At 70.1% G+C, this 225115-nt stretch carries 223 protein-coding genes, 5 tRNA genes and 2 pseudogenes (2 of these 230 cut by a window edge); 108 read left to right on the top strand and 122 right to left on the bottom strand.

Annotated elements, in window-relative coordinates; genetic code table 11:
• The 7 genes from coaD to AUV07_RS06560 all read left to right on the top strand — a co-directional run.
• Positions 1–173: the 3' portion of a pantetheine-phosphate adenylyltransferase gene (gene coaD / locus AUV07_RS06590; RefSeq protein WP_062634750.1), read on the top strand. Its footprint begins 325 nt before the window's first position; the window shows 173 of its 498 coding nt (coding positions 326–498); its start codon lies beyond the left edge, outside the window; it ends in the stop codon at positions 171–173.
• A gap of 136 nt (positions 174–309) precedes the next feature.
• Positions 310–804 carry a YceD family protein gene (locus AUV07_RS06585; RefSeq protein ID WP_025103319.1) on the top strand — a complete coding sequence of 165 codons (495 nt, stop codon included), beginning with the start codon at positions 310–312 and terminating at the stop codon, positions 802–804.
• Between the two features lie 2 nt (positions 805–806).
• The gene (gene rpmF, locus AUV07_RS06580) at positions 807–1016 is read left to right on the top strand and encodes a 50S ribosomal protein L32 (protein ID WP_013586329.1); all 210 of its coding nucleotides are present in this window, start codon (positions 807–809) and stop codon (positions 1014–1016) included.
• Between the two features lie 10 nt (positions 1017–1026).
• Positions 1027–1719 (top strand): ribonuclease III, encoded by a 693-nt coding sequence (rnc, locus tag AUV07_RS06575; RefSeq protein ID WP_060923098.1) that lies wholly within the window; start codon positions 1027–1029, stop codon positions 1717–1719.
• On the top strand, positions 1712–2575 hold the full coding sequence (gene mutM, locus AUV07_RS06570; RefSeq protein ID WP_062634748.1) for a bifunctional DNA-formamidopyrimidine glycosylase/DNA-(apurinic or apyrimidinic site) lyase: 864 nt from the start codon (positions 1712–1714) through the stop codon (positions 2573–2575). The genes rnc and mutM overlap by 8 nt, the downstream gene beginning before the upstream one ends.
• A 63-nt stretch (positions 2576–2638) precedes the next feature.
• Positions 2639–3016 carry a type II toxin-antitoxin system RelE/ParE family toxin gene (locus tag AUV07_RS06565; RefSeq protein WP_062634746.1) on the top strand — a complete coding sequence of 126 codons (378 nt, stop codon included), beginning with the start codon at positions 2639–2641 and terminating at the stop codon, positions 3014–3016.
• Between the two features lie 2 nt (positions 3017–3018).
• The gene (locus AUV07_RS06560) at positions 3019–3327 is read left to right on the top strand and encodes a helix-turn-helix domain-containing protein (RefSeq protein ID WP_231868207.1); all 309 of its coding nucleotides are present in this window, start codon (positions 3019–3021) and stop codon (positions 3325–3327) included.
• Between the two features lie 210 nt (positions 3328–3537).
• On the opposite strand, the gene AUV07_RS06555 is transcribed toward AUV07_RS06560, so the two are convergent.
• The 4 genes from AUV07_RS06555 to AUV07_RS06540 form a co-directional block, all read right to left on the bottom strand.
• On the bottom strand, positions 3538–4857 hold the full coding sequence (locus AUV07_RS06555) for an FtsX-like permease family protein (protein WP_062634744.1): 1320 nt from the start codon (positions 4855–4857) through the stop codon (positions 3538–3540).
• Positions 4854–5549, bottom strand: coding sequence for an ABC transporter ATP-binding protein (locus AUV07_RS06550; RefSeq protein ID WP_062634742.1), 696 nt, complete (start codon positions 5547–5549; stop codon positions 4854–4856). Before AUV07_RS06550 ends, AUV07_RS06555 begins: the two co-directional genes overlap by 4 nt.
• Positions 5550–5648: 99 nt before the next feature.
• Positions 5649–6728 carry a GNAT family N-acetyltransferase gene (locus AUV07_RS06545; protein WP_062634740.1) on the bottom strand — a complete coding sequence of 360 codons (1080 nt, stop codon included), beginning with the start codon at positions 6726–6728 and terminating at the stop codon, positions 5649–5651.
• Positions 6729–6837: 109 nt separating this feature from the next.
• Positions 6838–7122, bottom strand: coding sequence for a hypothetical protein (locus AUV07_RS06540; protein ID WP_062634738.1), 285 nt, complete (start codon positions 7120–7122; stop codon positions 6838–6840).
• Positions 7123–7643: 521 nt separating this feature from the next.
• Here AUV07_RS06540 and smc point away from each other — a divergent pair.
• Positions 7644–11189 carry a chromosome segregation protein SMC gene (smc, locus tag AUV07_RS06535; protein ID WP_062634736.1) on the top strand — a complete coding sequence of 1182 codons (3546 nt, stop codon included), beginning with the start codon at positions 7644–7646 and terminating at the stop codon, positions 11187–11189.
• Between the two features lie 112 nt (positions 11190–11301).
• On the opposite strand, the gene AUV07_RS06530 is transcribed toward smc, so the two are convergent.
• Positions 11302–11979, bottom strand: a complete 678-nt coding sequence (locus AUV07_RS06530) for an alpha/beta hydrolase (protein WP_062634734.1) — start codon at positions 11977–11979, stop codon at positions 11302–11304.
• Positions 11980–12007: 28 nt separating this feature from the next.
• Between AUV07_RS06530 and ftsY the strand changes: the two genes are divergently transcribed.
• Entirely contained in the window at positions 12008–12880 is an 873-nt protein-coding gene (gene ftsY, locus AUV07_RS06525; protein ID WP_025103328.1) for a signal recognition particle-docking protein FtsY, read from the top strand.
• 43 nt (positions 12881–12923) lie between these two features.
• A complete protein-coding gene (locus tag AUV07_RS06520; protein WP_060922216.1) occupies positions 12924–13424 on the top strand; it encodes a DUF2004 domain-containing protein in 501 nt (166 codons plus the stop codon).
• Between the two features lie 10 nt (positions 13425–13434).
• Here the strand turns inward: AUV07_RS06520 and lipA are convergent, their stop codons facing one another.
• Positions 13435–14424, bottom strand: a complete 990-nt coding sequence (lipA, locus tag AUV07_RS06515; RefSeq protein ID WP_062634732.1) for a lipoyl synthase — start codon at positions 14422–14424, stop codon at positions 13435–13437.
• The gene (gene lipB / locus AUV07_RS06510) at positions 14421–15071 is read right to left on the bottom strand and encodes a lipoyl(octanoyl) transferase LipB (protein WP_062634730.1); all 651 of its coding nucleotides are present in this window, start codon (positions 15069–15071) and stop codon (positions 14421–14423) included. Before lipB ends, lipA begins: the two co-directional genes overlap by 4 nt.
• A gap of 87 nt (positions 15072–15158) precedes the next feature.
• Between lipB and AUV07_RS06505 the strand changes: the two genes are divergently transcribed.
• Together AUV07_RS06505 and ffh are read left to right on the top strand one after the other, a co-directional pair.
• Positions 15159–15746, top strand: a complete 588-nt coding sequence (locus AUV07_RS06505; protein WP_062635215.1) for a TetR/AcrR family transcriptional regulator — start codon at positions 15159–15161, stop codon at positions 15744–15746.
• Between the two features lie 148 nt (positions 15747–15894).
• Positions 15895–17457 (top strand): signal recognition particle protein, encoded by a 1563-nt coding sequence (gene ffh, locus AUV07_RS06500; RefSeq protein ID WP_062634728.1) that lies wholly within the window; start codon positions 15895–15897, stop codon positions 17455–17457.
• 12 nt (positions 17458–17469) lie between these two features.
• Here ffh and AUV07_RS06495 read toward each other — a convergent pair whose 3' ends face one another.
• On the bottom strand, positions 17470–18378 hold the full coding sequence (locus AUV07_RS06495) for an EamA family transporter (protein WP_062634726.1): 909 nt from the start codon (positions 18376–18378) through the stop codon (positions 17470–17472).
• A gap of 78 nt (positions 18379–18456) precedes the next feature.
• Here AUV07_RS06495 and AUV07_RS06490 point away from each other — a divergent pair, with 78 nt between their 5' ends.
• Positions 18457–19332 carry a LysR family transcriptional regulator gene (locus AUV07_RS06490; RefSeq protein ID WP_062634725.1) on the top strand — a complete coding sequence of 292 codons (876 nt, stop codon included), beginning with the start codon at positions 18457–18459 and terminating at the stop codon, positions 19330–19332.
• Between the two features lie 161 nt (positions 19333–19493).
• Here the strand turns inward: AUV07_RS06490 and glpK are convergent, their stop codons facing one another.
• From glpK to AUV07_RS06475, 3 genes are all read right to left on the bottom strand, one after another.
• Positions 19494–21008 carry a glycerol kinase GlpK gene (gene glpK, locus AUV07_RS06485; protein ID WP_062634723.1) on the bottom strand — a complete coding sequence of 505 codons (1515 nt, stop codon included), beginning with the start codon at positions 21006–21008 and terminating at the stop codon, positions 19494–19496.
• Positions 21009–21044: 36 nt separating this feature from the next.
• Positions 21045–21800: an MIP/aquaporin family protein gene (locus AUV07_RS06480; RefSeq protein WP_062634721.1), complete on the bottom strand. Its 756-nt coding sequence runs from the start codon at positions 21798–21800 to the stop codon at positions 21045–21047.
• Between the two features lie 92 nt (positions 21801–21892).
• Positions 21893–23602: a glycerol-3-phosphate dehydrogenase/oxidase gene (locus AUV07_RS06475; protein ID WP_062634719.1), complete on the bottom strand. Its 1710-nt coding sequence runs from the start codon at positions 23600–23602 to the stop codon at positions 21893–21895.
• Positions 23603–23704: 102 nt separating this feature from the next.
• Between AUV07_RS06475 and AUV07_RS06470 the strand changes: the two genes are divergently transcribed.
• Positions 23705–24676: a sugar-binding transcriptional regulator gene (locus tag AUV07_RS06470; protein ID WP_025103338.1), complete on the top strand. Its 972-nt coding sequence runs from the start codon at positions 23705–23707 to the stop codon at positions 24674–24676.
• Positions 24677–24688: 12 nt separating this feature from the next.
• Here the strand turns inward: AUV07_RS06470 and AUV07_RS06465 are convergent, their stop codons facing one another.
• Positions 24689–25840: a glutamate--cysteine ligase gene (locus AUV07_RS06465; protein ID WP_062634717.1), complete on the bottom strand. Its 1152-nt coding sequence runs from the start codon at positions 25838–25840 to the stop codon at positions 24689–24691.
• 208 nt (positions 25841–26048) lie between these two features.
• Between AUV07_RS06465 and rpsP the strand changes: the two genes are divergently transcribed.
• The 6 genes from rpsP to AUV07_RS06435 are packed head-to-tail and all read left to right on the top strand — an operon-like array spanning position 26049 to position 29305.
• Positions 26049–26486, top strand: coding sequence for a 30S ribosomal protein S16 (gene rpsP / locus AUV07_RS06460; protein WP_062634715.1), 438 nt, complete (start codon positions 26049–26051; stop codon positions 26484–26486).
• Positions 26487–26492: 6 nt separating this feature from the next.
• A complete protein-coding gene (locus tag AUV07_RS06455) occupies positions 26493–26723 on the top strand; it encodes an RNA-binding protein (protein WP_025103341.1) in 231 nt (76 codons plus the stop codon).
• A gap of 1 nt (position 26724) precedes the next feature.
• Positions 26725–27321: a ribosome maturation factor RimM gene (gene rimM, locus AUV07_RS06450; protein ID WP_082802873.1), complete on the top strand. Its 597-nt coding sequence runs from the start codon at positions 26725–26727 to the stop codon at positions 27319–27321.
• Positions 27322–27340: 19 nt separating this feature from the next.
• Positions 27341–28045 carry a tRNA (guanosine(37)-N1)-methyltransferase TrmD gene (trmD, locus tag AUV07_RS06445; protein WP_062634713.1) on the top strand — a complete coding sequence of 235 codons (705 nt, stop codon included), beginning with the start codon at positions 27341–27343 and terminating at the stop codon, positions 28043–28045.
• Positions 28046–28091: 46 nt separating this feature from the next.
• The gene (locus AUV07_RS06440; protein WP_062634711.1) at positions 28092–28826 is read left to right on the top strand and encodes a class I SAM-dependent methyltransferase; all 735 of its coding nucleotides are present in this window, start codon (positions 28092–28094) and stop codon (positions 28824–28826) included.
• Positions 28823–29305, top strand: coding sequence for a pyrimidine dimer DNA glycosylase/endonuclease V (locus tag AUV07_RS06435; protein WP_062634709.1), 483 nt, complete (start codon positions 28823–28825; stop codon positions 29303–29305). The genes AUV07_RS06440 and AUV07_RS06435 overlap by 4 nt, the downstream gene beginning before the upstream one ends.
• Here the strand turns inward: AUV07_RS06435 and map are convergent.
• Positions 29268–30050 (bottom strand): type I methionyl aminopeptidase, encoded by a 783-nt coding sequence (map, locus tag AUV07_RS06430; protein ID WP_062634707.1) that lies wholly within the window; start codon positions 30048–30050, stop codon positions 29268–29270. The two genes, AUV07_RS06435 and map, sit on opposite strands and share 38 nt — an antisense overlap.
• A gap of 109 nt (positions 30051–30159) precedes the next feature.
• On the opposite strand from map, the gene AUV07_RS06425 reads away from it, so the two are divergent.
• The 9 genes from AUV07_RS06425 to AUV07_RS06385 all read left to right on the top strand — a co-directional run bounded on the left by AUV07_RS06425 (position 30160) and on the right by AUV07_RS06385 (position 37244).
• Positions 30160–30648 carry a hypothetical protein gene (locus AUV07_RS06425; protein ID WP_062634705.1) on the top strand — a complete coding sequence of 163 codons (489 nt, stop codon included), beginning with the start codon at positions 30160–30162 and terminating at the stop codon, positions 30646–30648.
• A 169-nt stretch (positions 30649–30817) separates the two neighbouring features.
• The gene (rplS, locus tag AUV07_RS06420; RefSeq protein ID WP_025103348.1) at positions 30818–31168 is read left to right on the top strand and encodes a 50S ribosomal protein L19; all 351 of its coding nucleotides are present in this window, start codon (positions 30818–30820) and stop codon (positions 31166–31168) included.
• A gap of 119 nt (positions 31169–31287) precedes the next feature.
• Positions 31288–32013 carry a signal peptidase I gene (gene lepB, locus AUV07_RS06415; protein WP_025103349.1) on the top strand — a complete coding sequence of 242 codons (726 nt, stop codon included), beginning with the start codon at positions 31288–31290 and terminating at the stop codon, positions 32011–32013.
• Positions 32010–32669 (top strand): ribonuclease HII, encoded by a 660-nt coding sequence (locus AUV07_RS06410; protein ID WP_062634704.1) that lies wholly within the window; start codon positions 32010–32012, stop codon positions 32667–32669. Before lepB ends, AUV07_RS06410 begins: the two co-directional genes overlap by 4 nt.
• Positions 32670–32725: 56 nt before the next feature.
• Positions 32726–33052 carry a DUF2469 family protein gene (locus AUV07_RS06405; RefSeq protein WP_017204525.1) on the top strand — a complete coding sequence of 109 codons (327 nt, stop codon included), beginning with the start codon at positions 32726–32728 and terminating at the stop codon, positions 33050–33052.
• A gap of 111 nt (positions 33053–33163) precedes the next feature.
• Positions 33164–33526, top strand: a complete 363-nt coding sequence (locus AUV07_RS06400; RefSeq protein ID WP_062634702.1) for a YraN family protein — start codon at positions 33164–33166, stop codon at positions 33524–33526.
• Positions 33523–35052, top strand: a complete 1530-nt coding sequence (locus AUV07_RS06395; RefSeq protein WP_062634700.1) for a YifB family Mg chelatase-like AAA ATPase — start codon at positions 33523–33525, stop codon at positions 35050–35052. The genes AUV07_RS06400 and AUV07_RS06395 overlap by 4 nt, the downstream gene beginning before the upstream one ends.
• Positions 35049–36233 (top strand): DNA-processing protein DprA, encoded by a 1185-nt coding sequence (dprA, locus tag AUV07_RS06390; RefSeq protein WP_062634698.1) that lies wholly within the window; start codon positions 35049–35051, stop codon positions 36231–36233. Before AUV07_RS06395 ends, dprA begins: the two co-directional genes overlap by 4 nt.
• Before the next feature lie 108 nt (positions 36234–36341).
• The gene (locus AUV07_RS06385; RefSeq protein WP_062634696.1) at positions 36342–37244 is read left to right on the top strand and encodes a tyrosine-type recombinase/integrase; all 903 of its coding nucleotides are present in this window, start codon (positions 36342–36344) and stop codon (positions 37242–37244) included.
• Between the two features lie 21 nt (positions 37245–37265).
• Here AUV07_RS06385 and AUV07_RS06380 read toward each other — a convergent pair whose 3' ends face one another.
• Positions 37266–37868 (bottom strand): murein hydrolase activator EnvC family protein, encoded by a 603-nt coding sequence (locus AUV07_RS06380; protein WP_082802872.1) that lies wholly within the window; start codon positions 37866–37868, stop codon positions 37266–37268.
• Positions 37869–38174: 306 nt separating this feature from the next.
• On the opposite strand from AUV07_RS06380, the gene rpsB reads away from it, so the two are divergent.
• The 9 genes from rpsB (at position 38175) to AUV07_RS06335 (ending at position 44939) form a co-directional block, all read left to right on the top strand.
• A complete protein-coding gene (gene rpsB / locus AUV07_RS06375; RefSeq protein ID WP_062634694.1) occupies positions 38175–39116 on the top strand; it encodes a 30S ribosomal protein S2 in 942 nt (313 codons plus the stop codon).
• 41 nt (positions 39117–39157) lie between these two features.
• On the top strand, positions 39158–39985 hold the full coding sequence (tsf, locus tag AUV07_RS06370; protein ID WP_025103357.1) for a translation elongation factor Ts: 828 nt from the start codon (positions 39158–39160) through the stop codon (positions 39983–39985).
• Positions 39986–40074: 89 nt separating this feature from the next.
• A complete protein-coding gene (gene pyrH / locus AUV07_RS06365) occupies positions 40075–40791 on the top strand; it encodes a UMP kinase (protein ID WP_062634692.1) in 717 nt (238 codons plus the stop codon).
• 67 nt (positions 40792–40858) lie between these two features.
• Positions 40859–41413: a ribosome recycling factor gene (gene frr, locus AUV07_RS06360; protein WP_062634691.1), complete on the top strand. Its 555-nt coding sequence runs from the start codon at positions 40859–40861 to the stop codon at positions 41411–41413.
• Positions 41414–41607: 194 nt separating this feature from the next.
• Positions 41608–42564 (top strand): phosphatidate cytidylyltransferase, encoded by a 957-nt coding sequence (locus tag AUV07_RS06355; RefSeq protein ID WP_308409687.1) that lies wholly within the window; start codon positions 41608–41610, stop codon positions 42562–42564.
• 20 nt (positions 42565–42584) lie between these two features.
• Positions 42585–43166, top strand: coding sequence for a DivIVA domain-containing protein (locus tag AUV07_RS06350; RefSeq protein ID WP_062635209.1), 582 nt, complete (start codon positions 42585–42587; stop codon positions 43164–43166).
• Positions 43167–43215: 49 nt separating this feature from the next.
• On the top strand, positions 43216–43923 hold the full coding sequence (locus AUV07_RS06345; protein ID WP_231868206.1) for a transglycosylase SLT domain-containing protein: 708 nt from the start codon (positions 43216–43218) through the stop codon (positions 43921–43923).
• Between the two features lie 9 nt (positions 43924–43932).
• Positions 43933–44220 carry a hypothetical protein gene (locus AUV07_RS06340; protein ID WP_062634685.1) on the top strand — a complete coding sequence of 96 codons (288 nt, stop codon included), beginning with the start codon at positions 43933–43935 and terminating at the stop codon, positions 44218–44220.
• Positions 44221–44222: 2 nt separating this feature from the next.
• Complete coding sequence (locus AUV07_RS06335) at positions 44223–44939, top strand: alpha/beta hydrolase (protein ID WP_062634683.1); 717 nt, start codon at positions 44223–44225, stop codon at positions 44937–44939.
• An 18-nt stretch (positions 44940–44957) separates the two neighbouring features.
• Here AUV07_RS06335 and AUV07_RS06330 read toward each other — a convergent pair whose 3' ends face one another.
• Entirely contained in the window at positions 44958–46019 is a 1062-nt protein-coding gene (locus AUV07_RS06330; protein WP_062634682.1) for an AI-2E family transporter, read from the bottom strand.
• Positions 46020–46197: 178 nt separating this feature from the next.
• Between AUV07_RS06330 and AUV07_RS06325 the strand changes: the two genes are divergently transcribed.
• Together AUV07_RS06325 and AUV07_RS06320 are read left to right on the top strand one after the other, a co-directional pair.
• Positions 46198–48141 (top strand): hypothetical protein, encoded by a 1944-nt coding sequence (locus tag AUV07_RS06325; RefSeq protein ID WP_062634680.1) that lies wholly within the window; start codon positions 46198–46200, stop codon positions 48139–48141.
• A complete protein-coding gene (locus tag AUV07_RS06320) occupies positions 48138–49076 on the top strand; it encodes a tetratricopeptide repeat protein (protein ID WP_062634678.1) in 939 nt (312 codons plus the stop codon). The genes AUV07_RS06325 and AUV07_RS06320 overlap by 4 nt, the downstream gene beginning before the upstream one ends.
• A 40-nt stretch (positions 49077–49116) precedes the next feature.
• On the opposite strand, the gene glgB is transcribed toward AUV07_RS06320, so the two are convergent.
• The 3 genes from glgB to glgX form a co-directional block, all read right to left on the bottom strand.
• Positions 49117–51318, bottom strand: coding sequence for a 1,4-alpha-glucan branching protein GlgB (gene glgB / locus AUV07_RS06315; protein ID WP_082802870.1), 2202 nt, complete (start codon positions 51316–51318; stop codon positions 49117–49119).
• A complete protein-coding gene (locus tag AUV07_RS06310) occupies positions 51315–53384 on the bottom strand; it encodes an alpha-1,4-glucan--maltose-1-phosphate maltosyltransferase (RefSeq protein WP_082802869.1) in 2070 nt (689 codons plus the stop codon). The genes glgB and AUV07_RS06310 overlap by 4 nt, the downstream gene beginning before the upstream one ends.
• A gap of 64 nt (positions 53385–53448) precedes the next feature.
• Positions 53449–55521, bottom strand: coding sequence for a glycogen debranching protein GlgX (gene glgX / locus AUV07_RS06305; RefSeq protein WP_062634674.1), 2073 nt, complete (start codon positions 55519–55521; stop codon positions 53449–53451).
• A 101-nt stretch (positions 55522–55622) separates the two neighbouring features.
• Between glgX and AUV07_RS06300 the strand changes: the two genes are divergently transcribed.
• The 3 genes from AUV07_RS06300 to ligA are packed head-to-tail and all read left to right on the top strand — an operon-like array spanning position 55623 to position 60259.
• Entirely contained in the window at positions 55623–56798 is a 1176-nt protein-coding gene (locus tag AUV07_RS06300) for a cysteine desulfurase family protein (RefSeq protein WP_062634673.1), read from the top strand.
• Between the two features lie 9 nt (positions 56799–56807).
• Positions 56808–57905, top strand: coding sequence for a tRNA 2-thiouridine(34) synthase MnmA (mnmA, locus tag AUV07_RS06295; RefSeq protein WP_082802868.1), 1098 nt, complete (start codon positions 56808–56810; stop codon positions 57903–57905).
• A 38-nt stretch (positions 57906–57943) separates the two neighbouring features.
• Positions 57944–60259: an NAD-dependent DNA ligase LigA gene (ligA, locus tag AUV07_RS06290; protein WP_062634669.1), complete on the top strand. Its 2316-nt coding sequence runs from the start codon at positions 57944–57946 to the stop codon at positions 60257–60259.
• Between the two features lie 3 nt (positions 60260–60262).
• On the opposite strand, the gene AUV07_RS06285 is transcribed toward ligA, so the two are convergent.
• The 3 genes from AUV07_RS06285 to AUV07_RS06275 all read right to left on the bottom strand — a co-directional run bounded on the left by AUV07_RS06285 (position 60263) and on the right by AUV07_RS06275 (position 64348).
• Positions 60263–60742, bottom strand: coding sequence for a GNAT family N-acetyltransferase (locus AUV07_RS06285; protein WP_062634667.1), 480 nt, complete (start codon positions 60740–60742; stop codon positions 60263–60265).
• Between the two features lie 11 nt (positions 60743–60753).
• Positions 60754–62586, bottom strand: coding sequence for a DEAD/DEAH box helicase (locus AUV07_RS06280; protein WP_062634665.1), 1833 nt, complete (start codon positions 62584–62586; stop codon positions 60754–60756).
• A 61-nt stretch (positions 62587–62647) separates the two neighbouring features.
• Positions 62648–64348, bottom strand: a complete 1701-nt coding sequence (locus AUV07_RS06275) for a long-chain-fatty-acid--CoA ligase (protein ID WP_062634663.1) — start codon at positions 64346–64348, stop codon at positions 62648–62650.
• Positions 64349–64412: 64 nt separating this feature from the next.
• Between AUV07_RS06275 and gatC the strand changes: the two genes are divergently transcribed.
• Genes gatC through AUV07_RS06245 form a run of 6 tightly spaced genes read left to right on the top strand, consistent with a single transcriptional unit; the run spans position 64413 to position 69965 of the window.
• A complete protein-coding gene (gene gatC, locus AUV07_RS06270; RefSeq protein WP_025103377.1) occupies positions 64413–64712 on the top strand; it encodes an Asp-tRNA(Asn)/Glu-tRNA(Gln) amidotransferase subunit GatC in 300 nt (99 codons plus the stop codon).
• Complete coding sequence (gene gatA / locus AUV07_RS06265) at positions 64709–66226, top strand: Asp-tRNA(Asn)/Glu-tRNA(Gln) amidotransferase subunit GatA (RefSeq protein WP_025103378.1); 1518 nt, start codon at positions 64709–64711, stop codon at positions 66224–66226. Before gatC ends, gatA begins: the two co-directional genes overlap by 4 nt.
• Entirely contained in the window at positions 66226–67740 is a 1515-nt protein-coding gene (gatB, locus tag AUV07_RS06260; protein WP_025103379.1) for an Asp-tRNA(Asn)/Glu-tRNA(Gln) amidotransferase subunit GatB, read from the top strand. Before gatA ends, gatB begins: the two co-directional genes overlap by 1 nt.
• 48 nt (positions 67741–67788) lie before the next feature.
• Complete coding sequence (gene dinB / locus AUV07_RS06255) at positions 67789–69045, top strand: DNA polymerase IV (RefSeq protein ID WP_062634661.1); 1257 nt, start codon at positions 67789–67791, stop codon at positions 69043–69045.
• Between the two features lie 37 nt (positions 69046–69082).
• Positions 69083–69400: a hypothetical protein gene (locus AUV07_RS06250; RefSeq protein ID WP_062634659.1), complete on the top strand. Its 318-nt coding sequence runs from the start codon at positions 69083–69085 to the stop codon at positions 69398–69400.
• Entirely contained in the window at positions 69384–69965 is a 582-nt protein-coding gene (locus AUV07_RS06245; protein ID WP_062634657.1) for an aminobenzoate synthetase, read from the top strand. The genes AUV07_RS06250 and AUV07_RS06245 overlap by 17 nt, the downstream gene beginning before the upstream one ends.
• Positions 69966–69971: 6 nt before the next feature.
• On the opposite strand, the gene AUV07_RS06240 is transcribed toward AUV07_RS06245, so the two are convergent.
• The 6 genes from AUV07_RS06240 to orn all read right to left on the bottom strand — a co-directional run bounded on the left by AUV07_RS06240 (position 69972) and on the right by orn (position 72575).
• Positions 69972–70472: a DUF2017 family protein gene (locus tag AUV07_RS06240; protein WP_062634655.1), complete on the bottom strand. Its 501-nt coding sequence runs from the start codon at positions 70470–70472 to the stop codon at positions 69972–69974.
• Positions 70469–70756: an ATP-dependent Clp protease adapter ClpS gene (clpS, locus tag AUV07_RS06235; RefSeq protein WP_062635203.1), complete on the bottom strand. Its 288-nt coding sequence runs from the start codon at positions 70754–70756 to the stop codon at positions 70469–70471. Before clpS ends, AUV07_RS06240 begins: the two co-directional genes overlap by 4 nt.
• 2 nt (positions 70757–70758) lie before the next feature.
• The gene (locus AUV07_RS06230; protein WP_062634653.1) at positions 70759–71106 is read right to left on the bottom strand and encodes a metallopeptidase family protein; all 348 of its coding nucleotides are present in this window, start codon (positions 71104–71106) and stop codon (positions 70759–70761) included.
• Between the two features lie 33 nt (positions 71107–71139).
• Positions 71140–71769, bottom strand: a complete 630-nt coding sequence (locus AUV07_RS06225) for a LysE family transporter (protein ID WP_062635205.1) — start codon at positions 71767–71769, stop codon at positions 71140–71142.
• A gap of 67 nt (positions 71770–71836) precedes the next feature.
• Positions 71837–71912 (bottom strand) — tRNA-His (locus AUV07_RS06220).
• A 36-nt stretch (positions 71913–71948) separates the two neighbouring features.
• The gene (gene orn, locus AUV07_RS06215; RefSeq protein WP_062634652.1) at positions 71949–72575 is read right to left on the bottom strand and encodes an oligoribonuclease; all 627 of its coding nucleotides are present in this window, start codon (positions 72573–72575) and stop codon (positions 71949–71951) included.
• Between the two features lie 61 nt (positions 72576–72636).
• Between orn and AUV07_RS06210 the strand changes: the two genes are divergently transcribed.
• Positions 72637–72712, top strand: a tRNA-Arg gene (locus tag AUV07_RS06210).
• 26 nt (positions 72713–72738) lie between these two features.
• Here the strand turns inward: AUV07_RS06210 and AUV07_RS06205 are convergent.
• Entirely contained in the window at positions 72739–73011 is a 273-nt protein-coding gene (locus AUV07_RS06205; RefSeq protein WP_062634650.1) for a hypothetical protein, read from the bottom strand.
• 206 nt (positions 73012–73217) lie between these two features.
• Here AUV07_RS06205 and AUV07_RS06200 point away from each other — a divergent pair, with 206 nt between their 5' ends.
• The 6 genes and pseudogenes from AUV07_RS06200 to AUV07_RS06180 all read left to right on the top strand — a co-directional run bounded on the left by AUV07_RS06200 (position 73218) and on the right by AUV07_RS06180 (position 78890).
• Positions 73218–73673, top strand: a complete 456-nt coding sequence (locus AUV07_RS06200; protein WP_062634648.1) for a single-stranded DNA-binding protein — start codon at positions 73218–73220, stop codon at positions 73671–73673.
• A 9-nt stretch (positions 73674–73682) separates the two neighbouring features.
• Positions 73683–74168, top strand: a complete 486-nt coding sequence (locus AUV07_RS06195; protein ID WP_231868205.1) for a DUF6993 domain-containing protein — start codon at positions 73683–73685, stop codon at positions 74166–74168.
• 80 nt (positions 74169–74248) lie between these two features.
• Positions 74249–75928 (top strand): energy-dependent translational throttle protein EttA, encoded by a 1680-nt coding sequence (gene ettA / locus AUV07_RS06190; RefSeq protein ID WP_025103391.1) that lies wholly within the window; start codon positions 74249–74251, stop codon positions 75926–75928.
• Between the two features lie 7 nt (positions 75929–75935).
• Positions 75936–76424: an acyl-CoA thioesterase gene (locus tag AUV07_RS06185; protein WP_025103392.1), complete on the top strand. Its 489-nt coding sequence runs from the start codon at positions 75936–75938 to the stop codon at positions 76422–76424.
• Between the two features lie 102 nt (positions 76425–76526).
• Positions 76527–76616 (top strand): annotated as a pseudogene (locus AUV07_RS18085) (DUF2510 domain-containing protein); the annotation flags it as partial.
• Positions 76617–76676: 60 nt separating this feature from the next.
• Positions 76677–78890, top strand: a complete 2214-nt coding sequence (locus AUV07_RS06180) for a transglutaminase domain-containing protein (RefSeq protein WP_062634646.1) — start codon at positions 76677–76679, stop codon at positions 78888–78890.
• Positions 78891–78957: 67 nt separating this feature from the next.
• Here the strand turns inward: AUV07_RS06180 and AUV07_RS06175 are convergent, their stop codons facing one another.
• Positions 78958–79845 (bottom strand): acyl-CoA thioesterase, encoded by an 888-nt coding sequence (locus AUV07_RS06175; protein ID WP_062634644.1) that lies wholly within the window; start codon positions 79843–79845, stop codon positions 78958–78960.
• A gap of 50 nt (positions 79846–79895) precedes the next feature.
• Here AUV07_RS06175 and AUV07_RS06170 point away from each other — a divergent pair, with 50 nt between their 5' ends.
• A complete protein-coding gene (locus AUV07_RS06170) occupies positions 79896–80561 on the top strand; it encodes a hypothetical protein (protein WP_062634642.1) in 666 nt (221 codons plus the stop codon).
• A 31-nt stretch (positions 80562–80592) separates the two neighbouring features.
• Here AUV07_RS06170 and AUV07_RS06165 read toward each other — a convergent pair whose 3' ends face one another.
• The 4 genes from AUV07_RS06165 to pepN form a co-directional block, all read right to left on the bottom strand.
• Positions 80593–82257: an FAD-binding dehydrogenase gene (locus AUV07_RS06165; RefSeq protein ID WP_062634640.1), complete on the bottom strand. Its 1665-nt coding sequence runs from the start codon at positions 82255–82257 to the stop codon at positions 80593–80595.
• Complete coding sequence (locus AUV07_RS06160) at positions 82254–82703, bottom strand: globin (protein WP_025103396.1); 450 nt, start codon at positions 82701–82703, stop codon at positions 82254–82256. The genes AUV07_RS06165 and AUV07_RS06160 overlap by 4 nt, the downstream gene beginning before the upstream one ends.
• Positions 82700–83776, bottom strand: coding sequence for a mechanosensitive ion channel family protein (locus tag AUV07_RS06155; protein WP_062634639.1), 1077 nt, complete (start codon positions 83774–83776; stop codon positions 82700–82702). Before AUV07_RS06155 ends, AUV07_RS06160 begins: the two co-directional genes overlap by 4 nt.
• 81 nt (positions 83777–83857) lie before the next feature.
• Positions 83858–86410 (bottom strand): aminopeptidase N, encoded by a 2553-nt coding sequence (pepN, locus tag AUV07_RS06150; RefSeq protein ID WP_062634637.1) that lies wholly within the window; start codon positions 86408–86410, stop codon positions 83858–83860.
• Between the two features lie 169 nt (positions 86411–86579).
• Between pepN and AUV07_RS06145 the strand changes: the two genes are divergently transcribed.
• From AUV07_RS06145 to AUV07_RS06125, 5 genes are read left to right on the top strand one after another with little or no spacing between them, the layout of a single operon-like run.
• Entirely contained in the window at positions 86580–87764 is a 1185-nt protein-coding gene (locus AUV07_RS06145) for a ferrochelatase (RefSeq protein ID WP_062634636.1), read from the top strand.
• Between the two features lie 31 nt (positions 87765–87795).
• Complete coding sequence (locus tag AUV07_RS06140) at positions 87796–88281, top strand: ribose-5-phosphate isomerase (protein ID WP_060922011.1); 486 nt, start codon at positions 87796–87798, stop codon at positions 88279–88281.
• A gap of 1 nt (position 88282) precedes the next feature.
• The gene (locus AUV07_RS06135) at positions 88283–89281 is read left to right on the top strand and encodes an Fpg/Nei family DNA glycosylase (protein WP_062634634.1); all 999 of its coding nucleotides are present in this window, start codon (positions 88283–88285) and stop codon (positions 89279–89281) included.
• A gap of 42 nt (positions 89282–89323) precedes the next feature.
• Positions 89324–89965, top strand: a complete 642-nt coding sequence (locus AUV07_RS06130; protein WP_062634632.1) for an FMN-binding negative transcriptional regulator — start codon at positions 89324–89326, stop codon at positions 89963–89965.
• Complete coding sequence (locus AUV07_RS06125) at positions 89962–91458, top strand: amidohydrolase (protein WP_062634630.1); 1497 nt, start codon at positions 89962–89964, stop codon at positions 91456–91458. Before AUV07_RS06130 ends, AUV07_RS06125 begins: the two co-directional genes overlap by 4 nt.
• Positions 91459–91521: 63 nt before the next feature.
• On the opposite strand, the gene AUV07_RS06120 is transcribed toward AUV07_RS06125, so the two are convergent.
• Positions 91522–92007, bottom strand: a complete 486-nt coding sequence (locus AUV07_RS06120; RefSeq protein WP_025103404.1) for a Dps family protein — start codon at positions 92005–92007, stop codon at positions 91522–91524.
• A gap of 130 nt (positions 92008–92137) precedes the next feature.
• On the opposite strand from AUV07_RS06120, the gene AUV07_RS06115 reads away from it, so the two are divergent.
• From AUV07_RS06115 to AUV07_RS06105, 3 genes are all read left to right on the top strand, one after another.
• Entirely contained in the window at positions 92138–92674 is a 537-nt protein-coding gene (locus AUV07_RS06115; protein WP_062634628.1) for a gamma carbonic anhydrase family protein, read from the top strand.
• 29 nt (positions 92675–92703) lie between these two features.
• Positions 92704–92777 (top strand) — tRNA-Ile (locus tag AUV07_RS06110).
• A gap of 12 nt (positions 92778–92789) precedes the next feature.
• The gene (locus AUV07_RS06105) at positions 92790–94004 is read left to right on the top strand and encodes an MFS transporter (RefSeq protein WP_062634627.1); all 1215 of its coding nucleotides are present in this window, start codon (positions 92790–92792) and stop codon (positions 94002–94004) included.
• Here AUV07_RS06105 and AUV07_RS06100 read toward each other — a convergent pair.
• Positions 93979–94887 (bottom strand): M23 family metallopeptidase, encoded by a 909-nt coding sequence (locus AUV07_RS06100; protein ID WP_062634625.1) that lies wholly within the window; start codon positions 94885–94887, stop codon positions 93979–93981. The two genes, AUV07_RS06105 and AUV07_RS06100, sit on opposite strands and share 26 nt — an antisense overlap.
• A gap of 104 nt (positions 94888–94991) precedes the next feature.
• Positions 94992–95267 (bottom strand): hypothetical protein, encoded by a 276-nt coding sequence (locus tag AUV07_RS06095; protein ID WP_062634623.1) that lies wholly within the window; start codon positions 95265–95267, stop codon positions 94992–94994.
• Between the two features lie 622 nt (positions 95268–95889).
• Between AUV07_RS06095 and AUV07_RS06090 the strand changes: the two genes are divergently transcribed.
• The 5 genes and pseudogenes from AUV07_RS06090 to AUV07_RS06075 all read left to right on the top strand — a co-directional run bounded on the left by AUV07_RS06090 (position 95890) and on the right by AUV07_RS06075 (position 99992).
• On the top strand, positions 95890–97656 hold the full coding sequence (locus AUV07_RS06090) for a DUF5979 domain-containing protein (RefSeq protein ID WP_062634621.1): 1767 nt from the start codon (positions 95890–95892) through the stop codon (positions 97654–97656).
• A 149-nt stretch (positions 97657–97805) separates the two neighbouring features.
• The gene (locus AUV07_RS06085) at positions 97806–98312 is read left to right on the top strand and encodes a hypothetical protein (RefSeq protein WP_062634620.1); all 507 of its coding nucleotides are present in this window, start codon (positions 97806–97808) and stop codon (positions 98310–98312) included.
• 96 nt (positions 98313–98408) lie between these two features.
• A pseudogene (locus AUV07_RS18165) lies at positions 98409–98786 on the top strand (globin domain-containing protein); the annotation flags it as partial.
• Positions 98772–99623 carry an FAD-binding oxidoreductase gene (locus AUV07_RS06080; protein ID WP_331709275.1) on the top strand — a complete coding sequence of 284 codons (852 nt, stop codon included), beginning with the start codon at positions 98772–98774 and terminating at the stop codon, positions 99621–99623. The pseudogene AUV07_RS18165 and the gene AUV07_RS06080, both read left to right, overlap by 15 nt.
• Positions 99624–99731: 108 nt before the next feature.
• Positions 99732–99992: a DUF6458 family protein gene (locus tag AUV07_RS06075; protein ID WP_025103410.1), complete on the top strand. Its 261-nt coding sequence runs from the start codon at positions 99732–99734 to the stop codon at positions 99990–99992.
• A 53-nt stretch (positions 99993–100045) separates the two neighbouring features.
• On the opposite strand, the gene AUV07_RS06070 is transcribed toward AUV07_RS06075, so the two are convergent.
• Positions 100046–100363 carry a DUF7882 family protein gene (locus tag AUV07_RS06070; RefSeq protein WP_062634616.1) on the bottom strand — a complete coding sequence of 106 codons (318 nt, stop codon included), beginning with the start codon at positions 100361–100363 and terminating at the stop codon, positions 100046–100048.
• 185 nt (positions 100364–100548) lie between these two features.
• Positions 100549–101463 carry a helix-turn-helix transcriptional regulator gene (locus AUV07_RS06065; protein WP_062634614.1) on the bottom strand — a complete coding sequence of 305 codons (915 nt, stop codon included), beginning with the start codon at positions 101461–101463 and terminating at the stop codon, positions 100549–100551.
• Between the two features lie 135 nt (positions 101464–101598).
• Here AUV07_RS06065 and AUV07_RS06060 point away from each other — a divergent pair, with 135 nt between their 5' ends.
• Positions 101599–102498 carry an alpha/beta fold hydrolase gene (locus AUV07_RS06060; RefSeq protein WP_062634612.1) on the top strand — a complete coding sequence of 300 codons (900 nt, stop codon included), beginning with the start codon at positions 101599–101601 and terminating at the stop codon, positions 102496–102498.
• Here AUV07_RS06060 and AUV07_RS06055 read toward each other — a convergent pair.
• Positions 102470–102943, bottom strand: a complete 474-nt coding sequence (locus AUV07_RS06055; protein WP_025103414.1) for an Lrp/AsnC family transcriptional regulator — start codon at positions 102941–102943, stop codon at positions 102470–102472. The two genes, AUV07_RS06060 and AUV07_RS06055, sit on opposite strands and share 29 nt — an antisense overlap.
• A gap of 171 nt (positions 102944–103114) precedes the next feature.
• On the opposite strand from AUV07_RS06055, the gene pdhA reads away from it, so the two are divergent.
• The 3 genes from pdhA to AUV07_RS06040 are packed head-to-tail and all read left to right on the top strand — an operon-like array spanning position 103115 to position 106619.
• Complete coding sequence (gene pdhA / locus AUV07_RS06050; RefSeq protein WP_062635199.1) at positions 103115–104230, top strand: pyruvate dehydrogenase (acetyl-transferring) E1 component subunit alpha; 1116 nt, start codon at positions 103115–103117, stop codon at positions 104228–104230.
• Positions 104231–104232: 2 nt separating this feature from the next.
• Positions 104233–105243, top strand: a complete 1011-nt coding sequence (locus AUV07_RS06045; RefSeq protein ID WP_025103416.1) for an alpha-ketoacid dehydrogenase subunit beta — start codon at positions 104233–104235, stop codon at positions 105241–105243.
• On the top strand, positions 105240–106619 hold the full coding sequence (locus AUV07_RS06040) for a dihydrolipoamide acetyltransferase family protein (RefSeq protein ID WP_062634610.1): 1380 nt from the start codon (positions 105240–105242) through the stop codon (positions 106617–106619). Before AUV07_RS06045 ends, AUV07_RS06040 begins: the two co-directional genes overlap by 4 nt.
• Here AUV07_RS06040 and AUV07_RS06035 read toward each other — a convergent pair.
• On the bottom strand, positions 106612–107214 hold the full coding sequence (locus tag AUV07_RS06035; RefSeq protein WP_062634608.1) for a TetR/AcrR family transcriptional regulator: 603 nt from the start codon (positions 107212–107214) through the stop codon (positions 106612–106614). The two genes, AUV07_RS06040 and AUV07_RS06035, sit on opposite strands and share 8 nt — an antisense overlap.
• Positions 107215–107325: 111 nt before the next feature.
• Between AUV07_RS06035 and AUV07_RS06030 the strand changes: the two genes are divergently transcribed.
• The 5 genes from AUV07_RS06030 to AUV07_RS06010 are packed head-to-tail and all read left to right on the top strand — an operon-like array spanning position 107326 to position 113268.
• Positions 107326–108879, top strand: a complete 1554-nt coding sequence (locus AUV07_RS06030) for a carboxyl transferase domain-containing protein (RefSeq protein WP_062635197.1) — start codon at positions 107326–107328, stop codon at positions 108877–108879.
• Positions 108880–108884: 5 nt separating this feature from the next.
• Positions 108885–110819, top strand: a complete 1935-nt coding sequence (locus tag AUV07_RS06025; RefSeq protein ID WP_062634606.1) for an acetyl/propionyl/methylcrotonyl-CoA carboxylase subunit alpha — start codon at positions 108885–108887, stop codon at positions 110817–110819.
• Positions 110819–111967 (top strand): acyl-CoA dehydrogenase family protein, encoded by a 1149-nt coding sequence (locus AUV07_RS06020; RefSeq protein ID WP_062635194.1) that lies wholly within the window; start codon positions 110819–110821, stop codon positions 111965–111967. Before AUV07_RS06025 ends, AUV07_RS06020 begins: the two co-directional genes overlap by 1 nt.
• A gap of 15 nt (positions 111968–111982) precedes the next feature.
• Positions 111983–112465, top strand: a complete 483-nt coding sequence (locus AUV07_RS06015; RefSeq protein ID WP_371512203.1) for a MaoC family dehydratase — start codon at positions 111983–111985, stop codon at positions 112463–112465.
• Positions 112462–113268 carry an HpcH/HpaI aldolase/citrate lyase family protein gene (locus AUV07_RS06010; RefSeq protein WP_062634604.1) on the top strand — a complete coding sequence of 269 codons (807 nt, stop codon included), beginning with the start codon at positions 112462–112464 and terminating at the stop codon, positions 113266–113268. Before AUV07_RS06015 ends, AUV07_RS06010 begins: the two co-directional genes overlap by 4 nt.
• An 8-nt stretch (positions 113269–113276) precedes the next feature.
• On the opposite strand, the gene AUV07_RS06005 is transcribed toward AUV07_RS06010, so the two are convergent.
• Positions 113277–113864 (bottom strand): histidine phosphatase family protein, encoded by a 588-nt coding sequence (locus AUV07_RS06005; protein ID WP_025103424.1) that lies wholly within the window; start codon positions 113862–113864, stop codon positions 113277–113279.
• Positions 113861–114700: a Sir2 family NAD-dependent protein deacetylase gene (locus AUV07_RS06000; RefSeq protein ID WP_062634602.1), complete on the bottom strand. Its 840-nt coding sequence runs from the start codon at positions 114698–114700 to the stop codon at positions 113861–113863. The genes AUV07_RS06005 and AUV07_RS06000 overlap by 4 nt, the downstream gene beginning before the upstream one ends.
• A gap of 65 nt (positions 114701–114765) precedes the next feature.
• On the opposite strand from AUV07_RS06000, the gene AUV07_RS05995 reads away from it, so the two are divergent.
• Entirely contained in the window at positions 114766–115572 is an 807-nt protein-coding gene (locus AUV07_RS05995) for a TrmH family RNA methyltransferase (protein ID WP_062634600.1), read from the top strand.
• Positions 115573–115581: 9 nt separating this feature from the next.
• Here the strand turns inward: AUV07_RS05995 and AUV07_RS05990 are convergent, their stop codons facing one another.
• On the bottom strand, positions 115582–116409 hold the full coding sequence (locus tag AUV07_RS05990) for an SGNH/GDSL hydrolase family protein (RefSeq protein WP_025103427.1): 828 nt from the start codon (positions 116407–116409) through the stop codon (positions 115582–115584).
• A 146-nt stretch (positions 116410–116555) separates the two neighbouring features.
• Between AUV07_RS05990 and AUV07_RS05985 the strand changes: the two genes are divergently transcribed.
• Together AUV07_RS05985 and AUV07_RS05980 are read left to right on the top strand one after the other, a co-directional pair.
• On the top strand, positions 116556–118298 hold the full coding sequence (locus tag AUV07_RS05985) for a DEAD/DEAH box helicase (RefSeq protein WP_062634599.1): 1743 nt from the start codon (positions 116556–116558) through the stop codon (positions 118296–118298).
• 130 nt (positions 118299–118428) lie between these two features.
• Complete coding sequence (locus AUV07_RS05980) at positions 118429–119526, top strand: VIT1/CCC1 transporter family protein (protein WP_062634597.1); 1098 nt, start codon at positions 118429–118431, stop codon at positions 119524–119526.
• Between the two features lie 102 nt (positions 119527–119628).
• Here AUV07_RS05980 and AUV07_RS05975 read toward each other — a convergent pair.
• Positions 119629–119711 (bottom strand) — tRNA-Leu (locus tag AUV07_RS05975).
• Positions 119712–119824: 113 nt separating this feature from the next.
• On the opposite strand from AUV07_RS05975, the gene AUV07_RS05970 reads away from it, so the two are divergent.
• Entirely contained in the window at positions 119825–121120 is a 1296-nt protein-coding gene (locus AUV07_RS05970) for a M20/M25/M40 family metallo-hydrolase (RefSeq protein ID WP_062634595.1), read from the top strand.
• Between the two features lie 47 nt (positions 121121–121167).
• On the top strand, positions 121168–121998 hold the full coding sequence (locus AUV07_RS05965) for an undecaprenyl-diphosphate phosphatase (protein ID WP_062634593.1): 831 nt from the start codon (positions 121168–121170) through the stop codon (positions 121996–121998).
• Between the two features lie 12 nt (positions 121999–122010).
• Here AUV07_RS05965 and AUV07_RS05960 read toward each other — a convergent pair whose 3' ends face one another.
• The gene (locus AUV07_RS05960; RefSeq protein ID WP_062634591.1) at positions 122011–122859 is read right to left on the bottom strand and encodes a PAC2 family protein; all 849 of its coding nucleotides are present in this window, start codon (positions 122857–122859) and stop codon (positions 122011–122013) included.
• A gap of 87 nt (positions 122860–122946) precedes the next feature.
• Here AUV07_RS05960 and AUV07_RS05955 point away from each other — a divergent pair, with 87 nt between their 5' ends.
• The 9 genes from AUV07_RS05955 to lnt are packed head-to-tail and all read left to right on the top strand — an operon-like array spanning position 122947 to position 132665.
• Positions 122947–123630, top strand: coding sequence for an HAD family hydrolase (locus AUV07_RS05955; RefSeq protein ID WP_025103433.1), 684 nt, complete (start codon positions 122947–122949; stop codon positions 123628–123630).
• A complete protein-coding gene (locus AUV07_RS05950; protein ID WP_062634589.1) occupies positions 123627–124646 on the top strand; it encodes a tRNA (adenine-N1)-methyltransferase in 1020 nt (339 codons plus the stop codon). The genes AUV07_RS05955 and AUV07_RS05950 overlap by 4 nt, the downstream gene beginning before the upstream one ends.
• Before the next feature lie 10 nt (positions 124647–124656).
• On the top strand, positions 124657–125589 hold the full coding sequence (locus tag AUV07_RS05945; protein ID WP_062634587.1) for a hypothetical protein: 933 nt from the start codon (positions 124657–124659) through the stop codon (positions 125587–125589).
• Positions 125589–126581 (top strand): helix-turn-helix transcriptional regulator, encoded by a 993-nt coding sequence (locus AUV07_RS05940; RefSeq protein WP_025103436.1) that lies wholly within the window; start codon positions 125589–125591, stop codon positions 126579–126581. Before AUV07_RS05945 ends, AUV07_RS05940 begins: the two co-directional genes overlap by 1 nt.
• Positions 126578–127561 (top strand): helix-turn-helix transcriptional regulator, encoded by a 984-nt coding sequence (locus AUV07_RS05935; protein ID WP_062634585.1) that lies wholly within the window; start codon positions 126578–126580, stop codon positions 127559–127561. Before AUV07_RS05940 ends, AUV07_RS05935 begins: the two co-directional genes overlap by 4 nt.
• A gap of 45 nt (positions 127562–127606) precedes the next feature.
• The gene (tatA, locus tag AUV07_RS05930) at positions 127607–127843 is read left to right on the top strand and encodes a twin-arginine translocase TatA/TatE family subunit (RefSeq protein ID WP_025103438.1); all 237 of its coding nucleotides are present in this window, start codon (positions 127607–127609) and stop codon (positions 127841–127843) included.
• 57 nt (positions 127844–127900) lie between these two features.
• Positions 127901–128659, top strand: coding sequence for a twin-arginine translocase subunit TatC (tatC, locus tag AUV07_RS05925; RefSeq protein WP_062635192.1), 759 nt, complete (start codon positions 127901–127903; stop codon positions 128657–128659).
• Positions 128656–131130 (top strand): DEAD/DEAH box helicase, encoded by a 2475-nt coding sequence (locus AUV07_RS05920; protein WP_062634583.1) that lies wholly within the window; start codon positions 128656–128658, stop codon positions 131128–131130. The genes tatC and AUV07_RS05920 overlap by 4 nt, the downstream gene beginning before the upstream one ends.
• Before the next feature lie 11 nt (positions 131131–131141).
• Complete coding sequence (lnt, locus tag AUV07_RS05915; RefSeq protein WP_062634581.1) at positions 131142–132665, top strand: apolipoprotein N-acyltransferase; 1524 nt, start codon at positions 131142–131144, stop codon at positions 132663–132665.
• Here lnt and AUV07_RS05910 read toward each other — a convergent pair.
• The 4 genes from AUV07_RS05910 to AUV07_RS05895 form a co-directional block, all read right to left on the bottom strand.
• Positions 132662–133045: an RNA polymerase-binding protein RbpA gene (locus AUV07_RS05910; protein ID WP_060921636.1), complete on the bottom strand. Its 384-nt coding sequence runs from the start codon at positions 133043–133045 to the stop codon at positions 132662–132664. The two genes, lnt and AUV07_RS05910, sit on opposite strands and share 4 nt — an antisense overlap.
• A 116-nt stretch (positions 133046–133161) precedes the next feature.
• Positions 133162–133938 (bottom strand): glycerophosphodiester phosphodiesterase family protein, encoded by a 777-nt coding sequence (locus AUV07_RS05905; protein ID WP_062634580.1) that lies wholly within the window; start codon positions 133936–133938, stop codon positions 133162–133164.
• The gene (locus AUV07_RS05900; RefSeq protein WP_025103444.1) at positions 133935–134864 is read right to left on the bottom strand and encodes an SPFH domain-containing protein; all 930 of its coding nucleotides are present in this window, start codon (positions 134862–134864) and stop codon (positions 133935–133937) included. The genes AUV07_RS05905 and AUV07_RS05900 overlap by 4 nt, the downstream gene beginning before the upstream one ends.
• A gap of 8 nt (positions 134865–134872) precedes the next feature.
• Positions 134873–135346, bottom strand: coding sequence for an NfeD family protein (locus tag AUV07_RS05895; protein ID WP_025103445.1), 474 nt, complete (start codon positions 135344–135346; stop codon positions 134873–134875).
• Between the two features lie 122 nt (positions 135347–135468).
• Here AUV07_RS05895 and AUV07_RS05890 point away from each other — a divergent pair, with 122 nt between their 5' ends.
• Positions 135469–136233 (top strand): SDR family oxidoreductase, encoded by a 765-nt coding sequence (locus AUV07_RS05890; RefSeq protein WP_062634578.1) that lies wholly within the window; start codon positions 135469–135471, stop codon positions 136231–136233.
• Positions 136234–136295: 62 nt separating this feature from the next.
• On the opposite strand, the gene AUV07_RS05885 is transcribed toward AUV07_RS05890, so the two are convergent.
• Positions 136296–136883: an HdeD family acid-resistance protein gene (locus tag AUV07_RS05885; RefSeq protein WP_025103447.1), complete on the bottom strand. Its 588-nt coding sequence runs from the start codon at positions 136881–136883 to the stop codon at positions 136296–136298.
• A 179-nt stretch (positions 136884–137062) separates the two neighbouring features.
• Between AUV07_RS05885 and AUV07_RS05880 the strand changes: the two genes are divergently transcribed.
• The 4 genes from AUV07_RS05880 (at position 137063) to AUV07_RS17525 (ending at position 140780) form a co-directional block, all read left to right on the top strand.
• Entirely contained in the window at positions 137063–137461 is a 399-nt protein-coding gene (locus AUV07_RS05880) for a helix-turn-helix transcriptional regulator (RefSeq protein ID WP_051582213.1), read from the top strand.
• A gap of 5 nt (positions 137462–137466) precedes the next feature.
• A complete protein-coding gene (locus tag AUV07_RS05875; protein ID WP_025103449.1) occupies positions 137467–137877 on the top strand; it encodes a VOC family protein in 411 nt (136 codons plus the stop codon).
• 27 nt (positions 137878–137904) lie between these two features.
• On the top strand, positions 137905–140262 hold the full coding sequence (locus AUV07_RS05870; RefSeq protein WP_062634574.1) for an ATP-binding cassette domain-containing protein: 2358 nt from the start codon (positions 137905–137907) through the stop codon (positions 140260–140262).
• Positions 140263–140420: 158 nt separating this feature from the next.
• Positions 140421–140780: a hypothetical protein gene (locus tag AUV07_RS17525; protein WP_157523933.1), complete on the top strand. Its 360-nt coding sequence runs from the start codon at positions 140421–140423 to the stop codon at positions 140778–140780.
• Between the two features lie 99 nt (positions 140781–140879).
• Here AUV07_RS17525 and AUV07_RS05860 read toward each other — a convergent pair whose 3' ends face one another.
• Positions 140880–141665 (bottom strand): peptidoglycan recognition protein family protein, encoded by a 786-nt coding sequence (locus tag AUV07_RS05860; RefSeq protein WP_062634569.1) that lies wholly within the window; start codon positions 141663–141665, stop codon positions 140880–140882.
• Complete coding sequence (locus tag AUV07_RS05855) at positions 141662–142000, bottom strand: hypothetical protein (protein ID WP_197462120.1); 339 nt, start codon at positions 141998–142000, stop codon at positions 141662–141664. The genes AUV07_RS05860 and AUV07_RS05855 overlap by 4 nt, the downstream gene beginning before the upstream one ends.
• A 6-nt stretch (positions 142001–142006) precedes the next feature.
• On the opposite strand from AUV07_RS05855, the gene AUV07_RS05850 reads away from it, so the two are divergent.
• On the top strand, positions 142007–143437 hold the full coding sequence (locus tag AUV07_RS05850) for a hypothetical protein (RefSeq protein ID WP_197462119.1): 1431 nt from the start codon (positions 142007–142009) through the stop codon (positions 143435–143437).
• Between the two features lie 27 nt (positions 143438–143464).
• Here AUV07_RS05850 and AUV07_RS05845 read toward each other — a convergent pair whose 3' ends face one another.
• Positions 143465–143947, bottom strand: a complete 483-nt coding sequence (locus AUV07_RS05845) for a GNAT family N-acetyltransferase (protein ID WP_062634563.1) — start codon at positions 143945–143947, stop codon at positions 143465–143467.
• Positions 143948–144040: 93 nt separating this feature from the next.
• Positions 144041–144409, bottom strand: coding sequence for a VOC family protein (locus tag AUV07_RS05840; RefSeq protein ID WP_062634561.1), 369 nt, complete (start codon positions 144407–144409; stop codon positions 144041–144043).
• A 54-nt stretch (positions 144410–144463) separates the two neighbouring features.
• On the opposite strand from AUV07_RS05840, the gene AUV07_RS05835 reads away from it, so the two are divergent.
• Both AUV07_RS05835 and AUV07_RS05830 read left to right on the top strand, forming a co-directional pair.
• Positions 144464–145789, top strand: coding sequence for an MFS transporter (locus tag AUV07_RS05835; protein ID WP_025103458.1), 1326 nt, complete (start codon positions 144464–144466; stop codon positions 145787–145789).
• A gap of 18 nt (positions 145790–145807) precedes the next feature.
• Positions 145808–146989, top strand: a complete 1182-nt coding sequence (locus tag AUV07_RS05830; protein ID WP_082802864.1) for a DUF4232 domain-containing protein — start codon at positions 145808–145810, stop codon at positions 146987–146989.
• 15 nt (positions 146990–147004) lie between these two features.
• On the opposite strand, the gene AUV07_RS05825 is transcribed toward AUV07_RS05830, so the two are convergent.
• The 7 genes from AUV07_RS05825 to polA are packed head-to-tail and all read right to left on the bottom strand — an operon-like array spanning position 147005 to position 156268.
• Positions 147005–147817: an arginase family protein gene (locus AUV07_RS05825; RefSeq protein ID WP_062634557.1), complete on the bottom strand. Its 813-nt coding sequence runs from the start codon at positions 147815–147817 to the stop codon at positions 147005–147007.
• Positions 147818–147874: 57 nt separating this feature from the next.
• Positions 147875–148621 (bottom strand): formylglycine-generating enzyme family protein, encoded by a 747-nt coding sequence (locus AUV07_RS05820; protein ID WP_062634555.1) that lies wholly within the window; start codon positions 148619–148621, stop codon positions 147875–147877.
• A 19-nt stretch (positions 148622–148640) separates the two neighbouring features.
• Positions 148641–149396 carry an SGNH/GDSL hydrolase family protein gene (locus AUV07_RS05815; RefSeq protein WP_062634553.1) on the bottom strand — a complete coding sequence of 252 codons (756 nt, stop codon included), beginning with the start codon at positions 149394–149396 and terminating at the stop codon, positions 148641–148643.
• A 28-nt stretch (positions 149397–149424) separates the two neighbouring features.
• Positions 149425–150777: an MFS transporter gene (locus AUV07_RS05810; RefSeq protein ID WP_062634551.1), complete on the bottom strand. Its 1353-nt coding sequence runs from the start codon at positions 150775–150777 to the stop codon at positions 149425–149427.
• Positions 150778–150828: 51 nt separating this feature from the next.
• Positions 150829–151863, bottom strand: coding sequence for an LLM class flavin-dependent oxidoreductase (locus AUV07_RS05805; RefSeq protein WP_062634549.1), 1035 nt, complete (start codon positions 151861–151863; stop codon positions 150829–150831).
• A 55-nt stretch (positions 151864–151918) separates the two neighbouring features.
• Positions 151919–153595, bottom strand: a complete 1677-nt coding sequence (locus AUV07_RS05800) for a DUF885 domain-containing protein (RefSeq protein ID WP_025103465.1) — start codon at positions 153593–153595, stop codon at positions 151919–151921.
• Positions 153596–153634: 39 nt separating this feature from the next.
• Positions 153635–156268: a DNA polymerase I gene (polA, locus tag AUV07_RS05795; RefSeq protein ID WP_062634546.1), complete on the bottom strand. Its 2634-nt coding sequence runs from the start codon at positions 156266–156268 to the stop codon at positions 153635–153637.
• Between the two features lie 45 nt (positions 156269–156313).
• Between polA and AUV07_RS05790 the strand changes: the two genes are divergently transcribed.
• Entirely contained in the window at positions 156314–156742 is a 429-nt protein-coding gene (locus AUV07_RS05790; protein ID WP_062634544.1) for a hotdog fold thioesterase, read from the top strand.
• Here the strand turns inward: AUV07_RS05790 and AUV07_RS05785 are convergent.
• Complete coding sequence (locus AUV07_RS05785) at positions 156717–157280, bottom strand: GNAT family N-acetyltransferase (protein WP_062634542.1); 564 nt, start codon at positions 157278–157280, stop codon at positions 156717–156719. The two genes, AUV07_RS05790 and AUV07_RS05785, sit on opposite strands and share 26 nt — an antisense overlap.
• A 9-nt stretch (positions 157281–157289) precedes the next feature.
• Entirely contained in the window at positions 157290–157907 is a 618-nt protein-coding gene (locus tag AUV07_RS05780; RefSeq protein ID WP_025103469.1) for an ANTAR domain-containing response regulator, read from the bottom strand.
• A 100-nt stretch (positions 157908–158007) separates the two neighbouring features.
• On the opposite strand from AUV07_RS05780, the gene AUV07_RS05775 reads away from it, so the two are divergent.
• Positions 158008–158093 (top strand) — tRNA-Leu (locus AUV07_RS05775).
• Positions 158094–158115: 22 nt separating this feature from the next.
• Here AUV07_RS05775 and AUV07_RS05770 read toward each other — a convergent pair.
• From AUV07_RS05770 to efp, 35 genes are all read right to left on the bottom strand, one after another.
• The gene (locus AUV07_RS05770) at positions 158116–158826 is read right to left on the bottom strand and encodes an esterase/lipase family protein (protein ID WP_062634539.1); all 711 of its coding nucleotides are present in this window, start codon (positions 158824–158826) and stop codon (positions 158116–158118) included.
• Positions 158766–159572: an alpha/beta fold hydrolase gene (locus AUV07_RS05765; RefSeq protein WP_062634537.1), complete on the bottom strand. Its 807-nt coding sequence runs from the start codon at positions 159570–159572 to the stop codon at positions 158766–158768. Before AUV07_RS05765 ends, AUV07_RS05770 begins: the two co-directional genes overlap by 61 nt.
• A 110-nt stretch (positions 159573–159682) precedes the next feature.
• A complete protein-coding gene (gene pyk / locus AUV07_RS05760) occupies positions 159683–161131 on the bottom strand; it encodes a pyruvate kinase (RefSeq protein WP_062635190.1) in 1449 nt (482 codons plus the stop codon).
• 56 nt (positions 161132–161187) lie between these two features.
• On the bottom strand, positions 161188–162654 hold the full coding sequence (locus AUV07_RS05755) for a glutamate synthase subunit beta (protein ID WP_025103473.1): 1467 nt from the start codon (positions 162652–162654) through the stop codon (positions 161188–161190).
• Positions 162647–167170 (bottom strand): glutamate synthase large subunit, encoded by a 4524-nt coding sequence (gene gltB / locus AUV07_RS05750; protein ID WP_102209237.1) that lies wholly within the window; start codon positions 167168–167170, stop codon positions 162647–162649. Before gltB ends, AUV07_RS05755 begins: the two co-directional genes overlap by 8 nt.
• Before the next feature lie 142 nt (positions 167171–167312).
• Positions 167313–168338, bottom strand: coding sequence for a prolipoprotein diacylglyceryl transferase (lgt, locus tag AUV07_RS05745; RefSeq protein ID WP_062634533.1), 1026 nt, complete (start codon positions 168336–168338; stop codon positions 167313–167315).
• A 10-nt stretch (positions 168339–168348) separates the two neighbouring features.
• Positions 168349–169152, bottom strand: a complete 804-nt coding sequence (gene trpA / locus AUV07_RS05740) for a tryptophan synthase subunit alpha (protein WP_062634531.1) — start codon at positions 169150–169152, stop codon at positions 168349–168351.
• Positions 169149–170417: a tryptophan synthase subunit beta gene (trpB, locus tag AUV07_RS05735; protein WP_062634529.1), complete on the bottom strand. Its 1269-nt coding sequence runs from the start codon at positions 170415–170417 to the stop codon at positions 169149–169151. The genes trpA and trpB overlap by 4 nt, the downstream gene beginning before the upstream one ends.
• Positions 170414–171190, bottom strand: coding sequence for an indole-3-glycerol phosphate synthase TrpC (gene trpC / locus AUV07_RS05730; protein ID WP_062634527.1), 777 nt, complete (start codon positions 171188–171190; stop codon positions 170414–170416). The genes trpB and trpC overlap by 4 nt, the downstream gene beginning before the upstream one ends.
• On the bottom strand, positions 171190–171420 hold the full coding sequence (locus tag AUV07_RS05725) for an HGxxPAAW family protein (RefSeq protein WP_062634525.1): 231 nt from the start codon (positions 171418–171420) through the stop codon (positions 171190–171192). The genes trpC and AUV07_RS05725 overlap by 1 nt, the downstream gene beginning before the upstream one ends.
• Before the next feature lie 47 nt (positions 171421–171467).
• Complete coding sequence (locus AUV07_RS05720; protein ID WP_062634523.1) at positions 171468–172058, bottom strand: Trp biosynthesis-associated membrane protein; 591 nt, start codon at positions 172056–172058, stop codon at positions 171468–171470.
• Complete coding sequence (hisI, locus tag AUV07_RS05715) at positions 172055–172438, bottom strand: phosphoribosyl-AMP cyclohydrolase (RefSeq protein ID WP_062634521.1); 384 nt, start codon at positions 172436–172438, stop codon at positions 172055–172057. Before hisI ends, AUV07_RS05720 begins: the two co-directional genes overlap by 4 nt.
• A complete protein-coding gene (gene hisF, locus AUV07_RS05710) occupies positions 172435–173196 on the bottom strand; it encodes an imidazole glycerol phosphate synthase subunit HisF (RefSeq protein ID WP_062634519.1) in 762 nt (253 codons plus the stop codon). The genes hisI and hisF overlap by 4 nt, the downstream gene beginning before the upstream one ends.
• Positions 173196–174035, bottom strand: coding sequence for an ATP phosphoribosyltransferase (hisG, locus tag AUV07_RS05705; RefSeq protein WP_025103483.1), 840 nt, complete (start codon positions 174033–174035; stop codon positions 173196–173198). Before hisG ends, hisF begins: the two co-directional genes overlap by 1 nt.
• A 38-nt stretch (positions 174036–174073) precedes the next feature.
• Positions 174074–174337: a phosphoribosyl-ATP diphosphatase gene (locus tag AUV07_RS05700; RefSeq protein ID WP_025103484.1), complete on the bottom strand. Its 264-nt coding sequence runs from the start codon at positions 174335–174337 to the stop codon at positions 174074–174076.
• The gene (gene rpe / locus AUV07_RS05695; protein ID WP_062634518.1) at positions 174334–175014 is read right to left on the bottom strand and encodes a ribulose-phosphate 3-epimerase; all 681 of its coding nucleotides are present in this window, start codon (positions 175012–175014) and stop codon (positions 174334–174336) included. The genes AUV07_RS05700 and rpe overlap by 4 nt, the downstream gene beginning before the upstream one ends.
• A gap of 4 nt (positions 175015–175018) precedes the next feature.
• Positions 175019–176386 carry an RsmB/NOP family class I SAM-dependent RNA methyltransferase gene (locus AUV07_RS05690; protein ID WP_062635188.1) on the bottom strand — a complete coding sequence of 456 codons (1368 nt, stop codon included), beginning with the start codon at positions 176384–176386 and terminating at the stop codon, positions 175019–175021.
• Positions 176387–176484: 98 nt separating this feature from the next.
• The gene (gene fmt, locus AUV07_RS05685; RefSeq protein WP_062634516.1) at positions 176485–177405 is read right to left on the bottom strand and encodes a methionyl-tRNA formyltransferase; all 921 of its coding nucleotides are present in this window, start codon (positions 177403–177405) and stop codon (positions 176485–176487) included.
• An 18-nt stretch (positions 177406–177423) separates the two neighbouring features.
• Positions 177424–179382 (bottom strand): hypothetical protein, encoded by a 1959-nt coding sequence (locus AUV07_RS05680; RefSeq protein ID WP_082802880.1) that lies wholly within the window; start codon positions 179380–179382, stop codon positions 177424–177426.
• 16 nt (positions 179383–179398) lie between these two features.
• On the bottom strand, positions 179399–180592 hold the full coding sequence (metK, locus tag AUV07_RS05675) for a methionine adenosyltransferase (protein ID WP_062634514.1): 1194 nt from the start codon (positions 180590–180592) through the stop codon (positions 179399–179401).
• Positions 180593–180680: 88 nt separating this feature from the next.
• Entirely contained in the window at positions 180681–180935 is a 255-nt protein-coding gene (gene rpoZ, locus AUV07_RS05670; RefSeq protein WP_025103490.1) for a DNA-directed RNA polymerase subunit omega, read from the bottom strand.
• Positions 180936–181044: 109 nt separating this feature from the next.
• On the bottom strand, positions 181045–181956 hold the full coding sequence (gene gmk / locus AUV07_RS05665; protein ID WP_062634512.1) for a guanylate kinase: 912 nt from the start codon (positions 181954–181956) through the stop codon (positions 181045–181047).
• Positions 181949–182794: an orotidine-5'-phosphate decarboxylase gene (pyrF, locus tag AUV07_RS05660; protein WP_062634510.1), complete on the bottom strand. Its 846-nt coding sequence runs from the start codon at positions 182792–182794 to the stop codon at positions 181949–181951. The genes gmk and pyrF overlap by 8 nt, the downstream gene beginning before the upstream one ends.
• Positions 182791–186078: a carbamoyl-phosphate synthase large subunit gene (gene carB / locus AUV07_RS05655; protein ID WP_062634508.1), complete on the bottom strand. Its 3288-nt coding sequence runs from the start codon at positions 186076–186078 to the stop codon at positions 182791–182793. The genes pyrF and carB overlap by 4 nt, the downstream gene beginning before the upstream one ends.
• Positions 186078–187298 (bottom strand): glutamine-hydrolyzing carbamoyl-phosphate synthase small subunit, encoded by a 1221-nt coding sequence (gene carA / locus AUV07_RS05650; protein WP_062634506.1) that lies wholly within the window; start codon positions 187296–187298, stop codon positions 186078–186080. Before carA ends, carB begins: the two co-directional genes overlap by 1 nt.
• On the bottom strand, positions 187295–187807 hold the full coding sequence (locus AUV07_RS05645) for a PH-like domain-containing protein (protein ID WP_062634504.1): 513 nt from the start codon (positions 187805–187807) through the stop codon (positions 187295–187297). The genes carA and AUV07_RS05645 overlap by 4 nt, the downstream gene beginning before the upstream one ends.
• On the bottom strand, positions 187804–189108 hold the full coding sequence (locus AUV07_RS05640; RefSeq protein WP_062634502.1) for a dihydroorotase: 1305 nt from the start codon (positions 189106–189108) through the stop codon (positions 187804–187806). Before AUV07_RS05640 ends, AUV07_RS05645 begins: the two co-directional genes overlap by 4 nt.
• Entirely contained in the window at positions 189105–190070 is a 966-nt protein-coding gene (locus AUV07_RS05635; protein WP_062634500.1) for an aspartate carbamoyltransferase catalytic subunit, read from the bottom strand. The genes AUV07_RS05640 and AUV07_RS05635 overlap by 4 nt, the downstream gene beginning before the upstream one ends.
• Positions 190067–190597 (bottom strand): bifunctional pyr operon transcriptional regulator/uracil phosphoribosyltransferase PyrR, encoded by a 531-nt coding sequence (pyrR, locus tag AUV07_RS05630; RefSeq protein WP_062634498.1) that lies wholly within the window; start codon positions 190595–190597, stop codon positions 190067–190069. Before pyrR ends, AUV07_RS05635 begins: the two co-directional genes overlap by 4 nt.
• Positions 190598–190666: 69 nt before the next feature.
• Positions 190667–191047, bottom strand: a complete 381-nt coding sequence (locus tag AUV07_RS17765; protein ID WP_062634496.1) for a type II toxin-antitoxin system VapC family toxin — start codon at positions 191045–191047, stop codon at positions 190667–190669.
• Positions 191044–191301, bottom strand: a complete 258-nt coding sequence (locus AUV07_RS17760) for a hypothetical protein (protein WP_060922159.1) — start codon at positions 191299–191301, stop codon at positions 191044–191046. The genes AUV07_RS17765 and AUV07_RS17760 overlap by 4 nt, the downstream gene beginning before the upstream one ends.
• Positions 191302–191344: 43 nt before the next feature.
• A complete protein-coding gene (locus tag AUV07_RS05615; RefSeq protein WP_025103499.1) occupies positions 191345–192922 on the bottom strand; it encodes a Rieske 2Fe-2S domain-containing protein in 1578 nt (525 codons plus the stop codon).
• A gap of 80 nt (positions 192923–193002) precedes the next feature.
• Positions 193003–195957, bottom strand: a complete 2955-nt coding sequence (locus AUV07_RS05610; protein ID WP_062634494.1) for a DEAD/DEAH box helicase — start codon at positions 195955–195957, stop codon at positions 193003–193005.
• Between the two features lie 43 nt (positions 195958–196000).
• Entirely contained in the window at positions 196001–196411 is a 411-nt protein-coding gene (gene nusB, locus AUV07_RS05605) for a transcription antitermination factor NusB (RefSeq protein WP_060922157.1), read from the bottom strand.
• 3 nt (positions 196412–196414) lie between these two features.
• Positions 196415–196975: an elongation factor P gene (efp, locus tag AUV07_RS05600; RefSeq protein WP_025103502.1), complete on the bottom strand. Its 561-nt coding sequence runs from the start codon at positions 196973–196975 to the stop codon at positions 196415–196417.
• Positions 196976–197151: 176 nt separating this feature from the next.
• On the opposite strand from efp, the gene AUV07_RS05595 reads away from it, so the two are divergent.
• Positions 197152–197490 carry a hypothetical protein gene (locus tag AUV07_RS05595; protein ID WP_062634492.1) on the top strand — a complete coding sequence of 113 codons (339 nt, stop codon included), beginning with the start codon at positions 197152–197154 and terminating at the stop codon, positions 197488–197490.
• An 11-nt stretch (positions 197491–197501) separates the two neighbouring features.
• On the opposite strand, the gene aroQ is transcribed toward AUV07_RS05595, so the two are convergent.
• From aroQ to AUV07_RS05535, 12 genes are all read right to left on the bottom strand, one after another.
• Positions 197502–197942, bottom strand: a complete 441-nt coding sequence (aroQ, locus tag AUV07_RS05590) for a type II 3-dehydroquinate dehydratase (protein ID WP_062634490.1) — start codon at positions 197940–197942, stop codon at positions 197502–197504.
• The gene (locus AUV07_RS05585; RefSeq protein ID WP_062634488.1) at positions 197939–198463 is read right to left on the bottom strand and encodes a GNAT family N-acetyltransferase; all 525 of its coding nucleotides are present in this window, start codon (positions 198461–198463) and stop codon (positions 197939–197941) included. The genes aroQ and AUV07_RS05585 overlap by 4 nt, the downstream gene beginning before the upstream one ends.
• Positions 198460–199548: a 3-dehydroquinate synthase gene (aroB, locus tag AUV07_RS05580; protein WP_062634486.1), complete on the bottom strand. Its 1089-nt coding sequence runs from the start codon at positions 199546–199548 to the stop codon at positions 198460–198462. Before aroB ends, AUV07_RS05585 begins: the two co-directional genes overlap by 4 nt.
• Positions 199545–200063: a shikimate kinase gene (locus tag AUV07_RS05575; RefSeq protein WP_062634484.1), complete on the bottom strand. Its 519-nt coding sequence runs from the start codon at positions 200061–200063 to the stop codon at positions 199545–199547. The genes aroB and AUV07_RS05575 overlap by 4 nt, the downstream gene beginning before the upstream one ends.
• Positions 200047–201276, bottom strand: coding sequence for a chorismate synthase (gene aroC, locus AUV07_RS05570; protein ID WP_062634482.1), 1230 nt, complete (start codon positions 201274–201276; stop codon positions 200047–200049). The genes AUV07_RS05575 and aroC overlap by 17 nt, the downstream gene beginning before the upstream one ends.
• Positions 201277–201334: 58 nt before the next feature.
• Positions 201335–202147: a shikimate dehydrogenase gene (locus AUV07_RS05565; RefSeq protein WP_062634481.1), complete on the bottom strand. Its 813-nt coding sequence runs from the start codon at positions 202145–202147 to the stop codon at positions 201335–201337.
• Positions 202148–202151: 4 nt separating this feature from the next.
• Complete coding sequence (gene mltG, locus AUV07_RS05560; RefSeq protein WP_062634479.1) at positions 202152–203693, bottom strand: endolytic transglycosylase MltG; 1542 nt, start codon at positions 203691–203693, stop codon at positions 202152–202154.
• A gap of 2 nt (positions 203694–203695) precedes the next feature.
• Positions 203696–204169: a Holliday junction resolvase RuvX gene (gene ruvX, locus AUV07_RS05555; protein ID WP_062634477.1), complete on the bottom strand. Its 474-nt coding sequence runs from the start codon at positions 204167–204169 to the stop codon at positions 203696–203698.
• The gene (alaS, locus tag AUV07_RS05550) at positions 204166–206826 is read right to left on the bottom strand and encodes an alanine--tRNA ligase (protein ID WP_062634475.1); all 2661 of its coding nucleotides are present in this window, start codon (positions 206824–206826) and stop codon (positions 204166–204168) included. The genes ruvX and alaS overlap by 4 nt, the downstream gene beginning before the upstream one ends.
• 55 nt (positions 206827–206881) lie before the next feature.
• A complete protein-coding gene (locus tag AUV07_RS05545; protein WP_025103513.1) occupies positions 206882–207070 on the bottom strand; it encodes a hypothetical protein in 189 nt (62 codons plus the stop codon).
• 110 nt (positions 207071–207180) lie between these two features.
• Complete coding sequence (gene rpsD, locus AUV07_RS05540) at positions 207181–207810, bottom strand: 30S ribosomal protein S4 (RefSeq protein ID WP_025103514.1); 630 nt, start codon at positions 207808–207810, stop codon at positions 207181–207183.
• Positions 207811–207991: 181 nt separating this feature from the next.
• The gene (locus tag AUV07_RS05535; protein WP_082802861.1) at positions 207992–209356 is read right to left on the bottom strand and encodes a replication-associated recombination protein A; all 1365 of its coding nucleotides are present in this window, start codon (positions 209354–209356) and stop codon (positions 207992–207994) included.
• 100 nt (positions 209357–209456) lie between these two features.
• On the opposite strand from AUV07_RS05535, the gene AUV07_RS05530 reads away from it, so the two are divergent.
• The gene (locus AUV07_RS05530; protein ID WP_062634473.1) at positions 209457–209759 is read left to right on the top strand and encodes a hypothetical protein; all 303 of its coding nucleotides are present in this window, start codon (positions 209457–209459) and stop codon (positions 209757–209759) included.
• A 15-nt stretch (positions 209760–209774) separates the two neighbouring features.
• On the opposite strand, the gene AUV07_RS05525 is transcribed toward AUV07_RS05530, so the two are convergent.
• Complete coding sequence (locus tag AUV07_RS05525) at positions 209775–210527, bottom strand: winged helix-turn-helix domain-containing protein (RefSeq protein WP_062634471.1); 753 nt, start codon at positions 210525–210527, stop codon at positions 209775–209777.
• Positions 210524–212311 (bottom strand): NAD(P)/FAD-dependent oxidoreductase, encoded by a 1788-nt coding sequence (locus AUV07_RS05520; RefSeq protein ID WP_062634469.1) that lies wholly within the window; start codon positions 212309–212311, stop codon positions 210524–210526. The genes AUV07_RS05525 and AUV07_RS05520 overlap by 4 nt, the downstream gene beginning before the upstream one ends.
• 278 nt (positions 212312–212589) lie before the next feature.
• Here AUV07_RS05520 and AUV07_RS05515 point away from each other — a divergent pair, with 278 nt between their 5' ends.
• The gene (locus AUV07_RS05515; protein WP_231868203.1) at positions 212590–213942 is read left to right on the top strand and encodes a DUF349 domain-containing protein; all 1353 of its coding nucleotides are present in this window, start codon (positions 212590–212592) and stop codon (positions 213940–213942) included.
• Positions 213943–214001: 59 nt separating this feature from the next.
• A complete protein-coding gene (locus AUV07_RS05510; protein WP_062634467.1) occupies positions 214002–214550 on the top strand; it encodes a hypothetical protein in 549 nt (182 codons plus the stop codon).
• Here the strand turns inward: AUV07_RS05510 and AUV07_RS05505 are convergent.
• The 10 genes from AUV07_RS05505 to pdxS form a co-directional block, all read right to left on the bottom strand.
• A complete protein-coding gene (locus AUV07_RS05505; protein ID WP_062634465.1) occupies positions 214537–216789 on the bottom strand; it encodes a RelA/SpoT family protein in 2253 nt (750 codons plus the stop codon). The two genes, AUV07_RS05510 and AUV07_RS05505, sit on opposite strands and share 14 nt — an antisense overlap.
• Before the next feature lie 65 nt (positions 216790–216854).
• Positions 216855–217844, bottom strand: coding sequence for a protein translocase subunit SecF (gene secF, locus AUV07_RS05500; protein WP_025103522.1), 990 nt, complete (start codon positions 217842–217844; stop codon positions 216855–216857).
• Positions 217844–219574 carry a protein translocase subunit SecD gene (secD, locus tag AUV07_RS05495; RefSeq protein WP_062634464.1) on the bottom strand — a complete coding sequence of 577 codons (1731 nt, stop codon included), beginning with the start codon at positions 219572–219574 and terminating at the stop codon, positions 217844–217846. The genes secF and secD overlap by 1 nt, the downstream gene beginning before the upstream one ends.
• A 55-nt stretch (positions 219575–219629) precedes the next feature.
• Positions 219630–220031: a preprotein translocase subunit YajC gene (locus AUV07_RS05490; protein WP_331709274.1), complete on the bottom strand. Its 402-nt coding sequence runs from the start codon at positions 220029–220031 to the stop codon at positions 219630–219632.
• Between the two features lie 72 nt (positions 220032–220103).
• The gene (gene ruvB, locus AUV07_RS05485) at positions 220104–221129 is read right to left on the bottom strand and encodes a Holliday junction branch migration DNA helicase RuvB (RefSeq protein WP_025103525.1); all 1026 of its coding nucleotides are present in this window, start codon (positions 221127–221129) and stop codon (positions 220104–220106) included.
• Positions 221122–221742: a Holliday junction branch migration protein RuvA gene (ruvA, locus tag AUV07_RS05480; RefSeq protein WP_025103526.1), complete on the bottom strand. Its 621-nt coding sequence runs from the start codon at positions 221740–221742 to the stop codon at positions 221122–221124. The genes ruvB and ruvA overlap by 8 nt, the downstream gene beginning before the upstream one ends.
• A 9-nt stretch (positions 221743–221751) precedes the next feature.
• Positions 221752–222336, bottom strand: coding sequence for a crossover junction endodeoxyribonuclease RuvC (gene ruvC / locus AUV07_RS05475; RefSeq protein WP_060922276.1), 585 nt, complete (start codon positions 222334–222336; stop codon positions 221752–221754).
• Positions 222337–222381: 45 nt separating this feature from the next.
• Entirely contained in the window at positions 222382–223143 is a 762-nt protein-coding gene (locus AUV07_RS05470) for a YebC/PmpR family DNA-binding transcriptional regulator (RefSeq protein WP_025103528.1), read from the bottom strand.
• Between the two features lie 170 nt (positions 223144–223313).
• Positions 223314–223904, bottom strand: a complete 591-nt coding sequence (gene pdxT / locus AUV07_RS05465; protein WP_062634462.1) for a pyridoxal 5'-phosphate synthase glutaminase subunit PdxT — start codon at positions 223902–223904, stop codon at positions 223314–223316.
• The gene (pdxS, locus tag AUV07_RS05460; RefSeq protein WP_025103530.1) at positions 223894–224787 is read right to left on the bottom strand and encodes a pyridoxal 5'-phosphate synthase lyase subunit PdxS; all 894 of its coding nucleotides are present in this window, start codon (positions 224785–224787) and stop codon (positions 223894–223896) included. The genes pdxT and pdxS overlap by 11 nt, the downstream gene beginning before the upstream one ends.
• An 88-nt stretch (positions 224788–224875) precedes the next feature.
• Here pdxS and AUV07_RS05455 point away from each other — a divergent pair, with 88 nt between their 5' ends.
• Positions 224876–225115, top strand: the 5' portion of a protein-coding gene (locus AUV07_RS05455) for an aminotransferase class I/II-fold pyridoxal phosphate-dependent enzyme (protein WP_062634461.1). The gene runs 1068 nt beyond the window's last position; 240 of the gene's 1308 nt are visible here — the first part of the coding sequence; its start codon is at positions 224876–224878; its stop codon lies beyond the right edge, outside the window.

Raw genomic sequence — 225115 nt, 5'->3', positions numbered from 1 at the left:
TCGTCAACCGGCACCTCGCCGACATCGAGACCGTCTTCCTGCTGCCGGACCCCGCGCACGCGATGGTCTCCAGCTCGCTGGTGCGCCAGGTCGCCAGCCTCGGGGGCGACGTCTCGCCGTTCGTCCCGCCGGCCGTAGCCTCGTTCCTCGACACCGGCGCGCGCGGGATCTGATCTCCGATCGCGGTCCCGTTCCCGGCGGTCTCCCGGCCCTCCTCTCCGGTGACCCGGGTAGCATGGCGGGGTGCGTTCCCGACTCAACAGCCCTTTCGTCCTCCCCGTCCGTGACATCGTCCGGCGCCCGGGGGAGATGCGCGAGCACTCCTTCTCGGTGCCCCTGACGGAGCAGTGGGGGGAGGGCATCGTCTCCTTCGAGGCGGGCTCGGAACTCGATCTCGACGTGCGGCTGGAGTCCGTCCACGAGGGCATCCTCGTCACCGGAGAGGCGGAGGGCGAGTACGTCGGCGTGTGCGGTCGATGCCTCACCGACATCGCTCGGCCCGTCGAAGTCGAGTTCCAGGAGCTTTTCGCGTATCCTGGTGAGGAAGAAACTGACTTCGAGGTTCAAGACGACCACGTGGATCTTGAAACTCTCGTCAGGGATGCGGCCGTACTGGCCCTTCCTTTTCAGCCGGTGTGTCAGCCGGATTGCCTCGGGCTCGACCCGGTCACAGGCGAGAGGCTGACCGAGAGCACCGGAACGGAGCAGGCCGCTCCCATCGATCCTCGGTGGAGCGCGCTCCAGCAGATCACAGACCAGGACGGCACGGCAGAACGCGGTGCCGCCGAGAAAGAAGAGAGCTAGTCATGGCTGGTAACCCCCCGAAGCGCAAGGTCTCCCGTTCGAACACCCGCTCGCGCCGCGCGCAGTGGAAGGCCGAGGCCCCTGCGCTCGTCAAGACCATCGAGAACGGCAAGGTCGTCTACAGCCGTCCGCACCAGGCGAAGGTCGTCACCGACTCGCAGGGCACCGAGCTCTTCCTCGAGTACAAGGGCCGCAAGGTCGCCGACGTCTGAGTCGCGAACCGTGACGGAGGTCCCCGGGGGGACGAGGCCTCTCCCAGATAAGCTCCGCGTCGATATCGACGCGGAGCTTCTGGAGTTGGCCCTCACCCACCGCTCCTATGCGTACGAGCACGGCGGCATCCCGCACAACGAGCGTCTCGAGTTCCTCGGCGACTCGGTGCTGGGTCAGGCCGTGACCGTCATGCTGTTCACGCGGCACCCCGAGCTCGACGAGGGGGAGCTGGCGAAGCGCCGGGCGAGCGTCGTGTCGACAGTCGCCCTGGCGGAGGTCGCTCGCGGCATCGATCTCGGCAGCCACCTGCTCCTCGGGCGCGGTGAGGAGCAGACCGGTGGGCGGGACAAGGACTCGATCCTCGCGGACACCATGGAGGCCGTCATCGGCGCCACCTACCTGTCCGCCGGGCCCGAGGCCGCGACGGCGCTCGTCCTACGTCTGACCGAGCCGCTGCTCGCCGACCCCGAGCGGTACGGCGCGGCGATGGACCCGAAGACGAGCCTGCAGGAGCTCGCGGCCCGCCTCGGCGCCACGCCGCCGCAGTACTCGGTCGAGGCCAGCGGCCCCGACCACGACCGGCGCTTCACAGCGACCGTCGCCGTCGGCGACGTGCGGATGACGGGCGCCGGCAGCAGCAAGAAGACGGCCGAGATGGCGGCGGCCCTCAGCGCCTGGCGCACGCTCAGCGAGCGTGCCTGAGCTCCCCGAGGTCGAGGTCGTCCGCGCCGGCCTCGCACCGGCTGCCGTGGACGCCGTCATCACGGGCGTCAGCGTCTTCGACGAACGCGCCCTCACCCGGCATACCGCCGGAGCTGCGGACTTCGTCCAGCGTCTGGAGGGTCGCCGCTTCACCGCGGCCGCGCGGCGCGGCAAGTTCCTCTGGCTCCCCGTGGACGATGGCGACTCCGCTCTGATCGCGCATCTGGGCATGAGCGGCCAGATGCTGCTCCGCGCGCCGGACGCGCCGACCGAGCGCCACGAGCGTGTCCGTTTCGGGATCGAGCATCCCCGACACGGCGAGCTCGCGATCGTGTTCGCGGATCAGCGGACGTTCGGCTCCCTTGCCGTCGACGCTCTCATCGCCGACGGCCCCTCCCGCATCCCGACACAGGTCGCGCACATCGCACGCGACCCGCTCGACCCGTTCTTCGACGACCGGGTCTTCCGGGCCGCTCTCGCCCGGCGGCACAGCGCGATCAAGCGGGTGCTGCTGGACCAGGGCGTGGTGAGCGGGATCGGCAACATCTACGCCGACGAGTCGCTGTGGGCGGCCCGCATCCATCCGGAGACACCGGCCGACGCTCTGCCGACCCGAGCCGTGAATCGCCTGCTCGCGGAAGTGCGATCGGTCCTGCAGAAGGCTCTCGCCGAGGGCGGCACGAGCTTCGACGCCCAGTACGTCAACGTCAACGGGCAGGCCGGTTACTTCGCGCACTCCCTGAACGCCTACGGTCGCGGGGGGAAGCCCTGTCCGCGCTGCGGCACGCCGATCACCCGCGCCGCGTTCATGAACCGCTCCTCGCACTTCTGCCCGCGCTGCCAGCGGAGGCGCTGACCGGGGCTCATACGCAGCGAGCTGCCGTTGCCCTTAGACCATGCAAGGTCTAGACTGTGAGGCATGTGGACCGTCGATCTTGGGCTGATCGAGGCTTGGCTGATGAGTCTGGATGACGACACCTACGATCAGCTCATCGCTGCCATCGAGCTCCTCCAGGAAAACGGTCCCCAGCTGGGACGCCCCATCGTCGACACGGTGAGGGGGTCTTCGTACAAGAACATGAAGGAGCTTCGTCCGGGCTCGTCCGGCAAATCGGAACTTCGGATGCTATTCGCCTTCGATCCCCAGCGGCAGGCGATCATGCTGGTCGCCGGTGACAAGGCCGGCAACTGGAAAAAGTGGTACCGGGAGAACATCCCGATCGCAGACGCTAGATTCACCGAGCATCTTGCCTGGCTGAGGACGAAGACAGAGAACGACAAGGCTAAGAGGAAGTGATCATGATGGCTCTCACCCCGGACCAGCTGCTCGAGAGGCGTCCTGCGAACCGTCCACGTGTCGACGCGCATAAGGAGCGGATGCTGGGCGAGGTGCGGGCGTACCGGCTGCGTGAACTCCGTGAGCGACTCGGACTCAGCCAAGCTCAGCTCGCCGAGCGCATCGGCGTTGGTCAGCGTCAGGTCTCGAAGATCGAGAACGGCGATCTCGACAGCGCGCGCATCGGCACGGTCCGGAAGTACATCGAAGCTGTCGGCGGAGACCTCGTCGTCGAGTACGTCGCCGGCGATAGCCGGCTGCAGGTCGCTTGATCTGTCGAATGCGTGCTCGCTAAGGCGGCACGTCGTCACCCGCAACCCCGCATCGTCATTGAAGACCCGAGCTCGTCGGGGCGCCGACGCCTCCAGGAGAGGGCCGCGGTCCCGGCACGGCTTCCGACTCGCTGGAGTTGCGACACCTATCCTCATCCGCCCGTGACACAGCGCCGGTGGCGGGCCGGACGCGCCCGGCCCGCCACCGTCTCACGCGGGGGCGAACGCGCGATCCAGCAGCGGACGCGTCGCCCAGGTGCTCGCCCAGACGACTCCGATGCCGACGGCGACGACGGTCGCGATCGTCATCAGCGAGAGAGGTGCGATGATCAGCGCGATGCCCACCAGCGGGAACACGAGCACGGCAGCGCACAGCGCGGATCCCACCGCCGTCACCAGCAGCGGCGACATGATCGCGCGACGACGCGCGCGGTCCACGGTCTCGACGGGCATGCCCAGGTGGTGCAGGCTCTCGTGCAGGTCGCTCTTGTCGAGCACGTCCGAGGCCTGATTCACGCCGACGGAGGCGGCCACCATGAGGAACGAGCCGATGAGGGTGATGATGAGCCCGGTGCGGATGTCCTCCGCGAGCGCGATGCTGGAGGGATCGTCGCTCGCCCCGATCGTGTCGAGGAGCGCGACGCCGGTGCCCGCGAAGACGGCCATGAAGCTCGCCATCGCGATGCCGCCGACCTGACGCCAGGCTGCTTTCGGAGAGTCGAGAACGAGGCGAGCGGCGAGCAGCCGCTCCGGGCGCTCCGCCCGCCGGAGCTGGCGCCCCGCCGAGACCTTCAGCACCCACGGACCGAGCAGATTGAGGACGCTCAGCGCGAGCGCGAACATCGCGGCGAGCACGGCGATCGTCGCCACGACCCCGCCGATCATCGGGAAGACCTTGATGAGCACGAACGCGATGGCGATGCCCGCGACCGCGATGACGGCGCGGATCCAGTGCACGCTCGTCGGCGCCGTGCGCGTGCGGACGCCGAGCGGCGAGATCACGACGCGACGCAGCCCCACGACGGCGCTTCCCGCGGCGAGCAGCAGGACGCCGCCCACGACGGCGGCGATCATCACCGGGGAGAGAACGACCGCGGCCAGGCCGAGCGGCTCGCCGCGGAACGGTATCAGACCGATGAGCGGACTCAGGGCCAGGTGACCCCCGATACCGATGACGGCGCCGGCGGCGGCGACGAGGACCGACTCGACCACCGTGGCCGTCGTCACACCACCCGGGGTCACCCCGAGCAGCCGCAGCGTGGATAGCCGTTCGTCGCGGCGCCGCGCGGACAACCGGGCGGCGGCGCCGCCGAGCGAGGTCAGCGGCACGACAAGCAGGACGAGAGCGATGGCGGCGAGGCCCTGGTAGAGAACAGCCTCGTCGTCGGTCCAGGTCCAGAAGGCCTGGGCCCCGCCGACGACGGTGAGGACGAGGGTCGTGACCACCGCGAAGGCGACGATCGGGAGCGCAAGGACGCTGCGCTGTCCGGGAGCCGGACGCAGGAGCAGGCCGAGGACGGAGAGATTCATGCGTTCACCGCCGAGCCGAGGATGCGACCGTCCCGGACGGCGACGGTGCGCGTGCAGCGTGCGGCGACGTCGGCGTCGTGCGTGACGACGATGAGGGTGCGGCCCTGCCCGGTCGTGGACCAGAGGAGAGCGTCCATGACCTCGGCGGAGGTGTGCGAATCCAGAGCGCCGGTCGGCTCGTCGGCGAAGACGAGGTCCGCACCCGTCGCCTGGGCTCTGGCGATGGCCACACGCTGCGCCTGTCCTCCCGACAGCTCGCCGATGCGCCGTTCCTCCATGCCGCGGAGGCCCAGTGCCGCGAGCCACGACGCCGCATGGGGGAGGGCGTCCTTCTTGGCGACGCCGTTGATCATCGAGGCGAGGGCGACGTTCTCCACCGCCGTCAGCTCGGGGATCAGCAGTCCCTGCTGGAAGACGAACCCGAAGCGCTCGCGACGCAGGCGGGAGCGCGCCGCCTCACCCAGCGCGGTCACGTCGATGGCCGTGCCGGTTGAGGGATGGAAGACCACGCGGCCGCTGTCCGGTGCGGTGATTCCCGCCAGCACATGCAGGAGCGTCGTCTTCCCCGAGCCCGACGCGCCCATGATGGCGACGGACTCGCCGCGGTGCACCGCGAGGTCGACACCGGCGAGGGCGTGGGTGACGCCGTAGGTCTTGACGAGGGCGTGGGCTTCGATCACGGGAGTGTTCATGTTCCCAGCCTCGCCGTGAGGCCGTGCCGGTGTCGTCGGCCCGGCGGATGAAGCTGAGCGGCAGCCGTCATCCGGGAGGATGACGGCCGCCGCTCGTCGTCAGATCTTCTTCTGCCACGCCCCTGCGTACGACACGGGCACGAAGCCGATCGCTTCGTTGATGTCGAGCATCGGCCGGTTCTCCTCCGCATTGTAGGTCGAGACGACGGGAGACTCCGGAACGAGCTCCCGCCAGCGCAGCAGATTCGCGCACTTGACGATCGTGCCGAGCCGGTGACCGCGATGGTTCTTCGACACCAAGGTGCCGAACTGGTGCGTCGTGCCGGACCGATCGGCGCCGATCAGCAGCTCGTTGTAGGCCACGAGCGTCGCGGACGGAACGTGCTCCACCGCCACGACGGACACGGTCTGCCCGGCCCCGGTCAGCCGTGCGTCACGACGGATGACGCGGTCGGCATCCCAGACCTCGGCCACGAAGTCCATGTCGCCGCTCGGGGCGTCGGTCGACAGACGAGCGAGGACGGCCGCATAGCCGTCGCGCAGTTCCGGGGGAGTGGGGAGGAGCCATTCGACGATGCGATAGTCCGGTCCTGCCGCATCGAGAGCCGCGCGCAGGGCGTCGCGTAGCGGTTCGGTATCGCGGCGCAGGTCGAACTCGCTGTTCCGCTCGACCTGCTCGAGCGTGTAGCCGTAGCTGGCGACGAGATCGCTCTCGGCAGTAGCCGGAATCCGTCCCCATCCGGTCCGCGGCATGAGCATGCGCTCCCCCTCTTCGGGCCGATGCAGGGTCCACATCTGGAGAACGCTCCGTCCCCGCGTCCGCCCCTCGGCTTCGGCTCGGTCGAGCAGCGCCTCCTCGATGCCTCGCCCCCAGTGCGCGGCCGGGACGAGGAGATCGATCTCCGCGGCGTTCGCATCGGACTCCTGCGCGAAGGAGACGGTCACCATGCCGACGATCTCATCTCCTTCGCGGGCGACGAATCCGAGGTCCAGCGAATCGGAGTCGTCCTGCCAGTCCGGCAGCATCTGCGCGGCGTCCGGGGCGAGCTCGGGGAGACCGACCTGCTCGTCGCAGATCTGTCGGTTCAGGGCGCCGTACGCGCGGAAGTCCGCGGCGTTCGCTTCGTCGAGGGTGGCCGGGACGATCAACGGCGTGATCGTCAGTGCGGCGGTCGTCATGTCAGGTCCTTCGTGTCGGAGGGAGGAGGAGGTGCCGGCTGTCCCGGCGCCCGTCCGCGGGTGTGCGGACGGACGCCGGGCCGGCGTCGCTGCGGTCGTCATCGCCCGGTCAGCGCATCCCGCGCTGCATGTCGTACATGAGGAGGGCGTGCGACTCCGCGGCCGAGCGGTGACGCTGCTCTCCGACGAGGAACAGGTCGCCGGGATCGACGGTCCACGACCGGCGCGGACGACGGGGCCGCTGCGCCCGCTGGAACAGCCAGAGGCCGAGCCGGAGCGAGAAGCGGTCCGCGATGCCGAGCTCACGGAGCTCGTCGTCGCGGGGGATCTGGAGGACCTCGCGGTCCTCGGTATCGGGCGGATGGGTGGTGCTGCGTGACAGCGTGATGTTCACGATGGTTCCTTCGAAAGGGGTGGATGGGTGCGGAAGCACCACGTCAGGACCGAGTCGTCGGCCGCGGCGGGTGCGGACGAGAGCAGCGCCTGCGGAGCCGCGGAATGCGGAGGCCGGAGGCGGCGGGGATCCATGATCCGAGGGGATCAGAGGGTGGGACGCGACAGAACAGGCGGGAGAAGACCCGGATCGGGCCTGCGTTCCCAGGCTGCGGTTCTAGCCGAGCGAGCCGTGACGGACGCCGGCGGTCACCGATGCCGCGAGGCGCGGCGCGGAGTGCGCGGGCGCGGCGAGGCCAAAGACCTCTGCGGTGTGCTGAGTGATCATCATCGGTAACCTCCTTTCGTGTGGCGATCCGGAGGCCACCGTAGCGAAACTCTCAGGAGATCGTCAAGCATTTCGTGGTAGCACCGGCGTGTCGCGGTGGAGGCGGGGGCCGCGACGACCGCGCGGGATACCGGCCGTTCCGCGGGATTCCGGTAGCGTAGCGGCGTGAATCTCCCCGGACGAGCGGTCGCCCCATGCATCTGAAGAGCCTGACGCTCAAGGGATTCAAGTCGTTCGCGCAGCCCACGACCTTCGTGTTCGAGCCCGGCGTCACGTGCATCGTCGGACCGAACGGCTCCGGCAAGTCGAATGTCGTCGACGCCCTCGCGTGGGTGATGGGGGAGCAGGGGGCGAAGACGCTCCGCGGCGGGAAGATGGAAGACGTCATCTTCGCCGGCACCTCGACCCGTGGTCCCCTCGGGCGCGCCGAGGTGCAGCTCACGATCGACAATGCCGACGGCGCGCTGCCGATCGAGTACGCCGAGGTCACCATCAGCCGCACGCTCTTCCGCAACGGCTCCAGCGAGTACGCCATCAACGGCGAGAGCTGCCGTCTGCTCGATGTGCAGGAGCTGCTCAGCGACTCCGGCCTGGGCCGGGAGATGCACGTCATCGTGGGTCAGGGTCGGCTTGACACCGTGCTCCAGGCCTCGGCGGAGGATCGCCGCGGCTTCATCGAGGAGGCGGCCGGCATCCTCAAGCACCGTCGTCGCAAGGAGAAGACGCTGCGCAAGCTCGACGCGATGGAGGCCAACCTCACGCGTCTGAGCGACCTCGCCGGGGAGATCCGCCGACAGCTCAAGCCCCTCGGGCGCCAGGCGGAGATCGCGCGTGAGGCGCAGACCATCGCCGCCGTCGTGCGCGATGCCAAGGCCCGCCTGTTCGCCGACGACGTCGTGGCGCTGCGCACAGCCCTCGCGGACCACACCCGGACCGAGCAGGAGCGGCACACCGAGCGTCTCGTGCTGTCCGACCAGGCCGAGACGGTGCGCGCCGGGATCGCTCGGCTGGAGAAGAACCAGAACTCGATCGCGGTCGACGAGGCACGCAGCGTCGCGTTCGGCCTCGAACAGGTGCAGGAGCGGATGCGCGGGCTGTACACGCTCGCCAACCAGCGCCTCGCGCTCCTCGGGTCCGAGGAGGACGACGCGGCCGTGACCGCGGTGACCGTCACGCAGGCGACCATCGACGAGGCGAAGGAGGACATCGAGACGATCTCCTCCGGCCTCGGCGACGCTCAGGACGCCGCGGCCGCCGCCAGCCGCGAGGTCGTGAACGCTCGTGCCGAGCTCGACACGCTCGACGTCGACATCGCGGAGCAGAGCGCGCTCGTCTCCGAGTACGACATGCGGCTCTCCTCGCTCCGCGGGAACGCCGATGCGGCCGCGTCCGCACTGGCCGCCGTCCGTGGTGCGGTGCTCCGTCAGGAGAACGCCCTCGAAGCAGCGCACGCCCGGCGGCGCGAGGCCGAAGAGGCCCTGGAGGCGATCGACGACGCGGAAGCTCCCGAGGGCACGGCCGTCGAGTATGCCGCCGCCTACGAGAGCGCCCAGCGTGCGGCGACGGCGGCGGAGGCGGAACGGGAGAGCCTTCGCGAGCGCCTGCACGCCGCGGAGCGCGAGGTCGACGCCCTCACGGCGAAGGCCGCCGCGTTGAGCAGTGCGCTGTCGCTGTCGGGAGGTGCCGCCGAGATCGTCGCGGAGGGCGGCCCCGGAATCCGCGGTCTCGTCGGCGATGCCGTGCAGGTGCGGGCGGGATACGAAGCCGCGATCGCGGCGGTGCTCGGTCCCCTGGCCGAGGGCGTGCTGGTCGGTTCCGCGGAGGATGCGTTCATCCTGGCGGCGGAGGCTGCGGAGCGCCGCCGTGGGGTGGTCGACTTCGTGGTCGCCGAGGCCCCGAGGGAGCGGGCGTCGCACCCGGCCGTCGACGGCGTGATCGCCGCGACCGAGACGGTGACCGCGCCGGACGGCGTTCTCGGGATACTGGCGCATGTGCTCATCGCCGACGACCTTGATGCGGCGCGGGCCGCACGGAGCGCTCTGGATGCGGCAGGTGACACCGCGACCACGATCGTGACGACCAGGGGCGACGTCATCACCGCCCAGACGCTGCGGACCGGCTCCGGAGGGGAGCGATCTCGCCTCGAACTCGCGGCCGAGCGCGATGCCGCGACCGAGCGGCTCACCGAGATCCAGATCGTCGTCGATTCCCTGCGCGAGGCGCGCATTGACGCCGACGAGGCCGTGGAAGAGACGCGGCGGCAGGCGAAGGACGCGCTGCGCGCCCTTCGCGAGCACGACGCCGCCCTCGCGACGCATGCGGAGCAGGTCAACAAGGTGACAGTGCGCCATGAGGCCGCGGTCGCCGAATGCGACCGTCTCGAGACCGGCCTCGCCCAGGCGCAGGCCGCCGTGGCGGACGCGGAGGCGAAGGCGGAGGCCGCGAAGGCGGAGCTCGACGCCGCGGTCGCCGCGCCGCGTCCGGTGCTCGACGCCTCGGCGCGCGATGGACTGCTCGAGGCGCTGGAGCGGGCCCGCGAGGGCGAGGTCCGTGCTCGCCTGGAGGTCGAGACCCTGCGCGAGCGGGTCCGGGCGGCGCAGTCGCGGGTGACAGCGCTGGAACGGCAGCGCGAGCAGGAGCGGGACGCCGCGGCGGAGGCCGCCCGCCGCGCTGTCATCCGCCGGGCGCAGCGCGAGGCGGCGTCCGGAGTCGTGGACGAGCTGCCGCGCATCCTCGACTCCCTCGACCGCTCGGTCACCGAGGCCCGCGTCGCCCTGGCGGAGGCGGAAGCCGCGCGGTCGGCGCAGAACGAGGAACTGGTCGCCCTGCGCACCCAGGAGTCGTCGCTGCGGGAGCGTCTGGCCGGGCTCACGGAGAGCGTGCACGGCCTGGAGCTGCAGATCCACGAGAAGAAGCTCCACCTGAACAGCCTGTTGGAGCGCGTGTCCTCGGAGCTCTCGCTGGACGAGGACGTGCTCGTCGCCGAGTACGGTCCTGATCAGCTCGTGCCGCGGGATCCCGGGACGGAGCTGGCCGACGGCGAACTGCTCGACGACACCGCGATCCCGTTCGACCGACGCATCCAGCAACGGCGTCTCGCGGACGCGGAGCGGAAGCTCGCCCAACTCGGGCGGGTCAACCCGCTCGCGCTGGAGGAGTTCGCCGCCCTGGAGCAGCGCCACGCCTTCCTCACCACGCAGCTCGCGGACCTGACGCAGACCCGGCAGGACCTCTTGACGATCATCGCCGACCTCGACGAGCGCATGCAGACGATCTTCGCCAGCGCGTTCGAGGACACCAAGGAGGCGTTCGGTCAGGTCTTCCCGCTGCTGTTCCCCGGCGGCACGGGCAGCATCTCGCTGACCGATCCGGAGAACATGCTGACGACGGGGATCGAGGTCTCGGTCCGTCCCGTCGGGAAGAAGATCGAGCGGCTGTCGCTGCTGTCCGGGGGTGAGCGGTCTCTGGCCGCGGTGGCGCTCCTGGTGGCGATCTTCAAGGCGCGCCCCAGCCCGTTCTACATCCTCGACGAGGTCGAGGCCGCCCTGGACGACGCGAACCTCGGCCGGCTCCTCACGGTGTTCGAGCAGCTGCGCGAGAGTTCCCAGCTCCTCGTCATCACGCACCAGAAGCGGACGATGGAGATCGCCGACGCCCTCTACGGCGTGTCCATGCGCCAGGACGGCGTCTCCGCGGTGGTCGGTCAGCGCGTCGGCGACCGCGCCGCCGCCGCCGTCTGACTCGTCGCGGGCACAGCTGCGGAGATCGTGGCCCCCACCTGGCGTGTCGACGGTCGGATCCGGCGTGTCGCCCGCGGTCTCCGAAGCTGTGCTCGGACGACCCCGGGGAAGGTCACATCGTGAGGGACTGTTCGAATGCGGTGACGGCGGCGGGGAAGCCGGGGTGGTCCTGGGGGCGGTGAGCGAAACCGGAGAGGACGATGTGGTCGGCTCCGACATCGACGAGCCGTCGGGCGATGAGCTCATACTCCTCGTTCCAGCCGCCGGTGACCACGAGGGTCGGCACCCCGGCGAGAGTATGCTCCCGGATGCCGTGTCCCCAGGGGAGATTCGCGGCCGCCCAGTGCTCCGCGACCGCGCGTTCGTCCGGCCAGGACTCGCGGTCCAGCGGGCCGCCGAACATGAGCGGACGCAGGATCGACCAGAAGCCGTAGAGGTCGTCCTCGGCCGCGCGTGATCGCGCCTCCGTGACCACGGCGATATGCCGCTCGATCGGCGCGTCACCGCGAGCGATGTCGTACAGGGCGGGCTCGACGAGGACGAGGCCGAACACCCGCAGGCCGTCGGTGACGGCGCGGACCGCGGTCACCGCGCCGATGGAGTGGGCGAACAGGAGCGGCGTCCGGTCACGTTCTCCCTCGACGAGAGCGCCCGCCTGCGCTTCGACGGACGACTCCGGCGGGAAGCTGAGGAAGGTCCCCGACTCCGGATCCTGCGAGGGCCATGCGGCCGTGCCGCGCCTCCCGGCGCCATGGAGGAACGCCCGGTGCGGGAGCGGCGCGCGGTGCATCCCTGGATGCTACCCGTAGGCTGGACGCATGGCAGAGAAGTCCTGGTCTCTCGGTCGCGCGCTGCGCGGCATGTTCGTGAAGCCCACCATCGACGAGACGACGTGGGAAGACCTGGAGACGGCGCTGATCACGGCGGACTTCGGCCCCGACATCAGCGAGCGCATCGTCGAAGAGCTGCGCGACAAGGTCGCAAAGTACCGCACCACCGACCCCAAGGACCTCCAGCGCATGCTGCGGGAGACCCTGGAGGAGCACTTCGCGAAGTTCGACACCACGCTCAAGCTCACCGAGCGCCCGGCCGTGGTCCTCGTCGTCGGGGTGAACGGCGTGGGCAAGACGACCACGATCGGCAAGTTCACGAAGTTCCTCCGCGGGTACCAGCGGAGTGTGGTCGTGGGCGCCGCCGACACCTTCCGTGCCGCGGCCGTGGACCAGCTCGCCACCTGGGCTCAGCGCGGGGGAGCGGCGATCGTCCGCCCGCAGCAGGAAGGCCAGGACCCGGCTTCCGTCGCCTTCCAGACCGTCGAGTACGCGAAGCGCGAGGGTATGGAGATCGCGATCATCGACACGGCGGGACGCCTGCACACCAAGGGCGGCCTGATGGACGAACTGGGCAAGATCCGCCGTGTCGTGGAGAAGCAGGCTCCCATCAGCGAGGTGCTCCTGGTCCTCGATGCGACGACGGGGCAGAACGGCGTCATGCAGGCGGAGACCTTCCTGCAGCACGCCGGCGTCACAGGTCTCGTGCTCACCAAGCTCGACGGCTCGGCCAAGGGCGGCTTCGTGCTCGCGGTGCAGGAGCGCACGGGCATCCCGGTGAAGCTCCTCGGGCAGGGCGAGGGCATCGACGATCTGACCGGTTTCACGCCGCACGTCTTCGTGCAGGCGCTGGTCGGCTGACACAGGGCTTCCGCCCCGAGCACCAGGCTGGTTTCATAGCGTTATGGCGATCGAACACGACTACTTCGGACTGCTGTCGTCGGGCCCCGACGGCTCGATCTTCTGGTCGGAGACGGTCGAGCTCGGCGACCAGAGCGTGACCGTGGATCTGACGGCCCCGGACCAGGACGACGTCTCCGCCGACGCCCTCGACATCGCCGCCGGGCTCATCGCCGGCCTGGAGAACGTGGACGCGACCGCACGGCGCGGGATGCTCGCCGAGGTGGACGACCGCACGAGCGAGGTGACCGAGTACATCCTGCAGCAGCAGGAGGTGTTCGGCGACGACCTCCCCGACGTCCTCATCGACGTGTCCGGGGACGCGGCCGTGGACATCATCCGATCACTGCGCCTGATGAGCATGACGATCCTCGCCGACGAGCACGGCGGGTCCGAGCCGTTCGCCGTGCTGGAGTACGCGCTCGATGACAGCGCCACGGACGACGTGCTGCTCGTGAACCTCGGATCCGACGGCAGTGTGCAGTCGGTCATGAGCGCCGACTGACCGCCGCTGGTCAGACCGCCTGCGCGAAGCCGAGGTCGGCGCTCTCCGCGATGTGTGCGAGGTGCGCGGGGATCTCCCGTCCCTTCGAGGTCATCGACTGCGCCCAGAGCCGTCCGGCTCGATACGAGGAGCGCACCAGCGGCCCGGCGAGCACGCCGAGGAAGCCGATCCGCTCCGCCTCCTCCTTGAACTCGACGAACTCGGCCGGCTTCACCCACCGCGACACTGGGAGATGACGCGGGGTCGGGCGGAGGTACTGGGTGATGGTGATGATGTCGCAGCCGGCGTCGTGGAGGTCCTGCAGCGCCTGGACGACCTCCTCCGGCTCCTCGCCCATGCCGAGGATGAGGTTCGACTTCGTGATGAGTCCGGCGTCGCGGGCCTGCGTGAGCACGTTCAGCGACCGCTCGTAGCGGAACGCGGGACGGATGCGCTTGAAGATGCGGGGCACGGTCTCCACGTTGTGCGCGAACACCTCCGGGCGGGCATCGAAGATCTGGCCGAGGAACGCCGGGTCGGCGTTGTGCTCGTTGGCCAGCAGCTCCACGCCGGTGTTCGGGTTCAGCTCGTGGATCTTGCGCACCGTCTCGGCGTTCAGCCAGGCACCGGTGTCGGGGAGGTCGTCGCGGGCCACGCTCGTGACGGTCGCGTAGCGGAGGTTCATCCGCTGCACGCTCTCGGCGACGCGTCGCGGCTCGTCGGTGTCGTAGTCGGCGGGCTTGCCGGTGTCGATCTGGCAGAAGTCGCAGCGACGCGTGCACTGCGATCCCCCGATGAGGAACGTCGCCTCGCGGTCTTCCCAGCACTCGTAGATGTTCGGGCAGCCGGCCTCCTGGCACACCGTGTGCAGATCCTCGCTCTTCACGAGCGAGTGCAAGGCGGAGTACTCCGGCCCCATCTTGGCCTTGGTTTTGATCCACTCGGGCTTGCGCTCGATCGGGGTCTCGGCGTTGCGGATCTCGAGGCGGAGGAGCCTGCGCCCCTCGGGTGCGGCGGTCATGCCGGGACTCCTGTCAGGTCGGGTGCGTGCGCGGTGCGGAAGGCGTCCTGCACGGCGTCGACGAGGTCGAGCGGGCCGACCACGCGGCCGGACACCTCGCTCACCGTGGTCACGCCGGCGTCGGTGATGCCGCAGGGGATGATGTCGCGGAAGGGGGCGAGACTGTTGTCGCAGTTGATGGCGAAGCCGTGCATGGTCACGCCCTGCTGCACCCGCACGCCGATCGCGGCCACCTTGTCCTCCGAGAGCGGTCGGCGCACCCACACACCGCTGCGCCCCTCGACCTGATGCCCGTCGACCCCGAACGGACGCAGCACCTCGATGAGGATCCGCTCCAGCCGCCGGACGTGTGCGACCACGTCCATCGGCTCCGGCAGCCGGAAGATCGGATAGCCGACGAGCTGTCCCGGCCCGTGCCAGGTGATCTTCCCGCCGCGGTCGACGTCGATGACCGGGGTCCCATCCTGGGGGCGCTCGTGGTCCTCCGTGCGCTTGCCCGCGGTGTAGACGGCCGCGTGCTCGAGCAGGATGAGCGTGTCAGGGCGGGCACCGGACACGACGTCTGCGTGCACACGGCGCTGCAGGGCCCAGCCGTCGGAATAGGGGACAGGGGTCGGCATGAAGCCGGGGGTGAGGATGTCGAGCATGCGTCGTCGCTTCCCTCTAATACATGGATTGCGTCCAACAATACATCCTCGTCCGGGGTGCGGCGCGGCGCGCGGTACCGTGAAGTCATGAACCGGACTGGTCGCGCCGGCCGCCCGAAGGCCTCCTCGCGCGAGACTCTCGCCGAGGCCGCCTGCGAGCTCTTCCTGGAGCGTGGGTACGAGGCCACGTCCATCGCCGACATCACGCAGCGGGCGGGGGTCAGCCGGTCGAGCTTCTTCAACTACTTCACGTCCAAGAGCGACGTGCTGTGGTCCGGTATCGACGAGCGCATCGGCGTCGCCACCACCGCGCTGGACGACCTCGGTCGCGAGGCCACGGGGGAGCGGGTGCGGCTGATCCTCCACGGCATCGTGCAGGACTTCGCGCCGGATCCTCTGGCGCTGGCCCTGCGGAACGCGGCGGCCATGGCCCTCGAGGAGGAGCTGGTGCGGGAGACGGGCGTCCGTCTGGCCCGCCTCTCCGCCGCCATCTCCCGAGCGGCGTGCGCGGCCGGGATCGACGTCATGCGCGCCGACGTGCTCGGGGCCGCGCAGGCGGCCGCTGTCATGTCGGCGCTCCGGGTGTGGGCGGAGGAGGGTGCCGGCCGCGGCACTCCGGAGTCCGTGCTGCACGAGGCCCTCGCCCGCGTGCACGATCTCCCCTGGCGGGACTGACCGCCCTCGCGAGACCCCGGTTTCGCGCCGAGGCCCCGGCGTGCTCACGCTTGCGGGGCGGGGTCTCGACAGCGAGGCGGGGTTCCGGCGAGTCGCCTCCGTGCCGCGCTGAGCGTGGAGGCTCCGCTCGCGTAGAATCGTAGGCACCATGGCTACCTTTGGCACGCTCTCCGATCGGCTCACCGACACCTTCCGCAACCTGCGCACGAAGGGAAAGCTCACCGCCGCCGACGTCGACGGCACGGTGCGCGAGATCCGTCGCGCTCTGCTCGATGCCGACGTCGCGCTCGCGGTCGTCAAGGACTTCACCGCCAAGGTGCGCGAGCGCGCTCTCGGCGACGAGGTCAACAAGGCGCTGAACCCCGCGCAGCAGGTGGTGCAGATCGTCAACGAGGAACTCGTCCAGATCCTCGGCGGTGAGCAGCGGCGCCTGCAGTTCGCCAAGACGGCGCCGACCGTGATCATGCTCGCCGGCCTCCAGGGTTCGGGGAAGACGACGTTCGCCGGCAAGCTCGCCAAGCAGCTCGAGAGTGAGGGCCACACGCCGCTCCTCGTGGCCGCCGATCTCCAGCGTCCGAACGCCGTGAACCAGCTCCAGGTGGTCGCGGAGCAGGCCGGAGCCACCGTGTACGCGCCCGAGCCCGGCAACGGCGTCGGCGATCCCGTGAAGGTTTCGCGCGACGGTGTCGAGCACGCCCGCCGGCAGCAGCACGACGTGGTCATCATCGACACCGCCGGCCGCCTCGGTGTCGACGCTGAGCTCATGAAGCAGGCCGCCGACATCCGCAAGGCGGTCAACCCGGACGAGGTGCTCTTCGTCATCGACGCGATGATCGGTCAGGACGCCGTCAACACCGCCAAGGCCTTCCAGGAGGGCGTGGACTTCACCGGCGTCGTGCTCTCCAAGCTCGACGGCGACGCGCGAGGCGGAGCGGCGCTGTCGGTCGCCTCGGTCACGGGTCGCCCGATCATCTTCGCCTCCACGGGCGAGCGGCTGGAAGACCTCGAGCCGTTCCGCCCCGACCGGATGGCGAGCCGCATCCTCGACCTCGGCGACATCCTCACCCTCATCGAGCAGGCCCAGCAGGCCTTCGACGAGGAGGAGGCACGCAAGGTCGCGGAGAAGCTCGCGAACGAGGCCTTCACCCTGGAGGACTTCCTCGAGCAGCTCCAGCAGATGAAGAAGATGGGCTCGATGAAGAAGATGCTCGGGATGCTCCCGGGCATGGGCCAGATGAAGCAGCAGCTCGAGGACTTCGACGAGCGCGAGATTGACCGCACCGAGGCCATCATCCGGTCCATGACGCCGGTCGAGCGTCGCAACCCCAAGATCCTCAACGGCTCGCGCCGTCTGCGCATCGCGCGCGGTTCCGGCATGACCGTGACGGACGTGAACCAGCTTGTCCAGCGCTTCGAGCAGGCCGCGAAGATGATGAAGACGGTCGCCCGTGGCGGCACGCCGAACATCCCCGGCATGGGCCCGGTGCCCGGCATGGGCAAGCCCGGCGCCTCGTCGAAGCGCGGCAAGAAAGGCAAGGGTGGCGGCGGCAACCGCTCCCGCTCCGGAAACCCCGCTAAGCGCGCGGCGGAGAACGCCGGCCTCGCGGCCTCGTCGGCACCGACCGGCGCGGGCTTCGGCCTCGGCGGGGGAGGCGCGGCCCCCTCGGAGGCGGACCTCGCTGAGATCCAGAAGCTGTTCGGCAAGGGCTGAGCGGCCGGGACCTCAGCGCACGGCGACCGGCGCGGCCGAAGGATCGACCGTGGTCGCGGGCGTGCCTCGCGGCCGTGCCGCGAACTGCCCGCCGACGAGGGCGGCGAGCGTGATCACGATGCCCGCCACCTGGACCAGGGTGAAGCTCTCGCCGACCACGAGCACGCCGAGCAGCGTCGCGACGATCGGTGAGAGCAGCGCGAGGAGCCCGGGCACGATCACGGGCAGGCGCTGGATCCCGCGGAACCACAGCGTGTACGCGACGATCCCTCCGGCCGTCGCGAGCCAGAGGTAGCCGAGGAGCGCATCGGCGTCGAGGGCAGGAGGCGGGCCCTCGACCGCAAAGGTAAGGGGGAGGAGCAGCAGTCCTCCCGCGGTGAGCTGCCAGCCCGCGTAGGCCACGGGACCGACCCCGGCGGGGCGTCCCCAGCGCTTGGTGAGGATCATCCCGAGGCCCGTCGCGGTCACCCCGCCGAGAGCCGCGACGAGGCCCCAGAAGTCCAGCGCGGCGGCAGGGCCGAGGACGACGAGGGCGACCCCCGCCGCTCCGGCGACGGCGGCGGCCGCGGAGACCGGTCGGACACGTTCCCCGAGCACGAGCGCCCCGAGTCCCAGCACGATGAGCGGCTGCGCACCGGCGACGGCGGCAGCCACCCCGCCGGGGAGGCGTTCGGCCGCGAGGAACAGCAGCGGGAAGAACGCGCCGATGTTGAGGGCGCCGAGCACGAGGGCCTTACCCCACCAGACGCCGTGCGGCAGGCGCCGGGCCAGCAGCACCGCGAGGAGACCCGCAGGAAGCGAGCGGAGGAGGCCGGCGAGGAGCGGATGCCCGGCGGGGAGCAGCTCTGTCGTCACCAGATAGGTCGTACCCCACGCCGCGGGCGCGAGGGCCGTGACGAGGGTGAGCGTGAGGCGGTTCATGCTCCCAGCCTGCGCGCCGCATCCAGATGAGTCCAACGCATTGTTGTCACGCTATCCATGACGAGCGATCATGGAACCATGGAACTCCAGCAGCTGCGATATGTCGTCGCCGTGGCGGACACCGGCTCGTTCACCCGCGCGGCGGAGCGCTGTCACGTCACGCAGTCGGCGCTCAGCCATCAGGTCGCCTCACTCGAACGCGAGTTGGGCGTGCGGCTGTTCGCGCGCACCAGCCGCAGCGTCCGTGCGACCGAGTCCGGAGAGGCGTTCCTCCGCTCCGCGCGTCTCGCCGTGCGCGCCGCGGATCAGGCGAGGGAGGATGCCGCGGCCGCTGCGGGCGAAGTCGTCGGAACGCTCCGGCTCGGGATCATCCCCACGGTGACCGCCGTCGACGTCCCCGCGCTCCTCGTGGCCTATCGCACCGCGCATCCGGCCGCCCGCGTAGAGCTTCGCGAGGGGAACAGCGACGGCCTCATGACTGCGATCCGTCAGGGCGACCTCGATGTCGCCTTCCTCGGGCTTCGGGAGGGTGTGGAGCCCCAGGGTGTGGCGTCTCGACCCCTGTCCCACGAGCCGCTGGTAGCGGTGCTGCCTCGCGGGCACCACCTCGCCGCGAAGCGGCAGGTGCGGCTGAGTGACCTCGCGGACTCCGCTTTCGCAGACTTCCCCGCCGGAACATCGGGACGCGCGCAGAGCGATGCGGCCTTCCTGGCCGCGCGGGTCGGGCGGGACGTGGCCTTCGAATCCGACGCGGCCGCGAGCCTGATCGGCCTGGTCGCTGCGGGCCTCGCCGTCACGCTGCTCGCGCCCGGGGTGGTGCGGGGCTATCGAGACGTCGTCGACACGGTGGCCATCCAGGACGGCCCCGTCCGTGTCGAGCACCTGGCCTGGGACGCCGCCGCACCGCGCAGCGCCGCCCGCGCCTTCCTCGACATCGTCGCCACGGCCTCCTGACACCCTGGTCCGGCTGCACGACTTGCGAACGGATGCACGACGGAATCCCCGGAACGGGCGGGCCACCGTACCCGGATCGTGCAGGCGACTCCGCAGAACGTTGAGCCGGAGACGACGAAGCGGGCCCGGGAAGAACCCGGACCCGCCTCATCGCGTGGTGATCAGCGCACGTCGTCGTCGACCCAGTCCATCGACTTGGTGACGGCCTTGCGCCACAGGCGCAGCTGACGGTCGCGCTCGGCCTCGTCGAGCGAGGGCTCCCAGCGGCGGTCCTCCTGCCAGTTCGCGGACAGGTCGTCGAGGCCGCTCCAGAAGCCGACCGCGAGGCCCGCGGCGTAGGCTGCACCGAGTGCGGTGGTCTCGGCGACCATCGGACGCACGACCGGAACACCCAGGATGTCGGCCTGGAACTGCATGAGCGCGTCGTTGGCGACCATGCCGCCGTCGACCTTGAGCTCGCTGAGGTCCACTCCGGCGTCCGCGTTGACCGCGTCGAGCACGTCGCGGGTCTGGAAGGCCACAGCCTCCAGCGCAGCGCGCGCGATGTGGTTCTTGTTCGCGTAGCGGGTGAGGCCGACGATCGCGCCACGGGCGTCCGGACGCCAGTACGGTGCGAACAGACCCGAGAACGCCGGGACGATGTACACGCCGCCGTTGTCCTCGACCTTCTCGGCCAGTTCCTCGACCTCAGGGGCGGAGGAGATGATGCCGAGCTGATCGCGCAGCCACTGGATGAGCGAGCCGGTGACGGCGATCGACCCCTCCAGCGCGTAGTGCGTGGGCTGGTCGCCGAGCTTGTAGCCGACGGTGGTGAGCAGCCCGTTCTTCGAGCGGACGATCTCCTCGCCCGTGTTGAAGATGAGGAAGCAGCCCGTGCCGTAGGTGTTCTTGCTCTCGCCCTTCTGGAACGCGGCCTGCCCGAACGTCGCCGCCTGCTGGTCGCCGAGGATGCCGGCGATCGGCGTCTCGCGCAGCAGCGACGAGCTCTCGGCAGCACCGTAGACCTCGGAGGAGGAGCGGATCTCCGGCATCATCGACCGCGGCACACCGAACGCCTCGAGGATGTCGTCGCGCCACTCCAGCGTCTCGAGGTCCATGAACATCGTGCGGGAGGCGTTCGTCACGTCGGTCGCGTGCACGCCGCCGTCGATGCCGCCGGTCAGGTTCCACAGGACCCAGGTGTCGGTAGTGCCGAAGAGCAGGTCTCCAGCCTCGGCCTTCTCGCGGGCACCCTCGACGTTCTCCAGGATCCAGGTGATCTTGGTGCCGGAGAAGTAGGTCGCCAGCGGGAGGCCGACGATCGACTTGAACCGGTCGACGCCCTCGTCGCCCGCGAGGCGGTTGACGATCTCCTGCGTGCGGGTGTCCTGCCAGACGATGGCGTTGTAGACCGGCTTGCCCGTGGTCTTGTCCCACACGACGGCCGTCTCGCGCTGGTTCGTGATGCCCACGGCGGCGATGTCGTGGCGGGTCAGATCGGCGCGCCCGAGGGCCAGACCGATCACCTCCTGGACGTTGCGCCAGATCTCGGCGGCGTCGTGCTCCACCCAGCCGGCCTTGGGAAGGATCTGCTCGTGCTCCTTCTGGCCGGTGGCGACGATGCTGCCCTTCTTGTCGAAGATGATCGCGCGGCTCGACGTCGTTCCCTGGTCGATCGCGATGATGTAGTCAGCCATGTGTTCTCCTTTGAATTCCCGAGGGGTTGAGGGGGATCAGCCGGCGAGGCTGAGCAGGCCGGGGGCGGCGAGGGCGGCGATGACACCACCGATGAGCGGACCGACGACGGGCACCCACGAGTAGGACCAGTCGCTGGAACCCTTGCCCCGGATCGGGAGGATCGCGTGGGCGATGCGGGGACCGAGGTCACGAGCCGGGTTGATGGCGTATCCGGTCGGGCCACCGAGGGACGCACCGATGGCGACCACCAGCAGGGCCACCGGGAGAGCCGTGAGCGGGCCGAGGCCGCCGGGCGTACCGACCTCGATGTCGCCGTAGTCCGCGAACGCGAAGATGACGAAGACGAGGACGAAGGTGCCGATGATCTCGGTGACGAGGTTCCAGCCGTAGGAGCGGATGGCGGGGCCGGTGGAGAAGACGCCGAGCTTGTTGGCGGCCTCCGGCTCCTCGTCGAAGTGCTGCTTGTAGGCGAGCCAGACGACGATCGCGCCGATGATCGCGCCGAGGAGCTCCGCGGCGGTCGCGGTGAGGAACATCGCGAAGGTGATCTTGCCGGCGACCAGCAGGCCGATGCCGACGGCCGGGTTCAGGATGGCACCGGAGTACGCCGAGACGAGCACACCCGCGAACACCGCGAGACCCCATCCCCAGTTGACCATCAGGAAGCCGCCGCCGAAGCCCTTGTTCTTCGCCAGGGCGACGTTCGCGACCACACCGCAGCCGAGCAGGACCAGCATCGCGGTGCCGACGAGCTCGGAGAGGAAGTAGAGACCGAGATTGACGTCAGTCATGTCTTCGTTGACCTTTCTTGCGGGTCGGGGCCCCTCTGCCCCGACCCCTTATGGGGTAGCACCGCGAGGAGGGCGCGGTGGTCGGAGCCCCGTCAGCCGCGGGCGCGGGACGGGATGTGGAGTCCGTGTCGCTCGTTCAGCAGCACACGCGTCTGCTCCACCTCGGCGTCGTGACGCTCGCGGTCCCATCCGAGGAGGGGAGCCAGGGCGTCGGCGATCTCGTCGAGCACCTCTGCCCGGGCACCGCCGGTGAAGGCGATGCTGGTGCGGCGCAGGATGACGTCCTCGAGACGGGTGACCATCTCCTCGTTCACCATCCACTCCAGCTCGCGCGTCGACAGGTCGCCGCCGGCGAGGGGCGCGTCGTCCCCCTGCTCGACGAAGGCCCACACAGCTGCTGCCCGGGTGCCGTAGCGCGCGAGGAGCTGCTCGGCGCGAGCGCCGGCGCCGGGGAGGTTCTCCTGGATCCAGATCCGCTTCGCCTTCTCGGTACGCGGGAACTCGCGTCCGCCGCCGATCGCGCGACCCGCCGTGGACACGGTGCGCGTGCGGCCGAGGAGGCCCAGCACCGTGTCGGAGAGGGACTCGCCCAGGGCGCGGAACGTGGTCCACTTGCCGCCGACCAGGCTCACCAGCGGGACCGCGCCCTGGCGGTCGACCTCGACGCGGTAGTCGCGCGAGACGAAGCCGGGAGCGGTGTCCTCGTGGCGGGGGAGCGGGCGGATGCCGGAGAAGTTGTAGACGATCTGCTCACGCGTCACCGCGATGGACGGGAACACGTGGTGGACGAGGTCGAAGAAGTAGTCGATCTCCTCCTCCGTGCACACCGGCACCTCGCGCGGGTCGGCATCGATGTCGGTGGTGCCGACGAGGACGCGGCCCTTGAGCGGGTAGATCAGCACGATGCGGCCGTCGGAGTGCTCGAAGAAGATCTCGCGACCCCGCGTCGCCGCCAGCAGCTCGGGGTTGTCGAGCACGATGTGCGATCCCTTGGTGCCGCCCATGAAGTGCGTGTCGGTGCCGAGGGCGTCGTTCGTGAGGTCGGTCCAGGGGCCGGAGGCGTTCACGACGACATCGGCGGTCACGGTGAACTCGGTGCCGCTCTCGCGGTCCCGGAGCGTGATCTGCTCGCCGTCGCGGCCGATCGCCTCGACGTAGTTCAGTGCCACGGCACCGGGGTGCGCGGCGCGGCCGTCCTGCAGCACATCGAGCGCGAGGCGCTCGGGGTCGTGCATCGACGCGTCGTAGTACGTGGCCGTGTACTTGATCTTCGGATCCATCGACGGCAGCTCGGCGAGGGACTTCTTGCGGCCGAGGAAGCGGTGCCGGGGCACGGTGCCGCCGTCGCGGGAGAACGTGTCGTAGATCGTGAGACCGACCTTGATGAGGAAGGCGCCGCGCTCCTTCGGCTTCCCGCTCTTGTGCGTGAGGAAGCGGAGCGGAGCGGAGAGGATCCCGGAGAACGTGGAGTAGATGGGGATCGTCGTCTGCAGCGGCTTGACGTAGTGCGGAGCGATCTTGAGCAGCCCGTTGCGCTCCTCCACCGACTCGCGCACGAGGCGGAACTCGCCGTTCTCCAGGTAGCGGATGCCGCCGTGGATCATGTGGCTCGACGCCGCGGAGGCCCCGGAGGCGAAGTCGCCGCGCTCGACGAGGACGACGTCGACGCCCTGCAGGGCCAGGTCGCGGAACGTGGAGATGCCGTTGATGCCGCCGCCGATGACGAGGACACTGGTGCGCCCGGATTCGCGGAGCGCGCGGACGGCGTCCCGCTCCGGGGACGTGTGGGTGGAATCGATCATCGTCGACCCTCTCTTCCTTGCTTGCCACCAGCATCGACCTCCGTGACGTCGCGCGCAAGCTCGCTGCACATATGTGCAAGGATCGGGGGAGAGGAGGTCATCATGGCGGGATCCGGAGCGCCATCGCGCGACGGCAAGCTGGTCGCCGCGCTCACCGCTGCGCAGCTCTACTACATGCAGGACAAGACCATGGAGGTCATCGCGCAGGAGCTCGGCACCTCGCGATCGTCCGTGTCGCGGCTGCTCAGCTTCGCGCGGGAGAGCGGCCTCGTCGACATCCGCATCAATTCGCCGCTGGAGCGCCTCGGGATGCTCGAGCAGCGCATCAGGGACCGACACCGGGTGGTGGCGCACGTGGTGCCGATGGCCGAGATCGTCAGCGAGGTCGAACGTCTGGAGCGCGTCGCTCTGACCGCGGGACGACTCCTCTCGCAGTTCGTGGACTCGAACATGATCGTCGGCGTCGCGTGGGGATCGACGATCAGCGCGGTCAGCCGCGGTCTCACCCAGAAGGAGACGCACAACACGACGTTCGTGCAGCTCAACGGCGCCGGGAACACCCAGACGAGCGGTGTGGAGTACTCCAGCGACATCCTGCAGCGCTTCGGCAGCGCGTTCGGGGCGCAGGTGCAGCAGTTTCCGGTCCCCGCGTTCTTCGACGACCCCGCCACTCGCGAGGCGATGTGGCGCGAGCGCAGCACCCGGCGCGTCCTCGACCTGCAGGCGAAGATGGACATCGCCGTGTTCAGCCTCGGGTCCCCCGCCGCGGAGGTGCCCAGCCGGGTGTACGTCGGCGGCTACCTCGGTCGGGAGGACTACCGCAGTCTGCGGGAGGACCACGCGATCGGCGACGTGGCGACGGTCTTCTTCCGCGCCGACGGCTCCTGGCGCGACATCCGGCTCAATGCGCGGGCGACGGGGCCGGGCCTCGATCGGCTGCGGCGCGTGCCGAGGCGGGTCTGCGTCGTCTCCGGCGTGCCCAAGCTCGCGAGCCTGCGCGCGGCGATCGCGGCCGAGCTCATCACCGACGTGGTCCTGGACGAGGGGCTCGCGCGCCGGCTCGTCGAGGACTGAGCGGCGTTCGCGTCACTCGCCTTCGATCGAGGACTGCGGTCCGGTCCGGAACTCCCGGATGAGGTGCTGGACAACGGCGCGGAGGTCGCCGTCCGTGGCGTCGGCGACCGCGAGCTGACGGGCGTAGCTCGCTCCGCCGTCGAGGATCGTTGCGATGCTGCCGAACTCGCGCACGCACCCGAGCTCGACGGCGACCGGGGCCAGTTCCTCGATCTTCTCGGTCAGGTGCTCGCGCACGGGGCGCTGCGTGCCGATCGTATCGACGATGACCCGCGCGTCCAGGCCGTATCGGGCCGCGCGCCACTTGTTCTCGCGGTGGAACCACGCGGGGAGGTCGGGCAGGGCGGCCCCTTCGTCCAGGAGCCGGGAGAAGTGCTCGACGAGGACCTGCACGAGCGCGGCCACCGCGGCCATCTCGGAGAGCGTGGACAGGCCGTCGCACGCGCGGACCTCGATCGTGCCCCAGCGCGGGGCGGGACGGATGTCCCAGCGCACTTCCGTGGCATCGGCCATGACACCGGTGCGGACCATGTCGTCCAGGTACCGCTCGAACTCCGACCAGTCGCGCAGCGGCCAGGGAAGGCCCGCCGTGGGCAGCTGCTGGAAGACGAGGGCGCGATTGGAGGCGTACCCCGTGCGTTCCCCGGCCCAGAAGGGGCTGGACGCCGACAGCGCCTGCAGGTGGGGGAGGTAGGCCGACAGCGCGTTGATGATGGGGAAGACCTTGCGCTGCTCGTCCACGCCCACGTGCACGTGGATGCCCCAGATCATCATGTTGCGCCCCCACCACTGGGTGCGCTCGATGAGGCTGTGGTAGCGGGTCTTGTCGGTCACCGACTGGTCGTACCACTGGGCGAACGGGTGGCTTCCGGCGGAGAGCAGCTCGATCCCTGCCGGGTCGGTGGCCGACCGCACCGCCGCGATCGCGTTTGCGATGTCGTCGACGGCGTGGGCCACGGAGTCGCCGATCCCGCTGGTCACCTCGATGGTGTTGGTGAGGAGCTCGCCGGTGACGGTGTGGCGTTCGTCCTCGCTCTCCGCCTCCAGCGCGGCGAGGAGCTCCGGTGCGCGACCGACGAGATCACCGGTCTCGGGATCGGCGAGCATGATCTCCCACTCGAGACCGACGGTGGAGCGGGCCGAAGCGGCGAAGTCGAGCTGCACGGGGACAGTCTGACACGGGGCCGGGCCTGCTCCGCAACGCCGTGTCGCCGGGTTTCGCACCCGGCGCACGCATCTGGCAGAATAGAGGGTCGGACGACGTGCTCGACCCTCTATCCAGCGCTCGTCCTCCTCATTTGAGCTTCCGCCGGGTGTGCACCCCACGCTCCAGGCGACCGGTTCGTTTCCTTCCACACCATTCAGGAGAATCGTGGCTGTCAAGATTCGTCTCAAGCGCATGGGCAAGATCCGCGCGCCGTACTACCGCATCGTCGTCGCCGACTCGCGCACCAAGCGCGACGGTCGTGTGATCGAGGAGATCGGCAAGTACCACCCCACTGAGGAGCCCTCGTTCATCGAGGTCGACTCCGAGCGTGCGCAGTACTGGCTCTCCGTCGGCGCGCAGCCGACCGAGCAGGTCACCGCCATCCTCAAGATCACCGGCGACTGGGGCACCTTCAAGGGCGACAAGGACGCGAAGTCCACCCTCAAGGTCGCCGGCGAGAAGGCCGCGTTCGAGGCCGATGCCTCGAAGAAGTCGGTCATCAAGCCCAAGGCGGAGAAGAAGGAGGAGGCCCCCGCTGCGGAGGCCCCCGCCGCTGACGCCGCCGCGGAGGCCGCTGAGGCTCCCGCCGCCGACGCCGAGTAATCCATCGTGCTCGCCGCCGCGCTCGAACACATCGTCAAGGGGATCGTCGATCACCCCGAAGATGTGCGCATCCACGAATCCTCGTCGCCCCGTGGCGACCTGCTCGAGGTGCGTGTGCACCCCGACGACCGTGGACGCGTGATCGGGCGCGGCGGCCGCACGGCCAAGGCCCTGCGCACTCTCGTGAGCGCCCTCGCCGACGGGCGCCGCGTCCGCGTCGACGTCGCGGACGACTGACGTGGTGTCGCAGGACCGCATCCAGGGCCGTAACCAGCTGCGCGTCGGGCGCCTGGTCAAGGCTCACGGGCTCAAGGGCGCCCTGAAGCTCGAGCTCTACACCGACAACCCGGAGCGGCGCTTCGTCCCCGGGGCCGCGTTCACGTTGCAGGTGCCCGAGGCATCTCCGTGGCACGGCAAGGAGATCGTCGTCCGCGAATACCGGGTGATGAACGGCAACCCCGTCGTCTTCTTCGAGGACGTGGACGACCGCAACGCGGCCGAGAGCCTCGTCCGCGCCATCCTCTGGATGGACCAGGACGAGGACGAGACCGAGGACAACGCCTGGTTCGACCACCAGCTCGTCGGTCTGGACGTGGTCCGCGACGAGACCGTCGTCGGCCGTGTGGTGCGCGTCGAGCACCTGCCGGCGCAGGACCTCCTGATCGTGAAGCCGTCGACCGGCGGCGCGGACGAGGTGATGGTCCCCTTCGTCGAGGCCATCGTCCCCACCGTCGACGTGGCGGCCGGCCGCGTCATCGTGACCCCGCCGGCCGGGCTCTTCGAGGAGCTTCCCGAGTCGGAGGACGGGACCGCCGCCTCCGACGGCGCCGAGTGACCGCTGATACGGTTCCCCCGTGCGCATCGACGTCGTCTCCATCTTCCCCTCGTACTTCGACGGACTGACGCTCTCCCTGCTCGGCAAGGCGCGAGGCTCGGGTCTGCTCGACCTCCAGGTGCACGATCTGCGCGACTGGACCCACGACCGCCACCGCACCGTCGACGACACCCCGTACGGCGGGGGAGCCGGCATGGTCATGAAGCCGGAGCCCTGGGGCCTCGCCCTCGATGAGCTCACGGCGGACGTCACCCCTGCGCCGACCATCATCTTCCCGTCGCCGGCCGGGGAGGTCTTCACCCAGGCGACCGCGCGGGACCTCGCGGGACGCGAGCACCTCGTGTTCGGTTGCGGGCGCTACGAGGGCATCGACGAACGCGTCTTCGAGTACGCCGCCGAGCGTGGCGAGGTGCGGCTGCTGAGCCTCGGAGACTACGTGCTCAACGGCGGCGAGGTGGCGACGATGGCGATGATCGAGGCCATCGGTCGGCTGATCCCGGGTGTCGTCGGCAATCCGGAGAGCCTGGTGGAGGAGTCGCACGAGGACGGCCTCCTCGAGTACCCGTCCTACACGAAGCCGTCGGTGTGGCGCGAGCGCGCCGTCCCCGACGTGCTCCTCAGCGGCAACCACGGCGCGATCGCGGCATGGCGCCGCGAGCAGCAGCTGGTCCGCACCCGCCTGCGACGCCCTGACCTGCTCCCGGACGCGCCGACCGACGGCTGACCCGTCCGCGGCCATCCGCCGCGACGACTGCTGTTAGCGTCGAGTCATGGTGGATGTGACACGCGCGCGATCGTTCGAGAGCATCGGCGAGGAGTACGACCGCTACCGGCCGGGGTTCCCGGAGCGCGCGGCCGACATCATCGTTCCGGACCGCGTGGCGACGGCGCTCGACCTCGGCGCCGGCACCGGGAAGTTCACGGGCCTGCTCGTCGCGCGGGCGACGCGGGTGATCGCGATCGAGCCGTCCGCGCCGATGCTCGCCGTGCTCGCGCGGACGCTCCCGACGGTCGACGCGCGGCTGGGGACCGCGGAGAGCATCCCCGTGCCGGACGACTCCGTCGATGCGGTCAGCGTCGCGCAGGCGTTCCACTGGTTCGATCGGGACACGGCGGCGGCTGAGATCGCCCGCACGCTCGTCCCTCACGGCACGCTCGGGCTGCTGTGGAATCGCGCCGACCCCGCCTGTGCCTGGGATCTCGCGTGCCACCGGGTGGCGCATCCCGCGGTCGGCGCGGACGACGACACCTCCGCGTCCGCGACGGACCTTCCCGGTTTCGTCCTGGAGATCCACGAGGAGGTGCGCTGGACCGAGCGGATCACCCGCGCGGACTACCTCCGACGGTGGGGCACGGTGAGCAGCTTCCTCGTGGCGGACGAGGCACAGCGCACGGCGATGGTGGCGGCCCTGGAGGCAGTGCTGGACGGCACGGACGAGACGCGGGGGAAGGCGGAGTTCGACCTGCCGCACCTCACCGACGTGTTCCGTTACCGCCGCGCATGAGGATCTGGTCGCTGCATCCGGAGTACCTCGACCGTCAGGGGCTCGTCGCCTGCTGGCGGGAGACCCTCCTCGCTCAGGCGGTGCTCGCCGACGCCACGAAGGGATATCAGCGACACCCGCAGCTCGAGCGCTTCCGGGCGACGGCCGATCCCGTGGCCACGGTGGGTGCGTACCTGGTGGGCGTCGCCGATGAGGCGGACGAGCGCGGCTACCGTTTCGACCGCACGCGTATCCGGCGAGCGGAGTCGGCGGTGCCGTCGATCCCGGTCACCACGGGTCAGCTGGCACGCGAGTGGGAGCATCTGCAGGCGAAGCTCGCCGAGCGCAGCCCGGAGGTGCTCAGCCGACACGGGTCTGTGGAGCTCCCGAAGGCGCACCCGTTGTTCGTCGTCGTGCCGGGGCCGGTCGCGCCCTGGGAGCGCGCCGACCCCGCGACCGGAGTCAGTCGACGCCGAGGAACGAGCGATCCGTCAGGATGATCGGTCCGTCATCGGTGATGGCGATGGTGTGCTCGGAGTGCGCGCCGCGGGAGCCGTCCGCGCTCCGCAGCGTCCAGCCGTCGGGGTCGGTGATCAGCTCGTCCGTCGTCGCGAGGAACCAGGGCTCCAGGGCGAGCACGAGGCCCGCGCGGAGCGGGAAACCGCGGCCTGCGCGGCCGTCGTTCGCCACATGAGGGTCGCCGTGCATCGTGCGGCCGACGCCATGGCCCCCGAAGTCGGTGTTGATGGAGTAGCCCTCGCCGTGCGCGACGTCGGCGATCGCGGCGGAGATGTCGCCGATGCGCTTGCCGACCACCGAGGTCTCGATCGCGGCGGCCAGCGCGCGTTCCGTGGTGTCGATGAGACGGAGGTCCTCGTCCCGCGGCGTACCCACGACGAAGGAGACCGCGGAGTCGGCGACCCAGCCGTCGACCGAGACGGCGAAGTCCAGGGTGACGAGGTCGCCGTCCCGGAGCGCGTAGTCATGCGGGAGGCCGTGCAGCACGGCGTCGTTCACCGAGGTGCAGATGACCTTGCCGAAGGGGCTCGCCCCGAAGGACGGGTGGTAGTCGATGTAGCAGGACTCGGCGCCGGCCTTGCGGATCATGTCATGGGCCCGGCGGTCGATCGCCAGGAGGTTGGTGCCGACCTTCGTCTCGTCGCGCAGGGTCGCCAGCGTCTCGGCGACGAACCGGCCTGCCGCGCGCATCTCATCGATCTCGGCAGGGGTGCGCAGTTCGATCATCAGTGTCCTCTCGTCGTCTCCATTCTCCCTGATCGGACGGGGTGCCCGGCGCCTGCCGCTCTCAGCGAACACCCGTGACCCGCAGGCACGGTCGCCGTAGCATCGGAGCATGTGGATCCGACAGGCCTTCTTCCGCTGGCTGCTGCCGTCGGCGTTCCTCCTGCCGCTGTGGCTGCTCATCGGCTGGGCCGTCTTCCAGGGCGGCTGGTCGATCCTCTGGGTGTTGCTCATCGCGATGCCCTCGGTGTTCCTGGGGCAGCTCCTGCTCACGCTGCTGACGCGCTCCCGCCCGTCGGTCCGCGCCGAGCGTGCCGTCTCGTGGTGGGACGTCGCCGGGTTCGGTCTCTGGCACGCGCTCACGATCGCGGTCGGCTTCTTCATCGACGGGGCCTTCGGCTGGCTCCTCGCGGCCGCCATCGTCGTGGGCATCGGCCTGGTGTGGCTGCAGCTGTGGCAGCTCTGGAACGAGGCACGGGGGAGTGGGACGCGCATCCGCGAGACCATCTCGTGGTCGACGATGACGCCGCCGCGCACCGAGAGCCCGCAGACGAGCGTGCACGAGGTGATCGTGGTGCGGGAGACCGACGACCGGCTCTGACCCGCCGTTTTGGCCGGGCCTGTCATCCGTGGCAGAATGGTTGTTTGTGCCGTGACCGGCTCTGCCCCAGGGGAGCCCGCGGACGCGTCAGCGCCGTTCGGCACACTCCCATTCTTGTTCCTTCCTAATCCGTGCATCCGACCTGAGGCGAGTGCAGAGAGAGACGATCATGCAGATCCTCGACGCCGTCGACGCGGCTTCGCTCCGTTCCGACATCCCCGAGTTCTTCCCCGGTGACACCGTCAAGGTGCACGTCAACATCACCGAGGGCAACCGCTCCCGTATCCAGGTTTTCCAGGGCGTCGTCATCGGCCGCCAGGGTGACAGCGTCCGCGAGACCTTCACCGTCCGGAAGATCAGCTTCCAGGTGGGTGTGGAGCGTACCTTCCCCGTGCACTCCCCGGTGATCGACCACATCGAGGTCGTCACGCGCGGTGACGTGCGTCGCGCCAAGCTCTACTACCTGCGCGAGCTCCGCGGCAAGAAGGCGAAGATCAAGGAGAAGCGCGTCAACAACTGACGCGAAGCTTCTTCACAGCACCCCGGGACACGATGTCCCGGGGTGCTTTCGTTCTGTCCCCGGTGTGCGAACCTTGTTACTGCCGTGCGCTCACGGTGCACTCTTCGAGAAGGAACCAGATGACTGACTCTCCGTCCGCACGCCCGACACGACGGCGGCGCGGGTTCCTGGTCTTCCTCCGAGACGTGCTGGTCATCGTCGTCATCGCCGCGCTGGTGTCCTTCGTCATCAAGACGTTCGTCGTGCGCTCGTTCTACATCCCCTCGGCCTCCATGGAGCGGACGCTGCTGATCGACGACCGCATCCTCGTCGACGAGCTCACGCCGCGCTGGACCGGCTACGAGCGCGGCGACATCGTCGTCTTCAAGGATCCGGGCGGGTGGCTCGACCCGATGCCGCAGGCGCCGGCACAGCCGCCGCTCGTCAAGGCCGTCGACTGGGTTCTCACCTTCGTGGGCATCTCGGCGACCGACACCCAGGACCACCTCGTCAAGCGCGTGATCGGGGTCGAGGGCGACCACGTGGTGTGCTGCAACGCGCTGGGGCAGATCACGATCAACGGCGCCCCGATCGACGAGCTGAGCTACCTGAACCTCCCCGAGGGGGACACCGCGGCCTCCAACGAGCCGTTCGACGTCGTCGTGCCGGAGGACTCCGTATGGCTCCTCGGCGACAACCGGGACCGCTCCCGCGACGCCCGCGCACACCAGGAGCTTCCCAGCGGCGGTTTCGTCCCCGTCTCCAACATCGTGGGCAAGGCGTTCCTGACCACCTGGCCGCTCGACCGATTCGGACCGATCGACGGCCACCACGACATCTTCACGGGAGTGCCGGACCCCGAATGACCGTCATCACGCCTCGACTGACCCTGGAGCGGAAGCTCCTGGGGGAGTGCGACCTCATCATCGCTCTCGATGAGGTCGGTCGCGGCGCACTGGCGGGACCGGTGGCCGTCGGAGCAGCCGTGATGGACGCCAAGGGGGCGCGTCGCCGCGTGCCGGAGGGGCTGCGCGACTCGAAGCTGGTCCCCGAGCGCCGGCGACCCGACGTCGCCGCCCGGGCGGCCTCCTGGGTGCAGGCCTCGGCCGTCGGCTGGGCGACCGCGGCGGAGGTCGACGAGGTCGGGATCATGCGGGCGCTGGGGCTCGCCGCTTCGCGGGCCGTGGAGGCGGTCGTCGCACAGGGCGCGACGGTGGAGAATGCCCTGGTGCTCCTCGACGGCAATCACGACTACGTCTCGCGAGTGCATCCCGTGCCCCTGCGTGTGCGGCCTGTCATCAAGGCGGATCGCGACTGCGCCTCGGTGTCCGCGGCGTCGGTGATTGCGAAGGTCGCGAGAGACGGTCACATGGCGGAGCTGCACGAGGGCCACCGTGACTACCAGTGGGATCGCAACAAGGGGTACGCGAGCCCGGAGCACCGGGAGGCCATCCGCTCGTTCGGGCTCTCCCCGTTCCACCGGTCCTCGTGGGCGATCGCCGACGCGCCGACGCTGTTCTGAGCGGCCGCGCCCGGGATGCCGCGACCGGCGCCGGACGACCATAGGATGGACTCATCATGGATGAGGAAGCCTTCGACGACTACGACCGCGAGCTCGAGCTCGCGCTGTTCCGCGAGTACCGCGACGTCGTCTCTCAGTTCCAGTACGTCGTGGAGACCGAGCGTCGCTTCTACCTGGCCAACGAGGTCAACGTCGTGCGGCGGGACACCGAGCACGACTTCTACTTCGAGATCTCCATGAGCGACGTGTGGGTGTGGGACATCTACCGGGCGGACCGCTTCGTCAAGGCCGTCCGGGTGCTCACTTTCAAGGACGTGAACGTCGAGGAGCTCCAGCGCCGCGAGTTCGAACTGCCGCAGGAGCTCTCCCTCGACGGAGAGTGATGCGGCGCGCCGTTCCTGCACAGCGGTGACATTCTTCGCCGTTTCCACAGCCTCTGGACTGTTCGCGCGGGACCACGGCGGTGACGGGGTGCTGACATCCATCCTTTCGGGATGGCAGCGAAAGACGACCTCGGGCGAGCCGGGGAGCAGCAGGCAGCGGACTATCTGACGAAGCGCGGGTATCGGATCGTCGACCGCAATTGGCGGTGTCCCCAGGGCGAACTGGATCTCGTGGCGATCGTCGGAGCACACCTGTCCGTCATCGAGGTGAAGACGCGGCGGTCGACGGCGTTCGGGCACCCGTTCGACGCCATCGACGACCGGAAGCGTCGGCGGCTGTGGCGGCTCGCTCATGCGTGGCGGGCGGAGCATCCCGATCTGGCGCGCGGACAGGTCCTCCGGGTGGAAGCGATAGGTATCACCGGTGCATCCCCCGAGACAGCCACCGTCGAGCACCTCGAGGACATCGCATGAGCACCGCACGCACGTGGTCTGTGGCGCTCACGGGAGCGGACGGGCACGTGGTCGAGGTCGAGGCCGACCTCTCCCCGCAGACGCCGGAGTTCCGCATCATCGGGCTCCCGGACAAATCCCTCGGGGAGGCGGTCCAGCGCGTGCACAACGCCTGCGTGAACTCCGGCCTCCCGCTGCCGCGGCGGCGCCTGACGGTGAACCTCTCACCGGCGAGTCTGCCCAAGCACGGGGCCGCCTTCGACCTCGCGATCGCGGTGGCCTGCCTGGCCGCGAGCGATGTGATCGCTCGGCGCGCCGTCCGGCAGACCGTGCACCTGGGGGAGCTCGGGCTCGACGGGCGCCTGCGTCCCGTGCCGGGCGTGCTTCCCGCCGTCTTCGCCGCCGCCCGCGCGGGGTTCGAGCGTGTGATCGTGCCCCACGGCAACGCGACCGAGGCGGGTCTCGTCGCCGGCGTGGAGGTGCGTGCCGCCGCCTCGCTCGCGGAGGTCGCCGCCTGGCATGGCGCGGAGGTGGACGTGCCGGACGTCGAGCCGGTCCCGGGGCCGCAACCGCCGGAGGATGACCCCGATGAGCGCGATCTGAGCGATGTCCTGGGACAGGAGGAAGCCGTCGAGGCGCTCATCGTCGCGGCCGCCGGTGGCCACAACATGCTCCTGAGCGGTCCGCCGGGAGCGGGGAAGACGATGCTCGCAGGGCGTCTGCCCGGGATCATGCCGCCGCTGACCGAGCAGGAGGCCATCGAGGTGGCCTCGGTGCGCTCCCTCTGCGGTGAGGCCGTGACCGGGCTCGACCATCAGCCCCCGCTGGTCGCGCCGCACCACAGCGCCTCAGTGGCGGCGATGGTGGGAGGTGGATCGCGGACGGCGCGACCCGGAGCGGTGGCCCGTGCACACCGGGGCGTCCTCTTCCTCGACGAGGCGGCGGAGTTCCCGCGGGTGGTCCTGGACGCGCTCCGTCAGCCGCTCGAGACCGGCTTCGTGGATGTGCATCGCTCGGGCTTCGTGGTGCGGTTCCCGGCGCGTTTCCAGCTGCTGCTGGCGATGAACCCATGTCCCTGCGGCAACCGGGGCGTGCGGGACGGCGACTGCATCTGTCCTCCGCAGGCGCTGCGACGCTATGCCACCCGGCTCTCCGGTCCGTTGCGTGACCGGCTCGACATCGATCTTCCGGTCACGCGCGTCGCGGCGTCGCGCTCGCTGGCGGGGGAGCGGGCGGGTGTCACGACCGTCGAGGCGCGGAACCGCGTCGGCGCCGCGCGCGCACGGGCCGAGCGGCGTTGGCGAGGCACGCCGTGGCGTCGCAATGCGGAGATCCCGGGCACGGTGCTTCGGCATGGCGGGTTCCGCCTCCCCGCGGAGGTTCGCGCGGGTCTCGATCGGGCGCTGGAACGCGGCGCGTTGACGCTCCGCGGCTACGACCGCGTCCTCCGGGTCGCCTGGACCATGGCCGATCTCTCCGCGCGGGACAGCCCCGGTTCGGACGAGGTCGGTCGCGCCCTGCTTCTGCGGACGGGGGCGGCGCGATGATCGACGGACTCTTCTCCCGCAAGGATGCGCTCGACGCGGCGCAGGGCGTGCGCGGAGCCGGGGAGGTGACGGAGACGCTGGCGCGGGTGGCCTGGTCGGTCGTCGCCGACCCCGGGGACGCCGTCGCCGCGACCCTTGTGCGCGAGTTCGGCCCGGCCGACGGGCTGCGCTTCGCGTTGGAAGGGTCCGGGGGATCCTGGCCGGTGGTCCGCGCCGTCGGCGCTCGTCGGGCTCTCGACGAGGCGCGCGCACGGTGGCGGCAGCGCGCCGACCCGGTGGCTGTGGTCGCGGCCCTCCGCGGCGCGCAGAAAGCGGGTGCGCAGCTGCTGCTCCCCGGAGACCCCGGCTGGCCGACGTCCGTCGACGATCTCGATGCGGAGGCGCCGATGGTGCTGTGGGTGCGCGGACGTGCCGAACTCCTGACGAGCGCCGCGCGTGTCGCCATCGTCGGTGCCAGAGCGGCCACCGCCTACGGCGAGCGGGTCGCCGCCGACATGGCCGGAGATCTGGCCGTGGGGGACACGGCTGTCGTGTCCGGCGGAGCCTACGGCATCGACGGCGCAGCACACCGCGCCGCGTTGACCGTCGGCGGGGGCACGATCGCGGTCCTCGCCGGGGGAGTCGACCGCCCGTACCCCGCCGGGCACCGTAACCTCCTGGCCCGGATCGCGGTCGACGGGGTCGTCGTCAGCGAGGTGCCGTGCGGCACGGCGCCGACGCGGTGGCGCTTCCTCGCGCGTAATCGACTGATCGCGGCGCTGGGGCAGGCCACGGTGGTCGTCGAGGCGGGCTGGCGTAGCGGCTCCCTCAACACGGCAGGTCACGCGGCGACGCTGGGCAGGCCGCTCGGCGCGGTACCCGGTCCGGTGACGTCTGCGTCCTCGGCCGGCTGCCACCGGCTGCTGCGCGAATACGACGCGGTGTGCGTCACCTCCGCGGCGGAGGTCGCCGAGATGCTCCCTGTCGGTGCCCGGTCGCCCCGGGGACGCGAAGCGACGGACGAGGGGCGGGTGGGGCTCCTCCGTGCGCTGAGCACGCGGACCGCTCGGACGGAGGCGGAGCTCGCACAGCGCGCGGGTCTCACCGTCGAGCGGACGAGGGCCCTGCTCGGTCTGCTCGACCTCGACGGGCTCGCTCGCCGCGACGGGGACGGCTGGCGCGGGAGGGGTACGGCGCCCTAGGGGGACGCGCCGACCGGGTACGCGCCGACGGGGGGCGGCACGCACGTCGTAGGCAGGCTCCCGGCGGGGCGCGTCGCTCTGAAGGCGGGGGAGCGGCAGGCTGGGGATATGGACTTCGCGGTCGCTGTCGAGGCGTTCGCCGACCACCTCGAGAAGGTACGTCGGCTCTCTCCGGCGACCGTGAAGGCGTACCGCTCCGATCTGCGAGACCTCGGGGCGAGCGTGGGGGGCGGCCCGGTCGACCGGATCGACCTGGAGATGCTGCGCGAATGGCTCTGGCAGGCGACCCAGCGTGGCGACGCCCGGGCGACGCTGGCCCGACGCGCAGCCACGGCGCGAGCGTTCTTCGGGTGGGCGCGCGAGCAGGACATCGTCCCCGTCGACCCCAGCCTGCGGCTCGTGGCACCGAAGCGCGCGAAGACGCTGCCGACGGTGGCATCGAAGGACGCGATGACGGAGCTGTTGGAACGACATCGGCAGGCGGCGGCCTCGGGTGATCCCACCGCCCTTCGCGACCATGCGGTGCTGGAGCTCCTCTACGGCGCCGCGGTCCGCGTCTCCGAACTCTGCGGCCTCGACATCGACGACCTGGATCTCGATCGGGGGACGGCCCGCGTGCGAGGCAAGGGCGACAAGGAGCGCGTCGTCCCGTTCGGCGCGCCGGCGCGGGATGCGCTCACCGCCTACCTGCGCCGCGCTCGACCGGCTCTGCTCGCGCGGTCCGGCGCCGCGTCGCCCGCCGTCTTCCTCGGCAGTCGCGGGGGACGTGTCGGTCCGCGGACGGTCTACGAGGTCGTCGCCCGCGCCCTCGCACCCGTCGTCGGCGCGGAGACCGTCGGGCCGCACGCCCTCCGCCACACGGCGGCGACCCATCTGCTGGACGGTGGTGCGGATCTCCGCGCGGTGCAGGAGATTCTGGGGCACGCGAGCCTGGGCACCACCCAGATCTACACGCATGTCTCGGCGGAGCGGCTGACGGCGACGTATCGCCTGGCACACCCTCGGGCCTGAGCGCGGAACCCGCGCGTCGGGTCATCCGTCGCAGCAGGGCAGGAGGCGCGCCCGCAGGAGTCCGCCGAACAGCACCATCGGGTTGAGGTACTCGCCGTCGCGTCGCACCCCGATGTGCAGCGCGTCCGGGGGAGTGTGACCGCCCGTGGCGACACGGCCGATGTCCTGGCCCCGGCGGACCGGGTCTCCCGCGCGCAGGGGCGATTCCACGGGCTCGAATGTGCTCACGAGACCGTCGGCATGTCGGATCGTGAGCAGCGGGCGGTCGACGACGACGCCCTGGAACGCGACCACCCCCTCCGCCGGGGCGACGACGGTGCCGCCCGCGCTCGCGACGATATCCATACCGCGGTGCCCGGGACCGTAGGCGTGCACGGGCGCGCGGTAGGCGACGCTCACGCGGCGAGTCCCCTCGACGGGCCACCGCCAGGGAACGTCGGAGACGAACTCCTCGGGCACGGGTGCGAGGCCGTGCGGTGCCGACGCCGCTCGCGCGGCGGGAGGAGACGGGAACGGAGCACCGCCGCACAGGAGCACGACAGCGGCGAGCACGGTGGCGATCAGCACCCGGAGGAGCGAGGGGTGCGGGCGAGAGCGAGGGCGAGGAGGGGACGGAGGAGTCATCACGCGAGTGTGCGTGTTTGATGCGGGCTGGCGGAGCGGGCTCCCTCCGCCGGGGCCGGCGGCAGGGGAGAAGACCCGGAATCGCGCTGCTGGGGAGAACGAGCTGGCGTCGCATGATCCTGTATGCTGGACGAGCACCTCGATCTCGGGGTGACTACGCGTGCCCAGAGCGACTCCGTCGTGGCATCCACTCCCGCAGGTCCCGTTTCCGAACGGGTGGGCGTGAGCCGGGCACCAGGATGTCCGACCGTCCGGTCGGCATGACAACCTCAACGGCGCGTCCCGCGCCAGAATCAGGAGACGACCATGGCTGTGGTCACCATCCGCCAGCTGCTCGACAGCGGCGTGCACTTCGGACACCAGACTCGTCGGTGGAACCCGAAGGTGAAGCGCTTCATCCTCACCGAGCGCAGCGGCATCCACATCATCGACCTCCAGCAGTCGCTTGGCTACATCGACAAGGCCTACGACTTCGTCAAGGAGACCGTGGCGCACGGCGGCACGATCCTCTTCGTCGGCACCAAGAAGCAGGCGCAGGAGATCCTCGCGGAGCAGGCCACGCGCGTCGGCCAGCCCTACGTGAACCAGCGCTGGCTCGGCGGCCTCCTCACCAACTTCTCCACCATCGCGAAGCGTCTCGCCCGCATGAAGGAGCTCGAGGAGCTCGACTACGAGAACCCCTCCGCCTCCGGCTTCACGAAGAAGGAGCTGCTGCTCAAGAAGCGCGAGCTGGACAAGCTGCACAAGTCGCTGGGCGGTATCCGCAACCTCACCAAGACGCCGTCCGCCCTCTGGGTCGTCGACGCCAAGCGTGAGCACCTCGCCATCGACGAGGCCAAGAAGCTCGGCATCCCGGTGATCGGCATCCTCGACACCAACGCCGACCCGGACGACTTCCAGTACCCGATCCCCGGCAACGACGACGCCATTCGTTCGGTGTCGCTGCTGACGCGCATCATCGCCGACGCCGCCGCCGAGGGCCTGCAGCAGAAGCACAACCCGGAGTCGGGCGACGCGGAGCCGCTGGCCGAGTGGGAGAAGGAGCTTCTCGAGGCTCCCGTGCAGGAGTCCGCTGACGCCGCCGAGGTCGTGACCGCGGACGACCAGGCCGCCGTCGTCGAGACCCCGGCCGCCGACGCCACCGCCGCCGACGAGGCTGGTGCCCAGGCACACGACGAGGCGATCGCCGCCGCTTCCGGTGAGGAGACCGCCGAGGTCGCCGCCGCCGAGGCCGCTGACGCCAAGTAATCCCTCGTACACCCACACAACGAAGCAAGGAGCCACCACACATGGCCAACTTCACCATCGCCGACCTCAAGGCGCTGCGTGAGCAGCTCGGCACGGGAATGGTCGACACCAAGAAGGCGCTCGAGGAGGCTGACGGCGACGTCGAGAAGGCCACCGAGATCCTGCGCCTGAAGGGTGCGAAGGGCAACGCCAAGCGCGCCGACCGTTCGACCAGCGAGGGCCTCGTCGTCGCCCGCGAGCAGGACGGCGCCGTGACGCTCGTCGAGCTCGCCTGCGAGACCGACTTCGTCGCCAAGAACGAGCGCTTCATCGCGCTGGCCGACAAGGTCGCCGACGCCGTCGCCGCCGTGAAGGCCGACTCGGTCGAGGCCGCCCTGGCCGCTCCGGCGGGCGACAAGACCGTCGAGCAGCTCATCTCGGAAGAGGCCGCCATCATCGGCGAGAAGGTCGAGCTCCGTCGCGTGCGCACCGTCACCGGTGACAGCGTCGAGGTCTACCTGCACCGCACGAGCAAGGACCTGCCGCCGCAGATCGGCGTCGTCGTCGCCTACACGGGTGACGACGCCGCGACCGCGCGCAGCATCGCCCAGCACATCTCGTTCGCCAACCCGTCGTACCTGTCCCGCGAGGACGTTCCGGCGGACGCGGTCGAGAAGGAGCGCGAGATCGTCACCGAGATCTCCCGCAACGAGGGCAAGCCCGAGGCCGCCCTGCCGAAGATCGTCGAGGGCCGTGTCGCCGCGTTCATCAAGCAGGTCGCCCTGCTCGAGCAGGACTACGCGAAGGACAACAAGCTCTCCGTCGCCCAGGTGGCGAAGGACGCCGGTATCACCGTGACGGACTTCGCGCGCTTCAAGGTCGGCGCGTAGCACTGTCGAAGGGGTTCGGATCGTTCGATCCGAACCCCTTCTTCATGCCCACCAGGCACTATCTTGATTCGGGACGAGAGGACTTCCCCATGACTGAACGCACTGGACGCCGCCGCGTCCTCCTGAAGCTCTCCGGAGAGGCGTTCGGCGCCGGTCAGCTCGGCGTGAACCCTGACGTGGTCAGCCAGATGGCCCGGGAGATCGCCGCCGCGGTCGACCGCGTCGAGGTGGCCGTCGTCGTCGGCGGGGGCAACTTCTTCCGCGGCGCGGAGCTCAGCCAGCGGGGCATGGACCGCGGACGAGCGGACTACATGGGCATGCTCGGCACCGTGATGAACGCCCTCGCGCTGCAGGACTTCCTGGAGCAGGCGGGCGCCGCGACCCGCGTGCAGTCGGCGATCGCGATGACCCAGGTCGCCGAGCCCTACATCCCGCGTCGCGCGGAGCGCCACATGGAGAAGGGTCGCGTCGTGATCTTCGGCGCCGGCGCAGGGTTGCCGTACTTCTCCACCGACACCGTGGCCGCGCAGCGCGCCCTCGAGATCGGCGCGAAGGAGGTGCTCGTCGCCAAGAACGGCGTGGACGCCATCTACACCGCCGACCCGAACAAGCACGCCGATGCGGAGCGCATCGAGCGCGTGACCTACCGCGACGCGCTGCAGCAGGGCCTCAAGGTCGTCGACTCCACGGCGTTCAGCCTGTGCATGGACAACAACATGGACATGCGCGTCTTCGGGATGGAGCCGGCGGGCAACGTGACCCGCGCCCTCCTGGGCGAGCCCATCGGCACGCTCGTCACGGCCTGAGCGCCTGCACGGGACGGGAGCCCGCTCCCGATAGAATTTCCAGAACACCCCGACGATAGGAGCCACCGTGATCGCGGACGTCCTCGCTGAAACCACCACCCGCATGTCCCGGGCCGTCGAGGCTGCCAAGGAGGACTTCTCCACGGTGCGCACCGGTCGTGCGAACCCGCAGCTCTTCCAGAAGGTGATGGTCGACTACTACGGCACGCCGACGCCGCTCGCGCAGCTCGCCTCCCTCGCCAACCAGGAAGCGCGCACTCTCATCATCACGCCGTACGACAAGTCGGCGCTCAAGGCGATCGAGCAGGCGATCCGCGACATGCCGAACCTCGGAGCGAACCCCACGAACGACGGCAACCTCGTGCGCGTCACGATGCCCGAGCTCACGGCCGATCGTCGCAAGGAGTACGTGAAGCTCGTGAAGTCGAAGGCCGAGGACGCCAAGGTCCACGTCCGCGGCATCCGTCGGAAGGCCAAGGACGAGCTGGACGGGCTGAAGAGCGAGCTGGGTGAGGACGAGATCGCCCGCGGGGAGAAGGAGTTGGACGCGCTGACCCGTCAGCACGTCGACCTCATCGACGACGCGCTCAAGCGCAAAGAGGCCGAACTCCTCGAGGTGTAGCTCGTATGTCCGATGAATCGCGAGGCGCCGAGGAGGGTACACCGGCGACCCGTCGGGTGACGCGGTCCGAGGCGGGTCCCGAGGCCGGCGTTCCGCTCGGGGACGCGGCCTTCCCCGCGTTCGATGCCGACCGAGTCCCACCCCGTCCGCCGCTTCCCGCTACTCCGCCCACGGTGTCCGCCGGAGCGCATCGGTTGGACACCGCGGATCACAGTGCGATCCGGGACCAGTGGCGCCAGGCGCGGGACGACTTCGGCACCCACGTGTCGCACGCCCGCGATCAGCTCGATCAGGCGAACGAGCGCATCAAGCAGCGCACCGGTCGAGACCTCGTGCTTGCGATCCTCATCGGGCTCGCGTTCGGTGCGGCGCTCCTGGGGTCTTTGTTGTTCGTCAAGGCACTGTTCGTGCCGTTCGCACTCGCAGCGGCGCTTCTGGGTGTCTACGAGCTGTCTCGAGCACTGCGGGCCGCCGGCCGCCGCGTCGATGTGATCCCCCAGCTCGTCGCGGCCGCCTTCCTGGTCCTGTCGGCGTACTTCGCCGAGCCGTGGCTGAGCTGGGTCATGCTCTTCGTCTCGGTGGCGTTCGTCATCGTCTGGCGCCTGCTCGCGCAGATGGTCGCAAAAGACGGCCGCACGTACGGTGACGTGCTCACCGACGCCGTGATCGGCGGGTTCGTGCAGGTGTACGTCCCGTTCCTCGCCGGCGTCGCACTCATCCTGCTCGAGCAGGAGGGCGGGCAGTGGTGGGTGCTCAGCTTCATCGCGATCGCCGTGGCGGCCGACACCGGCGCCTACGCCGCGGGACTCGCGTTCGGGCGGCACCCGATGGCTCCGCGGATCAGCCCCAAGAAGACCTGGGAGGGCTTCGGGGGCGCCGTGGTCGCCGCGTTGGTGGTCGGCGTGCTCCTGGCCCTGTTCCTGCTCGATCTGCCGTGGTGGGGCGGAGTCATCTTCGGGGCGGCGATCCTGCTGTCCGCGACGCTCGGCGATCTCGGCGAGTCCATGCTGAAGCGGGACCTGGGGATCAAGGACATGAGCTCCTGGCTCCCGGGCCACGGCGGGCTCCTGGACCGGCTGGACAGCATCCTGCTGTCGACGGTACCGGCCCTGTGCCTGTACTTCCTCCTCTCTCCCTGGCTGGTGCTGTGATGAACGACGGTGGTGCTGTGATGAACGACGACCGGACGGAACCCGCCTCGCGGAGAGCGGCGAGGCCTGCGTTCTCGGTGACGAGCGGGCGCACGAAGGGCTACCACCGGGCGGCGGTCGACAACTTCCTCGCCTCCGCCCGACAGGCGTTCGAGAGCGGCGTCGACGGTCTCACGTCCGAGGATGTGCGCACCGCCTCGTTCCCGCTCGTCAAAGAGGGCTACGCGGTCGCGGAGGTCGACGCCGCCCTCGGCCGAGTCGAGGACGCCTTCGCCGCACGGGAGCGCGAGCGTGCCGTCCGGGCGCAGGGTGCGGGAGCGTGGGTGGACCGGGCGAGGGCCGATGCGCAGGTGATCCTCGACCACTTGGCGCGGCCGCGCCGCCAGAGGTTCGCGCGGACCGGACTGCTCACCTTCGGATATCGGGTCGACGAGGTCGATCACGTGAGCTCCCGGATCGTCCGGTATCTGCGCGATGGCGAGGCGCTGACCGCCGAGCAGCTGAGGTCCGCAGCGTTCCGCATGCAGCGCGGCGGCTATCGGGAGGAGCAGGTTGATGCGCTGCTCGATGCCACGATCGACGTGATCCTGGCGGTGCGCTGAGCCTGCCTGATGGCCTGTTCAGGCAGGTATGCGTAGACTGTCCTCCATCGTGAACTCCCGAAACGACATGATTCCCGAACGAAGCGACGCCGCGCTGGCACCCGCAGCGACGGTCACCTCTCGCTCCCGTGGCACTCGACGCTGGTCGCGTCGCCGGGGCGTCGCCGCTGTCTTCAGTTCTCTCGCGGTCGTCGGATTCGCTGCCGCGATGGTCGCGCCGACCGGCGTCGCGCTCGCGCAGCCGGTCGCCACGGAAGCTCCGGATTCCGTCTACGCGGCGGCTCTCGCGGACACGCAGAACCTCACCGTCACTGTGGAAGGCGCCGCGATCACCCCGGTCGAGCGTGGCTCTTTCGAGGTGTATGTGAAGCCGAAGCCGAAGCCGCAGCCCGCGCCGACCACCGCGACATCGTCCGGCTCGAAGAGCTCGTCGTCGGGAAGCAAGTCGTCGGGTGGGGGTCTGCCGCCGTACAGCGGCGGTGGCGCGCCGGCGGAGTGGATGGCTGCTGCCGGCATCGCGCAGGGTGACTGGCAGTACGTCGACTACATCGTCTCGCGGGAGAGCGGGTGGAACCCGAACGCCACCAACTCCTCGTCCGGCGCCTGTGGCCTCGTCCAGGCGCTGCCCTGCAGCAAGGTGCCGGGCAACGGCTACAACCCGGTGGACAATCTCCGCTGGGCGACGGGTTACGCCACCGGTCGGTACGGCAGCTGGGCCGGCGCGTACAACTTCTGGGTCACCAACCACTGGTGGTGAGCCGGCACCATGCCCCGCTCACGTCGTCGTCTTTCCGCGCGCCCTGAGGGCGAGGACTCGTTCGATCGCCTGCTCGCCGGGTGGAAGCGCACGGAGGTGCGTCGCGGCGTCGAGTGGACCGTGCAGCCGGTCTCCGCCGTCCAGGCGCAGAAGGCCTACGTCTGCCCGGGCTGCGGCCGGTCCGTGGAACCCGGAACAGCGCATCTCGTCGCCTGGCGGGCGGATGGCATCCTCGGCGAGGCGGCGGCGCTGGCCGACCGCAGACACTGGCACACCCCCTGTTGGAGGATCGCATGACCATGGAGATCCGCGGACCGCTCGAGCTCCCCGCGACGCGTGAGGACATCGAGCTGCACACCGCAGACGGGCTCACGCTGGTGGGCGAGCTGGCGGTGCCCGAGACGGCCGCCCCGGTGGCCACGCTGGTGACGCTGCATCCGCTGCCGACGGCGGGCGGCTTCATGGACTCGCACATCATCCGCAAGGCGTCCGCACGCCTGCCTGCCCTGGCCGATCTCGCCGTCCTGCGGTTCAACACGCGCGGCACGACGTCGCCGCGCGGCACGAGCGAGGGCGCATTCGACGGTGGAGCTGCGGAGCAGTTCGACGTCGCCGCCGCCATGGACTTCGTGCGCGACCGTGGACTGCCTCGCCCCTGGCTCGTCGGCTGGTCGTTCGGAACGGAACTCGCGCTGAAGTACGGCGCCGACCACGACATCGAGGGCATCATCCTGCTCTCGCCGCCGCTGCACCGCGCGACGGCCGAGGAGGTCGCCACCTGGGGGACGACCGACCACCGCGTCGTCATCCTCGTGCCCGAGCTGGACGACTACCTGCGCCCCGCCGAAGCCCGGGAACGGTTCGCGAGCATTCCGCATGCGCAGCTGATCGCGGTCGACGGCGGGAAGCATCTGTGGGTGGGGGAGACCCAGACGCGGCGCGTGCTCACCGAGATCGTCGCCGCCGTCAACCCGTCGGCCCTGCCGCTGCCGACGCACTGGCCCGCTGAGGAGTGACGCGGAGCGACCGTACGGTCACCGCTCGTTCATGCGGGGGATCAGCACCTGCCGGTAGAGGATGAGGATGCTGGCGGCCACCGGGATCGCGATGAGCGCGCCGAGCAGGCCGAGCAGGCTTCCTCCGGCGAGGGCGGCCACGACCACGACGGCGCCGGGCACCGACACGGCGCGGCTCATGATCCGCGGCGAGATCACGTACGCCTCGATCTGCATGTAGACGAGATAATAGATCGCGGCGGCGAGAGCCGTGCCGGGAGAGCCGAGACCCGGGATCAGGCAGACGAGGACGATGATCGTCGAGCCGGTCAACGTGCCGACGAGCGGGATGAGCGAGAAGAAGAAGGCGACGACGGCGAGGACCGCGGGGAACGGCGCGTCAATGATCGTGAGGTAGATGGCGCTGAGGATGCCGTTGATGACCCCCTGGCTGACCTGTCCCATGACGTAGTAGCCGACGGAGTCGGTGATCTGCTCGGAGAGATCGATGAAGCGGTCCCGCTTGGACGCCGGCACCAGCTGGTAGACCGCGCGCTTGAGCGAGGGGGTGGAGGCCGTGAGGTAGATGGTCAGGATGAGCACGATGAAGGCGCCGAACACGCCGCTCAGCACCGCCCCGCTGGCGACGAGCACCCCTTGACCGATCGATCCGCCGATCTCGGCGAGGTTCGTCGCCAGCCAGTCCTCGACATAGGCGAACACGTCGTCGACGCGGAGATTGGGGAACGTCTCCTGGATCCACGTGCGCAGGTCTTCGATGGCCGTTCCCCGCTGCACGATGGCCGTGATCTGGGCGATCAGCTGGGAGATCTGGTCGACCAGAACCGGGAGGACGATGAGCACGATGCCGCTGAAGACCGCCAGGACGGCGACGATCGTGACGAGGACCGCGAGCCAGCGGGGCAGGCGCCGTCGTTCGAGGAACGTGACGAGGGGATCGAGCCCGAGGCTGAGGAAGAGAGCGGTGCCGATGTAGAGCAGCACCGTCGACAGCGTCTGCACGCTGCTGATCAGCACGATGCCGAGTCCCACGCCGAGTGTCGCCACGAGGGCGGTGCGGAACGGGTTGTGGATCTTCATGCAGACTCCTCGGAACGGCTGCAGCAAGGCTACCCATGACCGGCCACGGCGCGTCGCCGACGTGCCGCAGCGTCGCCAGGGGAGGGGCCTCGTGGTCAACACACAGGTGACTTCGCTAGTCTGAAATGTCGAGTGTGGCGTCACGGGCGGGAAGCCGTGGTGCGTGAGGAGACTATTCGTGCGTTTCGTATGGGCCGTCGTGGCCTTCGTGCTGGCTGCCGTGCTGATCGGTGCGGGGATCGCCCAACGCACCGTCTTCGTCGGTCCTTCGTCGCAGGAGGCCCGCGTCGACATCGAGGAGCCCGCTCCGTACGTGCTGATGGACGGCGATGTGCTCCGGATGAACCCGGGCGCACAGAAGGTGCTGATCCGCGGCGAGGGCGAGATCTTCGCGAGCTACGGCCGGACCGCCGATATGGAGGCCTGGCTCTCCGACTCCGAGTACAACCACGTCACGGTCGGCGATGAGGACGAGCTTCTCGTCGAGCACGTCGCGGCTCCAGCGCCGGAGGAGTCGAACGAGACCCCCGCTCCGGACGCCGAGGCTCCCGCACCGGAGGACGAGGAGTCGGCGGAGCCCGCCGGACGCAACCCTGCGGGGTCCGACCTGTGGCTCGACTCCTTCAGCGAAGAGAACTTCCTCTCGACCGACAACATGCAGCTCCCCGAGGGGACGAGCGTGCTGATCGCGTACGACGGCACGAAGGATGCGCCGGATGACATCGTCGTCTCCTGGCCCCTGGACACACGGACGCCGCTCGCGGGTCCGCTGATGGTCGCGGGTGGCATCGTGCTGTTGGTGGGGCTCGTGCTCTACGTGCTCGCGATCCGCCATCAGCGCCGCGGCCGCGGCCCGCGCCGGAAGGGACCGGGGCCGCTGCCCACGACCCAGCCGATCGACGTGGCGGCGCTTCCGCCGTCCGAACGTGAGGCGCTCGAGGCCGCAGACGGCGCGGAGCCGAAGACACCGGAGCGCACAGACGACGTGGAGGACGCGGAGATCGTCGACGAGAAGCCCACGGAGGGGAAGAACGCCATGCAGGGTGTGCATCCGCGCCGACGGCGGCGTCTGCTCGTCGTGCCGGCACTCGGTCTGACCGCAGTGCTGGCCGCCGGATGCAGTGCGGAATCGTGGCCGGAGTTCGGGGATGCGTCTCCGTCGCCGTCGCCCAGCCCCACGGTGATCGCACCGGACAACCAGAAGCCGCCGGCGGTCACCGAGACGCAGGCCGATCGCATCCTCGCGGAGGTCTCGCAGACACTGGTGAAGGCGGACGAGGCCAGGGACCTTGATCTCGCGGCCACCCGCCTGGACGGGGCTGCGCTGGCGACCCGCACCACCGACTACGCACTGCGGGAGAAGCTGCCCGATCGCCCCGCACCGGCGGCGATCCCGACCGACGACGTGGAGGTCGTTCTCCCTGAGGCGACCGACCGCTGGCCGCGCACCGTCCTGATGCTCTCGAAGAGCACGGGCGACGACACCGTGCCGCCCGTCGTCCTCACCATGACGCAGGCCGACCCCTGGTCCAACTACAAGGTCACGAACATGGCCGAGATGTCCGCCGACGCCGTCTTCCCCGAGGTGGCGGCCAGCTGGCTGGGGACCTCTTTGGTCCCCGCGGACTCCGCGTTCCTGTCCGTACCCCCGAACGAGGTGGCCGCCGCCTTCGCGGACGTCGTCGACAACGGGGAGAAGAGCGCGTCATACGGGCAGTTCGACGAGCTGGCGCTGAACCTCGCGAAGTCGATCACCGACAGCCGCCAGAGCCTCGTGCAGGGGCTGGCCGACGCCGGTGCCGCCGAGACCTCGACGGCCGCCTTCGACATGACGCCGACGGAGGAGGCCCCGGTCTCCCTGACGACCCTGGACAGCGGTGCCATCGTCGCCGTCTCTGTGCTCGACGTCGAGACGATCACGCCCACCTCCTCCGATGTGGTGATCCGCTTCGGCGACAACGAGGAGGCCAAGGCGCTCACCGGAGCCAACGAGTCCGCCAAGGGTGCCGAGACGACCTATGAGTTCCAGCTGTTCTTCGCCGTCCCCTCGCAGGGGTCGAGCGAGCCGATCCGGCTCCTGGCGTCGCGCCAGGACCTCGTGTCCGTGAAGGTGATCAAGTGAGCGAGATCTCTCCCGCCGCCCTGCGCGGTGCCGTCGACCTGTCCAGCCTGCGCAATCGCCCCTCCGCCCCGGCGGGCGGCTCGGCGACCGCCCCTGCCGGATCTCCGGTCACGGATGTCGTCGTCGACGCCACCGATGAGAACTTCGGCCAGGTGCTCGAGCTCTCCCGCACGGTGCCGGTCGTCGTCGACCTCTGGGCCGAGTGGTGCGGGCCGTGCAAGCAGCTGAGTCCGATCATCGAAAAGGTCACCCGTGAACTCGGCGGTCGTGTCCTCCTCGCCAAGGTCGATGTGGACGCCAACCCGCAGCTCGCGCAGAGCTTCCGCGCGCAGTCGATCCCGATGGTCGTCGCGCTCATCGCCGGTCAGCCGGTCCCCATGTTCACGGGCGCGGTTCCGGAGCAGCAGGTCCGCGAGGTGTTCGCGCAGCTGCTGCAGGTGGCGGCGCAGAACGGTGTGTCGGGATCGCTGCCCGTCGGTGACGGCGAGGCGACCGAGGTCGCCGCCCCTGCCGAGCCCGAGCTGCCGCCGCTGCACGCGGAGGCCTTCGCCGCGATCGAGCGCGGGGACTACCGTGCCGCCATCACCGCCTACGAGAAGGCCCTCGCGGAGAACCCGCGCGATGAGGACGCGATCGCCGGTCTCGGTCAGGTCCGCCTGCTCGACCGCGTGCAGGGGCTCGACCTCCAGGCCGCGCGCGCAGCGGCCGCCGCCGCGCCGCAGGACGTGCAGGCGCAGTTCGACGTCGCCGATCTGGACCTCGCCGGCGGGCACGTCGACGACGCGTTCGGCCGACTGCTCGACCTGTTCGCGCAGCTGCCGTCGGATCAGCGGACGCCTGTGCGCGAGCGCCTCGTCGAGCTCTTCGGTCTCATCGGAGCCGGGGACCCGCGCGTGATCGCGGCCCGCAACCGGCTCTCCTCGCTGCTCTTCTGAGCGGTCCGCGCGGGGGGAACACCCCCGCGCAGACACCTCGTCAGCCGTTGTTCACGGTGGGGACGTGGGGCTCCGGCTGATAGCGGAGCCACAGCGTCGACAGGGCCGGCAGCGTGATCGAGGCCGTCGCCGCGCCCCCGTCTCCGGGTTCGGCGACCACCATCCCGAGGTTGCCGGAACCGCGTCCGCCGTAGACGTCGGCATCGGAGTTCAGGATCTCCTGCCAGACGCCGGGGCGCGGCAATCCCAGGCGGTACCCGGTGCGCTCCACGCCGGCGAAGTTGCTGACCACGACCAGACGGCCGCCGTGCGCGTCCCGCCGTTCGAAGGCGATCACGGAGGGGTCCCAACTCGGTGCCCCGAGCCGCGTGAACCCCGAGCCGTCGCTGTCCCGCTCCCAGAGCGGTGCCTGCGCCCGGTACACCCCGTTCATCGCGGCGACGAAGTCCTGGAGCTGGGCGTGCGAGGGCTGGTCGCGGAGCCACCAGTCCAGCTCGCGCCCCTCCGACCACTCGGCGAGCTGTCCGAACTCCTGGCCCATGAACAGCAGCTTCTTGCCCGGATGCCCCCACATGTACGCGAGGTAGGCGCGGACGTTCGCGAGCTTGTGCCAGTGGTCGCCGGGCATCTTCGACAGCAGGCTGCCCTTGCCGTGCACGACCTCGTCGTGACTGATCGGCAGCACGTAGTTCTCGCCGAACGCGTAGACGAACGAGAACGTCATCTCGCCCTCGTGGTGCGCCCGGTACATCGGGTCTCTGCCGATGTACTGCAGCGAGTCGTTCATCCACCCCATGTTCCACTTGAACCCGAACCCGAGGCCGGCGTGATCCGTCGGCGCGGTGACACCGGGGAAGCTCGTGGACTCCTCGGCGATCATGAGGATCCCGGGGTGCAGGCGGTAGGCGGTGGCGTTGACCTCCTGGAGGAAGCGGATCGCCTCCAGGTTCTCGCGTCCGCCGTGGATGTTCGGCTCCCACTCACCCTCGCGACGCGAGTAGTCGAGGTAGAGCATCGAGGCGACGGCGTCGACGCGCAGACCGTCGACGTGGAACTCCTCGAGCCAGTACAGCGCGTTCGCGACGAGGAAGCCGCGGACCTCGGGACGACCGTAGTCGAAGATGAGCGTGCCCCAGTCCTGGTGCTCTCCGCGCCGGGGGTCGGGGTGCTCGTACAGGGGCTGACCGTCGAAGCGGGCCAGGGCGAAGTCGTCCTTGGGGAAGTGGCCCGGCACCCAGTCCATGATGACGCCGATGCCGGCCTGGTGCAGGCGGTCGATGAGGTAGCGCAGGTCGTCGGGGGAGCCGTACCGGCTCGTCGGCGCGTAGTAGCCGCTGACCTGGTACCCCCAGGATCCGCCGAACGGATGCTCGGCGAGCGGCATGAACTCGACGTGCGTGAACCCCGTCTCCTGCACGTGCGCGATCAGCGGATCCGCCATATCGCGGTATCCCAGGCCGTCGCGCCAGGAGCCGACGTGCACCTCGTACACGGACAGCGGCTGCGCGACCGCATGAGTCGCGGCGCGACGGGTCATCCACGCGCCGTCCTCCCAGACGTAGGACGACGCGGTGACGACCGACGCGGTCTCCGGCGGCACCTGCGCCGCCAACGCCATCGGGTCGGCCTTGAGGATCCAGCTGCCGCTCCGCGTCCGGATCTGGAACTTGTAGCGGGTCCCGACGGGGAGGTCGGGGATGAAGAGCTCCCAGACGCCGCTCGCGCCGAGCGAGCGCATGGCGTGGCTCTCACCGTTCCAACCGTTGTGATCGCCCACCACGCGGACCGCGGTCGCGTCGGGTGCCCAGACCGCGAACGACACGCCCTGCTCGTCTCCCTGCGTGCGGGGATGGGCTCCCAGCGCCTCCCACAGCCTTTCGTGACGGCCTTCGGCGATCAGATGAAGGTCCAGGTCGCCGAGGGTCGGCGCGTGACGGTACGGGTCGCCTGCGACGCTCTCCTCCTCGCCGCGGTAGCGCGTCGCGAGACGGTAGGGGAGCGGCGGTCCGGGGTGCGTGCCCTCCCACACCCCGTGTGCGACGTGTGTGAGCGTCAGGCGACTCCCGTCGCCGAACACCGCCTCCACCGACTCGGCGAGCGGACGGCGAGCCCGGATGACGGTGACGGTCCGATCCGCCGCATCCTTCCCGGGGTGAGCGCCGAGCACGGCGTGCGGGGCGTGGTGCCGCCCTTCCGCCACGGCCTCCCAGTCGGCGTTCGCGGTGTCGTCGATGCCGCTCATGCGCGCTCCCTCACCTTCAGGATGTGGACCGGCTCGGCGAAGGCGTCGAGCCGGACGTAGTTGTGATCGGTCCAGGTCCAGACGCTGCCCGTGAGCAGGTCCTCCACTTCGTAGGTCTCACCCAGGGGGACGCCCCAGCGTGTGGTGTCGAGATGGACGGTCGTCTCGCGCACCGAGTGCGGGTCGACGTTCGCGACGACGATGAGCGTGTCCGGCTGCCCGGTTCCGGTGAAGGCAGCGTCGAGATGCTTGCTGAACACGAGGATGGCGTCATCGTCGCTCCAGTGCAGCTCGAGGTTGCGCAGCTGCCGCAGCGCCGGATGCGCCGCGCGGATCTCGTTCAGCCGCCGCAGGAGCGGAGCCAGCGACTCCCCGCGCTCCTCGGCCCCCGCCCAGTCGCGGAACTTGTACTCGTACTTCTCGTTGTCGATGTTCTCCTCGGAACCCGGGCGGGCGACGTTCTCGATGAGTTCGTATCCCGCATACACGCCGTACACGGGGCCCGCGGTGGCGGCGATGCAGGCGCGGATGCGGTAGGCCGCGCGTCCGCCGAACTGGAGGTACTCGGTGAGGATGTCGTGCGTGTTGACGAAGAGGTTCGGGCGCATGTAGTCGGCCGTCTCGTGGGAGATCGTCGTGAGGAACTCCTCGAGCTCCGCCTTGGTGTTGCGCCACGTGAAGTAGCTGTAGCTCTGTTGGAAGCCCACCGCGGCGAGCGCGCGCATCACCGCCGGTCGGGTGAACGCCTCGGCCAGGAAGATCACGTCGGGATCCGTCTCGTTCACCGTCGCGATCAACCACTCCCAGAACCGGAGCGGCTTGGTGTGCGGGTTGTCCACGCGGAAGATCCGTACACCCTCCGCCACCCAGTGCCGGACGATCCGGAGCATCTCGGCGGCGATCCCCTCCGGGTCGTTGTCGAAGTTCAGCGGGTAGATGTCCTGGTACTTCTTCGGCGGGTTCTCGGCGTACGCGATCGTGCCGTCGGGGAGGGTGGTGAACCACTCCGGGTGGTCGCGCACCCAGGGGTGGTCGGGAGAGGCCTGCAGGGCGAGGTCGAGGGCGACCTCCAGTCCCTCCTTCCGCGCGGCCCGCACGAAGGCGCGGAAGTCCTGCGGAGTGCCGAGGTCAGGGTGGATCGCGTCGTGTCCGCCCTCCGCCGCTCCGATGGCGTACGGCGAGCCCGGGTCCCCGGCCTCGGCGACGAGGGTGTTGTTGCGACCCTTGCGGTTGGTCGTGCCGATGGGATGCACGGGGACGAGGTAGATCACATCGAAGCCCATCCTGGCGACCTCGGGCAGGCGCTTCGCTGCAGTACGGAACGTGCCGCTGCGGACCGTTCCGTCCTTGAGGCGGCGGGCTCCCTCCGACCGGGGGAAGAACTCGTACCAGGCGCCGACTCCGGCACGGGTGCGCTCCACGCGGAGGAGCTGCTCCGCGGAGGCCGAACGGAGCGTCGTGACGGGACGGTCGCGGAAGATCGCCGTGAGATCGGGGTCCAGGGCCCGTGCGGCGGCGACGACGGGGTCGCCGGCCCGGAGTTCCTCCGCCCAGGTCCTGAGGCGCGTGCGCTGCGCTGCGGGGCGGTCCTTCTCGGCGGCCGCCCGCTGCAGGAGTTCGGCTCCGAGGGCGGCCATCACGGGGACGTCCACCCCGGCGGCGATCTTCACGTGCGCGGCGTGTGCCCAGGTGGCGAAGTCGTCGGAGAACGCCTCGAAGCGATACCGCCAGAGACCCTCCGCATCGAGGGCGATCTCCGCCTCCCAGCGATCGGTGCCGTCGGCGAGCGCCGTGAGCCGGTGCAGGCTCTCTTCGCCGGCCGGTGAGGTCAGTCGCACGTGCACGCCGATGAGGTCGTGCCCTTCCCGGAACGCCACGACGCGGAAGGGGACGACCTCGCCCGCGAACGCCTTGGCGGGGAAGCCTCCCGGAACCACCGGCGTGCCGTCCAGCAGCGGGATCCGGGTTGTCCGCAGGGTTCCGGGCTGGTCGGCGTCGACGGCGCGCGTCGGGATCTGAACGGGGCTCCGCAGAGCCGTGGGTCGGGTTCCAGCACGAGCAGTCACATGCCGAATCTACCGCTCGGTCCTGTCGGAACCTACCGCTCGACCCCGGCGCCGAACCGTGCTATCACTCCACCCGGAACAGGCGCATGGAGGTGCCGGGGATCGGCAGCACGTCACCCGGAGCGTACGTCTCCTCGGCCTCCGACGGGCGCTCGTCGGCGCTCGACCAGAGGGAGACGAATCGGCTGGCACCCTCGATCTCCTCCGGGAGCCGCACGTCGATCGGCGCCTCCGTCCCGTGCACGATCAGGAGGATGCGGTTGGCGGGTTCCTTGTCCGGTGTGGAGGCGGCGACGTACTGCAGCGTGCGATTGCCGGGATCGGTCCACTGCCCCGGTTCCATCGTCGCGCCGTCCTGGTCGTACCAGTCCATGACCGAGGCGTTCGGGATGTGCTCGCCGAGGCGCGCATACCGACTCGGCCGCAGCGCCGGATTCTCCTCGCGCAACCGGGCGAGGCGCGCGACGTGGGCCCGGAGGTCGTCCTGCCAGGGCTCGAACTCCCAGGACAGCCACGACAGCGGCGAGTCCTGCGCGTAGGCGTTGTTGTTGCCGCGCTGGGACCGCCCCACCTCATCTCCGGCGGTGAGCATCGGGATGCCGGCCGAGAGGAGGAGGGTGCCGAGCAGGTTGCGCATGGCCTTGCGCCGGGCGGTGAGGATCGCGGGATCGTCCGTCGGTCCCTCGACGCCGTGGTTGAACGAGCGGTTCAGGTCGGCGCCGTCGCGGTTGTGCTCGCCGTTGGCCTCGTTGTGCTTGACGTCGTACGACACGAGGTCGTGCAGCGTGAACCCGTCGTGCGCCGTGACGAAGTTGATGCTCGCGAGGGGTCCGCGGTCCTCGCTGAAGGTGTTGGACGATCCGGCGAGCCGGGTGGCGAAGCCGCCGATGCCGACCGGCGCCGAGGCCCGTCGTGCGTAGTCGATGTCGCTCAGCCAGAAGTTGCGCACGCGGTCGCGATACCGGTCGTTCCACTCGTGCCACCCGGCGGGGAAGTTGCCCGTCTGCCAGCCGCCCAGCCCGACGTCCCAGGGCTCCGCGATGAGCTTGGTCTCCGCGAGGACGGGGTCGGCGGCGATCGCCCGCAGCAGCGGATGATCCGGGGTGTAGGCGTGAGCGCCGTCGCGCGCGATCGCCGTCGCCAGGTCGAAGCGGAAGCCGTCGATCTGCATCTCCTCGGCCCAGTACCGGAGCGAGTCCAGCACCAGTCGTGCGCCCGCGTCGGTGGCCGTGTTGAGCGTGTTGCCGCATCCCGTGGTGTCGATGTAGACGCCCGCGTCGTCCTGCCGGTAGTACCGCGCGTTGTCGATACCGCGGAGACTGGAGCGCGGCCCGCCGATGCCCTCCTCCGACGTGTGGTTGTACACGACGTCGAGGATCACCTCGAGGCCGGCCTCGTGCAGCAGACGCACCATGCCCTTGAACTCGGCGATGATCGCCTCTGGACCCCGTTTCCTGGCGTCTTCCGTCGCGTAGGCGGCGTGGGGCGTGAAGAAGTTCAGGGTGTTGTACCCCCAGTAGTTCGTCAGCCCGCGCTCCAGCAGCCGCGGCTCCGGGACGAAGGCGTGGACGGGGAGCAGCTCCACCGACGTCACCCCGAGCGTGCGGAGGTACGCGATCATGGCCGGATGTGCGAGGCCCGCGTAGGTGCCGTGCAGCGCGGGCGGGATGTCGGGGTGCCGCTTGGTCAGTCCCTTCAGGTGGCCCTCGTAGATCAGCGTCCGGTCGGCGGGGATCCGCGGCTTCGTGGAGCTGCCCCAGTCGAAGCCGTCCTCGATGACCACGGCTCGCCATTCCTGGTAGCCGTGTCCCTGGGCGAGGCCCCGCGCATACGGGTCGAGGAGCAGCGTCTCCGGGTTGAACGTGTTGCCGGGCCCGTGCGGGCCCTCGACGCGGAGCGCGTAGCGGACTCCGGGCTGCAGCAACGGCGTCGTGACCTCCCAGACGCCTCCGGGCCGCCGTTCGAGCGGAGCCTGGTCGACTACCCAGTCGAGGTCCGTCGCGTCGAAGACGACGAGCTCGACGGCGGAGGCGTTCTGCGACCAGAGCCGCAGCGTGCCGACGCCGTCGTGCAACCGGACGCCGAGGTTGTCGAGGATCGCCCCACCGGGCACGACGGAGTCGGGGGACGAAGACATGGATACACCCTAAACGTGTTGCATTTCAGTCTCATGACAGGACGCACCCGGTCTCACGCGCAGACGGACCGTTCGGGGCGCGGATCGGGGAGAATCGAAGCATGCGGCACTATCTCGACCACGCGGCGACGACCCCGCTACGCCCGGAGGCCAGGGACGCGTGGCTGGAGGCGTCGGTCATCATCGGCAACGCGTCGTCGACGCATGGAGCGGGGCAGGACGCGCGCCGAGTGCTGGAGGAGTCACGGGAGCGCGTGGCCGCGGTCCTCGGGGCCGACCCGATCGAGGTTGTGCTGACCTCCGGTGGGACGGAATCCATCAACCTCGCCCTCCAGGGACTGTGGCACTCGCGCGGTCCGGGGACGACCGCTGTCGTGGTGCCGGACGGCGAGCATCACGCGACGATGGACACGGTCGCAGCCCTGGTGGCCGACGGGGCCGAGGTGCGGGCCGTGCCCGTGTCGGCCCACGCGCGCATCGACGAGGACCGCTTCGCCGCGGCCCTGCCGGGGGCCGCGTTCGCGACCGCGCTCGTCGCGAACAACGAGACCGGGACGATCAACGGTGCGCCCGCGCTGGCGGCGGCCACGGCCGACGCCGGCGTGCCCCTGCACCTCGACGCCGTCGCCGCTCTCGGGCATCTGCCGCTGTCCTTCCGGGAACTCCGGGGCCGCGCGGACGACGGCGCGGGCCTCGTGGCGCTCAGCGTCGCCGGACACAAGGTCGGCGCACCGGTCGGCGTCGGCGCGCTGGTGGTGGCCCGGTCCGCCCGGCTGACCCCGCTCCTTCGGGGCGGGGGCCAGCAGCGGGGCCTGCGCGCGGGCACCCAGGACGTGCCGGGAGCGGCGGCGCTGGCGGCGGCGCTCGAACTCGCCGAGCGTGAACGGGCCGCCGAGAGCGTCCGGGTGGGCGACCTGCGCGATCGCCTGGTCGAGGGCATCCGTGCGCGGGTGCCGGCGGCCGAGCTCCTGGGCGATCCCGATCACCGTCTTCCGGGTACCGCCCATCTGCTCTTCCCCGGTGCGGTGGGGGAGAGCCTGCTGTTCCTGCTGGACGTGGCCGGCGTCTCGGCCTCCACGGGCTCCGCGTGTCAGGCGGGGGTCGCCGAGCCTTCGCACGTCGTGATGGCGATGGGGCGCAGTGAGGCGGACGCCCGGAGCGTGCTGCGCTTCTCCCTCGGGCGCACGTCGACCGATGCCGATGTGGATGCGGTGCTGGCGGTGATCGGAGAAGCCTACGCACGGGCATCCGGGGCCCGTGCAGCCGAGCGCTCGTAGACTGGACCCATGCGAATCCTTGCGGCCATGAGCGGTGGTGTGGACTCCGCCGTCGCGGCCGCCCGGGCCGTCGAGGCGGGGCACGATGTGGTCGGCGTGCACCTCGCGCTCTCCCGCGCCGGGGGGACCCTGCGCACCGGCAGCCGCGGCTGCTGCACGATCGAGGACGCCCTCGACGCGCGTCGCGCCGCCGACCTCCTCGGCATCCCCTTCTATGTGTGGGACTTCTCGGAGCGGTTCCGCGACGACGTGATCGACGACTTCGTCGCCGAGTACCGTGCGGGTCGGACGCCGAACCCGTGCATGCGGTGCAACGAGAAGATCAAGTTCGCCGCCCTGCTGGAGCGCGCCCTGGAGCTCGGTTTCGATGCCGTGTGCACCGGGCACTACGCGACCCTCGTCGACGGCCCGGCGGGACTCGAGCTGCACCGGGCCTCGGACAACGCGAAGGACCAGTCCTACGTGCTCGGCGTTCTCACGGCCGACCAGCTCGCGCACACCTACTTCCCCCTGGGCACCACGCCGTCGAAGGCGCTCGTGCGGGCGGAGGCGGAGCAGCGTGGTCTCAGCGTCGCCCAGAAGCCGGACAGCCACGACATCTGCTTCATCCCGGACGGCGACACCCGCGGCTGGCTGGCCGAGAAGGTGGGCACGGCCACCGGCGAGATCGTCGACCGCTCCGGTGCCGTCGTCGGCGCGCATGAGGGCGCCCATGCGTTCACGGTGGGTCAGCGGCGCGGACTCAAGCTCGGCGTCCCGGCGGCGGACGGCAAGCCGCGCTTCGTGCTCGAGGTGCGCCCCGTATCGAACACGGTGGTCGTCGGCCCGAAGGAGGCCCTGGCGATCGCCGAGATCGCGGGGCAGCGGTTCAGCTGGGCCGGCGCCGCGCCGACCGCGTCGGTTTTCGCGTGCGACGTGCAGATCCGCGCGCATGCCGAGCCGGTACCCGCCACGGCCACCGTGACGACGGAGGGCGTCCGCGTCGTGCCCGATTCTCCGCTTGACGGTGTCGCCCCCGGGCAGACCGCCGTGCTCTACATCGGCACGCGCGTTCTCGGGCAGTTCACGATCGATTCCACCGTGTCCGCGGTACCCGTCGGCGTCTGATCCGGGCGGATGTCGGTCGCCGCTCCTAGACTGACGGAGTGCCGGAGAACATCTCACTGGAATACGCCCGCAGCGAGGCGGAGGAGCTGACGACCCGCATCCTCGAGGCGAAGGACGCGTATTACGGGCGTGACACGTCGCTCGTCGACGATGCCACGTACGACGGCTGGATGCGGCGCCTGGAAGAGCTCGAGCGCCTGCACCCCGAGCTGCAGGGACAGGACTCGCCGACGCAGATGGTCGGCGCGGCCGAGGCGACGGGGCTCGCGACCATCGAGCACGCCGAGCGCATGCTCAGCCTCGACAACGTCTTCTCGATCGAGGAGCTGCGCGAGTGGGCGCAGAAGACGCGGGCCGCCGCCGGGCGGGACGTCGACTGGTTGACCGAGCTCAAGATCGACGGCCTCGCGATCAACCTGCGGTACGAGGACGGCGTGCTGACGTCGGCCGCGACCCGTGGCGACGGGCGCGTCGGCGAGATCGTCACCGAGAACGCGCTCCGACTCCCCGAGATCCCGGAACGGCTCGCCGGGGAGGGGCACCCGCCGATCGTCGAGGTGCGCGGAGAGGTCTTCATCCCCGTCGCCGCGTTCGAGCGGCTGAACGCGGCGCAGGCGGCGTTCCGAGACCGCGCGTACGCGGACGCCCTCGCGCGCTGGGAGGCCAGGGGCGGCGCGAAGAAGCCGTTCGACGAGGAGAAGGCGCGCACCGCGGCGGCACGGCGTTTCCCGGCTTTCGCGAATCCCCGCAACGCGGCCAGTGGCGGCCTGCGTCAGCAGATCGACAAGAAGAACGGCATGGAACTGGAAGCGGGTCTGCTGCGCATCGAGTCGCTCGCGCTGTACGTGCACGGCATCGGTGCCTGGACGAACCCGCCGGTCGCGGCCCAGAGCCAGGTCTACGAGCTGCTAGCCGCCTGGGGGCTGCCGACGAGTCCGCACACGAAGGTGTGCCGCAGCATCGACGACGTGGTCGCCTTCGTCGAGTACTACGGCGAGCATCGGCACGACATCGAGCACGAGCTCGACGGCATCGTGGTCAAGGTCGACGAGCTCGACCTGCATGACGAGCTGGGAGCGACGAGCCGGGCGCCCCGCTGGGCGATCGCCTACAAGTACCCGCCGGAGGAGGTGCAGACCAAGCTGCTCGACATCGTCGTCTCCGTCGGTCGCACCGGTCGCGCGACGCCCTTCGCGGTGATGGCGCCGGCTCACGTCGCCGGATCCGTGGTCCGTCAGGCCACGCTCCACAACAAGGACGTGGTGAAGGCCAAGGGCGTTCTCATCGGCGACACCGTGGTGCTGCGCAAGGCGGGCGACGTGATCCCCGAGGTCCTCGGCCCGGTGGTCGAGAAGAGGGACGGGACCGAGCGGGAGTTCGTCATGCCCGCCGACTGCCCCGAGTGCGGCACCCCCTTGCGCGCCATGAAGGAGGGGGACATCGACCTCCGCTGCCCGAACGCCCGGTCGTGCCCCGCCCAGGTGCGCGGACGCGTCGAGCACATCGGCTCGCGGGGAGCCCTCGATGTCGAGGCCCTGGGCGAGGTGACGGCGGCGGCGCTGACCCAGCCCACGAGTCCGGCGGAGCCTCCCCTGGTAACGGAGGCGGGCCTGTTCGCCCTGACCCTGGAGCAGCTCGTGCCGATCGAGGTCGTCGTGCGCGATGCGGAGACGGGTCTGCCCCGCGAGGACGAGGACGGCCTCGTGAAGACCCGCGCGCCGTTCCGACGCAACCCGACCGCAGCCGAGAAGAAGTCGGGTCTCGAAGGTCCGCAGCCGTCTTCCCAGGCGCTGACCCTGCTCGCGGAGCTGGAGAAGGCGAAGACGAAAGACCTCTGGCGGCTCCTCGTCGCGCTCAACATCCGGCACGTCGGACCGGTCGCGGCGCGGGCGCTCGCGCAGTGGTTCGGGTCGCTCGACGCGATCCGGGAGGCTTCGCGGGAAGAGCTCGCCGCGGTCGAGGGCGTGGGCGGCATCATCGCGGACTCCTTGCTCGCGTGGTTCGACGTCGACTGGCACCAGGACATCGTCCGCCAGTGGGCGGACGCGGGCGTGCAGTGGGCGACGCCGGGTCACCCCGGCCCCGGAGCGGCGGTCGCGGCCGGGGGAGTGCTGGAGGGACTCACCGTGGTGGCGACGGGATCTCTCGACGGGTACACCCGCGAGGGGGCGCAGGAGGCGATCATCAAGGCCGGAGGAAAGGCGGCCTCGAGCGTGTCCAAGAAGACGGACTTCGTGGCCGCAGGGCCGGGAGCCGGCTCCAAGCTCGCGAAGGCGGAGGAGCTCGGCGTCCGCATCCTCGACGCCGCGCAGTTCCACGTCCTGGTCACCGAGGGGCCCGCGGCGCTGGACTGAGGATCAGGCGCTCTCCGGCGCTGCCGTGGTGGGAGCGAGGAACTGCCGCAGCCGTGGGGAGTCCGCGAACCCCAGCTCCTGATAGAGCCCGACGGCTGCCTCGCTCGAGTGCACGGTGATCCGTTCGGCGCCGGCGGAGACCGCATGGGCGCAGGCCGCGGCGACGAGACCGCGCCCCGCTCCTCGTCCTCGATGCTCGGGAAGGACGAAGACGCTCTGGACGTCCGCGGAGAGGCGGTGCGGAGCGCCCGGCCGCGGCACGCGGGGCACGAGGGCGACCCACGCCGCGCCGACGATGCGGTCGTCATCATCGCCCCGCGCGACGAAGGCCACGTGGGTGCGGTCGTGGGCCCGCCACCAGTCGCCCAGCTCGGCGGTGAAGGCGTCGAGCGATCGACCGGCCGTCAGGTCCGCGGGCACGTCCTCCCACTTGAGCTGGGCGAGCGCGGCGAGATCCTCCCTGCCGGCGCGGTCGATGCGCATCGTCGGTCCGCTCAGGCCTTGTGGCGGGGCTTCCGGAAGGGCTTCTCCTCGCGGTCACGGTGCGGCGGGCGCTCGTCTCGGTCGCGGCGGTCGGTCCGGTCGTAGCGGGCCGGCCGGCCGCGGCCGTCGCCGTCGCGCGAGGACGAGCCCCGCCGTGCGCCGGGACCGCGGTCAGGAGCGATCTCGATCAGCCGTCCGGAGATGCGCGTATCGCGGAGCTTGTCGAGGACGGCGGGGTCGAGGTTCGCCGGGAGCTCGACGATCGAGAAGTCGGGACGGATGTTGATCGCGCCGAAGTCGTCGCGGCCCAGACCGCCCTCGTTCGCGAGCGCGCCCACGATCTGCCGCGGCTCGACGCGGTGCCGCCGACCGACCTCGATGCGGTACGGGGTGTAGTCGCCCCGGCTGCGACGCTCCCGCGGTTCCCGGGGCTCCCGGGTCTGCCGCTCGCGCTGCGGCCGGTTGTCCGCGGCGACCGCCTGCGACAGGGCGTCGTCTGCGGGGTCGAGGAGCAGCGGCGTGGAGCCCTGGGCGACCACGGCGAGTGCGGCCGCGACGTCGCCCTCCGGCACGTCGTGGTGCCGGACGTAGTGGGCGATGATGTCGCGGAACGCGTCGATGCGCGACGTCTCCGACAGTGCGGTCGTGATGGCGTCGTCGAAGCGGGCGAGTCGCGTCGTGTTCACGTCCTCGGTGCTCGGCAGCTGCATCTGCGTGGGCTGCTGCCGCGTCGCCTTCTCGATGTGCTTGAGCAGGTAGCGCTCACGCGGGGTGATGAAGCTGATCGCGTCGCCCGTCCGCCCGGCCCGCCCGGTCCGTCCGATGCGGTGCACGTACGACTCGGTGTCGGTGGGGATGTCGAAGTTGACGACGTGACTGATGCGCTCGACGTCGAGTCCGCGGGCGGCGACGTCCGTCGCGACGAGGATGTCGAGCTTCCCGTCCTTGAGCTGATTGACGCTGCGCTCGCGCTGCACCTGCGGCACGTCGCCGTTGATCGCGGCGGCGGAGTACCCGCGGGCGCGGAGCTTCTCGGCCAGGGTCTCGGTCTCGTTCTTCGTGCGGACGAAGACGATCATCCCGTCGAAGTTCTCCACCTCGAGGATGCGGGTCAGGGCATCCACCTTCTGGGCGTAGGAGACGACGAGGTAGCGCTGGGTGATGTTCGTGTTGGTCGCGGTCTTGGACTTGACCGTGATCTCCTCCGGGTCGCGGAGGTACTGCTGCGCGAGGCGGCGGATCTGCGCGGGCATCGTGGCGGAGAACAGGGCGACCTGCTTCTCCTCGGGGGTCTGAGCGAGGATCTGCTCGACGTCCTCCGCGAAGCCCATCTTCAGCATCTCGTCGGCCTCGTCCAGCACGAGGTACTGGAGCTCGGAGAGGTCGAGCGTGCCCTTGGCCAGGTGGTCCATGATGCGGCCGGGGGTGCCGACCACGACGTGCACGCCGCGGCGGAGGGCGGACAACTGCACACCGTATCCCTGACCGCCGTAGACGGGCAGCACGTGCACGCCCTTCATGCGGGAGGCGTACGACTCGAACGCCTCGCAGACCTGCAGTGCGAGCTCACGGGTCGGGGCGAGGACGAGGGCCTGCGGCGTCTTCTGCGCGACGTCGAGCCGCTCCAGCACGGGCAGGGCGAAGGCGGCGGTCTTGCCGGTTCCGGTCTGCGCCATGCCGACGACATCGCGGCCGGCGAGGAGGGTGGGAATGGTCGCGGCCTGGATGGGCGACGGGGTCTCGTAGCCGAGATCCTTGATGGCCTTGAGGACCGGCCCGGTGATGCCGAGGTCCTCGAATCCGGGGGTGGCAGGGGACTCGTCGGGGGCGTCGGCGGGGGTCACTTCTTCAGGGGTCACTTCCCAAGGGTAGCGCGCCCGGCCCCCCGCTTCCTGTGGGGCCGGCTCAGGCCCCCGACGTGAGGGCGAGCAGCTTCTCCTTCACCTGCCGGCGGAGCACCTTCCCGATCAGCGACTTCGGCAGCTCGTCGACGATGAAGACGCGGCGCGGCACCTTGTACGGGGTGAGGATGCTCCGCGCGTACTCGCGGATCGCCTCGACGTCGACATCGGCTCCGGGGTCGACGACGATCGCCGCGACGACCTCCTCGCCCGAGTGGTCGCTGGGCAGTCCGACGACCGCGGCGTCCGCCACCGACGGATGCTGGCGCAGCGCGTTCTCCACCTCGGTCGGGGCGACGTTGAAGCCGCCGGTGATGATGAGCTCCTTGATGCGGTCGACGATGCGGACGAAGCCGGCGTCATCGATCGTGACGATGTCGCCGGTCCGGTACCAGCCGTCGACGAACACGGCCTCGGTCTCCTCGGGCTTGCCGTAGTACCCGGAGAAGACCTGAGGACCCCGCACGATGAGCTCCCCGGCGGAGCCCTCCGGCACATCCTCGGTGGGATTCTCCGGATCCACGACGCGGCACTCCGTGCCGGGGAGAGGGAGTCCCACGGTGCCGGGAACGCGGTTGTCGGCGACCGGGTTCGCCATGAGGACGGGCGAGCACTCGCTCAGTCCGTAGCCCTCGACGAGGTAGCCGTGCGTAGCGGCCTCGAATGGGACGACGAGCTCATGCGGCAGGGCCATGGCACCGGAGATCGCGACCTCGATGCCGTCGAGGGACACACCCTTGGCGTTCGCGGCTGCGAGAAGCCGGTCGGCGATGGGCGGGACGAGCGGGAGGAACGTCGCCGGATGCTTCTTGACGACGTCGAGCACGAGGTCCGGGTCGAACTTCGGGAACAGCACGAGACGCGCGCCCATCGACATCGCGAAGGTGAGGCAGAGCGTCAGGCCGTAGGCATGGAACATCGGCAGCACGGCGTACACGACGCAGCCCTTGCCGCGCTGGATCGACGGCACCCAGGCCTGGGACTGGGCGGCATTGGCGAGGAGGTTGCGGTGCGTGAGGGCGGCGCCCTTCGGTGTGCCGGTCGTGCCGGACGTGTACTGGATGATCGCCAGGTCGTCGGTATCGGGCTGAGGATGCGAGGCGGGGATCGGGGTGCTGGCCACCACCGACTCCCACAGCACGGTGCCGCGGACGCGCTCGGTCAGCGCCGCCCGCGACTCTCTCGCCTTCGCGACCGGCAGCCGGAGGGCGAAGCGGGTGAGGGCCGGCATCGCCCGCGTCACGTCGACCGAGATGAGAGTCGAGACGGCGAGGTCGCTCGGGAACTCCTGCACCGTCGCGACGACCTTGTTCCAGACGATCGCGTGCTTGGCGCCGTGGTCCTCGAACTGCTTGCGCAGCTCGCGAGGGGTGTAGAGCGGGTTGTGCTCGACCACCACGGCACCGAGCCGCAGCACGGCGTAGAACGCGATGATGTGCTGCGGGCAGTTCGGCAGGACGATCGCGACGGGGTCGCCCGCGCGGACGCCGAGATCCCGGAGCCCCGCCGCGGCGCGATCGATCGCCTCCTGCAGCTGTGCGTAGGTCGTCTCCCTGCCGAAGAACTGCAGAGCCGGTGCGTCGGGATAGTCGCGGGCCGAGGCGGCGACGATGTCCACGAGGGAGCCGCTGACGGGGGCGAGGTCCTCCGGAACGCCGTCGGCGTAGCTGGCGATCCACGGGCGAGGGGGCTGGAACGTGCTCACGCGCCCAGCTTAGGCGGGCCGCGCCGCGCCGAGCGGCGGGCGGCTCGCCAACTAGACTGGGGGCGTGTCTGAAATCACCCCTGATCTTGTGCGCCATCTCGGCGTGCTCGCGCGCATCCAGCTGAACGACGACGAGGTGACGCGGCTCACGGGCCAGCTCGACGCCATCGTCGACAACATCGCCAAGGTGTCCGAGGTCGCGACCGCCGACGTCGCCGCGACGAGCCACCCGATCCCGCTGAGCAACGTGTTCCGTCCCGACGTGGTCGGCGAGACGCTCACGCACGAGCAGGTGCTGCAGAACGCCCCCGATCAGGCCGACGGCCGGTTCCGTGTCACCGCGATCCTGGGAGAAGAGCAGTGAGCGACATCATCCGGCTGACCGCGGCGGAGCTCGCCGACAAGCTCGCGACGCGGGAGGTCTCCAGCGTCGAGGCCACGCAGGCGCACCTCGACCGCATCGCCCAGGTCGACGGCGACGTCCATGCGTTCCTGCACGTCAACGAGCACGCGCTCGACGCGGCGGCCGAGATCGACGCACGTCGCGCCGCGGGGGAGGACCTCGGGCCGATCGCCGGTGTCCCGCTCGCGATCAAGGACGTGCTCGTCACGACGGATCAGCCGACCACGAGTGGCTCGCGGATCCTCGAGGGGTACCGCTCGCCGTACGACGCGACGGTCGTGGCCCGCTCCCGTGCCGCCGGACTCATCCCGCTCGGCAAGACGAACATGGACGAGTTCGCGATGGGCTCCTCGACGGAGCACTCCGCCTACGGCCCGACCCGCAACCCCTGGGATCTCGACCGGATCCCCGGCGGCTCGGGTGGGGGCTCCGCCGCGGCCGTCGCCGCTTTCGAGGCGCCGCTCGCCCTCGGCTCCGACACCGGCGGATCGATCCGTCAGCCGGCGCACGTGACCGGCACGGTCGGCGTGAAGCCGACCTACGGCGGCGTCAGCCGCTACGGCGCGATCGCACTGGCGTCGAGCCTCGACCAGGTCGGCCCGGTCACCCGCACGGTGCTCGATGCCGGTCTGCTGCACGATGCGATCGGTGGCCACGACCCGAAGGACTCCACGTCGCTCGACGAGCAGTGGCCGTCCTTTGCCGCGGCCGCACGCGAGGGTGCGCGCGGGGACGGCCTCAAGGGCCTCCGTGTCGGCGTCATCCGCGAGCTTCCCGACAGCGGCTTCCAGCCGGGGGTTGCGGCCTCCTTCCGCAGCGCCCTGGCCCTGCTGGAAGCGCAGGGTGCAGAGATCGTCGAGATCGGTGCACCGCACTTCGAGTACGGCGTCGCCGCCTACTACCTGATCCTCCCGGCCGAGGCCTCGAGCAACCTGGCCAAGTTCGACTCGGTCCGCTTCGGTCTCCGGGTCACCCCGGCGGGCAACCCCACGGTGGAGGACGTGATGTCCGCCACGCGCGACGCCGGTTTCGGCGACGAGGTCAAGCGCCGCATCATCCTCGGCACCTACGCGCTGTCGGCCGGATACTACGACGCGTACTACGGCAGCGCGCAGAAGGTCCGCACGCTGATCCAGCAGGACTTCGCCGCGGCCTTCGCCGATGTCGACGTCATCGCCACGCCGTCGGCCCCGACCACGGCCTTCAAGCTCGGCGAGAAGATCGACGACCCGCTGCAGATGTACCTGAACGACATCACGACGATCCCGGCGAACCTCGCCGGCGTCCCCGGCATCTCGATCCCCAGCGGTCTCTCGGACGACGACGGGCTGCCCGTCGGCATCCAGTTCCTCGCTCCGGCGCGGGAGGACGCCCGCCTCTACCGGGTGGGTGCCGCCCTCGAGACGCTGCTCGTGGACTCCTGGGGCGCGCCGCTGCTGTCCCGTGCCCCCCAGCTGGAAGGAGGCGCGCGCTGATGGCCGCCGCCACGCTCATGGACTTCGACAAGGCGCTCGAGCTGTTCGAGCCCGTCCTCGGTTTCGAGGTGCACGTCGAGCTCAACACGAACACGAAGATGTTCTCCGACGCTCCCAACCCCGCGAACGAGGCGTACCACGCGGCGGAGCCGAACACCCTGATCGCCCCGGTCGACCTGGGGCTGCCCGGCGCGCTGCCGGTCGTCAACGAGACGGCCATCCGCTCGTCGATCAGCCTCGGTCTCGCGCTCGGCTGCTCGATCGCGGAGTCCAGCCGCTTCGCCCGGAAGAACTACTTCTACCCGGACCTCGGCAAGAACTACCAGATCTCCCAGTACGACGAGCCGATCGCGTTCGAGGGGTCGGTCGAGGTGGAGCTCGAGGACGGCACCATGGTGACGATCCCGATCGAGCGCGCGCACATGGAGGAGGACGCCGGCAAGCTCACGCACATGGGCGGCTCGACCGGCCGGATCCAGGGCGCCGAGTACTCGCTCGTCGACTACAACCGTGCCGGCGTCCCGCTCGTCGAGATCGTGACGAAGACGATCTTCGGCACCGATCACCGGGCTCCCGAGGTCGCCAAGGCGTACGTCGCCGCGATCCGCGACATCGTCCGGGGACTCGGCATCTCCGAGGCTCGGCTGGAGCGCGGCAACCTGCGGTGCGACGCCAACGTCTCGCTCCGTCGTCGGGGTGAGGAGAAGCTCGGCACGCGCACGGAGACGAAGAACGTCAACTCCATGCGATCGGTGGAGCGCGCGGTGCGGTACGAGATCCAGCGGCAGGCTCAGATCCTCGCCGACGGCGGCACCATCATCCAGGAGACGCGGCACTGGCACGAGGACACCGGGACGACCTCTCCCGGACGTCCGAAGTCGGACGCCGACGACTACCGGTACTTCCCGGAGCCCGACCTGCTTCCGGTGCAGCCGCCGCGCGAGCTGATCGAGGAGCTGCGCGCCGCCCTGCCCGAGCAGCCCGTCGCCCGTCGGCGCCGGCTCATGGACGAGTGGGGCTTCACCCCGCTGGAGTTCCAGGACGTGCGCAACGGCGGTCTGCTCGACGTCGTCGAGGCCACGATCGCCGCCGGGGCCACGCCGGCCGCGGCACGGAAGTGGTGGACGGGGGAGATCACCCGCCTCGCCAATGCGCAGGAGAAGGACGCGGTCGACCTCGTCAGCCCGGAGAACGTCGCGGCGCTGCAGCAGCTCGTCGACGCCGGGACGCTGACCGACAAGCTCGCCCGCCAGGTGCTGGAGGGCGTGATCGCCGGGGAGGGCACGCCGCAGGAGGTCGTCGACGCGCGCGGTCTCGCCGTGGTCTCGGACGACGGTGCGCTCATCGCGGCGATCGACGAGGCCCTCGCCGCACAGCCCGATGTGATGGCCAAGATCCAGGACGGTAAGGTCCAGGCCGCCGGTGCCATCATCGGGGCGGTCATGAAGGCCATGAAGGGCCAGGCCGACGCCGCCCGCGTCCGCGAACTCATCCTCGAGCGCGCCGCGCAGTGATTCGTCCCCCTGGGCCTCGATGTCGGAGGCCCAGGGGACAATGGGTTCATGGGACACGGTGATGGCAGAGGCCGCATGGTGTCCTCGGCCGATGCCGATGACTCCGGCACGCGCATCCTCCACGTCGACATGGACGCGTTCTATGCGGCCGTCGAAGTGCTGGATGATCCGAGTCTCCGCGGCCTGCCCCTGATCATCGGGGCTCCCGATGGGCGCTCCGTGGTCTCCAGCGCCTCCTACGAGGCACGGCGCTACGGCGTGCGCTCGGCGATGCCCGTGTCGCAGGCCGTGCGGCTGTGCCCGACGGCACGTATCGTCCCGCCGCACTTCCACCGATACCAAGAGGTGTCGCGGCAGGTGATGGCGATCTTCGAGTCGTTCACGCCGCTCGTGGAGCCGCTGTCGGTGGACGAGGCGTTCCTCGATGTGCAGGGTGTGCGCCGGCTCTGGGGGAGCCCCGCCCGGATCGCGGCCCAGATCCGTGAGCGCGTCCTCGCCGAGGTCGGCATCACGTGCAGCGTCGGCGTGGCCGCGACCAAGCACGTGGCGAAGATGGCGTCGACCATGGCCAAGCCGGACGGGATGCTCGTGGTCGCGGAACACGACACTCTCGCCTTCCTCGCGCCGCGCCCCGTGCGAGCGCTGTGGGGCGTGGGGCCGAAGGCCGCGGAGGCCCTGGAGGCCCGCGGTCTGCGCTCGATCGGCGACCTCCGCACGGCGCCGCCGGAGGTGCTGGACCGCGCCGTGGGGCCGGCGCTGAGTGCTCGCCTGGCGCAGCTGGTGCGGGGGGAGGACGCGCGCGCGGTCGACACCGAGCGCGTCGAGAAGAGTATCGGACACGAGGAGACCTTCGACCACGACGTCACGGATCGAGCCTTCCTCCGCGCGGAGCTGCTGCGGCTGGCCGATCGCGTGGGCGCGCGCCTGCGCCGGGCCGGGTGGGAGACCTCCACGGTCGCGATCAAGATCCGCTTCGACGACTTCCGGACCGTCACCCGCTCGCAGACGTTGGCGGAGCCGACCGCGGTCGGCCAGCGCATCGGCGAGGCGGCCCAGAGCCTGTTCGCGCTCATCGAGCGTCGAGACCCGGTCCGCCTCGTGGGCGTCCGGGCGGAGAACCTCCGGCCCGCGGGAGCCGGTGCGCTGGCCCTGTGGGACGAGGACGAGGGGTGGCGGAAGGTCGAAGGGGCCGTCGACGAGGCCATGGCCCGGTTCGGAGCGGCCACCATCAGCAGGGCGCGCCACATCGGACGCGGTGAAGGGCGGGGTGCCGCGCGGCATCCGAAGGACCACGGCGTCGATTGACCGCGCGCCGCAGGCCGCCGTCGGCTACCGTGGGAACATGCCGAACATTGCACTGGAACTCGGGAATCAGGTCGCGTCCTTCGGCGTGAAGAGCGCGTACGGAGAACCGCAGGAGATCGATGGCGTCACCGTCACTCCGGTGGCGTTCACCTACGCGGGCTTCGGCGGAGCTAGCGGGGAGGGCGGAGAAGGCGGCGGAGGTGGCGGCGTCTCGGTGCCGGTGGGCGTCTACGTCCGTCGTGAGGAGGGCCTGCGCTTCGAGCCGAACATCGTGACGCTCCTCGTCGTGGCCGTGCCCTTCGTCTGGGTCACCGGTCGGGCCCTCACGCGCATCATCCGTGCCCTCAAGAAGTGACGATGCGGTCGCAGCGGCGCTCTCGCACGCGGCGACGCTGATCGCGGAAGACGTCCGCGCACTCGCGGCCTCCAACCCCGTCGTGCTGATCGACGGGGGGAGCGGCGCCGGCAAGACCTCTCTGGCCGCGCGCGTGGCGCGAGCCTGGCCGGTCACCGGACGCGTGCAGGTCATCGCCTTGGACTCCCTCTATCCCGGCTGGGACGGACTCGACGACGGGGCGGAGCGCGCGCTCGAGGGCATCCTCCGTCCCCACGGACGCGGGCTTCTCGGGGCCTGGCGTCGCTGGGACTGGGAACACGGCGAGGAGGCGGAGACCCACGCCGTCGATCCGGCCCTCGGCGTCATCGTCGAGGGCAGCGGGATCCTGCGGCCCTCGACCGCACGCCTGGCCGACATCCGGATCTGGGTGGAGTCCGGCGAGTCATCGCGGAAGGCCCGTGCGCTGGCGCGGGACGGAGACACCTACCGCCCGCACTGGGACCGGTGGGCGGCGCAGGAACGCCGTCACCTCGAGCGAGACCGTCCGAGGGAACTCGCCACTCGCGTGATCGAGGTCCCCTGATTCCGCTCAGCGGAGGGCGTCGGCGTCGCTCTCATCCACGGCTTCGATGAGGAGTTCGAGACGGTATCCCAGCCAGTCATACACCGCCTGGCCGTCGCCGCCGACGTCGGGTTCGTCGTCGGTGATCCCGAGCCGTGTGGCGATGACGAGCCGGATAGCGGTGAGGGTGCGGAGCCACGCGTCCACGTCCTCGCGGCGTACGACGACGTCGCGGGGAACGCGGGCGCCCTCATCGGTCACCTCGGCGTCGGGGTCGAACACCTGCAGCGCCGTGCGCATGATCCGCGCGTCGTGCAGCCGTCGGTCCAGGAGGTCCGCGCGGGTGGCCGAGGCGAACGCCGCCGCCGCGGCGTCGTCGTCGTCCGGATAGGCGTTCGGCGTCAACCGGGCCACGCCAGGGTCGCCGCCGTCGGAATCCCGGAGCAGGTCCATGAAGTCATCGACGAGCCGGGCCAGGTGCATGCCCTCGATCGTGGCGACCGAGACGGTGATCGGTGGGGTGTTCATGCGGCCTTCCTGACGGTGGCCCAGAGCCCGTAGTCGTGCATCGCCTGTGCGTGCACCTCCATGGTTTCGCGGGGTCCGGTGGCGACGATCGCGTGTCCGTCGTGGTGGACGGCGAGCATGAGACGGGTGGCATGCTCGCGGGTGTAGCCGAAGTAGGTGCGGAAGACGCGGACGACGTAGCTCATCAGATTCACGGGATCGTTCCACACGACGACCTCCCAGGGTTCCAAGGGTGCAGCGGAGAGATCGGTGGCCTCATCGATCTCGGGAAGAGCAGTCGACATGGTCAGGCCCACCCGAGCTCGTGCAGGTGGGCGTCGTCGATGCCATGGAAGTGCGCGATCTCGTGGACGAGGGTGGTGTGGATCTCGTCGCGGAGTTCGTTGATGTCCTCGCACTGCGCGAGATGCGGTTCCCGGTAGACGATGATGCGATCGGGCAGCTCACCCATCCCGTACTGCGTGCGCTCCGGCAACGCGAGGCCGTCGTACAGGCCGAGCAGATCGAGGCTGCCGTCCTCGGGACGATCCTCCACCACGAAGACGACGTTCTCGAGCTGCTCCACCATCTCGTCGGGCAGCTGGTCGAGTTCGTCGATCACGAGGGCCTCGAAGGCTGCGGCGTCCATGTCCATCCCCTCCAGCCTACGGGGACGACGGCGGGTTCCTCAGTGCAGGAGGACGAGCAACGCCGCGACGCCGATGAAGAGGCTTCCGAACACGGCGTTGAGGATCCGCTGGCCGTGCGGGGAGCGGGTGAGGCGCCGGAAGGGGCGTGCGGCCGTGGCGAAGAATCCCCACATGACGAGGACGTCGACGACCACGACGGTCGCGACGAGGGCCAGGTACTGGGGGAGCGGAGGCTGGTCCAGCCGGATGAACTGGGGAATGAAGGCGAGGAAGAAGACGATCGCCTTGGGATTCAGCAGGTTGACCCAGAAGCCTCGGCGCATCATCGACCAGTGGCTCTCCCGGGCATCCACGGGATCCGGCGCGTCATCGAGCGCCGGAGCGGGGCGGGTCAGGATCAACCGGATGCCGAGGTACACCAGGTAGGCGGCGCCGGCGTATCGGATGAGGTTGAACAGGACATCCGAGCGCGAGACGAGAAGCCCGACGCCGGCAGCCACGATCACGACATGCACGATGAGCGCGATCTGCTGGCCGATGATTCCCCAGATCGAGCGCTTCCAGCCCTGCGTGAGGGAGTTGGACATCGTGTTGATCGCGCCGGCCCCTGGAGTGAAGCTGATCACCACGGATGCGGTGAGAAGAGAGAACCAGACCGCCAACGACACCAGCACAGTCTAGGGCCGGGTGAGAGGCGAAGAGGCTCGGACCGAACCGGTCCGAGCCTCTTCGAGCTGGGGTGAGTAACGGGGCTTGAACCCGCGACCTCCTGGACCACAACCAGGCGCTCTACCAACTGAGCTATACCCACCATGCGCCCGCCGAAACAGGCAACCCCACGAGTCTATTACATGTTCGGGGCGAACTCTGACACCGTCCGAGCGGCGATCTCCTTGGCGTCGTCGCTGGAAGGGCCCGGCTCGTCCACGAACACGGCCTCCCGGTAGTAGCGGAGCTCGCGGATGGACTCCAGGATGTCGGCCAGCGCGCGGTGACCGCCGTCCTTCGCCGGAGCCTGGAAGAACACGCGGGGGTACCAGCGGCGGGAGAGCTCCTTGATGCTGGAGACGTCGACATTCCGGTAGTGGAGCCACTGGTCGACCTGCGGCATGTACTTCGCGAGGAACATCCGGTCGGTGCCGATCGTGTTGCCGGCGAGAGGCGCGCGGCGCTCGAGGGGGACGAAGCGGCGGATGTACGCCAGAGTCTGCTCCTCCGCCTCCTCGAGAGTGACCCCGTGCGGGATCTCGTCGATGAGCCCCGAGGTCTCGTGCATGGCGGTGACGAAGTCGTTCATGTGCGCGAGCGCGTCCGCGCTCGGACGGATGACGACCTGGAATCCGGGGTCGAGCGGACGGAGCTCGAAGTCGGTGACCACCACCGCGATCTCGACGAGCTCGTCGACGGCGAGATCGAGACCCGTCATCTCGCAGTCGATCCAGACGAGGCGGTCGTTCTCCGAAGCAGTCACCATGTCGCCATCCTATCGACGGCCCCGACATCGACCCGCGGGGCGCGGTACGGTAGAGACGTCCGCCTCCGTAGCTCAGGGGATAGAGCAGGAGCCTTCTAATCTCTTGGTCGCAGGTTCGAATCCTGCCGGGGGCGCCACTGATCGTCCGTCAGATCGACGGGTCTCAGCAGTGCCGCAGCGCGTCGACCGCGTCGTCTGCGCGCCAGAACTCGCCGATCAGCCGGAAGCCGCCCGTCGCCAGATGGAGCCGCTCGGCACGGTAGCGGACGCCGAGGGGATCGGCCACCGCGCGGAGGTGACCGAGGACATGCTCGCGGCTGTCCTGGACACGCCACAGGTGATCGGCGGCACGGACGAGGTGCTCTCGACGGGACGCGAGCGGCGGGGCTGCGAGCGGGACTCCGGGAGCGGGGGTCGAGGTGGTGCTGGCGGTCATGGTCTCTCCTTCCATGGTTCGAACGTACGACCGGCCACCGACATTCGTCCGGGCGTCGATATCCAGCGGTGACCGGGCCTCTTCTGCACGGAGCCCCTTCGCTCTCGACCTTCCACAGAACGCACGATCGCGGCCCTGCGCACCCGTCCGCCCGGTGCACGCTGGAGGGCATCCGGCCGCCGTGCCGGCACCGAGAGGATGAACACATGATCGACACCGTGACCATCGTGGGCAGAGTCGCGACGGAGCCGACGCCCGGGCGGACGACCGCGGGAGTGCCCGTCACGAACTTCCGGCTGGCGAGCACGCACCGGCGCTTCGACCCCGCGAGCGGGACCTGGGTGGATGCGGGGACCAACTGGTTCTCCATCGCCGCCTTCCGACAGCTGGCGGAGCATGCGCGGGCATCGCTGAGGGTGGGCGACAGCGTCATCGTCACCGGGCGACTCCGCGTGCGCCCCTGGGAGAGCAACGGCAAGCAGGGGACGAGCGTCGACATCGACGCGGATACGATCGGGCACGATCTCCGGTGGGGAACCACCGCATACCGGCCGAGCGCCCGGCCCTCATCCGGGGAGGGAGGGGAGAGCGCTGATCCCTCGGCGGCGGATGACGGTGATCGCGACGCGTGGGATCAGCCTGCGCAGACCGAGGCGGCCTAGACTCTGCTCGTGCTCCGATCGGTCTCCCCGTCCCGCGCTGCGGCGCTCGTGCTCGTCGCCGGTGTCTCGGCAGCCGTCCTCGCCGGATGCGCACCGGAGCCCACGGCGACGCCGACTCCCACGGCGACGGCCACCGCTGCTCCGACACCGCCCGCCCCTCCTGCTCTGGTGCCGGACGGGAGCGCCGGGGACAACCTCCCCGTCTTCACGGCGGTCGCAGAGCAGGTCTGGGGGACGGAGCAACGCGGGGAGGGGCGCGCGTACGTCGACGGTCTCGTCGCGGCGGGATTCGATCGGGACGCCATGCAGCTCACACCGGATCAATCCACGGTCGGGAACCCGGCGGAGAGTATCCAGTTCTCGGTCCGCTGGGGTGAGGAGGAGTGCCTGATCGGACAGGTTGGTCCCTCCACCGGTGCCGTCGTGACCACGGTCATGCCCCAACTCGCCGGCGGACGGTGCCTGGTGGGCGCGACGCGGCCGATCGACTGGTGACTCGCGTACACAGATAAGCCCACTCGCGGCCGGTAGGCTGGAGTGTCGATCTTCGACGCCAACAGAAGGAGCGGTTTTCGGTGGCTGAGTACATCTACTCCATGGTTCGTGCCCGCAAGGCGGTGGGTGAGAAGCTCATCCTGGACGACGTCACGATGGCGTTCCTGCCGGGCGCGAAGATCGGCATGGTCGGCCCCAACGGCGCCGGAAAGTCGACGATCCTGAAGATCATGGCCGGGCTCGACACCCCGTCGAACGGAGAGGCCAAGCTCTCGCCGGGGTACTCCGTCGGCATCCTCATGCAGGAGCCGGAGCTCGACGAGTCGAAGACGGTCCTCGAGAACATCCAGGACGGCATCGCCATCAAGGCCAAGGTCGACCGGTTCAACGAGATCTCCGCGCTGATGGCCGATCCGGACGCGGACTTCGACGCGCTCCTCGCGGAGATGGGGACGCTGCAGGAGGAGATCGACGCGGCGGACGGCTGGGACCTCGATTCCCAGCTCGAGCAGGCGATGGACGCCCTCCGCACCCCGCCCGGCGACGCGGCCATCGCTCCGCTCTCCGGCGGCGAGAAGCGCCGTGTGGCGCTGGCCAAGCTGCTGCTGCAGAAGCCCGACCTGCTGCTCCTCGACGAGCCCACCAACCACCTCGACGCGGAGAGCGTGCTCTGGCTCGAGCAGCACCTCCAGTCGTACAAGGGCGCCGTGATCGCCATCACCCACGACCGGTACTTCCTCGACCACGTGGCCGAGTGGATCGCCGAGGTCGATCGCGGACGCCTCATCGGCTATGAGGGCAACTACTCCACGTACCTGGAGAAGAAGGCCGAGCGCCTCGACATCCAGGGCAAGAAGGACGCCAAGCTCGCCAAGCGCCTGAAGGACGAGCTCGACTGGGTCCGCTCCAGCGCGAAGGGCCGTCAGACGAAGTCGAAGGCGCGTCTGGCCCGGTACGAGGAGATGGCGGCCGAGGCGGAGCGCACCAGGAAGCTGGACTTCGAGGAGATCCAGATCCCCGCCGGTCCTCGACTCGGCAACGTCGTCATCGAGGCCAAGAACCTCAAGAAGGGCTTCGACGGCCGCTCGCTCATCGACGGCCTGAGCTTCAGCCTTCCGCCGAACGGCATCGTCGGCGTCATCGGTCCGAACGGCGTCGGAAAGACGACCCTGTTCAAGACCATCGTCGGGCTGGAGCCCCTGGACGGCGGCGATCTCAAGATCGGCGAGACCGTCAAGATCAGCTACGTCGACCAGTCGCGGTCGTCGATCGACCCGAACAAGACCCTGTGGGAGGTCGTCTCCGACGGTCTGGACTTCATCACGGTCGGCAAGACCGAGATCCCGTCGCGTGCCTACGTCTCGAAGTTCGGGTTCAAGGGCCCGGACCAGCAGAAGAAGGCCGGCGTGCTCTCCGGTGGTGAGCGCAACCGTCTGAACCTCGCGCTCACCCTCAAGGAGGGCGGCAACCTGCTCCTTCTCGACGAGCCCACCAACGATCTCGACGTCGAGACGCTGAGCTCCCTGGAGAACGCGCTGCTCGAGTTCCCCGGCTGTGCGGTGGTTATCACCCACGACCGGTGGTTCCTCGACCGGATCGCGACGCACATCCTCGCCTACGAGGGCACGGACGAGAAGCCCGACCAGTGGTACTGGTTCGAGGGCAACTTCGAGGCCTACGAGCAGAACAAGATCGAGCGTCTCGGCCCGGATGCGGCGAAGCCCCACCGGTCGACGCACCGCAAGCTCACCCGCGACTGAGGTGGCCATGAGCACCGACTCGCCGGGTTCCCGCCTGCACATCCCGATCCACCTCCGTTGGGGCGATCTGGATGCGTTCAACCACGTCAACAACACCTCGATGCTCAAGCTGCTCGAGGAGGCGCGCGTCCGCGCGTTCTGGCGTGCGGGGCCCGGCGAGGAGGCGCCGTCCACCGCCGTCCTCGACTCCGGGATCGAGGAGGGGATCCTGACGCTCATCGCGCGGCAGGAGATCGAGTACCTCGCTCCGGTTCCGTACCAGCGGCGCCCGCTCGAGGTGCAGATGTGGTTCGGCAAGCTCGGCGGCTCCAGCGTCGAGGTCTGCTACGAGGTGCACAACGACCCCGCCGCCGAGCCGCGTGAGCTGTACGCGCGTTCCACGGCCATCATCGTGCTCGTCGATGCGGGCACCGGGCGGCCGACGCGTCTGACGGCCGAGATGCGTGAGGCGTGGGAGCCGTACGTCGGCCCCTCCATCGAGTACGCCCACCGCTGAGCGATCGGCACGACACCGTCGCCGGTCGCTCCTGCGCGCGTCGAATAGTCTCAAGGGAGACGTTTATCGACTTGCGCATCGGAGGGCAGCAACTTGAGCAATGTGGCACCGGGATGGTATCCGGACCCGGAGGACTCGCGGTTTCACCGGTGGTGGGATGGGTATCGGTGGACCGCGCACACCAATCGCCCTGAAACGCCGAACCAGGAACTCCCAGGGCAGCACGAGCATCGGACCGCCGAGCAGCCCGCCATGCCGGAGCACTCGCCGGACGACCTTCCCGAACAGAACAAGAAGGGGAAGGGCAGGAAAGTTGTTCTCTCCGTTCTCGGTGGGGTCGCCGCGGTCGCTCTCGTGGCGGGTGGCATCGTGGTGGTCAACAACCTCACCGGAGGAAGCGGGCTCGGTGGATCGAGTGAGCCGGTCGAGGCTGGCGGGTACCTCTGGGAGCCGGTCACCTATCTGCAGCCGGATGAGCCCCTGGAGATTCCCTTCGAGGTCGATCCGGAGACCCTCGCTCCTGCGAACGAGGAGGGCAAGCTCGCCCATGGTGTCATCGACGTGTACCTCAACGACGAGCTGACCATCATGCCCGAGTTCTCCTCGGTGTTCTGGTTCGACGGAGATCGCACCGCAGAGGTCAGCGTTCTCGATAACTCCACGTACAAATGGTCTTTCGACTCCGAGAAGGCGCTGTCCAGCGACCTCGGTCTTCCCGAGGATCTCAGGGTGAGTTGGAATGAGGCGGAGACGGCGACCATGTGGACCGAGATGGCTCGGTACTACGTCGTCCAGCGGTTCGACAAGGATGGCAAGAAGCTCGACATTCCCATCGTGCACACGATCGAGGCCGCTGATGAAGAGGACGTCCTCCACGACCCCATCGAGTTGAGAACCTCCGTCGGCGAGGCGCCCGGCTCCGTCAAGCTGTCCTGGGACGAGCCGAAGGGAATGAGCGAGGACTTCACGTACTACCTCATCAAGACGCGTGCCTCCGACTATCTGGTCGACGGCGAGTACACCGGAGAGAAGACCGTCTGGCCCGAGGTCATCGCAGAGACCACAGAAACCTCCTGGGAGTCCAAGGCAGTGCTGGACTACGAGGAGAAATCAGTCGCGAACCGTGAGTTGGCCCTGTATACCTACGACTCGGCCGATGAGCTCAACTTCGGGTCCGCGTCCGGTCTCGAGGTCGTGCGCTCCAAGGCTGACCTCGCTGTCATCGCCGTCTCCGACGACCTTTCGGAACGAACGCGCATGTCTCTCAAGGAGGTGAAGGACGAAATCGGAAGCTTCCCGTACGAGAAGGCATACTGGCAGGCTCGCGACCTCTTCCCGGTCGATGCCGGTGACCTCACGACGCTGCCGACCTGGTACCCGGTCACCACTCTCAACGGGGACACGGCCAAGATGGGCGTGCGGATCGACGTCGATGCGATCGAGGTCAAGTACGAGGACTTCTGGTACCTAGACGGCCGAGGCGCCTGGTACGCCAGTATGCCCTTCAGCGTTCTCGGCACCAAGATGCGTGACAACATCACCGCGGTCATGCCGGATGGCGTCTCGCAGGAGGAGTGGCTCGCGCAGTCCATCGCGAACGCCCAGGCGTACAACCACCGTGCTGAGACCGAGGTCCTTCCCACCGGCGACGACACCATCGCGCAGGACCCCACGATGTCCCTCGACGCCTTCGCGGAGATGAAGCCGGTCGCAGAGGTTCCGGACTCTGAATACGACGTGTACGGGAGCAACGAGTTCAGCACCTTCCTCGCCGGCCACATGGTCGCGGGCACACGCCTCATCGACATGACGAAGTTCGTGGAGACCCCTGGATATCCCTCGCCGGACGAGGCCATCTACGAGGCGATTCGGCAGAACCCGATGGTGCGGGTCTCCGTCGACGATTACCGGCTCTCCGGGAACAACCTCTACGTGAACTACCGCTCCACCGCGAAGGAGGATCAGTCCCAGGTCAACGATCTGGCTGACGAGGCGATCTCGGCCGCGATCGCGGAGGGAATGAGCGACACGGAGAAGGTGACCGCGATCAACAAGTGGATCGTGGAGAACATGGAGTACGACTACGAGGCACTCGCGGGGATCGAGAGCACCTTCGGTCGTCTCATCGAGGACAACCAGCGGTACTCCGACGCCCGCGGGGGACTCATCGACAAGCGGGTGATCTGCGGCGGATACGCCGATACCTTCAACCTTCTCGCCCGCAAGGCAGGCCTCGAGTCCATCTACGTCAGCGGGATCATCGCAGACTCGGGATCGGGCCATGCGTGGAACCACGTCAAGGTGGATGGCGTGTGGAAGGCCGTCGACACCACCTGGAACGACACCGACGACATCACGAAGTACCTGCTGATCAACGAGGCGGACTTCACGGGTGTCGCCGAGCGGTCGACGAAGGACAGTGGATGGATCGTCCCGATGTACCAGGGCGCTTACACGACGCCCTAGTCCGCATCGACGTCCCGGGGGAAGCCGTCAGAGCGGCGCTGAGGGCTTCCTCCGGTACGACGCTGCTTCAGCGACCCTCGGGGACCCGGATCATGATCTCCTGCGCCACGCTCGCCACCAGCGTGCCCTCTCGGGTGTACACGCGCCCCGTCGCGAGTCCGCGACCTCCGCGGGCGCTTGGCGACTCCTGCACGTAGAGGAGCCATTCGTCCACACGCGCCGGGCGATGCCACCACATCGCGTGGTCCAGACTCGCGACCTTCAGCCCGGGGAGTGACCAGGAGACCCCGTGCGCGCGCAGGATCGACTCCTGGATCGTCATGTCGCTGAGGTAGGCCAGCGCGGCACGATGCAGCCGCTGGTCGTCGGGGAGCGGGGCGCGCAGTCGCATCCACACCGACTGCCGCGGAACCCTCTCGTCATCGTTCGGCAGATAGAGGGGGGAGTCGACGTGACGGATGTCGGCGGCCCGCTCGCTCAGCATGCGTCGTGCGCCTCCGGCGAGTCCGGGCACACGGTCCTCATCGGGGGCGAGGTCCTCCGGGAGCGGCACGCCTGCGGGCATCGGCTCCGCGTGCTCCACCCCGGGGTCGGCATCCTGGAAGGAGGCGATCATCGAGAAGATCGGGACGCCGTTCTGGTACGCCTGGGTGCGGCGGGTGGAGAAGGAGCGGCCGTCGTGGATACGGTCGACGGCGATGGTGATGCCCTGGCTCGCATCGCCGGGACGAAGGAAGTAGCCGTGCATCGAGTGGACGGCGCGGTCTTCCGGCAGCGTGCGCTCCGCGGCCACGAGGGTCTGCGCGAGTACCTGCCCGCCGTAGATGCGGCCGCTCGGCATCGGGTGCGACGAGCCGGTGAAGATGTCCTCCGTGGTCCGCGCCTGGGTCGCGTCGAGGTCGAGGACGTCGAGAAGACGCTCCACGGTCTGGATGGCGTGCTCGTCGGCGCTCATGTGTTCCCCTCCGCGGCCCGGGGTCGCCGCTCGTTGGTAGTTTAGAACGCGTGACCCCTCAGCTCCTGCTCGCCGATCCGGACACGGCGAAGGATGTCCTCACGTTCGCCGGCCGCGCGGCCCGGGTGTCCGACGAGGGCGTGCGTCTGCAGGCTCATCAGGGCGTGCTGGCCCTCACCACGGCGGTCCTCGCGCCTCAGGGGCTCTTCGATCAGACGCCGACGATCCTTGCCATGCGCATCGTCCGTGCCGACCCGGAGCTCGAGTGCGACCTTGTGATCGACGCCCTGCGCCCGACGGACGACCCGCAGCGCCTGGCGCTCCCGGAGACCGCGCTATCGCCCGCGTGGGCCGGCGTCGCCCCGCCTCGGCAGGGCTGGACAGTGGAAAGCGTCCTTCCCGCCTCCGTCATCGCGCAGCGCGCGCAGTGGGGCATCTCCGCGGTCGCGCATGGTGCGGGACCGGGATCCGGCGAAGAGGCGGTGCGCGCGCTCCGTGCGGCGATCTGGGGCGAGCCGGACGACGACCTCGGCGGCCTGCCGCGCGGCGTCGCTTTCGCGGCAGACGCGCTCGGCTTCATCTCCGGCGAAGAGGACGTGCCCGTCACGCGTTCCGGTCGTTGGACGCGGCTCGCGTTCCGCCGCGGCCACGTGCTCGCCCGCGGTCCCGTGGCCTCCGGGCTGACCGGCGTGCGAGCCACCGGCACCCGCGCCTGAGGCGACCACGGGACCGGCGGGCAGCTCGGGATCAGCCGAGGGCCGCCGCTGCGCGTCCGGCCTGACGGCCGGAGAACAGGCACCCGCCGAGGAACGTGCCCTCCAGGGCGCGGTAGCCGTGCGAGCCTCCGCCCCCGAAGCCGCTGGCCTCGCCCGCGGCGAAGAGACCGGGAATCGGCGCGCCGCTTCCATCCAGGGCGCGACCGTCGAGATCCGTGTTGATCCCCCCGAGGGACTTCCTGGTGAGCACGTGCAGCTTGACCGCGATCAGCGGCCCGGCGGCGGGGTCCTGGAGCCGATGCGGGGCCGCGGTGCGGATGAGCTTGTCACCGCGATAGGCCCGCATCGAGCGCAGCATGCCGATCTGCGGGTCCTTGCTGAAGTCGTTGGCCATCTCCCGGTCGCGGGCGACCACCTCGCGGCGCACGGCGTCGATGTCCAGGAGCTCGCCCCCGGGGTGGGCCGCCATCTGCTCCAGCAAGGACTCCAGGTCGTTCTCGACGATGAAGTCCTCGCCCTCGTCGAGGAACGACTGCACGGGTCCGGTCGGCCCTTTCGCAAGGCGGGACTTGAGGAGCAGGGCCACATCCTTGCCGGTGAGATCCGGGTTCTGCTCGCTACCGGACAGCGCGAACTCCTTCTCCACGATCTGCCGCGAGGTCACGAACCAGGAGTGGTCGTGGCCCGTCCGCCGCAGGTGCTCGAGCGTGCCGAGGGTGTCGAAGCCAGGGTAGAGCGGAACGGGGAGCCGGTGTCCGGTCGCGTCGAGCCACAGCGACGAGGGCCCGGGCAGGATGCGGATGCCGTGCTGCGGCCACACCGGGTCCCAGTTGGTGATGCCTTCCACGTAGTGCCACATCCGGTCGCCGTTGATGAGGCGGGCTCCGGCGGCGGCGCTCACGGTCTGCATCGAGCCGTCGACATAGGCGGGCACGCCGGAGAGCATGTGCACCGGGGGCGTGCCGAGGCGCGAGGGCCAGGCCGCGCGGACGAGGTCATGGTTTCCGCCGATGCCCCCGGAGGCCACGATCGTCGCCGTCGCGTCGATCTCGAACGCGCCGATCACGTCTCGGGACGACGGGACGCCCCGGGCGGCACCGTCCGACGCCAGCACGCTCCCGCGCGCACCGGTCACGCGCCCATCGGTGAGCACGAGTTCCTCGACGCGGTGTCGGGCGAGGACGGTGAGCCGTCCCTCGCGCTCTCCCTGCTCGACGGCGGCAGCGAACGGCGCGACGATCCCCGGCCCGGTGCCCCAGGTGATGTGGAAGCGAGGGACCGAGTTCCCCGGACCGAGGGCGCCGTAGCCGCCCCGTTCGGCCCAGCCGACCACCGGGAAGAAGCCGACACCGCGGGCGCGGAGCCACGAGCGCTTCTCGCCGGCCGCGAACTGCAGATAGGCCTCGGCCCAGCGCCGGGGCCACTCGTCCTCGGGGCGGTCGAATCCGGCGGTGCCGAACCAGTCCTGGGTTGCGAGCTCGAGCGAGTCGGTGATGCCGAGACGGCGCTGTTCCGGAGAATCCACGAGGAACAGCCCGCCGAAGGACCACCACGCCTGCCCACCCAGGTTCGTCCGCGGTTCCTGGTCCACGATGACGACCCGACGTCCGGCCTCGAGGGCTTCCGCGGCGGCGACGAGACCGGCCAACCCCCAACCGATCACCAGGACGTCTGCGGTCGGGGGTGTGGTCGTCATGGGGTCTCCGTTGATTCCTGACGGGAGCGGGTCTCCAGGGTCGTGCGCCCCTGGGGTGCCGTGCCGATGCCGGACGGCTCGAATGTGTTCACCATGGCATAGGCGGCGCGCTCCAGGTAGTCCCAGAGGGTGGTTTCGTGCAACGGGGACAACTGCGCCTCGTCCACGGCCGTGCGCATATGACGAAGCCAACGATCGCGGGCGTCGGGGTCGACCCGGAAGGGCATGTGACGCATCCGCAGGCGGGGATGGCCGCGGGTCTCGCCGTAGGTGCTCGGGCCGCCCCAGTACTGCTCGAGGAACAGGAGCAGGCGCTCCTCAGCCGGACCGAGGTCCTCCTCCGGATACATCGGCTTGAGCACGGGGTCGAGGGCCACCTCGCGATAGAACACCGAGACGATCTTCGCGAACGTCTCGCGCCCGCCGACCTCGTCGTAGAACGTCACTTGTCTGCACTCCCGTCGCCGCCGGTGTTCTTCTTGCGCCGCCAGATGCCGCGATCCGGGATGACGGGCACCCCGGTGACGGCGTTGGGGCGCGTCTTCGGCGGGTTGGCGCCCCGGACGCGGCGCGCACCCTCCAATCCGGTGGGCACGACGTCCGCGAGACGCGGCACGTCGATCTCCTTCTCCAACAGAGCGGCTCGGAGACGGCGTCGGAGCTCCTGCGCCACGTCGTCTCGCGCGTTCGCCCTGGTCTTGATGACGGCGCGCACCACGAGGGCGTCGCCGTCCACCGACTCCAGGCCCCACAGCTCCGGCTTCTCCACGATACGGGTGCGCCACTTCGGGTCCTTCGCCAGGCCCTGCGCCGTCTCCAGCAGGATGTGCTCGACCTGTTCGAGGTCGGAATCCGGCGCCACACCGATGTCGACGATGGCACGTGCCCAGCCCTGCGACATGTTCCCGATCCGGGTGACCTCGCCGTTGCGCACGTACCAGAGGGTCCCGTTCACGTCCCGCACCTGGGTCACGCGCACACTGACGTACTCGACGACGCCGCTCGCGAGCCCGAGGTCGACGACGTCGCCGATGCCGATCTGGTCTTCGGCGACGAGGAAGATCCCGTTCAGTACGTCTTTGACGATGTTCTGGGCGCCGAAACCGAGACCGGCACCGACCGCCGCCGTGAGAAGGGTGAGCGATCCGAGGAGAGCATTGTCGATCGCGTTGACGATGAGGATGATCGCGATGATCACGAGCATCACGTTGACGATGTTCTGCAGGATGGTGCCGAGTGTGCGGGTGCGCTGGACCAGTCGCATGTCGGCCAGCGGGGAGCGTTCGAGTGCCTGGGTGTCGTCGACGGCGGCCTTGTTCTTGGCGGTGTCGACGATGCGGTGCACGACCCGCCTGATCACCCGGCGCAGCACGAGCGCGATGAGGACGCAGGCGCCGATGATCAGGGCGATCTGCAGGAGCTTGCCGCCGACCTTGGTCAGCAGCGCGAGCATATCCACCACCCACGCGGGGAGTTCGGCGGGCGTCGGCGTGGGGGTCGTCTCAGCGGAAATCAGCATCGTCTCGATGGTACCGAGAGGGCCTCTGCGCCGGCTGGAAGAGCGGCGGCAGAGGCCCGTTTCAGTGTCGGCGGTGGAGGGTCAGTCCTCGGCGTCGCGGGACTGCGCGGCGAGGGCGCGCTCCACGTCCGCGAGGTTCTCCAGCACGAGACGGCGCAGAGCGGGCGGCGCGTCCTGGTGCTCGGAGAGCCAGCCCCGCGTCGCGTCGCGCAGCGCGACGTCGGCGAGAGCGGTGGGGAAGAGCCCGACGATCAGGTACTGCGCGATCTGGTAGGTCCGCGACTCCCACACCGGCAGGAGCATGTCGAAGTACTGGGGCACGAAGGTGCCCAGCACCTCCACACCCGCCGGGTGGACGAAGCCAAGGGCCGCCGAGCGGACGATCGTGTTCGGGGCGTCGTCGCGCGCGATCAGCGCGTCCCAGGCCTCCTGCTTCGCGGCGGTGTCCGGAAGAGCGGCGCGCGCCTGCGCGGCGAACTCCGCACCCTTCGCGGTGTTGTCGGCGGCGAGCGCGGCGTCGATGGCCCCGGCGTCCGTCGCACCGATCGTCGCAAGGCCGACGAGGAGCTGCCAGCTCAGGTCGGCGTCCACGTCGAGCCCGGGGAGCGTCTCCTCACCCGAGCGCAGACGCCCGACGATGCCGGCGTGCTCCGGCGTCACCAGGTTGTTCGCGAAGGCGGTGACGAACTGGAGCTGGCTGTCGCTGCCGGCCTCCGCCGACTCGGCGAGTGCCCAGAGGCCATCCGCCACCTTCAGCCGTGCGGCTTCGCGCTCCGCCGGGGCGACGTACAGGGTCGCCGCCGTGCGCAGCTGCGCGAGGGTGGTGCGGACCGTGGTGGACTCGGTCTCCCGGCCGATGTTGCCGAGAACGAGGTCGATGTAGTCGGACGCCGCCGTCTCCGCGTCGCGGGTCTGGTCCCAGGCTGCTCCCCAGACGAGCGAGCGGGCGAGGGGATCGTGGATGTCGGCGAGGTGGGCGATCGCGGTCGCGAGCGACTTGTCGTCGAGACGGATCTTCGCGTACGCGAGGTCGTCGTCGTTGAGGAGGATGAGGTCGGGACGGTCGAGGCCCTGGAGCTCGGGGACCTCGGTGCGGTCGCCGTCCACGTCGACCTCGATGTGATGGGTGCGCGTGAGGGCGCCGTCCTGTAGCGAGTAGAAGCCGATGCCGAGACGGTGCGGACGGATGGTCGGGTAGTCGGCCGGAGCCGTCTGGGTGATGGCGAAGCGCGAGATCCTGCCGTTGTCGTCTTCGGCCACGACGGGCTCGAGCGTGTTCACACCGGCCGTCTCCAGCCACTTCTTCGACCAGGTGCCGAGATCGCGGCCGCTCGTGGCCTCCAGCTCCGTCAGGAGGTCGCTGAGCTCGGTGTTGCCCCAGGAGTGCTTCTGGAAGTACTGCGAGACACCGGCGAAGAACGCCTCGATGCCGACCCACGCGGCGAGCTGCTTGAGGACCGAGCCGCCCTTGGCGTAGGTGATGCCGTCGAAGTTGACCTGCACGTCCTCGAGGTCGTTGATCTCGGCGACGATCGGGTGCGTGGAGGGGAGCTGGTCCTGGCGGTAGGCCCAGGTCTTCTCCATCGCGTTGAAGGTGGTCCACGCCTCGGTCCACTCGGTCGCCTCGGCCGTCGCGATGGTGGACGCCCACTCCGCGAACGACTCGTTGAGCCAGAGGTCGTTCCACCACTTCATGGTGACGAGATCGCCGAACCACATGTGGGCGAGCTCGTGCAGGATCGTCACGACGCGACGCTCCTTGACGGCGTCGGTGACCTTGCTGCGGAAGACATACGTCTCGGTGAACGTCACCGCTCCCGCGTTCTCCATCGCGCCGGCGTTGAACTCGGGCACGAAGAGCTGGTCGTACTTGGCGAACGGGTACGGAACGCCGAACTTCGACTCGAAGTAGGCGAAGCCCTCACGGGTCTTGTCGAAGATGTAGTCGGCGTCCAGGTGCTGCCAGAAGCTCTTGCGTCCGTAGACGCCGAGCGGGATCACGCGGCCCGAGGCGCTGGTGAGTTCCGAGAAGGTGGCCTCGTAAGGTCCGGCGACGAGGGCCGTGATGTAGGAGGAGATCCGGGGCGTGGGCTCGAAGCCCCAGGTGGCCGAGACCCCGTCGTCGTGGACGATGGGCTCCGGGGTGGGGGAGTTGGAGACGACCTTCCACTCCGCGGGGGCGGTCACCGTGAACTGGAAGGTGGCCTTGAGGTCGGGCTGCTCGAAGACGGCGAACACGCGGCGGGAGTCGGGCACCTCGAACTGCGAATAGAGGTACACCTCGCCGTCCACCGGGTCGACGAAGCGGTGCAGGCCCTCGCCGGTGTTGGTGTAGAGGCAGTCGGCGTCGACGACGAGGACGTTCTCCTCCTGCAGTCCGGCGAGTGCGATCCGGGAGTCGGCGAAGACCTCGCGCGGGTCGAGCTGCTCTCCGTTGAGCGAGATCTCGCGCACGTCGCGGGCGATGAGGTCGATGAAGGTGAAGCTGTCGGGGGACGCGGAGAAGCGCACGACGCTCCGGGAGCCGAAGACCTCGGCGCCCTTGGTCAGATCGAGGGCGACCTCATAGGAGTGCGTGTCGACGACATCGCGGCGCTCCTGCGCTTCGATTCGGGTGAGGTTCTCTCCAGGCAAAGCTGTACTCCCAGGGGTGAGGGGATGTAACCGGGGTCGGCGCAGTTGGCGCCGACGGCAACCATGACAGCCTACGCCAGAGCGGCGCGCGCGCCGTCGATCCTCACGAACCGGGGATAGTCACGGTCGTGCGGACGCTCGTCGTCCGCGGAGGTGGGAAGATGGAGGGGTGACCGCGATCGAGCCGAATGTCGTTCCCTTTGCCTCGCCCGCCGCTGCCGGCGGCGACCCCTATGTGACCACGCCCGTCGCCTACGACGCCATCCTCTTGGCGAGCTTCGGCGGCCCGGAGGGCCAGGAGGACGTGATCCCCTTCCTCCGGAACGTGACGCGCGGTCGGGGCATCCCTGACGAGCGGCTGGAGGAGGTCGCGCACCACTACCGTCACTTCGGCGGCGTGAGCCCGATCAACGGCCAGAACCGCGTGCTCAAGGACGCGCTGGAGAAGGCGCTCGTGGCCCGCGGGATCGACCTCCCGGTGTACTGGGGCAACCGCAACTGGGGTCCGTACCTCGAGGACGTGCTGCCCGAGGCGTCCGCCAACGGCCACACCACCCTCCTCGCCTTCGCCACGAGCGCGTACAGCTCATTCTCCAGCTGCCGCCAGTACCGCGAGGACTTCGCCCGCGTGCTGACCGACACCGGCCTCGGCGAGACGGTCACCATCGACAAGATCCGCCCCTTCTACGACCACCCCGGCTTCGTCGAAGCCTTCGAGGCGGGCGTGCGGGAGTCGGTGCAGGGCTACCTCGACCAGGGCTTCGCGCCGACCGAGATCCAGGTCCTCTTCTCCACGCACAGCATCCCGACCGCCGACGCCGAGCGCTCCGGCGCCCGCGACATCGACTGGGGCGAAGGCGGGGCCTATGCCGCGCAGCACCTCGCCGTGTCGGAGTGGACGATGGAGCAGGTGCGGGCCGCCGTCCCGGGAGCCGCCGACGTGCCCTGGGAGCTCGTCTACCAGTCCCGTTCGGGCCCCGCGTCGCAGCCTTGGCTGGAGCCCGACGTCTGCGACGTGATCGCGGAGCTCCCGGCGCGCGGGCGCAAGGCGGTCATCGTGGTCCCCGTCGGCTTCATGAGCGACCACATGGAGGTCCTCTGGGATCTCGACACCGAGGCCGCCGAGGCCGCGGAGGAGGCGGGCCTCGCCTTCGTCCGCACGCCGACGCCCGGTGTCCGCGAGGCTTTCGTGGAGGGTATCGTCGACCTCATCGAGGAGCGCCTGCAGGGTCGCCCGAACGCGGAGCGTCCGCACGTCACCGATCTGCCCGGCGCGTTCGACGTCTGCCGTCCCGGGTGCTGCGAGAACGTGCGCGCGGGGTTCAAGCCCGCGGCGGCCGGCATCGCCCCCTGAGTCGCGGACACCGGATCTTAGGATGGAGACCATGCGCATCCACATCGCCACCGATCACGCCGGACTCGAGTTCTCCACCCGGCTGCAGGAGCATCTCCGCGCCGCAGGTCACGAGGTGATCGACCACGGTCCGGTGGAGTACGACGCGCTCGACGACTACCCCGCCTTCTGCATCCGGGCGGCGCAGGCCGTCGTCGTCGATCAGGCGACCGGGGTGCCGGCGCTCGGTGTCGTCTTCGGCGGCTCGGGCAACGGCGAGCAGATAGCGGCGAACAAGGTCGCCGGGGTCCGTGCAGCGCTCGTCTGGAACCTCTCCACGGCCGAGCTCGCGCGGGAGCACAACGACGCGAACGTCATCTCCATCGGAGCTCGTCAGCACACCTACGACGAGGTCACGGCGTTCATCGACCGGTTCATCGCCACGCCGTTCTCCGGCGACGAGCGGCACGTCCGGCGCATCGGACAGATCGCCGATTTCGAGCGCGACGGCTCGCTCCTCCCGGACCCCCGAGCCTGACATGCCCGAGGGACATTCCGTCCACCGCATCGCGCGGCAGTTCGATCGCAACTTCGTCGGCAAGACGATGAGGGCCTCCAGCCCGCAGGGACGCTTCGCCGAGGGCGCCGCGGTGCTCGACGGACGCCAGGCCGTGAGCGTGCAGGCCGTGGGCAAGCAGATGTTCCTCGAAGCGGAGGGTGACCTCTGGCTGCGCGTGCACCTCGGTCTCTACGGTGCCTGGGACTTCGCGGGGGAGATCCTCGTCGACCCCACCATCGCGTCAGCCAACGGCCGGATGGGCCAGACCAATCAGCGCGGCACCACTCTCGACGAGGCGATCCTCGACGACGCGGGGGAGAACTCCCTCGCCTCGATCGGGGCCCCGCGGCGCGCCAGGGTCCACGTGCGGATGTCCGAGCAGACCAAGGGCCTCACCGACGAGATCGACGAATGGCCGCCGCCTGTGGTGGGTCAGGTGCGGCTGCGCCTCATGACCGACATCACGGTGGCCGACCTGCGCGGTCCCACCGCCTGCGTGTTGCAGACCCCCGAGGAGATGCTGGCGACGGTGGCCAAGCTCGGTCCCGATCCGCTCGTCGGCGATCCGGCGGAGAACGAGGAGCGGTTCATCCGCGCCGTGCGGAAGAAGCCGACCCCGATCGCGCTGCTGCTGATGGACCAGTCGGTCGTCAGCGGCATCGGCAACGTGTACCGCGCGGAGATGCTCTACCGGCAGCGGCTGAACCCGCACACGCCGGGCCGCGACGTCCCGGAGGATGTCGTCAGGGCGCTCTGGCATGACTGGGTGCGATTGCTGGCCATCGGCGTGGAGACGGGTCAGATGATGACCATGGACGGGCTGTCCCCTGAGCAGTACCGCGCCGCCATGGCCAGGCGCGACGACCGGCACTGGGTCTACCACCGTGCCGGCCTGCCGTGCCGGGTTTGCGGGACCGAGATCGCGCTGGAGGAGATCGGCGCCCGCAAGCTGTACTGGTGCCCGCGCTGTCAGGCCTGAGGGCGGGATCCCCGGGGCTCCCGCCGCTCTAGGCTGGGAGCCATGCGACAGAATCCGAGCTTCACGCTCGCGGATGTGGCCGAGATCCGCCGCGTCATCGACGCCAACCCGTGGGCGACGGTGGTGAGTGCGCCTGAGGACGGTCTGGTCGCCTCGCACTATGCCGTCCTCCTCGACGACGACCGCGATGATCTGACGGTCGTGGGGCACGTGGGCCGCCCGGACGACGCCATCCACGGCCTGGGGGAGCGGGAGATCCTGCTCGCCTTCCAGGGGCCGCACGGGTACGTCTCCCCGGGCTGGTACGGCGACATTCCCGCGGTCCCGACCTGGAACTACACCGCGGTGCACCTGTCGGGCGTTCCCGAGATCCTCAGCACCGCGGAGAACCTCCGTGTGCTCGATGCCCTGGTCGCGCGATTCGAGTCGCGCCTGCCCGACCCGCGCCTGATGTGGGAGCGTCCGAACGACGCGGCCTTCATCGAGAGGCTCGAATCCGGAACGGTCGGCTTCCGGCTCACCCCGACGAAGGTCGTCGCCAAGCGGAAGCTGAGCCAGAACAAGCCCGCGGAGACCATCGAGGCGGTGATCGCGGCGCTGCACGCCGAAGGGCCGTACGCGAACGCCGCCCTCGCCGCGGAGATGCGTCGTGCACAGGACGCACGGACGGGTGGCGGGGCATGAGCGCCCTCGGCGTCGAGGTCGGTACGGTTCGTGCCGTCCGCCCCGTCGGTCCGGGGCGGGAGTTCCTGCTGGACGATGAGCCCGTCGACCTCCACCTCGCCGACGGACGCATCGTCGACATCGCGCCGACCGGGGCCTTGCCGGCGCGCGGCGAGGTCATCGAGGCCGACGGTGCCTGGGCGGTGCCGGGGCTCTGGGACAACCATGTGCACACCGTGCAGTGGGCCCTCGCGGCGGAGCGCGTCGCTCTGGGCGAAGCGGACTCCGCCGCCGGGGCCGCGCGGCTGATGGGCGACGCGCCCGTGCTGCCGGACGGACGACGGATCGGCACGGGGTTCCGGGACGCGCTGTGGCCGGATCGGCCATCCGTGGCCGCGCTCGATGCCGAGACCGGCGTCGTGCCCACCTACCTGATCAATGCGGACGTGCACAGCGTCTGGCTGAACTCGGCGGCTCTGGCGCGCGAAGGCTTCCGCGGGGACGACGGTCTGCTCCGCGAGGAGGACGCGTTCGAGATCTCCCGGCGGCTCAATGCCGTCGACCCTGCCCACAGCGATGAGGCGGTCATCCGTGCGGGGGCAGCGGCCGCGGCGCGCGGCGTGACCGGTCTGGTCGACTTCGACATGGCGTGGAACGCCGATGCCTGGCCGCGACGGATCCTCGCGGGCTTCGCCGCGCACCGCGTCGAGTTTGCGTTCTATCCGGCGGATCTCGATCGGGCGATCACCGCGGGTCTCCGCTCGGGGGAGCGCCTTGCGGTGTCGGATCGGACCGGGCTGGTCGGGTCCCTCGTGCGGGTCGGGTCGTTGAAGGTGATCAGCGACGGCTCACTCGGCACCCGTACCGCGGCGTGCTCGCACTCCTACCCCGGCGACCCCGCGAACTACGGGGTGCTGACGGTGCCTCCGGACGAACTCACGGCGCTGCTGACCACTGCGGCGGGAGCGGGGATCGAGGTCGCCGTGCACGCGATCGGCGATCGCGCCGTGACGGCGGCCCTCGACGCCTTCGGCGCTTCGGGTGCCACAGGGTCGATGGAACATGCGCAACTGGTGCGGCACGCCGACCTCGCCCGATTCGCGCGGCTCGGGGTGCGCGCGAGCGTCCAACCCCAGCATGCGGTGGACGACCGCGACCTCGTCGAGCACCACTGGGCGGAGCAGACCGCGATCGGCTACCCGCTCGCCTCGCTGCTGTCGGCGGGTGCGGAGGTGCGCTTCGGCTCCGATGCGCCGGTCGCGCCGCTCGACCCCTGGCATGCGATCGCCGCGGCGGTCTGGCGGACCGACGACGACCGGGTCGCCTGGCATCCGGAGGAGCGGGTGACGCTGGATCAGGCCCTCGAAGCGAGTGTCCGCACGTCGCTCCGTCCCGGTCAGAGCGCAGACATCGTGCTCGTCGGGAGTGATCCTCGCACCGCTGACGCGGCGGGGCTCCGGACGATGCCCGTCACCACCACGCTGCTCGGCGGTCGCCTCACGCACGTCGCCTGAGGCGGCGCGCACACGACGAAGGGCGGCCCCGGATCGGAGCCGCCCTTCGTCGTGTGCGTGGTGTCAGGCCGCGATGTGCGACACGAGGAACCAGCGGTCCTTCTCCAGCCCGCGCTGGATCTCGATCGCCACGTCCTGGCTCGTGAGGTCGACCTCGTCGAGGCCCTCCACGGCCGCCTTCACGTCGACGAGGATCGCGTCGATGTCGGCGATCACGGCGCGGATCAGCTCGTCCGACTGCGCGAAGCCGGCCGGAACGCCGGTGGCGCCTGCCTTCTCGGCGACGGCGTTCACGCGCGCGTCAATCGGAAGGCCCAGAGCGACGATGCGCTCGGCGGCGGTGTCGGCGAAGTCTCCGGCGTGGGCGACGATCGTGTCGAGCAGCTCGTGCACGCCGACGAAGTTGGCGCCGCGGACGTGCCAGTGCGCCTGCTTGCCGTTGACGGTCAGCGCCTGGAGGCCGAGGACGACGGGGGAGAGGAACTGCGCCGCACCGGCGGCCACAGTCGGGTCGATGGCGGTGGTGGAAACGGTCTGGGCCTTGCTCATCTTCTTGCTCCTCCGAATGAAGTTCTCTGTCTGACGAGTACAACGTTACTCAGGCTCAGGCATTCCGCAAGGAAGCTGAGGCTCCACTCACTTCCGCGTGATTCCGGGGGAGTGAGGGTAGTCTCGCCTCATGAGCATCGCTGCCGGCGCCTCCGTCCTCGCCCTCCCGGATCGCACCCCCGAGCTCGACGACACGGCCTTCGTCGCAGACGGCGCCCGCATCGTCGGCGCGGTGTCTCTCGGAGCCGGTGCCAGCGTCTGGTACAACGCCGTGCTTCGCGGTGACTCCTCGCCGATCGTCATCGGTCCTGGCAGCAACGTGCAGGACAACGTGTCGATCCACGTCGACACGGGGCACCCCGTCCTCGTCGGGTCACGGGTGTCGATCGGGCACAACGCGGTGGTGCACGGCTGCACGATCGGTGACGGCTCCCTCATCGGCATGGGTGCCGTCGTCCTCAGCGGCGCCGTGATCGGAGAGGGATGCCTGGTCGCTGGAGGCGCCGTGGTGCTCGGCGGGACCGAGGTGCCGCCCGGGTCCCTGGTCGCGGGCGTGCCTGCAAAGGTGCGCAGGGCGTTGTCGGACGACGAGCGTGCCTCTCTGGTGGCGAACGCGGCGATCTACCTGGAGCACGCGGCGACGCACGCCCGCGCAACCGAAGCGTGAGGCCGTGCCCCGCTAGGCTGGGGCGGTACGGGGCGGTGGCCAAGCTGGTTAAGGCAGTGGGCTCATAACCCAACGATCGCGGGTTCAAGTCCCGCCCGCCCTACTCCAGGATCCCATGAACACGGCCGTCCGGCTCTCCCTTCCCCTTGCGCACCTGATCGCCACGGTCAGCTCATCGGCGACGATGCTGGCGGTGATGGTGACGGTTGCGCGGGGCGAAGCGGCGAGCTGGGCGGTCGCCGCCGTGCTCCTCTCGGCAGCAATCCCCGCCATCGTCCTCGCCCCACTCGCGGCCCCGCTGCTGGACAGGTTCGGACCTCGCTCGGTCGTCGTCGTGTCCGCGGTCGTGCAGGTCGTCATCCTCCTGCTCACCGCGGCCGCGCCGACCACGGCGGTGCTCATCGCCATGGTCGCTGCTCGCGCGTGCGTGTCCGCGTTGGACTCCGCCGCGCTCCTGCTGCTCGCCGACCGTGCCCCGCGGTCGCACGCCCCCGACTCCACCGCACGAGCATTCGCTCGCCTGGACACCGCCCGGCTCATCGGCGGGCTCATCGGCCCGCTGCTCGGAGGGATCGCGGTGCAGTTCCTCGACCTCTCCTGGCTGTTCCTCGCCCAGGCCGTAACGGTCGCCATCCTCGACATCGTCGCCCGCTGGTATCCGCAACAGGCGTGGGAACCGGTGGCGACGCCGTCATCCTGGTGGCAACGCGTCACCGAAGCACCCGCCCTCCTGTTCCGGCACCAGGCTGCGCGTGCCGCCCTCACCGGGCTCGTCCTGGCGATCGTGTTCACCTCGATCTTCTCGACCGCGCAGACGCTGTACTCCCTCGACGTCCTCGCCCTCGATCCCATCGGCGTCGCGATCCTCACCCAGTGCTTCGTCGTCGGTCGGTTGTTCGGATCGCGCCTCGGTGCACGGGTCACGGAGAGCCGCGCCTCGACATGGCTGCTCGGCGCGACTGCAGCAATGGGCATCGGCCTTCTCCTGCCCGGCGTGATCCCGAACAGCATCGTCGCCGGCGCGGGCTTCGCGATCGCCGGTCTCGCGAACGCCATTCAAGTCGCCGCGATCCGCCTCATCGTCGTGTCGGCGGTTCCCGACAGCACCCGCGGTCGTGCCCTGGCAGCGATGGGCAGCGTCAACCAGACCGCCGGAGTGGCAGGCACGGCCCTCGCCGCACCCCTCCTCGTCGCCGTCGGACCTGCTGTTGCACTGGCCGTCGCGGGGATCGGGACATTCCTTGCCGCGGGTCTGACATTCCTCATGCGCGGAGCCCGAGGGCGTCGTCCCTCTGCGCTGGGGGTCAGGAGGGCCAGTAGTTCTTCTTGATGGTGACTTCTTCGATCCTCGAGCTGCCACCGACGGAGCGTACGTGGACGTACATCCGGGCGGGACCGGTGAGGGCGTACGGCATCACGTACTGGGCATGCGTGATGCCGTCGCTCGACGTGGTCCTCGGGATCTCGGCCGTGGGCTGGGGGATCGCCTGCGCGACAGTGCCTGCCGAGGTGAGAGTCTCGGCGACCAGTCGGATCTGAAGCGCGGAGGTGACCCCGGAGGCACGCAGATTGACGACGGCTTCCCCGGTTTCGCGTCGTCCCGGACCGATCACGGCGACGTAGTTCTCGTTCGCTCCCACGCGGACCGGGATCCAGGAGTTCGCCGGTATGACGGTGTTCCACGCGTAGGTGGTCGACTGATGGGTGGGCACGGGATCCTCCGAGGTCGAGGGTTGGCTGGGATTGGTGTCGATGACGTGGTTCTCGAAGTCGACGGTGTTCTTGAAGCCGAGCTGGTTCGGAGACCCACCGATCCACAGCGACACATGCACGTGAGCGCCATATCCCGTGTCGCTGTCGAACCCCGAGGCTCCTGAATAGGCGATGAGCGCTCCTCGCTCAACCCGGGTCCCTACACGAACCGTGCTGGCGTCCAGGTGGAGGTAACGAAGGTAGTTGCCGTCGTCGGCGCGGAGAGCAAGGTAGCGTCCCGTCGCCGTCGACGGCGTGTCCTTGCGGTCGACGATGACGCCGCTCGTCGCCGCCCACACGGGCGTGCCTCTCGGCACCGCGTAGTCGGTGCCCGGCTCGGCGGAGCCGCGGTTCCGGTGTCCTTGCCACGTGTCCGAGATCGGGGCGTAACCGCACGGACGCAGATACGTCGTCGCTGCATCCGCGGGTGTCTGGGGTGCGACGGCCTCCCAACCGAGCATCAGCGCTCCACCGAGGACGCCCGAGGCGACCAGTGCAGATCGTCGAGACAGAACGGTGTGAGTCAGTGAGTTCGGCGGTGCGGTCGCCGACTCCGGTCCGCACACTATCGGTCTCCTCCTTCGTTCTGCCCGTTGATCAGCTTCTGGATCTGCTCCTCCGGAAGACGCTCGATCGAGGCGGACGAAAGACCGATGTCAGGGCTCGTCGGCGTGCCGCCGATCGTGCATTGCGCCTCTCCGGAGAGTCCGGAGGTCTGCGCGGGGACGAGGACGAGCCATTCGGGCTCGACGGTGCGCCGCTCGATGCGGACGTTGGCGGTGTCGAACTGTGCACCCTCGGCGAAGGCCGATCTCGTGGCGTCGATGCAGATCTGGGCCAAGCCGTCTGCCGTGAAGTCTCCAAACGTCTCGGCAGGAGAGCTGGGCGCAGGCGAGGGGGAGGGCGAGCTGGAGGGGGGTGCATCGCTCGGGGTCACGGTGCTGGTGGGAGCTGTGCTCGACGCGCATCCGGCGAGCGTGATAGCCCCGACTGCCAGGACGGCCGCGAGGGAGAAGCGTTCGGGTCGGGGGGCACTCATGTGTGAAAAGTACCAGTGCGCGGCCGTTTCGCCGGGAAGCGATGCCGGTGAAGCGTCGACAGGAGGCGGAAGGAGGTGCCGGGAGCGGGGAGAGACAACGATGCCCCCGGCACCAGGTAGACGGCGAATGCCTCTACAGACGGACGGACGCGTCGGAAGGGGAAGCGATCCGTCAACTGAGAGACGTCGGAGTGGCCGTTTCATGACGCCGTTCGCTGCAGGATCACGGAATACTGCATCGCCGAAGAAACTGCGTGGCCGAGATCGCGTAACAGAACCGCCATTCGTGCGTCTCTCCACGGGGACACCACTCGAGCGGAAGAAGCCATCCGCGCGAGTTCATCGATCATCTGGGGAGTCGAAAGTGCCAGTCATTCAGCATGCAATCAGATCGGGCGCGCGGGGAACGCGCCTGACGACGTTCGTGGGCGCTCTGCTCGCGATCTGTCTGGCGGCCCTGGTGGCCGTCATCGCGACGCCGGCCACGGCCCGCGCTGCGGAGGTGACGGGGATCACCTCGTTGACCATCACCGAACCCACCGGCCAGATCAAGGTCTGGGACCGGATCGCGTTCGAAGCGACCTGGGCGGTGCCGGACACGGCGACCGCGGGGGACACGTTCCGTCTCGCCTTTCCAACGAGCCCGAGCCTGACCGGGGTGCGGGATTCGTTCGCCCTGACGGCGCCGGATGGTCAGACCGTGGGAACCTGCGAGGTGTCGACCGGTGAGCTCGTGTGCACGCTCTCGGATTACGTCGACAGTCACACCGACGTCAGCGGTACCCTGCACTTCCGTGCGAGGGCAGACGAGGAGACCACGCTGACGGAGATCCCGTTCACGACGGGCGGAGGAACGATCGTTCCGGTCGATGTCCCCGGTGGGATCGGACCGGTCCCGGAGTTCCCGGCGCCGACGACCCCGAACAAATGGGGTGACATCACACTGGACGGCCGGAACATCTCGTGGGGCGTGAACATCCCATCCGCGGCGCTGACGGGGGGTGCGCCGACGCTCACCGACACGTTCACAGCGGGACTCATCCTGGACCCTGCCTCCGTCACCGTGGCATACGTGCTTGCGAAGGACTGGGCGGGAGGCAAGTACACCGTGTCGACGGCGCTGCAGTCGGGCAGCGACTTCACCGTCACGGGGGTCAGCTCCGAGTCGTTCACGGTGACGGTGGACGCGCCCATCGTCGCGGACGCGATCTACGTGCTCCGCTACAAGACCGCTCTGCCCGCCGACGTCCGCCCCGGTGATGCGTTCCACAACACCGTGACCGGCTCCCGGTGGGTCACCGAGAGCACCCCGGTCATCTACTCCCAGGGCGGGGGAGATGGCGAAGGGGTGCTGCCGGTCGGTGGGTTCACTGTGACCAAGGAGGTCAGCGGTTCCGGCGCGGCTCTGGTGCCCGACGACCGGGAGTTCCGGGTGGCCTACTCGTATCAGCGTGCAGGGCAGACGGTGGAGGGCGAGCTCGCCCTGCGGTCCGGGCAGACCGATGGCCTGAAGGGTCTGCCGGTGGGCACGGTCGTCACCCTGTCTGAGGTCACGCCGGCGGACGTCGACGGCGTGACCTGGCAGGCGCCGGTCTTCTCCGGCACCGGTGTGGCGATCACCGATGGCGGCGCGTCCGTCACCATCGCACGGGGCACGACGGTCGCGGTGACGCTCACCAACCCGACGACGGTCACGCCGCCGCCGGTCGGAGGCTTCACGGTGACAAAGAACGTCACCGGCCCGGGGACGTCGCTGGTCCCTGCGGACCAGACGTTCACGGTGGAGTACTCGTACGAGCTCGCGGGACAGCCCGTCACCGGTGAACTCGCACTCCGCGCCGGGCAGAGCGACGGGCTCGCGGATCTGCCGGCGGGAACGGTCGTCACGCTCCGCGAGAAGGCGCCGAGCTCCGTGGCGGGCGTCACGTGGAAGAGTCCGCGCTTCACCGGGGCGGGAGTCGACGTCGGCGACGGCGGTGCGACGCTCACGATCTCCGAAGACGCGACGGTCGCGGTCGTGCTCACCAACGGGACAGCGGTCACTCCTCCGGCCCCTCCGGGCGGTGGGCTCGCGCTGACCGGGTCCGAAGGGGCCGCCGGTCCGTTCGCCCTGGGAGCGCTGCTGCTGCTCGCCGGACTCGTGGCACTCGGCATCCGCCGCCGGGTCGCGGGTTCGCGCATCGGCGATTGAGGGCCGCGAGAGGCCTAGCTGATCGATCACGCGACGACTTCACCGTCGTCGCGTGATCGATCGCGCCGTTCGGCGTCCTGTCCTCGTCGAGGGGCTCTCCCTTTGACGACGACGTCGACGCCGCAGCGCGTCGGAGAAAGGCACCTCTCATGAACAAGACGCTCCTCGCCCGTACCTCGGCCGCCCTCGGCATGGCCGCCGCTCTCTCACTCGGCGGAACGGCGCTCGCTTCCGCCGCTCACGCCGAGTCGACGCCCGCGGATCCGACGGCGTCGAGTACGCAGAGCACGGGCGTTCTCACGCAGCGCGTCGGCGCGGCCTGTCTCTTCTTCCAGTACACGTTCAACATGAGTCCGACCGATCCCCAGGTGGGGGACACCGTGACGTACACCATGCAGTTCCTCAACAACGGCGAGGTCGACTCGACGAAGAGCGCGCTCACGTTCCGCCTGGACGGCCTCCTCGACGACTCGACCTGGGCGGCGTCGACCCTGGAGGCGACCTCCGGTCGCCCTTCCGTCGCGGGGAATGCCGTCACGTGGAACGGGCCGCTCGATGCCGGAGACAGCGTCGTGCTGCGCTTCACCGGCGTGTGGACCGGCGACGGCGATGGGCTCGCGTTCCCGCGGGTCGAGTTCTACGGCTACGTGAGGTGACGTGCGGCCGCGCGCCGCGGCCCCGTTTTCCACGGTATCCGCGGCGACGTGGTGCGCTCGTCGTCGAGAGGCTGAACGGACACCGACCGAAAGGCAGCCATGCAGCTCTCCACGGACTCCGAAGTCATCGTCCGCGCCACCGCCGGCGTCGTCGCCGCACACGCCGACGAGATCACCACCCTGTTCTACCGGCGGATGTTCGAGGCGCATCCTGAGCTGTTGAACGTCTTCAACCGTGCGCATCAGGTCCAGGGCGATCAACCCAAGGCGCTGGCGGCGTCCGTCGTGGCGTTCGCGGTGCACCTCATCGATCCGGACGCGCCGGACTTTTCCCCGGTGATGCGACGCATCGCCCACCGCCACGTCTCCTTGGGTATCTCGGCGCGCCAGTACACGATCGTGGGCCGCTATCTCCTGGCCGCGGTCGACGAGGTGCTCGGCGACGCGATCACGCCCGCAGTGCATGCGGCGTGGGACGAGGTGTACTGGCTCTTCGGCTGCTCCCTCATCGCCGAGGAGGCACGGCTCTATGCGGACGCCGGCACGGACCCGGACCACCCGTGGCGACCGCACCGGGTCGTCGACCGCGTGGAGGAGGCTCGCGACGTCATCTCCCTCATCCTGGAGCCGGTGGACGGTCGCCGAGCGCCGCATCGCACCGGGCAGTACGTGGCCATCGCCGTCGACCTCCCTGACGGCACGCGCCAGCCCCGGCAGTACACGATCTCCTCGTCGACGCCCGAGGCGGCATTGCGCGTCACCGTGAAGCGCGTGCGCGGCGCGGACGGCGCACCGGACGGGCAGGTGTCGACCTGGCTGCACGAGAACGCCCACGTCGGAACGGTGCTCGATGTCTCCCAGCCCGCCGGGGACCTGCTCCTCGACGACTCCGACGATGCGTTGATCCTCATCTCGGCGGGAATCGGCATCACGCCCGTCGCAGCGATGGTGGACGACCTCGCGCGACGGCGTCCCGACCGGCCGGTGTGCCTGTTCCACATGGACCGCGAGCCGGAGACCCACGCCCTCGTCTCCGACGTGCGCGACCGCGCGCAGCGGTTGAACGACGTCCGCACCCTGACCTGGTACACCGGGGGCGCAGCGGAGGGGTCGGCGGTGCGCTCCGGCCGGATGGATCTCGCCGACATCGAACTCCCGCCGACGGCGCGCGTGTTCCTGTGCGGGCCGCTGCCGTTCATGCAGGCGATCCGAAGCGCTCTGACGGCACGCGGCATCGCGCCGGAGCGCATCGAGTACGAGGTCTTCGGTCCGGATCTCTGGGCTCGTCAGCCGAAGTCCGGCGCTGCGTGAGAGTGCGCCGAAAGCTCTGAGTGCGGCCGTGTCAAGCCCCTCCTCGAGGCCATGGCGAACTGGCAGGCTCCCCGAGAGCGGCACCGCGCCGCGGGAACGGGAGAGACTATGAGCATCGGCAGCGGAATCGCGCTCTTCGTCATCGGAGCGATCCTCGTGTTCGCGATCAACGTCGACGTGCCGTGGGTCGACCTGGACATGGTCGGCTACATCCTCATGGGTGCCGGCGTCATCATCTTCCTCATCGGCATCGTGCTTCTCGCGCGTCGGCGTCGCACGGAGACGGTGTCGCGCACGTACGTCGACCCGGCGACGGGCGAGCCCACGACCCGGCGTTCCGTCAGCTCGAGCTCCGACGACGGGCTCTGAGCGCCCGCAGACGGGAAGGAGAAGGGCCGCGGGAGAACCCGCGGCCCTTCTCGTCAGGCGACGTCCGCGCCTTCGAGATGCTCCTCGACGAGGGTGATGCCTCCGCTCGAGTTCGCGGAGTGCGCGAGTTCCTCGATCCAGCGCCGGCTCAGCTCGGGTGTCTCCGTCTCCTCGAAGACGAAACGGAGGGGGATGGAGGGGTGCAGCCAGAGGGTGGAGCGCCCGGGGGCATCGCCCTCGGGGTGGCGCCAGGAGAGCGTGAAGCTCTCGTTCCGGCGCAGCTTCGTGGCGATGACCACCTTGAGGTGCGCGAGCGCACGGTCCTCGATCTGGATCGGCGTCTGGGTGTCGCCGTAGTACAGGCTGCCCATGGTCAGCCGACCTTCGCGGCGGGGGCTGCGGGAATGTTCATCGCGCTCCTTGGGAACGTGGGGGGAAGACGGCAGACCGCTCCCGGGGATACTTGGACTGTAGCCAATTTGCGCACGACATCGTGCGCATCAGGGCGACGCGCCGTCTGCTGCGAACAGAGTTTGCGCGCGGTGTCAGTCTCTCGTCACAGGGCGGTGAGAACGGGCGGATTTCCGTACGCCTCGCGATAGGCCACGGCGAACCGGGAGACGTTGCTGAACCCCCACCGGCGCGCGATCGCGGACACCGATGCGCCCTTGCCGTGTCGCAGATCGCGGTGCGCGCCGTCGAGCCGGGCGTGCCGCAGGGCCTCGTTCGGTGTCATGTCGAGCGCGCGGCGGAACGCGTACTGCAGGCCTCGGGTGGACATGAAGGCCGCCGCCGCGACGTCGTCCACCGTGATGGGCAGGTGTGCGTTGTCCTCGATGAACGCGAGGGCGCGACGCACCGAGGCCGGCGCCGCGGAGCGTTGGGCCGGACGGTGCAGCGACTCGCTGAAGGTGGTGGGGAACGCCGACATGGTCAGCAGCAGGGCATGGCGCTCGAGCTCGGCGGCGATGAGGGGGTCGGCGCCGTCCGGACCGAACGAGCCGTCGATGTAGGAGAACATCCGCTCCCACCGTGCCCCGTCCTCCCGCGTGTGCGGAGCGAGTCCGGTGGCGCGGAGCTCGAGGCGGTCGTCGCCGGTGATCTGCCTGATCGAGTCACGCGCCGCCGCGCGATCGAACACGAGAGCACGGACGCGGGCGACCTGGTTCCACTTCGCCTCGACCCGGACGCCGTCCGTGAGCCACGGCTGACCGGCGTCGAGTCCTTGCCGGCCCGACCAGATCCGGGCGTCGGCGGCATCGACGCGACACACCAGCAGCTGATCCTCCGGCTCGGCGCGGGAGTGCACCTGGGCCGCGAGCTGATAGCGGACGAGCGACATGGACGCCGCCTCCACCGAGCGCCAGTCGAAGCGGAACCGGCGGGGGTCCACGTCCTGGAGGGTCGCCGAGGGCACGAACTGCTGCCAGGTGGACTCCACCTGCTCGATGTCCGTGGATGTGAACTGCACCGACACTCCTTGCTGCGCCTCGTCCGGGTGGCCGGGGCTTCTTGGACACTAACCCACGCCACTGACAAGACGGTGGGGACGCTCCGGGGGTATCCGTCGGGAAGGGGGAGTGCCGAGGCCTCGTAGACTCGGACCATGAGTGTGCCTTCCCCGTATGCGGAGCGATTGAGCCGGATTCCGGTGCAGCGCCAGGAGGTGGAGGTGCGCGGGGGAACGACGGCGTACTGGGTCTACGGTCCGGACGACGCCGAGACGACCGTCATCGCGGTTCACGGCTTCCGCGGCGAGCACCACGGCCTCGAGTCGGTCCTCGCCTTCCTTCCGGAGCTTCGCGTGCTCGCGCCCGATCTGCCAGGATTCGGGGAATCCGCCCCGCTGCCCGGTCGTCGCCACGACCTGCAGGAGTACGCGGGATGGTTGATCGACTTCGCCGCGGCCACAGGGCCGGGGGCGGTCATCCTCGGCCATTCCTTCGGATCCATCGTGGCCGCCGCCGCCGTGGCCGGAGGACTCGAGACGCCGCGGCTGATCCTCGTGAACCCCATCGGCGCACCGGCGCTGGAGGGTCCGAAGGGCGTCATGACCCGACTCGCAGTGCTGTACTACGCGCTCGGCGCCAAGCTCCCGCCGCGGATCGGGACCGCGTTGCTGCGGAATCGGGTGATCGTCCGCGTGATGAGCATGACCATGGCGAAGACGCGGGACCCCGAGTTGCGGCGCTTCATCCACGACCAGCACGACACCTACTTCTCGCGGTTCTCCGATCGCGACGTGCTGCACGACGCCTTCGTCGCGAGCGTCTCGCACGACGTCAGGGAGTTCGCCCCCGCGATCGGCGTGCCCACGCTCCTCATCGCCGCACAGCGCGACGACATCACCCCGATCGAGGCGGAACGGAAGCTGGTGACGCTCTTCCCCGACGCGTCTCTCGTCGAGATCGCCCAGGTGGGTCACCTGATCCACTATGAGACGCCGGCGGAAGCGGCCGGCGCGATCCGTCGGTTCCTCAGGATTCCCGTCGCGCGAGGCCGATGAGCCCGGCCACTCGGAACGGGATCACCTCACCCATGGCGAGCGAGGTCTCGGTCCGCTCCACACCCTCGATCGAGAGGATCCGGGCGTCCGTGTCGAACAGATGACGGGCGTCGCGGCACGCCACGCGCGCCAGCAGGTCGATGGAGCCGCTCAGACCGTGTGCCTGGACGACCTCCGGGATGCGCGCCAGCTCGTTGATGATGCGGGGGAGCTCGGTCTGGCGGACGCCGATGCTGACGAACGCCTGCAGCGGGAACCCGAGGACGTCGGGGGAGAAGGCGCGCTCGTAGGAGAGGAAGACGCCGCTCTGCTCCAGCCGGGCCATCCGCGCCTGGATGGTGTTGCGCGACAGGCTCATGCGCTCGGCGAGAGCGACGATCGTCACGCGCGGGTCGTCGGCGAGGGCCGCGAGAAGCTCCAGGTCGATCCGGTCCAGTCCAGGCATAGTGCCAAACCCTAGCAGCACGGCATCGGAGAAAAATGAGCAACATGCTCAATCGGCGTTGAGTTGCTTGAGCGAGGTGTTGACCGGACGTACCCTCAGACCATGCCGGTGATGACGCCGGCTCCATTGTGCGTCGCCCCACGAGGGCCGCCAGGGACGAGGAGGACGATGATGTCGCCGCAGACCACCCCCATCGCGGACACCGCCCAGGATCTCGAGCTGTCGGAGCGGATCCTCGCTCCGGACGGGACCCGCGTCGCGAACGCCCGCCTCGATCCGTTCGTCGCCGATGTCGACGCCGCGCAGCTGCGCGCCCTGCATCGCGACATGGTCATCCTCCGCCGGATCGACGCCGAAGGTGTCGCGCTGCAGCGCCAGGGGCAGCTCGGTCTCTGGGCGCCCTGCCAGGGGCAGGAGGCCACGCAGATCGGCACGGCCCGGGCCCTCGATCCGCAGGACTACGTCTTCCCGAGCTACCGCGAGACCGGCGTGATCTACGCCCGCGGCGCCCAGCCGGGGGACTACGTGCGCATGTGGCGCGGCGAGGAGGGGGCCGCCTACGATCCCGCGGTCCTGCGGGTCGCTCCGCTGCAGATCATCATCGGCGCCCAGACTCTGCACGCGGTCGGGTACGCCCTCGGCATCCGGCACGAGAAGGCCCCGGAGGTCGCCGTGACCTACTTCGGAGACGGGGCCACCAGTCAGGGGGACGTGAACGAGGCGATGATCTTCGCCGCGTCCTACCAGGCGCCGGTCGTGTTCGTCTGCCAGAACAACCACTGGGCCATCTCCGAGCCGGTCGCGGTGCAGTCGCAGTACCCGATCGCGGGACGCGCCCCCGGATTCGGCATCCCGAGCCTCCGCGTGGACGGCAACGACGTCCTCGCGTGCCTGGCGGCGATGCGCTGGGCGCTGGAGCACGCGCGCTCCGGGAAGGGGCCGGCCTACATCGAGGCGGTGACCTACCGGATGGGTCCGCACACCACCGCGGACGACCCCACCAGGTACCGGGACGAGGCCGAGCTGGAGTCGTGGCGGCGCCGCGACCCCATCGCGCGCATCGAGGCATACCTCCGCGCCACCGGCGACCTCACCGCGGAGCACGTCGCCGAGACGCAGGCGGCTGCGGACGCCATCGCCAAGGAGATGCGCGCGACCTGCCTGGGCATGGTCACCCGTCCGCCGCTGGCGGTCTTCGACGGCGTCTACGCCGAGCCGCACACGGGTCTGGAGCGGCAGCGCGACGAGTACGCCGCCTATCTGGCGTCGTTCGAGGGTGAGGCGTGACCATGACCGAGCTCACTCTCGGCAAGGCGCTCGGCGCCGGCCTGCGTCAGGCGATGCGCGACGACGAGAAGGTGGTGCTCCTGGGGGAGGACATCGGCAAGCTTGGCGGCGTCTTCCGGATCACGGACGGCCTCCTCGACGAGTTCGGGGCGGCCAGGGTCATCGACACCCCCCTCGCGGAGTCCGGGATCGTCGGCACGGCCGTCGGCCTCGCCTTCCGCGGCTACCGCCCGGTCGTTGAGATCCAGTTCGACGGGTTCGTCTACCCGGCCTTCGACCAGATCGTCTCTCAGGTCGCGAAGCTGCACTACCGCACCCAGGGGCGGGTGAAGATGCCGATCACGATCCGGATCCCGTGGGCCGGCGGCATCGGTGCCGCGGAGCATCACTCCGAATCTCCGGAGGCGTACTTCGCGCACACAGCCGGCCTTCGGGTGGTCGCCGTGTCGAACCCGGAGGACGCCTACCGGAGTCTTCGCCAGGCGATCGCCTCGGACGACCCCGTCGTGTTCTTCGAGCCCAAGCGCCTCTATCACCACAAGGGGGAGGTCGACCTGGAAGCCCCGCTCGCGGATGCCCCGCCGATGGGTGTCGCGCGGGTGGTGCGCCCGGGCACCGACGTCACCGTCCTCACCTACGGGGCCATGGTGAGCACCGCGCTGCAGGCGGCCGAAGCCGCGGAGGACGAGGGCATCGCCCTGGAGGTCATCGACCTGCGGTCGCTCTCGCCGGTGGACTACGACTCCGTCGCCGCCTCGGTCCGCAAGACCGGGCGTGTGGTCGTGGCACACGAGGCCTCTCGGGAAGCCGGACTCGCCGCGGAGGTCATCGCGAGCGTGACCGAGCGCTGCTTCGAGTACCTGGAGTCCGCTCCGCTGCGGGTCACCGGCCACGACGTGCCCTACCCGCCGGCCAAGCTCGAGAAGTACCACCTGCCGGACCTCGACCGGATCCTCGATGCGGTCGACCGCGTGATGGATCGCCCGCACAGCCTGACGGGAGCAGACGCATGATCGCCGAATTCCGTCTCCCCGACCTCGGCGAAGGACTCACCGAGGCCGAGGTCGTGCAGTGGCTCGTCGCGCCCGGCGACAGCGTCGCGCTGAACCAGACCCTCGCGGAGGTCGAGACGGCCAAGGCCGTCGTCGAGCTGCCGTCGCCGTACGAGGGCACGGTGTCGACCCTGCACGCGGACGCGGGAGAGACCGTCGCCGTGGGAGCGCCGCTGATCGCCTTCGACATCGAGGGGGACGACCCTCCGGCGGCGCCGTCCGGTGACGAGCAGGAGTCCTCCGCGGAGAAGGCGCAGCCGAACCTCGTGGGCTACGGGGCCGCCCCGACCTCGAGCGGACGCCCCGCGCGCCGGGCGCGGCGCCGGAGTGCCGCCCCGGTGGCCTCGGTGGCCGACACGGCCGTTCTCGAGGCCGCGCCGCACGACGCGACGCCATCGGTCGCGGTCGAGCCCGTTCTGGAGCGACCACGGTCCACCCCTCCGGTGCGCGCCTACGCCAAGCGACGGGGCGTCGACCTCGTCCTCGTCGCCGCGGAAGTCGGCGACCGCGTGATCACGAGGGCAGACGTGGATGCGTACGCGGAGCGCATCGGAGCGGAGCCGTCACGGCCCGCCGGGGCACCCGAGCGCGAGACCACCCCGATCTCCGGAACTCTCCCGCGCGCGGAGGGGAGGCCGCGGGAGACGCGCATCCCGATCCGCGGGGTCCGCAAGCACACGGCGGCGGCGATGGTGCAGAGCGCCTTCACCGCCCCGCACGTCACGGTGTTCCACACGGTCGATGTGACCGCGACCATGGAGATGCTGGCACGTCTCCGCGACGACCGAGCGCTCGCGGAGCATCGGATCGGCCCGCTCGCCGTCGTCGCGAAGGCGGTCTGCCTCGCCCTGCGCCGTGCTCCGGGCCTGAACGCGCGGTGGGACGAGGAGTCCGGGGAGATCGTCGAGTACGGCTTCGTCGACCTGGGCATCGCCGCCGCGACCGAGCGTGGTCTCATCGTGCCGATGATCCGGGACGCGGAGCGGATGAATCTGGTGGAGCTGTCCGCAGCGATCCGTGCCCTCGCGGAGACCGCGCGTGCGGGGAAGACCTCGCCGGCCGAACTCGCCGGAGGTACGTTCTCGCTGTCGAACATCGGGGTGTTCGGGGTGGACGCCGGAACACCGATCCTCCCGCCGGGGCAGTCCGGCATCCTCGCGGTCGGCGCCGTGCGTCGGCAGCCGCGGGAGTACCGCGGGGAGATCGCGCTGCGTCAGGTCATGACGCTGAGCCTGTCCTTCGACCACCGCCTCGTGGACGGGGCCGAGGGCGCGACGTTCCTCAAGGACGTGGCGGACATCCTCGAGGATCCGGGGCGGGCGATGCTGCTCAGCTAGCGGCGCGCAGCGCGGCCTCGGCCATCGCGACCAGCACGGTCGCGGTGGCCGCGTGCCGTCTCGTCGCGGCGCGGGTGCTGTGCGGGGTCGAGTTGATGAGACCGAAGCACGCCTGCACGCGCAGCCGCAGCTCGTCGCGGTCCAGGGGCTCCGAACGATCCAGGGCGGCGAGCGCATCCATCCAGAGCTCGATGTAGGCGCGCTGCAGGCGACGGACCTCGGCGCGGTCGTCGTCGTCGAGGAAGGCGAGGTCCCGGTCCTGCACCTGGATCACCTCGGCGTTGCCGAGCGCGAACTCGACGTGGAAGCGGATGAGTCCGCGCATCCGCTCGTCGGCTGCCGTCGTCTCCGCGGACACGCGTCGTCCGCCCGCAACGAGGTCCTGACTAACCTTGACGAGGACCGCGCCGAGAAGGGCCTGCTTCCCGGCGAAGTGGCGGTACACGGCAGGCCCGGACACGCCGACGGCGGCGCCGATGTCCTCCAGGCTCACGCCGCTGTACCCGCGCGCGGCGAAGAGCCGTGCCGCGGCATGCAGAAGCGCGTCGGAGCGTTCCGCCTTGGCGCGGTCGCGGGCGGTGGCGGGGCTTGTCATCTCAGTTAATCCTCGCTAACCTGAATCAACGGGTTAGTGAACACTAACCGAGAATGCATGCAGCGCGCCAGGCTCCCACCCGGCGCGACGTGGGTCGAGGAGGACGTCACGATGCCGGCAACCCAGGAAGCGCTCGCCCAGCAGCTCCGCGACCGTCTCGCCGCGGCAGCGCAGGGTGGGCCGACCGCCTCGCGTGAGCGACACGTCGCCCGCGGCAAGCTGCTTCCTCGCGACAGGGTGGCGCGCCTCCTCGACGAGGACAGCCCGTTCCTCGAGGTCGCGCCGCTCGCGGCCGACGGCCTGTACGGCGGCGAGGCGCCCGGGGCCGGTGTCATCGCCGGCATCGGCCTGGTCCACGGCCGGCACGTCATGGTGGTCTGCAACGACGCCACCGTGAAGGGCGGGACCTACTATCCGCTCACCGTGAAGAAGCATCTGCGTGCGCAGGAGATCGCCCTCGAGAACCGCCTGCCCTGCCTCTACCTCGTCGACTCGGGTGGCGCCTTCCTTCCCCGCCAGGATGAGGTGTTCCCGGATCGGGAGCACTTCGGACGCATCTTCTTCAACCAGGCGCGGCTGTCCGCGCAGGGAATCCCGCAGCTCGCAGCGGTCCTCGGCTCGTGCACGGCCGGGGGCGCCTACGTACCGGCGATGAGCGACGAGACCGTCATCGTCCGTGGACAGGGCACGATCTTCCTGGGCGGCCCGCCGCTGGTGAAGGCGGCGATCGGTGAGGTGGTCACGGCGGAGGAGCTCGGGGGAGGGGAGCTGCACGCCCGTCGCAGCGGCGTCGTGGATCACCTGGCCGACGACGACGAGCACGCGCTGGAGATCCTCCGCGACATCGTCGCCACGCTCCCGCCGCCGCTCGCCCCGGCCTGGGACGTCGGCGACAGTCGGCCGCCCGCGGAGGCCGGCTCCCTGTATGACGTCGTTCCGGTGGACGTCAACGCTTCCTACGACGTGCGCGAGGTCATCGCCCGCCTCGTCGATGGCGACACCTTCCATGAGTTCAAGGCCGAGTACGGCACCACACTAGTGACGGGTTTCGCACGGCTGCACGGCCACCCCGTCGGCATCGTCGCGAACAACGGCGTGCTGTTCAGCGAGTCGGCGCTCAAGGGCGCGCATTTCATCGAGCTCTGCGATCAGCGCGGCATCCCGTTGCTCTTCCTACAGAACATCACCGGCTTCATGGTCGGGTCTGACGCGGAAGCCGGTGGCATCGCGAAGGACGGCGCGAAGATGGTCACGGCCGTCGCGACCACCCGCGTTCCGAAGCTGACCGTCATCATCGGCGGCTCCTTCGGAGCGGGCAACTACTCGATGTGCGGACGTGCCTACTCCCCGCGGTTCCTCTGGACCTGGCCGGCGAGTCGGATCTCGGTCATGGGCGGAACACAGGCCGCCTCCGTGCTCGCCACCGTGAAGGACGACCAGCTCTCCGCCCGCGGCGAGCCCTGGACCGCGGCGGAGCGGGCGGCGTTCGAGGAGCCGATCCGGGCGCAGTACGAGGAGCAGGGCGAGCCGTACTACGCCACCGCACGGCTCTGGGACGACGGCATCGTCGATCCGGAGCAGACGCGTGACCTCCTCGGACTCGCCCTGGACGTCGTCGCCCGCAGTCCTCTGCCCGAGCCGCGCTTCGGCGTCTTCCGGATGTGAGCCCCATGTCGCCTTCACACGAACTCTCGTTCTCCTCGGTCCTCGTCGCGAACCGCGGCGAGATCGCGCGCCGGATCATCCGCACCCTCCGCGACCTCGGCATCCGCAGCATCGCGGTCTACAGCGACGCGGACGCGGACGCGCCGCACGTCCGCGAGGCGGATGCCGCCGTGCGGATCGGTCCGGCACCGGCCGCGGAGTCGTACCTCGACATCGATGCCGTCATCGCGGCGGCTCGTGCCTCCGGAGCGGAGGCCGTCCATCCGGGCTACGGATTCCTCTCCGAGAGCGTCGGGCTCGCGGAGGCGTGTGCGGAGAGCGGCATCGTCTTCATCGGTCCCACCGTCGAGGCGCTGCAGATCATGGGGGACAAGGCGCGAGCCCGTGAGCACGTGAGCCGCAGCGGCGTGCCCGTGGTGCCGGGGTTCGACGCGCGCGGGCTGTCCGACGCGGAGATCCGCGAGGAGGCGGAGGCTGTCGGATTCCCGCTCCTCGTGAAGCCGAGCGCGGGCGGCGGGGGGAAAGGCATGGAGGTCGTCGCCGACAGCACGGGTCTGGCGAGCGCGCTCAGCTCCGCCCGACGGGTCGCGGCATCCGCCTTCGGCGACGACGCGCTCATCTTGGAACGTCTCATCCGTCGACCGCGACACATCGAGGTTCAGGTGTTCGGCGACGCCCACGGCACCGTCGTGGCGCTCGGCGAGCGCGAGTGCACGCTCCAGCGTCGTCATCAGAAGGTGATCGAGGAGGCGCCGTCCGCCCGGATCCCGTCCGCGACCCGCGACCGGCTGCTCGCGGCGGCGGTGCGGGCAGCGGAGAGCGTCGCCTATGTCGGGGCCGGCACCGTGGAGTTCCTCGTCGACGCGGACGCACCGGAAGACGTCTTCTTCATCGAGATGAACACCCGGCTGCAGGTGGAGCATCCGGTGACCGAGGAGGTCACCGGACTCGACCTCGTCGCGCTTCAGCTCCGCATGGCCGATGGACAGCCGCTCGACGTCGAGCCCCGCACGACCGGCCATGCCGTGGAGGCACGGGTGTACGCCGAGTCGCCGGAACGGGGGTTCCTTCCCTCCACGGGGACCGTGTTGCTCTTCGAGGCGCCCCCGGGCGTCCGGGTGGATGCGGCCGTCGAGTCGGGGAGTGTCGTGAGCGGGTTCTACGACCCGATGATCGCGAAGGTCATCGCGTGGGCGGAGGACAGGGAGACCGCGCTGCGGCGTCTCGACGCGGCTCTCGCCCGCACCGTGGTGTTGGGTGTGGAGACGAACATCGCGTTCCTGCGCCAGCTGCTGCGGGACCGCCGTGTGCGCGAGGGAGACCTCGACACCGGACTCATCGAGACCCTGCTCCCGCTCGCACCGGTGCCTCCGTCGGCGGCGCAGCTCGCGGCGGCCGCCGGCGTGGTGCAGACCCGCTCCGCGGCGGTCACCGCGCGCGCGGGAGCCGGCCCGCTGTGGCAGCGCCTCCCTGGGTGGCGTCTCGGGGCCGCGCCGCACGCCCCCGAACCCGTCGCCCTGCTCACGGACGACGACGAGATCGTGCGCGCGACGCCACCCCTGGTGCGCTCGGACCGGGTGCACGCGGCCCGCGACGCCGAGGGCGCGGTATGGGTCAGCGAGGACGAACGGACGCTCCGGCTGCGTCCCCTGGATCGCCGCGGCCGGATGCGCAGGCGCCTCGCCGCCGCGGAACGCGAGGCCAGGGCCACGGAACCCGAGGCTCGCGCGCCCATGCCCGGCGGCGTCGTGGCTGTTCATGCCGCGGACGGCGAGAGGGTGCGTGCGGGAGCGCCCCTCGTATCGATCGAGGCGATGAAGATGGAGCACCCCGTGCTCGCGCCGCACGACGGCGTGGTGCGGCTGCTGGTCGCGGTCGGCGACCAGGTGCGGCGCGATCAACCGGTCGCCCGCGTGACGATGACGGAGGAGGACCGATGATGCACGATCTCACCGAGGAGGAGCGGGAGCTCGCCGCGATGGTACGCGAGTTCGCCGACACGGTCGTCGCTCCGCAGGCGTACGAGGCGGATCGCACGCACACGCTCTCCATGGACGTCGTGCGGCAGATGGGGGAGCTCGGTCTCTTCGGACTCCCCTTCCCCGAGGAGTACGGCGGGCAGGGCGGCGACTACATGGCGCTCGGCCTCGCCATCGAGGCTCTGGGACGGGTCGACCAGTCGATCGCGATCACCCTCGAGGCCGGGGTGAGCCTGGGGGCGATGCCCGTCTTCCGCTTCGGTACCGAGGAGCAGAAGCGCGAGCTGCTGCCGGATCTCCTCGCCGGTCGCGCCCTCGCCGGGTTCGGGCTCACCGAGCCCGAGGCCGGGAGTGATGCCGGGGCGACGCGCACGACGGCGCGGCTCGACGGCGACGAGTGGGTGATCGACGGCTCCAAGCAGTTCATCACCAACTCGGGCACTCCGATCACGCGTTTCGTCACGGTCACCGCGGTCACCGGACAGAGCGAAGGACGCAAGGAGATCTCGACGATCATCGTCCCGAACGGTACGCCGGGATTCACGGTCGAGCCGCCCTACGACAAGGTGGGGTGGAACGCGTCGGACACCCATCCGCTGACGTTCGACGGAGCGCGGGTGCCGGCGGGCAATCTCCTCGGTGAGCGGGGGAGCGGGTTCCGCAACTTCCTCAGCATCCTGGACGAGGGCCGCATCGCGATCGCCGCGCTGTCGACCGGCGCGGCGGAGGGGTGCCTGGAGGCGGCGGTCGAGTACGCCAAGAGTCGCACCATCTTCGGCAGCGCCCTCAGCACGCGGCAGAACGCGCAGTTCACGCTGGCGCGGATGAGGGCGCGCGTGCACACCGCACGGCTCGCCTGGCACCACGCCGCACGCCTCCGTGACGCCGGAGAGGCGTTCGCCGAGCAGGCGGCCATCGCGAAGCTCGTCGCGGGCGAGGCCGCGATGGACAACGCCCGCGATGCGACGCAGATCTTCGGCGGCAACGGCTTCATGAACGAGTTCCCGGTGGCGCGCCACTACCGTGACTCCAAGATCCTCGAGATCGGCGAGGGGACCACCGAGGTCCAGCTCCTCGTGATCGCCAGGGCGCTCGGACTCGCCCGGTAGCGTGGAGGCATGACCATGCGCGAGGTCGTGCAGCGCGGCCTGTACTACGAGGAGTTCGAGACCGACGTCCGGTACGTGCACCGCCCCGGTCGCACGGCCACGGAGGCGGACAACGTCCTCTTCACGACGCTGACGATGAACACCCAGGCGCTGCATCTGGACGCGGCGTTCGCGGATGCCCAGGAGCCTTTCCACGCGCGCCTCATGAACTCCATGTGGACGCTGTCGACGATGGTGGGCTCCTCGGTCGCCCAGCTCACGCAGGGGACGCTGGTGGCGCAGCTCGGCCTCGGCGACATCGCCTTCCCGCATCCGCTGTTCGCCGGGGACACGCTCACGACCGAGAGCGTCGTCGTCGACAAGCGGCTCTCGTCGTCCCGTCCTGGCCAGGGCGTCGTGCAGATCGCGCACACCGGACGCAATCAGGACGGCACGGTGGTCGCGACGGCCGTGCGCACGGTGCTGGTGCGCTGCCGGCCGGAGGAGGACGCCGCATGACCTTCGAACTCGGCCCTGCCCTGCTGTTCTGCCCGGCGGACCGCCCGGAGCGCTTCGCGAAGGCCCAGGAACGGGCGGATGCCGTGATCCTCGATCTGGAGGACGCCGTGCTGCCGGAGGCGAAGAGCGAGGCCCGCGAGAACATCGTCGCCGCGGACCTCGACCCCGCGCGCGTCATCGTGCGCGTGAACGCGCCGGACTCCGCGGCGTTCGCGGACGACCTCGAGGCCCTGGCACGGTCACCGTTCCGGACCGTGATGGTGGCGAAGACGGAGAGCGCGGAGAGCCTGGACGCCTTCGACGCGGGCTTCACCCTGCTCGCGCTGTGCGAGACGGCGCGCGGGATCCATGCGGCGCCCGACATCGCCGCGCACCCGGCGGTCGCCGGACTGATGTGGGGCGCGGAGGATCTGGTGGCCTCCCTCGGCGGCACCTCTTCCCGCAATGCAGAGGGCGGCTACCGCGACATCGCGCGCTACGCCCGTTCCCGGGTGCTCCTGGAGGCCGGTGCGCACGGCAAGGCGGCGATCGACGCGGTGCACGTCGACATCGGCGATACCGCGGGGCTGGAGCGGGAGGCGGAGGATGCGGCGGCGTCGGGGTTCCGCGCGACGGCATGCATCCATCCGAGTCAGGTCGCGGTCATCCGGGCGGCGTATGCGCCGGACGCCGAGACGGTGGCATGGGCGCGCGAGGTACTCGCCGCTGCGGCGCAGGAGCGCGGTGTGTTCCGCTTCCGGGGGCGCATGGTGGACGAGCCCGTCCTGCGTCACGCGCGCGCCGTGGTCTCCCGCGCCGGCTGACCGTCCCGTCAGAGGACGGGCGTCTCCTCGAGCAGCCGGAGGTAGCCGGGTGCCGCGACGAACCGGTGCGCGGAGCCGTTGCGCAGCACCTCGCCGTCCCGGGGGAGCGTACCGCCGGAGACGTGGTCGATGACGGCGCGGATGACGCCGCCGTGGGTCACCACGAGCACCGACTCCGCCTGCGGCGCCGACCTCCGCCGGGCGTCGCGCGCGATGCGGTGCAGCGCGGCGATGGCGCGGACGCCGACCTCGTGCAGCGACTCCGCGCCGGGAACCTCGGCGTGCCAGTCGCCGTACGTCGAGATGTAGTCGGGGACGAGCATGCCCTCGCCCTCGCCGAACTCCCGCTCCCGGATGTCGGGGACCACGCCGGCGATCTCCAAGCCCAGGCGCTCCGCGATGATGCCGGCGGTCTCGCTCGCCCGCACGAGCGGGCTCGTGTAGACGGCATGGTGCGTCGTGCCGGCGAGTTTCTCTGCCGCCCACCGCGCGTCCTCGCGGCCCGTCTCGTTCAAGGGGATGTCGGTCGACCCCTGGATGCGGCGGGCGAGGTTCCAGTCGGTCTGACCGTGGCGGATGAGGGTGAGGTAGGTCACAAGAGCATCTCCTGCAGGGCGGGGAGCACGTCGCTGGTGCCGGCGGCGATGGTGACATCGGCCCAGGCGTCCGCGCGGGTCGGCTCGCGATTGACGATGATCAGAGGGATGCCGCGTCGACGCGCCCGGTTCACGAGGCGCACGCCGGAGTTCACGACGAGAGAGGAGCCGGCCACGATGAGCGCGTCGCTGGAGCGCAGCAACGATTCGGCGGCACGGAAGCGGTCCTGCGGCACATACTCTCCGAAGAACACCACGTCAGGTTTGAGCATGCCCGCGCACACGGTGCAGGTCGGGACGACGAAGCCCTCGGTGCTCTCCGGGAGCACGTCGCCGTCCGGGGCCAGCGCCACGTTCTCCGGGACGGTGATCCAGGGGTTGCGCTCCTCGATCTGCACGGCGATGTCGCGACGGTCGAACACCTGACCACAGTGCAGGCAGAGCACGCGGCGCATGGTCCCGTGCACCTCGATGACGTGCGAGCTGCCCGCGCGGAGGTGCAGTCCGTCGACGTTCTGGGTGATGACACCCGAGACCACGCCCCTGGACTCCATCTCCGCGAGTGCACGGTGGCCGGGATTCGGGGCGGCCCGGGCGAAGGCGCGCCAGCCGAGGTGACCGCCGACCCAGTAGCGGCGCCGGGCGGCCTCGTCGCCGAGGTAGGTCTGGATCGTCATGGGGTCGCTGCGGGTGCGCGCCCCCTCGCCGCGGTAGGCGGGGATGCCCGAGTCGGTCGAGATGCCGGCGCCGGTGAGAAGGGCGATCCGCTTGCCGCGCAGCAGGTCGGCGGCGTGGGAGAGCTCGGCCGACGGCTCGGCGGTGTTCGTCGCGCTCACAGGACCTCCTCGATCGAGTCTACGGGGCGCGGGGTGGACGAGAACCGGGATGGCAGAGTGGAGCGGTGGACCTCCAGCATGTGACCGACATCGACGACCCGCGGCTGGACGACTACCGCGGCCTCACCGACACCGCCCTCCGCGCCGTCCGCGAGCCCGCGGAGGGACTCTACATCGCCGAGACCGCCAAGGTGATCGAGCGCGCGCTGGCGGCCGGGCACAAACCCCGATCGGTGCTGGTCTCGGCCCGGCGCGTCGACGAGGTGCGGCGCATCCTGGGGGAGCGCGCCGTTCCGGTGCTCGTGGTCCCGGACGAGGTCGCGGAACAGGTCACCGGCTATCAGGTCCATCGCGGAGCCCTCGCCGCCATGCGCCGTCCGGCTCTGGCGCCGGTCGCCGACGTGGTGCGCGACGCACGGCTGGTGCTGGTGCTGGAGAACCTGGGCGATCACACCAACGTCGGCGCCGCCTTCCGCGCCGCCGCCGGTCTGGGGGCGGATGCGGTGCTCGTGTCGGCGCGCTGTGCGGACCCGCTTTACCGTCGCAGCGTCCGGGTGAGCATGGGCACGGTGTTCCAGGTGCCCTGGACCCGGATCGACGAGTGGTCGTCGGCGGTCTCGGATCTCCGTGAGCAGGGCTTCGACATCGCTGCCCTCGCGCTCAGCGACACAGCCGTGGATCTCCGGCTGTATGCGGCACAGCGGCCCGAGAAGGTGGCGCTGCTCTTCGGAGCCGAAGGCGACGGTCTCACGCGGACCGCGCTCGACAGCGCGGACACCGTGGTCACCATTCCGATGGCCGGCGGCGTGGATTCGCTCAACGTCGCCTCGGCCGCCGCCGTGGCGCTGTGGGCACTCGCTCCCGCGGAGTGAGAGTGCGCGTCACTCCTTGCCGGGGAGGATGACCGGGGAGGGCTCGGGGCGCTTGGCAGCGATGTGGTCGCCGGACGACTGGTGGCGCAGCCGGCGGAGCACCCAGGGCACGAGGTGCTCCCGGGCCCAGCCGAGGTCTTCGCTGCGGGCGGCACGCCAGGTCCGCAGCGGCAGCGGCTCGGGCTGCATGGCCTCGAGGTCGTTCGGAACGTTGAGGGCGCGGAGCACCATCCGCGCGACCTCGTGGTGGCCGAGCGCGTTGTAGTGGAGGCGGTCGTCGTCGAAGAATCGCGCATCCTGCACGACCTTCAGTGCCCACTGGTCCGCGACGATGCAGTCGTGGCGCTCGGCGATCGCGCGGACGTTCTCGTTGTAGATCGCGACCTTGCCGCGGAAGGGACGGAACACCGGCGTGAACCCCGTGTCGATGCCGGTGAAGACGACCACGGCCGCGCCGGTGGACGACAGGCGCGCCACCGCGTCCTCCAGCTGTGCGGCGATGGCATCCGGATCGGTGCCGGGGCGGATGACGTCGTTGCCGCCGGCGCAGATCGAGATGAGGTCGGGGCGCAGCGCGACGGCGGGCTCCACCTGATCGGCGACGATCTGCGCGATGAGCTTTCCTCGGACGGCGAGGTTGGCATAGGCGAAGTCGTCGACCTGCTGGGCGAGCACCTCGGCGACGCGATCGGCCCAGCCGCGGTGACCCCCGGGGGCCGCCGGGTCCGGGTCGCCGATGCCCTCGGTGAACGAGTCGCCGATCGCGACGAATCGGCGCCACGGGTGCGGGGTCTCGTTCGCGACGTACGGGGTCCTGGTCGATTCCTGATCGCTCATCCGGCTCTCCTTCGCGAAGGCGTGCGCGCACGATGGTGACCGCCGCGCAGTGACCGAGCCTACCCGTGCCGATGCCTTCGAGGGGGGACGCGCGCGGCACCCCCGCGGATGCCGCGGTGTCGGTGGGAGCGATTATCGTGGAGTCGATGCTCTCTCCGTCCTTCCCTCAGCGCGCCCCGTGGGGAACGGCGAACAAGCTGCGGGCATGGCAGCAGGAGGCTCTGGACGCGTACTTCCAGGCCGACCAGCGCGACTTCCTCGTGGCCGCCACACCGGGCGCCGGCAAGACCACGTTCGCGCTCACCCTCGCGGTCGAGCTGATGCGCATGGGCGAGGTGAACCGGGTCATCGTCGTGGCACCCACGGAGCACTTGAAGACCCAGTGGGCCGACGCCGCCGCCCGCGTCCACATCCGGCTCGACCCGCGCTTCCGCAACAGCGACTGGGCACCGGCGCGGCACTATCACGGCGTCGTGGTCACGTATGCGCAGGTCGCTGCGAAGTCGTCGGTGCACCGTCACCTCACGGAGGACGCGAAGACCCTGGTCATCCTCGACGAGGTGCACCACGGCGGCGACGCCCTGAGCTGGGGCGACGCGATCCGCGATGCCTACGGACCGGCGAAGCGCCGCCTGCTGCTCTCGGGGACCCCGTTCCGGAGCGATACCGCACCGATCCCGTTCGTGGAGTACCTCCCGGACGAGACCGGAGCCCGGGTCTCCAGCACCGACTACGCCTACGGGTACGGCCGCGCTCTCGCGGACGGCGTCGTCCGTCCCGTGCTCTTCCACATGTATGCCGGGAAGATGCGGTGGCGGACGAGTGCCGGCGACGAGCTCGAGACCCATCTGGGACAGGACAACACGAAGGACGTCACCTCGCAGGCCTGGCGAACGGCCCTCGACCCCGAGGGCGACTGGATGCCTGCTGTGCTCTCCGCGGCGGATCGCCGTCTGACCGAGATCCGGCACCACATCCCGGATGCCGGCGGACTCGTGCTGGCGACGGATCAGACCGTCGCGCGGGCCTACGCCAAGATCCTGCACAGCATCACCCGCGAGCAGCCGACGATCGTGCTGTCCGACGACGCCACCGCCTCCGAGCGGATCGAGAAGTTCTCGGAGGGCACCGCCCGGTGGATGGTCGCGGTGCGCATGGTCTCGGAGGGCGTCGACGTGCCGCGGCTCGCGGTGGGCGTGTACGCGACGTCGTCGTCCACCCCGCTGTTCTTCGCTCAGGCCATCGGCCGCTTCGTGCGGGCGCGTCGTCGAGGAGAGGCGGCGAGCGTCTTCCTCCCGCACGTCCCCGTGCTGATGAAGCTCGCGAACGAGATGGAGAAGCAGCGCGATCACGCGCTCGACCGTCAGTCCAAGGACGACGACGGCCTCGAGGACTCGCTGCTGGAGAGCGCGAACCGTGAGGACGAGGCCTCCGACGCGCTGACCCAGGAGTTCACCTACCAGGCGATCTCCTCCGTCGCCCACTTCGACCGCATGGTGTTCGACGGGAAGGAGTTCGGCCAGCTCGCCGAGCCGAACACGCCCGAGGAGGAGGAGTTCATCGGCTTCCCCGGTCTGCTCGAGCCCGAGCACGTGCACGAGCTCCTGATGCAGCGGCAGGCCCGCCAGTCCCGGCACCGCGAGGTCCGGGAAGCCCAGGCCGACCCGACGCAGACGACGACACTGCCCGCGCCGCTGCATCGCACCCTGCGCGAGCAGCGCCAGTTGCTGAACAGCCTGGTGGGCCTCTACGCCCGGCAGTCGGGCCAGCCGCACGGCGCCGTGCATGCCGAGCTCCGTCGTATCTGCGGCGGTCCGGCGGTGGCGCAGGCGACCGTGACGCAGCTGCAGTCCCGCATCGAGGTGCTGCGCAAGCGCGTCCGCTCCTGAGCACTTTCCGGTCGCTGCTTCGGATCCCCGAAATGCTGGCAATCCGTGCCAGGACGCGGCCGGGGCGGCATCGCGCGGATAGCGTGGAACGGTTGCCCGGACGCCGGGCACCGTGACACCTGGAGGTTCCATGACAGCCCCTGCCGCAGCCGATTCCACGGCCGCCGATCGACGGCGCTGGGCTCGCTATCTCGTCGAGGAACGGGCGGAGGGCGCCGTCTATCAGCGCCTCGCGGCCCGCCGGTCGGGGGAGGAGCGGGCGATCCTGCTCGGGCTCGCCGAGGCCGAGCGCCGCCACGAGAAGCACTGGCTCGACCTGCTGGGCGGCGAACCGACGCGCCTGCCGCGGGCCGGGGTCTGTTCCCGCCTCCTGGGGTGGATGGCCGGCCGTTTCGGCTCGATCTTCGTCCTCGCCCTCGCCCAGAGCGCCGAGGCCCGCTCCCCGTACGACGCCGAGCGCTGGGCCACCCCGGCCATGCGCGCCGACGAGAAGGTCCACCACGAGGTCGTCCGCGGTCTCGCCGCACGGGGCCGTCGGCGCCTCTCTGGCTCCTTCCGCGCGGCCGTCTTCGGGGCGAACGACGGCCTCGTCAGCAACCTCGCCCTCGTGCTCGGTATCGGCGCCACCGGCGTGAGCTCGGGTTTCGTCCTGTTCAGCGGCATCGCGGGTCTCCTCGCGGGCGCACTGTCGATGGGCGCGGGGGAGTTCGTGTCCGTGCGGTCGCAGCGGGAGCTCCTCACGGCCACCGAGGCGAACGAGGACGCCGCGGCGGCCGCGGCCGACCTCGACATCGACGAGAACGAGCTCGCGCTCGTGTACCGCGCCCGCGGGATGGATCAGGGCGAGTCGCTGGCCCGGGCCCGTCGCATCGTCCAGGCGGCCCAGGAAGGCGTCCGGCGTGCGGCCACGGGGCCGGTGGCCGTCCAGGGCGGCGACGCCCACGAGGTCGTCGGCAACGACTGGACGGCGGCCATCTCCAGCTTCCTCCTCTTCGCCTCCGGCGCGATCGTGCCCGTCCTGCCCTGGATCTTCGGCATGGAGGGCACCGCGGCGATCGTGCTCGCGCTCGTGCTGGTCGGCATCGCGCTGCTCAGCACCGGTGCGATGGTCGGCGTCCTCTCCGGAGGACCGCCGCTCCGGCGGGCCCTGCGGCAGCTCGCCATCGGCTTCGGCGCGGCGGCGGTGACCTACGCGCTGGGTCTGCTCTTCGGCGTCGGCGCGGTGTGACGATCCTGTGGTCCCGCTCGCGCGGGACCACAGCGCACCGCCATGACCGCACCGGAAACGACGAAGACCCCGGATCCATGGATCCGGGGTCTTCGCTCTCTGTGCGCGGAGGGGGACTTGAACCCCCACGCCCTATCGGGCACTAGCACCTCAAGCTAGCGCGTCTACCATTCCGCCACCCGCGCAGGTGTTGGATTTGATCGTTGCCGACCGAAGAATGAGATTAGCACGTTCTCGGAGGCGTCTCGAACCGAGCGTGACGCCCGGGCGTGGCACGCGGTTTCGATAGCCTGAGTCCATGACCGATTCCTCCCTGCCGGAGGTCGCCCGCGTCGCGAGCGACCTCATCCGCATCGACACCTCCAACTACGGCGGCGGCAACGCGAAAGGGGAGCGGGAGGCGGCCGAGTACGTCGGGGCGTACCTGGAGGAGCTGGGACTCGAGGTCGAGTACTACGAGCCCATCCCGCGGCGGACGAACGTCATGGCGCGGGTCCCGGGCCGCGACCGCACCAAGCCGGCTCTCGTCGTGCACGGCCACCTGGACGTCGTGCCCGCGGTCGCCGACGACTGGACGGTGGATCCGTTCGCCGGAACCGTGCAGGACGGCATGCTCTGGGGTCGCGGCGCGGTCGACATGAAGAACATGGACGCGATGATCCTCACCGCCGTGGCCGACATCCTGCGCGCGGGGGAGCAGCCGGAGCGCGACCTCGTCCTGGCGTTTTTCGCCGATGAGGAGAACGGCGGGGTCGAGGGCTCCGCGCTCGTCGTGAAGGACCGGCCGGAGTGGTTCGCCGGGGCGACGGCCGCGATCAGCGAGGTCGGCGGCTACTCCATCTCGGTGGACGACCGTCGGGCGTACCTGCTGCAGGTGGGGGAGAAGGCGCTGATCTGGATCCGCCTCGTCGCCACCGGCCGGGCGGGGCACGGCAGTCGCCTGCACGAGGACAACGCCGTCACGAAGCTCGCGGAGGCCGTCGCCGCCATCGGCCGGACGCGGTGGCCGGTCCGGCTCACGCCGACGACGGAGGCGCTGCTCCAGGGCCTGAGCGCGCTGAGCGGTCGGAGCGCCGACGACCCCGACGCCCTCGCCGCCGCGGCCGGTCCGGCCGAGGCCTTCCTCCGGTCCACGTTCCGCACGACGACCAACCCGACGGCTCTCACCGCCGGCTACAAGCACAACGTCATCCCGGAGCGCGCCGAGGCGCTGATCGACGTCCGCGTGATCCCGGGGACCGAGGACGACGTGCTCGCGGAGCTCCGGCGCATCGTGGGCGACGACATCCGGATCGAGACCGTGGTCCGTGACATCGGCATGGAGACGCCGTTCACAGGGGAGCTCGTCGAGGCGATGGTGGCGGCGCTGGGGCGGCACGACCCCGGTGTCCCTGTCATCCCGTACCTCCTGGGCGCGGGAACCGACAACAAGGCGCTGGCCACGCTCGGCATCACCGGCTACGGCTTCGCCCCGCTGCGCCTGCCGGCCGATCTCGACTTCACCGGGATGTTCCACGGAGTCGACGAGCGGGTGCCCGTAGACTCACTTGTCTTCGGTCAGCGGGTGCTGGCCGATCTGCTGCGCACGTACTGAGCGGCGTCCACGCGCTCCGTGCCGCCCCAAAAGACGAAGGCCTCTCCATGCACCTGCTCGAAGCACTGATCCTGGGAATCGTCCAGGGTCTCACCGAGTTCCTGCCGATCTCCTCCAGCGCCCATCTGCGGGTCGTGGGGACGTTCCTGCCCTCCGGGGAGGACCCGGGCGCGGCGTTCACCGCCATCACGCAGATCGGCACGGAGGCCGCCGTCGTCGTGTTCTTCTGGCGCGACATCGTCCGCATCATCTCCCAGTGGTTCCGGTCCCTCGCCGGAAAGGTGCCGCGGAACGACCCTGACGCGCGCATGGGGTGGCTCATCATCATCGGCAGCATCCCGATCGTGCTGCTCGGACTCCTGTTCCAGGACCAGATCGAGACCGTCTTCCGCTCGCTCTGGATCGTGGCGATCATGCTCATCGTGTTCGGCATCCTCCTGGGCATCGCGGATCACGTCGGAGCCAAGCGCCGGAAGTTGGACGATCTGACCTACCCGCACGGCATCGCCTTCGGATTCGCCCAGGCACTCGCCCTCATCCCCGGCGTCTCGCGGTCCGGCGGCACGATCACCATGGGGCTGTTCCTCGGCTATGAGCGCGCCGCCGCCGCCCGCTACGCCTTCCTGCTGGCCATCCCGGCCGTGTTCGGCAGCGGCTTCTACCAGCTGTTCAAGAGCTGGGGCGAGCCGTCCTTCTTCTCGCTCGGCGACACGATGGCCGCGACCGGGATCGCCTTCGTCGTCGCGCTCGGCGTGATCGCGTTCTTCATGAACTGGATCTCGAAGCGCAGCTTCCTGCCGTTCGTGATCTACCGGATCCTGCTCGGCGGCGTGCTGCTCGTGCTGCTCGCGATGGGCGTGATCCCGGCCTCGGCCTGAGCCCGACGCCGTTCAGCGCTTGCGGTCGCCGCGGCCGTCGTCACGGCGCCGCAGGTAGCGCTCGAAGGCCTGGGCGATCGCGTCCCCCGACGCATCGGGGGAGTCCCACGTGTCCCGCGTGCGCTCCAGCTGCCGGATGTACTCCGCCATGTCCTCGTCCTCGGATGCGGCGGCATCGATCGACGCCTCCCAGGCCGCGGCTTCCGTGCGGAGGTGCCGGCGGTCCACATCCACCCCGGTCAGCTCCTCGAGACGGTCGAGGAGGGCCAGGGTGACCTTCGGCGAGGGGGCGGCAGAGGCGACGTAGTGCGGGACGCTCGCCCAGAGGCTCACGGAGGGGATGCCCGCGTTCTCGGCGAAGTGCTCGAGCACGGTGAGGATGCCGACCGGGCCCTCGTACACCGACCGCTCCAGCGCATGCGCCTCCCGGACCTGCTCGTTCTGGCTCGACGCGAAGATCGAGATCGGGCGGGTGTGCGGCACGTCGGAGAGCATGGCGCCGAGGGTCACGAAGCCGGTGATGTCGTCGCGCAGGGCGACGTCGATGAACTCGGACGCGAACGCCTGCCAGGTGCGCGCCGGCTCGGCACCGGTGAGGAGCCAGAACTCCGGACCGGCTCCTGGCTCGCGCGGACGCCACAGCCCCGCCTCCGGCCACGTCATCTGACGGCGGCCCTCGGCGTCGAGCCGGGTGGCGGGTCGCGTGTACTGGTAGTCGAAGTAGAGTTCCGGGTCGACCGAGTGCACGAGGTCGTAGCCGCCCGCCGCCTGCAGCGCGCCGACGGCTCCGGTCGCGGCCTCACCGGCGTCGTTCCAGCCGTCGAAGGCGGCGATGATGATGCGCGAACCGAGAACGTCCATGCCGTGCTCCCTTCGAGGTCGTGGCTCCGTCCCCCCAGGCTAGCCCGCGTCGAGGGGATGTGGGCGGGCCCGGCTAGCATGGGTTCAGTGAGCAACAAGCCCCGCGCGGTCCTCTGGGACATGGATGGAACACTCGTCGACACCGAGCCGTACTGGATGGCGGCCGAGACCGCACTGGTGGAGTCGTTCGGGGGTACGTGGTCCCATGAGGACGCCCTGCAGCTCGTGGGCAGCGGCCTCATCGACAGCGCGATCATCCTCCAGGGCGCGGGGGTCGACATGGCTCCGGAGGCCATCGTCTCCCACCTCACGACGGCCGTGCAGGAGTCGCTGCGGGCCCAGGGTGTGCCCTTCCGGCCGGGCGCTCAGGAGCTTCTCCGCGATCTCCGCGCCGCCGGTATCCCGACCGGACTGGTGACGATGTCGCTGCGCCGGATGGCTCTCGACGTGGTCGGGCTGATCGAGTTCGAGGCCTTCGACATCGTCGTCGCCGGAGATGACGTCGACAACCCCAAGCCGCACCCGGAGCCGTACCTGCAGGCCGCCGCGCTCCTCGACGTCGACATCGCCGAGGTCGTGGTCATCGAGGATTCCCCGACCGGTCTCCGCGCGGGCCTCGCCTCCGGCGCTCTGACGCTCGGCGTGCCCCACATCGTCCCGCTCGACGGCCTCGGCGCCCACGAGCTGTGGCCGACCCTCGACGGCCGCGGTGCCGCCGACCTCGTGGAGCTCTTCGGCTCCCGCGCCGCGATCACGGAGGCCACCCGATGACGACCACGTCCGCCCCGCGCCCCAGCGGCCCCTTTCGGGAGGGCGACCGCGTACAGCTCACCGGCCCGAAGGGTCGCCTGCACACCGTGACGCTCCGCGAAGACGGCGAGCTGCACACGCACCACGGGGTCCTCCGGCACCGCGACCTCATCGGGCTCCCCGATGGCTCGGTCGTGGCGAACAGCTCCGGGCACGAGTACCTGGCGCTGCGGCCGCTGCTGCGGGACTTCGCGATGTCGATGCCCCGCGGTGCCGCGATCGTCTACCCGAAGGACGCGGCGCAGATCGTCATGCAGGCCGACATCTTCCCGGGCGCCACCGTCGTCGAGGCCGGAGTCGGGTCCGGCGCCCTGTCGCTCTCGCTCCTCCGGGCCGTGGGCTCCACGGGGCGCCTGCTCTCCTTCGAGCGCCGCGAGGACTTCGCCGAGGTCGCGCAGGCCAATGTGGAGACCTTCTTCGGGGAGCGCCCCGACTCCTGGCGCGTCGTCGTCGGAGACCTCGTCGCCGCGCTGCCCGCGGAGGTCGAGCCCGGCACCGTCGACCGGGTGGTGCTCGACATGCTCGCGCCCTGGGAGTGCATCGAGGCGGTCGCGGAGGCGCTGACCCCCGGCGGTGTCGTGCTCTGCTACATCGCCACCGCCACGCAGCTCTCCCGCGTCGCCGAGTTCATCCGCGGCACCGGGCTCTTCACCGACCCCGAGGCGTCGGAGACCATGGTCCGCGGGTGGCACGTGGAGGGGCTGGCTGTCCGGCCGGATCACCGCATGGTCGCGCACACCGGGTTCCTGCTCACGGCTCGCCGGCTCGCCCCGGGCGCCGTGGCCCCGTCTGTGAAGCGCCGGGCCTCGAAGAGCAGCTACAGCGACGAGGACGTCGAACTGTGGACGCCGGGCGCGGTGGGCGATCGGGAGATCACGGACAAGAACCTCCGCAAGCGCGCGCGAGAGGCCGGGAAGGCGGCCGAGGGCGCGCGGCTGGCGGCGGCATCGCGCGAATCCGAGCACACGACGGAATAGACTGGAGCGCGTGCGTAAAACGTCCGCCGTTCTGGCCTCCCTCAGCCTCGCCGCCCTCGCTCTGACGGGGTGCAGCGTGACCTCTTCGTCCGCCGACGCCTCGTGCGATCGCGGCGGACACGCCAACGGCATCGACAGCGCCGTCACGGTCTCCGGTGAGGTCGGCTCCGAGCCGGACGTCAAGATCTTCGCGCCCGTGCGCCTCACGGAGACGTCCTATGCAGACGTCGTCACGGGAGACGGCCGTGCACTCGTCGACGACGCTCAGCCGCTCGTGGCCCAGATCTCCATCTACGACGGGGCGACCGGCAAGCAGATTTTCGCGACCACGTACGACGAGGACACCACGCGCGCCTCGACCATCGGGTCCTGGGCCGCGCAGTCTCCCGGACTCGCCGATGTCCTGGAGTGCGCGACCGGCGGCAGCCGCATCGTGGCGGGTCTGACCCCGGAGGACTTCGGGGAGGCGAACCTCGGCGGCTTCGGCATGGGCCAGGACGACATCGCGGTGTTCGTCATCGACGTCGTCGACGCGTTCCTCCCGAAGGCCGAGGGCACGCTGCAGTTCAACGACGCGCAGGGCATGCCGACCGTCGTGCGCGCCGACGACGGCACTCCCGGCATCATCATCCCCGACAGCGCCGCCCCGGACGAGCAGGTCGTCCAGACACTCATCCGCGGCGACGGCGAGGAGCTGACCGAGGAGCAGACGCCGCTCGTGCACTTCACGGCGGTGAACTGGGACGACAAGACCGTCGTGCAGAGCACCTGGGGCCAGTCCGCCACCGACGGCATCCGACAGATCGCCGCGCCGGTCGCGGATGCGCTGGTCGGGAAGCCGGTCGGCTCGCAGGTCCTCGTCGTGCTCCCCAAGACCGAGAGCTCCCCGGCCATGGCCGTCGTGGTCGATATCCTCGGCGTGTCCCCGGTCGCCGCACCCTGATGGCCGCCCGGATCCCTGCCGAAGAGCGCCTGACGAATCTCGTCGTGGCGCTGATGGCCACGGAGATCGGGCTCACCAAGCAGCAGATCCTCGACAACGTCTCCGGCTACCGCCAGCGCGCCGACGCGGGGACGCGGTCGGATGCGCTCGAGAAGATGTTCGAACGGGACAAGGACGAGCTCCGCTCGCTCGGTGTCCCCATCGAGACCATCGGCGACGCGGCGGACCCGAACGATCTCCGTGAGGCGCGGTATCGCATTCCGCAGGCGGAGTACGATCTGCCAGGGGACATCGAGTTCTCGCCTGCCGAGTTGGCCGTGCTCCGCCTCGCGGGCAGCGTCTGGAGTGCGGAGTCGGTCTCGGGAGACGCACAGTCCGGTGTCCGCAAGATCCGCGCCCTCGGCATCGACGGCGACGAGCCGATCATCGGCTTCGCGCCGCGGATCACCGCGCGCGACCCCGCGTTCGCCCCGCTGCAGGACGCGATCGAACGCAGCAGGGTGGTGTCCTTCGACTACGTGAAGCCGGGCGAGGACGCTCCTCGACGGCGTCGGATCCGGCCCCTCGCCCTCGTGGACTATGAAGCGCGCTGGCACGTGTACGGCGTCGACGTCGACATCGACGAGGACCGGACGTTCCTGTTGAGCCGCATCGTCGGCGACGTCGTCGTCAGCACGAGTACCTTCGACCCCGCGTTGCGCGAAGGGGCGGGGGAGCGGGCTCTGCGAGGTCTGGAGCGCGTCGCCGCGGAGAACTCGGCACTCCTGGAGGTGACGCCCGGCACGGAGGCCGCGCTGCGGCTCGGGCGGCGGGCGACGCCCGCGGCGCAGGGTATCCACGTCCCCTTCGTCGACCTGCACATCTTCGCGGACGAGCTCGCGTCCTACGGTCCCGAGGTCCGCGTCGTCGAGCCCGCACGACTCCGCGATGCCGTGATCGGCCGCCTGCGCGCGGTGGTCGAAGCCCACACCGATGCGGAGGTGTCCGCATGAGCGCGGCTCCCAAGCCTCTCCTCGCCGCGGAGCGCGTGCGTCTCTACCTGACGCTCGTCCCGTACCTGCTCGAGCACGGACAGGTCTCGCTCGCCGAGGCCGCCGAGGAGTTCGGTGTGACCCCGCGGGAGATGCGGGCCATGGTCGAGAAGCTGACGGTCATCGGCCTGCCGGGCGAGGCGGGCTACTGGCAGCAGCCGCAGGAGATGTTCGACATCAACTGGGATCTCCTCGACCTCGAGGACGTCATCGAGATCACGAACGACGTGGCCCTCCGCCGCGTGCCGCGCTTCACCGCACGAGAGGCGGCAGCCCTGCTCGCCGGTCTGCAGATGGTCGCCGCCGTCCCCGCCGTATCCGACTCCGGCCTCGTCGCCGGCCTCATCTCGAAGCTTTCCCGCGGTGCCGCCGATGCGCCGGCCGACGTCGTCGTCGCCCCGACCGCAGTGGACGAGGTGCGCGAGGTCGTTGCCCGCGGCCTGCAGAACGGGGTGGCCGTGTCGTTCACGTACCAGGCTCCCGACGCCGAGCCCACCACGCGCACCGTGGACCCCGTGCAGATCCTCATCACGAACGGACAGTGGTACCTGCAGGGCTGGTGCCATATGCGCGAGGCGATGCGCACGTTCCACCTCGATCGCGTCAGCGCGCCGATCCTGACCGACATCCCCAGCACGCACGGCGGCGACCGGGTGCCGGAGGCGTTCGCCGGGCTGGAGGAGGAGCGCGAGATCACCGTCCGCGTCCCGGAGCGCCTCGCTCCGCTGCTCAGCGGTTTCGTGCCCACGGAGACGCTCCGTGCCGGCGACGGGATGGTGACGACGCAGCTCCACCTCGCGGACCCCCGCGGCATCAAACGGCTCGCGGCCCGTTTCGGCGGTGCGATGGAGGTCACGGATCCGGGGATCGCGCGGACCGCCACCCGGGAATGGGCTGCCGCCGGACTCGCGCTCTACCACCGGCCTGATGCCGAGGTTTGATCTGTAGACTGGGGCGGAAAGCCCCCCGACGACGGGATTGTCGATATGTTCGCTGGAATGCAAGGCTGGCACCTTCTCATCGTGCTGGCCGTTATCCTCCTCCTCTTCGGCGCTGCCAAGCTGCCGGCTCTCGCGAAGAGCATGGGCCAGTCGGCTCGCGTCTTCAAGGGTGAGATGAAGGCCATGAAGGAAGAAGACGCGGTTCGTGCCGAATCGGCTCCCGCGGAGCCGACGACGGTGAAGGACTCGGGCACCGACCCTGAGACTCCGCCTCGCGCCTGACCGGCCGTGGCAGCCATCGAACCGACCGTGATGCCGACGGCGGATCGGGATCGGCGGATGTCGCTGGGCGCACATCTCGTCGAACTGCGCAAGCGCCTCATGTACGCGGCGATCGCTCTGGTCGTCGGCATGGTTGTGGCGTTCCTCATCGCGGACCCGGTCATCCACTTCATCACCGGTCCGATCCGCATCATCTCGGAACAGCGAGGTGATGACTTCAGCGCCTTGAACTTCGCGACAGTGACGTCCGCGTTCGACATGCGTATGCGCATCGCCTTCACGATCGGCCTGTTCCTCTCCGCTCCCGTCTGGCTGTGGCAGATCTGGGCCTTCATCATGCCCGGCCTCACCCGCAAGGAGATCCGCTACACGGTCGGCTTCGTCGTCGCCGCAGTGCCGCTGTTCTTCGCGGGGTGCTATCTCGGGGTGCAGATCATGCCGCACGTCATCGAGCTCATGTGGAGCTTCACCCCGGAGGGCGGCACCAACTTCTACTCCGCGCAGGAGTACTACGACTTCGTGTTCAAGCTGATGATCGTCATCGGCATCTCGTTCGTCCTCCCCGTCTTCCTCGTCGCGCTCAACCTCGCCGGCGTGATGTCGGGACGGGCCATCCTCAAAGGGTGGCGGGTGGCGATCCTCATCGCGACGATCTTCGCCGCGCTGGCGACCCCGGCAGCCGATGTGGTGAGCATGCTCATGCTGGCCGGCATCCTCATCGTCCTCTTCTTCGCAGCGGCCGGACTCTCCCTCCTCTTCGACCGACGCAAGCGCAAGCGGGACACCGCCGCCGGACTCGTCCCGGACGCCACATGAGTTCGCCGTCGGAGCGGTACGCGCAGGCGCAGGAGAGCGCCGCGCACCCGGAGACGGCGGCGTTCGCCGCGCGCCAGCGCTTCCAGCTCGATCCGTTCCAGCTCGCCGGCTGCCACGCCCTGGAGAACGGACGCAGCGTTCTTGTGGCCGCCCCCACGGGTGCCGGGAAGACCATCGTGGGGGAGTTCGCCATCCACCTGGCGATGCAGACCGCGACGGACAAGGCGTTCTACACCACGCCCATGAAGGCGCTCTCCAACCAGAAGTTCCGCGAACTCGTCGATGTGTACGGTGCGGACGACGTCGGTCTGCTGACGGGCGACACCAACATCAACGGCAACGCACGCATCGTGGTCATGACCACCGAGGTCCTGCGGAACATGATCTATGCCGACTCCGCGGCTCTGCGCGACCTGCGCTACGTCGTGATGGACGAGGTGCACTATCTGGCCGACCGCTTCCGGGGTGCCGTGTGGGAAGAGGTCATTATCCACCTCCCGCCCCGTGTGCGCCTGGTCTCGCTGAGCGCGACGGTGTCGAACGCCGAGGAGTTCGGCGACTGGCTCGACACGGTTCGCGGTGACACCGAGGTCATCGTCTCCGAGATCCGACCGGTGCCGTTGGAGCAGCACGTGCTCGTGCGCGACGACCTGCTGCCGCTCTTCGACGACCGTGCCGGCATCGCCACGGCCCAGGTGAACCAGGAACTCATGCGCATCCGGTCGTTCACCGGCTCCACCTACGAGAGCAACCGTCAGGCGCAGTCGTATCGCAGCAACCGGCACGCCGGGCGGCAGGCCCCCCGACCCCCGCGGGGCGGGCGCCGCCCCGTGCGCGCCGTGAACGCGCGCCGGATCGAGCGCATGGACCGCCCGGACGTGGTCGAGCTGCTGGAGCGCTCGAACCTGCTCCCCGCCATCTTCTTCATCTTCAGCCGCGTGGGCTGCGACGCCGCGGTGCAGCAGGTACGGCGATCCGGGCTCCGCCTGACCTCGGCGGAGGAGCGGGCCGAGATCCGGGCCATCGTCGAGGAGCGCACGCGCACTCTGCAGGACGAGGACCTCGGGGTGCTGGGCTACTGGGAATGGCTCGACAACCTCGAACGGGGCGTGGCCGCCCATCACGCCGGCCTCCTGCCGGCCTTCAAAGAGGTCGTCGAGGAGCTGTTCCAGCGCAAGCTGCTCAAGGTCGTCTTCGCGACCGAGACGCTGGCCCTCGGCATCAACATGCCGGCGCGGACGGTGGTGCTCGAGAAGATGGAGAAGTTCAACGGAGAGGCTCGCGTCGCGATCACCTCCGGTGAGTACACACAGCTCACGGGCCGCGCCGGGCGCCGCGGCATCGACGTCGAGGGGCACGCGGTCGTGCAGTGGAGCGAGGGCATGGACCCGCAGGCCGTCGCCGCCCTCGCGTCGCGGCGGACCTATCCGCTCAACTCCAGCTTCCGGCCGACGTACAACATGGCCGTCAACCTGATCGACCTGTTCGGCCAGGCGAGAGCCCGGGAGATCCTGGAGTCGTCGTTCGCCCAGTTCCAGGCGGACCGCGCCGTCGTCGGGCTGGCCAGACAGGTGCGGGAGGCCGAGGAGTCGCTGGCCGGCTATCAGTCGGCGATGGCGTGCGAGCACGGCGACTTCCCGGAGTACGCCGCCATCCGCCGCGAGCTGAGCGACCTCGAGAAGAAGAACCGGCAGGACACCCAGGCCCCGCGCGCTGCTCGGGACAAGCGGATGAAGCGGATCCAGACGCTCCGCACCCGCATGCAGCGCCACCCCTGTCACCGGTGCCCCGACCGCGAGAAGCACGCCCGCTGGGCCGAGCGCTATTGGAAGCTCAAGCGCCAGACCGATCGCACGCGCCGTCAGATCGAGACCAGGACCGGCACGGTGGCCCGTGTCTTCGACCGTGTCGTCGAGGTGCTGGAGACACTGGACTACGTCCGTCGTGCCGAGGACGGGATGCACCTGACCGACGCCGGGCGCACGATGCGGCGGATCTACGGTGAGCGCGACCTGCTCGTGGCCGAATCGCTGCGTCAGGGCCTCTGGAAGGGGCTGGACGCGCCGTCGCTGGCCGCGATGGCATGCTGCCTCGTGTACGAACCGCGCCGCGACGAAGCGAATGCGGGGGAGCGGGGTCTCCCGCGGGGCGCCTTCCGAGCGGCCTACGAGAAGACGACCGCCCTATGGGCCGAGCTCGACGACCTGGAACAGGACCATCAGCTCCCGGGAAGCGAGCCGCTGGCCGCCGGGCTCGCGGGTGCGATGCACGCCTGGGCGCGCGGCGGGATGCTCGACCGCGTCCTCGTCGACGCCGACATGGCGGCCGGCGACTTCGTGCGGTGGGCGAAGCAGACCATCGACCTCCTGGATCAGCTGTCTATCGTCGCGGAAGACGCCGCGCTCGCACGCACCGCCCGGGCTGCCCTCGACGGTGTGCGCCGTGGCATCGTCGCCTACTCCTCGATGTGAGATCCGCCCGCATGACCGAAGCCTCCGTCCGTCGACGCGCCCTCCTGCCCCTCTGGGCCGCCGTTCCCCTGGCCGGCCTGGCTGCGCTGCTCATGGACCTCGCGTTCCCCGAGGCGGCGATCTGGATCCTGGCCTTCCCTGCCACCGCCCTGCTGCTGCTCGCGCTGATCGGCCGTCGGGCCGGGGGAGCGCTGCTCGTGGGTCTCGTGTACGGCGTCGTGTTCTTCGCGCTGCTCGTGTCGTGGACGTCTCGATACCTCGGGCCGCTGCCCTGGGCGGCTCTGAGCGTCGTCGAGGGCGTCCTCACGGCCGTCGGACTCATCCCCGTGACTCTCGCGTACCGGTGGCTGCCCCGAGCCTGGCCGGGCGTGGCGGGACGTCTGCTGACCCTCCCGGCCGTCGTCGCGGCGCTCTGGGTGGGGCGGGAGCTGTTCCTCGGCTGGTGGCCGTACGGCGGCTTCCCCTGGGCTCGTCTCGGGATGAGCCAGGCCGAGAGTCCGCTCGCCGCGCTGTCCTCCTGGATCGGCGTGAGCGGGCTGAGCTTCCTCATGGTCTTCCTCGTCGCGATGGTGATCGAGATCGTCCGGATGGGGCTCTGGCGGCGGCCGGTCACCCTGCTTGCGCCGGCCGCCCTCGTCCTGATCCTCTTCTTCACACCGCTCTTCCCGACCACGCCATCCGGGTCGATGCGCATCGCCGCGGTGCAGGGGAACGGTCCGACCGGTTACTTCGACGAGCGGGAGCCCTTCGCCGTCGTGCAGGCGCAGACCGAGGCTACCGAACCGCTGTACGGCGAGGACGTCGATCTGCTCGTGTGGCCGGAAGGCGGCCTCGACACGGACCCCTTCGCGAACTCCGCCATCGCGCGACGGATGACCCTGGTGTCGAACCGCATCGATGCGCCGCTGCTCGCCAACGCCGCCACCGGCCGCGGGAACCTCTACTACAACACCTCGATGCTCTGGCTGCCGGACGGGACAGCGCCGCAGAAGCACGACAAGCGTCATCCCGTGCCCTTCGGCGAGTACGTGCCTGATCGGGCCTTCTTCAACGCCCTGGTCCCGGATCTCATCGGGCTGATCCAGCGCGAATACACCCCCGGCACCAACCCGCCGATCGTCGAGGTGGGCGATGTCCGCGTCGGTCTGGCGATCTGCTTCGACGTGATCTACGACGACGTGATCACGGAGGGGCTGAACGGCGGCGCCGAGGTCCTGGTCTTCCAGACGAACAACGCCGATTTCCGCGGCACGGACGAGAACCTCCAGCAGCTCGCGTTCGCACGGATGCGCGCGATCGAGACGGGCCGGAGCGTCGTGAACATCTCCACGGTCGGCACGAGCCAGGTCATCCTCCCGGACGGGCGGACGGTCACGAGCCTGGACGCAGATGAGGCCGGAGCGATGCTCGAGGATGTCGAACTGCGCTCCGGCCTCACGGCGGGAATCGTCCTGGGCCCCTGGCTGCAACAGGTGCTGCTCTGGGGCGGTCTAGGCGCGCTCGGTCTCGGGTGGTGGCGCGCCCGTCGGCGCTAGGCGCCGATCTTCTCTCGGGTGGGGTCCTCGCCGGCACCGCGCCGGGCTCGGATGTACGCGAGGCGCTCTTCGAGAAGCTCCTCCAGCTCCGCACGGGTACGGCGCTCCATGAGCATGTCCCAGTGGGTGCGGGCGGCCTTCTCATCGGTGGCCTCGAGGGTGACGGCCTCGCCGTCGACCTTCAGGCGGGCTTCCGCTCCGCAGGAACGGCACTCCCAGGTCTGAGGCGGTTCGGCATCGGCGGCGAACATGAGCGTGGTGTCGTGTCCGCAGGTGTCACAGGTGTAGGTGGTCTCACGGCGCTCCATGAAAACGACGCCCTCTTCGCTCTGTAGGCTCTGGGCGCCGAGTCGGATGCCGCGCAGGCTGCGATCTGCCATTGTGTGGTCCTCTCGTCGCTGTCAGGTATAACGTTCGAGCCTGTGCGCTTCATCCACGTCGGGGCGTTCTGCGCGGTATTCACAGGGGAATCCCAGCGCCGGAGGATATGGGGCGCTCAGGGCTTCCGGAACGTGGCGACGGCGAGGTCGGCGCGGTCGGTCACGACGCCGTCCACACCCGCGTCGATGAGGCGCCGCATGTCGTCCGCGTCGTTCACGGTCCAGACGTGGACCTCGGTGTCGGCACGGTGGGCGGCGCGGAGAAGTGCGGGCGTCAGCACCCTGATCGCGCCGTGACGCTCGGGGATCTGCAGGGCGTCGATCTCCCGCAGCAGCCGGCCGGCCGGGAGGCGCATCGCGGAGAGCAACCGGAGCGCCGCGATCGTCCGACTCCCACCGGAGGTGGCGGGCCGGAGCGCGGTGCCGGTCTGCTGCACGGCCTCCAGTGTCGCCCGCCGGTTGGCATCCGAGAAGCTGGTCACGAGGACACGATGCGTGTGCGCGGCGAGGATGGGGCCCAGCGGCGCCGCGGCGGCCAGTGTCTTCACGTCGATGTTGAACCGGGTCTCCGGGAACGCGGAGAGCGCCTCGGCCACCGTGAGCAGACCGCCGTGCTCGGCGAACAGCGCACTCAGCTCCCGCGTCCTGACCTCGTGGACGGCGCGCGGATCGTCCACGAGACGGCGCAGATCGTGATCGTGGAAGAGCACGACGTCACCGTCGGCGGTGACCTGGCAGTCCGTCTCGATGTACTCGGCCCCGGCGGCATGCGCCGCGGCGAAGGCGGCCGCGGTGTTCTCCCAGATGCCGGATTCCCGCCCCTCGGCGGTCACCAGCCCCCGATGGGCCAGGATGCGGGGCTGCTCGGCCTTGACGAAGTACGGGTGCGTCACGCGCCGGCGGGGGGAGTGGTCGAACCCGGGCCCGTCTTGGGAGTGAAGGCCGTGCCGATGCCCTTGAGTGCCTCGGTCAGCTCGCTCGGGATGATCCAGAGCTTGCTGGATGGGCTCTCGCTGATCTTCGGGAGCATCTGCAGATACTGGTACGCGAGGAGCTTGTCGTCCGGCGCGCCCTGGTGGATCGCGGTGAAGACGCTCTGGATCGCCTCCGCCTCGCCCTGGGCACGGAGGACGGCGGCCTGCTTGTCACCCTCGGCTCGGAGGATCTCCGCCTGACGAAGGCCCTCCGCTTCGAGGATCGCGGACTGCTTCGTCCCCTCGGCGGTGAGGATCGCGGCGCGGCGGTCCCGCTCGGCGCGCATCTGCTTCTCCATGGAGTCCTGGATGGAGACGGGCGGGTCGATCGCCTTGAGCTCGACGCGGCCCACGCGGATGCCCCACTTGCCGGTCGCCTCGTCGAGGACCACGCGGAGCTGCCCGTTGATGTTGTCGCGGCTCGTCAGCGCCTCTTCGAGGTTCAGGCCACCGACGACGTTGCGGAGAGTCGTGGTGGTGAGCTGCTCCACGGCGCCGAGGTAGTTCGCGATCTCGTAGGTCGCGGCGCGGGCATCGGTCACCTGGAAATAGACGACGGTGTCGATGGAGACGACGAGGTTGTCCTCGGTGATCACGGGCTGCGGCGGGAAGGACACCACCTGCTCGCGCATGTCGATGAGCGGCCGCAGGCGGTCGATGAACGGCACGAGGATGTTGAGGCCGGGGGAGAGGGTCTTGTGGTACCGGCCGAGCCGTTCCACCACGCCGGCGGTCGCCTGCGGGATGATGCGGATCGCCCGCGCGATCGTGACGATCACGAAGATGATGACCGCGATCACCAGGATCCAGATGATCACGGTCGGGATGATCGATGCGTCGTCCACGCGTGCTCCTAGTCGTTGAGGGGTCGGACGATGGCGGTCGCGCCGTTGATCGCACTGACGGCGACAGGCGCCCCCGCGGGGATGGCCATCGGGGTGGTCGTCCTGGCGGTCCAGGTGTCGCCGTTCGCGAGCTTCGCCTGGCCGGAGATCTGTGTGATCTCACTGAGCGCGATGCCGCGGAGGTCGACCAGCGCCTCGACGTTCGAGCGCGTGGGATCGGCTCCGCGGTGCAGGCGGCGCAGGAGGGGTGGCCGCAGGAAGAGGATGAAGAGGGCGGATGCCAAGGCGGCGATGAGGATCTGGATCCAGACCGGGAGGCCGACGAAGTCGGTGACGAGACCGATCACGCTCCCGAAGCTCAGCATCAGGAAGGTGAAGTCGAGGGAGAGCATCTCGATGACGAGGAAGACGGCGATGAGGACCAGCCATCCGATCCATGCCCAGTGGTCGATGAACGTGACGAACGTCGAGAAGTTGTCCATGCGGCCTCCTTTGCCGTCAACGTACCACGCGCGGCGACAGCCGACCGGCCGCCACCGCGCCCCCTTGGTAATCTGTGAGAGCCGTGCGCTCACGGCGTTCCACGCACCATGAGGAGTCACCCGTGACCGACGTTCTTCCCGCAGGATCCCTCGACGGCAAGGTGGCCCTCGTCACCGGCTCATCGCGGGGGATCGGCGCCGACACCGTGCGGTACCTCGCCGAGGCGGGCGCCGACGTCGTGATCAACTACCGGAACAAGGCGCCGCGCGCGGAGAAGCTCGCGGCGCAGCTGCGCGAGCTCGGCCGTCGGGCGCTGGTCGTCGGTGCGGACCTCACCGACCCCGCATCGGTCGCCGAGATGTTCGACGCCGTCCGCGCCGAGTACGGGCGCCTCGATGTGCTCGTCCTGAACGCGTCGGGAGGCATGGAGTCGGGCATGGCCGAGGACTACGCCCTGAAGCTCAACCGTGACGCGCAGCTCAATGTGCTCGACGCCGCGACGCCGCTGCTGTCGGACGGCGCACGCGTCGTGTTCGTCACCAGCCACCAGGCGCACTTCATCCGCACGACGCCGACGATGCCGGAGTACGAGCCCGTCGCGCTCTCCAAGCGCGCCGGTGAGGACGCGCTGCGGGAACTCATCCCCGGTCTCGCGGAGAAGGGGATTGGCTTCACAGTCGTCTCCGGCGACATGATCGAGGGCACGATCACCGCGACGCTGCTCGAGCGCGCGAACCCGGGTGCCATCGCCGAGCGCCGCGAGTCCGCCGGCCGCCTCTACAACGTGTCCGAGTTCGCCGCCGAGGTCGCCAAGGCCGTGATCGACCCCGTCCCCGCGGACAACACCCGCCTCGTCGGCGACGTGAGCGCCTTCGCCGCGGAGTAGTCGTCATATGCGAGACGCCCCGGACCCGCTGCTGCCGGTCCGGGGCGTCTCGCGTCTGCGGATCAGACGGCGGCAGCGCCCGTGGTGAAGGCCTTCTCGTCCTTGCCGAGGGTGATCGCGCGGATGATCTGCACGATGCCGAGCACGACGAGCGAGATGCCCAGGAGCAGCCAGAGCGCGAAGCCGGCGATGACCGGCGAGAAGAGGACGATGATTCCGGCGATGATGCTGAGGATCGCGTAGATCAGCGTCCAGACCCGCGATCCGTCGCTGCCGAGCAGCGAGAGCGCCACGACGCCGTCGACGATCCAGCTCACGCCGATGAAGATCACGACGACCAGCGCGAGGGTGGCGGCGGCGACGTTCAGGTTGAAGAACGCGATGACGCCGGCGACGATGTAGAGCAGGCCGAGCACGATGTGTCCGACGCGCGACCAGCCGCCCTTCGCGCGGGAGAAGATGCCGAGGCCGATGTACACGACTCCCGCGACGATCAGGTAGGACGCGAAGATCGCCGTCACGATGACGGCCGACTTCACCGGCCAGACCAGCAGCGCGATGCCCGCGAGCAGCGCGAGAACGCCGGAGACCGCGAGAGCGACGCGGATGGATTTGAAGAACGACTTCGTTTCAGCGAGTGCTTCAGACATGGCGGGGAACCCCTTCTGAGAGAATCCTGTGAGGATGCCCCCAGGGTAGCGCCGGATCTCCGACAGCGGGGGAGGAGGGCCTCCGCGCGTCGCGGATGGTCATTCCGCGTCTTCCGGCGTCATGGCAGGATCATGACGTGACACCGGTGGATGATGCTCGCCTGCGGGAGCTGGTCGTGATGCGGAAGGTCCGCGACCGCATCGATCGCGAGTACGCGAAGCCCTTGGACGTCGAGGCTCTGGCGCGGGGCGTGCACCTGTCGGCCGGCCATCTCAGCCGGCGGTTTCGCGAGACGTACGGCGAATCCCCGTACTCCTATCTGATGACCCGCCGCATCGAGCGTGCCATGGCGCTGCTGCGTCGCGGCGACCTCAGCGTCACCGAGGTGTGCTTCGCGGTGGGCTGCTCCTCGCTGGGCACGTTCAGCACCCGGTTCTCGGAGCTGGTCGGTGTCCCACCCAGCGTGTACCGTGAACGCGCCGCGAACGTCGAGGGCATCCCGTCGTTCCACGCCAAGCAGGTCACCCGACCGATCAGGAATCGAGAAGCGCCGCGCCCGGAGGCGCACCTAACGTGAGCATCATGAAGATCAGCATCCACTACGCCTTCCTCCCGCACACCGACGCCGACGCCGCCCTCGGCTTCTATCGCGACGCCCTCGGCTTCGAGGTGCGCAACGACGTCGGATACGACGGCCTGCGCTGGCTCACGGTCGGCCCGGTCGGCCAGCCCGAGACCTCGATCGTCCTCCACCCGCCGGCCACCGATCCCGGCATCACCGAAGCGGAGCGGCAGACCATCCTGGAACTCATCGCGAAGGGCAGCTATGGCGCTCTCACCCTCGCGAGCGATGACCTGGACGCCCTGTTCGAGCGGCTGGTCGCTGTCGGCGCCGATGTCGTCCAGGAGCCGATGGACCAGCCCTACGGCGTCCGCGACTGCGCTTTCCGCGATCCCGCCGGCAACCTGCTCCGTATCAACCAGGCCGCCTGACGGCGCCACCACCACGAAGGACGCCGCATGACCGCTGCCGAGCACCCCGCGGACACCCACGACCTCATCCGTGTGCAGGGCGCGCGCGAGAACAACCTCAAGGACGTGAGCGTCGACATCCCGAAACGACGTCTGACGGTGTTCACCGGGGTCTCCGGGTCGGGGAAGAGCTCTCTCGTCTTCGACACGATCGCCGCCGAATCGCGCCGGATGATCGACGAGACGTACAGCGCGTTCGTGCAGGGCTTCATGCCCTCGGTGCCGCGTCCCGACGTCGACGTGCTGGAAGGGCTCACCACGGCGATCATCGTGGACCAGGAGCGTCTCGGCGCGAACCCGCGGTCGACCGTCGGCACCGTGACGGATGCCAATGCCATGCTCCGCATCCTGTTCAGCAAGCTGGGCCAGCCCTACATCGGCGGCCCGACGGCGTTCTCGTTCAACATCCCGACGCAGAAGGCCAGCGGCGTCATGACCGGGCCGGGTGGCGAGAAGAAGATCGTGAAGGACGCGATCTACCTCGGCGGCATGTGCCCGCGATGTGAAGGCAGGGGAGTGGTGTCGGACCTCGACCTGTCCCAGATCGTCGATGAGTCGAAGTCCCTCGACGAGGGCGCGATCATGGTGCCCGGCTACACCGCCGACGGCTGGATGGTGAAGGGGTTCTCGCAGTCCGGGTTCTATCCGGGGGACAAGCCCATCTCGTCGTTCACCGACAAGCAGCGTCATCTCTTCCTCTACGGAGAGGTCACGAAGGTCAAGATCTCCGGCATCAACATGACCTACGAGGGCCTGATCCCGAAGATCACGAAGTCCATGCTCTCGAAGGACCTCGACGCGCTCCAGCCGCACATCCGTGCCTTCGTCGAGCGCGTGGCCACCTTCGCGGTGTGCCCGGAGTGCGACGGTACGCGTCTCACCGAGGGCGCGCGATCCTCGAAGATCGACGGCGTGAGCATCGCCGACGCCTGCCGCATGCAGGTGACGGATCTCGCCGCGTGGGTCCGCGGCCTGGATCTCCCGGGAGCCGGGCCGCTGCTCCAGGCGCTGAGCGCCAACCTCGACGCCTTCGTGACCCTCGGCCTGGGATATCTGAGCCTGGACCGGCCTTCGGGGACGCTGTCCGGAGGAGAGGCGCAGCGGATCAAGATGCTGCGGCACCTGGGGTCCTCGTTGACCGACGTCACGTATGTGTTCGACGAGCCGACCATCGGGCTGCATCCGCACGACATCCAGAGGATGAACGGCCTGCTGCTCCGACTCCGCGACAAGGGGAACACGGTGCTCGTCGTCGAGCACAAGCCGGAGACCATCGCGATCGGCGATCATGTCGTGGACCTGGGGCCGGGTGCGGGAAGCGCCGGGGGAGAGATCTGCTATCAGGGGAGCGTCGAGGGCCTCACAGCCAGTGGAACACTGACCGGGCAGCACCTTGACGACCGTGCACAGCTGAAGGACGCCGTGCGTGACCGCACCGGCGCGATCGAGGTGCGCGGCGCATCCACGAACAACCTCCAGAACGTCGACGTCGACATCCCGACCGGCGTCCTGACCGTCGTCACCGGTGTCGCCGGATCGGGGAAGAGCTCGCTCATCCACGGTTCGGTGACCGGACGCGAGGGCGTGGTGGCGATCGATCAATCCGCCATCAAGGGCTCGCGTCGCAGCAACCCCGCGACGTATACCGGGCTGCTCGAACCCATCCGGAAAGCCTTCGCGAAGGCGAACGGCGTGAAGCCGGCCCTGTTCAGCGCGAACTCCGAGGGCGCCTGTCCTACGTGCAAGGGCGCCGGTGTCATCATCACGGAGCTCGGGTTCATGGACACCATCGAGACCCCCTGTGAGGACTGCGGCGGTAAGCGCTTCCAGGCGGCGGTGCTGGAGTACAAGCTCGGCGGCAAGGACATCACCGAGGTGCTCGACCTTCCGGTCTCCGAGGCCCGTGTGTTCTTCAGCGAGGGCGAGGCCAAGCTCCCGGCCGCGGCTGCCATCCTCGGACGCCTGGAGGACGTGGGGCTCGGCTACCTGTCGCTCGGCCAGCCGTTGTCGACCCTGTCGGGCGGTGAACGACAGCGCATCAAGCTCGCGATCCAGATGGGCGAGAAGGGCGACGTGTACGTGCTGGACGAGCCGACGACTGGTCTGCATCTCGCGGACGTCGACACGATCCTCGGCCTGTTGGATCGACTTGTCGACGCCGGCAAGACGGTGGTCGTCATCGAGCATCACCAGGCCGTCATGGCACACGCGGACTGGATCATCGACGTCGGCCCGGGAGCCGGCCACGACGGTGGTCGCATCGTGTTCGAGGGAACGCCTGCCGAGCTCGTCGCTGACGGGTCGACGCTGACGGGCGAACATCTCGCGGCGTACGTCGGTCGTTGAGGGGAAAGTCGAACGTTCCGGGCCCTCTGTTGCGCTCGCCCACCCCTTATACGGATTATCCGATAATGCACATTATGTCAGCTCACTGATGAGAGCCTCTCCTCCCAAAACGGGTCCGTACTCACCCCGCGGTCTTCGGTGCTCGGCATAATGGTCGCGTGAGCTACGAACTGGCGTTCTGGTCTGGGGGCGACGAACTCGACCCGTTGGAGGTCTACCGCCGTCTCGACGCGGAACCCATGGAACCCGTCCCGGGTCTGCGAGCTATCGACCCTGCCGAGGTCGATCGAGCGATCGTCGAAGTCCTCGAGGGGTGGACCCGAGATGGGATCCACCTCCACCCGCCCGGAGTCGAGATCGGCTCGGCTCCTGTGTTCGAGATGCACATCGGACGCCACATTGCGAGGTTCTTCGGGTACGGAATCGAAGAGGGCGACCACTTCAACGCCATCATCGACGTCATGCGTCCGCTCGGATACCGCTTGTTCGACCCGCAGACCAACGAGCGATTCGGTTAACCGGGACGCGGCGCTCCCCCGATCGACAGAGCAGCAACGTGAGTCGTAGCCGGCTTGGCCTCGACCGGGTAGAGCGACAACGATCTCGCTCCCCTGTGGTCACGAGTCCCTCCTGATCTCCTGCGCCCGCGCCACGATGTCATCCACTCGCGATTGGAGGAACGGGCCGGGGCACTCCGTTCCCGACCACGTCTCCTTGTGGGTGATTACGTGCTCTCGGTCGATTCGGAAGCGCACCGGAACGCCGTCCAGGGTCCGGCCGTCGAAGCCTGCGAGCCACGCGATCATCTGCGCGATCTCCTCCACCTGCGCGGTGGTCACCGTGTACTCCGGCGCTCCGGTGAAATCCAGCGTCTCCACCGCCACGGACCGCCAGTTCCAGTCCGCGCCGGTGGACGACGGCTTCGCTCCCGGGCGGATGGTCTCGATGACCGAGCCGTCGTGCCGAAGATAGAAGGTGGGAGCCGATGATCTCCTGTTGCAGCGGGAGAAGAAGTCCAACTGGTCCGATGTCGTGCCGGTGTGGTGGATGACGAAGCGGTCGATGACAGGGCTCACGGTTCGACGTTCGCTCCCCGCGAGGCTGCGGTCAGCGCGTACCGTCGGGTGGGCGCAGTCCTCGAAACCGAGCGGTACCTCGAGACCCGTGACCGCGCGGTCGTAGACCGGCTCGTACTCTGGCAGCCCTCGGGGGTTGTCCGGGCGGCGTCCGGTGTCGTCTGCCTCTCCCCCGTAGCTCGTGGAGAGCCAGATGCCGATGCCGGTCACCGCGACGCCGGTTCCGGCAGCGATGAGGAATCCCCGCCGCGTGTGCGTCGGGACGTGCTCATCGGCGTCCCGTGCTCCCCGGTCCTCCGGATGCAGACCCTCCCTGCGCGTGCTCACGCGGCCCGGTCGTCGTCGCGTGGATCTCGGAACTCACGCGGCCGGCCCCGTCCTGGCCAGACGAAATGCGCGACCGAGAAGGCGAGGACCGTCCACGAGACGAAGAACGCCCACCACGGGAGCGCCGCTCCCCCGCTTCCGCCCGCCAGCACGACCGACACGATGCAGGCGCCGAGTCCGACGACGACCCCGACGACGGTGATCTCGCCGTGCGCGAGCCACCGCGCGCGCAGCGCCGAGACGAGGCGAAGGGGCAGGCCGATCACCAGGGCAGTGATCATCGACACGACGGACAGGACGACGGCGATGATGCTCGCCCCGATGAAGGACGTCACCCCGTCGTGCTCTTCCGCAACTCCGAGCGCGAGGAAGAAAGCCACGATGAACAGGAAAAAGCCACCGACGAAGAACTGGCCGAGGATGAGCGAGGCGGTCGAATCGTCGGCTCCCCGAAAGCCCCCGCGTTTCCGCAGATCTGCTGGGACACGGCGAGGCGAAGTCATATCGTGATCCTACGAGTCGTACCCCTTCGCTGGGAGCATACTCGCGCTACCCTCATCCGAACGTGGGCATGGCCGACGGGCCTGTGTTCCCCCCATCTCACGATCTGCGAGGCGGGGTACCTGAACTTCCGCCTGCTGACTGGGGAGAGGTGGGGCGGGCGGATGGACGCGGATGACGAGGGGGGCGAAGGGCTGCTGAGGCCCACCGCGGTGGGCCTTGCGCTGGCGGTGTTCAGCGCAGCGGTGGCGGTGGCCTCGACATTCCTGATCGCCGATCCTGGAATCGGTGTTCTGGCGGCAGTGACGCTGTCTTTCGGATGCGTCGGAGTGGCGGCCGGCCTCCTGCTCACGAGGCGAAGGACATGGGGCGACCCCTCGTGGCCTCCAGGCCCGGAGCCGAAGCCCTGGACGGCCCGCCGCTCCCGTCGGGTCTTCTTGCTCTACGGGGTCTTCCTTCTCCTCATCTCCGTGGGTGGAGCGGTCACACTGGCGGGGACGGATCAGAACGAGGCCGACGACCCGCTGCGCGGATGGGTGCTGTCCGCCGTGCTCGGTGTGCTGGGCGTGACGTCGATCGTCAGAGGAGTGCGGCGGCAGCCTCAACCGGTGCACTCGTCCGATCGCCCGGAGACCGAGCCGAACGTCGACGTGCAGGAGTGGATGCCGTTGGGACGCTCTCGTTCGCGGGCTCTCTTCCCCTGGTGGGCTGTTCACGTCTTCTCAGGACAACCGCTTCTCCTTGCGATGATGATCGGCGCGTTCCTCATCCCGGTGGCGTCGGGACCGCTCGGCGCATGGATATGGCCCCTCGGGGCTGCGCTGCTGGCGGCCGTGGCGATCACCGTCAGCGCCGTCGTGCGGCGACGTTCGCGACCGCCGCGAATCTCACGCGACGCCACCCGTCTGCTCGTCGGCACGAAGGAGATCCCGATCGCGACCCTCACGACGGCCATGGTCATCGCACACACCTGGGAGCCGGACGCCACGGCCCGGAGTATCGCGGTCGTCCTCACGGCATCGGATCACTCGCGAGCAGTGGTGGGCTTGCGAGAACGAGGACTCCTCGTGTTGACCGATGAGCAGACGGAACTCCTCATCGCGGCGATCGAGCGATCCCCCATCGATCTCCCCCGCGACAAAGACGATCCGCGGGGAAGGTTCTCACGGACGCTGTACCCCAACCATCTGACGAAATCGGAGGCCCTTCACCTCGTGCAGGAGCCCCCGGGTGACGGCGAGGCGCTGCCGGTGGGGTCCTCAGTCACGTGAGGCAGAGGGCCGGCTCGGAGCCTACTCTCACGTCGCGAAGAGAGTCCTGACGGTCAGGATGTTCCGACCGTGGACGGAGGACGGGCGTTCCCGTCCGGATTCGACGAAGCCGAGCTTCTCGAGCACGCGCCGGGAGGGGAGGTTCCATTCCCAGACGCCGGCCCAGACGCGGTCGAGGCCCGCCCCGTCTGCCCATTCGAGGACGGCGTGGGCAGCTTCGGTGGCGTACCCCCGGTTGTGCTCGGCACGGAGCAGCTCGAACGCGAGCTCCGGTTCGTCGCCCACGCCGTCACCGCGGTACACGAGACCGCAGTACCCGATCGATTCCCCCGTGTCGATCCGTGCCACGGTGAGAAGTGACGAGGCCTCAGCGCCCTGGATATGCGCTCGGATGTCGTCCAGGTCGGGGCGGCCGGCCGCGTCGAGCCGACGGTGAGCGGGCACTCGGTCGTCACGTTCGCTCCACAGGTGCCGGAACACGGTCGCGTCCTCGATCGCCTGCCTGCGCAGGCGGAGGCGACGTCTCCATCTCCGGGATTCGGGGCAGCTGACTCATCCTCGCAGTCTGACACTCATCCGCCCCCGCGCTGTGATCTGCAGCGCCTAATGGGAGGACCAGACGCCGAGCTCGTTGCCGCTCGGGTCGGCGAAGTGAAGGCGCCGGCCACCGGGGAACGCATACGGCTCCTGCACGATCCGGCCGCCTGCGTCCTGGATCGCCGCCTTCGTCGCATCGAGGTCATCGGAGTAGAGCAGCACGAGCGGACCGCCGACGGGTCGCGGTGCGTCCGCGAGCAGGAGCCCGCCGACCTCGCTCCCGTCTGCGCGGGGCGAGAGGATGCCTGCATAGCCAGGGCCGTAGTCCTGGAAGCTCCACCCGAAGGCGGTGGTGAAGAAGCGTTTCGCCACGTCGAGATCCGTGACGACGAGCTCGACATAGTCGAGGGCGTGGTGCTGCGAGGAGGCTGTCATGCGGGCACTCTAGCCACGGCGTCGGACATCGCCGGTCAGGAGTAGCGTGGAAGGGTGCCTCAGGTCTCCCACTCCCCCGTCTCCACGCCGGGGTGGCGGGCCTGGGCGATCTGGTCCGTCGGCGTCGCGGCCTACGTTCTCGCCATCACCAACCGCACCTCTCTCGGCGCCGTCGGTGTCGAGGCCGCCGACCGCTTCCAGGCAGACGCCTCCACGCTCGCGCTGTTCGCGGTCGTGCAGCTCGCCGTCTACGGGGGGATGCAGATCCCGGTGGGCGTACTCCTCGACCGCTACGGATCCCGTCCGATCATCACGGCGGGGATGCTGCTCATGGCGGCCGGACAGCTCACCATGGCCCTCTCCCCCAGCATCGGCATCGCGATCGTCGCGCGTGTCCTCCTCGGAGCCGGCGACGCCGCCGTCTTCCCTGCCGTGCTGCGACTGGTGGCCACGTGGTTCCCCGCGCAACGCGGGCCCGTCATGGTCCAGTTCACCGGGATCATCGGGCAGGCCGGGCAGCTGATCGCGCTGGTGCCGGTCGCCGCCCTGCTGCACGCCACCACCTGGTCGATCACGTTCGGCAGCATCGCCGGTCTCGGCCTGCTCTTCACGATCCTCGTGTGGCTCATCGTGCGCAACAACCCCGCCGAGAGCGGCCCGGACGTGTCGGTGAACACGGACACCGGAGTCGTGCGTGTCGTGACGTCGGCGATCGACACGGGCGTCGGCATCCGGGCGGCCTGGGCGCATCCCGGCACGCGGCTCGCGTTCTGGTCGCACTTCACCACTCCGTTCGCCGGCACGGTGTTCGTGCTGCTGTGGGGCATGCCGTTCCTCACGGCAGGCGAGGGCCTGACCACCGCCCACGCGGCGGGGATCATCTCGATCTACGTGGTCGCGGGCATGATCCTCGGTCCGATCATCGGCGATCTCTCCCGCCGCCTCCCGAATCACCGCTCGCTCGCCCTCGTCCTCCCCGCCGTCGGCGTGCAGATGGCCGCGTGGATCGCGGTCATCGCCCTCCCCGGCCCCGCCCCGGACTGGCTCCTCTGGGTCCTGGCGATCGCTCTCGCGACCGGGGGCCCCGCGTCGATGATCGCCTTCGACCACGCCCGCACGCACAACCCCGCGCACCGCCTCAGCACGGCGACCGGAGTCACGAACGCGGGGGGCTTCATCGCAGCCCTGATCGCGGTCTTCGTGATCGGCCTCCTCCTCGACGCCCAGGGCGCCGGCACCCCGGACACCTACACGCTCGACGCTTTCCGTGTCGCGTTCCTCACCCCGATCCCCCTCTGGATCCTCGGGGTCGTCTTCATCCTCATCGAACGCAAACGGACGCGCATCCGCATGGGGCTGGATCCCGAGCGGCGTCGCTGAGCGCCCATAGGATGAGGCATGGCCTCCGCTCCCCCGTCGACCGCCCCCGTCTCGAGCGCCCGAGACGGCCGTACGAGGCCACCGTTGACGGCGGGGCTGCTCGCCGGACTGCTCCTCGGCGCACTCTGGATCGTCTCCGGTGCCATCGCTCGACTCACCGGTTCCGACATCGTTCTGACGCGGTTGCTGAGCTTCGCCGGTATCGGACCGCTTCAGAGTCATGCCTGGCTGCTCCCCGGTGCGTGGGGCGTCCTCGTGCTGACGGTGACGGCCGCCGTGCTGTGCAGCGTCGTCTGGGTCGTGGGCCGGGGTGCGCAGGGTGTCGGCCGGGCCCCCGCGTTCCTCCTGCTCTGGTTCGGTGCCGTCCTCGCCGGAACGGTCGTCGGGCTGTGCGACGACGTCACCCGGGTCCTGTCCTTCCTCCCTCTCTCGGGCCTGCACGGTCTCACGGCTGCGGTCGTCGAGTCCGCGCCGGACACTGCCTACTGGGGACTCGCCTGGGGCTGGATCCCCGCCTGGGCGTTCTCGCGCAGAGCCGGTGAGGAATCTGCACGGCGGTGGTCCCCGGGCCTTCTCGGTGTCACCCTCGCGAGCGTGGTCGCTCTCGTCGTGGTCGGGAGCCTGGCCGATGCCGCGTGGCAGCGCCAGATCGTCGAGGAGAACGCCGCGCTGCAGGGCGCCACCGACGAGACGGGAGCCTTCGTCGATCCGGCGGCAGTGGGCGACCCTGTGCCGGAGCGCGCCCCGGGGGCCTCGACACCCCAGCTTCCCGCGGGCGCCTGCACCCTCGACCGAGCCACACTGCTGCTCGGAACCGCCGACGCGGCCACGGGGCACCGCGCCCAGAGCATCCGGCTGATGAACGTCGGTGAGGAGCCCTGCGTGGTCGAGGGGTATCCCGACATCGCGTTCGCGGACCAGAACGGCCATGCGCTCGACGTCGAGGTGCGCCCCGGTTCCTCATTCCTGGCGACCGACCCCGGTATCGCGCCCGTCACGGTGCCGCCCGGCGGCGAGGCGACCGCGGTGATCGGCTGGGATGCCAATGCCACGGACGGCGCTCTCGTCGCCCGCGCCCTGCATGCCGCCGTGCTCCCCGGACTCGACCGCGGCTCGTGGCCGGTCGAGCTCGACATCGTCTCGGGCTCCGAGGTCGAGATCACCGCCTGGCACCTCGGCGCCGCACCCGCCGCGCCCTGACGGCACTCGGCGCCGTCAGCGCAGCAGGTGCTGGACCGTCTCCACGATCAACTCGACGCTCACGCGCTCCGGCACCTCCGCGTCGCCCGCCTCGAACTCGGCGAGCTCCACGCCGCGGACGTCGGCGGCCGGGATGGCGGCGAACAGCGCGGCCACCTGGTGCGGCAGCAGACCGTCGCCGACCCGATAGGCCGCGGGGATGTAGCCGGGCTCGAGGACGTCCCAGTCGACATGGATCCACACCGGTCGCCCGGCGATGAGAGCGCTCAGCCGCTCCGGCGTGCTCTCCGCGGGGCTGAGGACGGTCACTCCCGCGCCGGCGAGGAGCTCTCCCTCGGCGGGGTCGATGTCGCGGCCGCCGACGACGATGACCTGCCGCGGGTCGATGCCCGCCCCGTGGCCGCTGTCCCACAGGCCGCAGGCGGCGGCGAGGACCATGCCGCCGAGGTAGCCGGAGTCGGTGGTGTCCGGCGTGTTGAAGTCGCCATGCGCATCGATCCAGAGCACCACCGCGTCGGGGTGGTGCTCGGCGACGCTCGGCAGCGTTCCGAGGCTCGCCGCACACGTGTTCGTCACGAGGAGCGGCGTCGCCTCCCCCGTGATCGCCTCCTGCACCGCGGCACGGAGGCCCGCGAGCGTGTCCGAGGCCTCGGGCAGCGCGACCGACCAGTCGTCGAGCCGACCGGGCTCCGGAGTGCCGACCACGACGGGCTCCTGCCGGAGCAGCGAGGACAGGGCGTCGGCGACGCGGCGCGCCCCGACGAGGGCTCCGTCCGTGCGGTCGGCGACGCGACCCTGGTTGAGGATGAGCGCGAAGGGCCTGGTCATCCGCTCAGTCTCCCACCCGGCGCAGACCGCGGCCAAAACCGCCGTATCCGGCCTGCACTATCGCCGGCGCGGCGTCCATCCCGACGGCAGCCCTCCGTCGACGAAGGCGCGGTCCCGGTCTGCCGCCGCCGACCAGCCCTGCGCCTCCTCCTCGGTGTCGAAGGCGCCCCGGGCCACGCGGAAGCCGACGTCCTCGTGGTGCATGCGCGGCGCTCCCCCACGACGGACCGAGGCGCGGACGCTCCAAGCGTCGTCGGCGAACCCGCCGCCGCGGAAGACCCGGTAGTCGTCGTACCGCGCGGGGTCGAGGAGGTCCCAGCACCATTCCCACACGTTCCCGAGCGTGTCGAACAGCCCATGCAGGATCGGGAGCTTCCCGCCCACGTCCTGCGGCGTGCCGACTCCGTCGGCAGCGGTCCACGCGGCCTCGGCCAGCGGGGCGTAGTGCGGCCCGGTGGAACCGGCGCGGCAGGCGTACTCCCACTCGGCCTCGGTCGGCAGGCGGTAGCCGTCCGCCGTGGTGTCCCAGGCCACATCCTCACCCTCGAAGTGGTAGACGGAATCGAGCCCCTCCCACTCCGAGGCCGCGTTGCAGAAGTGGACGGCCCGCAGCCAGCTCACGTCGGCGACCGGGCGACGAGGATGCCGTGACGGGGTGCCCAGGACCTCGGTGACCTGTTCTTCGGTCACCGGGAAAACACCGAGGGCGAAGGGTTCGAGTTCCACGGTGCGGCGCGTGCGTCGCCGGGCGTCGTGCAGCGTCACCGTGCCGGCGGGAAGACGGACGAGCTCGATATCACTCATGCGCGGGGTACGGCGACGCTCACGTCGGAGTCCGTTCGACCCACGTGGGGTACTTCGCTGCACGGCCGTCTCCGGACGAGGTCCTCGTCACGCGTCGACGCACCCAGGGCCCGACGAACTCCCGGTAGTAGGCCAGACCCGCGGGGCCGGCGGTCCAGCGATCGAGCGGCGCCCACCAGGCTGCCGGCGGCTCGAACCCGAGTCCATGCAGCACGCGGGCCGCGACACGATGGTGTCCGGCCGCATTCATATGAAGGCGGTCCTCCGACCAGTACGCGGGCTTCGAGAGCTCCGTATCCGGCCAGTTCAGGGCGCGGATCACGTCGGGGCGGTCCTCGATGCGCCGCAGGACCGCCTCGGAGAGCAGGTCGCCCCGACGCTGCACGAGGGAGCCCATCGGAAGCTGCCCGCTGGGGTTGGCGCCGGAGAGCAGGATCATCGTCACGCCCTCCTCGTCGCACCGTCGCAGCACCCGGCTGAACGCATCGGCGATGTGCTCCACGTCGGTCCGCGGCCGCAGCATGTCGTTGCCGCCCCCGTTGAACGACAGGTGCGTGGGACGCAGGGCCAGCGCGGGTTCGAGCTGCTCCTCGACGATCGGCCAGGCCAGCTTCCCCCGGATCGCCAGGTTCGCGTACTGGATGGGGTGCCCCGCGGCATCCGCCCATCCCTGCGCGGCGATGTCGGCCCAGCCGCGCTCGCGCCCATCGGGGAGCACATCGCCTACGCCTTCGGTGAAGGAGTCGCCTATCGCGACGAAACGTACATCAGCCACGCGCCCAGCCTATTCCCGGTCCCGGACGTCACCGGTCGTCCAGCGCCGCTCCGCTCCGGTCGACGAGTCCCCACGCGGCGGCCGCCGCGACGAGGAAGCAGGCCGCGAACACCACGAACAGCAGAGGAGCGCCGCCGGCGACGAGGAGGACAGGAACGGCGAGGGGCGCCACGATGGAGGCGATGCGTCCGACCCCTGCGGACCAGCCCGCCCCGGTGCCGCGCAGCGAGGTCGGGTAGATCTCAGGCGTCACCGCGTACAGCGCGCCCCACGCGCCGAGGGTGAAGAACGACAGCGCCATGCCGGCGCCGATGATCATCGGCACGGTCGTGGCGGTGCCGAAGACGACGGCCGACGCGGTCGCCCCCAGCAGGAAGACCGACAGGGTGATGCGGCGTCCCCACACCTCGATGAGCCAGGCCGCCACGGCGTAGCCCGGGAGCTGCGCGAGCGTGATGATGAGGGTGAAGCCGAACGAACGGACGAGGTCGAATCCGGCGTCCACGAGAATGCTGGGGATCCAGATGAAGGCCCCGTAGTAGGCGAAGTTCACGGCCAGCCACACGAGCCAGAGGCACGCTGTCCGCACGCGGAACTCCGCGTTCCAGAGGGTCGCGAGCCGTGCCCGTGCCGTCTTCGCGATGGCCCGCGACGCCGGTTCCTTCCGGAGGGGCGGGGTGTACTCGACTCCCGCATCGGCCTCGAAGGCCGCCACGATGCGATCCGCTTCCGCGATGCGTCCGCGGGACGCCAGCCAGCGCGGCGACTCGGGCAGACCCCACCGCACGACGAGGGCGTAGACCGCGGGGATCGCGCCGAGCGCGAAGGCCCATCGCCAGCCCGCCTCGGAGGCGGGGATGACGAAGAACCCGATGAGCGCGGAGGCCGTCCAGCCGACGGCCCAGAATGCTTCCAGGATGACGATCAGCCGTCCGCGGATGCGCGCGGGAGCGAACTCGCTCACGTAGGTCGAGGCGACCGGGAGTTCCGCGCCGAGACCGAGGCCGACGAAGAACCGCAGCACGAGCAGGGCCGCCACTCCCCCGACCAGAGCACTCGCTCCGGTGGCCACACCGTAGACGAGCAGAGTGAGGGCGAACACCTGCCGGCGGCCGAAGCGGTCAGCGAGAAGACCGCCGAGGGTCGCGCCGACCGCCATGCCGACGAAGCCGAGCGAGGCGATCCAGCCGGCCTCCCCCTTCGTGAGATCCCACTGCTGTGAGAGCGCCGCGATGATGAAGGAGATGAGTCCGACGTCCATCGCGTCGAGCGCCCAGCCGACGCCGGAGCCCGTGAGCAGGCGCAGGTGCCGGCGGGTGAACGGGAGGACGTCGAGGCGCTCGGCGAGCGAGGTGCGGCTCGGCAGGGCGGTATCGGCCATGATTCTCATCGTAGGGCCGGCCGTCCCGCCGAGCCGCGAGATGACGCCCGCTCAGTCGCGGTCGGCGAGGAGCTTCCGCACCCGAGGGATCACCTCGGTGCCGTACAGCTCGATGCTGCGCATCATCGACTCGTGCGAGAGGGTTCCCGTCGCGTACTTGAGGTCGAAGCGGCCGAGCCCGAGGGTCGTGATCGTGTCGGCGATCTTCGCGGCGACGCGCTCCGGCGAGCCGGCATAGAGGGAGCCCTCGGGACCGATGTCGTTCTGGAAACGCGCGCGGCTGTAGGGCGGCCAGCCGCGCTCGCGACCGATGGTGTTGTTCATCGCCTCGAAGCCCGGGTAGGCCTCGTCCCATGCCTCCGCGTCGGTGGGAGCGATGTGTCCCGGCGAGTGCACGGCCACCGGGTGCGCCGTCGTCCCGAAGGAGGCGACCGAGCGGTGGTACAGGTCGACGAACGGCTTGAACCGCCCGGCCGGGCCGCCGATGATCGCCAGCATGAGGCCGAGGCCGTGACGCGCGACACGCACGACGGACTCGGGACTGCCGCCCACGCCGACCCACGTGCGCAGACCCTTCTCCGTCTTCGGGAAGACGTCCGCGTTGTCGAGCGACGGCCGCAGCGACCCGGACCACGTCACGGGCTCCTCCTTGAGGAGCTCGACGAACAGCTCCAGCTTCTCCTCGAAGAGCCGGTCGTAATCGCGCAGGTCGTAGCCGAACAGCGGGAAGGACTCGATGAACGAACCGCGCCCGAGCACGACCTCCGCCCGCCCTCCGGACAGGGCGTCGAGGGTCGAGAAGCGCTCGAACACGCGCACCGGGTCGTCCGAGGACAGGACGGTCACGGCGGTTCCCAGCCGGATCCGTTCGGTGCGGGCGGCGATCGCCGCGAGCACCATCTCCGGAGATGAGACCGCGAACTCGCGACGATGGTGCTCCCCCACGCCGAAGAAGTCCACGCCGACCGTATCGGCCAGCTCCGCCTGGGCGACGACGTTCCGGATGGTCTGCGCGCCGCTGAGCAGCTCGCCGTCCTGATCCCGGGTGATGTCGCCGAACGTGTCCAGCCCGAACTCGATGTCCATGTCACACCTTCCTATTCAGGTGAATGGAACACATGGTGGGAGGCGGGCATTCCCGTCACCGAGGCAGCAGCGCGCTCCGCAGCGTGTCCAGCCCGACGCCGCCCAGATCCAGGGCGCGCTTGTGGAAGCCCTTGAAGCTGAACGCGTCGCCCTCCGCCTGCTGGACGGCGTCGCGCACCTGCTCCCAGATGCGCTGACCGACCTTGTACGACGGCGCCTGACCCGGCCAGCCGAGGTACCGGTTGACCTCGAACTGCACGAACTGGTCCGACATGTTGACGTTGCGACGGAGGAAGTCGAGCGCGTAGTCGGCATCCCAGACGCCGTCACCGTCGAGACGGGGCTTGCCGAGGTGCACGCCGATGTCGAGGACCACGCGCGCCGCCCGCATCCGCTGCCCGTCCAGCATGCCGAGGCGATCCGCCGGGTCGTCCAGGTAACCGAGCTGCTCCATCAGTCGCTCCGCATACAGCGCCCAACCCTCCGCGTGACCGGAGGTGCCGGCGAGCAGGCGTCGCCACGAGTTGAGCTCGGCGCGGTTGTACACGGCCTGGGCGATCTGCAGGTGATGCCCCGGCACACCCTCGTGGTACACGGTGGTGAGCTCGCGCCACGTGTCGAACTCGGTGACGCCCTCGGGGACCGACCACCACATGCGGCCGGGGCGCGAGAAGTCGTCAGTGGGGCCGGTGTAGTAGATCCCGCCCTCCTGCGTCGGCGCGATCATGCACTCCAGAGTGCGGATGGCCTCCGGGATGTCGAAGTGCGAGGCGCCGAGCTCGGCGACCGCGCGGTCGCTGGTCTCCTGCATCCACCGCTGGAGCGCCTCGGTGCCGACGAGCTTGCGGGCGGGGTCCGACTCCAGATGCGCGACGGCCTCTTCGACGGAGGCGCCGGGGAGGATCTCGTTCGCGATCGCCGTCTGCTCGGCCACCATGCGGGCGAGCTCTTCGCGACCCCACTCGTAGGTCTCGTCGAGGTCGATGGTGGCGCCGAGGAATCGACGGGAGTTGAGGGCGTAGAGGTCGCGCCCCACGGCGTCCGTCTCACCGGCCTCGGGCGCGAGCTCCTCCGCGAGGAAGCGCCGCAGCTCCCCGTACGCGACCCGCGCAGCCGCGGAGTTGTCCGCCAGGGTGCGGGCGAGCGAGGCGGGAAGCTGGCCTTCCTCGGGATCGGCGTGCGCGACGAACGCCGCGAAGAAGCCGTCGTCGGCGATGTAGCGGTCGATCTGCGTCGCGACCTCTGCGACCTGGCGTCGTGCAGGCGTCACGCCCTCGGCGATGCCCAGGCGCAGCGTCTCGACGTATCCGCGCAGCGCCGCGGGAACCGCGGAGAGCCGGGTGGAGATGACCTCCCAGTCCTCGACCGTCGCGGTGGGCATCAGGTCGAAGGCGGAGCGGACGTCCTGCGCGGCGGAGGCGATGACGTTCAGATCGCGCAGGTGCCACTTCGCCTCGTGCAGCTCGAGGTCGAGGCGCAGCTCCGCACTGAGGTCGGTCTTGGTCACCTCGTCGATCGCGTCGACGGGCTCCAGCGCGGACAGCGTGTCGAGCGTGGCCCGCGTCGCCGCGGCGATCTCCTCATGGCCTTCCGGGCTCAGATCGCCGAACCGGTCGTTGACCTCGGACCGGCCGATGTAGGTGCCGAGAGTCGGCGCCAGGACGGCGATCGTGTCGACCCATTCATCGGCGACCCTGTCGATGGCGGAGGGGGTGCGGGGTGCTGAAGTCATACCTTCCAGCCTAATCCCCGCCCCCGTCGGCCACCGGGATCAGTGCGCGGCTTCGTTCCAGTCCCGACCGCGGCCCACCTGCACGTCGAGCGGCACGGAGAGCTGAGCGGCATCCCCCATCCGCGTGCGGACGATCTGCTCCACCGCATCCCACTCCCCTGCCGCGACCTCGACGACGAGTTCGTCGTGGATCTGCAGCAGCACCCGCGACTCCAGCTTCGCGGCATGGAGGTCGTCGTGGATGTGGAACAGCGCGATCTTCATGATGTCGGCCGCGCTGCCCTGGATCGGGGCGTTGAGCGCCGCCCGCTCGGCGTTCTCCCGCAGCACGCGGTTGGGGCTCGCGAGATCGGGGAACGGCCGCCGACGCCCGAAGATCGTCTCGGTGTAGCCGACCTCCTTGGCCTTCATCACCGAGGCCCGCAGGTAGTCGCGGACCGCGCCGAACCGTGCGAAGTACTCGACCATGAGCTGCTTGGCCTCGGACTGCTCGATGCGCAGCTGCTTCGAGAGCCCGAAGGCGGAGAGGCCGTAGACGAGGCCGTACGACATCGCCTTCACCTTGGTGCGCATCGCCGGCGTGACCTCGGACGGATCGACGCCGAACACGCGGGCGCCGACGAAGCGGTGCAGGTCTTCACCGCTGTTGAACGCCTCGATCAGCCCCTCGTCGCCCGAGAGGTGCGCCATGATCCGCATCTCGATCTGCGAGTAGTCGGCGGTGAGCAGGGTCTCGTAGCCCTCGCCGACCTCGAAGGCGCTGCGGATGCGCCGCGACTCCTCGGTGCGGACCGGGATGTTCTGCAGGTTCGGATCGGTGCTGGACAGGCGCCCGGTCTGGCTGCCCGTCTGCACATAGGTCGTGTGCACCCGGTGGTCCTCGCGGATGGCAGTGTCGAGGGACTCGATGATCTGCCGCAGCTTGGTCGCCTCACGGTGCTGCAGCAGCAGGCTGAGGAACGGGTGCGGGTGGGATTCCTGCAGGTCGGCGAGCACCGCGGCATCGGTCGAGTACCCGGTCTTCGTCTTGCGCGTCTTCGGGAGCTGCAGGTCTTCGAACAGCACCTCCTGGAGCTGCTTCGGCGACCCGAGATTGAACTCGCGACCGACGACCGAGAAGGCCTCCTGGGCCAGGGCGTCCGCCCGCGTCGCGAGTTCGGCCGAGAACGTCGACAGCACCTCGTGCGACACGGCGACACCGGCGAGCTCCATGTCGGCGAGCGTGCGGAGCGTCGGCAGCTCGATGTCGCGGAGCACGGCGTCGACCGGCTCCGGCAGATCGTTCCGCAGCGCCTCGGCCACCCGGAGGATGAACCATGCCTCCTGCGAGGGGGTGGCACCCTCGGTCTCCGGCACGAGCTGCGACGGATCGGCCTCGGGGAGCTTCTCCCCCAGGTAGCGCTGCACGAGGTCGGACAGCGTCTTGTCGGGGAAGCTGGGGCGCAGCAGCCAGCCCGCCAGGCTCGTGTCGTAGGCGAGCCCGCCCAGACGGATGCCCTGACGGAGCAACGCCTTCACCTGCGGCTTGGCGTCGTGCAGCACCTTCGGCGCCTCGGACTCCAGCCACGGGCGCAGCGCCGCGGCCGCCTCCTCCGACCAGTCGAGCTCGCGCAGCTCGCTCCCGGTGGCGACACCGACGCGCACAGGTGCGCCCGACTGCACCACGACCCGGAGAGCGACGTCTCCGTCCTGCGCCGCGGCCCAGGTGGCCAGATCCGGGGCGGACACCTGTGCCGGCGTGGGCATCTCGACGACGGAGGCCGGGTCGTCGGCGACCTCGCCCGCTCCGACGGCCTCGAAGACCCGGGGCAGCAGCGTGCGGAACTCCAGCCGGGCGAAGATGTCGCGGACGGCCTCGGCGTCGATCGGGGCGACGGCGAGGTCGGCCGGTGCGACAGGCAGCTCCACGTCGGTCAGCAGGCGGTTGAGCTTGCGGTTGCGGCGGACGTCTTCGATGTGGTCGCGGAGGTTGCCGCCGACCACGCCCTTGATCTCACCGGCACGCTCGAGCAGCTCGTCGAGGGAGCCGAACTGCGTGAGCCACTTGACGGCCGTCTTCTCCCCCACCTTCGGCACGCCGGGGAGGTTGTCGCTGGTCTCACCGACGAGGGCGGCGATGTCGGGATACTGCTCGGGGCGGACGCCGTAGCGCTCCTGCACGGTCGCCGGGTCGTAGCGCTTCAGCTGCGAGACCCCCTGGACGGACGGATACAGCAGCGTGACGTCGTCGGTGACGAGCTGGATGGTGTCGCGGTCTCCCGAGACCACGAGCACGTCGTAGCCCTGGGCCGCCCCCTGCGTGGAGAGGGTGGCGAGGATGTCGTCGGCCTCAATGCCCTCCTGTGTCAGCACCGGGATCGACATCGCCGCGAGGCAGTCCTGCAGCAGCGGGATCTGGCCCTTGAACTCCTGCGGCGTCTCGGACCGGGTGGCCTTGTACTCCGGATACTCGTCGGTGCGGAACGAGTGGCGGGAGGTGTCGAACGCGATCGCGAGATGCGTGGGCTGCTCGGCCTTGATGAGGTTGACCAGCATGGACAGGAAGCCGTAGATGGCGTTCGTGTGCTGGTTGTCCTTGGTGGTGAAGTTGTCGACCGGGAGGGCGAAGAAGGCCCGGTAGGCGAGCGAGTGGCCGTCGACGACCATGAGGGTAGGCTTTGCGGAGTCCGTCACCCTGTCAGCCTAACGAGGAGCACGGACACCCGCAGAGGAGGATGCATGAGCGAGGTCGCCACCAGCGAAGGACTCGAGTGGGCGGCCGCCCGCGGCATGGGTGCGCTGGCCGAGAAGATGGGCATGGAGTTCGTCGAGTTCGGCATCGACCGCTGTGTGGCGACGATGCCGGTGGAGGGCAACACCCAGCCGGTCGGTCTCATGCACGGCGGCGCCTACGTCGTGCTCGGCGAATCGCTCGGCTCCATGGCGGCCAACCTGCACGCGGGCGCCGGCCGCCTCGCTGTCGGCGTCGACATCAACGCCACGCACACCCGGTCGGCCACCTCGGGCGTGGTCACCGGAGTCTGCACGCCCGTGCACCTGGGGCGCAGCATCACGGTGCACGAGATCGTCGTGACCGACGATCAGGGCCGGCGCTGCTCGACGATCCGCATCACCAACATGATCAAGGACGCTCCCGCCGCGGGCTGAGCGGCTCCTCCAGCAGCAGCTGGAACAGGATGTGGTCCTGCCACTCCCCCGCGATCCGCAGGTACTTCGGGGCGATGCCGATACGCTCGAAGCCGGTGGCGGCGAGGACCCGCTGCGAGGCGACGTTGTGCAGCAGCGTCGACGCCTGGAGGCGGTGCAGCCGCAACTCGTCCCGCGCGTGCTCAGCCACGAGGGCAACGGCGCGCCCTGCGAGCCCGCGGCGCAGTCGGGTGGAATCGATCCAGTACCCGAGATCGGCGCTCCAGAACGCACCGCGCACGATGGTGTTCAGGTTGACCCGGCCGCGAATCTCGCCGTCGTCCGAGAGGATCACGAACCGGGAACTCCGGCCGAGGGCGGCCTCGGCGACGCACTGCTGCGCGTTCTGCTCCTGCCAGTCCTCCGTGAAGAACGCCTCGGAACGCGCCGGCTCCCACGGGGCGAGGTGCTCCCTGTTCGCGAGATACGCGCGCGCGAGCGCCGCACCGTCGCCGGCGCGGACCGGCCGCAGAACGTGCTCTGCGTCCAGCCGGAGCACCGGAGTGCCTTACTTCTTGGGAGCGAGCTGCTCGATGATCGCCTTGGCGACGTCCTGCATCGTCAGGCGGCGGTCCATCGACGCCTTCTGGATCCAGCGGAACGCCTCGGGCTCGCTCAGGCCCATCTTCTCGTTGAGGAGGCCCTTGGCGCGGTCGACGAGCTTGCGGGTCTCGAAGCGCTCGACCATGTCGGCGACCTCGGCTTCGAGGGTGATGATCTGCTCGTGGCGGGCCAGGGCGATCTCGATCGCGGGGAGGAGATCGTTCGGGGTGAAGGGCTTCACGACGTAGGCCAGGGCTCCGGCCTCGCTCGCGCGCTCCACGAGCTCCTTCTGGCTGAACGCGGTCAGCAGCACGACCGGGGCGATGTTGCCCTTGTGGAGCTTCTCGGCGGCGCTGATGCCGTCGAGCTGGGGCATCTTCACGTCCATGATGACGAGGTCGGGACGCAGCTCGGTGGCGAGGGCCACCGCCGTCTCGCCGTCGCCGGCCTCGCCGACGACATCGAAGCCGTTGTCGCGGAGGATCTCGACGATGTCGAGACGGATCAGCGACTCGTCTTCGGCGACGACGACGCGTCGGGGTGCGGATGCCGTGGGCTGCTCAGCCTGTTCTTGCTCGGTCACCCCTCCATCCTAACGGAGAGGTCCCCACCGCCGGCTGAAGACGGCGGGCGTGCGGGGAACCGTCCGTCGTCTGCGCTACAGTCGAAGTCGCGAGACACGGGCCGGCGTGGCGGAATGGCAGACGCGGAGCACTCAAAATGCTTTGTCCGAGAGGGCGTGTGGGTTCGAGTCCCACCGCCGGCACCAGCATCGCGGACCGCTCGCCCCGTCACTCGGCGAGGGCGGCGAGTTCGGCCATCACGCGGGGGTGGGCGAGGATGCGGAAGTGCCCGCCCGTCTCCAGGACGACGTTCTTGGCCCCGGCGAGCTCGCTCCCCTCGGGGATGTGCGGATCGAACGCGGCATAGATCGAGACGATGCGGGCGTTCACGTCGAGCTCCCGTCCCAGGGCCACGATCGAGGGGTCATCGGGCGAGAACGCCCGCAGCACCCGTCCGGGGAGCAGCCGCGCGTAGCGGGAGCCTCCGAACGGCGTCGCGATGGCGAGCATGCCGCGGATCCGCGCACCCTCCGGGCCGGTCATCACCAGCTTCCCGGCGAGACCGCCCTTGCTGTGGGCGACGAGGAACACGCCGGAGAGGTCGTGCGCGCGCAGGTAGTCGGCCACCTGATCGGCCTCATCCCGGACCGGGAACTGGTTGCGGCGCAGCGCATCCACGACATGGACCGGGTGCCCCCGCTCGTGCAGCGCGACGATGAGCGGCTCCAGGAAGCGCCAGGTCTCGTAGACACCGGCGAGCACCACGATCGGGGCGCGGTCTCCGGTGGTGAAGTCGTCCGCCTGGTCACGGCCGAAGAACGAGCGGACCTGCCAGAACCCCGCGTAGGCGTAGTCTGCGGCCCACCAGCCCAGGATCCTCAGGACGCTGATCGTGCCCTCCCCCGTCGGAGGGGCGCGGCCGGCACCGCCGTCGGCCATGCTCCCGTCGTGTGGGTCAGGATCGCGGACGCCACCGCCCGGGGCGCGGACTGCTGCGCGACATGATGGTGACCGGGGATCTCCACCAGTCGCGAGACGGCCGCCGCGTCGCGCAGGCGCCGACACCACGCGCGTCCTGCGATCGGATCGTCGCTCCCCCGGACGACGAGCACCGGCATGGTGAGAGCCGCGACCCCCTCCTCCAGGGGATATGCGAGCATGTGCCTAACCTGGCGGAGATACCACCGCACGCCGCAGCGCAGATAGTCGGTGAAGACGACCGTGTTGATCGCCGGGGTCTCGCCGACGGTGTCGACGGCCAGGGCCCGGGCCTGCGCGCCGAGAGTCCGGTGGGCGTCGTCGGTGACGGGACCGATCGTCACGACGGTCCGGACGTACTCGGGATGCCGCAGCGCCGTCTCCACGGCCCACTGCACGCCCATCGAGTGCCCGACGAGCACGACGCGATCGTCGTCGAGGCTCGCCACCACCTGAGCCAGGCCCGCCGCCATCTGCGGGATGGAGACGTCGAACCGCGGCTTGGGCAGGCCGCCGAAGCCCGGGAGGTCGACGGAGACCACCCTGGTGGTGTCGGCGAGCACAGCGTGCAGCCGCGACAGGTACCGATGCGACATCCCGATCCCGTGCACGAGGACCACGGTCGGGGCGGCGCTGCCGGCGGGCCGCGGACTCTCCAGGATGCGGAACGTCAGCCCGGAGGTGACGAGGAGACGACGGAGGACCATGGCAGCACGCTAACGGAGGCCGCCGTCACGGCCGAGAGGCTTGACGCACCGGCCCGGAGATGACAGGGAGGGGCGAGGCCGAAGCCCCGCCCCTCCCGGAACGCCCTGCGTCAGACGCCGGCCTTGTAGATCGGCGCGGCGCCGCGGAGCGCATCGCCGACCTTGTGCACGCGCAGGTCGTTCGTGGAACCGATGATCCCGGGAGGGGACCCCGAGATGACGACGACCTTGTCCCCCTCGACGGCGAGGCCGTTCCCGAGGAGGTACTCGTCGACCTGGTGGTACATGAGGTCGGTGTGCTGCACCATGTCGACGAGGGTGGAGCGGAGACCCCAGGTCAGCGCCATACGACGACGGATGCCGGGCTCCGGCGTGAAGGCCAGCATCGGGATGCGGGAGCGCAGACGGGACAGGCGGCGCGCCGAGTCGCCCGACTGCGTGAACACGCACAGGAACTTGGCGTCCACGAACTCCGCGACCTCGAGGGCCGCGAGCGTGATGGCGCCACCCTGCGTGCGGGGCTTCGTGGTGAGCGGCAGGATGCGCTCCAGACCGTGCTCCTCCGTCGACTCGATGATCCGGGCCATCGTCTCGACGACGACGACCGGGTAGTCGCCCACGCTGGTCTCGCCGGAGAGCATGACCGCGTCGGCACCGTCGAGGACGGCGTTGGCGACATCGGAGGTCTCGGCGCGGGTCGGCACCGGGCTGTTGATCATCGACTCGAGCATCTGCGTCGCCACGATCACGGGCTTGGCGTTGCGACGGGCCAGCTCGACGGCGCGCTTCTGCACGATCGGGACGGCTTCGAGGGGCAGCTCCACGCCGAGGTCGCCACGGGCGACCATGATGCCGTCGAACGCGTCGACGATCTCTTCGAGCGCGTCGACGGCCTGCGGCTTCTCGATCTTGGCGATGACCGGGACGCGGACGCCCTCCTCCGCCATGATCTCGTGCACGCGGGTCACGTCCGAGGCGTTGCGCACGAACGACAGCGCGATGAGGTCGGCACCGGTCCGGAGGCCCCAGCGGAGGTCCTCCTCGTCCTTCTCGCTGAGCGCGGGAACGTTGACGGCGACGCCGGGCAGGTTGATGCCCTTGTTGTTCGAGACGGCGCCAGCGACGACGACACGCGTGGTGACGGTCACGCCGTCGGTCTCGACGACCTCGACGCGCACCTTGCCGTCGTCGATCAGCAGGAAGTCGCCGGGCTTGACGTCCTGAGGAAGGCCCTTGAACGTCGTGCCGCTGATCTCCTTGTTGCCGATGATGTCCTCGGTGGTGATCTTGAAGATGTCGCCCTTGGCGAGCTCGTACGGTCCGTCCTCGAAGCGGCCCAGACGGATCTTCGGACCCTGGAGGTCCACGAGGATGGCGACGGCACGACCGGAGTCCTCCGCCGCACGGCGCACGTTCGCGTAGTTGTTCTCGTGGACGGAGTAGTCACCGTGGCTGAGGTTCAGTCGGGCGACGTCCACACCGGCATCGATCAGTGCGCGCACCGTCTCATACGTGGAAGTGGCGGGGCCCAGGGTGGCGACGATTTTCGCGCGTCTCAACATGTCTCCAGGGTAGAAGTGGGGGATTACAAACAGGCGACACTGCCGGCCTCAGCCTACGCGGGCTGGAGGCCGATCGCGACATCGCTCGGGCGCACCGGCTCCGGCAGCACGGTGGTGCCCATGAGGAAGCGGTCGACGTTCGCCGCCGCCGCCCGGCCCTCAGCGATCGCCCAAACGATGAGCGACTGCCCGCGTCCCGCGTCCCCGGCGACGAACACGCCGGGGATCGACGACTCGTAGCTCGCGGCGCGACGGAAGGCGCCGCGCTCGGTCACCTCCGGCCGGGTGTCCTCGGTGTAGCCGTCCTGCTCCGGCCCGGTGAAGCCCATCGCGATGAGCACCAGGTCGGCCGGGATCTCCCGCTCCGTGCCGCTCTTGGGCACGCGGCGGCCGTCGATGTACTCGGTCTCGGCCACGCGCAGCGCGCGGACCTCGCCGACGTCGTTCGACAGGAACTCCACGGTCGAGGCGAGGAAGACCCGCTCCCCGCCCTCCTCGTGAGCCGAGGCCACCTCGAAGATCGTCGGCATCATCGGCCACGGCTGGTGATCCGGCCGCGTCTCGCTCGGCTGCTTGCCGATGGCGAGGTTGGTGACGCTGAGGGCGCCCTGGCGGTGCGCGGTGCCGATGCAGTCGGCGCCCGTGTCGCCGCCGCCGATGACGATGACGTGCTTGCCCTCGGCGGTGATCTGGTCCGGGACGGTGTCGCCGGCGACCGCGTGGTTCGACTCGACGAGGTACTCCATCGCGAAGTGGACGCCGTCGAGGTCGCGACCGGGGATCGGCAGGTCGCGCGGGACCGTGGCGCCGGTGGCGATCACGACCGCGTCGTACCGGGCGCGCAGGTCGGCCCAGGAGATGTCCTTGCCGATCTCGACGCCGGCGCGGAACCGCGTGCCCTCCTCCTGCATCTGGCGCAGGCGGGCCTCGAGCTGGCTCTTCTCCATCTTGAAGTCCGGGATGCCGTAGCGCAGCAGGCCGCCGATGCGGTCGTCCCGCTCGAAGACGGCGACGGTGTGCCCGGCGCGGGTGAGCTGCTGGGCGGCGGCGAGACCGGCGGGGCCCGAGCCCACGACGGCCACGGTCTTGCCCGTCAGACGCTCCGGCGGCTCCGGCTCGACCCAGCCCTTGGCGAAGGCCTCGTCGATGATGGAGACCTCGATCTGCTTGATCGTCACGGCCGGCTGGTTGATGCCGAGGACGCACGAGCTCTCGCACGGGGCCGGGCAGAGCCGTCCGGTGAACTCCGGGAAGTTGTTCGTCGCGTGCAGCCGCTCGATCGCCGCGCGGCCCTCCCCGCGCCAGGTGAGGTCGTTCCACTCCGGGATGAGGTTGCCCAGGGGGCAGCCGGAGTGGCAGAAGGGCACGCCGCAGTCCATGCACCGACTGGCCTGGCGACGGAGCACCGCCTTGTCGCCGGGCTCGTACACCTCTTTCCAGTCCATGATGCGCACGGGCACCGGACGGCGAGCGGGAAGTTCCCGCTCGGTCACCTTCAGAAAGCCTTTGGGGTCAGCCACCGGTCACCTCCAGGATGCGGTTCCAGACGATGTCGCCGTCGGGGTCGATCCCCTCGGCCAGTGCCTCCTCGCGCATGCTGCGCACGGCGGCGAAGTCGCGCGGGAGCACCTTCACGAACTCCGCCGCGCTGGCGTCGAAGTCCTCCAGGAGAGCCGCGGCGCGCGGGGACGCCGTGCGCTCCACATGCTCCACGAGCAGCCCGCGCAGCACTTCGAGGTCGGCGCGGTCCAGCGGCTCGAGCCGCAGCTCGCCGCTGCCGAGCGACTGCGCGTTGACCTTCGCGGTGTCCAGAGCGTGCACGTAGGCCACTCCCCCGGACATGCCGGCGCCGAAGTTGCGGCCGGTCGATCCGAGGATCACCGCGAGGCCGCCGGTCATGTACTCGAGCGCGTGGTCACCCACGCCCTCGACCACCGCGGTCGCACCGGAGTTGCGGACGAGGAAGCGCTCGCCCACCACACCGGAGATGAACATGGTGCCGGAGGTGGCGCCGTACCCGATCACGTTGCCCGCGATGACGTTCTCGTGCGGGGCGATCGCGGAGCCGCGGGGCGGCCGGATCGTGATGTCCCCACCGGAGAGTCCCTTGCCGACGTAGTCGTTCGCGTCACCCTCCAGCCGGAGGATGATGCCCGGCGGGAGGAACGCACCGAGAGACTGTCCCGCCGTGCCGGTGAGGGTGACGTCGATGGTCTCCTTCGGCAGTCCGGTGGCGCCGTGGCGCGAGGTCACCTGATGCCCGAGCATCGTGCCGACCGCGCGCTCGGTGTTGGCGATCGGGAGCTCCACCACGACGGGGTCGCCGTTCAGCAGCGCTCCCTTCGCGATGTCGATGAGCTGCACGTCGAAGTGCTTGTCGAGCTCGTGGTCCTGGGCGCGGCCGCTGCGACGCGGCTCGCCGGCCGGGAACGCCGGACCCTCCAGCACGGGGCTGAGGTCGAGTCCCTCGGCCTTCCAGTGCGCGATCGCCGCGTTGGTCTCCAGGAGCTCGGTGCGACCGACGATCTCGTCGATCGAGCGGTAGCCGAGCTCGGCGAGCAGCTCGCGCACCTCCTCGGCGATGAACTCCATGAAGTTCACGACGAACTCGGGCTTGCCGGTGAACCGGTCGCGCAGGACGGGGTTCTGCGTCGCGACGCCCACCGGGCAGGTATCGAGGTGGCAGACGCGCATCATGATGCAGCCGCTGACCACGAGGGGCGCGGTGGCGAAGCCGAACTCCTCGGCACCGAGCAGGGCGCCGATGATGACGTCCCGTCCGGTCTTGAGCTGCCCGTCGACCTGCACGACGACGCGGTCGCGCATGCCGTTGAGCATGAGCGTCTGCTGCGTCTCCGCGAGGCCGAGCTCCCACGGCGTTCCCGCGTGCTTCAGCGAATTCAGCGGGCTCGCGCCCGTACCGCCGTCGTGACCGGACACGAGGATGACATCGCTGAGCGCCTTGGCGACACCGGCCGAGACCGCGCCGATGCCGGACTGGCTGACGAGCTTCGTGTGGATGCGCGCCTCGGGATTCGCCCGCTTCAGGTCGAAGATGAGCTGCTTGAGGTCTTCGATCGAGTAGATGTCGTGGTGCGGCGGCGGCGAGATGAGGCCGACCCCCGCGGTGGCGTGGCGCGTGCGCGCGACCCAGGGGTACACCTTGGTCGGCGGGAGCTGACCGCCCTCACCGGGCTTGGCGCCCTGGGCGAGCTTGATCTGGATGTCGTCGGCCTCGGTGAGGTAGAGGCTCGTGACACCGAATCGACCCGAGGCCACCTGCTTGATCGCACTGCGCCGCTCGGGGTCGACGAGACGGTCGGGGTCTTCCCCGCCCTCCCCCGTGTTCGACTTGCCGCCGATCCGGTTCATCGCGATCGCGAGCGTCTCGTGCGCCTCCTTGGAGATGGAGCCGTAGCTCATCGCCCCCGTGGAGAAGCGCTTGACGATCGCCGAGACGGGCTCGACCTCGTCGAGCGGCACGGGCTTGCGCGTGCCGGTCCGCAGCGAGAACAGGCCGCGCAGCGTCTTCAGCTCGGCCGCCTGGTCGTCGACGAGCTTCGTGTACTCGCGGAAGATGTCGTAGCGGCGGGTCCGCGTGGAGTGCTGCAGCTTGAACACCGTCTCCGGATTGAAGAGGTGCGGAGAGCCGTCGCGACGCCACTGGTACTCGCCTCCGGTCCACAGGCGCTCGTGAGCACGGGCCGCGGCGTCCTCCGGGTAGGCGTAGTCGTGGCGGGCCTGGTTCTCGGCGAAGATCTCCTCGATCCCGATGCCGCCCAGCTTCGACTCGGTGCGCGTGAAGTAGGCGTCGATGAACTCCTGGCTGAGGCCGACCGCCTCGAACACCTGCGCGCCCGCATAGGACGACACCGTGGAGATGCCCATCTTCGACATGATCTTCAGCACGCCCTTGCCGAGCGCGTAGATGAGGTTCTTCACGGCCTTCTCCGGGGAGATGCCCGTGATGTAGCCGGTGCGCACGAGGTGCTCGACCGTCTCCATGGCGAGGTAGGGGTTGATAGCCGAGGCGCCGTAGCCGATGAGGGTCGCGACGTGGTGCACCTCGCGCACGTCGCCGGCCTCGACGATCAGACCGACCTTCATCCGGTTCTCACGCCGGATGAGGTGGTGATGGATGGCCGACACCATGAGCAGCGACGGGATCGGGACGAGATCCTTGTTCGAGTCGCGGTCGGACAGGATGATGAACTCCGCGCCGTCCTCGATGGCCTGATCGACCTCGGCGCACATCTCGGTGAGGCGCTCCGCGAGGGTGTGGGGTCCTGCGTCGAAATGGTAGAGACCGCGGATCGTGGCGCTCGAACGCCCGGGGAGGGCCTTGTCGATGTGCCGGATCTTCGCGAGCTCGTCGTTGTCGATGACCGGGAAGTCGAGCGACACCGTGCGGGTGTGCTCCGGACCCCAGCTCAGCAGGTTGACCTCAGGGCCGAGACCGAGCTTGAGGCTCGTGACGACCTCTTCGCGGATCGAGTCGAGCGGCGGGTTGGTCACCTGCGCGAACTGCTGCGTGAAGTAGTCGAAGAGCAGCCGCGGGCGCTTGCTGAGCACGGCGATCGGGGTGTCCGATCCCATGGCGCCCAGCGGCTCGACACCCGTCTGACCCATCGGGGTGAGGAGGATGCGGACCTCCTCCTCCGTGTACCCGAAGGTGCGCTGCCGCCGAGTGATCGACGCCGGCGGGTGCACGATGTGCTCGCGCTCGGGGAGGTCGGCCAGGCGGACGGAACCCGCGTCCAGCCACTCCTGCCACGGGTGCATCGACGCGAGATCGTGCTTGATCTCCTCATCCTCGACGATCCGGCGCTGAGCCGTGTCGACGAGGAACATCTTGCCGGGCTGCAGCCGGCCGCGGCGCTTGATGCGCTCCGGCTCGAAGTGCAGCACGCCGGTCTCGGAGCCGATGACGACGAGGCCGTCGGTGGTCTCCGTCCAGCGTCCGGGGCGCAGACCGTTGCGGTCCAGGGTAGCGCCGACGAGCGTGCCGTCGGTGAAGATGAGGGCGGCCGGGCCGTCCCACGGCTCCATCTGGTTGGAGTGGTACTCGTAGAACGCTCGCAGCTCCGGCGAGATGTCGGCCTGCTTCTCGTAGGCCTCCGGCACCATCATCATGATCGCGTGCGGCAGGCTGCGGCCGGTGAGGGTGAGCAGCTCCAGCACCTCGTCGAACGAGGCGGAGTCGCTGGCGCCGTCGGTGCAGATGGGCAGCAGGGGCGAGATGTCGCCGAGGAGCTCGGACTCGAGCTGCGACTGGCGGGCGCGCATCCAGTTGCGGTTGCCGCCGACGGTGTTGATCTCGCCGTTGTGGGCCAGCATCCGCAGCGGCTGCGCGAGCGGCCACGAGGGGAAGGTGTTCGTCGAGTACCGCGAGTGCACGACGGCGAGCTCGGAGGCGAAGCGCTCGTCCTGCAGATCCGGGTAGAACGGCTCGAGCTGGAGCGTGGTGACCATGCCCTTGTAGCCGAGCGTGCGGCTGGACAGGGAGACGAAGTAGGCGCCGAGCTCGTGACCGGCGCGCTTGCGGAGGCGATAGGCGACGCGGTCGAGCGTGATGCCGGTCAGCGGCGCATCGGCGAGGGTGGCGCCGCCGGCGCTCACGAAGAGCTGCTCGAAGGCGGGACGGGCCTCGTCGGCGAGCTTGCCGAGGTTCTCGTTGGCTGTGGGGACCTCGCGCCAGCCGAGGACGCGGAGCCCCTCCGCGCGGGCGATCTTCTCGATCCCGGCCTTCTGCTGGCGGCGCTCGCTCGAATCGCGAGGCAGGAAGGCCAGCCCGGCCGCGTACTCCCCCACGGGCGGCAGTTCGAAGCCGGTGACCGCGCGGAGGAACTCGTCCGGCATCTGGGTGAGGATGCCGGCTCCGTCCCCGGTGCCCGCGTCGGACCCGATGGCCCCGCGGTGCTCCAGGTTGCGCAGGGCCTCGAGGGCCAGCGCGATGATGTCGTGCCCGGCTTCGCCGCGCAGCGTTGCGACCATGGCCAGGCCGCAGGCGTCCTTCTCGAACGCCGGGTTGTACATGCCCTGCTTCGGGGGGTATGCGCCGGAGGCGCCGTAAGGGGGCTGGAAGTACACCAGTTACCGTCCTCAGATCTTCAGTGAAACCCGGGGACGTCGTCGGCCCGCTCGTTCAGTGCAATGGTTCTCCCGCCGCGAGTCGGCGTTATCGGGAGCCGTCCCCGCTCGAGGGAGCAGCGCTTGTGGCAGTGGCTCCGGCGGCGACTTCTTCGGCCGGAGGCTCGCTCACGTCCACGAAATCAGAGGGATTGTCCTGCGATTGTACATCAGCGTCCACGTCCTTCCGTCCGCGGCCCGGCTGGTACGGCGAGGGCTCGAGACCGGGGTGACGGCGCGTCTGCACCACGAGGATGACGAGGCCGAGGACGACGCCGATGATGGCGGCCCAGACGTTGCTGCGCAGGCCCAGGATGATCTCGCTCGGGTCGATGCGGATCGACTCCCACAGGATGCGTCCGGCGCTGTACCAGATGAGGTAGATCGCGAAGAGGCGCCCCCACTGGAAGAACAGCTTGCGGCCGAGCCACAGCAGCACGAGGACGCCGAGCCCGTTCCAGATGACCTCGTACAGGAAGGTCGGGTGGAAGAGGGTGCCCTCGGGGAGACCGGGAGGGAAGGCCGAATTGGTCGACTCGATCTCCAGGCCCCACGGCAGCGAGGTCGGCAGGCCGAAGAGCTCGTGGTTGAACCAGTTGCCGAAGCGGCCCATCGCCTGCGCGAGGAGCAGCCCGGGAGCCAGCGCGTCCGCGAAGGTCCAGAAGCGGATGCCGGTCCACCGGCATCCGAGGTAGGCGCCGACGGCACCGCCGATGAGCGCCCCGAAGATGGCGATGCCACCCTCCCAGATCGCCCAGACGGAGCCCGGCTCGAAGGGATTCCAGGTGTTCTTGCCCTCGCCGAAGTAGAAGTTCGGGTGCGTGAGCACGTGGAAGATGCGCGCGCCGATGATCGCGAGCGGCACGGCGAGGATGGCGATGTCGATGACCACCCACGGCTCCGCGCCGCGCTTGGTGAGGCGGTGGTTCGTCATCAGGACGGCGACGATGATGCCGGCGATGATGCACAGCGCGTAGAAGTGGATCCGGAGCGGACCGAGATCGAAGTACGACACGGGCGGGCTCGGGATGCTGGCGAGCACGCCGGCGGCGGTGCTGTGGAGCGCGGAGGACATGAGTGCGATCCTACTTCTCTGAGGCGAAGCGCGCCGACGCAGTGCCGGCGGCCAGGGTTCGGGTGACTTCGGCGAGGGCGGGCACACCGCCGTCGCGGAGGGCGCGGACGAGAGCGGTGCCCACGATGGCGCCGTCGGCGTACTCGGAGACGCCGGCGATCTGCTCCGGGGTCGAGATGCCGATGCCCACGCAGGCGCGACGGGCACCGTGGTCGCGGAGCCGCGACACGAGGGTTCGCGCCGCACGGTCGAGCTCGGCCCGCTCCCCCGTGATGCCCATGGTCGAGACGGTGTAGACGAAGCCCGTCGAGGACCGCACGACGAGGTCGAGGCGCTCGTCCGACGAGGTCGGAGCCGCGAGGAAGACCCGGTCGAGACCGAGCCGCTCGCTGGCCGCGATCCACTCACCGGCGGCCTCCGGCGTGATGTCCGGGGTGATGAGACCCGCGCCACCCGCGGCGAGCAGGTCCTCGGCATACCGCTCCACCCCGTACTGCAGCACCGGGTTCCAGTACGTCATCACGAGGACGGGGACATCGGTCGCGGCCGTGATCGCGCGGATGGCGGTGAAGAGGTCCTTCATCCGGAAGCCCGCGGCGAGGGCCTTGGTCGTCGCCTCCTGGATGATGGCGCCGTCCATGACGGGATCGCTGTAGGGCGGCCCGAGCTCGATGATGTCCACGCCGTTCTCGGCGAGGGCGATCGCGGCCTGGATGCTCGTCTCCAGGTCGGGGAAGCCGACGGGCAGGTAGCCGACGAAGGCGCTGCGGCCGGCGTCGTGCGCGCGCTGAATGGCCTGTTCGACGCGGCTCACAGCTGCGGCTCTCCCTTCGAGGCCGCGTCCTCGGCGGCGCTCTCCTCGGACACGTCGTGCGCGAGGGCGTCCTCGTCGTAGAGCTCGAAGTAGCGGGCGGCGGTGTCCATGTCCTTGTCGCCGCGACCCGAGAGGCAGATCGCGATGAGGCCGTCGGGGCCGAGCTCGCGGCCGATCCGCAGCGCGCCGGCGAGGGCATGAGCCGACTCGATGGCGGGGATGATGCCCTCGGTCCGGCTCAGCAGCCGTAGAGCCTGCATCGCCTCGTCGTCGGTCGCCGGGATGTACTCGGCGCGGCCGATGTCAGCCAGCCACGAGTGCTCCGGGCCCACGCCCGGGTAGTCGAGACCGGCGGAGATGGAGTGCGATTCGACGGTCTGGCCGTCTTCGTCCTGCAGCACGTAGGTCTTCGCGCCGTGCAGCACGCCGGGGCGGCCGCGCTCGATCGAGGCGGCGTGCTTGTCGGTGTCGACGCCGTCGCCCGCCGCCTCCACGCCGTACAGCCGCACGCCCTCGTCGTCCAGGAACGCGTCAAACATGCCGATCGCGTTCGATCCGCCGCCGACGCAGGCGACGACCGCGTCGGGAAGCCGGCCGACCTCGTCGAGGATCTGCGCGCGGGCCTCCTCGCCGATGATCTTCTGGAAGTCGCGGACCATCGCCGGGAACGGGTGCGGTCCCGCGGCGGTGCCGAAGATGTAGTTGGTGGTCTCGACCGAAGCCACCCAGTCGCGGTAGGCGTCATTGATCGCGTCCTTCAACGTGCGCGAGCCCGAGGTGACCGCGACGACCTCGGCGCCCAGCAGACGCATCCGGGCGACGTTCAGCGCCTGGCGCTCGGTGTCGACCTCACCCATGTAGATGGTGCAGTCCAGCCCGAACAGCGCGGCAGCGGTCGCCGTGGCGACGCCGTGCTGGCCTGCTCCGGTCTCGGCGATGACACGGGTCTTGCCGAGGCGCTTGGTGAGCAGAGCCTGGCCCAGCACGTTGTTGATCTTGTGCGAACCGGTGTGGTTGAGGTCCTCGCGCTTGAGGAAGACCCGCGCGCCGCCCGCGTGCTCCGCGAACCGGGGCACCTCGGTGAGCGCGGACGGACGCCCGGCGTAGGAGGACAGCAGGTGGGCGAGCTCGGCACGGAACTCCGGGTCGGCGATGGCCTCCTCGTACGCGACGGTGAGCTCGTCGATCGCGGCGACCAGGGACTCCGGCATGTACCGCCCTCCGAAGTCACCGAAGAACGGACCGTGCTGGTCGCGCAGACTCACTTCGCCTCCAGGAAGCTCTCGAGAGTGGCGACCGGGTCTCCGGTCACCAGGGCCTCGCCGATCAGCACGACGTCGGCACCGGCCGAACGGTAGTGCGCGACGTCAGCGGGGGTGAGCACCGCGGACTCCGCGATCTTGATCGCCGAGTCCGGGATGCGGTCCACGAGCCGGCCGAAAAGATCGCGGTCGAGCTCGAGGGTCTTGAGATTGCGGGCGTTCACGCCGATCAGGGCGGCGCCGAGATCGATCGCGGCGTCCAGCTCCTCCGCCGAGTGTGTCTCCACGAGCGGCGTCATGCCGAGTTCGAGGATGAACCCGTACAGGTCGCGCAGGACGTCGGGCTCCAGGCCCGCCACGATCAGGAGGACAAGGTCGGCACCGGCGGCACGCGCCTCCAGCACCTGGTACCGGGTGGCGATGAAGTCCTTCCTGAGCACCGGCAGCGAGACCCGGGCGGTGACCGCCTCCAGATCGGCGAGACTGCCGCCGAAGCGGCGCTCCTCGGTGAGGACGCTGATCGCGGAGGCGCCACCGGTCTCGTAGAGCGTGGCCTGATGCGCGGGATCCGGGATCTCCGCGAGGGCACCGCGGGACGGACTCGCCCGCTTCACCTCGGCGATGATCTTCACCCGGTCGGCGGGAGCGAGGAAGGACAGCGCGTCCTTCGCCGCGGGGCGCGCGAGGGCGTCACGCTCGACGACCGCGAGCGGACGGGACTGGGAGCGACGCTCGGCGTCTGCGACAGCGCCGGCCGTCAGGTCGGCGAGGACCACTAGTGCGCCTTCGGAGCGTACTTGGGACCCTTCACGCCGTATCCCACCTTCGCGAGCACCCAGCCGACGATCGCCCCGATCGGGATCAGTGCGGCGGCGATCCACACCAGGGTCGGCTGCTCGAAGCAGAACGCGACGGTCGCGGCGGCGAAGCCGACGAGCATGATCACGACGGCGGTCCAGGCCGCAGGCGAGTGTCCGTGGCCGGGGTCAGCGATCGGGTTGGTCATGTTCTCCTCCGGGGACGACGTGGGGATCTGGGTTCAGTCTATCGGGGTCAGCGCGTCGGGTCGGACCCGCGGGACAGCTCGTCCCAGGAATCGACCGCGTCGACGGGACCGTCGTGCGGCGCGTCGCTCGGGGCGTCGGTGCGATAGCGACGGCCGCCGGCCTTCCAGCGCCGCCAGGTGGTCAGCGCGACGACGGCGGCGGCGAGCAGGATCACCCAGCCGACGAGGGCGAGGAACGGCCAGGCCGACGGCACGATGCTCGCCGCGACCTCGTGGACGGCTCCGCTGCCGGCGAGTCCCGTCGTCTCGGTGACGGTCGCGGCGACGGCACCGTAGGCGTCGCCGAGGAGGAGCTGCAGCGTGGACCAGCCCAGGAACAGTGCGGCCGCGGCTGCCAGCACCCCGAAGACGACGCGCACGACCCGGCCGGCGATCGCGAGGGCGGCACCGAGCGCCAGGACCGCGAGGCTCAACGGGGCGAGGAGCACGAGGGCGGAGGCACCGGGGACGAGGATGTCCTCCCCCGCGTCCGCGCGCTGCACCGTGAACCAGGTCTGCGTGGAGGAGATGATCCCGATGGCGCCGGCCATCAGGAACCCCGTCACGGAGAGGGAGCGGCCGCGCTCCGCGATGCTCACGAGGCGCTCACCCCGTCGACGGCGTCCAGGTCGGTGGTGTCGAAGCACGTCCGCGTGCCGGTGTGGCATGCGGGGCCGGTCTGATCGACGAGGAGCAGGAGCGCATCTCCGTCGCAGTCGAGCCGGGCCTCCCGCACGACCTGGATGTGGCCGGACGTGTCCCCCTTGCGCCAGTACTCCTGCCGCGAGCGGGACCAGTAGGTCGCACGACCGGAGGTGAGCGTGCGGCGCAGGGCCTCGGCATCCACCCACGCCAGCATGAGCACCTCGCGCGAGTCCCACTGCTGCACGATGATCGGGGCGAGCCCGTCGGCGTTGAAGGCGACCTGCGCGATGCGGTCGTCGACGGAGACCTCGTCCTGCTTCGGCGTGTCGGTCATCGGACGAGCACTCCTTCCGCGCGCAGCGCTTCCTTCACGTCGCCGACGGTCAGGGCTCCGGTATGGAACACGCTGGCCGCGAGCACGGCGTCGGCGCCGGCCTTGATGGCCGGAGCGAAGTCGGTCGCCCGTCCCGCACCGCCGGAGGCGATGACAGGGATCGGCGCGACTTCGCGCATGAGGCGGACGAGCTCGAGGTCGAAGCCGTCGCGGGTGCCGTCGGCGTCGATCGAGTTCACCAGCAGTTCCCCCGCCCCACGCTCCGCGGCCTCGCGCGCCCAGTCGAGCGCGTCCAGCGTGGTCTGCGTGCGACCGCCGTGCGTGGTGACGACGAAGCCGGAGCGCGTCGTGTCGGCGCGCTTGACGTCGAGCGAGAGCACGAGTACCTGGGCACCGAAGCGATCCGCGATCTCGCCGATGAGCTCGGGACGGGCGATCGCCGCGGAGTTCACGCCGACCTTGTCCGCACCGACGGCGAGGAGCCGCGCGACGTCGTCGACGCTGCGCACCCCGCCGCCCACCGTCAGCGGCACGAAGACCTGCTCCGCGGTGCGCTGCACGACGTCGTAGGTCGTGGCCCGCGCGTCCACCGTCGCGGTGACGTCCAGGAACGTGATCTCGTCGGCACCCTGGGCGGCGTAGTGGCGGGCGAGCTCCACCGGATCGCCCATGTCGCGAAGGTTCTCGAAGTTGACGCCCTTGACGACGCGACCGTCGGCGACGTCGAGGCACGGGATGACGCGACTCGCGAGGGCCATCAGAGCCTCGCCGCGTGGATCGCCGTGACGAGGATGGCCCGGGCGCCCAGGGCGTACAGGTCGTCCATCACCTGGTTGACCCGGCGACGCGGGATCATGACGCGCACGGCCACCCAGGCCGGGTCGCGGAGCGGCGAGATGGTCGCGGACTCGCGACCCGGGGCGATGGCCACGGCCTGATCGACGAGCTCGGTGGGGAGGTCGTAGTCGAGGAGCACGTAGCGGCGCGCGACCATGACGCCGCGGAGTCGGCGCAGCAGCGTCTCCACGCCGTCGGCCTCACCGGGACGGCTGATCAGCACGGCCTCGGACTCCAGGATCACGGGGCCGAAGATCTCCAACCCCGCCTGGCGCAGGGTGGTGCCGGTGGACACCACGTCGGCGACCGCGTCGGCGACGCCGAGGCGTACGGCGGACTCCACGGCACCGTCGAGCTGCACGAGCTCGGCGTTCACCCCCTGGTCGCGGAGGAAGGATCCCACCAGACCCGGATAGGCGGAGGCCACGCGGACGCCGTCCAGGTCCTGGACGGAGGTGAAGCGTCCGGGAGGACCGGCGAAGCGGAACGTGGACGCCCCGAAGCCGAGCTGCTCGATCTCGCGCGCCGGCTGCTGCACGTCGAGGAGGAGATCACGACCGGTGATCCCCACGTCGAGGGCGCCGGAGGCCACGTAGGTGGCGATGTCACGCGGGCGGAGGAAGAAGAACTCGACGTCGTTCTCGGCGTCGATGACATGCAGGGTCTTGGGGTCGCGGCGGCCGGCGTAGCCCGCCTCCGCGAGCATCTCGGCGGCGGTCTCGGAGAGCGAGCCCTTGTTGGGAACGGCGATGCGCAGCATGAACGGCTTTCAGTTCGAAGGAGTGGGACCGGAGCGCATCACAGATGTCGGTAGACGTCCTGCAGGGTGAGGCCCTTCGCGAGCATCATCACCTGCAGGTGGTAGAGGAGCTGGGAGATCTCCTCGGCGGCAGCGGCATCCGACTCGTACTCCGCCGCCATCCAGACCTCGGCGGCCTCTTCGACGATCTTCTTGCCGATCGCATGCACGCCGCCGTCGAGCTCCGCCACGGTGCCCGATCCCTCGGGTCGGGTCTCGGCCTTGACGCTGAGCTCGGCGAACAGCTCGTCGAAAGTCTTCACCCCTCCAGGCTACCGGCTCGCGCGAGGTCCCTGAGCCGGGTGACGGCCGCCTCCACGTCGTCCGCCCCGTAGACAGCGGATCCGGCGACGAAGGTGTCGGCTCCCGCTTCGGCCGCCTGGGCGATCGTCGCGTCGGAGATGCCGCCGTCGACCTGGAGCCAGACGGACGAGCCGCGGCGCCGCGCCTCCGTGGACAGCGCCTGCAGTTTCGGCATGGTCTCGGGCAGGAAGCCCTGTCCGCCGAACCCCGGCTCGACGGTCATCACGAGGATCTGGTCGAACTCGTCCAGCAGGTCGAAGAGTCCCTCGACAGGAGTCGCGGGCTTGACCGCGACCCCCGCACGGGCGCCGATGTCGCGCAGCCGTCGTGCGAGAGCCACCGGCTCCCCCGCCGCTTCCAGGTGGAAGGTCACGCTCGCGGCGCCGAGCTCGGCATAGCCCGGGGCCCAGCGATCCGGATCCGTGATCATGAGATGCACGTCCAGCGGGACCGGGCTGGTCTCCTGGATGCGCTGGACCATCTGCGGGCCGAACGTGAGGTTCGGGACGAAGTGGTTGTCCATGACGTCGACGTGCGCGAAGTCGGCCGTCGCGATGCGGGCGAGCTCCGCCTGCATGTTGACGAAGTCGGCGGCGAGGATGCTGGGGTTGATGCGCGGGGCGCGGGGCAGATCCATGGTCTCAACCTTCCTTCGGGGCGTCTGTCGCCTCCAGCGGGCGCTGCAGGAGTGCGAGGAACATCGCGTCGGTGCCGTGCCGATGCGGCCAGAGCTGAGCGCTTCCCGTCTGCGCCCGCCCGTCGTCGGCGAGATCGATCGGCGACTGCGCCACGCCGTGCAGCACCGCGCGGGCATCGAGCTCGACGAGCTCTGGCCGGATGCGCCGCACCTCCTCGACCACCGCCGTGGTCTCCGCGAGATGGGGCGAACAGGTGACGTACGCGACGACGCCTCCCGGTGCGAGAGCGTCCGCAGCCGCCGTGAGCAGGCCGACCTGCAGGGGCACGAGCTCGGCGACGTCCGCCGGGGACTTCCGCCACCGGGCCTCCGGGCGCCGTCGGAGGGCGCCGAGGCCGGTGCAGGGGGCGTCCACGAGGATCCGGTCGAACGCCTCCGGCCGCTCGGCCGCCAGCTCCCGGCCGTCGCGCTCGTGCACGGTGACGTCGCCCGGGACAGCGCGCAGGGCGTTGCGCACGAGCCGGGCGCGGGTCGGCACCACCTCGTTGGCCTCCAGGACGGCGTCGTTCTGCCGGGCGACGGCGGCGAGCAGGGCGGTCTTCCCGCCGGGGCCTGCGCACAGGTCGAGCCATCGCTCCCCCGTGCGCAGCGGCGTCGCCGCGGTCAGCGCGAGCGCGACGAGCTGAGACCCCTCGTCCTGCACCCGGACCGCACCGTCGGAGGCGGCCAGCGCGAGACGCGGATCGCCTCCCGGAGACGCGAACGCCGTGGCGGCGTAGGGCCGGCGGGGCTCCTGCGGCTCCGCGAGCCCGGGGAGGGCGACCAGGGTGACCTCGGGCGAGACGTTGTCGGCCTCCAGCAGGGCGTCCAGCTCCTCGACGCGCCCCTCGGCGGCGAGGGCGCGCCGCAGCGCCCGGATGATCCACACCGGGTGCGCGGCTCGGAGGGCCAGGCGTTCGTCGTCCGATCGCGCCGCCGCCTCGATGCGCGCGAGCCATTCGCCCGGCGACTCGCGGGCGATCCGCCGGAGCACCGCGTTGGCGAAGCTCGACGCGCCACGCCCCGCCGTGAGGGCCACGAGGTTCACGGACTCGTTCACGGCGGCGTGCGAGGCCACCCGCGTCGCGAGGAGCTGATGCACCGCGAGCCGGAGGGCGTCGAGCACGGCGGGGTCGATCGCGTCGGCGGGGCGGTCGGCGGCGGCGGCGATGATCGCGTCGTAGGTGCCCCGGCGACGGAGCGTGCCGTAGGTCAGCTCGGTCGCGAGAGCCGCGTCCTGCGGGTCCAGCCCTGCCTCGGCGATCGCCGTCGGGAGGAGCAGGTTGGCGTAGGCGTCGGAGTCCGACACCGCCCTGATCACGTCGTAGGCCACGCGGCGCGCCGGCTGGACCGACCGGTTCGGGCCGCGGCCGTTCCGCGCCCGGCCTGCGTGCTGCCGACCCGAGCCGGGGCGCCGTCCGTCGTTCGCGTTCACGAGCCGGCCACCGGAGTCGTGCCCTGCAGACCCCGCCACCAGTCGGCGGCGTTCATGGGGCCCTTGCCCGCGGGCTGCAGCCGGGTGACGGCCAGCGGCGAGGTGGCCGTCCCGATCAGGACCTCCGCGCGCGTGCCCGCCATGGCGCCCGGTCGCAGGTCCTCCGCCTCGGCACCGGCGGGTCGCGCCTCGAGGATCTTCAGCCGCTGACCGTCGATCGTCGTGTGCGCTCCCGGCTCCGGCGTGACTCCGCGGAACCGGGCATACACGGCGTCGAACGGCTCGCGGAAGTCGAGGAGACCGTCCTCGAGCGTCAGCTTGCCGGCGAACGTCGGCTCGCCCTCCTGCGGGACGGCGCGGGCACTGCCGTCCGCGATCGCGGCGACCACGTCGGCGGTGAGACCGGCGCCGTCGAGGGCCAGAGCCTCCAGCGCCTCCCCCGCCGTGGCGGTCGCCGGGAGCTCGACGGTACGCATCGCGAACACGTCGCCGGCGTCGAGCTCGGGGACGAGCTGGAAGACGCTCGCGCCGAGGACGGCATCTCCCGCGATCAGAGCGCGCTGCACCGGCGCGGCTCCGCGCCAGGCCGGCAGGAGCGAGAAGTGCAGGTTGATCCACCCGGCATCCGGCACCGACAGGAGCGGCTCGCGCACGAGTCCGCCGTACGCGACGATCACGCCGAGCTCCGGGCGCAGGGCCGAGATCTCCGTCGTCACCGGCTCGTCCAGCCGGGCAGCGTGGATGACCGGCAGGCCGAGCTCGACCGCAGCCTGAGCGACCGGCGACGGGGTCAGCACCCGCTTGCGCCCGAGGGGGGCGTCGGGGCGCGTCACCACCGCGACGATGTCGTGCTCGGCGGCGAGGCGTCGCAGAGTGGGGACCGCGGCGGCGGGAGTGCCGGCGAAGACGAGGCGCATGAAGGTTCTCCGGAAGGGTCAGAGTTCTGGATCGAGGATATCGAGGCGGACCGACAGCGTGCTGCGGGCGGCCTTGGTCCGGCCTCGGCGGCCGCTCACCGCCTCCGCCACGACGGCAGCACGGAGGGTGGTCGCGACGCGGCTCCCCGCGCCGTAGTCGAAGCGCACGAGCGCCCGCACGCGGGACGGGACGTCATCCGATTCGACGGGGACGGGACCGAGCACCGCGTCGGAGGGCAGGGAGAGTTCGGACAGGGCCTCCAGAGCGCGCGCCACGGCGGCGGACGAGCCTTCCACGAGCGCGACGCGTGCGGTCGGCGGCATGTGCAGCGGCGCGCGCTGCTCCAGCTCGGTGCGTGCGTAGGCAGGGTGGTTCCACGTGGCGAGGGCTCTCGCGACGGCGCCGTCGACGCCGACGAGGTGGACGGGGGCGCCCGGCGCGGCGAGGGCGGCGGCGTTCGACCACCACCGCAGACACGCTTCGCCGATGCGCAGATCCGGCGCCTGCAGCATCCGCGGGCCGTCGAGCAGCACGACCGCCCGGTAGCCGCCCTCCGCGAGGGGCTCGGCGCCGCGCGTGGCGACCACGAGGGCCGGGCGCGCGTCGACGCGCTCCACCGGATGGCTGCCGTCGGCGACGATGACGCGGACGCCGGGGAAGGCACGTCCGAGCTCGTCGGCGGTCCGCTCGCTGCCGGATGAAGCGAGCCGGAGACGGGTCGAGGAGCACGCCGGGCAGGTCCACGCCCTGGCACCACGCCCGCACCACCCGCACACCGGGACCGCGCCACGATGGCGGGCGCCGAGAGGACCGCCGCAATGAGGGCATCGGGCGGGAGCCCGGCAGTCGGCGCAGACGAGGGACGGCGCGAAGCCGGGCCGCGAGACCTGGATGAGCACCGGCCCTTCCGCGGCCGCGTTCCGGGCGGCGAGGAAGGCCGACGACGGCATGCGCTGGGGCGTCGGCTGCTCCATCTCCTGCGGTGTGCTCAGCACCACACGCGGGAGGACCCGTCGGGTCGCGCGGACATCCCGCAGCCAGCCGTGCACGACGAGCCGCTCGACCTCGGTCGTCCGCGTATGACCGGCGAAGAGCAGGGCCGAGCCCTCCGCCTCCTGTCGCAGCAGCGCCGCGTCCCGGGCGTGGACGTAGGGTGCGAGCGGCTCGCCCAGCAGGCTGTCGCCGTCGTCCCACAGCGCCACGAGACCGGCGACGACAGGGGCGTACACGGCGGACCTGTTCCCGACGACGATGCAGGGCGCGTCCTCGAGCGTGCGCAGGAAAGAGCGATAGCGATCCGGGTTCGACTGTCGGGAGTCGTACCGCGCGATCGCCTCCGCGGGGACGAACGTGTCGAGGGCGGCCAGCAGCCGATCGAGGTCACGGTGGTCGGGCACGACGAGGATGGCCGACCTCCCCGCCGCGAGCGTGGTCGCGGCGGCGGCAGCGAGCATCCGCGCCCAGCCCGGTGTGTCGTCGCTGAGCTGCGGGATGGCCTCGACGGCCGCGCGTCCGTTCTCGTCGAGCACCGCCCGCAGTCCGTCGTACAGTCCGACGACGGACGCGGCCGCATCGCGGGCCTCGGGTTCCAGGAGCGGCGTCGGAGCGTCGGCGGTCCAGGCCTTCTCGACCCGCACCTGCCGCTTCGGGATCACCAGCCGCAACACGTCGGCTGCCGACCCTGCCGCGCGATCGGCGACGCGCCGCGCCAGTCGGTACAGGCGATCCGGCAGCACGGGAACGGCCGACACGATGCTCTCGACCTCGGAGAGCGGCCGATCGGCGTCGTCCTCCACGTCGAGCTCCACCACGAATCCGTCGACCACGCGCCCCGCAGTCCGCAGGGGCACGCGCACGCGGACCCCGGGCTCGACGTCACCGAGCTCCGGCGGGAGCGCGTAGTCGAACAGGCGGTCGAGCTGCGGCAGCGGCGACTCGAGGAGCACCCGCGCGATGCGCCGGCTCTCCGGAGAGATCAGCACCGCGGACCCGTCAGAGCCCGGCAGCGCGCCGCAGCTCCTCGGCCCGGTCCGTCCGCTCCCATGTGAAGTCCGGCAGCTCCCGGCCGAAGTGGCCGTACGCGGCCGTCTGCGCATAGATCGGCCGCAGCAGGTCGAGCTGCTCGATGATGGCCTGCGGCCGGAGGTCGAACACCTCGTCGATGGCGCGGGTGATGACCTCGTCGGACACCCGTCCGGTGCCGAAGGTCTCCACGTACAGGCCGACGGGGCGGGCGACGCCGATCGCGTAGGCGACCTGCACCTCGAGGCGGTCGGCGAGGCCCGCGGCGACCGCGTTCTTGGCAACCCAGCGCGTCGCATAGGCGCCGGAGCGGTCGACCTTCGACGGGTCCTTGCCGCTGAAGGCACCACCGCCGTGCCGTGCGGCGCCGCCGTAGGTGTCGATGATGATCTTGCGGCCGGTGAGCCCGGCGTCTCCCTTGGGGCCGCCCGTGACGAAGGGGCCCGCGGGGTTGATGTAGTAGGTGACGTCGTCGAGGTCGAGGCCGGTCGTGGCGAGGACCGGATCGATGACGTGCTCGCGGATCTGCGCCTTCAGGTCGTCCTGGGCGATGTCCGGGTTGTGCTGCGTGGACAGCACGACGGCGTCGACGGTCTTCGGGGTGAAGCCGTCGTAGCCGAGGGTGACCTGCGTCTTCCCGTCCGGGCGCAGGAAGGGCAGCAGCCCGCTGCGGCGCACCTCGGTCAGCCGCTCGGCGATGCGGTGCGCGGTCCATGCGGCCATCGGCATGAGCTGCGGGGTCTCGGTGGTGGCGAACCCGAACATGATGCCCTGGTCCCCGGCGCCGAGGCCGTCGAGCGGATCGACCGACGAGCCGTCGCGGTGCTCCTGGGCGTTGTCGACCCCGTGCGCGATGTCGGTGGACTGCTCCCCCACCGAGACGCTGACGCCGCACGAGTCGCCGTCGAAGCCGGTGTCGGAGGAGGTGTAGCCGATGCCGTTCACGACCTGGCGGACGATCGTCGGGATGTCGACGTAGGCGTCCGTGCGGATCTCCCCCGCCACGTGCACGAGCCCGGTCGTGACGAGCGTCTCGACCGCGACCCGGGAGCCCGGGTCCTTCGCGAGCAGTCCGTCGAGGATGCTGTCCGAGATCTGGTCGCAGATCTTGTCCGGATGCCCTTCGGTGACGGACTCGGACGTGAACAGACGCAGCGCGCTCATCGATGCTCCAGAACGGGGACGGACGGTGGGAGGGTGTGGCACCCATTCTGGACCGCGCCACCGACGTTGCGGCGGCGCGGTCGTCGAGTTACTCCGCGTGACGCAGGCGGAGCTTGTCCTCGTTGATCTCGTGCAGGGCGATGGTGAGCGGCTTGTCCTCGACCGAGGAGTCGACGAGCGGGCCCACGTTGTCGAAGAGGTTCCCCTCGTGCAGGTCGGAGTAGTAGTCGTTGATCTGACGGGCGCGCTTGGCCGCGTAGATCACGAGCTCGTACTTGGAGTCGACACGCTCCAGCAGGTTGTCGATGGGGGGATCGATGATGCCGTTGTTGCGTCCGGCCATGGGTGGACCTCCTGATCAGGCGACGGGATTCGCCGCGAAGACGGTGCTGCGGGCGCGCGACCCTTCGACGAGCTCAGGGACCGGCGTGGTGCTCGACCCTGGAATCAGGTCAGCGCGCAGAGCTTGCAGACAAGTCTACGACCTCGCGAGCGGCGGTGGCGACGTCCTCGTTCACGATGAGGTGGTCGAACTCGTTCTGCGCCGCCAGCTCGACCTTCGCGGTCCGTAGCCGGCGGGCTCGCTCCTCGGCGTCCTCGGTGCCCCGGCCGACCAGTCGGTGCACCAGCTCGTCCCAGCTCGGCGGCAGGAGGAAGATGAGGGTCGCCGACGGCTCGGCCTCGCGCACCTGGCGCGCGCCCTGCAGGTCGATCTCCAGCAGCACGGTCTTCCCCTCGGCCAGGGCGGCGTCGATGGGAGCGCGCGGGGTGCCGTAGCGCGAGCGGTTGTGCACGACCGCGTATTCCAGCAGCTCGCCGTCGGCGATCAGGCGGTCGAACTCGGCGTCGTCCACGAAGTAGTAGTGCACGCCGTCGATCTCGCCCGGGCGTGGCGGGCGGGTGGTCGCCGAGACGGACAGATGGATCTCGGGGTTGTTCTCGCGGATGTGCGCGGCGACGGTTCCCTTGCCCACCGCCGTGGGGCCGGCGAGGACGAGCAGTCGGCTGCGCGCTCCGCGGGGGGCGGGTACGGGGAACCGGTCGTCCAGCCACTCCTCCAGCACCCGGCGCTGTCGGGCGCCCAGCCCGCCGAGCCGCTTGACCGGAGAGATGTGGAGCTGCTCCAGCACGCGGTCGCGCTTTCCCGCGCCGATCGCCGGGAGGGCCAGGAGGAAGTCGGTGATGCGCATGGACCCCTCGACCGAGTCGGGGTCCTCCGTCGCGCGATGCAGCACGGCCTGCGGGGTGACGACGCGCATCGCCAGATCCCGCTTGAGCGAGGCCCTGGCGCGCCGTCTCTCGACCGCACGGCGGGCGGCGGCGGCCCTGTCGACCTCGGGGACGGTGCGGCGTTCCTCAGCCACGGCTGACCTCTCGATACTGGGCGGCACGGTCGGCGATCGTCTCGGCGAGGGCCGCCGGGCCCGCGGAGAGGAGGCTGCGGCTCTCGCTCGCGATCACCGAGGCGGCCTGGGGGCCGAAGCGGCGGGCGAGATCCGCGGGAGTGGCGCCCTGCGCGCCGAAGCCGGGGGCGAGGATCGGGGCGACGGGCGCGAACGGCGCGAGGCCGGCCTCCGCCGCGTCCACGGTGGCACCGATGACGAAGCCGAAACTCCCCCACTCCCCCGCGGGCGTCGCGGCGGCGTTCCGGCGCGACACCTCGGCGACCACGGCCGCGGACACGGTCTCGCCGTCCGCGGTCGTCGCGCGCTGCAGCACGGTGGCCTCGGGGTTGCTGGTCGCCGCGAGGACGAAGAGCCCCTTGCCGTGCTCCTCAGCCAGGGCGAACGCGCCCTCCAGCGCACCGACGCCGAGGTACGGGTTCACCGTCAGGGCGTCCGCCTCCAGCGGCGCACCGGCGGGCAGCCAGGCCTGCGCGTAATCGGCCATCGTCGATCCGATGTCCCCGCGCTTGGCATCGGCGATCACGAGCAGTCCGGCCGCCCGCGCGGCGGCGAGCACGTCCTCCAGCGCGGCGAACCCGGCGGCGCCGTACCGCTCGAAGAACGACACCTGCGGCTTCACGACACCGACGCGACCGGCAGCCGCCTCGACGGTACGGAGCCCGAACTCCCGGACTCCGGCGGCGTCGGCGGTCAGCCCCCACGCCGCCAGCAGAGCGGCGTGGGGGTCGATGCCGACACAGAGCGGACCGTGCGCCTCCAGAGCGGCGCGGGCTCGCTCGCCGAAGCGTTCCGTCATACCGTGGCCATCCGGTCCTGGGCGTACTCCTGCAGGCTCTTGACCTGGAAGCCCTCGTGCGCGGCGTCCATCCCGCTCACCGCCGCGCCGAGCACGGCGATGGTCGTGAAGAGCGCCTTGTCCGCGGCGACGGCGGCGGCGCGGATCTCGTAGCCGTCCGCGCGAGCGGCACCACCGGACGGGGTGTTCACGACGATGTCGATCTGCCCGTCGTTGATGAGGTCGACGATGTTCCGGGCTCCGGACTCCTGGGTCTCGCTGTACTTCTCGACCACGGTGACCGCGATGCCGTTGCGGGACAGGATCTCCGCCGTGCCCTCGGTCGCCACGATCGTGAAGCCGAGCTGCTGGAGGCGGTGCGCCGGAAGGATCACCGCGCGCTTGTCGGAGTCGGCGACCGAGATGAACACGGTGCCCGAGGTCGGCATGCCGCCGTAGGCCGCGGCCTGGGACTTCGCGAACGCGGTCGGGAAGTCGCGATCGATGCCCATGACCTCGCCGGTCGAGCGCATCTCCGGGCCGAGGACCGAGTCGACCGTCTTGCCGTCGGCGGTGCGGAACCGCTTGAAGGGCAGCACGGCCTCCTTGACCGAGACGGGGGCGTCCAGGGGGACGCGCGAGCCGTCCTGCACGGGCAGCATCCCCTCGGCGCGGAGCTCGGCGATGGTGGAGCCGGCCATGATGCGGCTGGCGGCCTTCGCCATCGGGATGCCCAGCGCCTTGGAGACGAAGGGCACCGTGCGGCTCGCGCGGGGGTTCGCCTCGATGACGTAGAGCACGCCGGCGCTGATCGCGAACTGCACGTTCAGCAGACCGCGCACGCCGACGCCCTGCGCGATGGCGAGGGTGGCCTCGCGGACGCGGTCCACGTCGCTGCGGCCGAGCGAGACCGGCGGCAGCGTGCAGCTCGAGTCGCCGGAATGGATGCCGGCTTCCTCCAGGTGCTCCATGACGCCGCCGATGAAGAGGTCGGTGCCGTCGTACAGGGCGTCCACATCGAGCTCGATCGCGTCGTCCAGGAAGCGGTCGACCAGGAGCGGCTTGCCCTCCTCGATCACGACCTCACCGGCGGTCCGCACGAAGTAATCGCGCAGCGCGTCGGTGCCGTAGACGATCTCCATGCCACGGCCGCCGAGCACGAAGCTCGGGCGCACGAGCACGGGGTAGCCGATCTCCTCGGCGATGCGCACCGCGCCCTCCACGTCGATCGCCGTGCCGTTGCGGGGCGCGAGGAGTCCGGCCTCGTCGAGCAGTCGCGAGAACAGCTCGCGTTCCTCGGCCAGGTCGATGGCCTCCGGGCTCGTCCCCAGGACCGTGTAGCCGGCCGCCTCGATGCCCTTCGCGAGCCCGAGCGGGGTCTGCCCGCCGAGCTGGCAGACGACGCCGAGGATGGTGCCGCTCGCGGCCTCCGCGTCCAGGACCTCCAGCACGTCCTCGAGCGTCAGCGGCTCGAAGTACAGCCGGTCGGACGTGTCGTAGTCAGTCGACACGGTCTCCGGGTTGCAGTTGATCATCACGGTCTCGAAGCCCGCGTCGGACAGCGCGAACGAGGCGTGCACGCAGGAGTAGTCGAACTCGACGCCCTGACCGATGCGGTTCGGGCCGGAGCCGATGATGACGACCTTGGTGCGGTCGGACGGCGCAACCTCGGTCTCGGCGTCGTAGCTCGAGTAGTGGTACGGCGTCAGCGCGGGGAACTCACCGGCACAGGTGTCGACCGTCTTGTAGACCGGGCGGATGCCGAGACCGTGGCGCACGCCGCGGATCTCGGCCTCGCTCTCGCCGCGGAGCTGGGCGATCTGCGCGTCGGAGAAGCCGTGCTCCTTGGCGTAGCGCAGCGTCGCGTCGTCCAGCTCGCCGGCGGTGCGGACGACCTCGGCGACCTCGTTGATGAGGACGATCTGGTCGAGGAACCAGGGGTCGATGGCCGTGGCCTCGAACGCCTGCTCGATGGTCGCGCCCTTGCGCAGCGCCTGCTGCAGGGTGACGATCCGGCCGTCGGTCGGGGTCTTCGCGATCTCGAGCAGTTCCTCGACGGTGCGCGGCTCCTCGCCCCAGTGGAAGCTGGATCCCCGCTTCTCGAGCGACCGCAGCGCCTTCTGCAGCGCGGTGGCGTAGTTGCGGCCGATGGCCATCGCCTCGCCGACCGACTTCATGGTCGTGGTGAGAGTGGCGTCGGCGGCCGGGAACTTCTCGAACGCGAAGCGCGGGACCTTGACGACGACGTAGTCGAGCGTCGGCTCGAAGCTGGCCGGGGTCACGCCGGTGATGTCGTTCGGGATCTCGTCGAGGCGGTAGCCGAGGGCGAGCTTGGCCGCGAGCTTGGCGATCGGGAAGCCGGTGGCCTTCGACGCCAGGGCGCTCGACCGGGACACGCGCGGGTTCATCTCGATGACGATGATGCGCCCGTTCTCGGGGTTGACCGCGAACTGGATGTTGCAGCCACCGGTGTCCACGCCCACGGCGCGGATGATGTCGATGCCGATGTCGCGGAGCTTCTGGTACTCGCGGTCGGTCAGGGTCAGCGCCGGCGCCACCGTGATCGAGTCGCCGGTGTGCACGCCGACCGGGTCGACGTTCTCGATGGAGCAGACGACCACCGTGTTGTCGGCGGTGTCGCGCATGAGCTCGAGCTCGTACTCCTTCCAGCCGAGGATCGACTCCTCCAGGAGCACCTCGGTCGTCGGCGAGTCGCGCAGGCCGGCGCCGCCGATGCGGCGCAGGTCCTCCTCGTCGTAGGCGAAGCCGGACCCCAGCCCGCCCATCGTGAAGGACGGGCGCACCACGAGCGGGTAGCCGAGCTGCTCGGCGCCGGCGAGGAGGTCATCCATGGTGTGGGCGATGACGCTCTTGGCGACGTCCGCGCCCGCCTCGAGGACGAGCTCCTTGAAGACCTGACGGTCCTCGCCCTTCTTGATGGCGTCCACCTTCGCGCCGATGAGCTCGACGTCGTACTTCTCGAGGATCCCCTGCTCATGCAGCGCCATCGCGGCGTTGAGCGCCGTCTGGCCGCCGAGCGTCGGCAGGATCGCATCGGGCTTCTCCTTCGCGATGATCGTCTCGATCACCGCGGGGGTGATCGGCTCGATGTAGGTCGCGTCGGCGAAGTCGGGATCGGTCATGATCGTCGCCGGGTTGGAGTTGACGAGGATGACCCGGACGCCCTCCTCACGGAGGACGCGGCACGCCTGGGTGCCGGAGTAGTCGAACTCGCAGGCCTGGCCGATGACGATCGGGCCGGAGCCGATGACGAGGACGGAGCGGATGTCGTCGCGCTTGGGCATTACTTTGCATCTCCCTGGGTGGGTCCCTGTGCCTCGACGGGCTCGGCAACCGAAGTCTTGTTCGCGATGACCATGTCGCGGAAGCGGTCGAAGAGGTAGTTGGCGTCGTGCGGTCCGGCCGCCGCCTCGGGGTGGTACTGCACCGAGAAGGCGGGGATGTCGAGGGCGCGCAGGCCCTCCACGACGTTGTCGTTGAGGCCGACGTGGCTGACCTCGACCTTGCCGTAGCCGTGCGGGCTGTCGAAGGAGCCCTCCAGGGGCGCCTCGACGGCGAAGCCGTGGTTGTGCGCGGTGATCTCCACCTTGCCCGTCTGCTTGTCCAGCACGGGCTGGTTGATGCCGCGGTGGCCGAACGGCAGCTTGTACGTGCCGAGACCCAGGGCCCGGCCGAGGAGCTGGTTTCCGAAGCAGATCCCGAAGAAGGGCAGCCCGTCGTCGAGGACCGCGCGCAGCAGTTCGACGTGGTCGCCCGAGGCCGCGGGGTCGCCGGGACCGTTCGAGTAGAAGACGGCGACCGGCTGGATCGCCCGGATCTCGTCGATGCCCACGTCCTGCGGGAGGACGTGCACGTCGAAGCCGCGGGCCGCGAGGTTGTCGATCGTCGCCTGCTTCACGCCGAGGTCGAGCACGGCGAGGTTGCCGATGCGCTCCCCCACCGCCGGGGTGACGGTCGCGCTCTGGACGGACACCTGCGCGGAGAGGTTGAGGCCGGTCATCTCCGGGGCCTCGCGGACGATGCGCAGCTGCTCCTCCGGGTCGAGCTCCGCCTCCGCACCCGAGAAGATACCGCCCCGCATGGAGCCGGCGGAGCGGATGTGGCGAGTGACCGCACGGGTGTCGATGCCGCTGATGCCGACGATGCCGTCCTCGACGAGGACCTCGTCGAGAGAGGCGTTCGCCCGCCAGTTCGAGACAACGCGCGAGGGGTCGCGCACGATGTAGCCGGCGACCCAGATGCGGCGGGACTCGGTGTCCTCGTCGTTCATGCCGGTGTTGCCGATGTGCGGGGCCGTCTGGAGGACGATCTGTCCGGCGTAGGACGGGTCGGTGATGGTCTCCTGGTATCCCGACATGCCGGTGGCGAACACGACCTCGCCGAGGGTGCGTCCGCGCGCGCCGTACGCGCGTCCGCGGTGTCGGGTGCCGTCCTCCAGGACGAGGACGGCGGGGTCGGGAAGGCGGGCCGCAGAGGCCTGCGGGGAGGAAGTCGAGAGGGTCATGACGAGGCTCCTGTGTCAGGGGCGGCGGGGATGAGCCGCTGCAGGTCGGAGATGAGGGTCGGGAGGTCGCCGCCGGTGAGGCGCACATAGCTGTCGACGACGGTCGTGTCGTCGACGTGCCACGAGATGCGCACGAGCCCGCCGGGCTCCACGACGCGATCGATGGTGACGGTCGCGCGGTCGACGGAGACGAGGCGGTCGGCGGCGAGGAAGACGGTGGGGGCACCGTCCAGTGCCAGCGCGATGCCGCGATCGGTCACAGCCAGCTCGCCGCGTGCGCGGAACGCCAGCGGGGTGATCGCGAGCCGTTCGAGGGGCTGCTCGTGCCGAGTCGTGGACACGTAGAGCACCTCATCGCGGCGCGTCACCTCCGCGTGCTCCGGCACCCCGAGCGGGGCCGTGTACGCGGCATCGCGCCGCACTCGTCGTCGCCAGGCGAACAGCATCGAGAGCAGGATCAGCAGCGCGACGGCGATGATGATCGCGACCGCGAGGTCCCGTGCGCTCATGCGCCGAGCTCCTCGACGACCGCGCCGCCGTCGACCGTGAGGACGCCGCCGTGCACCGTATATTCCACGCGGCCGGGCAGGGCGCGGCCCAGGTAGGGCGAGTTCACGCTGCGCCCGTGCAGGTCCGCGGCGGTGAACACACCGTCGACCGCGGGGTCGTACAGCGTGACGTGCGCGGGCTGCCCGGCTTCGAGCGGCGTGCCGTGGCCGGAGAGCCGGCCGATGCGGGCGGGCGTCGCGCTCATGACGCGGGCCACGTCGGCCCAGCCGATCAGGCCGGTCTGCACCATCGACTGGTGCACGACCCGCAGGGCGCTCTCCAGACCGACCATGCCGTTCGCGGCGGCCTGCCACTCACACGCCTTGTGCTCGCTGGGGTGCGGTGCGTGGTCGGTCGCGACGATGTCGATCGTGCCGTCGGCCAGACCCTCCCGGACCGCGAGGACGTCCTCCTCGCGGCGCAGCGGCGGGTTGACCTTGAACCGCGCGTCGTAGCCGCGAACGAGTTCGTCGGTGAGCAGCAGGTGGTGCGGCGTGACCTCTGCCGTCACGTTGACACCGCGCTTCTTGGCCCAGCGGATGATGTCCACGGAGCCTGCCGTCGAGAGGTGGCACACGTGCAGTCGCGAGCCGACGTGCTCGGCGAGGAGCACGTCGCGGGCGATGATCGACTCCTCGGCGACCGCCGGCCACCCGGCCAGCCCGAGCTCGGCCGAGACGGTGCCCTCGTTCATCTGGGCGCCCTCGGTGAGTCGCGGGTCCTGCGCATGCTGGGCGATGACGCCGTCGAAGGACTTCACGTACTCCAGAGCCCGGCGCATGATCAGCGGGTCCCACACGCAGAAGCCGTCGTCGCTGAAGACCCGAACCTGGGCACGGGAGGTGGCCATGGCGCCCAGCTCGGCGAGGCGCTCGCCCTTCTGCCCCACGGTGACGGCGCCGATCGGCTGCACGGTCGCGTAGCCGGCCGCCTCGCCGAGGGCGAGCTCCTGCTCGACCACGCCCGCCGTGTCGGCGACCGGGGAGGTGTTCGGCATCGCGAACACGGCGGTGAACCCGCCCGCGGCGGCCGCTCTGGTGCCGGTGAGGATCGTCTCGGAGGCCTCGAACCCCGGCTCGCGCAGGTGGGTGTGCAGGTCGACGAGGCCCGGCAGCGCGACCAGGCCCGCGGCGTCGATCACGCGCGCGCCGGTGCGGGTGAGCCCCGTCCCGACCTCGGCGATGACTCCGTCCTCGATGATGATGTCGGCGCCGTCCGCGCCGAGCAGCTGTGCACCGGTGATGACGAGGGTCTCGCTCACAGGTCTCCCCCTCGTTCGTCGTCTCGTTCTCCTGCCAGCAGCAGGTACAGCACCGCCATGCGCACGGAGACCCCGTTCGACACCTGTTCCAGCACCGTCGAACGGGGGGAATCGGCAGCTTCGGAGGAGATCTCCAGTCCCCGGTTCATGGGTCCGGGGTGCAGGACAATGCTACCGCCCGGCAGAGCCGCCACGCGCCGTGCGTCGAGGCCCCACCGGCGCGAATACTCCCGCTCAGTCGGGAAATACGCCGCGTTCATCCGCTCGAGCTGGATGCGCAACATCATCACGGCGTCCGGCCCCTCCGCGAGGGCTTCGTCCAGGTCGTAGACCACGCGGACCGGCCATAGGGACACGTTCTGCGGAACCAGGGTCGGCGGCGAGACGAGCGTGACCTCGGCGCCGAGCGTGGTGAGCAGCCAGACGTTGGAGCGCGCCACCCGGGAGTGCAGCACGTCGCCGACGATAGTCACCCGGAGACCGGAGAGGTCGCGTCCGCGGCTGTCCGCACCGAAGCGACGCTTGCGGATGGTGAAGGCGTCGAGGAGCGCCTGGGTGGGGTGCTCGTGCGTGCCGTCGCCCGCGTTCACGACGCCGGCGGAGATCCAGCCGCTCGTGGCGAGCGTCTGCGGGGCGCCGGAGCCGGGGTGCCGCACGACGACCGCGTCGGCGCCGATCGCCTCGAGCGTCTGCGCGGTGTCCTTCAGGCTCTCGCCCTTGGAGACGCTGGAGCCCTTGGCGGCGAAGTTGATGACGTCGGCGGACAGGCGCTTCGCGGCGGCCTCGAAGGAGATGCGGGTGCGCGTGGAGTCCTCGAAGAAGAGGTTGACGACGGTCTTCCCGCGGAGCGTGGGGAGCTTCTTGACCTCGCGGGACTGGGTGTCGGCCATGTCCTCCGCGACATCGAGGATGCGCAGGGCGGTCGCTCTGTCGAGCGTGCGGGTGTCGAGGAGATGCCTCATTCGCCGATCGTCACCTCCTCGGCGCCGTCGTTCTCGAACAGACGCACGTTGACGCGCTCGGTGCGCGCGGTCGGGATGTTCTTGCCCACGAAGTCGGGGCGGATGGGAAGCTCCCGGTGTCCGCGGTCGATGAGGATCGCGAGCCGCACGACGGCGGGACGGCCGATCGACTGCAGGGCGTCGAGCGCGGCGCGGATGCTCCGGCCGGAGAACAGGACGTCGTCGACGAGGACAACCGTCTTCCCGTCGATGCCGCCCGCGGGGATCTCCGTCGGCTGCGGCGATCGCGTCGGGTGCTTGGCGAGGTCATCGCGGAAGAGCGTCACGTCGAGGGATCCGACGGGGACGGAGACCTGCGCGATCTCGCTGATCAGCGCGGCGAGCCGGTGTCCCAGCGTCACGCCGCGGGTCGGGATGCCCAGCAGGACGAGGTCGTCGGCCCCGCGATTGGACTCGAGGATCTCGTGCGCGATCCGGGTCAGCGCTCGTGAGATGTCGGCTTGGTGCAGCACAGTGCGCACACTCATCAGCCGCTCCCTTCTCCGCCTCACAGGACGGTGTTAAAGGTTGCTTGTGATCTCAGTCTATCGGAGGGATCAGACGCCGACGACCTCGACACCGCGCTCTCTGGCGACCGTCGCGAGACGACGGTCGAAGGTCGCCAGCGTCGCGCCGAACGCCTCCGCTGTGACGAGTACCGCGCAGTCCGGGAGCCTCAGGGAGGTCGCGGCGCGGAGCCGCGCGATATGGACCGGTTCATCGACCGTCTCCTCCCGACGCAGCAGCCCGAGGGAGTCGATCTTGGCGAGATCGGCGAGCTCTGTGCCCATCCGCGCCGGATGCACGAGCGTCTCCGCGAGGGTGATCGGGTGGATCAGAAGGTCTTCCTCGGTATCGAGGATGTCGAACGCCGCCTCCTGGTGGACATCGTCGGTGGACAGGTGCGCGATGAGGACACCGGCGTCCACGACGATCACTCCGGCCAGTCCTTCCGGAGAGCGTCGAGATACCCCGGTGGATAGGCGATCGATCCCCGTGTCGCCTCGAGCGCCGCCCGCCGGGTCGCGCGCCGGTGGGATCCTCGCTCTGCGAGCCGCTCCGCCCCCAGCACCGCGAGCCTCGCCACCTGCTCCGACTTCGGTAGTCCCGGCCACTCGCTTTCCGCGAGTTCCAGCGCCTCGCGCAGCGCGGCGGTCTGCGTCACCTGGATACGGGTCAGAGCGGTCGGCATCGCCACACTGTACCACCGGCTGCGCTCGGTGGTACAGGCGCGCTTAGCTCGCCTCGCGGAGCACCGGATCCGTCACGTCGTCGATCTTCGAGGAACGGATCGGGTGGCCGCTCGTGGAGAGGCAGCGCCCGGTCTTCAGGTCCCACTTCCAGTCGTGCATGCTGCACGTGAGGATGCCGTCCTCGTCGACCTTCCCCGTCTTGGTGAGGTCGGCGCGCAGGTGCGGGCAGCGGCGCTGGACGACCCAGTCGCCGATCTCCGCGTCCTCGGTCTGGTCGGTCTGCTCCTGGTACCAGTTCTCGACGTACTCGATCCGGTCGACGGAGAGGCACTTGAGGAAGGTGGTGAGGAACTCGTTGAACTTGCCGCTGCGCCCGACGGAGAACTGCATCGACAGGAAGATCGAGTTCGACCAGTCGATCTCGTGGTCGCGGATGTTCGTCGAGACGAGGTCGGCCGGGATCGTGTACCAGTACACGCATTCCTCGCCCGCGTACTCGCGGACCTTGGCGCGCGGGAAGTCGACCACCATGTCCAATTCCCCGATGCGGAAGCGGACGTGCCCGCCGACGCCGAGGCGGATGGTGCGCGACTTCTTCAGCAGCGGCTCCCACCACTCCTTGATCGCGGCCAGCATCTCATCCGGCGGGATGATCTCGGCACGGGAGGCCTCCTCGTCGCGGATCTCCTGCTGGCGGGTCGCGCGCTGCTCCTCCAGGTACTCCCACTTCTCGTCGAAGATGTGGGCGAGCTCGGCCTCGGTGTAGAGCGTCTGCTCGGTGGTCACCGCACCGCCGTCGATCGTGACGAGCGTGCCGGGGACGAAGAGCTGCCCGTCGTACTTCGGGGCCAGCTCCTTCATGTGCGCGATGAACTGCTTCTGGTCCGTGAAGATGGACTCGCCGTTGCGGCCCATCCCGTTGAAGTCGAAGAGGTCGTCGCGGAGGAACATGGGCGGGCCCGCCATCGGGAAGACGTGCGGAGCGTCGACCTTCTCGATGTAGTACATCGCGCGCTTGTTCTGCGCCTCGCGCTTGAGGCGGGCGAAGTTCTGCTTCGCGTCCAGCGGCAGGTCGTAGACCATGGGCCACCAGATCGCTCCGGAGACCTGCGTGAAGTAGGCGTCGGGCTTCCCGAAGTGCAGCAGCTTGTCGAGATCGAGCGGGTGCGAGTCGTTCTGGTTCAGCATCGAACCGGTGCCGTCGTCCACGCTGAGCGACGAATCGCCGATCGGGCCGTCGCTCGGCGCGCGCAGCGGGGTGATCATCATCTTGAGCGCCCCGCGCTCGATGATCTCGCCGGCGGGCGCGTAGGTGATGTTCGTGTAGCCGAGCGCCCGGATGTCCTGCTCCAGGTCGTCGATCGGATACTCCGGCAGGAGCACCTCGATGTCCTTGCGGATGTACCGCTCCAGCAGCGCCGGGTCGAAGTGGTCGCGGTGCCGGTGCGAGATGTAGAGGAAGTCGGCTTCACGACCGTAGCGCTCCCAGTCGAGGGCACGGTTGTCCGGGAACGGGAACCAGGACCCGAAGAAGGACGGGCCGAGCACCGGGTCGCAGATGATGTTGCCGCCCACCGTCTCGATGAACATGCCGGCGTGGCCGAGTCCCGTGATCCGCATTGCATTCCTCTCGAAGATGAACCGTTCGATTGTACCGACGGCTCCCTGAGCGCCCGGCGGGACGGGCCGGGGAAAACGGTCTAGTCGTCGAAGAGACCGCGGATGTCGTCGGCCGTGAGCGCCTGGGCGAAGAGCGCGTCGTCGTCGAGCACGGCGGTGAACAGGCGGGCCTTGCGGCGTTGCAGCGCGAGGACCTTCTCCTCGATCGTGCCGCTGGCGATCATGCGGTAGACGAACACCTGGCTGCGCTGGCCGATGCGGTGCGTGCGGTCGACGGCCTGGGCCTCGGCGGCGGGGTTCCACCACGGGTCGAGGAGGAAGACGTAGTCGGCCTCGGTCAGCGTGAGCCCGAACCCGCCGGCCTTCAGGCTGATGAGGAAGACGGGCTGCTCCCCCTCCGCGAAGTCCGCGACCACCTGCTCGCGATGACGCGTCGAGCCGTCGAGGTGCGCGTACGGGATCCCGGCGGCGTCCAGACGCGCGGCCGCCATGTCGAGGAAGGACGTGAACTGGCTGAACACGAGCGCGCGGTGCCCCTCCGCCTGCAGCTCGACGATCCGCTCCAGGAGCTCGTCGAGCTTACGGGAGCCGAGGCGCGCGTCGGCCGGGTCGATCAGCCCCGGAGCGAGGCTCAGCATCCGCAGCAGCGTCAGGGAGCGGAACACGATGAAGCGGTTCCGGTCGAGGTCCTCCAGCAGGCCGAGCACCTTCTGCCGCTCCCGCTGCAACACCGTCTCGTAGAGCTCGCGATGCCCCGCGCTCAGCTCGATCTCCAGCACCTGCTCCTGCTTCGGCGGGAGGTCCGGGGCGACGACTTCCTTGGTGCGGCGGAGCACGAGCGGGCGGATCCGTCGTCGGAGCTGCGCGAGGCGGCGCTGCCGGTACGGTCCGCCCTCCGCGTTCTCCGGGACCTTCCCCTGCTCGATCGGCTGGATGTAGTGCTCGCGGAACTTCCGCGCCGAGGCGAACAGGCCGGGTGCCGTGAGCTTCAGCAGCGCCCAGAGCTCCTCGAGGCTGTTCTCCAGCGGTGTGCCCGTGACCGCGATGGTGACGCCGGCCGGGAAGCGTGCGACGGCACGATGCAGCTTCGTCGCCGGGTTCTTCACGAACTGGGCCTCGTCGAGGATCAGCCCGGCCCAGGTGACGCCCGCGAACCCCTCTTCGTCGAGCCGCGCGACGGCGTAGGTGGTGAGCACCACGTCGGCCTCGCGAGCCACGGCGGCCACGGCAGGCCCGGCGGTCGAGTCCCGGGTGATCACGCGGAGACCCGGAGCGAACCGCGCCGCCTCGGTGCGCCAGGTCGCCAGCACGGATGTCGGCACCACCACGAGGAACGGACGTCCCTCCCCCGCCGCACGGGCGTGCAGGATGAGCGCGAGCAGCTGGACCGTCTTCCCGAGACCCATGTCGTCGGCGAGGATGCCGCCGAGCCGATGCGACCAGAGGAACGCGAGCCAGTCCAGCCCCTCCTTCTGGTACGGCCGCAACTGCGCGGTGAGCCCCGGAGGGAGGGGCACCGCCGGCACCGCAGTGGCACTGCGCAGTCCCTCGGCGGTGGCCCGCCAGCTCACCGCGGGAAGGGCCTCGTCCGCCAGATCCTCGAACTCCTCCCACAGATCCGTCTGATGCCGACTGATCCGCGGACCCGTCTCCCACTCGTCCAGATCCCCGGCCTCGTCGAGGAGGTCGCGCAGACGGTCGAGCGCCGGGTGGTTCAGGGAGAAGTAGCTGCCGTCGACGAGCAGGAGCTTCCGCCGGCCCGCGCTCAGGGCCGTGAACAGCGGCTCGAAGGGGATGTTCCGCCCGTCGATGCGGACGATCACGCCGAGGTCGAACCAGTCCGGGTCGGTGCTCTCCACGGTCGAGATGGTGATCTCCGGCTCCCCGGCGAGCTCGCGATACGTCTTGCGGCGGCCGGACACCTCTACCTCGACACCCTCCGCCTCCAGCGCCGGGACGAACCGCGTCATCAACTCCGCGGCCTCCACATCGTGGAAGGCCCCTGCGGGGGCGAACGCGACGCCGTGCTCCTGCCAGACGTTCCGGATCCGATGCGTCACAGAGGCTTCGGCCTCCGGATCGCGCACGGCCTCCGGACCCGGCGTGAACGGCACCCGCCCGAAGCCGCGATAGTCCCACTCGACGGTGTACTCCACGGTGTCCCCGCGGCGGAACGCCACCCGGAGCACGGCACGGGGCGGTGGGAGGTCGGGGAGCGCGACGCGGCCGACCGCGCGGACGGGGAGACGGCGCGCGAGGAGTGGATAGGCGTCCTGGAGGAAGGCCACCTCCTCCGCTGCGGGGACGACGAGCATCCCGGCCCGGAGCAGCGACGGCGCGGGCCCCGCGAGCGGAAGCTCCGCGAGCGTCACCTGCAAGCGCGACCCGCTCTGCGCGACCTCGTACACGCCGGAGCGCCCGAGGGCGCGGATGCTGCCCGGCAGCGACTCGCGCCCGTCCAGGGTCACGACCGGACGGACGACGAGGCCGCCGTCGTCGTCACGGGACACGGTCGCCGTCAGCTCCGCGGTGTCGGCGAGGACGAGCGTCGTCGACCGCTGCGCCGCCACGAGCGGGATGCCGAGGTCGGTCGCCGACCGCAGATGCCCCCAGAGGAGCCGCGACTCGATCAGGTCGGCGACGAGCCAGTCCCCCGCCGTGCCGGAGAGCAGCGTGTCGCGCGCGATGCTCAGCAGATCGGCGAACCACCGCGACCGTTCCCGACCGTACTGGTCCGGCGCGCGGCGGACCGCGTCCCAGGTGGCGGAGCCGAGCACCCAGGACCCCGTCGCCGCGCTCCGTTCCAGCGGACGGATGCCGAGGAGGATCTCCCCCACACCCTTGGCGACGTCGCGGGGGGTCGCGGTGCGCTGCGGGCGTGAGGCCCACGGGTTGGCTCCTCGGGCGTCGCGGACGCGCACCTCGAACCCGAGCGCGAGGGGGGTCGCCGCCGCCGGAGCAGCGCCGGCCTCGAACAGCGCACGCCAATCCCGCGCCCCGTCTCCCGGGGTGGCGGAGGCGGGCGGGCGGGTCATGAGACGATCCTGCCCGGCACCCCCGACACCGCCGCTGCGGCGCTCAGGCCGAGCGGGCGACGCGGGCGAGCACGCCGTGCACGAACGCGCCCGACTCGTCGGTGGAGAACTCCTTCGCGAGCTCCACCGCCTCGTCGATCGCGACCGCGGTCGGCACCTCGTCGTTGTAGAGGATCTCCCACGCTCCGATGCGCAGCAGGGCGCGGTCGACGGCGGGCATCCGCTCGAGCTTCCAGTCGCGACTGTGCGTCGTGATCTGCTCGTCGATCTCGTCGCGCTGGTCGATGATGCCGTCGACGATCTCGCGGGCGTACAGCCACGACGCCTCACGTGCGGGCTCGTTCGCCGCGCGCTTCGCCTCGGCGGCGAGGGCCACCGCGACCTCGTCGCCGCGGACGTCGGCCGAGAACAGGATGTCGAGCGCGCGCTTGCGCGCCTTCGTGCGGGCGCTCACGCCTTACTTCTCGCGGCCGAGGTACTCGCCCGTGCGGGTGTCGACCTTGACCTTCGTGCCGGTCTCCAGGAACAGCGGGACCTGGATCTCGTAGCCGGTCTCGAGCGTCGCGGGCTTGGTACCGGCGGACGAGCGGTCGCCCTGCAGGCCGGGCTCGGTGTAGGTGACCTCGAGGATGACCGAGGCCGGGAGGTCGATGTAGAGGGGGTTGCCGTTGTTGAGGGCGATGGTGACCTGCTGGTTCTCGAGCAGGAAGTTCTTCGCGTCGCCGACCGTGGCGGCCGGGAGCGTGATCTGGTCGAAGTCGGTCTGGTCCATGAACACGAACCCGTCACCGTCGGTGTAGAGGTAGGTGTAGTCGCGGCGGTCGACGTTCTCGATGTCGATCTTCGCCCCGGCGTTGTACGTGCGGTCCACGGTCTTGCCCGAGACGACGTTCTTCAGCTTCGTGCGGACGAAGGCGCCGCCCTTACCCGGCTTGACGTGCTGGAACTCGATGACGCTCCAGAGCTGCCCGTCGATGCTGAGGACGACGCCGTTCTTGATGTCTGCGGTGGATGCCATGTGCGAGGAGTTCCGTTCCTGAGTCCGTGGGGGCCGGGGTCGGCCGACAGTCGATTCTACGGGATGCCCGGCGCGGGCCGCCGCGGAGGCACGATAGACGCTTGTCCGTGGAAGGGGAACCCCCGTGACGCCGGCGGCTGCCACCGGCAGCCTGGCTGTGGACAGGAGGAATCGAGATGAGCGAGAACGACCGCGACCGCGACCCGACCAGGATGGCGAATCAGCCGGCGCTGCGGACGTCGTCCGGGGCGGTCTGGCTCATCGTCGCCACGATCTTCACGGCGGTCAGCCTCGTGCCCCTGATCGGCATCGTCCGCAGCGGCGGCGCGGCGGGAACCGTCGGCCTGGTGACCGCGATCATCCTGGTCCTGGGCCTGGCCGCGATGGTCGTCATCCGCCTCGCGGTGTCGAGCATGCGGCCGCGGCTCCGTGCGCTGGCCGCCTGTTTCCTCGCCATGGCCCTGTTGACGCTCGTGGGCATCACGGTGTGCGTGCTGCTCGTCGGCCTGCCCTGATCCCCGCGCGCTCAGAGCTGCGCGACGAGGTCCCGCACCGCGTCGGCGTAGCCCTCCACGCCGCGTCCGATGACACGGACCGCGGCGACGTCGTGCAGGTACGAGTGGTGACGGAACTCCTCGCGGGCGTAGACGTCGGAGATGTGGACCTCGGCGAAGGGCAACGCGACGCCGGTGAGCGCGTCGCGCAGGGCGACGGAGGTGTGGGTGAGGCCGCCCGGGTTGATGACGATGCCCGCGCAGTCCGCCCGCGCATCGTGGATCGCGTCGATGAGCACGCCCTCGTGGTTGCTCTGCAGCGCCCGCACCTCGAACCCCAGGGCGGCAGCGGTCTCGGCGGTGATCCGCTCGACGTCGGCGAGGGTCGCGGTGCCGTACACCTCGGGTTCGCGGGTGCCGAGGAGGTTGAGGTTGGGGCCGTTGACGAGCAGCAGCCGACGCGGGGCGCTCATGCGGGCACGCTCCCGGTGTCGACCAGCTCGCGGCGCATGACCCATTCCCGCCCGAAGTTGGCCGTCTCGATCTCCCCGGTCCGGACGAAGCCGCCTCGGCGGTACACGGCCTGCGCCCGGGAGTTGTCCACGTGCACCTCGAGCACGAGCGCGCGGAGGCCGCGATCGCGGGCCCAGGCCGCCGCGGCGTCGAGGAGCGCATCGATGACGCCCGCACCGCGATGCGTGTCCGCCACGTAGACCCCGACGACCAGCCCCGCGTCGTGCTGCTCGCGATGCGGGAGCACGGTCACGGTCCCCGTCCAGGTGCCGTCGTCGGCGATAGCGACGAACTGCGCGGCGGCGGCGTCACCCGCGGCATTCGCGGCGCGCTCCTGCCAGAAGCGGTCGGGCTGTGCGGCGGCGTGCTCGACGGAGTCGAGGAAGGCCATCGGTGCGGCCGGGTCGGCGAGGGCCTGCAGCCGCAGCGCCTTGACCTCCCGCCAGTCCTCCGGTGTGATGCGCCGAACGGCGATGCTCATGCGCCGAGCTCCTGGTAGGCGGCGAAGAGCAGCGACTCATCCGGCGCCTGGAGCACGGTGGGCTTGGCGATGTCGTCCAACAGGATGAAGCGGAGCATGCCGCCGCGGCTCTTCTTGTCGCGCTGCATCGTGGCGAGCAGCTGCGGCCAGGCACCGGCCCGGTACGACGTCGGCAGGCCGAGCGACTCGAGGATCGTGCGGTGGCGCTCCGCCGCGGCGTCCGGCAACCGCCCCGCGAGCCGGGACAGCTCCGCGGCGTACAGCATGCCGATCGAGATGGCCGCCCCGTGCCGCCAGCGGTACCGCTCGGCGTGCTCGATCGCGTGGCCGAGCGTGTGGCCGTAGTTCAGGATCTCCCGCTGCCCGGCCTCGCGGAAGTCGTCCGAGACGACCTGCGCCTTCATGTCGATCGCGAGCTCCACGGCTCGGCGGAACTCGTCCGTCGAGGTGTCGACCGCGCGCGCGGGATCGGCCTCGACGATGTCGAGGATCTCCGGGGCCCAGATGAAACCGGCCTTGACGACCTCCGCGAAGCCGGCGGTGGCCTCGTTGGGGCTCAGGCTGCCCAGTTCGTCGAGGTCGCCGACGACGGCGCGCGGGGCCCAGAAGGCGCCGACGAGGTTCTTGCCCTCCGCGGTGTTGACGCCCGTCTTGCCGCCCACGGCGGCGTCCACGAGGCCGAGGACGGTGGTGGGCACCTGGACGATCTGGACGCCGCGCAGCCAGGTCGCCGCGACGAAGCCGGCGAGGTCGGTCACCGCTCCCCCGCCGTAGCCGACGACGGCGTCCGTCCGGGTGAAGTCCGCCTGGCCCATGACCTGCCAGCAGAAGGCGGCGACCTCGATGCGCTTGCCCTGCTCGGCATCCGGGATCTCGGCGAGCAGCACCTCGCGCGGGCCGTCCGCGGTGTCGGCGAGGAGCCGATCGCGGAGCTCGGCGGCGCGGGCCGCGAGGGTCGGCGGGTGCACGACGAGGATCTTGCGGACGCCCGGCGCGAGAGCCGCGGACACCTGGTCGAGGATCCCCCGTCCGATCGTGATGTCGTAGGCGTCGTTCCCTGTAACGCTGATGGTCGTCGTGCTCATCGCTGTTCTCTCCTCCATGCCACGATCTCGTCCGCGATGCGCTGCATCGGACGCCGCGAGGTGTCGAACGTGGTCGACGCCACCTCGTCGTACCATCCTCGCCGTTCGGCGAAGATGCGCTTCCACTTCTCGACCGGCTCCTCGCCCGCCAGCAGCGGGCGCGTCCCGCCGCGCAGGCGGTCGGCGACGGCCGCCTCGCTCACGGTGAGGAAGACCACCGGGTGGGCGCGCAGCAGCGCGCGCGTCTCCGGATCCGTGACGGCGCCACCGCCGAGGGAGACCACGCCGCCCTCGGCGAGGGCCTCGCGGACCGCCGCGCGCTCCAGGTCCCGGAAGTGCGCCTCGCCGTGCGTGGCGAAGATCTCGGGGATCGGGCCGTGCGCGGCGACGATGCGCTTGTCGGTGTCGATGAAGGCGACGCCCAGCCGCCGTGCGACCCGTCGTCCGACGCTGGTCTTGCCGGCCGCCATCGGTCCCACGAGGACCAGCGTCAGCGGTTCAGCCTCGTTCGTCATGCGCGATGAGCGCCGCCTCGGACGCGGGGGCCGTGCGCAGCTCCGCGGGGATGCCGTCGAGGTATCCCTCCAGGTTGCGGCGCGTCTCGCGGATGCTGTCGCCGCCGAACTTCTCCAGCACGGCGCGCGCCAGCTCGATCGCGACCATGGCCTCCGCGACGACCCCCGCCGCGGGCACGGCACAGACGTCGGAACGCTGGTGGTGCGCGGTGGCCTCGTCGCCCGTCGCGACGTCGATCGTGCGCAGCGCGTGGGGCACGGTCGCGATCGGCTTCATGCCGGCCCGCACGCGCAGCACGGTCCCGGTGGACATGCCGCCCTCGGTGCCGCCGGCGCGGTCCGTGCCGCGGGCGATGCCGTCGGCGGTGGCGAAGAGCTCGTCATGGGCGGCGGAGCCACGGCGACGGGTGGTCTCGAAGCCGTCGCCGACCTCCACGCCCTTGATCGCCTGGATGCTCATGAGCGCCTGGGCCAGTCGGGCGTCCAGACGGCGATCCCAGTGCACGTGGGAGCCGAGCCCCGGCGGCAGGCCGTACGCGAGGACCTCGACGATGCCGCCGAGCGTGTCGCCGTCCTTCTTGGCGTCGTCCACCTCCGCGACCATGAGCGCCGAGGTCGCGGGGTCGAAGCACCGCAGCGGGTCGGCATCCAGCGCGTCCACGTCGTCCGGGGTCGGCAGCGGCGCGCCCTCCGGCACGCGCACCGGCCCGATCGAGAGCGTGTGGCTGACGAGTCGGATGCCGAGCTCGCCGAGGAAGGAGCGGGCGACGGCACCGAGCGCCACGCGGGCGGCGGTCTCCCGGGCGCTCGCGCGCTCGAGGATCGGACGGGCCTCGTCGAAGTCGTACTTCTGCATGCCCACGAGGTCGGCGTGGCCCGGACGTGGCCGGGTCAGCGGTGCGCCACGACCGCGCGAGCGGTCGGTGAGCTCCACCGGCTCCGGGTTCATGACCTCGATCCACTTCGGCCACTCGGTGTTGCCGATGCGCAGGGCGATCGGGCTGCCCAGCGTCTTCCCGTGCCGGACGCCGCCGGAGATCGTGAGCTCGTCCTGTTCGAACTTCATCCGGGAGCCGCGTCCATAGCCGAGCTTGCGGCGGGCGAGGTCGGCCTGGATGGCCTCGGACGACACCGGGACGCCGGAGGGCAGACCCTCCATGACGGCGATGAGTTCTGGGCCGTGCGATTCGCCGGCCGTGAGCACGCGGAGCATGTGCTCTAGTCTCCCATGCGTTTCCCCCCGCGCCGTGCCGCGTTTCGTCGGGCGGCGCTCAGAGGGTGGCGCGCATCGCGGCGAGGACCGCGTCCTCGCCCGGCAGCGGCGAGACCGGGTCGCCGTGCAGGAAGATCCGGATCTGCCGGACCGCCTGATGCAGCAGCATCCCGAGCCCGGAGACCACCGGCGCCGCACCCCATGCCGCCGCCAGGGCGGACGGCCAGGGCGCGTAGGCGGCGTCGAACAGCGTGCCGCCGCTCCGGGCGAGTCGGGCGGCACTCTCCGTCGGAAGCACGGTGCCGGAGGGCAGGGTCGCCACCGTGAGGTCGACGGCGCCCTCCACCTCGTCGAGCGGTCGCGGGGTGACCACGACGCCGCGTCGCTCCCCGATCCCGAGGAGCCCCGCGGCGCGCTCCGGCCGACGGGCGGCGACCTCGACCCGTGTCGCCCCCAGGTCGGCGAGAGCGACGAGGGCCGAGGCCGCCGTGGCTCCGGCGCCCAGGATCCGCGCCGTCCCGATCTCGCGGATGCCGGCGTCCCCGAGCGCATCGACGATCCCGCCGACGTCGGTGTTGAATCCTGCCGGGGTCTCCGAGAGCAGGAGCGTGTTGACCGCGCCGGTCAACTCCGCGTGGGCGTCTCGGGTGGCGGCGTATCGGTACGCCTCCTCCTTGAGCGGCATCGTCAGGGACAGGCCGCGCCAGGTGTCGTCGAGGGCCTCGATCGCGTCGTTGAAGCCCTCCGCGCCGACCTGACGGCGCCCGTATTCCCAGTCCAGCCCGAGCACCGCGTAGGCCGCAGCGTGCAGCTCCGGCGACCGTGAGTGCCCGATCGGGTCGCCCCAGACCGCCAGCCGTCTCCGGTTCACCGCGTCAGCAACCGGCGTCGGGGTTCGCGCGGCACCAGTCCCGCCACTTCTCCACGCCCTGCTCGTGCTCCGCGAGGGTCTCCGAGAACTGCGTCTCGCCGGTCTCGAGGTTGACGGTGACGAAGTAGATCCACGGCCCGTCCGCGGGGTGCATCGCGGCATCGATCGCGGCATCGTTCGGGCTCGCGATCGGCGTGGCCGGAAGCCCCTTGTTCACGTAGGTGTTCCACTGGTTGGGGTCTTCCAGAGCCTCGGCCGAGCTCGAGACCACGCCCTCGTGCAGGGAGCCGTACCCGTACTGCGCCGTCGAGTCCATCTGGAGCAGCATGTCGTCGTCGAGGCGGTTCTGGATCACACGCGACACCTTGGCGAAGTCGTCCGTGCGGCCTTCGCGCTGGATGATCGAGGCGATCGTGAGGATCCGCTGCGCGTCCTGGTCCGGGACGCCGGCGGCGGCGAGCGATTCGCGCGTCCGGTCGACCATGCGCTGGATGACCTGCGTCGCGGTGACCTCGGGGTCGAACGTGTACACCGCGGGGAACAGCCACCCCTCCAGACTCTGCGCCTCCACCCCGTACGCGGACGGATCGGCGACGGCTGCCTCGAGGTCGGCCAGCGGCATCCCGAGAGTCTCCGCCATGGACGGCAGGGCCGATTCGATCGTCCCGCCCTCCGGCATGGAGACGGTGTTCTCGAGCTTGTTGTCCTCGTTGCGGAGTGCGGCGAGGGCGTCCTCGGCGGTCATCTTCTTCTGCAGGCGGTAGACGCCGGGATAGAAGGTCACCGCGATGTTCTCGTCGATGAGGTAGTCGTAGAAGACGTCTTCGGTCTTGGTGACGCCCGCCTCATAGAGCGCGGTCGACACGGGTCCGCCGGTATCGCCCTCCTTGATCGTGACGAGTACCTCGCCGGTCGCCTGACCGGGCTCCCAGTCCTTCGGCTCCCCCCACCCCATGGCGTCGGCGATGCGGTCGCCGAAGGTGTTCGCGACCCAGACGCCGCCGGTGGCGATGCCGCCGAGGATCACCAGGACGATGATCAGGGCGATGAGGCAACCCTTGCGGCGCTTCTTCTTGGTCGGCGCGCCGTGATCGCGGCCGTCGTCCTGAGCGGCGAAGATCTCGTCGAGTCCTCCGCCCAGCGCGGGTGCGGGGTCTTCGGTGCCGGTCGACCGGCGCGGCCCCGGAGCGGGGCTCTCATCCGCGCTCGTCGCGGCGACGGGCATCGCGCGTGTCACGACCGGTTCGGCATCCGCGCCGGGCACCGCCGGCCGCTGGTCGTTCGCCGGTGTCTCCGCGGTGGTCGCCGCCGACGCCGAGACCGGGCGGGCGGGCACTTGGGCATCGGGCACGATTCCCGCGTCGGGAGCAGGCGGCGCCTGCTGCTCGCGCGCGGCGGCCTCCCTGGCCGCACGGCGGGATCCGGGTGCCGGCGTGTCATCTCCGGCGGTCGGGACCTGCGGGGACGGAGCGGGGAGGTTCTCGAACAGATCCCCCAACCGGGTGCTCTGCTCGTGCTCGGGCGCACGGCTCTCGCGTTCGGACATGTTCAGGCGGGCTCCTCGTCAACGGGGACCGGGGCACCGGCCGGGTTTCCGGTGCTCTTCTCCGTGTCGATCGCCTGCTGCAGCAGCACCACGGCGGCGACCTGATCCACAATGCTACGAGAGTTCTTCTGTGATCGCCCAGAACTCCGCAGCGCCGCATGCGCGGAGACGGTGCTCAGACGCTCGTCGACGAGGCGGACCGGCACACCGCTCCGCGCCTGGAGAGCCGCCGCGAACTCGCGCGCATCCACCGTCGACGGCGTGTCCGCACCCTGCATGTTCACGGGCAGACCGACGACGATTTCCAGCGGCTCGTACTCCGCAGCCAGCTCCGCGATGCGCGTGAGCGAGCGCTCATCGCGGGGTACGGTCTCGACGGGGACGGCCAGCATGCCGTCCGGATCGGACCGCGCCACGCCCACGCGGGCCCGGCCGACGTCGATGCCGAGCCGGACCCCGCGGCGATAACCGGTCACGCGCCGCGCAGCCCCTGGGAGACGGCCTCAAGCGCGGCGGGCAGTGCCGCTGCGTCGGTGCCGCCACCCTGGGCGACGTCGTCCCGACCGCCGCCGCCTCCGCCGAGCACACCGGCGGCGCGCTTCGCGAGCGCACCCGCCTTCGCACCGGCACCGCGCGCGGCCTCGTTCGTGGCGACGACGACGACAGGGCGACCGTTGACGACCGCACCGAGCGCGACCACCGCGGGGTCGGAGCCGAGCCGGTCGCGCACGCCGTTGACGAGCTCGCGGACATCGTCCGCCGAGGCCACGTCACCCAGCGTCTGTGCCGCCACGCGGAAGTCTCCGACGCGCGTCGCGGCCTCGGCGATGGCGGGAATGCGCCCCGCCCGCTCCTTCGCCTCGAACTGCGCGATGCGCTTCTCCGCGGCCTTGAGGCTCGCGGCGAGATCGGCGATCCGCTCGGGGAGCTGCTCGCGCGGGGTCTTCAGGGAGGCGGTGAGCTGCGAGACGAGAGCCCGCTCCGCCGCGAGCTCACGGAATGCATCCGCTCCGACGAGAGCCTCGATCCGGCGGTTGGAGGCGCCGACCGACGACTCCCCCACCACGCTGACCAGGCCGATCTCCGCACTGGTCGACACGTGCGTGCCGGCGCAGAGCTCACGCGACCACGGGCCGCCGATGTCGACCATCCGCACGACGTCGCCGTACTTCTCGCCGAAGAGCGCCATGGCGCCCGCTTCCTTGGCCTCGTCGAGCGTCACGATCCGGGTGGTCACCTCGAGGGCGTCCTGCACGGCGCGGTTCGTGATCTCCTCGATCTCCGTGCGGGTGTCCGTCGACAGCGCCTGCGACCAGGCGAAGTCGAACCGCATGTAGCCGGCACGGTTCAGCGACCCGGACTGCGTGGCCGTCGGGCCGAGCGTGTCGCGGAGGGCGGCGTGCACGAGGTGGGTGGCGGAATGCGCCTGGCGGGCGGCGCGGCGGTTCGCGGCGTCAACGATCGTCGTCGCGATGTCATCGACCGCGACCGTGCCGCGGGAGACCTCGACCGTATGGCTGATCAGCCCGGGGACCGGACGCTGCACGTCAAGAACCTCGAGCTCGTAGCCCGGGCCCACGATGGTGCCCTTGTCGGCGACCTGACCGCCGGACTCGGCGTACAGCGTCGTCTCGGCGAGCACCACCTCGGCGATCTGGCCCTCGGCGGCGCTGCGCACCGGCGCACCGTCGACGAGCAGGCCGAGCACACGGGACTCCACCTCGAGGGCCGTGTAGCCGTCGAAGCCCGTCTCGCCCAGCGCGCGCAGGTCGCGGTACACCGAGACATCCGCGAGCTGGCGCTTGCGGTTGCGGGCGTCGTCCTTCGCGCGCTGACGCTGCTCCTGCATGAGGGAGTCGAACGCGGCGCGGTCCACGTCCAGTCCGGCCTCTTCGGCGACCTCCAGGGTGAGGTCGATCGGGAAGCCGTAGGTGTCGTGCAGCAGGAACGCCTCGGAACCGCTGAGGGTCTTCCCGCCGCCCTTCTTCGTCTCGTCGAGCGCGAGGTCGAGGATGGTCGATCCCTGCGCCAGGGTGCGCCGGAAGGTCTCCTCCTCGGCGAAGGCCGCCGAGGAGAGCACGGACCAGTCCCGCTCCAGCTCCGGGTACGCCGACTTCATCGCGTCGCGGGAGGCGGCGAACAGCTCGGGGAACGCGGGGTCGTCGACACCGAGGAGCCGCATGGCGCGCACGGTCCGGCGCATGAGGCGCCGCAGGATGTAGCCGCGGCCCTCGTTCGACGGACGCACGCCGTCGGAGAGGAGCATGAGCGAGGAGCGCACGTGATCCGCGATCACCCGGAAGCGGACGTCGTCCTCGTGGACCGCCCCATAGCGGCGGCCGGAGAGCTCGACGGCGCGGTCGAGCACCGGACGCACCTGGTCGGTCTCGTACATGTTCTCGACGCCCTGCTTGAGGAACGCGACGCGCTCCAGTCCCATGCCGGTGTCGATGTTCTTCATCGGCAGCTCGCCGACGATGTCGAACTCGGTCTTGCCGCGGATGTTCTCGATGAAGTCCTGCATGAACACGAGGTTCCAGATCTCCAGGAACCGCGAGTCGTCGACAGCGGGGCCGCCGTCCTTGCCGTAGGCCGGGCCGCGGTCGAAGAAGATCTCGGAGTCAGGGCCACCGGGACCGGGCTGCCCGGTGTTCCAGTAGTTGTCCGCGCGGCCGAGGCGCTGGATGCGCTCCGGCTTGAGTCCGATGATGTCGCGCCAGATCGCCTCGGCCTCGTCGTCGGTCTCGTAGACGGTGACCCAGAGATCCTTCTCGTCGAAGCCGAGGCCGCCGTCGGCCTCCGAGCTCGTGAGCAGCTCCCAGGCGTAGCGGATCGCGCCTTCCTTGAAGTAGTCGCCGAACGACCAGTTGCCGAGCATCTGGAAGAAAGTGCCGTGACGCGCGGTGCGCCCGACCTCCTCGATGTCGTTGGTCCGGATGCACTTCTGCAGGTCGGCGATGCGCGGGTGCGGCGCCGGGACCACGCCCGTGAGGTACGGGATCATCGGGACCATGCCGGCGACCGTGAACAGCAGCGAGGGGTCGTCGCTGACCAGGGATGCCGAGGGGACGATGAGGTGGTCGTTCTTCTCGAAGTAGGAGAGGTAGCGCTGCGCGATTTCCGCAGTTTTCATAGGAGTGCCGGATGTCCTTGCGTGAGGGGGCGCGCCGAGGCGCAGATGCGGGGGGTCAGTTCTCGCCCGGCTCGGTCAACCGAGCCTCCTGCGCGCGATACGCGTCGCTGAGGATCGCGGCGAGGCCGTTGAGGCGGGCGTCGACGTCGGCCAGGATGTCGTGGCCCCGCGGGTCCTTGTTCATGAAGTGAGCCGCGACGAAGCCGCCGATCACGCCGATCAGGAACCACAGCACATTCTTCATGTCGTCATCCTTGCCCTAGAGCCGCGAAGGCGCGGTCTCTCCATCGTAGGCGGAAACGACAGGAGGCGTCGGGAACCCCGACGCCTCCTGTCTGATGCTCTTCCGCTGGATCAGCGGGCCGCGTAGTACTCGACGACGAGCTGCACTTCACAGGTCACGGGGACCTCGGCGCGCTTCGGACGACGGACCAGACGGGCCTGGAGCTTGTCGAGCTCGACCTCGAGGTAACCCGGAACGGCCGGCAGGACCTCGGCGTGACCGCCGGCGGCCGCCACCTGGAAGGGCTCGAGGCCCTCGCTCTTGGGCTTGACGTGGATGAGCTGACCCGGCTTCACGCGGAACGACGGGCGGTCGACGAGCTGGCCGTCGACGAGGATGTGACGGTGCACGACGAGCTGGCGCGCCTGTGCCGTGGTGCGGGCGAAGCCCGAACGCAGGACGAGGGCGTCGAGACGCATCTCGAGGAGCTCGACGAGGTTCTCACCGGTCAGGCCGTCCTGACGACGGGCCTCGTTGAACGCGATGCGCAGCTGCTTCTCGCGGATGCCGTACTGCTCGCGCAGACGCTGCTTCTCACGCAGACGGACGGCGTAGTCGCTGTCGGCCTTGCGCTTGGTGCGGCCGTGCTCACCCGGAGCGTAGGGACGCTTCTCGAGGTAGCGGGCGGCCTTGGGGGTGAGGGCCACGCCGAGGGCGCGGCTGAGACGCACCTTGCGGCGGTCCTGGGACTTCGTGACCACGAAGTTATCCTTCCGATGACGTGGACGTGGATTTCACGTCCGACGGACGTATCACCGCGTTCTGCCTCGGGGCGCACGCCGGGGTGCCGTCGAGGTGGGGTGTGAACGAGGAGATGCCCGAAAACTCGGTTTCGAGCCGCTCAAGTCTAACAGACGGCGGCAGACACCCGAGGTCGTCGGCTCACCGGTCGCCGAGGATGCGCCGGATGCGCTCCAGCCGTGCGCTGATGTCGCGCTCCGCGCCGAGGTTCTTCGGCTCGTAGTAGTGCCGCCCGTCGAGCTCGTCCGGCAGGTACTGCTGCGGCACGATCCCGAACTCGCTGTCGTGCGCGTAGCGGTAGCCGCGGCCGTGCCCGAGGCGCTTCGCCCCGGGGTAGTGCGCGTCGCGGAGGTGAAGGGGCACGCGCCCGAATCCCCCCGCGCGGATGTCGGCGATGGCGGCGTCGATGCCGACGTAGGCCGCGTTCGACTTCGCGGTCGTCGCCAGATACACGGTGGCCTCGGCGAGCGGGATGCGCCCCTCCGGCATCCCGATGAAGGCCACCGCGTCGGCCGCGGCCACGGCGATGCCGAGGGCCTGGGGGTCGGCGAGCCCCACGTCTTCGGAGGCGGAGATGACGAGCCGACGGGCGATGAACCGCGGGTCCTCCCCCGCCTCGATCATGCGGGCGAGGTAGTGCAGCGCGGCGTCCGGGTCGGAACCGCGGATCGACTTGATAAAGGCGCTGATGACGTCGTAGTGCTCGTCGCCCTGGCGGTCGTAACGGAGCAGGGCCTTGTCGACGGCCTGTGCCACGTCGTCGGCGGTGACCTCCGGGATGACCGTCTCCGGGTCTTCGCCGTCGTCGTCGGCCTCGGAGGCGGCGGCGTGCGAGAGCGCCACGGCAGCGGCGGCCTCCAGTCCGGTGAGGGCACGACGGGCGTCCCCCGACGCGAGGCGGATGAGCGCCGACCGCGCCTCATCGCTGAGCGCGACCGTACCGGAGAGTCCGCGGGCATCCGACACCGCGCGGTCCACGAGCACCCCGATGTCGTCATCGGTGAGCGGCTGCAGCGTGAGCAGCAACGACCGGGACAGCAGCGGCGAGATCACCGAGAACGAGGGGTTCTCCGTGGTCGCGGCGATGAGGATGACCCACCCGTTCTCCACGCCGGGCAGCAGCGCGTCCTGCTGAGCCTTGGTGAAGCGGTGGATCTCATCGAGGAAGAGGATCGTCGTCTGCCCGTACAGGTCGCGCTGGGTGATGGCCTCCTGCATGACCTCCCGGACGTCCTTGACGCCGGCGGTGATGGCCGAGAGCTCGACGAACCGGCGGCCGGACGAGCGGGCGATGGCCTGCGCGAGCGTGGTCTTGCCGGTGCCCGGCGGACCCCAGAGGATGATCGACACCGCTCCGGGCGAGCTGGCCTCCGGATCGGCGAGGGCCACGATGGGCGACCCGGCCCGCAGCAGGTGGCGCTGCCCCGCGACCTCGTCCAGCGACACCGGGCGCATGCGCACGGCGAGCGGTGTCGCCCCGGAGAGCAGGGCGGAGGGAGAGGACATTCCTCCAGGCTAACGGCGGCCGGGGACACGAGGCGAGGCCGTGCCCCCGGTAGGCTCTCAGGCGACGTCGTGGACCGGCGTCGGATGGGAGAGACAGGGCATGGCCGCACGCGGTTCCAAGAAGGCGCAGGCACGCACCGAGGCGGAGCGCGCTCGGCTGCACACCGCCCGCACCCACTGGCACCAGGATCAGATCCGCCGACGCACCCGCGACAACGCCATCGCGATCACGGTCGGCGCCCTCATCGTCGTGGGCGCGATCGTCAGCCAGGTCGTGCATGCGCAGGTGACCGCTCCGGAACCGACGCCCACGCCGTCGCCGACCTCGTCGATCGCTCCCTCCCCGACCCCGAGCGATGCGCCCAGCCCGGTGCCGACGGCTTCCGAGACACCGACGGAGTGAGGCTCTCCGGCGTCGTCAGTCCTCGTCGAGGACGGCGAGCCGGTACCCGCGCTTGACCACGGTCTGCACGAGGTCCCCGTCGCCGAGGGCCTCCCTCAGCCGCGCCACCGCGACCTCGACAGCACGCGCACTGCGTCGACCGCCGGGGAGGACCTGGCCGATCTCCGCCCTGGTGAGCACGCGCCCGTCGGCGATGAACAGGGCCTCGAGGATGCTGACCGCGCCGCGGGAGAGCGGGACGAAGCCTCCGTCGATCAGCGCGCCTCCGCTGCGCACCGCCAGGCGCCCCACCGCCGTCCGTCGCTCGAGGACCCCGTACGTGAGCGGGGCGAGAGCGCTCCGGGCGAGGTCGTCCGCGGTGGGCCCGCACGACGTCGATGCGGGCAGGCCGCTCTCCGCCAATCGCGCGGTCGCGGCGGCGTCGGTCGTGGCGAGCAGCAGGCGGGACGTGCGCGACCGTTCGCGGATGGCGTCGAGCATGCCCAGTCGTTCCACGGTGGCGAGCCACCCGGGCAGGGCCTCCGCCACGGGGAACAGCACCGCGTCCACCTGACCGGACGCGATCCGGTACAACGTCCGCTTGGTGCCGGCCGGGATCGCGTGGTCCGCCCGGGGCGGGGTGATCCGGACGACATCCGAGCCGGTCGCAGCGAGGATCCGCAGAAGCGTGTCGACGTCGACCGGCTCCGGGCGCACCGGCCGCGGCACCTCGACCACCACGACGCGGCAGCCGACGAGCGCCGGAGCAGGACGCGGGGGCGCACTCATGCGGAGCCCTCCGCCGACCTCGCAGTACCGGCGCGTCGCCGTGTCCGTGGCGGGTGCCGGACGACGCCGATCGGGCCTCCGGGCCGCGCGAGGTCCGCCCCGCCGATCAGGGTCTCCGGAACGACGGCGCCGGCGCTCCGCAGGTCCGCGAGTGCGTCCGGTATGTCCTCCGCCCGGAGCCCGCTGACGGCGAGGAGCCCTCGATCGATCCGTACTGTCGCCTCGCGTCGTGCCGCGAGATGACCCACGACGAGGAGCAGCGTCCCGTCGGACTCGTCGCCGACGCGCACCTCCAGGACGGGAGCGGCCGTCGTCCCGCGGAGACGCACCTCGGAGCGAAGGCTTCCGCGGTCGCCGGGCCGTACGCCGACGTTCACCTCGGCGCGCCCCTGCAGCGCGAGCGCGAGACGGCGGAGGCAGGGGCCGCAGCCGCGGCTCTCGACCGCACCGTCCAGAGCCTCCGCGACGGTCCGGATCCCGCGGTCCGCGAGCTCCGCTGTCAGCACCTCCAGCGGCGAGCACCGCAGCCCATGTGCGCAGGCCTCCGCTCCGTCCGCGGCCACGGCGGCGGCCAGGAGCGCCCGCGCCGCCCTCTGACCGTCGAGCGACCCGGGCGCGAGACCGGCGAGCGAGGCATCCGCCGACGCGCCGATGACCGTCACGCGATGCACCACGCGGGCATCCTCGGAGAGCACGACCTCCCCGAACATGCGGTCTCCCCCGCTCGGAAGAGGGATGTCGACCGTCGGCCCGTCACCGTCCGCGACACGCAGGGCCACGACCTCGATACCGCCGGGACTCCCGCGCCACCCGTGTCCCGCCGGGCTCGCAATCCGATCGCCGAGCAGGGCGGCCGCCGCTCGATCCGCGGACGCCAGGGCCGCCTCCGTGCCGCCGGATGCCGGGTCCGCGGCGACGTCGCCGATCGCGAGGACGCGCGGGTCGGACGTCCGCCCGTCCGCGTCCACGAGGACACCGCCGCCCGGCCGCGTGGGGAGCCCGGCGTTCCGTGCCAGCTCATCCCGTGCCCGCGCACCCGTCGTCAGGATGAGGTCGGTCCGTGCGAACGTGCCGTCCTGGAACTCCACGGCCGTCACCGCGCCCGTCGCGTCGGGGTCGACGCGGGTCACCCGCGTCCGCGTCCGGACCGCGATACCGCGCGCCTCGACGATCCCGCGGAGTGCGCTCGCCCCGGGAACCGTGAGGTGTGCGGGCAGCAGGCGATCCGCGGTGTCCACGATCGTCGTCTGCACCCCGGCGTCGTGCAGCGCGCATGCGGCGTCCACTCCGCCCTCGTCGCCGACGACGACCGCGCGCAACGCCCGCGGCATCTCCGTCGCACGGACGGCGAGGAACGCACGCAGCATGTGCGCGTCCTCCATCGTGCGCAGGACGAACGACCCCCGGGCACGGATCCCCGGCACGTCGAGCCGCTGGGCGTGGGTGCCGGTCGCGAGGACGAGCGCGTCGTAGTCGTACCACCGGTGCGACCGCGTCCGCACGCGGTGCCCTCCCCTGTCGATCCGCAGGACCCGGTCGTCGTCGATGAGGCGGACGCGGTCGTCGCGGAACGGCGCGCGATCGAGCTCGCCCGCCGACGCCGGAGTGCCGCCGACGATGCGCGCCACGACGGAGCGGTCGTAGGGCAGGCGTCCCTCGTCTCCGAACACCGTGATCCGCACGGCACGGTCCGGGTCCTCCAGCATCCGTGCGACGAAGCGGTGCGCCGCCGCCCCCGCCCCCACGACGACGATCTCCGCTGTGCGCGCTGCGTTGTCGTCCATGGAACTCCTGTCGACCTGGGGACTGTCGTGGTCGCGACGATAGGAGCGCCGTGTTACCCGCAGATGACGCGCAGTGTGTCCTGCATCGAACGTTCTGCTCACGAAACGGTAACGTCCCGCCCCGCGAGACCCCGCCTCGTCGCCGACACCCCGCCTCGTTCGCGCACGAATCACGGGGTCTCGGCGGGAAGACGGGGTCTCGCGGATCAGAGAGGGCGTACTAGGCTGAGCCTCGTCCTTTCCGCCTCCCGCGGCGTGACCGCGCAAGGAGAATCACCGTGTCTGCCAACGAGCCCGCGAAGCCGACCCCGCCCGTTCCCACCCCGCCCGCCGTGCCGATGCCGCGGAAGACGCCGACTCCGGCCGCCGTCGCCCCGGCCGCCGCGAAGCCGACTCCGGTCTCGTCCGCCGGCGAATGGGGCCGTGTCTCCGAAGACGGCACCGTCGAGGTGCGCGAGGGTGAGTCCTGGCGCGTCGTCGGTCAGTACCCGGACGGTACCCCCGACGAGGCCCTGGCCTACTTCGTCCGCAAGTACGACGACATCGCCTTCAAGGTCGTCGCCCTGGAGCAGCGCCACCAGGCCGGCGGCGCCTCCGCGAGCGACCTGTCGAAGCAGGCCGCGCACCTCATCGACGAAGCCACGGACGCCGCGGCCGTCGGCGACCTCGCCGGTCTCCGCGATCGTCTCACCGCGCTGACCGCGTCGCTGTCCGAGGCCACGGCCCAGGAGGCACAGCAGGCGAAGGAGCTCGTCGAGCAGGCCGTCGCCGAGCGCACCGCCCTCGTCGAGCGTGCCGAGGCCATCGCCGCCCGCGACCTGAGCAAGGTGCAGTGGAAGCAGGTCACCGCCGAGCTCAACGAGCTGTTCGAGGCCTGGCAGGCCCAGCAGCAGAACGGTCCGCGCCTGTCGAAGGGCGTCTCGCAGCAGCTCTGGAAGCGGTTCCGCGACGCCAGGGCCGTCGTCGACAAGCACCGCCGGGCGTTCTACTCCGAGCTCGACGATGCGCACAAGGCCGCGCGCGACGCGAAGTCCCGACTGGTCGAACGGGCCGAGGCCCTGGCGCCGCGCGGCGTCGACGGCATCCCCGCCTACCGCTCCCTCCTCGACGAGTGGAAGACGGCCGGACGCGCCGGACGCAAGGCCGACGACGCCCTCTGGGCACGGTTCAAGGCCGCCGGCGACGCCCTCTACGCCGCCCGCGCCGAGCAGGCCGCCGCCGAGGAGGTCGACTCCGCTCCGAAGATCGAGGCCCGGCAGGCGCTGCTCGAGCAGGCCAAGGCGGTCGCCGACGAGCCGAACATCAAGCGCGCCCGCGCCCTGCTCACGCGCATCCAGCGGGAGTGGGACGAGGTCGGCCGCATCTTCCCGCGCGACAAGGAGCGTGCGCTCGACGACAAGCTCCGCGTCATCGAGCAGGCGCTCAAGGCCCGCGAGGACGTCGACTGGAAGAAGAACAACCCGGAGACCAAGGCGCGAGCGAACGACATGAGCTCGCAGCTGCACGAAGCCATCGAGAAGCTGGAGGCCGAACTGGCCGCCGCCGAGAAGGCCGGTGACAGCAAGGCCGCCAAGGAGGCCGCGGACGCCCTCGAGGCCCGTCGCGCCTGGCTCAACGCTCTCGGCGGCTGAGCTCTCCACAGGTCCGGCCATCTCCGTCTGAGCGGGGTGCGCGACGCCACACTGGCGTCATGCACCCCGCTCTGCTCTATCTCCCCGGTTCGCGCCTCAGCCGGCCGGAACTCTGCGCCGCCCGCCTGGACGGTCATGTCGTCGAGATCGGCGACGCCTACATCCCCGCGGACCTGCCGGAGTCCGCCGATGTGCGGGCGAGCAGCATCGCCACGCTCATCCAGGACGGCGCCGCCGCCTGCGGGCCCAGTGCCGCCTGGATCCACGGCGCCCGCGACGAGCCGCCGACCGTCCATCACGCGCGACGCTGCGTCGAGCGGCGGGTGCGTCCGCGCGTGCACGCCAGAGTCATCTTCCACGACACCCGGCTTCCTCGGACGGACGTGGAGCTGCTCGGGGGGATCGCCGTCTCCACGCCCGTCCGGACGATGTGCGACCTGGCCACGAGTCTCCATCGAGACCCGCGCGTCCTCCCCTGGATGCAGGCGCTCGCTCAGGCCCACCCGGAAGCGCTCGACGACGCCATCGCCAGCCTGCGGACCCGCTCCCGCGTTCCGGGCAGCGTCAGCGGCCTCGCCGCACTCGAGCGGCTGGTCAGGAGGAGGTGACGCGGTACACGTCGTAGACCGCATCGATACGGCGTACCGCGTTCAGGACGCGGTCCAGGTGCACGGCGTCGCCCATCTCGAACACGAAGCGGCTCAGCGCCAGGCGCTCATCGGTCGTCGACACGGTCGCCGAGAGGATGTTCACGTGATGCTCGCTGAGCACCCGCGTGACGTCGGAGAGGAGGCCCGAGCGGTCCAGCGCCTCCACCTGGATCTGCACCCGGAAGACGCTCTTCTTGGTCGGTGCCCAGGAGACCTCGACGAAGCGGTCCTGCTCGCCGCTGAGGGCCTTCACGTTCACGCAGTCCGCCCGATGCACGGAGACGCCGCTCCCCCGCGTGACGAACCCGACGATGGGGTCGCCGGGCACGGGCGTGCAGCACTTCGCCAGCTTCACCAGGATGTCGTTCGCGCCGCGCACGAGCACGCCCGAGTCGCCACCGCGGGTCTCGCGCGTCTGGACGCTTCCCGGCAGGTCGATCGCCCCGGTGGTGGGCTCGTCGGTGGCGACGAGCGCGGTGACCTTCTCGAGCACCGACTGCGTCGAGACGTGCCCCTCGCCGACGGCGGCGTAGAGACCCGAGACGTCCTCGTAGTGCATCTGGTGGGCGACCTCGGTGAACGAGTCCTGGCTCATCAGACGCTGCAGCGGCAGGTTCTGCCGGCGCATAGCGCGCGCGATGGACTCCTTGCCCTGCTCGATGGCCTCCTCGCGGCGCTCCTTCGTGAACCAGCCGCGGATCTTGTTCCTGGCTCGCGTGCTCTTGACGAAGCCGAGCCAGTCCTGGCTGGGCCCCGCGTCCGGGTTCTTCGAGGTGAAGACCTCGACGACGTCGCCGCTCTTCAGCTCCGACTCCAGCGGCACCAGGCGTCCGTTGACCTTGGCGCCCATGGTGCGGTGCCCGATCTCGGTGTGGACGGCATAGGCGAAGTCGACCGGGGTGGCACCGGCCGGGAGGCCGATCACCCGCCCCTTCGGCGTGAAGACGTAGACCTCCTTGGCGCCGATCTCGAACCGCAGCGAGTCGAGGAACTCCCCGGGGTCCGCGGTCTCGGCCTGCCAGTCGGAGATGTGGGCCAGCCACGCCATGTCGGTGTCGGAGGCGCGGACCTCGACCTTGCCGCCGCCGTTCATGCGCTCCTTGTACATCCAGTGCGCGGCGACGCCGTACTCCGCCTGGTGATGCATCTCGTGCGTGCGGATCTGGATCTCGACCGTCCGTCCGGCCGGGCCGATCACGGTCGTGTGCAGCGACTGGTAGAGGTTGAACTTCGGGGTGGCGATGTAGTCCTTGAACCGGCCGGGCAGCGGCGTCCAGCGGGCGTGGATGGCCCCGAGCACGGCGTAGCAGTCGCGCACGGAGGACACGAGGACACGGATCCCGATCAGGTCGTAGATGTCGTCGAACTCGCGGCCGCGGATGACCATCTTCTGGTACACCGAGTACAGCTGCTTGGGCCGGCCGACGACCTTGCCGCGGATGCGCAGGTCGCGGAGGTCCTCGTCGATCTCCTCGATGACCTGGCTCAGATACTTCTCCCGCTGCGGGGTGCGCTGGGCGATGAGGCTGTGGATCTCGTTGTAGATCTTCGGGTGGAGGACGGCGAAGGAGAGGTCTTCGAGCTCCGACTTGATCGCCTGGATACCGAGGCGATTGGCCAGCGGCGCGTAGATCTCGAGCGTCTCCTTGGCCTTCTTCGCCGCCTTCTCCGGCGGGACGAAGCCCCAGGTGCGGGCGTTGTGCAGCCGGTCGGCGAGCTTGATGAGCAGCACGCGGATGTCCTTCGACATCGCGACGATCATCTTGCGCACGGTCTCGGCCTGTGCGCTCTCGCCGTACTTGACCTTGTCGAGCTTGGTCACGCCGTCCACGAGCATCGCGACCTCGTCGCCGAACTCGGCGGTGAGATCGGTGAGCGCGTAGCCCGTGTCCTCGACGGTGTCGTGCAGCAGGGCGGCCGCGATCGCCCGCGGGCCGAGCCCGAGCTCCGCGAGGATCTGGGCGACGGCGAGCGGATGCGTGATGTACGGCTCGCCGCTCTGCCGCTTCTGTCCCTCGTGCTTCTCCTTGGCCACGGCATAGGCGCGGGAGATGACGGCGAAGTCGCCCTTGGGGTGGTTCGCCCTGACGGTGCGGATCAGGTTGTCGAGATCGTTGATCCGGGACGCACGCGAGAAGATGCGGGGCACCAGCCGTCGCAGACTCGAACCCTGCGATGCCGTCTGCGGCTCCGCCATCCACTCACCTCCGAATCAGACAATCCTACGCGCGCTGAGCGGGGGTCGGCCCCGCGGCGGGGGCGTCAGGCGTCGACAGCCGCTTTGCTCCGAGCCGCGCGGATACGGGCGTCGCGCTCCTTGATCTGCGGCTCGTTCTCGCGGAAGAGCGAGTACAGCGGCGCGGCCACGAAGAGCGTCGAGTACGTCGCCACGAGGATGCCCACGAAGATCGACAGCGAGATGTCGGTCAGCGTCTCCGCACCGAGCCAGAAGGCGCCGATGAAGAGGATCGCACCGACCGGCAGCGCGGCCACCACGGACGTGTTGATCGAGCGGATGAGGGTCTGGTTCACCGCGAGGTTGACCGATTCCCCGAACAGCCGCGACGTCTTCTCCCCGTCCTCCGTCGTGTTCTCCCTGATCTTGTCGAACACCACGGTGGTGTCGTACAGGGAGTACGCGAGGATCGTCAGAAAGCCGATGACGGCCGCCGGCGAGATCTCGAATCCGGCGAGGGCGTACACGCCGACGGTGATCACGAGCACGTCGAGCAGACCGATGATCGCGGCCGCCGACATCTTCCACGTGCGGAAGTAGATCGCGAGGATCAGGAAGGTCAGGGCGAGGAAGATCGCCAGACCCCACAGGGACTGCCGGGTGACGCTCTCGCCCCAGGCCGGGCCGATGAACGAGGAGGCGACGGCGTCCGGCTCGACACCGTAGGCGTCGGCGAGGGCGCGCGCCACCTGCTGCGTCTCGCCCTCGGTCATCTGGTCGGTCTGCACGCGGACGTCCTGGTCGTTGACGATGACGACCTTGGTCGCCGCGCCGGGGACGACCGACTGCACCGCTTCGGTCGCCGTGTCCTGATCCGTGGTGTCCGGCGCGGTCACCGTGAACTGCGAGCCGCCGGTGAACTCGATCGAGAACTGGATCGGGCGGAACAGCGGCACGAGCGCGGAGCCGACGACCAGGGCGATCGCGATGATGAACCAGAGGCGGCGGCGCCCCACGAACGGGAAGGAGGTCTTGCCCGTGTAGAGGTTGTTGCCGAACTCATTCATGGAAGGCATCAGTTGTCTCCCTCCCTTCCGGCCGTGGTCTGTCTCTCGGCGGCGAGGGCCTCCGCCCGCTTGCGCTCGGCGATGGTCTGCCGGCGATCCGCCTCTCCACGCGAACGCGCGTTCTTCGCCCCGCGCCCCGCGGACGCCGTGGCGACCTCGCGGTACTGCGAGCGGCTCCGGTACACGGCGCCCAGGGCCTCCGGATCCAGACCGGAGAGCTTGTGCCCGCCGCCGAAGAACCGCGTACGCGCGAGCAACTGCATCACCGGGTGGGTGAAGATCACGAAGATCAGCACGTCGATCACGGTGGTGAGGCCGAGCGTGAACGCGAAGCCCTTCACCGTCGAGTCGGCGAGGATGTACAGCACCACGGCGGCCAGGACGTTGATGGACTTGGAGATGTAGATCGTGCGCTTCGCCCGACCCCAGCCGTCTTCGACGGCACCCGTGATCGACTTGCCGTCGCGCAGCTCGTCGCGGATGCGCTCGAAGTAGACGATGAAGGAGTCGGCGGTGAAGCCGATCGACACGATCAGGCCCGCGACGCCGGCGAGCGAGAGTCGGAAGCCGATCCGCCACGCCAGGATGCAGATGACGATGTAGGTCAGCACCGCCATCACCGCGATGGACGCGATGATCACCGTCCCGAGCGCGCGGTACGACAGCAGCGAGTACACCGCCACCAGTGCGAGACCGATGAGTCCCGCGATGAGGCCGATCTGGAGCTGCTGGGTGCCGAGGGTCGCGGAGATCGTGTCCGAGCTCTGCACCTCGAAGCTGAGCGGGAGGGCTCCGAACTTGAGCTGATCGGCCAGGGTCGTCGCGCTCTCCTGCGTGAAGCTGCCGGAGATGCTGGGGCGGCCGTCGAGGATGACGCCGTTCATGCGCGGCGCGCTGATGACCTCGCCGTCGAGCACGAAGGCGAACTGGTCGCGCGGCGACAGCCCGTCGATGCGGTTCTGGTTGAGCCGGGTGCTCACCTGGCCGAAGGCGTCCGCGCCGTCGCCGTTCATGGTGAGCTGCACGATCCAGGCGCCGGAGCGCGGGTCGCGTCCCGCCGTCGCGTCGGTGATCGCACGGCCGTCGAGCTCCGCCGGGCCGAGGATGAACTTCGCGGTGTCGTCGGGCGAGCAGGCGATCACCGGCTCGTCCTTCGGCGCCTTCGACGGGTCGTTGGACGGGTTGGCGCAGTCGTACGCCTGGAACTCCGCCGCGAGCTTGTCCGTGACCCACGACAGGTCGCTGGCGTCGGTGGGCTCGGCCGTGGGCTCGGCGTTCAGCGAGGGGTCAGGGCTCGGGTACGGGGTGGAGTTGCCGTCCTCTCCGACGAACTCCGTGCTCGCGGCCGTGGTGTACAGCACCGGACGGAACTCGAGCTGGGCGCTGGACTGGATCCGCTGCCGCGTCTGCTCGTCCGCCTCACCGGGGATCTGGACGACGATGTTGCGTCCGCCCTCGGTGGTGATGTCGGCCTCGGCCACACCGGAGGCGTCGACGCGCTGGCGGATGATCGCCGCGGCCTGGTCGAGCTGCTCCTGCGTCGGCGCTGCTCCGTCCTCCGTCTCGGCACTCAGGATGATCTGGGTGCCGCCCTGCAGGTCGAGCGCGAGCTCGGGTGTCCACGAGCTCTGCTTGAAGACGTACACACCCAGCGCGTTGATGCCGAAGAGCACGCCCGTCACGAGGAGCAGGCCGAGGAGGACCCGCCAGGCGTGACGGACAGGAGAGGATGAAGCCACGTGTGTTCAGCTTTCTGGAGGGACGGTGATCCGGGAGGCCGCGGCGGCCTTCGTCTTACTTGTCGTCGGCGTCCCGCTCGAGGCGGGCGCGGGTCTCCTCGGGCGTCTCGACCGCGGGGGCGGCGGTCGCGTCGACGCTGTGGTCGTCCACGCCGTCGACGGGCGCGTCGACGATGGCGTCCTTGGGCTCCACGATGCGGAGGATCGCCTGGCTGTGCACCTCGATGACGGTGCCGGGCGCGATCTCCACCAGGGCCGGGGAGTCGAGGTCTTCGGCGTCGTACGCGACGATGGTGCCGTAGATGCCGCCCTGCAGCAGGACCTTGGCGCCGGGAACCGTCTTAGTCGCCTTCTCCTCCTGCTCGGCCTTCATCTGCCGGGTGCGCTTGCGCGTGTTGAAGATCATGAAGATCAGCAGGACGGCGAGGAGTCCGAAGAGGACAAATTCCATGGGCATGGGGATGGCGCCTTTCTCAGGTGCACGCACCAGCCTTTGGGCGCACAGCGGTATCGGGGAAGTCTTCAGCGATTATAGGTCATCCAACTTCAGCATCCCGTCCGGGTGCGCCACGCCGAGGTGGGCATACGCCTCCGGCGTCGCGACCCTCCCGCGGGGGGTGCGACCGAGGAAGCCGATCCGCACGAGATAGGGCTCGACCACGCTCTCCACCGTCTCCGGCTCCTCTCCTACCGCCACCGCGAGTGTGCTGAGGCCGACCGGTCCGCCGCGGAAGCGTCGCACCAGGGCGTCCAGCACCGCGCGGTCCAGTCGGTCCAGGCCGATCGCGTCGACGTCGTAGAGATCCAGCGCGGCCTGGACGCCGCGCAGGGTCGCCGCACCCCCGCCGTGGACGAGCGCGTAGTCGCGGACGCGACGCAGCAGGCGGTTGGCGATGCGCGGGGTCCCGCGGGACCGTCGCGCGATCTCGGAGAGCGAGTCCGTCGGGAGGTCGACGCCGAGCACGGAGGCGGAGCGTCCGATGACCTGCTCGAGCTCGCCCTCGTCGTAGAACTCGAGGTGACCGGTGAAGCCGAAGCGGTCGCGGAGCGGATTGGGCAGCAGGCCGGAACGCGTGGTGGCGCCGACGAGCGTGAACGGGGAGAGCTCCAGCGGGATGCTGGTCGCCCCCGCGCCCTTGCCGACCATGATGTCGATCCGGTAGTCCTCCATCGCGAGGTACAGCATCTCCTCCGCCGACCGGGCCATGCGGTGGATCTCGTCGATGAAGAGCACCTCGCCGGGCACGAGGCTCGACAGCAGCGCCGCGAGGTCGCCGGCGTGCTGGATGGCGGGACCGCTGGACATGCGCAGCGGGCGGTCGCTCTCGTGCGCGACGATCATCGCCAGTGTGGTCTTGCCGAGTCCCGGGGGCCCCGCGAGCAGGATGTGGTCCGCAGGACGGGACTGGATGCGGGCCGCCTCCAGGAGCAGCTGCAGCTGTCCGCGCACCTTCTGCTGTCCCACGAACTCGCCGAGGCTCGACGGCCGGAGAGCGCCCTCGATGGCGAGCTCGGACTCGTCGGTCGGCTCGGTCGGATCGAGGGCGTCAGCCACGGCTCTGGCCTGCCTGCGCCGGGCCGAGCAGCGCGAGCGTGCGCCGCAGCAGCAGTGCCACGGAGGCTCGTTCGGCATCCGTGGCGTCCGTCGCCGTCTGGGTCGCCGCCTCGGCCGCGACCTTCTCGGACCAGCCGAGGCCGACCAGAGCCACCGTCACCTGGGCGACGACATCGTCCCCTCCCGAGGCGGCGGGCGCCGACGGGGCGGCCACCGCCTGGACCTTGCCGGCGAGCTGCACGACGATGAGCTTCGCGGTCTTCGGTCCGATGCCGGAGACCCGGCGGAACGGTGCATCGTCCTCTGCGGTCACGGCCTCCGCGATCTGGTCGGCGGTGAGGTGCGACAGCACACCGAGCGCCGACTTCGGGCCGACGCCGGTGACGCTGAGCAGCAGGGTGAAGATCTCCAGCTCGCCGCGGTCGGCGAAGCCGAACAGCGAGAGCGAGTCCTCCCGCACGATGAGGCTCGTGTGCAGGAGGAGCTTCTCCCCCACCGTCGCGGTGTGGGCGACATCGGCGGGGACGGCGACCGCGAAGCCCACGCCCCCGACGTCGATGATGACCTGGTCCGGCGTCGTGTGCAGCACGGTGCCGTGCAGAGAGGAGATCATTCCGCCAGTCTAGGAGCCGGCTCGTAGATATGTTCGAGCGACACGCTCCGCGTCGGCCCAGGCACGCTGCGCGGGAGTGAGGCCGCCGCCCGTCCGGCTCGTCGAGGGAGCGCCGCGGCGCCAGGCGTGACAGAGGGCGATCGCCAGGGCGTCCGCCGCGTCCGCGGGCTGCGGAGGCGCGTCCAGCCGCAGGATCCGGGCGATCATCGCCTGGACCTGGCGCTTGTCGGCGGACCCGTACCCGGTCACCGCGGCCTTCACCTCGCTGGGCGTATGGGTCGCCGCCGGCAGGCCGGCCTCGGCCGCGATCAGGAGGGCGACCCCGCTCGCCTGCGCCGTGCCCATCACCGTGTGCGTGTTCTGCTGGGCGAACACCCGCTCGACCGCGACGGCATCGGGCCGGTGCTCGGCGATCGCTGCGCGGATGCCCGCCGCGACGATCGCGAGCCGGTCGCCGATCTCCGCATCCGGGGCGGAGCGGATGACCCCGACGTGGACGAGCGTGCCCCGACGAGCGCGGTCGACGTCGACGATGCCGACACCGCACCGGGTGAGTCCGGGGTCGATGCCGAGCACGCGCAACGAAGTGGTCACCTGACCAGGCTAGGCCGCGCGCCGCGTCGCCGGCTCGCGCCGCGCCTACGCGTCGTCGTTCTCGAGCTCTGCCTGGACCTCGGGCGACAGGTCGAAGTTGCTGAAGACGTTCTGCACGTCCTCGCTGTCCTCGAGCGCATCGATGAGGCGGAACACCTTGCGGGCGGTCTCGGCGTCGATCTCGACCTTGAGGTTCGGCACGAACTCGACGTCGGCCGACTCGTACTCGATCCCCGCGTCCTGCAGCGCGGAGCGGACGGCCACGAGGTCGCTGGCCTCGGTGATGACCTCGAAGCCCTCGGCGTGCGGCTCGATCTCCTCGGCCCCGGCCTCCAGCGCCGCCATCATGACGTCGTCCTCGGTCGTGCCCTCGGAACCGACGACGATGACGCCCTTGCGGCTGAAGTTGTACGCCACGCTGCCCGGGTCGGCGAGGGTGCCGCCGTTGCGGCTGAGCGCGGTGCGCACCTCGGCCGCGGCACGGTTCTTGTTGTCGGTCAGACACTCGATCATGAGGGCGACGCCGTTGGGCCCGTAGCCCTCGTACATGATCGAGGTGTACTCGACGGCCTCACCGCCGATGCCGGCGCCGCGCTTGATGGCGCGGTCGATGTTGTCCTTCGGGACCGAGGTCTTCTTCGCCTTGAGCACCGCGTCGAAGAGCGTCGGGTTGCCCTGCAGGTCGGCGCCGCCCAGCTTGGCCGCGACCTCGATGTTCTTGATGAGCTTGGCCCAGGACTTCGCACGGCGCGCGTCGATGACGGCCTTCTTGTGCTTGGTCGTGGCCCACTTGGAATGCCCGGACATAAGTCTCCGCTCGTCGTCTGCGCCCCGGAACGCCGCCCAGGGCGTCGTCCAGTCTATCGAACCGTGCCGCGGCACCGCTGTTGTCCCGCTCGCGCAGGCGTTCGCGCGAGTTCAGGCACCTCCGCGCGCACGCGCCTGATCTCGCGCGCGGGCCTGATCCCACGACCCCGTCAGCGGCGGGAGACCCGGTCGAGGAAGCGTCGGTGGAACCGCGTCTCGTTCGTGATCTCCGGGTGGAAGCTGAGTCCGAGCAGTCCGTCCTGCTCCACTCCGACCACGCGACCGTCGGGCAGGGTCGCGAGCACCGAGGCCCGCGGCCCGACCGCCTCCACGACAGGTCCGCGGATGAAGGCGGCCGTCACCGGCTCGTCGAACGCGGGCACGGTCAGCTCGGCCTCGAACGACTCGGCCTGACGCCCGAACGCGTTGCGCCGCACGACCGCATCGAGTCCGCCGAAACTCTGCTGTCCGTCGATCGCGTCGACGACCTCATCGGCCAGCAGGATCAGCCCCGCGCAGGTGCCGAGCACCGGCATCCCGTCCGCGATCGCGTCGCGGATCGGCTGCTGCAACCCGAACAGCCGGGCGAGCTTGTCGATCACGGTCGATTCGCCGCCCGGGATCACGAGTCCGTCGACCAGGGCGAGCTCCGCGGGTCGACGGACCAGCGCCACGTCGGCGCCGAGCGCCTCGAGGAGCGCGGCATGCTCTCGCACGTCCCCCTGAAGCGCGAGGACGCCGACGCGCGGGTTACCAGCCACGCTCGGCGAGGCGGTGCGGCGCAGGCAGGTCGCTGACGTTGATGCCGACCATCGCCTCGCCCAGGCCGCGGGAGACCTCGGCGATCACCTTCGGATCGTCGAAGAACGTGGTGGCCTTGACGATGGCCTTCGCCCGCTCCGCGGGGTTGCCGGACTTGAAGATGCCGGAGCCGACGAAGACGCCGTCGGCGCCGAGCTGCATCATCATCGCCGCGTCGGCCGGGGTCGCGACGCCACCGGCGACGAAGAGCACCACGGGGAGCTTCCCGGTCTCGGCGATCTCCGCGACGAGCTCGTACGGCGCCTGCAGCTCCTTCGCGGCGACGAACAGCTCATCCTTCGGCAGCGCGGTCAGCGCGGCGATCTCTCCCCGGATCTTCCGGATGTGCTTCATCGCCTCGGAGACGTCACCCGTGCCGGCCTCACCCTTGGAGCGGATCATCGCGGCGCCCTCGTTGATACGACGCAGCGCCTCCCCCAGGTTCGTGGCTCCGCAGACGAACGGCACGGTGAAGCCGAACTTGTCGATGTGGTTCACGTAGTCAGCGGGCGAGAGCACCTCGGACTCGTCGATGTAGTCGACGCCGAGCTCCTGCAGTACCTGCGCCTCGACGAAGTGCCCGATCCGCGCCTTCGCCATGACGGGGATGGACACCGCGTCGATGATGCTGTCGATCATGTCCGGGTCGCTCATCCGCGAGACCCCGCCCTGCGCACGGATGTCCGCGGGGACACGCTCCAGCGCCATCACGGCGACGGCACCGGCGTCCTCGGCGATCTTCGCCTGCTCGGCGGTGACGACGTCCATGATGACGCCGCCCTTGAGCATCTCGGCGAGACCGCGCTTCACGCGTGCGGATCCGGTGGTGGGCTGCTCGGTCATGGGGTCTCCTGTCGGATGATCCGAAATCGGTTTTGATCTAGATCAAAGGTAGCACTGTCCGATCCACCTAGAATCTCGGAGGAGGATCATGAGCGAGCAGATCAGGGGAACCACCGCGGCGGAGATCGCGGACAGCGTGCGCGCCCTCCGGGATCGCGGCACGCTCCGGCCCGGCGAGGTCCTCCCTCCCGTGCGCGAGCTCGCGGCGACGCTCGGCGTCAACCGCAACACCGCCGTCGCCGCCTATCGCCAGCTCGCCCAAGCGGGACTCGTGCACTCGCGCGGGCGCGCGGGCACGGTCGTCGCCGGAGTCGACGTCGTGCCGCAG

It is taken from the genome of Microbacterium sp. CH1, assembly GCF_001595495.1.
GTDB lineage: Bacteria > Actinomycetota > Actinomycetes > Actinomycetales > Microbacteriaceae > Microbacterium.
The sequence above is the reverse complement of the archived record's forward strand: the minus strand, read 5'-3'. Positions and strand labels throughout refer to the sequence as shown.

What these genes read in the sequence shown, in the direction of transcription:
- AUV07_RS06520 (WP_060922216.1), top strand. Translation starts at nt 12,924, where the DNA reads ATGGCGATCGAACACGACTACTTCGGACTGCTGTCGTCGGGCCCCGAC.
- fmt (WP_062634516.1), bottom strand. Translation starts at nt 177,405, where the DNA reads ATGCGCCTCGTCTTCGCCGGCACTCCCGCCGCCGCGGTCCCCACTCTG.
- AUV07_RS05770 (WP_062634539.1), bottom strand. Translation starts at nt 158,826, where the DNA reads ATGGCCGACGGCGGTGCCGGCCGCGCCCCTCCGACGGGGGAGGGCACG.
- AUV07_RS05520 (WP_062634469.1), bottom strand. Translation starts at nt 212,311, where the DNA reads ATGGACGACAACGCAGCGCGCACAGCGGAGATCGTCGTCGTGGGGGCG.
- AUV07_RS06585 (WP_025103319.1), top strand. Translation starts at nt 310, where the DNA reads ATGCGCGAGCACTCCTTCTCGGTGCCCCTGACGGAGCAGTGGGGGGAG.
- AUV07_RS05470 (WP_025103528.1), bottom strand. Translation starts at nt 223,143, where the DNA reads ATGTCCGGGCATTCCAAGTGGGCCACGACCAAGCACAAGAAGGCCGTC.
- hisF (WP_062634519.1), bottom strand. Translation starts at nt 173,196, where the DNA reads ATGGCCCTCGCGAGTCGCGTCATCCCGTGCCTCGACGTCGCCGACGGT.
- AUV07_RS06395 (WP_062634700.1), top strand. Translation starts at nt 33,523, where the DNA reads ATGAGCACCGCACGCACGTGGTCTGTGGCGCTCACGGGAGCGGACGGG.
- AUV07_RS06205 (WP_062634650.1), bottom strand. Translation starts at nt 73,011, where the DNA reads ATGACCGCCAGCACCACCTCGACCCCCGCTCCCGGAGTCCCGCTCGCA.
- mnmA (WP_082802868.1), top strand. Translation starts at nt 56,808, where the DNA reads ATGCGAATCCTTGCGGCCATGAGCGGTGGTGTGGACTCCGCCGTCGCG.
- dprA (WP_062634698.1), top strand. Translation starts at nt 35,049, where the DNA reads ATGATCGACGGACTCTTCTCCCGCAAGGATGCGCTCGACGCGGCGCAG.
- AUV07_RS05820 (WP_062634555.1), bottom strand. Translation starts at nt 148,621, where the DNA reads ATGAGTGATATCGAGCTCGTCCGTCTTCCCGCCGGCACGGTGACGCTG.
- AUV07_RS05885 (WP_025103447.1), bottom strand. Translation starts at nt 136,883, where the DNA reads ATGTCTGAAGCACTCGCTGAAACGAAGTCGTTCTTCAAATCCATCCGC.
- AUV07_RS06545 (WP_062634740.1), bottom strand. Translation starts at nt 6,728, where the DNA reads ATGACGACCGCCGCACTGACGATCACGCCGTTGATCGTCCCGGCCACC.
- AUV07_RS06555 (WP_062634744.1), bottom strand. Translation starts at nt 4,857, where the DNA reads ATGAATCTCTCCGTCCTCGGCCTGCTCCTGCGTCCGGCTCCCGGACAG.
- dinB (WP_062634661.1), top strand. Translation starts at nt 67,789, where the DNA reads ATGGGACACGGTGATGGCAGAGGCCGCATGGTGTCCTCGGCCGATGCC.
- tatC (WP_062635192.1), top strand. Translation starts at nt 127,901, where the DNA reads ATGTCGCTGGGCGCACATCTCGTCGAACTGCGCAAGCGCCTCATGTAC.
- AUV07_RS06240 (WP_062634655.1), bottom strand. Translation starts at nt 70,472, where the DNA reads ATGAACACCCCACCGATCACCGTCTCGGTCGCCACGATCGAGGGCATG.
- AUV07_RS06490 (WP_062634725.1), top strand. Translation starts at nt 18,457, where the DNA reads ATGGAACTCCAGCAGCTGCGATATGTCGTCGCCGTGGCGGACACCGGC.
- AUV07_RS06480 (WP_062634721.1), bottom strand. Translation starts at nt 21,800, where the DNA reads ATGACTGACGTCAATCTCGGTCTCTACTTCCTCTCCGAGCTCGTCGGC.
- AUV07_RS06550 (WP_062634742.1), bottom strand. Translation starts at nt 5,549, where the DNA reads ATGAACACTCCCGTGATCGAAGCCCACGCCCTCGTCAAGACCTACGGC.
- AUV07_RS05635 (WP_062634500.1), bottom strand. Translation starts at nt 190,070, where the DNA reads ATGAGGCATCTCCTCGACACCCGCACGCTCGACAGAGCGACCGCCCTG.
- gltB (WP_102209237.1), bottom strand. Translation starts at nt 167,170, where the DNA reads ATGTACAACCCGGCGTTCGAGAAGGACGCCTGCGGCCTGGCCATGGTC.
- AUV07_RS05980 (WP_062634597.1), top strand. Translation starts at nt 118,429, where the DNA reads ATGACAGCCCCTGCCGCAGCCGATTCCACGGCCGCCGATCGACGGCGC.
- efp (WP_025103502.1), bottom strand. Translation starts at nt 196,975, where the DNA reads ATGGCATCCACCGCAGACATCAAGAACGGCGTCGTCCTCAGCATCGAC.
- clpS (WP_062635203.1), bottom strand. Translation starts at nt 70,756, where the DNA reads ATGTCGACTGCTCTTCCCGAGATCGATGAGGCCACCGATCTCTCCGCT.
- AUV07_RS05920 (WP_062634583.1), top strand. Translation starts at nt 128,656, where the DNA reads ATGAGTTCGCCGTCGGAGCGGTACGCGCAGGCGCAGGAGAGCGCCGCG.
- AUV07_RS06425 (WP_062634705.1), top strand. Translation starts at nt 30,160, where the DNA reads ATGTGGATCCGACAGGCCTTCTTCCGCTGGCTGCTGCCGTCGGCGTTC.
- AUV07_RS06185 (WP_025103392.1), top strand. Translation starts at nt 75,936, where the DNA reads ATGAGCACCGACTCGCCGGGTTCCCGCCTGCACATCCCGATCCACCTC.
- AUV07_RS06410 (WP_062634704.1), top strand. Translation starts at nt 32,010, where the DNA reads ATGACCGTCATCACGCCTCGACTGACCCTGGAGCGGAAGCTCCTGGGG.
- AUV07_RS05875 (WP_025103449.1), top strand. Translation starts at nt 137,467, where the DNA reads ATGAAGATCAGCATCCACTACGCCTTCCTCCCGCACACCGACGCCGAC.
- AUV07_RS06165 (WP_062634640.1), bottom strand. Translation starts at nt 82,257, where the DNA reads ATGACGACCACACCCCCGACCGCAGACGTCCTGGTGATCGGTTGGGGG.
- AUV07_RS06250 (WP_062634659.1), top strand. Translation starts at nt 69,083, where the DNA reads ATGCCGAACATTGCACTGGAACTCGGGAATCAGGTCGCGTCCTTCGGC.
- AUV07_RS05965 (WP_062634593.1), top strand. Translation starts at nt 121,168, where the DNA reads ATGCACCTGCTCGAAGCACTGATCCTGGGAATCGTCCAGGGTCTCACC.
- pdxS (WP_025103530.1), bottom strand. Translation starts at nt 224,787, where the DNA reads ATGACCGAGCAGCCCACCACCGGATCCGCACGCGTGAAGCGCGGTCTC.
- AUV07_RS06405 (WP_017204525.1), top strand. Translation starts at nt 32,726, where the DNA reads ATGGATGAGGAAGCCTTCGACGACTACGACCGCGAGCTCGAGCTCGCG.
- lipB (WP_062634730.1), bottom strand. Translation starts at nt 15,071, where the DNA reads ATGCTCGACATCCTCACCCCCGGCTTCATGCCGACCCCTGTCCCCTAT.
- AUV07_RS06350 (WP_062635209.1), top strand. Translation starts at nt 42,585, where the DNA reads ATGAACGACGACCGGACGGAACCCGCCTCGCGGAGAGCGGCGAGGCCT.
- glpK (WP_062634723.1), bottom strand. Translation starts at nt 21,008, where the DNA reads ATGGCTGACTACATCATCGCGATCGACCAGGGAACGACGTCGAGCCGC.
- hisI (WP_062634521.1), bottom strand. Translation starts at nt 172,438, where the DNA reads ATGACCGACACGCCGAAGCAGGACGAGGTCTCCGTCGACGACCGCATC.
- AUV07_RS05595 (WP_062634492.1), top strand. Translation starts at nt 197,152, where the DNA reads ATGAGCGAGAACGACCGCGACCGCGACCCGACCAGGATGGCGAATCAG.
- AUV07_RS06470 (WP_025103338.1), top strand. Translation starts at nt 23,705, where the DNA reads ATGGCGGGATCCGGAGCGCCATCGCGCGACGGCAAGCTGGTCGCCGCG.
- carA (WP_062634506.1), bottom strand. Translation starts at nt 187,298, where the DNA reads ATGACCCTCTCGACTTCCTCCCCGCAGGCCTCTGCGGCCCGCCTTCCC.
- AUV07_RS05805 (WP_062634549.1), bottom strand. Translation starts at nt 151,863, where the DNA reads ATGGACATCGAGTTCGGGCTGGACACGTTCGGCGACATCACCCGGGAT.
- AUV07_RS06140 (WP_060922011.1), top strand. Translation starts at nt 87,796, where the DNA reads ATGCGCATCCACATCGCCACCGATCACGCCGGACTCGAGTTCTCCACC.
- AUV07_RS06020 (WP_062635194.1), top strand. Translation starts at nt 110,819, where the DNA reads ATGCACGATCTCACCGAGGAGGAGCGGGAGCTCGCCGCGATGGTACGC.
- AUV07_RS06010 (WP_062634604.1), top strand. Translation starts at nt 112,462, where the DNA reads ATGACCTTCGAACTCGGCCCTGCCCTGCTGTTCTGCCCGGCGGACCGC.
- AUV07_RS06475 (WP_062634719.1), bottom strand. Translation starts at nt 23,602, where the DNA reads ATGATCGATTCCACCCACACGTCCCCGGAGCGGGACGCCGTCCGCGCG.
- lgt (WP_062634533.1), bottom strand. Translation starts at nt 168,338, where the DNA reads ATGTCCTCCGCGCTCCACAGCACCGCCGCCGGCGTGCTCGCCAGCATC.
- glgX (WP_062634674.1), bottom strand. Translation starts at nt 55,521, where the DNA reads ATGTCTTCGTCCCCCGACTCCGTCGTGCCCGGTGGGGCGATCCTCGAC.
- AUV07_RS06025 (WP_062634606.1), top strand. Translation starts at nt 108,885, where the DNA reads ATGTCGCCTTCACACGAACTCTCGTTCTCCTCGGTCCTCGTCGCGAAC.
- AUV07_RS06175 (WP_062634644.1), bottom strand. Translation starts at nt 79,845, where the DNA reads ATGAGCGCCGACGAGCACGCCATCCAGACCGTGGAGCGTCTTCTCGAC.
- rplS (WP_025103348.1), top strand. Translation starts at nt 30,818, where the DNA reads ATGCAGATCCTCGACGCCGTCGACGCGGCTTCGCTCCGTTCCGACATC.
- AUV07_RS05970 (WP_062634595.1), top strand. Translation starts at nt 119,825, where the DNA reads ATGACCGATTCCTCCCTGCCGGAGGTCGCCCGCGTCGCGAGCGACCTC.
- AUV07_RS06120 (WP_025103404.1), bottom strand. Translation starts at nt 92,007, where the DNA reads ATGAGCAAGGCCCAGACCGTTTCCACCACCGCCATCGACCCGACTGTG.
- lepB (WP_025103349.1), top strand. Translation starts at nt 31,288, where the DNA reads ATGACTGACTCTCCGTCCGCACGCCCGACACGACGGCGGCGCGGGTTC.
- AUV07_RS06330 (WP_062634682.1), bottom strand. Translation starts at nt 46,019, where the DNA reads ATGAAGATCCACAACCCGTTCCGCACCGCCCTCGTGGCGACACTCGGC.
- aroB (WP_062634486.1), bottom strand. Translation starts at nt 199,548, where the DNA reads ATGAGCACGACGACCATCAGCGTTACAGGGAACGACGCCTACGACATC.
- AUV07_RS06070 (WP_062634616.1), bottom strand. Translation starts at nt 100,363, where the DNA reads ATGGGCAGCCTGTACTACGGCGACACCCAGACGCCGATCCAGATCGAG.
- AUV07_RS06200 (WP_062634648.1), top strand. Translation starts at nt 73,218, where the DNA reads ATGATCGACACCGTGACCATCGTGGGCAGAGTCGCGACGGAGCCGACG.
- AUV07_RS06400 (WP_062634702.1), top strand. Translation starts at nt 33,164, where the DNA reads ATGGCAGCGAAAGACGACCTCGGGCGAGCCGGGGAGCAGCAGGCAGCG.
- AUV07_RS05910 (WP_060921636.1), bottom strand. Translation starts at nt 133,045, where the DNA reads ATGGCAGATCGCAGCCTGCGCGGCATCCGACTCGGCGCCCAGAGCCTA.
- AUV07_RS06560 (WP_231868207.1), top strand. Translation starts at nt 3,019, where the DNA reads ATGATGGCTCTCACCCCGGACCAGCTGCTCGAGAGGCGTCCTGCGAAC.
- pyrH (WP_062634692.1), top strand. Translation starts at nt 40,075, where the DNA reads ATGACTGAACGCACTGGACGCCGCCGCGTCCTCCTGAAGCTCTCCGGA.
- AUV07_RS06075 (WP_025103410.1), top strand. Translation starts at nt 99,732, where the DNA reads ATGAGCATCGGCAGCGGAATCGCGCTCTTCGTCATCGGAGCGATCCTC.
- AUV07_RS05610 (WP_062634494.1), bottom strand. Translation starts at nt 195,957, where the DNA reads ATGACCCGCCCGCCCGCCTCCGCCACCCCGGGAGACGGGGCGCGGGAT.
- AUV07_RS06055 (WP_025103414.1), bottom strand. Translation starts at nt 102,943, where the DNA reads ATGCCTGGACTGGACCGGATCGACCTGGAGCTTCTCGCGGCCCTCGCC.
- AUV07_RS05990 (WP_025103427.1), bottom strand. Translation starts at nt 116,409, where the DNA reads ATGAGCGATCAGGAATCGACCAGGACCCCGTACGTCGCGAACGAGACC.
- AUV07_RS05985 (WP_062634599.1), top strand. Translation starts at nt 116,556, where the DNA reads ATGCTCTCTCCGTCCTTCCCTCAGCGCGCCCCGTGGGGAACGGCGAAC.
- AUV07_RS05510 (WP_062634467.1), top strand. Translation starts at nt 214,002, where the DNA reads ATGCACCCCGCTCTGCTCTATCTCCCCGGTTCGCGCCTCAGCCGGCCG.
- rpmF (WP_013586329.1), top strand. Translation starts at nt 807, where the DNA reads ATGGCTGGTAACCCCCCGAAGCGCAAGGTCTCCCGTTCGAACACCCGC.
- AUV07_RS05810 (WP_062634551.1), bottom strand. Translation starts at nt 150,777, where the DNA reads ATGGCCGATACCGCCCTGCCGAGCCGCACCTCGCTCGCCGAGCGCCTC.
- carB (WP_062634508.1), bottom strand. Translation starts at nt 186,078, where the DNA reads ATGCCCAAGCGCGACGACATCCGCTCCGTCCTCGTCATCGGCTCCGGC.
- AUV07_RS06435 (WP_062634709.1), top strand. Translation starts at nt 28,823, where the DNA reads ATGAGGATCTGGTCGCTGCATCCGGAGTACCTCGACCGTCAGGGGCTC.
- AUV07_RS06180 (WP_062634646.1), top strand. Translation starts at nt 76,677, where the DNA reads ATGCCGGAGCACTCGCCGGACGACCTTCCCGAACAGAACAAGAAGGGG.
- aroQ (WP_062634490.1), bottom strand. Translation starts at nt 197,942, where the DNA reads ATGAGCGCCCCGCGTCGGCTGCTGCTCGTCAACGGCCCCAACCTCAAC.
- aroC (WP_062634482.1), bottom strand. Translation starts at nt 201,276, where the DNA reads ATGCTCCGCGTGCTCACGGCCGGCGAATCGCACGGCCCAGAACTCATC.
- AUV07_RS06100 (WP_062634625.1), bottom strand. Translation starts at nt 94,887, where the DNA reads ATGCTCGGTTGGGAGGCCGTCGCACCCCAGACACCCGCGGATGCAGCG.
- AUV07_RS05615 (WP_025103499.1), bottom strand. Translation starts at nt 192,922, where the DNA reads ATGCGGATCACGGGACTCGGCCACGCCGGCATGTTCATCGAGACGGTG.
- AUV07_RS05725 (WP_062634525.1), bottom strand. Translation starts at nt 171,420, where the DNA reads ATGACCAACCCGATCGCTGACCCCGGCCACGGACACTCGCCTGCGGCC.
- map (WP_062634707.1), bottom strand. Translation starts at nt 30,050, where the DNA reads ATGATCGAACTGCGCACCCCTGCCGAGATCGATGAGATGCGCGCGGCA.
- AUV07_RS06440 (WP_062634711.1), top strand. Translation starts at nt 28,092, where the DNA reads ATGGTGGATGTGACACGCGCGCGATCGTTCGAGAGCATCGGCGAGGAG.
- AUV07_RS05830 (WP_082802864.1), top strand. Translation starts at nt 145,808, where the DNA reads ATGGCCTCCGCTCCCCCGTCGACCGCCCCCGTCTCGAGCGCCCGAGAC.
- AUV07_RS05530 (WP_062634473.1), top strand. Translation starts at nt 209,457, where the DNA reads ATGGCCGCACGCGGTTCCAAGAAGGCGCAGGCACGCACCGAGGCGGAG.
- AUV07_RS05935 (WP_062634585.1), top strand. Translation starts at nt 126,578, where the DNA reads ATGAGCGCGGCTCCCAAGCCTCTCCTCGCCGCGGAGCGCGTGCGTCTC.
- rpoZ (WP_025103490.1), bottom strand. Translation starts at nt 180,935, where the DNA reads ATGGCCGGACGCAACAACGGCATCATCGATCCCCCCATCGACAACCTG.
- orn (WP_062634652.1), bottom strand. Translation starts at nt 72,575, where the DNA reads ATGGTGACTGCTTCGGAGAACGACCGCCTCGTCTGGATCGACTGCGAG.
- metK (WP_062634514.1), bottom strand. Translation starts at nt 180,592, where the DNA reads ATGAGCGCGCTGCGTCTGTTCACGTCCGAGTCCGTCACCGAAGGGCAT.
- rpe (WP_062634518.1), bottom strand. Translation starts at nt 175,014, where the DNA reads ATGGATCTGCCCCGCGCCCCGCGCATCAACCCCAGCATCCTCGCCGCC.
- tsf (WP_025103357.1), top strand. Translation starts at nt 39,158, where the DNA reads ATGGCCAACTTCACCATCGCCGACCTCAAGGCGCTGCGTGAGCAGCTC.
- AUV07_RS17760 (WP_060922159.1), bottom strand. Translation starts at nt 191,301, where the DNA reads ATGCCGACCGCTCTGACCCGTATCCAGGTGACGCAGACCGCCGCGCTG.
- AUV07_RS06125 (WP_062634630.1), top strand. Translation starts at nt 89,962, where the DNA reads ATGAGCGCCCTCGGCGTCGAGGTCGGTACGGTTCGTGCCGTCCGCCCC.
- AUV07_RS06155 (WP_062634639.1), bottom strand. Translation starts at nt 83,776, where the DNA reads ATGCTGATTTCCGCTGAGACGACCCCCACGCCGACGCCCGCCGAACTC.
- AUV07_RS05575 (WP_062634484.1), bottom strand. Translation starts at nt 200,063, where the DNA reads ATGACGAACGAGGCTGAACCGCTGACGCTGGTCCTCGTGGGACCGATG.
- AUV07_RS05825 (WP_062634557.1), bottom strand. Translation starts at nt 147,817, where the DNA reads ATGACCAGGCCCTTCGCGCTCATCCTCAACCAGGGTCGCGTCGCCGAC.
- AUV07_RS06130 (WP_062634632.1), top strand. Translation starts at nt 89,324, where the DNA reads ATGCGACAGAATCCGAGCTTCACGCTCGCGGATGTGGCCGAGATCCGC.
- AUV07_RS05645 (WP_062634504.1), bottom strand. Translation starts at nt 187,807, where the DNA reads ATGAGCGCACGGGACCTCGCGGTCGCGATCATCATCGCCGTCGCGCTG.
- AUV07_RS05840 (WP_062634561.1), bottom strand. Translation starts at nt 144,409, where the DNA reads ATGACAGCCTCCTCGCAGCACCACGCCCTCGACTATGTCGAGCTCGTC.
- AUV07_RS06045 (WP_025103416.1), top strand. Translation starts at nt 104,233, where the DNA reads ATGACCGAGCTCACTCTCGGCAAGGCGCTCGGCGCCGGCCTGCGTCAG.
- mltG (WP_062634479.1), bottom strand. Translation starts at nt 203,693, where the DNA reads ATGTCCGAACGCGAGAGCCGTGCGCCCGAGCACGAGCAGAGCACCCGG.
- glgB (WP_082802870.1), bottom strand. Translation starts at nt 51,318, where the DNA reads ATGAGCGGCATCGACGACACCGCGAACGCCGACTGGGAGGCCGTGGCG.
- AUV07_RS05800 (WP_025103465.1), bottom strand. Translation starts at nt 153,595, where the DNA reads ATGACTTCAGCACCCCGCACCCCCTCCGCCATCGACAGGGTCGCCGAT.
- AUV07_RS06030 (WP_062635197.1), top strand. Translation starts at nt 107,326, where the DNA reads ATGCCGGCAACCCAGGAAGCGCTCGCCCAGCAGCTCCGCGACCGTCTC.
- hisG (WP_025103483.1), bottom strand. Translation starts at nt 174,035, where the DNA reads ATGCTGCGCATCGCCGTTCCCAACAAGGGCTCGCTCTCCGAGACCGCC.
- gatB (WP_025103379.1), top strand. Translation starts at nt 66,226, where the DNA reads ATGGCCGCCGCCACGCTCATGGACTTCGACAAGGCGCTCGAGCTGTTC.
- AUV07_RS05880 (WP_051582213.1), top strand. Translation starts at nt 137,063, where the DNA reads ATGCGGAAGGTCCGCGACCGCATCGATCGCGAGTACGCGAAGCCCTTG.
- AUV07_RS06015 (WP_371512203.1), top strand. Translation starts at nt 111,983, where the DNA reads ATGCGCGAGGTCGTGCAGCGCGGCCTGTACTACGAGGAGTTCGAGACC.
- lipA (WP_062634732.1), bottom strand. Translation starts at nt 14,424, where the DNA reads ATGACCGCCGCACCCGAGGGGCGCAGGCTCCTCCGCCTCGAGATCCGC.
- AUV07_RS06530 (WP_062634734.1), bottom strand. Translation starts at nt 11,979, where the DNA reads ATGCACCGCGCGCCGCTCCCGCACCGGGCGTTCCTCCATGGCGCCGGG.
- AUV07_RS05505 (WP_062634465.1), bottom strand. Translation starts at nt 216,789, where the DNA reads ATGGCGGAGCCGCAGACGGCATCGCAGGGTTCGAGTCTGCGACGGCTG.
- AUV07_RS06105 (WP_062634627.1), top strand. Translation starts at nt 92,790, where the DNA reads ATGAACACGGCCGTCCGGCTCTCCCTTCCCCTTGCGCACCTGATCGCC.
- ffh (WP_062634728.1), top strand. Translation starts at nt 15,895, where the DNA reads ATGGCTACCTTTGGCACGCTCTCCGATCGGCTCACCGACACCTTCCGC.
- AUV07_RS05490 (WP_331709274.1), bottom strand. Translation starts at nt 220,031, where the DNA reads ATGCCCATGGAATTTGTCCTCTTCGGACTCCTCGCCGTCCTGCTGATC.
- alaS (WP_062634475.1), bottom strand. Translation starts at nt 206,826, where the DNA reads ATGAAAACTGCGGAAATCGCGCAGCGCTACCTCTCCTACTTCGAGAAG.
- AUV07_RS06135 (WP_062634634.1), top strand. Translation starts at nt 88,283, where the DNA reads ATGCCCGAGGGACATTCCGTCCACCGCATCGCGCGGCAGTTCGATCGC.
- AUV07_RS06565 (WP_062634746.1), top strand. Translation starts at nt 2,639, where the DNA reads ATGTGGACCGTCGATCTTGGGCTGATCGAGGCTTGGCTGATGAGTCTG.
- rpsB (WP_062634694.1), top strand. Translation starts at nt 38,175, where the DNA reads ATGGCTGTGGTCACCATCCGCCAGCTGCTCGACAGCGGCGTGCACTTC.
- smc (WP_062634736.1), top strand. Translation starts at nt 7,644, where the DNA reads ATGCATCTGAAGAGCCTGACGCTCAAGGGATTCAAGTCGTTCGCGCAG.
- AUV07_RS06285 (WP_062634667.1), bottom strand. Translation starts at nt 60,742, where the DNA reads ATGCGCATCGACCGCGCCGGCAGGGAGGATCTCGCCGCGCTCGCCCAG.
- AUV07_RS06335 (WP_062634683.1), top strand. Translation starts at nt 44,223, where the DNA reads ATGGAGATCCGCGGACCGCTCGAGCTCCCCGCGACGCGTGAGGACATC.
- AUV07_RS05960 (WP_062634591.1), bottom strand. Translation starts at nt 122,859, where the DNA reads ATGGACGTTCTCGGTTCGCGCATCATCATCGCCGCCTTCGACGGCTGG.
- pyrF (WP_062634510.1), bottom strand. Translation starts at nt 182,794, where the DNA reads ATGACGGAACGCTTCGGCGAGCGAGCCCGCGCCGCTCTGGAGGCGCAC.
- AUV07_RS05790 (WP_062634544.1), top strand. Translation starts at nt 156,314, where the DNA reads ATGAGCGAGGTCGCCACCAGCGAAGGACTCGAGTGGGCGGCCGCCCGC.
- AUV07_RS05940 (WP_025103436.1), top strand. Translation starts at nt 125,589, where the DNA reads ATGGCCGCCCGGATCCCTGCCGAAGAGCGCCTGACGAATCTCGTCGTG.
- AUV07_RS06230 (WP_062634653.1), bottom strand. Translation starts at nt 71,106, where the DNA reads ATGGACATGGACGCCGCAGCCTTCGAGGCCCTCGTGATCGACGAACTC.
- AUV07_RS05585 (WP_062634488.1), bottom strand. Translation starts at nt 198,463, where the DNA reads ATGAGCATCGCCGTTCGGCGCATCACACCGGAGGACTGGCGGGAGGTC.
- lnt (WP_062634581.1), top strand. Translation starts at nt 131,142, where the DNA reads ATGACCGAAGCCTCCGTCCGTCGACGCGCCCTCCTGCCCCTCTGGGCC.
- AUV07_RS06495 (WP_062634726.1), bottom strand. Translation starts at nt 18,378, where the DNA reads ATGAACCGCCTCACGCTCACCCTCGTCACGGCCCTCGCGCCCGCGGCG.
- AUV07_RS06060 (WP_062634612.1), top strand. Translation starts at nt 101,599, where the DNA reads ATGAGTGTGCCTTCCCCGTATGCGGAGCGATTGAGCCGGATTCCGGTG.
- AUV07_RS05895 (WP_025103445.1), bottom strand. Translation starts at nt 135,346, where the DNA reads ATGGACAACTTCTCGACGTTCGTCACGTTCATCGACCACTGGGCATGG.
- AUV07_RS06040 (WP_062634610.1), top strand. Translation starts at nt 105,240, where the DNA reads ATGATCGCCGAATTCCGTCTCCCCGACCTCGGCGAAGGACTCACCGAG.
- AUV07_RS06380 (WP_082802872.1), bottom strand. Translation starts at nt 37,868, where the DNA reads ATGACTCCTCCGTCCCCTCCTCGCCCTCGCTCTCGCCCGCACCCCTCG.
- AUV07_RS06505 (WP_062635215.1), top strand. Translation starts at nt 15,159, where the DNA reads ATGAACCGGACTGGTCGCGCCGGCCGCCCGAAGGCCTCCTCGCGCGAG.
- pdhA (WP_062635199.1), top strand. Translation starts at nt 103,115, where the DNA reads ATGTCGCCGCAGACCACCCCCATCGCGGACACCGCCCAGGATCTCGAG.
- ruvA (WP_025103526.1), bottom strand. Translation starts at nt 221,742, where the DNA reads ATGATCTCCTCTCTGCACGGCACCGTGCTGCACACGACGCCGGACCAG.
- secF (WP_025103522.1), bottom strand. Translation starts at nt 217,844, where the DNA reads ATGCCTTCCATGAATGAGTTCGGCAACAACCTCTACACGGGCAAGACC.
- AUV07_RS05950 (WP_062634589.1), top strand. Translation starts at nt 123,627, where the DNA reads ATGACGACCACGTCCGCCCCGCGCCCCAGCGGCCCCTTTCGGGAGGGC.
- AUV07_RS05535 (WP_082802861.1), bottom strand. Translation starts at nt 209,356, where the DNA reads ATGTCCTCTCCCTCCGCCCTGCTCTCCGGGGCGACACCGCTCGCCGTG.
- AUV07_RS06340 (WP_062634685.1), top strand. Translation starts at nt 43,933, where the DNA reads ATGCCCCGCTCACGTCGTCGTCTTTCCGCGCGCCCTGAGGGCGAGGAC.
- AUV07_RS05545 (WP_025103513.1), bottom strand. Translation starts at nt 207,070, where the DNA reads ATGAAGAATGTGCTGTGGTTCCTGATCGGCGTGATCGGCGGCTTCGTC.
- AUV07_RS05525 (WP_062634471.1), bottom strand. Translation starts at nt 210,527, where the DNA reads ATGAGTGCGCCCCCGCGTCCTGCTCCGGCGCTCGTCGGCTGCCGCGTC.
- ftsY (WP_025103328.1), top strand. Translation starts at nt 12,008, where the DNA reads ATGGCAGAGAAGTCCTGGTCTCTCGGTCGCGCGCTGCGCGGCATGTTC.
- tatA (WP_025103438.1), top strand. Translation starts at nt 127,607, where the DNA reads ATGTTCGCTGGAATGCAAGGCTGGCACCTTCTCATCGTGCTGGCCGTT.
- AUV07_RS05765 (WP_062634537.1), bottom strand. Translation starts at nt 159,572, where the DNA reads ATGGTCCTCCGTCGTCTCCTCGTCACCTCCGGGCTGACGTTCCGCATC.
- AUV07_RS05870 (WP_062634574.1), top strand. Translation starts at nt 137,905, where the DNA reads ATGACCGCTGCCGAGCACCCCGCGGACACCCACGACCTCATCCGTGTG.
- AUV07_RS06035 (WP_062634608.1), bottom strand. Translation starts at nt 107,214, where the DNA reads ATGACAAGCCCCGCCACCGCCCGCGACCGCGCCAAGGCGGAACGCTCC.
- AUV07_RS06085 (WP_062634620.1), top strand. Translation starts at nt 97,806, where the DNA reads ATGAACAAGACGCTCCTCGCCCGTACCTCGGCCGCCCTCGGCATGGCC.
- AUV07_RS06385 (WP_062634696.1), top strand. Translation starts at nt 36,342, where the DNA reads ATGGACTTCGCGGTCGCTGTCGAGGCGTTCGCCGACCACCTCGAGAAG.
- pyrR (WP_062634498.1), bottom strand. Translation starts at nt 190,597, where the DNA reads ATGAGTGTGCGCACTGTGCTGCACCAAGCCGACATCTCACGAGCGCTG.
- AUV07_RS06115 (WP_062634628.1), top strand. Translation starts at nt 92,138, where the DNA reads ATGAGCATCGCTGCCGGCGCCTCCGTCCTCGCCCTCCCGGATCGCACC.
- AUV07_RS06300 (WP_062634673.1), top strand. Translation starts at nt 55,623, where the DNA reads ATGCGGCACTATCTCGACCACGCGGCGACGACCCCGCTACGCCCGGAG.